The sequence below is a fragment of the Leptospira montravelensis genome, from assembly GCF_004770045.1.
Lineage (GTDB): Bacteria > Spirochaetota > Leptospiria > Leptospirales > Leptospiraceae > Leptospira_A > Leptospira_A montravelensis.
Window position 1 is genome coordinate 631,010 of the sequence record NZ_RQFO01000004.1, and the last position, 230,686, is coordinate 861,695.

A 230,686-nucleotide genomic window follows, 5' to 3' on the forward strand; every position below is an offset into this window, starting at 1 on the left:
AAACAACCATATAGCCTATATTTGGTGGATTTAATGATGCCAGTCCTTGACGGTCGTTCATTTATCCAAGAACAAAAAAAAAGAGAACCAAATGCCGTTTTTGTAGTACAAACTGCCATCGACCAAACGGATGAAATCATAGAAGTTATGAAATTAGGGGTTTATGATTATCTTTTAAAGCCACTCCATGTAGAAATTGTTGCCGATCGTTTAGAAAAAGCATTAGAATACGTCTATTTAAAGAGAATGGAATCTGTTCTGATTGATGAGGAATCAAAAGAATTAAAAAGCCAATTGGAATGGCTTAATTACAAAGAATCGCATCGAAAAACAAATGAAATCAATTCAGAGTTACACTCTATTTTAAACTTAAAAACAACTTTAATGCAAGGATCTGGACTTGGTTCTATGTCGACCATCATTGACTCAATCCAACAAATGAAAGTGGATTCTGGTAATGGTTATCTGGTTAACAAAGAATTTTGGGATTTATTATATGAAAACCATGAACACAATATTAGTATGATGAAAGGATTAGATCATGCAGTGGATGTAATCCAAACGGATACAATTCTCAAAAGCACTAAAAGCGAAAATCTACTGCAAATATTACCGACAATCATTGATAGTTTTAGCAAAGAAATAAACGAAAAAGAGTTAAAAGTAAATTTACCAATAGTAAAACAGTCGGTTTACCTTGATTTGGATATCGAGTCGTTGAAGTTAGCTCTGTATGAAATCATCACAAACGGACTGAAATATTCCAAAAGAAAATCTCATTTTGATATTTTTGTTACTTTCGTTGATGGATATTTTTGTTTATCAGCAAAAAACAACATTATAGAAGATGAATATGCAAAACAACTTACGCAGTTTGAAAAGAAACTCGTGGAACCATTTTACCGCATTCATCCACCTGTTGAAAGTTTTCATTCTAAAGAAAAATTTAGTTTAGGTCTCGGCTTAACGATGGTTGATTTTATATTACATAGACACAATGGAATGTTTTTTATACGTAATGCAATTGATCATACAACAGAAGTAAAAGCAGATTGTATCATAGCAGAAATATTTTTGCCAATCCAAAACAATAAAGGAACAAAACATGAATAGAAAAATTTTGATCATTGATGACTCTGCGGTATTCCGAAAGATTATCTCTGTACATTTAAAGAATGCGAATTTTGATCTCATTGAAGCAGGTGATGGATTAGAAGGCTTAAAACAATTAGAAACTAACGAAGTTGATTTAATTGTTTCGGACATGAATATGCCGAATATGGATGGGATTAGCTTCATTAAAAAGGTGAAAGAAAATCCGAAATACAAATTCACTCCTATCATCATGTTAACAACGGAATCGCAACCGGAAAAAAAACAACAAGGTGTGGATGCTGGCGCAAAGGCATGGCTCACTAAACCATTTTCACCCGAAGAACTGTTGGACACTATTTCCAAACTATTACCGTAATCATGGAACCAGTCCAAAATTTAAAGGAAACTAACTCTGGTATTGAAATTACTTGGAATGGGTATCTCACCGTACCCTTTGTTAAGGAATGGAAAAAACAGTCTGAAATTTGGACTTCCTCTTCTAGGGGAAAAACTATAGAATTAAACTTATACGGAATCGAACGTGTTGATTCAGCAGGAATTCAACTTTTAGTATATTTAAAAAATTTAAGCCAAAAGAACCACTTTTCGATGAAATTGGGAAACCACTCTCTTCCAATTCTAAAGATATTAGATTTACTCGGTCTAGTTAGTTTTTTCGGGGATAGGATCAAAGTGAAAAAAGAGCATTCTAATGAAGTCGAATTTCGCTATGGCACAAGGAAAATTAATTAATGGATTTAACAGAGGTTATAGATGCCTATTTAGTTGAATCTGATGAATTTCTTCGTGATATGGAGGCGATTCTTTTACGTACGGAAAAATCTTCGCCAACTGAGGATGATTTAAATGCTATTTTTCGAGCCGTACATACAATCAAAGGCACTGCTGGGATGTTTGGTTTTGAATCTACTGTTAAGTTTACTCATGTGGTAGAAAACCTTTTAGATAGATTAAGATCTCACGAAATTCCATTTCAACAGGAATTAACAGAAATATTACTCAATGCAAAGGACCATCTTTCTTATTTAGTAAACGAAGAAACCAAAGGTAAAATTCCAGAGACAAAAATACTTATTGGAGATTCTATTTTAGAATCAATGAAACCCTTTCAAATTCCTGATTCAGAAATTTCTTTACAAAAAGAAAACCAAGAAGATATAGAAAAAGAGAGTTTAGTTGCTAATTCCGATTCCACAAATTTATCTAAAAAAAATAGCAAAAACAATACAATTTCTGGATACTTAATTTCTTTTCGTCCGAATCGCAATGTATTTTCTCAAGGCCTCGATCCAATCTCCTTTATTGGGTATCTAAAAAAAATTGGCACCATCCATTCATTAAAAACAATTACAGAAGAAATTCCCCTTTCCAACGAATTTGACGCTGAATCTTGTTACTTAGGTTTCGAAATCAATTTTCATTCAGACTCAGATTTAAATGCTGTAAGAAAAGTATTTAACTTTATTGAAAATGATACCTTTTTACATATTTTACCGCCTGGTTCCCAGTTAGAAGATTTAGTAGATTTATCCATGCAACTTCCAGAAGAGGAAATTCTTCTCGGTAACCTATGGAAGGAAATAGGTATCCTAACAGAAGAAGGCCTATTAGGTTATTTCGAAGAATTAAAATCTCGAAAAACAGGAATCTCAAACAAACAAACTGAAGAAACCTTGCTAATTACAACAAATTCAGATTTATCAATCGATACAAATGAACTTAAAAATAGAGTCTCAGATTCCACAAAGGAACAAAATAAATCAGCAACGATAAAAGTGGACTCTAAACGGATAGATAATCTCATCAATCGAGTTGGTGAACTTGTTGTTTCTTGTGCCAACATGAACCAACTTATCAGCTCTCTTGAAGATTCAATTTTACAAGAGTCATCGATGCACACAATGCGACTTCTCAACGAAGTACGAGAAATTTCACTTAAACTCAGAATGGTTCCAATCGGTGATACATTTCAAAAATATACAAGAACAGTTCGTGATTTAGGTAAAGAGCTCGGTAAAGAAATCAAGTTAGTTACAGAAGGCAATGAAACTGAACTTGATAGAAACATAGTAGATAAATTAGGTGATCCACTCACCCACTTAGTTAGAAATGCATGTGATCATGGGTTAGAAACTTCGGAAGAACGAATCAGAAAAGGTAAACCAAAACAAGGTTTGATCAAACTAAATGCATTCCACGAAGCTGGGAGCGTTCTTATTGAAATTACAGATGATGGAAACGGAATTCAAAAGGAAAAAGTTTGGCAAAAAGGAATTGAAAAGGATCTTGTCTTAGGACCAATGCCAGAATCGGAAGATGAAATATTTAAACTCCTTTTCCATCCAGGACTATCCACCGCATCTAAGGTTACCAATGTTTCTGGCAGAGGTGTAGGCCTAGATGTTGTTTTACAAAACATTGAATCATTACGCGGAACAATCACAGTTAAATCCACCCCAAATCAAGGCAGCCGTTTTACCATACGGTTGCCTCTCACACTAGCAATCATTGACGGTTTTTTAGTGGAAGTTGGTAAAAACCATTTCATTATTCCAATGGATATGGTCCTCGAATGCCTTCATTTTACTGAAGATAATAAATCCGGTGCCAACCAATTCTTTCCACTGAGAGGGAATTTAATTCCATTCCTTCGTCTAGGAGATTATTATCCAACAGAAGCTTCGGAAGATAACACACGTGAAAATATTGTTATCGTAAGAAATGGAGATAAAAAAGCAGGAATCGTAGTAGAACGACTACTAGGTGAATACCAAACAGTAATCAAACCTATGGGATCCGTATTTCGACACGTAAAAGGTGTAAGTGGTTCTAGCATCTTAGGAGATGGAAATGTGGCTCTCATCATAGACATTCCTTCTTTATTCGAAAGAACCATAACTGTAGAAAACGAAAGATTATATAAATGAAGAGGATAATATGAAAAATATTAAGATAAGCACAAAGTTAATAGGTTTTTTCCTTACAGGATTGATATTTGTTATTTGGACCACGGCTTATTCTTGGGGGATACTGAAAGAAGTAAATCAATCGGAAGAAACAACTAAGATTCATTTACAAAAATCAGAATATCTAACATCAATTTGGAATTTAAGCGAGTCAATTCAATCTGAAATCTACACCGTCCTCCAATCACAAGAATTAGATAAAACTGCTATCGCCAAAATTAAAAATGATTTAGAAAAATTAAATTCAGAATGGGAAAAAATTGAGTCCCTACCATCCTCAACAGAAGAATTAAATGTTCAAAAATCTGCCAAAACAAGGAAAGATGAATACATAAATCAAATAAAAAACTATGTAAATGAACCAGAGGATTTAAATAAAAAAGAAAATTTAAAATCGAGTTTCTCTGAGTATTGGAAACCATATTCAAGTTCTATTTCTAAATGGAATTCACAACTCACTATCGATAGTATTTCTAACCTCAAAAAAGACAATACAACACCTAATGAAAAACTAATTCCTGTTTATGTATCTGGATTTATTTTCCTTATAATCACTACAAGCCTTCTTTTTTTACTACTGAAACAAGTAGGAAAACCACTAAAAGATGCAATTCAAATCAAAACGGCATTAGATAGCGTTTCGACTAATGTGATGATTTCTGATTTAAATTTAAACGTCGTTTACATGAACAAAGCCATTCGATCCATGTTTGCAAAATCAGAAACAGATATCAAATCTCAAATCAGAAATTTTTCTCTGAATGATTTAATGGGCAGTAATATTGACAGTTATCACAAAGACCCAAGTCACCAAAGAAAACTTCTCGGCACTTTTACATCGGAGCATAAATCTAGCATAAAAATTGCTAATAGAGAATTTAACTTAATTGCAAACCCTATCATCACCAACACAGGTGAAAGATTGGGAAGTGTTGTTGAGTGGGCAGATGTAACGGAGGCCAATGCAAATACAAAAGCTATCGAAAGGTCACAAGCTACAATTGAATTCAATATGGACGGAAGTATTGTTACAGCTAATGAAAATTTTTTAAACTTATTGAATTACAGTTTAAATGAAATCAAAGGTCAACACCATCGAATTTTTCTAGAAACTCAGGAAGCGAATTCGGAGTCCTATCGTCAGTTTTGGGCTGCCCTTAATCGCGGAGAATACCAAACTGCCGAATACAAACGTATTGGTAAAAACGGTAAAGAAGTTTGGCTCCAAGCTACCTACACACCTATTTTGGATGCAAATGGAAAACCATATAAAGTCATCAAATTTGCAACTGATATCACAGAAAATAAAAAAATCGTCAGAGAATTTATTGGTCAAATTGAGGCGATTAACAAAGCCCAGGCGACAATTGAGTTCAATATGGACGGAACTGTCATCACAGCGAATGATATCTTTTTAAAAACAATGGGATATGGATTACAAGAAATAGTTGGGAAACACCATAGAATTTTTGTCGAACAATCAATGGTCAATTCGGAAGACTACCGTCAATTTTGGGCCACGCTCAATCGAGGGGAATTCCAAACTGCTGAGTACAGACGCATAGGAAAGGATGGAAAAATTGTTTGGTTACAAGCAACTTACAACCCTATTCTTGATTTAAATGGAAAACCATATAAAGTCATCAAATTTGCAACGGATATTACGGAACAAAAGAATTTAGCAATGGAAACTGCTCGTATTGTTGAGGACCTCGTTATAGGTCTTTCTGCCCTAGAAAAAGGAGACCTAACACAACTCATAACAAGCGAATACGATGGTGGGTTTGCAAAACTAAGAGATTCATTCAACAATACTTCAAAAAAACTAATTGAGATTATTAATGATGTAAGAACAAACACTGATGCCCTTGTGAACGCAGCTGACGAAGTGGCTTCCACAGCAAGCACTCTTTCGCAAGGTGCCAGTGAACAAGCTGCCTCCGTTGAAGAAACCTCGGCATCACTAGAAGAGATGGGTGCATCCATTGATCAAAATGCAGAAAATGCAAAACAAACTGATACAATAGCAACTAAATCGGCGAAAGATGCAAAACAAGGTGGAGAGGCAGTGAGAAATACTGTATCCGCAATGAAAGAGATTGCAGATAAAATTTCAATCATAGAAGACATTGCCTACCAAACCAACTTACTTGCATTAAATGCTGCAATCGAAGCCGCAAGAGCAGGTGAACATGGAAAAGGATTTGCAGTAGTTGCTTCAGAAGTGCGAAAACTTGCGGAACGATCACAGAAATCTGCCAACGAAATCGGAAGTTTAGCTGGAAGTTCAGTTCAAATTGCGGAATCTGCAGGAAAACTAATCGAAGAAATTGTACCTGCAATCAATAAAACCGCAGACCTTGTCCAGGAAATCACTGCAGCTAGCCAAGAACAGTCTTCCGGAGTCAATGAAGTGAATAAAGCAATGGGGCAACTAGACCAAGTGTCACAACAATCCGCAAGCGCTTCAGAAGAATTGGCTGCCATTGCAGAAGAATTACAAGCACAGGCAGAAAAACTTCTTTCTTCTATAAGTTTCTTCAAATTGGGAAAACAAGCAGGATTCCAATCTGCAGTAGAATCAAAACATGCAAAGGCGCAACAAGCAAAACCAAGCGGTCGATTACAAACACCGAATGCACGAAAGACCGAACCTACAGATGAAAATTCCAAGTTTCAAAAGTATTAAGTAGGAAACAAAAATGCAGGAACTACAATACTTAACCTTTCTTATTTCCGAAGAACTCTTTGGTTTAGGAATTTTATACATCAAAGAAATCATTGAGTATGAATCGGTGACTCATGTCCCAATGATGCCAGAATATATTCCGGGGGTCATTAATCTCCGAGGAAATGTTGTTCCAGTGATTGATCTTAATATGCGATTCTACAAAAGAAAAACGGAAACCAATCGTAAAACCTGTATCATTATTACAGAAATAAAATTGGAAAATGAAATTGTAGATGTGGGACTTCTTGTAGATGCAGTAAACGAAGTGGTAGATATTCCACCCGAATCCATTGAGGAACCGCCAAGTTTTGGTTCCAAAATCCGATTGGATTTTATCCAAGGACTTGGAAAATTAGAGAATAAATTTGTAATCATTTTAAAAGTGAATCAAATATTAGAACTTTCTGAACTACAAGCAATCCAAGATTCATCAACGAATGTTACCTAAATGGAAGCACCTAAGGAAGTTATAGATCGATTCCTAAACCCTGGAGAAATTTTCTTCGGTGGACCAGAATTTCGAGTTAGAACATTACTTGGTTCATGTGTTTCCATAGTTTTATGGCACCCGAATCGTCATTTAGGAGGAATGTGCCATTATCTACTACCTACCCCTGCAGATATACATTCTGAAAAAACACATAAATATGGGATTGATGCGGTATCCTTTTTTTTATCAGAAATAAAAAAACACAAATCACAACCTAGTGAATTTTATGCAAAAATATTTGGAGGTTCTAATATGTTCCTACATGAAGAAAGGGAAATTTTAAAAGATAAATCAACTTCCCATGTTGGAAACAGAAATGCTGAATTTGCTAAAACGATTTTAGGAGAAAAAGATATCAAAATCATCTCCGAAGATACTGGTGGAACCTTATCAAGAAAAATATATTTTACCGTCTGGGATGGTGAAGTATGGGTAGAAAAGAAGTAATCTTATGAAAAAAATCAAGGTATTTGTAATTGATGATTCAGCAGTCGTAAGGCAAGTGTTAACCGAAATATTCAATTCGGATTCTAATTTTGATTTTTTAGGAAGTGCCTCTGACCCGATTTTTGCCCTAGATAAAATGAATAACAATTGGCCAGATGTGATCGTTTTAGATATCGAAATGCCAAGAATGGATGGTCTGTCTTTTTTAAAAAAGATAATGGCAGAAAGACCAACACCAGTTGTGATTTGTTCTACATTGACTACCGAAGGCTCCGATACTGCAATGATTGCGATGAGCCTTGGTGCTTGTGATATCATTACAAAACCGAAAATAGGATTAAAAGATTTTTTAAATGAATCTACGATTGAACTAACAGATGCAGTGATTGCAGCCGCATCCGTATCTCTAAAGGCACTACCAAATCATTTAGAGAGAAAAGAGTTTTCGATTAAAACGGAAAAAAAACAAGATATTTCCCAATTACAAGCCACAGAAAAAATTGTTGCGATTGGAACTTCTACCGGAGGCACCATCGCGTTAGAACAAGTTCTCACCAAACTTCCCAGAGACAAAACCCCTGGGATTGTGATAGTCCAACATATGCCCGAAAAATTTACCGAGACCTTTGCCAAACGATTAGATTCCATTTGTGATATTAGCGTCAGGGAAGCAAAAGATGGAGACCGTGTTGTGAGAGGACTGGCGCTCATTGCACCAGGGAACCGCCATATGACAATTAGGCGATCCGGAGCCCAGTATTTTGTGGATGTGGCAGATGGACCACTTGTCAATCGTCATAAACCTTCTGTGGATGTATTGTTTCGTTCCGTCGCTAGACAAGTTGGAAAAAATGCCAAAGGAATCATAATGACTGGAATGGGAGACGATGGAGCCTCTGGCATTTTAGAAATGAAAGAAGCTGGGGCTGATACGATAGCCCAAAATGAAGAAACTTCGGTTGTGTTTGGAATGCCAAAAGAGGCAATTAGGAGAGGAGGTGTGAACCACATCCTCCCTCTCACTGAAATTTACAAAACAATTGTGGGTTACGGCTGATTAGCCGAGACCCAGTTCTTTTGTTACTTTTACTTTTCTTGCCCGAATATCTTCTGGAGATTCCTCTTTTAAAATTTCATCAGGTTTGATTTTAAAGATAGGTTGTGCTTTTGTCACAATCTTTCCATCCGAATCCACCATTAAATTTTTCACAATGGTTCCACTCACCGGAGCAAGGATTTTGTTAAACATCTTCATCACTTCAATGATAAAGAGTGGTTGTCCTGCTTGAAAATGGTCTCCTTCATTAATGAGTGGAGGAAGATTGGGTGCTTCTTTTGAGTAGAACATTCCACCCATTGGAGCCACAATTTCGTCCCCAGACATTTTTGGCGGTGGGTTTAGAGTTTTAATAAATGCATCTCTCGTGTCCTTGTTTTTGAATTCATCAGGCACTACCCCATCCAAATCTGCATTTACATCCAAACCAAAGAAGTTTGATTTGATACCGATTTTAGGAAGTAAGAGTAAAGTTTCAAGACCGGCTTGGAACCCATTGTGACTTGCCACTGAAGCATTCCAAAGATCCTGAGAAAGTGAATTCGATGGATTTTTACCTTTAGCGAGTGCATCGGATAATTCTTTCCAAGAACTAAGACCAGTTCTTTTTGAAAGTTCCGTATAAAATTCTTTTGCTTCACTCAGTAACTTAGCATCATGATCCCAAATCTTTTCAGAACTTGCTTTTTCTTCGGTTGTATCTAAGTTCAAATAGTAATACAAAGATTCCAAAAATTGGATTGGGTTTTCACTGAATTCTACATTCGCCCCATTGCGAGTCCAAAGTTTTCCGTCAAAGTATCCGAGGAATCCGCCAAGAAGATGTGGGTTTGCAAGGAGCCGTTCCATCGGACGAATGACAAGAGTCATTTTTTTGTTTAGGATTTTCTTTAGGTCAGCATCGGAAGCTTTTGTTTTTTCTGTCCAAAGGTATTCCAAATCCAAATCATTGATAATGGACTGTAAAGCACCAATGCCAGCTAAATAGGAAATCATAAACGCTGTGGATGGTTTGAACATCGCGTCCTTTCCCAAAATCCATTGGATGAGTCCGTAGTGAACCAGTAAGTTGGTTTCTAGGTTTTGCCCTCTAAGTTCTGTTTTGCGAAGGATATTACCTAAAATTTCCAAGTTCTCTGTTCTTGAATTTCCATAAGAAACAAGAAGTGCCACGTTCGAATCATAAGCACCCGCCAGGTTATAATGTACAAAGGCACCGGTATCAGGGTTACGAGTACAAATTCCTTGGTCATCCCTGATTTCTTCTGGGAGGGCCTTAGACCAGTTTTGAATGATCCCACCAGCATGTGGTTGGAGAGCCCGGTTTGTGGCATTGATTCGAACTTCTGCACCAGAAACATTTCGTAAAATTCTCTCTGGTTTAGGAACTCTAAGTCCGTGGATAGAAAGCACTGCCATCGCTTCTACAAGTGAATCAATATAAAAGAAATCGTTTGGATCATCTGGATTGGTGAACTTCATTTTGTACACCATTTCTGTGACCCTGTGTTCCACTTGGATTCTTGTGTTTACTTCCATAAAAAAGAAACTATTTCCTTCTACGATACATTCAAACGTAGAAACGGAATTCAATCGAATGGCCTTACCAAACACTTCTGCTTGGTGTTCCATATCTTTTAAAGTTTGTACATCTTTATCAAGGATGGCAGCTTTTTTAGCATTCGAAGAACGAACTAGATCTGCTTCTTTTTGTAATAACTCAACTGTTTGGGAAATTTCCAAAAGTTTTTGTTCGTGCATTTGTAAAGAACAATCCCGACCACCCAGTGATAAAGACCATTCCCCATTACCAATGAGCTGGATTTCGTTGTGGCGAGTGTTTTCGATGTTAAGTTCAATGAGGAAGTTTCTGTTCGAACCAACGGCAGTTACTTTTGATTCCGCAAGGATCTCCATAACAGCAGCATCAATTTCTGATTTTTCACTGATGACCCTTTGTCCCTTACCACCACCACCACCGATGTATTTAAATCGAATTCGTTTGCCTGGATATTTCTTCCAAATATCTTCACAAAGAAGTGAAGATTCTTTTTGTAAGTCTGGAATGGATGTGATGTCTATAGTTTTTTCGTAAGAAAGTTGGAGTAAATCTTCCGCATTGTCTTCCAAGGACTTGGAATCGTTGAAAGAAAAGTTTAAATTGTTTTCTTTTGCAACTTTCAAAAGTCCATCTTTTGAATTTCCCGTTTTGCGAAGTAAAGCAAGGGCTGTGATATTATCAACACCAGGAGTTACAGATACATTCAAACTTCTTGCCAATTTTTTTGCTTCGTCTTTGGCACCAGCACCTTTGGCAACATGGGAACTTGGTCCCATAAAGGTAATTCCTGCTTTTTCAATGGCTTCAATGAATTCCGCATCTTCTGCCATAAATCCGTAACCGGCAAAGATATGAGTGTATCCATTGTCTTTGGCGATTCCAATGATTTGGCGAATGCGTTGTTCTTTCTCTTCCTTCCCTGCTCCCATATAATCAGGAACTCGGTGGATGTTTTCAGGGAATCGAAAGTTACGAAGTTCCGGAGCAAGGGCTTTTGGATAAACAATGGAATCTTTTTCAGATAACAAAATCCCATATTCTTTCACACCGATGGCATCAAAAACATCCATAGTTTCTTTACGGACAGGTCCACGACAAACGATGAGACATTTGATCGATTCGACACTAAAGGAGCGAATCCATGCTGATTCGGACTCTTGGAACTGAATGCGTTTTAAATTCTTATCTAACATGGAAATTATTCAAACTCCCTTTGAGGACCGGACATTTCCGCCGGTTTGTATTTGGACATGAGGAAACTCAAGTTTTTGGATAATACATTTCTAGTGTATCCAGGTAAAATGATGGAAGAAACGGAACCAAGGGAAAGTGCTTCCTTAGGATTCATAAGTTCTTTTTCGTATCGTTGTCCGATTTCGAAAAGTTTTGCATCGCGAGTTGCAGCAGCTTCTTTTTCGCTCATACCTTTTTTCACATTGGCCAAAAATTCTTTTTGGATACTTGTGATTTCGTCTTTGTAAACATACTCTTTTCCAGCAGGACCCATAACCGCTATCCTTGCCGTAGGAAGTGCAAACACCATCGATGCTCCCGTAAAATAGGAGTTAAATGTTGCATATGCACCGCCAAATGCGTTACGAATGATAAGAGTGAGTCTTGGAGTTCTTAGATCGATAATGGAATCGAGGAGTTTTCTTCCTTCGAGAACGATACCATTGTGTTCTTGGTCACGCCCTGGTAAAAATCCTGTAGTATCTTCTACAAATACCATAGGAATATTGTATAAGTTACAGAAGCGAACAAAACGAGTTCCTTTGCGAGATGCCCCGATATCAATCTGACCTGAGGAAACAGCAGAGTTATTCGCAAGAAATCCCACCACATGGCCACCAATCCGACCAAAAGCAGTAACGATGTTTCTTGCTCTTTGAGGTTGTAATTCAAAGAACTCACCATGATCACAGATTTGTTGTAAATAAAGTGTGATGTCAAAAGGAGTGTTCATTCCTGTTGGGGAATTGAATGTTTTTCTAAAAAGAATGTCTTCTTCGTAAATAAATCTGTCTACCGGATCCGAAGTTGGATAAAACGGCGCAAAACTATGGTTATTGTCTGGTAAATAAGATAAAAGACGAATCGCAGTCCGAAGCGATCCTAACTCATCACCTGTGACAAGGTCAACCACACCCGACTGGCCATGTACTTTTGGTCCACCCAAGTCTTCTGCAGAAATATCTTCTCCAAGGACAGACTTCACCACACCAGGTCCTGTCAGACCAAAGAAGGTTCCATCACATTGGATCATAAACGATCCTTGGCGTGGAAGGTAAGCTCCCCCACCTGCGTTAAAACCAAACATTAACATGACGGAAGGAACCACACCGCTGATTTTGCGAAGTGCGGTAAAGGCTTCCGAATATCCGTCAAGTCCACCCACTCCCGCAGGAACATAAGCCCCTGCCGAATCATTCATCCCGATAAGAGGGATCCCATGAGTTCCGGCCATTTGGATAAGACGAGCGAGTTTACTTCCGTTCGTTGCATCCATCGAACCAGCACGAAGTGTGAAGTCGTGTCCGTAGACTGCAACATCACGACCTTTGATATTTAAAATTCCTGTAACAATAGAGGCTCCATCTAAATTAGGACCCCAGTTTTGATAAGTGATATTAGGTTCTTCGTCAGTAAGGACTTTGATTCTTTCCCAAACCGTCATACGGTTTTTGGAGTGTTGGACGCGAATTCTATCTTCGCCACCTCCAAGGAAGGGTTTCTCTATGAGTTCCTTTCCTAGTTTGAGAGCATCATCATAAATTCCGGTTTGTGTTTCCGGAGCCTTGGATTCTTTGAACGGGTTGTTTAGGGAATACTGCTTGGTTTCCATAAGTTTTTTCCAATGTTTTGTTTAGGATCACTTAGAAAAGTGATTTTTACTTCAGAGCAGAGCTCAGATCAGGATAAATTGTGAATAGCTGCTGCATTCCAATGATATCGAATACTTTTTCTACCGCTGGTTGTAAACCACAGATAGAAATGCTTATTTTTTGTTCTTGGCAATGACGGAGTGTTGTGACAAGTAATCGAAGTCCGGCAGAAGAGATAAAAGGCACATCACTTAAATTGAAAACAACAGGTTTCCCAGCGGCACTCACTAGGCCAATTAAGTCTTTTTCAATTTTGTGTGTGTTGTGGACATCCAAATTGCCTTGGACATGTACAACCACTTTGTCCCCAACCACTTCCGAATGGATTCCAATTTTATCTTCGTTCATACAATAGTTTTCTCCAAATAGGTTATGTTTTGTTTCCCGTTGAAGTCGTAGGACACCTTGTCCATCAGAGTCTCCATTAGATATACGCCAAATCCACCCTTCCGTTCGCCCTTTAAATTGGCCTCTACAGAAGGTTTAGGAACTTTTTTTCTGTCAAAAGGTTTGCCTTCGTCAATTAATACAACTTTAAGATTGTCGCCAATCAGTTCCAATCTACATTCAAAACTAGGGTGGCTTAGCTCCGTATCCTTATAACTATGCATGACTATATTGGTTGCGGCTTCATCCAAAGATATCAGAATATCGTCGAATGCAAAGGGTTTTGTGATTTTCCCTTCTAAATGTTCAGAAATAAAATCACGTAAGTGGGGAATTTCGTCTGGATGAGCAGAAAACACTTTTGATATCTCAAAACTTGTTACTTCTGCAAATTTTAGGATCATAACCGTAAAATCATCATACTGGTCTTCTGACCGAGAAAACTTACGGATATCATCGTAAACGGCTTCCACGATTTTTTGAGAGGATTCAGACCTTCTCTCAATAATAAAATCAATAAAACGATCTAAACCATATTCTTCTTCATCAGGATTTTTCTCTTCGATGGCACCATCCGTGTAAAAAACCAAAATATCTCCTGGTTCGATTTGGATTTCTCCCCCTTGGTAGTTGGTTTGCGGTACCACACCAAGTGGGGCACCCTTTCCTTTTAGAAGTTCAAAACTTCCATCACTACGAATCCAAATTTGGTCGTTATGGCCTGCCGATGCAAATTTTAAAGTACGAGTTCGCCTTTGGTAATTAACTAGGAATAAGGTGACAAACATCCCTGATTGGGAATCTTCATAAATCAATTGGTTGGCCCGAAACAAAAGTTCCGAAGGGGAAATATCCGTAGTCCTTGACAAGGTCCGAATGATGGAACTTGACATGGCCATAAAAATCGCGGCAGGCAAACTTTTTCCCGACACATCGGCCACGAGAAATGAAAACTGATCTTCTCCAAAAGAATGAAAATCATAAAAATCACCTGATACTTCTTTGGCGGCAACAGACATCACACCCAAATCAAATAAGGGAGATTGTAACAAGGAATTGGGGAGAATGTTATTTTGGATTTTTCTAGTAATTTCGATTTCTTTTTCGATCGACTTTTTTGTGATGATTTCTTGGTTTAAACGGAGGTTTTCATAAGCCTTTGCGAGAGGGGAAGAAAGAGTTTTTAACATCCTAAGGTCTGTTTCGTTAAAAGAATGGGCTTTTTGTTTCCCACTCACATAAAGAGCAGCCCGTAAATTTCCACCGCGAGGGGAAATCGGCAAAATCAAAAAATTTTTCTTTAAAGTATAAAACTCTAGTTCTAAAAAAGATTCCTCTAACTGCGAAGTAACGACTGCCATTCGCGGATGTCCCGATTCCATTAGGCTAAGAAAAAGACGACTTTCTTGCATTGGAAAAAAGGATTCCCTCACGATACCGAGTTGTCTCGCATACACCTGGATTCTGTTTTTGTTTTTTTCCTCGATGATGACCATTCCAGCATCTTCGCATGACAACTCTTTGGTGAGAATACTCAAAGTTTTGGACATTAATCCTAATTCATCATGGGATTCTAGAACTGCCTGACCCAAATCAAAAATTGATTCCAGAGTACTTAGTTTTTGTTTGAGTTCTAAGTTTGTTTCGTTTAAATTTTCGAGTAATCTCGTTTTTTGGATGGCCACAGCACAAGCACTGGAAAAGGACAAAAAGGTATCTATGTCATCTTGGCTAAAATTATTTCGGTCAATAGTATTGATGGCCTCTATGACCCCAATTACCTCATCCCCAACAATGAGTGGACTTGCCAAAATATTTCTCGTTGTAAAATTGGAAGCTTTATCTACATCCCGAAAAACTCGGCTGTCGTTTTGTGCATCATTAATGATCATAGGCTGTTTTGTCACAGCCACAGTTCCTGCAATTCCTTGTCCCACAGGAACCTTGATTTTAGCTACTTCTTCCCGTTTTTCCCCTGTGACAGTATGAAAATTTAGGAACTCTTTTTTTTCATCTAACAAAAGCAAGGAACTAGCTTCGGTACGAAACACAGACTTTGCTGATTCCATTACCATAACAAGTACATGTTCCAATTCTACACTCGTATTGATGAGAACAGCTACCCGAATGATTTCTTCTAAAAAATACTGAAGTCGATTGTTATTATTATGTATATTGGCATTATCAATGAGAAGAAGAATGGAAGTAGTAAGCGAATTAAAAAATTGCGGTTCTGATTCCGAAAGGACAGTGTCTTTAAATAAGGCATTGAGATTGGCACTAAAATAATTAATTAAATCAAGATCTTGTTCGGAAAAATTTTGAAAATGTTTAATACCTTCAAGAACTAAAACACCAAGTGCTAAATCCCCAATTTCATCACCCACATAACAGGCAATATATGATTCGGTGATAGGTCCGGCCGAATCTTTGATATGAGATCCTTTTTTAATTAAAATACTTTTTCTGGTTTTAAAAACATGTTTAGCAATTGCACTTGCACTCGATTTATCACCTACCGTACCCAATCGACTCAAGTTTCCTCTTTCATTACGGAAGTAAAAAGCCGCTGATTTTGCCGAAACTAAACGTTTTGCCTGTCCAAGAATAAAATGGTACAAGTCATCCAATTCGGAAGATGAGGAAAGGTAAAATCCGCCTTCGTTATGTTTTCGAATGATCGGCGGAAGAGAGCTTGGTTTCAATGGTTTAGTCTTTGTTAAATTTGAGTGATTCTTCTCTTAGTTTACGATTAGCATCTTCCAAAGATTTGATTTTGTCGAAGGCCGACATCAGCTCGTCTCGACTAAGATTAGATACCATTGAACTTGCTTGCACAGTTTCCTTTGCTTCCCGTAGTTCCATACGCGAATAATCAATGATCTGTTCGTACATACGAATAATTTCATCGGCATTGGCTAATTCTTGTTCATTGAGTCTAAGAACTTTTTCATAGCCTTTGATAATATCCGATTGGATTTTCAATTTTTTATTTAGTTCCTCTACCGTATCTTGTCCCATAACATCTCTGGTTCCTTAGCCATTTTAGGATTCTGTTGACAAGCAAACGCGATCACTCACCTTGGATTAGCACAAGGGGACGTAGCTCAGTTGGGAGAGCGTTTGAATGGCATTCAAAAGGTCGGGGGTTCGATTCCCCTCGTCTCCAAAATCCCTCCCGGAATTTCACAGTTCAAAGCCTCCCCTGTCAAATTCTTTTTCATTTTGATTGGAGATCACTTGATCAATCAGTGACCTTTTTCAATCTATTCCATATTAGATTATGGCTGTTAGAAAAATCCTCAAGATTGGCAATCCCTTACTCCGTCAAACAAGCGAAGACGTAACTGAAACCGAAATCCAAACCAAGGAATTCAAAAAACTGATTCGCGATATGTTTGAAACCATGCGTCATGCAGATGGCGTTGGTTTAGCAGCACCACAAATAGGTGTTTTAAAAAAACTAGTGGTTGTGGGACAGGACGATGACAACGGAAGATACCCAGGAACTCCAGAAGTTCCGAACCAAATCATTTTAAATCCGGAGATCACCCCACTGAATCCTCCAGGGGAAGGTTTTTGGGAAGGTTGTTTATCGGTTCCTGGAATGCGTGGGTTTGTGGAAAGGCCGGATAAAATTCGAATGAAATGGCGAGATGAGAATTTCGAAGAACATGAAGAAATTATTGAAGGTTACCGAGCAATTGTTTTGCAACATGAGTGCGATCACTTATTCGGAGTTCTTTATGTAGATCGTCTCAAAAGTACAAAGTTATTCGGTTATAACGAAGACATTGATACTGCGGGTAAATTGTTAGACTAATTAGTTTTCTCCACAAGGAGTTTTATGGGCACATCCATCGTTCAGTATTTTCTTTCGAAGAGTTTATTCGTAAATCTTCTTACTTTTCTCATTTTACTTGTTGGTGGATTTACTGCTGCCACGATGAACCGCGAAGCATTTCCCAATATCAACTTTGATATTGTTAGTGTCACAACAGTTTATCCAGGAGCCGCACCCGCCGATGTAGAAAAATTGGTCACAAAACCATTGGAAGATGCGATTAAAGAAGTGGATGGAATCAAAGAATTCCGATCTGCTTCTTTGGAAAACAGATCTGGTATCATCATCACCATTGATCCGAATACGAAAAATACTCAAAAAGTTGTAGATGATTTAAAATCAGCCATTGATCGAATCCAAGATTTACCAGAAGATGTGGATGACCCTATCGTCACAGAAATCACAACCGCAAGACAACCCGTAATTGAAATTCATTTGTCATCTGCTTTGAAAGACGGTAAACCTCTGTTAAATGGAAAAGAACTACGCGACCAAGCAAAAATTTTAGAGGAAAAACTAAAGGACCTGCCGTCCGTTGCAAGGATTACCAAACGAGGTTGGCGAGAACGAGAAATGAAAGTGGACTTAGATCCAGATAAACTAAGAGCCCTCTCGCTCTCGTCCACACAAGTCATCAATGCCCTCCGTTTACGAAACATTAATTTTCCAGGGGGAAATATTAACGAAAGAACAAGGGAAATCATTGTTCGCACTGTGGGTGAATTTGATACCGCAGAAGAAATTGAGAATGTATTTGTTCGTTCCAATGATGCTGGACGTTCTGTCCGAATTCGCGATGTAGCCCGTGTTATGGAAGGATTTGAAGACTCTGAATATTTAGATAAGTCCAATGGCGACATTGCCATTGCACTGACTGTCATTAAAAGAGAAAAAGCAGATGCCATTACTGTGGTAGACGATTCCAAAAAAGTGGTAGAAGAGTTCATTAAATCCACAGGCGGAACTGTCAAACATGCCTTTGTCAATGACCTCTCCAAATACATTCGAAGAAGACTTGGGGTATTAACTTCCAATGCTGTCTCTGGACTCATCCTTGTGACGGCTTCTCTATTTGTCTTTCTTGGATGGAGAATGGCCCTAATGACAGCACTTGGAATTCCTATCTCTATTGCGATGACCTTTGTTGCCATGAACTACATGGGATTAACTTTAAACTTAATCTCTATGATGGGGCTTATCATTGTCGTGGGAATTTTGGTAGATGATGCCATCATCATTTGTGAAAACGTTTACCGCCATTTAGAAATGGGGGAAGAACCATTTGAAGCAGCCATGCGTGGAACAAGTGAAGTGCTTGCTCCTGTTACTGCCACTGTCACGACAACCATTGCTGCTTTTGGACCTATGTTATTTATGACTGGGATTTTTGGAAAGTTCATCCATTCCATTCCTCTTGTTGTAATTTTATCTTTATGTAGTTCCCTTTTCGAAGCTTTTTTTATGTTACCTTCTCACTTATATGATGTGAGTAAAGCCAGTGATATGAAGGGTGAAGTCAAAGAAGAATCTCATTGGTTTGTAAAGTTTAAAGAAAGAACCTATCTACCACTCCTGAGTTTTGCCCTTAAAAACCGTTGGAAGATGGTGGGGCTTCTTATGGGTTTATTTGTGTTCTCACTCGCCATCCAAATCAAGTTTGGAAAATTCAAACTTTTCCCTGGTGCGATCGAAACCTTTCAAGTCCGCGTCACAGCAGAAACTGGACTAAAATTAGAAGAAACGGACAGGTTCATTCGTGTCATTGAAGATGCTGTGGGTAAACTTCCCGAAGGAGAAGTGGAAAACTTTATCTCAAGAGTGGGGATCATCCAAAAGGATCCCAATGATCCTTTTACCAAACGAGGAAAAAATTACGCTCAAGTAATGGTGTATTTAACTCCCGATGATAATAGAGAAAGATCCACAGAAAAAATCATCGAAGTGGTACGGCAAAACACCAAATTCATGTTAAATGAAAAAGCACTCCAACTTTTAGAAGAAAAATTAGCCAAAGAGAATGTTAGCAAAAATGATGAAAACCCCATCCCTAAGTCAGAGGTTCCCAAAGAATTTCTTCCCTTAAAAGGAAAACTCGTAAATTTAGAGTTCGAAAAACTGGCAGGTGGTCCACCCGTGGGAAAACCTGTAGCCATTGAAATCAAAGGAGATGATTTTGCCACCTTACTTAAAATAGGTTCAGAATTCAAAGCAGCCCTTGCGAAAATCAATGGTGTCACCGATATCGGAGATGATTTTAATGAAGGAAAGGATGAAATTAGAGTTTCTGTAGATGAATCTCTTGCCTCTTTTGCAGGAGTAAGTGTCCAATCGGTTTCCCTTGCAATCAATACAGCATTACAAGGCACAGTATCCACAAAAATCAAACGTGCTGATGAAGAAGTAGATGTCCGGGTTCGTTTTCCCGAGGAATACAGGTCCTCTCTTACCCACCTAAACAAAGTGTATGTCAACAACCTAACAGGAAATTTAATTCCTGTTTCCAGACTCACTAGTTATGATAGAAATCCTGGGCGTGCCTCTATCAATCACCTAGACGGCAAACGATTGTTAACGGTAACTTCGAATATCGACGAAACAGTTTCTACCTCAAGGCAAGTCAATATAGAAGCAAAAAAACTAACCGAAGGAATTATCGCCAAATACCCTGGGTATTCGGTCCGGTTTTCTGGAGAAAACAAAGATACAGAAGAATCGATGGCTTCCCTGGGACGGGCATTTCTTGTCGGACTTCTTATCATTTATATGATCCTTGCTTCCCTTTTCCGTTCCCTAGCTCAACCTTTAATTGTAATGAGTGCCATTCCCTTTGCAGTCATTGGAGTGATATTTGCTTTTTTAATCCACGGACAACCATTTTCTTTTCTAGCGTTTCTTGGAATCATAGGACTTGCGGGGGTGGTCGTTAACGACTCCATTGTACTTGTGGATTGTGCCAATCAATTACGAATCGAAGATCCATCAAAATCTACATTTGAGTTGTTAGTAGAAGCAGGCAGTATTCGACTAAGAGCCGTTATGCTCACAACAGTGACAACTGTACTTGGCCTTCTTCCTACAGCTTACGGAATTGGTGGAAAGGATCCTTTCCTTGTTCCTATGGCTTTGGCATTTGGATGGGGACTTGCTTTTGCTACCTTTATCACACTCATTATGGTGCCAGTATTCTACCTTAACCTTTATATGTTTAAGGATTGGGCTATAGCAAAATTCCAATCAAGACAATCCAGAAAAAAAGGATTCGTTTAAGCTAATGGATTCACTGGCTTACGGTAACCAATTTGAACCAGGGCACTGTAAACCAGAAAGTCTAGTCTGAAAAGAATCTATTTTGGAAACGAAAGAATTTAGCGGCTAAATGACTTTTTTAGAAAGATACAAACGTTTGAATTTAAAATTCAATCTTTTTTATCATTCAAAACTTCTGAAAGGGTTACAAACTTATATCCTTTTTCCTTCATTCGCTCAATGAAGGTAGGAAGGATATAAATCAATTTATCAAACTTTCTTGGTCCACCCAAATGCATAAGGATGATAGCACCGTTCATTCCGTTCGCATCTGCCTTTTCCCAGTTGTCCAAAAAAGTTAAGGTTTCCTCTCCTGTTTTATAATGTGGATTCCTCACCACTTCCTTTTTGCCTTTTGAAGTTTTCTTATAAAGGAACTGTTTGCTGATATAATCCGGTAAATCAAGAGAACCTTTTGAGTTATTTGACCACATAATATGATCCGTATAACCAAGACTAGCATGCGCATCTAAAATCAACTGACTGAGTGCTCCATAAGGAAGACGGTAATATTTCTTTAATTCTTGTTTGGTGAGCGAGTGAAAGGTATCTTCCACTCGTTTTAATTCTTCTGCCATCCTGGGAAGGTCCAAAACCGATTTAGAAAGATATTCCAAAACCATTCTTTTTTTGAGTGAAGTTTCAGTGACAGACCTTTGGTAATTGAAATGGGACCAAGTATGGTTTCCAAATTCCACAGAGCCTGTTTTTGCCATTTTTTTAATATAATCTAAATTATTGCGGATAAAAAAAGAACCATTGATATCAGAAGGTCTTTCGTTAGAAAGAAAGAGAGTTACTTTGATTTTATGTTCTTTGATATAATTGTATAAAACAGGAAGTTCCTCTCCAGTTGCTAAATCAAAAGTAAGTGCTATTTCTTTTTGCGATTCATTTCCACGAAGGATGTTTCGACCTTTTGAGTTTTGACTGACTTCTTTTAAAAACTGAATGTTCTCTTCTACTTGTTTGGCAAGTTCTGTATCAGGTTCAGAATCACCAGCCAATGCATATTCTTCACGAAGTTGTTCTTGGTACATTAAAGAAAAAAGAGACTGTTCCAGTTCTCTTAAATTCTTTTCTTTTTCTTTTACTTCAGTTTCGAGTTTGGTAACACTAAGACTTAAATAAAGTAAATACCCACAAAGAACAAGCACCGTGATCCCAACAAAAGAAAGTGCGGAAATAAGTGCAAATTTACGAAGTTTTTTGGCAAACAACCTATCCTTTTCGATGTCCTGGGAAAGTTCATGAACAATATCTTGAATTTCCTTTTCTTCGTTTGTCGGATCGAGGGACATGCGGGTATTTGGTTTTCCTTATTTTCTAATATCGGATTTTGACCTGTCGTTCTAAAACAGGCCTAGATTCCTTACGTCTTTATCTTTAAAAATTTTCCTTTCTTCCCTTGGCGGATGAGGTATTCCTTTCCTGGCTCCAAAGTGAGGCCTTGGTCAGTGATTTTTTCCTCATCCAAATACAGACCACCAGCTTGGATGAGCCTACGCCCTTCTGAAACACTGGGAATGAATTTTAATTGGGAAAGAACATATACTAGAAGAGGAGGTTTTTCAGAAAAATAACTGGAATCTAGAGTTTCTGTCGGAATCTCATCTGGAAGGGCTCTGTTTTTTGTATTATGAATGGCAGTCCACTCTTCCACCGCCTTTCTATTTTCTTCTTCTGGATGGAGTTGGTCCATCACAAGAAGAGCAAGCTCTGTTTTAACTTCTTTTGGATGGAGCGCTTTGGAACGAATTCCTTCCTTTCGTTTTTCCATTTCAGAGATGGGAAGGTCAGTCAATAATTCAAAATAATTCCACATCAGATCATCCGAGATCGACATGATCTTTCCATACATATCGATTGGTTTCTCGGTCACACCAACATAGTTCCCTAGTGACTTGGACATTTTTTTCACACCATCGAGCCCCACGAGTAATGGCAAGGTAATGACAGATTGAGGTTTTTGTCCGTATTCTCTCTGTAAGTCGCGACCAACTAACATATTAAACTTTTGATCGGTTCCTCCAAGTTCTACATCGGCTTTCATCGCAACCGAATCATAACCTTGTACCAGTGGGTATAAAAACTCAATCATAGAAATGGGAGTTCCAGCTTTATGCCGTTTGGTGAAGTCATCCCTTTCTAACATACGAGAGACAGTGTATTTCGATGTTAAAACCAAAACATCCTCGAATTTCATTTCCGAGCACCAATGGGAGTTATATAGGATTTTGGTTTTATTTGGATCTAAAATTTTAAAAACTTGGTTTTGGTAGGTTTTCGAATTTTCCAAAACCTCTTCCTTAGAAAGCCGTTTTCTTGTTTCCGATTTTCCCGTTGGGTCACCAATCATGGCAGTAAAATCACCGAGCATAAAACAAACTTCATGACCCAAGTCTTGAAAGTGTTTGAGTTTCTTTAGTAAAACAAAATGGCCAAAATGTAAATCGGGAGCGGTAGGATCAAAACCCGCTTTTATAGTAAGGGAGGGTTTGGATTTGATTTTTTCTAAAAGTTCCGCCTCGCTAATGATCTCTACAGTTCCTCGGCGAATGATGTCTAATTCTTGGTTTAATTCTCTTTCAGTTTTCATAACAAATGCAAAAATTTTCGATGGTCGAAATGGTGACTTTTGACAATACTAACCGTATAATCTCTATAGGCAACCACCAAAGTACGTAAAAACCCTTATGAATCATTTAGATGAAAGAAAACAAACACTAAAACAATTAGAAACAACGGACTACGATGTCTTAGTTCTTGGCGGTGGAGCCACTGGATCTGGTACCGCACTTGATGCAAGCTTACGCGGCTACAAGGTAGCGCTCCTGGAAAAACAAGATTTTTCAGCAGGAACGAGTTCCCGTTCGACAAAACTCATTCACGGCGGAGTTCGTTACTTGGCCCAGTTCCATTTCAAACTAATTTACGAGGCTCTTTCCGAAAGAAAACGCCTTCTTTTCAACGCACCTCACCTTGTAAAACCACTGCAATTTGTATTACCAACCTATGTTTGGTGGGAAAAACCGTTTTATTCCATTGGACTTACCATGTATGACATTCTTGCAGGAAGATCAGTAGTTCCTGGACATGAAAGAATTTCAAAAGCTACTGCATTGGATTATTTTGCCTCCTTAAAAAAAGACAATCTCAAAGGAGGAATTTCTTACTACGATGCTCAGTTCAATGACTCAAGACTCAACGTCACAACGGTAAGAGCAGCTAAAGAAAATGGAGCGGATGTATTATCGAGAATAGAAGTAACATCCTTTTTAAAAGATGCAAACGGGAAAATCATTGGTGTGACAGCCAAAGACCTAATCACAAAAAAGAAATTGAATATCAAAGCCAAGGTGGTTGCCAATACTACAGGGGTTTGGATTGATTCCCTTCGCAAATTAGATGATCCAAATGCAGGCAATGTCCTAGCACCTAGCCAAGGAATCCATCTCGTTTTTGATAAAACAAAGTTACCATGTCGTACGGCCATGATCATTCCAAAAACCGCAGACGGGCGAGTGGTATTTGTCATCCCTTGGGAAGGAAAAGTTCTTTTGGGAACCACAGACACCCCCATTCAAAAAATTGAGGAAGAACCTCTTCCGCTCCAATCGGAAGTAGAATTTTTATTAAAAACCGGTAATGATTATTTAGATACCAAGTTAACAAAAGATGATATTGAATCTGTATTCTCAGGTCTACGTCCCCTGATTTCTACCGGAGATAAAAAAGATACAAAATCAATTTCTCGTGAAGAGGCCATTCTTGTTTCTGACTCTGGCCTTGTTACGATGTCTGGCGGTAAATGGTCTACCTTTCGAAAGATGGCAGAAGACCTAACAGACAAACTGATTTCTGTCGGTAAACTTCCACCTAAAATGAATTGTGTTACAGCTAGTTTTGCTTTCCCAGGTGCGGAAGGATATTCCAAACACTTAGTCGCAAAAATCCAAACCTTGTATGATCTCTCTTATGAAACAGCAGTTCGTTTGGTGGATGCATACGGCGGCGAAGTATCGTTTATCCTTGGAAAACAACCTAAAGAAATCAAAAAAGGCACGGGTTATTTTGTAGAAGAAATCAAACATTTTGTAAAAAAGGAATTTGCACTCTCTGTTACCGATGTTCTATCCAGAAGATGGCGTCTTGTGTTTTTGGACTTAAAACTTGCAGAATCTCTCGCAGTACCTGTGGCCAATGCCCTCGCAAAAGAACTGGGTTGGAAAGAAACAGAGAAAAAATCTTCTTTAAATGAACTACTTGGTCATATCAAAGATTTAAAGAAAACAATCGCATAACAGAAAAATTGCGAGAAAAATAGATTGGATGGAATAATGCATTCAATCTATTTAGGTTTTGGAAGTTCATAATGATAAAAAGTTCTTCCTGATTCCTTTTCTTTTAAAACAAGAAGGTAATGAGTTTTAGGATTAAACACTTCAGAAAACCGAGTCCCCAATTTGGTTTTAAAATTCTCATAATCTTCATCACCAACTTCGGCGCGTTTGAAAATCCAGGAAATATTTCTTTCAATCCCTCCTCCATCGTAATAACTTAAATTGAGTTCCAATCCTTCTTCGGAAGACTGGAGGATGGTATAAGTTCCCACAATAGAAGGTAAAAATCCCAAGGGATCTCCTTCTCCATACATTTCTGAAAAACTAAAAGTTTGGTCTGCTTTAAAAAAAACCGGAAGGATGGTTCCTTGGTCATAAAATAATATGGTCCCTTTTTCATTAGCCAATACTAGCTGCCGAAAACCTGCATAATGCCTTTCCGCTTTCCCAAATTGTTCAATCGTTCTTTTGATTTTGTCAAAAGAGACCCAAGGATAGGCTACAAAACTATCTTTCTTTATTTCTCCAAATTGTAGTTCTGAAATACAAACGCGTCCGGTAGAACCCAAACCATAGGTTTCTAAAATTTCCACACGAATCACATTTCCCTGAAACGTGGAATCCAAATCCAAAACTTGAAACCCCGATTTTCCAAATTTGGGTTTGTTCAGTTCCAAATCCATTGTTGATTTGATTTTTAGTTTGGACTTTAAATCTTCCGTTTCCATATCGAAAGTTGTGATTCGAAGTTTTCTAACAGCATCATTTGATTTTAAGTCAACCGCAGATCTGTGAAATCCATTGAGTATCTGTAAGGCGGAGAACTGCGAATAAGATTGTAAATAGAGTGTAAACCCAGAATCTACCTCTTTTGCATTCGCACAAAAAGCGGAGGTTGTTTTGGTATCTAATGCGAATTCGGGACTGTATTTCCAAGGTTCTTCCGGACTAACCTGTCCTACACTTTGTGTCCTAAGGTAATCCAATTGTTTTTCTGATCCTTTACATTGGACAAGGAAAACTAAAATTAATATTAATGGAGAAATGATTCTAAAGAAAATTCTTAGGAAAGGAATGTTAGAAAAATAAATGGAGTGGTTCAGACTCATGGACTTTCAAACCATGAATCTGAATGAAACTTCGATCAAGCGAAAAACAATTTCTCTTAATCGATATAGTCCTTGAGTTTTTTGGAACGACTTGGGTGGCGAAGTCTACGAAGTGCTTTTGCTTCGATCTGACGAATCCTCTCCCGAGTGACCTTAAACTGATAACCCACCTCTTCCAGTGTTTGAGCATACCCATCATCCAAACCAAATCGCATCCGAATGACTTTCTGTTCCCGAGCAGGAAGTGTTTGTAAAACCTGACGGATTTGTTCCGACAAGATAGAGGAAGCCGCGGAATTTAAAGGAGAAATGACTTCTTTGTCTTCGATAAAATCTCCGAGTTCCGAATCTTCTTCCGAACCCACTGGGATCTCTAGTGAAATAGGTTCCCGAGCCACGTTTTTCACGGCTTTTACTTTCTGCACTGGCCAGCCAAGTCGTTCGGCAATTTCATCATTGGATGGATCACGACCAAACTCTTGGACAAAAAGACGTGTTTCCCGAATCACTTTGTTTACTTGCTCAATCATATGAACGGGAACACGAATGGTTCTTGCTTGGTCAGAGATGGCACGAGTGATGGCTTGTCTGATCCACCAAGTGGCGTAAGTAGAAAATTTATAACCTTTTTTGTATTCGAACTTATCTACGGCACGAATGAGACCGATGTTCCCTTCTTGGATGAGATCAAAGAAATGCATTCCACGGTTGGCATAACGTTTTGCAATAGAAACCACCAAACGAAGGTTTGCTCGCACAAGTTCTCTTTTGGCTTGTGCAATTTCCCTTTCCCCTTTGATGATTTTTTCACCCCAATCTTTGATTTCTCCAACTGGAGAACCCGCTTCCTGTTCCATACGACGGAGTTTTCTTTCGTTGTTGCGAATGTCTTTGATGACTTCTCTGACTTCATCAATATCACAACCCATCATCTTTTCGATTTCATCTAAGTTTTCATTTTTTTCGATGAAACGGTTGAGGGCTTTGATTTCGCGAACATCATGTCCGTATTTGGCTTTAATTTTAAGGAAATGTTTTTCAATTTCCTTAACACGAAATACCATTGATTTGATCTTTTGAGAGATCTTTTGGATTTCTTTTTGAGAAACTCCAATTTTACGAATGGCTTCATCGATTTTGCCCGTAGACATATCGATTTTTTCTTTAAGTTCTTTGAACTTCTTAGAATTTTCTGAATATTTACGAATGCGGTTTGTGGATTCGTTTAAAACTTTTTCATCCTGTTGGATGAGTTCCATGTTTTCAAAAAATACTTTTTCTAATTTGTCCGCTTGCTCTTGGTTGAGTGCGTACATTTTGTCCACTTTTACTAAGTCATAAACTTTGATTTTTTTGGACTTAATTTTCGGAATGAGTTTTGCAAAGTTTTGACGAAGGATCGAAGAACTAAGAATCGTTTCTTCAATGATTTTTTCACCTTTCTCAATTCGTTTCGCAAGAAACACTTCTGTTTCTCCAGAAATCAGAGAAACTTTACCAATTTCTTTTAAATAAAGGCGAATGGGATCTTCAGAACTGGAAGAAACACTGGACTCTCTTTTTTTACGTGCAGGTTTTTCTTTTGTTTCTTTCGTTGTTTCTTCTTTTGTCGTAGTGAGTGAACTCGATTCTTCTAAGGATTTTTTAGAATACTCTTCTACAATTTCAATCCCCATCTCGTGTAACAAAGTAAAGACATCATCAATCTTTTCGGAATTTAAAATTTTATCCGGAAGTATTTCATTGATTTCATCATAAGATACCTCTCGATTTGCTTTTCCGATCGAGATGATCTTTTGTACTTCTGGTAGGCTTGCTAGATTTTCCATTCTACCTCTATCCTTCTTTATACTTCTAACGTTTGGATCGTTCGGAGATACACGGATCTCTTATTTTTTTCACTTTTTAAAAGTGAAAGTTCTGACAAAAGATTGTTCTTTTCTTCAATCGTTAAGTCAGGTTTGGCCATCTCTTTGACAAGTTCTTCCATCCTTGCGTCATCCAACAAATCCGCATGGTAAAGAAACATCCCTTTAAATAATCCTGGTGACGTCGATTCATCGGCCGTAAAATGTTCGGCGATCATTCCCAGGTATTCCGAAGGAATCTCTTCCCTCGAAAGAATTTCTGCAGCTGTTAGGTTCTCATTCTGCAAATACTTCGTATATAAATAGTCCCAAAGAAAAGCGGATACTTCATCTCGAAACTCTAAACCCAACAAATCATCAGCGAAACTGAACAGTTCCAAATTCTGAATGAGCATTGCGATCATCTTACGTTCACAAACCAAAATAGGTGCTAGTTTTCCCGGTTTAGCTGCAGTCCGTTCTTTTTTAGTATCGACCACGGAGGGGGTCGAAGTTACACCCGGTTTGCCACGAAAATCCTGAAAAAGCGAAGAAAAAGAAAGTCCGAGTTGGCGAGCCCCCTCTTCTAAGTAGACCTGTTTGTCCGTTTCTTTTTCCATTGGTTTTAGGAATTCAAAAAGTTTTTTGACACCTGCCTGTTTTTCTTCCGCCAATGAGGTGGGACCGGCTCCGGCAAGGATCTCTCGGATCATAAATTGGGAGGCTGGTGCTGCCGATTCCAATAATTCACGAATTTCCTGTTTGTTATGATGGAGGGAATAATCAAAAGGATCTTTTCCTTCCGGGATATGACAGACTTTTACGGAAACACCTTCTTTCGAAAGGAGATTCACAGCACGGAAAGCACCTTTGGTTCCTGCTTTATCCGAGTCCATCATTAAGTACACTTTGTCCGCCATGTTTTTTAAAATCCGAACATGGCCTTCTGTAAATCCTGTTCCGAGCGGTGCTACGACAAACTCAATTCCTTTCCGGAAAAGTCCAATGGCGTCAAACACACCTTCCACGATGACTGCTTCTCTTGTTTTTCGAATGCTGTCTTGGCTCAAATTTAAATTATAAAACGTACGACTTTTGTCGTAAATGAGTGAGTTCGGGCTATTGATGTATTTGGCTTCTTCTGATTCACCAAGAATCCTTCCGGAAAAAGCAATGACTCTTCCTCTCGTATCAATCACTGGAAACATGATTCTACTTCGAAAAAAATCATAAGGATCTTTGTTTTGATCCTGTCGTTTGAGAAGACCTAACTGTTCGCCAAGTTTGACTTCGGCTTCAGTTTTAAAAAGTTCAGTCCGTAAATTTCCAAACCCTGGAAGTCCAAATCCAATTTTAAAAACTTTTATATCTTCTGTATACAATCCGCGTGATTCTAAATACTTGAGAGCCACTTCACCTGCACTGGTATTTAAATTTCTTTGAAAGTATTCTAATGCTTTTTGTGAAACCTGATAGAGGGCCTCTTTTTTTCGTTCCGACTCTTCCTCTTCTTTGGTTCTTTCCACAAGAGGAATTCCCGAGTAGTCAGAAAGGATTTCTAAAGATTTGAGAAAGTCCACCTTTTGGTAGTCCATCACAAACCGAAACAAATCTCCAGATGCCTTACAGCCAAAACAATGGTAAAAGCCACCTTCGGCATTTACATTGAAGGATGGTGTTTTTTCATTATGGAAAGGACAAATTCCAACGAGGTTTCTTCCCATACGACGTAAAGGAACAAACCGATTGATATAAGAATCAATGGAGACTTCTCTGCGAACTCTTTCTTTAAAACTTTGGTAAGGATTCACAGTATAACGGTATTAACGGGCGCTAAGTGCTTGTTTAACGAGGGAGGATACCTTGGAGCCGTCTATATTTTGTCCTTTAAATTTTGCCATTACTTTACCCATCACCTTCCCCATATCCTGGGCTCCGCTCACATTCAATTCTACAATGGCTTCGTTGACAGCGATTGAGATTTCTTCTTCGGAGACTTCTTTTGGAATATAACGAGAGATGACTTCTGCTTCCTGAATTTCTTTACTTGATAAATCAGGACGATTGGCTTTGTCATATTCGACAGCCGTGTCCTTTCTACGTTTGAAATTAGATTTAAGAATCTGCATTACCGCAGTATCCGTTAATTCGGAAGCACCAGTTTTGGTTAATTCATATTGAATTTCCGCTTTCAAGAGACGCAAAGTACCTAGGACGGTTTCATCCTTGGCCTTTAACGCCGTCTTTAGATCGGTATTGATCGTCTCTTGCAGGTTCATTGGAAAACCGACTTAAAGATTAAAGTTTATCTTTTTTAGCGAATAGTCTTTTCTTTTTGTCTCGTTTGCGTTTGGCTGCTTCCACAGCTTTCTTTTTCACAACGCTAGGCTTTTCAAAGTATTCTCTACGTTTGATTTCGCTCATAATGCCAGCATTCGCACAATCTCTTTTGAATCTACGAAGCGCCGCTTCAATGGATTCCCCTTCTTTTAAATAAATCCCTACTTGTGGGGTCATAGACAAACAACTGTCCTTTTGTAAAAATGGTCTAGTTTTGACGGTATCGGAAACCGCCCTGATTTGTCAATTCAGCCGAAAAACAAATCAGAAATTTTCGATAAAAATGGCAGAAAATCGGCTTGGATCGGCTAAAATGTCGCGATCAATCGGAAAAATCTTTAGTTTGTAATCCAAAATCAAATGTTTGGAAGGAAAATAAAGAGAACCAAACCTCTGATTGGCCCCATCTAATGTTTCTCCCGGACAAAATAGGAAATAGGATCGTGGGTTCAATTGGAAATTGAATTCGTTATCTTTCGTTTCTTTATGAAGGGTGGCTGTCACTTCTCTCAGGATTTCTTGGCTTTTGACCACACCGAGTGGTTTAAAAAAGGGGGAAAGGTCTTGGAGGTGAAAAAAAGCGATGACACCAGATTGGATTTCCCTCAAAAAAGCTAGTTCCATTTTTTTACGAATGGGTTCTGTGATGGTTTGAAAATCGAGAATGTTCTTTTCTCGCAAAGAAATTCCTGTGGCACAAAACGTAAGGACTTGGTTGGATAAGTCTTCCCAATTGCGTTCGGAAAGTTCTGGTTCGACTTCCTGCACCACCAAAACAAAAACAGGAACCTCTCCCTCAGGAAGGCGCATGATATTGATTTTAAAATCTCGTTCCCTTTCTGAAAACGTTCCGAGAGTTTTGGTATCCATAGGTTCCAAATTCCGAACTAAATCAGGAAATTGGGAGGACACAAGGCCTCTGAGCCAATCCTCTTTTTCGGTTCGCCCAAATTCATAAACAATCTCTGTGGCAAGATACACCCATCCTAAATGGGCACCGACACTGGCAAAACTGATGCCAAGCCTACGGGAATGGTAATCGGTCATCTGCATCGAGGGGGAAGGGCTTACATGTGTTGGATCTATCATCGGAATCTAGGTTTAGTATCGGTGCGGTCAGGACCAATCAAAAGGAGAAAGGATTGCCCCTGGCGTTATGCCCCCAAAATGGAGTAAAAACTACTCGGGGAACCTGTGAACGCAACACCGAAACAAAAAAAACTTATCTCTCTATCGCAATTCATTCTAGAAGAGCAACTCAAAATCCCTCATGCTTCTGGAGAATTTACAGCCCTACTCAGCCACCTCGTATATGCTGCCAAAATTGTAGGTCGCGAGGTCAGAAAAGCCGGACTTTTGGATGATATCCTTGGTGCCACGGACGATACCAATGTCCAAGGCGAAACCCAAATGAAACTGGACCAGTATGCAGACAATGCCTTCAACCAGTCCCTAAAAATTTGTGGCCACCTTTGTGTCCTTGCCAGTGAAGAACACGAACACATCATTCCCATTCCCGGTGGTTACAATATCGGAAAGTACACGATGGCCATCGATCCTCTAGACGGATCATCAAACATAGATACCAATGTATCGATTGGTACCATTTTTTCTATCCACCAAAGACTAGAACCCAATTCCAAAGAACCAGGAACCGAAAAAGATTTATTACAAAAAGGCCATTTACAACGTTGTGCTGGTTATATCATCTATGGATCTTCCACAATGCTTGTGCTTTCTACAGGAACAGGTGTATCGGGATTTACCCTAGACCCGAGTGTGGGTGAATTTTTACTTTCTCATCCCAATATGCAAATGCCTGAGTCAGGGGATATTTATTCCGCCAATGAAGGAAATGCATCCTACTGGTCACCAGAAGTGCAAACTTACCTGCAAAAAATCAAATCGATTGACGGTGGAAAAAAACCAAAAACAGCACGTTATATTGGATCACTGGTGGCCGATTTCCATAGGAACCTTCTCAAAGGAGGAATTTTCCTTTATCCAAACGATACGAAATCTTCTAAATACCCTAACGGAAAACTACGTTTATTGTATGAAGCGGCACCAATGGCCTTTATTGCAGAACAAGCAGGTGGAATAGCAGTTACTGTGAAAGGAGAAAGAATACTTGATCTGAGTCCGAAAGAACTCCATGAAAGAACAACGCTCATTATTGGAAGCAAAAAGGAAGTAGAAGAATTTCTTACATTTGTTCCTAAGTTATAATTTTCGAAACAAATAAAGAAATTTCTTTCAAAGGAAATCTCAATCTATTAGTTTTGGCAGAATTAAAAGATTTTAGGAGAAAACTTTCAATGAATAAAAAACTACTCGTTTTAATTCTTGGTGTGACTATGGCTTCTGGACTTGCTTTCTGCAAAAAAGAAGAGCCAGTGGTTGAAGAAAAAATGGAAACTGTTGAAGATGCAGCAAAAAAAGTAACTACTGAAGTAGAGAAAAAAGTGGATGCAGCAGTAAAAACTGCAGAAGCAGAAGCTAAAAAAGCAGCAACTGGCGCCATCAAAGACGCAACAAAAGACATGAAAAAACCAGCTGGTTTCTAATCCTTTTTTCTGTGAAAAAAACCAACCGAAAATTCGGTTGGTTTTTTTGTTTTTGATCCTTTGTTTCAATCCACTTTTATATTTAAATTTTCCACACACCCAGAAAAACAAACAAAGTTAGAGTCTTACTCTTAACTATCCGTATATTTGATTTTGGCGTGTAGCTCTTCTTCTAAAGCACATTTTGGATAGGTCCCCACATCAAGTGAAGTTCCGATATGTCCAAATGGATCTTGTGGAGAAATGATTCTTAGATCCCAACCATTTACAATCCAAGGGCATTGGTAATTTTTGTCACGGCATAGAATTTGTGCAGCTTTTGGTTTAGGATAAGCCCAAGCAGAAGTCTGGAATTTACATTTGTTTTCGATTTCAGCAATTGTTCGAATGCGTTTGATGGCTTGGTCAAATTCTTTGAACCGACTAGTCATAGGATCGGCCAAGTCTTTTCGGAAAAGTCCCTTCTCTGCATTATAAGTAAACATCACAAGGAGTTTTTCCGAGACATGTTCTTTCTCAGTGGAAACCTTTAAATTCTCCATGATATAACGAGCAATTTTGACAGCATCCAAGGTAACAGCGGCTGTTTCATCAGCATATTCACCTGCTTCTTCCTCATCATCACTCGCATCATCTTCCATCCCGCTCCCAGTCAAAAGATCTTGGTTCAACTGGTGTTTCCGTAAATCTTCTACATTCACTGTTGCAGGAACCACTCCTGGAATTTCAAATCCATTCGAACCATGATTGTTAATCGCACTAATCACTTCCTCTGGTAGGTTGAGTTTTCTGGCAATTTCCAAGGAAAGGTTCAATGCAGAAGTCAAAGAAGGACCAAAAAAACTTTGTTTGTACAATCCTTCTTTGGATACAGAGATATCGGCACAAAGGCCTGCAAGGAAACTGAACCTGTTCACCATTTTAAAACCATATTGTTTTTGGATAACAGAACCTAAACTTAAAAGACCAAAATCGGCAAGATGGTTAAAAAATTCTTTATGACTCAGTAATATACGAAAAAAAGATAAAGCCAAAGATTTAGAATAAAAGGCGTTTTGAATGATTCCTTTGAGACTTGCCATTCGTTCCGCATTTTGTTCGTACAAATGATAAATGAACTCATTGGATCTGTCTTCAATTCGACTGAGGATTGCTTTGGATAGAACCATTCGAAGCATTCGCATCAAATCCTTGGACATGGCAAGTTTAAAGGAAGGAATGTAGTTGCCTTCCATACCTTCTAGTTTCTTTAAAATATTTTCCTTGATGGCAACCTTTTCTTTGATTAGGATACTACCATTTTTATCTACAACAGGTTCGCTGAGAGATACAGAACCTAACAAATCATAATCAACAGCAAAATTTTTAAATTCATTGAATTCTAAGAATTCGATTCCAGCATTCGTAATTTTCATAAAGGTCCTAAGGAAACTGTCTTTTACGATCCTTCTGAGAGCAAGATTTTTGCTTTCCTTCTGCGTCTAAATAGTGTAGTTTTTTAGTCGTTTTGGAGGTTCTCTTTGGTTTTTTCTATCCCAAAAGACTCACAATCAGTGAGCGAGTTGAAAGAGTTCTACAGACAAATGGTACTTATACGAAAGTTTGAGGAAGCTGCAGCCAAGGCCTATAGTGTAGGAAAGATTGGCGGGTTTTTACATTTGTATATCGGTCAAGAGGCAGTGGGTGTTGGTTCCATTGCTGCCCTCACACCGAAAGACTACATAGTTTCCACCTATAGAGACCACGGCCATGCTTTGGCAAGAGGCTTAAATCCAAAGCCACTTATGGCAGAGTTATTTGGCAAAGGCACTGGAATTTCAAAAGGTAACGGCGGTTCGATGCACTTTTTTGACCGTAACGCACACTTTATGGGTGGTCACGGAATTGTAGGAGGTCATATCTCTCTTGCGGCAGGCATTGCTTTTGCATCTAAATATAAAAAAGAAGATTCTGTCACGATTTGTTTTTTTGGAGAAGGTGCTGCCAATATCGGTTCCTTTCATGAGGGTTTAAACCTTGCTGCCATTTGGAAACTTCCAGTAGTATTTATCTGCGAGAACAACCATTATGCGATGGGAACTCCCGAATACCGAGCTCTAGCTGTCAAAGATGTTTCTGTGAGAGCTTATGCTTATGATATGGCTCGTGACCATATCGAAGGAGATGAAGTCAGAAAAGTAAAAGACCATGTTCAAGTAGCGGTAGAACGAGCACGCCGCGGAGAAGGCCCTACTCTCATCGAAGTTTCTACTTACCGGTTTCGTGGCCATTCCATGTCCGATCCTGCCAAGTATAGAACCAAAGAAGAATTAGAAGCTTATAAAAAGAAAGACCCACTCATGCGTGCGAGACATGAACTAGAGTTAGGTGGAATAAAAACAGAGGAATTAGACAAAATGGATTTGGAAATCCAATCCCAAATCGATGAAGCTTATCAATATGCAGAAACCTCACCAGAACCACCACTTTCTCAATTACACAAGTATGTGTATGCGGAGGATAAATAAATGGCCATTCTAACTTACAGAGAAGCATTAAACCGAGCCATGGTGGAAGAAATGGAAAAAGATCTATCCATCTATTTAATGGGAGAAGAAGTGGGACATTACCAAGGTGCTTATAAAGTATCCCAAGGAATGCTTGATAAATTTGGAGAAGAAAGAGTGATCGACACTCCCATTTCTGAAAATGGATTTGCTGGGATTGGAGTGGGTTCTGCGATGGTGGGTCTACGTCCCATCATTGAATTTATGACTTGGAACTTTTCCCTTGTGGCTATTGACCAAATCATCAACTCAGCCGCAAAAATGAATTATATGAGTGGGGGCCAGTTCCCCATGCCGATTGTCTTTCGCGGTGCCGGTGGTGCGGGAGGAAGACTTGGTGCCCAACACTCCCAAGCCTTCGAATCATGGTATGCCCATTGTCCAGGCCTCAAAGTGGTTTGTCCTGCCACACCAAAAGATGCGTATGGCCTACTCAAATCTTCCATTAGAGATAATAATCCAACGATCTTTATCGAATCAGAAGTGTTATACGGATCCAAAGGGGAAGTCCCCGAACAGGAATTCACCATTCCCTTAGGTCTTGGTGAAATCAAAAGAAAAGGCACTGACATTACATTAGTGACTTGGTCAAGGGCCCTTGGGTTTGCCGAAGAAGCCGCAGGCATTCTCGAAAAAGAAGGAATCTCTGTGGAAATTGTGGATCTCCGCAGTTTACGCCCGTTAGATGAAAACCTCATTTACGAATCGGTAAAAAAAACAAACAGGGCTGTGGTTGTGGAAGAAGGATGGCCTGTGGCTGGATTTGGTGCTCAAATTGCTTACCTCATCCAAAAAAATGCCTTCTCTTATTTGGACCATCCGGTGGAACGAGTCACACAAATGGATGTTCCTATGTCTTACGCTGCCAACTTAGAAAGATTGAGTTTGCCAAACGCAACAAGAGTTGCCGATACCATCCGCGAGATGTTACAGTAGGAGAACAACCAATGGCAAAAATTCAAGAAATGACACAACTTTCCCCTACAATGGAAGAAGGAACCATTGTAAAATGGTTAAAAAAGGAAGGGGATTCGGTCTCTCCTGGAGACATCATCGCTGAAGTGGAAACAGACAAAGCAGTGATGGAAATGGAAGCCTTTGAATCGGGAGTACTTTTAAAAATCCTACATACCGAAGGGGCAAAATTAAAAGTAGGACAGGCACTCGCAGTGATTGGTAAACCTGGGGAAGATGTAACTTCTCTGCTAGCGGATCTTCCGAACCCAACACCAAACCAAACAAAGGTGGAAACAACACAAGCAAAAGAAACCCAAACGACCAAACCTTCTGTTGCGGCATCTACTCCTAATGTATCATCTTCCAAAGAAACCGAAACAAAACAAACTTCGATAAACTCGGTTAACACCACGGTTACGCCAGTTGCCGAGTTTACCGAAGCAAACCGAGGAGGATTACGAGTCCTTGCCTCTCCACTGGCCAAATCGATTGCCATTGAACACGGCGTTGATTTGCATACAGTGATGGGAACAGGTCCAGATGGTAGGATCACTAAAAAAGATGTTCTAGATACTTTAAGCCAAGGAAGTGGAAACTCTCGGTCGACTGGTGTAGCGGTTAGTCGTTCGGACGAGGTGGTCACTTTGAATGGAATGCGTAAAACCATTGCCAAACGACTTACCGAATCCAAACAAAATCTCCCCCACTTCTATTTGAATGTGGATGTTAATGCAAAGGCAATGGAATCCTTTCGCACGGAACTTTTGGAATTTCAAAAACATTTAGATCCGGAACTCCAAGTGAAAGTCAGCCTAAACGACATTGTCGTAAAAGCGACAGCAGCTGCTCTTAGATTTCATCCCAAAGTCAATGCCAGTTTCCAAGGGGATTCCATTTTGCAATTTGGACGGGTGGATGTGGGGATTGCTGTTTCTCTCGACGGTGGGCTATTAACGCCTGTTATCCGAAATGCGGATAAAAAATCCATATTAGAAATTTCAAAAGAAGTGAAGGAACTTGCCAAAAGAGCCCGCGAGAGAAAATTAAAACCGGAAGAATTCTCAGGCGGAACCTTTACCATTTCCAATTTAGGAATGTATGGAATCAGCCGGTTCACTGCGATTATCAATGAACCAGAAAGTGGAATCCTGGCAGTTGGTTCTGTGGAAGACAAACCAGTTGTGGAAAACGGAGCCGTGGTAGCTGGCCGGGTTTTATCACTTACCCTTTCCTGCGACCACCGAGTGATCGATGGTGCCGTCGGGGCCGAATTCTTAAGAACCTTAAAGAGTTTACTCGAACAACCAAGCCTTATGGCAGGTGTAGTCTAACTCTAAAGATGATGTGAATGGATTAAGCTGCGAAAAAATCAGCGCTTTGGATGTCGGCGATGGGGATACGAACCACACCAGTTGCTAAGTTCCCGATCACGACATCGTCCATCATTTGGCGATTTTTATCGAGTTCAATGCTTTTGCCGTCTTTGAGGTGAAGAACGATATCAATTCCTCGGTAGTGGATGTATCTTTCGAGTGTGTTTTTAAATTTGTGTGCTTTGTCCATCTGGTTTTCTGTTCCTTATCTTTATAACTTACAAAGGGTATCGTACGATTTTATGAGACCTTTAGAAAATTTTGTCTCATTAGGTAAGTTTTTTTTGACAGTATCATGAAACCGGGAGAATTATGTCACATGAAGCCTGAGAATAGTACATCCGCCACTCCTGGCGTAAGGAAAGCCGCCCTACTCCTTTTATCCCTTGGCAAAGAAAGAGCTGCCGATGTTCTAAAACACCTAGACGACTCCATGCTCGAAGCTGTGATTTTGGAAATGTCCAAAATCCGCTCCATCTCGAAAGAAGAACGAGAAGTCATTTTAAAAGAATTTCATAATACCATTGAAGATTTAAACGAAACCACATCTGGTGGGCTCTCCACAGCCAAGTCCCTTTTGGAACATACAGTAGGCGCAGAAAAAGCCAATGTGATCCTAAAAAAAATCCATAAAGAAGAAACTAAAAACGATTTTGAATTTTTAAACCAAGTCGAACCGGGAGTTTTACAGGGAATGCTTGGAACCGAATCCCCACAAATCATTGCAGTGACCTTATCGCATTTGGATCCCAAAAAGGCTGCTGATGTTTTGAAACTTTTCCCGAAACCAGAACAAGCCAAAATTGCCGTAAGACTCGCCACCACATCCAAAACCCATCCCGATGTGATCCAAAACATTGCTCGCATTCTCAAAAAACGATACGAAGAAAGGGACAAACAGGAATACTCCGAAGCAGGCGGTGCTCACGTCCTTGCGAACATTTTGAACTTTATGGAAAAAGGGGCCGAAGAAACGATTCTTTCGGAACTAGAAGAATCTTCTCCCGATGTAGCCGACCAAGTACGTGAAAAACTCTATACCTTTGAAGATATCCTTTCTTTGGATAACAAAGAAATGCGAATCCTCATCAATCGTTTGGCTGATGACACTTCCATCTCCCTTGCTATCCGTGGTGCGGGGGATGAAATCAGGAAAAAATTCTTAAACAATATGAGTCAAAATAGATCGGAAGATATTTTAGATGCTTTGGATATGAAACCGCGAGTCACCTTACGAGAGATAAACGAAGCTAGAAGTAAAATTGTTCAAGTTGCGCGAGTTTTAGAGGAAGAAAATCAGATTCTATTTAAGAAAGAAAAAGAAGAATATATTGAGTGAAGGGAAAAACTTGGAAAAACCGATGGCGGAGTTGACGGGGCTCGAACCCGCGACATCCTGCGTGACAGGCAGGCACTCTAACCAACTGAGCTACAACTCCATCGGAATAAAAACCAAAGTATAGAATCGACTCCGAGAGTCAACTCAGTTTTCATTTGTTTTCTTGCCTTTCGTTAGAATTTTTAAAATCTGGCATAGGTTCTATGCAAATCGAAGAAAAAAAAGCCAAAGATCTTTTCCAGGATCGTATCTTTACTCTATCCAATTTTTTATCAGTGTTTCGGGTGTTGTTACTCCCCTTTTTTTTCCAAAGTACATATGCATATGCACATGATCCGGCGAACTTACGTGCCTTTTCTGCCTCCATTTTTTATGCCCTTGCTGCCGTTGTGAGCGATTACCTAGATGGACTCTTTGCTCGTCTCCTAAACCAAGAAACCACGCTGGGTAGATACTTAGATCCTGTTTGCGATAAACTTGTTACTCTAGGTGGTCTCTTTGTTGTTACCATCCATTTTGATTTTCCTAGTTGGATTCTAATGACTTATTTTGTCAGAGAGATCCTCGGAGTTTGGCTTGGTGGGTATTTGTATTTAAAAAGAGGATTACAAGGACGACCTAACTGGTGGGGAAAATTTGGTGTGGGGATTGTGGCCGTATCAGTGATTTGGTATATGTCTTTACCTTACTTTTTACAGTTTGGTGCACCTTATGATTTTTTACTCCATCCAGTGATCTCGGCTTATGTTCTACTTTTTGTACTCACTGCTGGTGTAGTCGCTTATGTGGTTCGGTATTGGAATATTGTGTTTCATCCTGAAGCCATTGAATTAGATCCAGAAAACAAAAAACAAGCAAAGAAGTATCAAAAAATCTAATTTGATTTCTACTGATGATTTCATTTGTCAAAACTTTCTAAGTCAAAAACAAAGAACCAAAAGTAGAAATCAAAATTTCAAATACTCTGGACTAAAATTTTATTTCAAAGTTCCTGCTTTCTTATGACGAAGCAGATACCATTCGTATAGGTTTTGTCCCGTTTCTGTCCAAACAAATTCCGCATAATGGTAGTAAGCTCCATCGGCTGCGTTTATTGTTAGTGCTGAATAATTTTTAGGATTTTCATACACACCTTTTGCAATGTCAGCCGGCATTTCCGTGACAGCACCAGTGGCAATGTGTTTGTATTTAGTAAGGATTTTGCCATCCGTTGTTTTGGCTTTGGCATCTGTAATTTCAAGTTTTTTCATTCCTTTGGATTGTAGGTAAGAAAGGAATTCTGGTTTCCCTTGGGATTTTCTAGCTTCTGCCATTTCCCAAATGCTATTTTTGCCAGACTTGTTATATACATTTGGGTTAGCTCCAGCTTCCACCAATACCTTTACTAGCTCAAAATCAGCGTTACGTACCGCATTCCATAAAGCAGTGTCGTAATCTGGGCCAAAAGTATATTCACGATATCCTGCAATGTTTGGATTGGCACCTTTTGCCAAAAGTAATTTTGCAATTTTAGCGTTGGCCACTCTGTCAAGGGCTGTCCTTGCACCCCAACGAAATTTCATACGGAACGGTCCAATTCGGTCGGTATAATCACATTCTTTGGAACGATTATCGACTTTTGCACCTTTATCTAACAAAAGCTTCACGAGACTTTCATCTCCTTCCATTGCTGCTATCGTAAGTGCATGAAAACAATCGGAAGTTTGGTTTACATCTGCACCTTCTTCGATCATTTGTTTGGCTTTGTCGAATTTACGATCTTCGATTGTGTAGGGCAAACTCGCACAAGAGACCGAGGCCCATAAAAGAAATAGAGGAATGAGTTTTTTCATCCTAATACCTTAATGGATTTGATTCGAAAGCAAGCCAAAAACAACGATTAGATGTTACAAAAAGTTACATCGTCAGAATTAAAATCCAAACGAAGGTTTGTATTTCAATTGCCCTTCTTCTTTTGTTTGGATTTTTGTTTTGCTAATTTTTCAAACTCCCTTAGCCTTAATTTTAGAATCTCTAAACTTTCTTTCATAACTGCTTTACCATGATCCACTTCAATTTCTCGAACAAACCTGATGACCATACCTATGGTGTGACTGAAATATAAGGCAAAAGGTCTGACTTCTGATTCTTTTAAGATAGGTAGGCAACGTAAGGTAGTTTTGACTATTAATTCCGCATTTCTATATGTATCACGATTGTCCTCGGATACTAATTCGGGAATGGCCCTAGCACCTGCCCAAAGATTGGCAAGGGCCGGGTCTTTTTGAAATATTGTTATAAATTTTTTGAAAGCAATTTCAGCGGCAACTTCTAATTCAGCAGTGGTCCGCACTGGATCTAAAATTCTTTTTGTTTCATCATACAATAAATCGTAATATTGATTCATGATAGTTAACAATAATACACTTTTTCCAGGGAAGTATTGGTATAAGGAGCCAATTTGAATTCCTGCTGTTTGCGCAATCTCACGCATACTCACAGCATCGATTCCTTTTTCACCAATCAATTCCCTAGCAGTTTTTAAAATGAGTTCGACACGGTCGCGACTTCTCGTTTGGACAGGGATTTTGAACTCAAGACTCATAAGAAAAGGAGAATTTTCATGTCAGAATTTGCACTTCTTTTTTCCCCAAACTACCAAATTTGGTCTTGACTGATTCTAATTTATGATCAATGATCTCAAAAATATGATCATTGATCATATTAACAATGTGAGGGAATATGGATCTCGTAAAAAACAACCAATCTGGTTCTATAGGAATCATCGATAAATCAGATACAATTTGTATCGTGGGTGCAGGACCGGCAGGCCTAACAATGGCGAGGTCCCTACTAGCAAAAGGGATTCCTTTTCAAGTTTTTGAAAAACATAACGATGTAGGAGGAATTTGGGATATCAGTAATCCAGGTTCTCCTATGTATGAAAGCGCCCACTTCATTTCTTCAAAATATTTATCTAGTTATTTTGATTTCCCGATGCCTGAAAATTATCCAGACTATCCATCCAATCGACAAATTTTAAAATACCACAGAGATTTTGCTAAAACATTCAATCTTTACCCATCGATTCAATTTAACACTTCGATAAAAGAAATCAAAGAAAAAGATGGATGTTGGATTATTGAAACAAGTTCCAACGAAAAGTATTTGTTTGGCGGAATTGTTTGTGCCAGCGGAATCACCTGGTCACCGAACCAACCAAAATTGGAAGGTGAAAATAATTTTACGGGAAAAATATTACACAGTGTAAATTATAAATCGCCTACTCTTTTTCATGGAAAACGAGTGCTCATTGTAGGCGCAGGTAACTCAGGTTGTGATATAGCATGTGACGCAGGAGCCAATGCCGACCAAGCATTTATCAGCGTTAGACGGGGATATCATTTTATACCAAAACATATTTTGGGACAACCGGCAGATGTTTTTGGAGATGGTGCTCATTGGATTCCCAATTGGGTCTCACAGTTGGTATTCGGTAAGTTATTAAAATTTCTTGTCGGTGACCTAACAAAACTGGGATTACCAGCACCAGATCATAAAATATTCGAAACACATCCCATCATCAACGACCAGTTAATCCATAATTTAAGACACGGTGATGTCATTGCAAAACCGGATATCGAAAAACTTGAGGGAGATTCAGTTGTTTTTAAAGACGGATCTAAGGAAAAAATAGACCTCATCATTCTCGCAACTGGATATAACTGGTCCATTCCTTATATGGATAAGAGATACTTCGAATGGAAAAATGGAAGACCTGACCTCTATTTAACTTTGTTTAATCGAAATTTCGAAAATTTGTATGCTCTTGGTTATATGGAAACCGATGGCGGAGCTTACAAGATGTTTGATGAAATGGCAAATTTAATTGCATCCTATATTGAAGCAAAAAGGAAGAATCATCCATCGTATCTTCGTTTTGCCAATTTAATCAAAACTGATAGGCCTTTATTAAATGGTAAAATTCAATACTTAAATACGGGACGCCATTCCGTGTATGTGAATCAAGTAGCTTATAAAAACTACAGATCCAAAATACAAAAGAAAATGGGTTGGTTAGAGCTAAAACCTGGACAATTTAACTTTCTAAAATCAGGAATTGTTCCTTCTGCGTCCCACAATCAAACTACATCCACCGGAATTTCCCAATGACAAAAGATACGATAAATCAAAAGAAAAAAATTGCTTTGATTACCGGCGGTGGAGGTGCCATTGCGGAAGCGATAGCCCTTCGACTCGAAAAAGAAGGATACCAATTACTTCTTTCCGACATCAGTTTAGGAAAAATGTCTCAGGTAAAAGAAAAACTAAAGGGGGATCCTCGGTTGTTTGTCTGTGACCAAACAAACCCAGAGGAAATTCAAAATCTAATTCACTCCATTCAGAAGGATTATCCAGAAATCAGTGTTTTAATCAACAATGCTGGATATACCAAAGAAGGTCCTTTTATTAACCAATCCATCAGTGACATTCAAAGACAAATATGGATTAATTTAATCAGTCCCATTCATATTACACATGGAATCCTTCCACTGATGTTAAAACGAAATGAAGGTGCTATCGTATCCATTGTTTCGATTGGAGGAATCATTGCCTTAGCAGATTCTTCACTTTACTCCGCGGGAAAATTTGGACTGCGCGGATTTTTAACCGCACTTTTCGAAGAGCTAAAACATACGAAAATTAAAGTATCTGGGATTTATCCGGCAGCCGTTGATACACCCATGCTTTTACATGAAGCATTAAATGGAGGAACAGCACTCAATTGGGTGAACCCAGTACAATCTCCAGACGCAGTGGCACGTGCGGTTATAAAGGGAATCAAAAAAGGGACATTGGAAATCTATGTTCCTTACTCGGATGGGCTTATCTCTAGGTTGGTCGCTGTTTTTCCTTGGCTTATGGGAAAACTGTCACCTGCCCTCTTATGGATCGGCAAACGGAACCAACAAAAATGGTTAAAAGGAAAAGGAATCACGAATACAAATACAATTCATTAATTGGAATTTGTCTTTATGACATTGGAAACGACTGGGAAAGGGTAGAAATCAGGAACTAAAGAATTTCATTCCTTTTAGAGTGGGATAATAGGTTCAAAGGAAAAGCCCGATCATCTGGGCCAAGATCGAATCTATTATCCCAAAAGGAGTTAACGTCTTTTTTTCTTTCTTGCGACTTTTTTCTTCGCTGCTCTTTTTTTAGCAGTTTTCTTTTTCGCAGGTCTCTTTTTAGCGAGAACTTTCTTAGTTTTTTTCTTTGCCACTTTTTTCTTTTTAGCAGCTTTCTTCTTAGCGGCCTTTTTCTTTTTAGGAGCCGCTTTTTTCTTTGCTGCTTTCTTTTTTGCGGCCTTTTTCTTCTTAGGAGCTGCTTTTTTAACCACAACTACTACTTCCGGAGCAGGTTCTTCTTGAATCTGTGGAATTTCTATTGTTTCGTTTTCTTCCATACATGTAACCTTATGAAGATAATATCAAATCTTCCTTCTGGAAACGATAACAATGTTTGGATTCTTAAAAGTAAATTCATTTTTGTTTTCATAAATAGAAGATAGGAGAATTATTAGAAAATAATCTGATTTTTCATAATATAGAAGATAAATCTTCCCACTATAGGTCTATAGAGGTAAATTTCACCTAACCCATAAGATACGAATTCCAATCTAATTTTCTCCTTAGGAGTCTAGAGAATCATTTTCTAAGCGAAGAATTTCTTCTTCATAATCGCTAGCCCTCTCAGGTCGATTAGACTTTTTATAAAGTCTCACTAGGATTTTGATCACGGGAATTACGTCAGGTTTACGACTATAAATCCTTTCTGCCATATCAATGGCTTCGTCAATCAAACTTGCTTTGGCATATTGGATTGCACCTTCCAATATCATTTGTAAACCCGAAGGGTGATTGTTGGAAAATATCTCTGCCGCTTTGCCCGCTTCTATCGGTTTTTCCAGTTTTCGATATACTCGGTACAACAATTTCCATACAGCAGGGTCGTATGCATAAGAATCTGCATAATTTTTCAACAAATTTAGAGCTTCCGGGAAGTTGTTTCTTTGAATTAGGCGAATTGGCTCTTCCAAACTGGATTCTCTGGTTTTTATATCAATTGTAGTTTGTGGTTGGAAACGAATGCTGAGTAAGGAAAGATCATCCGTCAGTTCACCGATTTTTTGAAGGCGAAGGCCTAGTTTTTCAATATCTCCGTCGCTTTCTTCCACTTGTGTTAAAATAGAAGTGTGATCCATATTAATCACACGATTGGATTTGGAATCAAAACCTATACTTAAATCATCACGCCCATCGGATCCAATGATGATCGTATCTCCAGGACGAATCCAACAAGTTTCGATGAGAGCTTTATCCTTTTGCATTCCCAATTTAAAGTTAGTGGCTTTTTCCGATAAAAAACTTGCCTTTCCTTCACGAAAACGAATGGGAAATGGATGTTCTGCATTAATATAATATAAAAAGCCATTTTCCTCATCTACCAAACCAAGAAGCAATGACATAGACATAGAACCATCAAAACCTTCGAATATATCGTTGAAATCATTGAGTGCCGTATGTAACCAACGTTCTGGGAAGTATCCAGAAAGAATTCCTTCTCTATGAGTTCTTTCAATGAGTGCTCGGAATGCTGTCCCAAAAACAAGCACACCCCCTGCCCCTTGCATGGATTTTCCCATAGCATCTCCGTTTGCAAAAACACAGTAACTACGTCCCCTAAGAACGATTTGGTCAGCGACACAAATATCCCCACCCAATTCGTATTCCCTATTTTTGAATTGGAACGATTTTTTTTGTTTGATGTAAGTTTGGAACAAAACAGATTTCGATCGAATACGAATTCCTGAGAGTGGACGTGTGAGAAGAGAAGTCAGATAATAATCTCCATCTTGTTGGTATTTCAATCGGCTCACTTCACCAATCGCATCTTCATAGGACCTGTTGAGAGTTCTTAACATCAGCCCCAGTAAAAATAAAATAGAAATCCCTGTGATGAGAAAATCTTCACTTCTTGCTTTCTCAGAAGAATAATCATAAAACCATTCAGGATGGATGTTTTGGATGGAATTAACTACGAACAATGCACTGACAAAAAAAACGATGGCGATCCAATCATATTTATTTCCGAGGATGAACATGTTTAATACTAGGATCGGAGCCAGTAACATAACATTCGCACTGACAATACCACCACTGTATTTGATCTGCAAAAAAGCAGTTAAGGAACTGATGATAAAGGTAGGTAAAATCAGGATCTGAAATAAAAGACGGAACCTAGCTAAATAATAAAAGACACATGCAAAACCAAATGCCATCCATAAAGCAATGAGCCCGCCCATCTCAAAACCTTCGCGGAAAAATTCAGAAGAAAGACCCACTCCCATAGCGACAATTCCTGCTAGGAGGGTTCCATTTAAAATTCGATGTCTCATCACAAAACGATCCGTTGGTCCCAAAACAGAGGATACAAACTCGGCCAAAATCTTTTTTAATTTTCCGATGATAGAACGACCATTAGCTCCTAACATAAACCTTCTCCCTTTTCGCAAATGTACCAAACCTCAAGTCCTGCTTCTCAAAAGTAGAAAATAAGATCCCGCACTGGTGTGTTTTTGGCGTAAGGAGTAAATTTACAAAAAACCGACTATTGTCGATTGTTTTTTGGAAAATTCAAATTTCCCTCTTAGATCTTTCTATTGGCGGTAGGGTAAGTATTCGGGGAAATAAGAACGTAGGTAGGCAATGGCCGCCCTGGCTGCTTCGTTTACCATCTCTTCGGTGATTTCACCTTGTTCCCGAAAGGAATACCGAAAGACGGAATCAATCAAAGATACAGCAATCCCCACCTTACGATTTAAATCAGGGAAATCAGGGAGTAAAAAGCGAGCTTCCACTTGGGATAAAGCCAGTTTGGTGATCGTTGAGTCCAAAACTTTTCCCACATGCATCGTTTCTTCATTCCGAACCCCATAAACCACGCGCATCAATGCTTTGTCTTCCCTCACCACTGCGGCCGCTTCTCTGGCAAGAAAATGGACATAGTCCTGCCAAGTATTAAAATCGGAAGTGTCTACCTTTGCCAATCGCAATGAAACCAATTGGGAATGCACCATACGAAGGCCTAGATACAAAGCGCCCATATTGGGAAAAAAATGATAAGCAGAGGCTCTAGGAATTTTAGCTCGGGCACAAACTTCGGCAAAAGTGATAGAAGCAGGTTCTTCCTCTCGTAGTAATTCCCTTAATGATTGTACGAGGAGAAACCTGCGGTTTTGGTCCTCTGTTTTCTCTTTTTCCTGTCTTTCGTTGGATTTTGGCATACGAGTGATCACTAAAAGTCGACGAAAGCCGAGTTTTCAAAAAGTTTCAATCCAAAAAACTAATAATTCATTAAAAATTAGTCGACAGATGCCCACCAGAAACTAAATTAAAATCGACAAATGTCGGGTATTGAGTTACTCCATACAGTTAGAAAGGAAACAGTCGATGATCGAATCAAAAATAAAGTCAGTAAAAAAGTCAATGCTTGCCGCCTGTGTTAAGTTAGCTGATTTAGGATTTTTAGCAGGAGTCGGAGGAAACTTAGCTGTTCGCATTAATTCTGAACTAATGGCAGTGACTCCTTCCGCTACCGATTATTATACAATGAAACCTGATGATCTTTGTATTTTACAAATTAAAGATTTAAAGATGGTTGAAGGAACCAAACAACCAACAACCGAAAGTGGAATTCACGCCTCTTTTTTTAGTTTGAGGCCTGAGATTGAAGTCAGTTTACATACACACCAACCACTTGCCAGTGCTGTATCTTTACTTGGTTTAGATATGGAGATTCAGTCGAGTGAAGGAAAAAAGAATATAGGAAATTTTGTACGTATTGTATCTTATGCTCCTTCAGGAACTTCCTTTCTGGTAAAAGCATTTAGAAAAAGAATTATCAAAGAAACAAACGGTTATCTTTTACGAAATCATGGTCTTGTATGTGGTGCATTTTCGCTCGATGAAGCGATTTCCAATGTTAAGTTATTAGAGAAGGAAGCAGCGCGTTTCCTAAAAACACGAATCGAAAAAAATCCTAATTTATCTCAGATGCCTAGTGAGATGAGGACCCAATTAATCGAAGCTCTCTGATAGAAAAATACAATGATTTAGAAATAAGGAATCAAAATGAAATCGGCCACAATCAAAAAACAAAGTCAAAATTTAGAAACAGAAACGGATAAAGAAGAATTAAATCATTTATGGCAACGTTTAGATTCTAAAGGTTTATTACAAACTTATAAAGCAGATCTTTCTTTTCGTCTTCCAGGCAAAGGGAGTTTCCTTCTGATCCACCGTGGAGAAGGAAAAAAAGCAAAAGTAGAGATCACCGAATTTCCAATAGAAAACCCAACTGCTTTCATCCGTATCCAATCTATTAGTGAAGAAACACTCAACCAAATCCGGTTCCATGCAAGTTTGTATTCTTTAAGACCGGATATTGGGGCCGTCGCTTCGTTTCAACCAGAGTGGAGTTCCTTTCTTAAGACACTAGACCATCCCCTTCCATTAGTATTCGATGAACAGTGCAGACAACTTGGTGCACCTGTGTTTCCCATTCCGAAACGAATTGATGGAACCGTAGAAACCAGCTCCATTGTCCTTGGGGGAGCTAACGCATTTTTGGATGAAGACGCAGTGGTGGTCACTAGTGTCACTCGCGAGAAAGCTATATATAACTGCGAGTTAATCGAAAAATGTGCAAAAGCCTATTTATTGGCTCATTCTACAGGAAGTCCTATTCAAACCATACCTTGGTGGGTTCGGTTCATAGCAAAAAGTAGACTGATTAAAGATGAAAAGAAAGCAAGTGCAGCCTATGCCCGTGGGGAAAGACCAACGGGTTTTAAAGCTTATTGATTCCTTCTTTCTTTTAAATTTTAAAATGGATTCTATTTGATTCCCAGGTAGATATCAAACTGGGAATGATTTGGATCTTTTGCATTGGATCCATAAATTTCTAAGTCGGTTTTGTAAGAACGATTTTTGCAATATGTTTCATCCGACCAAATTTTTTTCCATGTGTTAATTCCAATTTCGGAAATGGGGCCCCACTCCGTCGAAACATGGAGATAATCAGATTCAGAAACACTAATGGTTGTTAAGTGACTTGGCAGAGATTTCACTGAACCAACTTTTGTACCAATTAAGATGGTGTATTCTCCGTTTTCGTCGGTTTCAAATTCTGTATATGCCACAACTATTTCGGAAGGTACCAAAGGATCGGAAATTTGGGAAAGAATTCCCTCTTCCCAAAACCTTTGCCAAAGGGCAGCAATTTTTCCATTTCCGGTCATTTCCTTGGTATTCGAAGTTCGTGCTGTGATCCCGACAAGGTGCATCGAATCTAAATGAATTTTGTTTGATGAAGTTTGTTCCATACATAGATCCTAACGCAAACCGAAATTGGGTTCTTGACAATTTGTGCTTTTTTAACAAAAAGAAAAGGAAACCTAGTTTTTAGAGGAATACAAAAACTAGGATGTTTAAAAGTTATCTACTGAATTGGAATGTATATTTCAGATTCTGGATTTGTATTTGATTGGAAACGATCATCGAATAAATCGAAATCATCGCTAAATTCTCTTTCGTAACTTGTGTTTGGCATCCATGTTCCATAAATATATTTCCAACCATTAAGGATGTCTTCATTCGTATTCCCAGGAACAGTAAAAACCATATACTTTGCAGGCATCATCCGGTGGGAAACAAAACCATCTGGAATTCTCATATCAGAATTCACTTGTGCGCCAATGATCACATCAAAATTTTCAGCATAATCCCAGTTCGTATATATTCCCATTAAGGAATGATTGATTCGGTTAGGTATGGATTCCATAAGACCATTACCCATAAATTCACCCCAAAACTTTGGAATATCTATTTCATTTTGACATTTCTGCATCGTAGTCCGATAAGGTTTTCCAACTAAAATAAATTCATTTTTGGTGATGACTGTAGTTTTAATCCTTGAACCATCAATTCGAACTTTGTTTCTCAAGGGTTCTATGTCTAGTATAGGAAAATTAATATGGTCAGCTGTTTTTCGGTATTCAGATGGATTAATTCCATATTCAGAACGAAAGGCACGAAGAAAAGATTCAGGTGTTGTATAATGATATTTTAATGCAATATCAATAATTTTATCTTTCCCTAAAATCAAATCGTTACCGGCTTCTGTGAGCCGACGTTTTTTTAAATATGTATATACGGAATATCCAGTTACGTAACGAAAAATTCTTTGGAAATGCCATCTCGATTGAAATGCATTTTTCGATACATCTTCCACTCGGATGTTTTCTGTTAGGTTCTTTTCCATAAAACTTATGGCAAGTTCTATTTGATCATAATAGTCCATAGGATTTTACTAAAATAGAATACGATTCAAATTTGTGAATTTTTTTCTATTTCCTCTGGCCATTGATTTTTAATTTCAAGAATCTTTGGTAAGACAGAAATAAATATTTTGACCAATTCCGGATCAAAATGTGTTCCCGATTCTTTCTTTAAAAAATCGATAGCTTCAGAAACATCCCAGGCTTTTTTATATGGCCGAACTGTTGTTAAAGCATCAAATACATCTGCAATCGCTATAATTCTGCCTTCTAGGGGAATTTGATCTCCTTTCAATTGGTATGGATAACCAGATCCATCAAATTTTTCATGATGAGTGATCGCAATAGATCTAGCTAATTTTAATAAACTAGAATGATGATCCCCGATGATTTCTGCCCCGATTTCGGGGTGACGTTTCATAATTTCCCACTCTTCGGGGGTAAGTTTTCCAGGTTTCTGAATGATAAAATCTGGAATTCCAATTTTTCCAACATCATGCATAGGTGCTGCATTAAGAATCTCTTCAGATGCTTCAATAGAATATCCATAGGCCAATGCTAAAGTTTGCGAATAATGACTCATACGAATCACATGCATACCTGTTTCATTATCTTTATATTCAGAAGCCATACCCAATCTTTGTACAATTTGTAACCTAGTGGCTTTTACTTCATTAACATTGACTAAAGACAAATGGTTTTTGATTCTAACTTTTACGATCGGAGGGCTTACTGGTTTGGTTATATAGTCAACGGCTCCCAATTGAAAACCTTTTTCCTCGTCGCCTATATCTGTTAACGCTGTTACAAAAATAACAGGTATATATTTTGTTTTTTCGTTAGATTTTAGTATCTTACAAACTTCATGCCCCGTCATTTTCGGCATCATTACATCAAGTAAAATTAAATCGGGTAACTGTGATATTGCGAGTTCGATTCCCTTCTCTCCATCTTTCGCAAAAAACAAAGTATAATCTTTTTGTAAAATATCGTTCAATATTTGTAAGTTTGTTGGCTCATCATCAACAACCAACACTTTTGGTTTAGTATTTATTTCCATCTAGTTCTCCAAAAATTTGTGTTTCCAAGTTCTTTAATTTTTGAACAGTAGCTTCAAAATCGAACTGACTAATAGACGATTCAATTTCAAACCTAATCGGATCTAATTCTGTATTTTGTAATAACCGAGAGAGAGTTCTCCATTCCTCTTGAAGATAAGATCCCTTGGAAAATGAATCTTTCAATGTTTGAATCAAATTACCTACTTTCCCCAAATTTTCATTCGGAATACTGACTTTATCATTTTCCATATTTATAAATCCACTCTGAAGATGTGAAAATTGTGTTTGGAATTGTAGTTGGGCCTCTGTAAAAACTGATTTAAAACTTTCAAAATCTTCATTGGTAAGTTTAGACCCTTGTAGTTTCTTTTCTAAACGAATACATTCATCGGAAATCGGATAGATGCCAAGATTAGAAGAAACACCTTTCAATCTATGCAAAAATGTCTGTTGGCCTATTGGATCGTGATTGTATTTGTTCCATTCTTTTACATCCTTTTCAAAATCAAAAAAGAATCCATTTAACATTTTTGTGTATTTTTCAATAGAACCAAAAAGTTGAATTCCCCTATCTAAAGAAAAGATTTCATTTTCCTTGGTGGGTTTATTCTTTACGGAAATATCATTTGGCGATGCAAAGTTAGTGATAGTTTTCCTGATTTCAAAAAATAAATCTTGAAGGTCTATTGGTTTGGATACAAATCCATCCATACCAGCTTCTTTTGCCGAAATCCTATCTTCCTCAAAAACACTTGCTGACAAGGCAAGGATTGGAACTCTAAGGTTGTTTACTTTTTCTAAAATTCGAATTTGCCTTGTTGCTTCCAAACCGTCCATTTCAGGCATCTGAATATCCATTAATACTAAATCAAAAGTTTTTGATTTATAAACTTCTAATGCTTCTCTTCCATTATTTGCAATTTCTACTTCATGGCCGTTGGTTGTCATAAGAAGTTGGATTAACTCAACGTTCTGTTTTACATCATCTACAATTAGAACCTTTAACTTAGGTAAATCAAATTGGATGTTTTCATTAATTTCTAAAACTGGATTCCCTATTTCTAAGGGTATAGAAACATAGAAATGGGTACCTACTCCCAACTCACTCTTTACCCAAATCATTCCTCTCATTAGTTCCACTAATTGTTTAGAAATTGTGGTACCAAGCCCTGTTCCACCAAACTTACGACTCATTGACACGTCTGCTTGCGTAAAGGGGTCAAAAATTTTTTCTAATCTGTCGGCTGCTATACCGATACCGCTATCTTCAATATGAAAAAGAACCTCTCCCCCCTTTGCAGAAACATTGAGTTGAATGAAACCTTCTTTGGTAAACTTAATCGCATTTCCTATTAAATTTGTTAAAATTTGCCTAATGCGAAGACTATCACCCTTATAATAATCATTGATACCTTCTGAAATTTTGTATTGAAAACGTAGACCCTTTCGTTTCGCTTCGATACTCATAGCAGAACAAACTTGATCAACAAGTGAAACTAGTGAAAAGTCAAAAACTTCTAGTTCGACAGCACCTTTATCTAATTTAGCTGAGTTTAAAACATCATTCAATAATCGCAATAACGACCTTGCCGAATTTTTTACGGTCTCCAGCTGTTTTTTTTGATTTCCAATCAAATCACCAGCTAGAAGAATTTCAGTGAAACCTAGAATGGCATTCATTGGAGTTCTAATTTCATGACTCATATTGGCTAAAAATGTTGTTTTAGTCATTGCTGCCAACTCAGCTTTTTCTTTCGATTCAATGAGCGCTTCTTCGATCATTCGTCGGTCCGTATTATCTAAGATCACTCCATCTAAAAACTTAACTTTTTGATTCTCATCTAAAACAAGTCCGCCGTATTCTAAGACCCAACGAATATCTCCTGATTTTTGTATGATGCGGTAGTTTAAAACAAATGTATCAGCGGTATCTATGGCATTTTGAATCATATTAGAAACATGGATTCTATCTTCCGGATGGATAATTTCAGTAAAGGTACGTTTACGGTTAGGTTCTAGAAAATCACTAGAAGGATAACCAGATAAATTCAAAATAGAATCGCTGATAAAAACAGAAGTCCAATGTTCATCCACCAAACATCGATATACAACTCCAGGAATGTTTTGTATAAAGGATTTTAATTGTTCCTCATTTTCTTTAAGAGCATTTTCAATCAAAACCCTATCCGAAATATCGCTAATTAAACCAACAAAAACATCATCTTGCGGCAGTTTTGTATGACCAATGGCTAAACGAATCGGAAAGGTTGTTCCATCCTTTCGAATCGCAATGGTTTCGCGTCCACTTCCGATGATTTTGGCTTCTCCAGTTCTTAAATAATTCGAAAGGTATTGATCATGGTCTCTTTGAAAAGGATCTGGCATAAGTATTTTCACATTTTTGCCGATGATTTCCTTCGCTTTCCAACCAAACATTTTCTCTGCGGTAATATTAAATTCCTGAACGATACCTTTGGTATTAATCATAACTATAGCATCAGCTGCAGTTTCAATAATCGCACGTAACCTGGATTCACTTTTTAATAAGTTTTGAAATAGATCTTTATAACTGATAAAAGCAATAGTAACCACTGCTGAACCAATCACAAAAATACTTCCAAAGCTAACAAGTGCCGCTAAAAAAAATTGATCTGAATTTGTTTTATCTAAAACCTGAGTGGGATCGATCACAAAACGAGCGGCGGCCATTCCTGTGTAATGCATCCCAGAAATAGCACTGCCCATTACAATTCCACTAATCAAAGTTAAATACTTTGTTTTAATCTTTAACTTTGTTTCTTTCAATCGAAACTGGATAAAAATAGAAAGGATAGCAAGGGAAATTGCAACAACGAGTGAAATGAAAAACAAATATGGATCATACATTAATTTAGGTCGCATTTCCATTGCAGCCATTCCCATATAATGCATAAAACCAATGCCTGCTCCAACTAAAATACCAACTGAAATTAGTTCTTTGCGGGTGATTTTCTTTTTGTTTAATGTTTGTAAGGCGAAATAAGAAGCAATAAAACTAGGAAGAATGGAAAGAATGGTTATTGATTTATGATAAGTTACCTTAGTACATAAATCAAATGACATCATACCGATAAAGTGCATGGACCAAACTGCCCCACCCATAGATAAACTAGATGTAAAGAGAATGGCTAACCGAGAGTATTGATTCTCAAGGTTAGAAAAACGTTTGAGCATATACAAAGAAATCCAGGATGCAAAAATAGAAATGAAAATGGAAAGAGAAACCAACCAATAATTATAGGAGCCTTCCACAAAGCTCAATTGATCTGCATCTAAGATAAAATAATGTTTTAGAAATTCGATCCCCATTTGTTCGTATCCTATACCAACTAAATCATATCATTCATTTAGTGATTCTTTGGATACTAGGTAAATTAGATAGATTCTAAAATATTATTTTTATTTTCAGTACTAGCACTAAATTAAAAAGGAAAGGAACTAAAACAAAAGCATGGATGTGGTGATTTTTGCTATGCGACAAAACCAAAAGGTTTGCAGATAATCAATAAGGAGTAATAACAAAATATTAGAATATACGGAATCAAACATATATTTAACTTAACGAGCTACATTGTTAGTGAATGGCAAATCTGGATCATTTTCTCCTTGGTGGTTAATTCAATGCCTCATTACAAGTTTTTTTTGGAACACTATCATGGTTGAAAAATTAGGAAGAATTTGGAGACCAATCGGTCCACTATCTTGAAATTCATCTAACAATGATTTATAATTTTATTGCCTATGACAGAAACCTAAATAAATTTTGCAAATGGATTTAATTTTAAAAAACAAAAATGCCATCGTTACTGGTGCCGCCCTGGGAATCGGAAGAGAAACTTCCCTTTTACTTGCAAAAAGAGGTGCTCACGTCATCGTTTCTGATATCAATGTAACAGAAGGGAATCGAGTGGTTCAAGAAATAGAATCCTCAGGAGGAACCGCAGAATTTATTAAATGTGATGTCACTAACGAAGAGGAAATTATAACTCTAATAGACACATTCAAATCTAAAAAGCAAAGATTAGATATTATGGTAAACAATGCGGGAATTGCAAACAAACCCACATTTATGCATAAGGTGACAACGGAAGTTTGGAACCGTTTGATTTTAATGGATCTAACCAGTGTATTTTGGTGCCAAAAATATGCCACAAAACAAATGCTAAGTGATAGAATTGGCGGATCGATCATCAATGTTGCCTCAATTGCAGGACTTGGTGCTTCCCCCTCTCTTGGACCTTATTGTGTAGCAAAAGCGGGTGTGATTGAACTGACCACAACGGGAGCAATGGAAGTGGCAAGGTTTGGTGTTCGGATCAATGCGGTTTGTCCCGGTTGGACAGAAACTGCCATCTTAGATGTAGCAGGTGAACGTGGGAAAGAGGCTATGGAAAAAAATATCCCGATGGCAAGGCTTGGAAAACCGGCGGAAGTCGCAAACCTGATTGGATTTTTAGCATCAGAGGAATCTAGTTTTATTACGGGATCTGTGTACCGCGTGGATGGGGGAACGAGAAGTTAGGGAGAGATCGAGAGTTGTCCCGTGAAAGGGATACGAAGGGCTTGGTCTGACGGATGTCAGACGGGAGCGTTAGCGCACCCCGGAGAAGCCCGCTCCCCGAAACTTTTTCGGGGATTCACCCTAAAAAATCCTATCGCATAATTTCGAATAAACGGCCAAGTAAACTGTCTTGGGTTTGCATGGTTTTGGAATTAGCTTCGTAGGCGCGGTTTACTTCAATCATATCTACCATCTCTGTCACAACCGATACATTCGATGCTTCGAGATAACCTTGTAATACTTGTGGAGCAAGTAGTTCAGGAAAGGCTGTAGGTTCGCCGGATTCAGGGGTGTCGGAATAAAAGGAGTCTCCTTCTTTGTCTAGGTGGCGTGGGTTTTCTACCGTGCGGATTTTTAATTTATCGAGAAGGACTGGGTCTTCGAACCGGTTTTCGCTAAAGTTGGTTCCATCTTTGGGAGCGGTTCCGAGTTTCGCGTTGATATAAATTTCTCCATTTTCTTTCACAAGGAAATTTCCTTGGTTCACTTGAATGGGGCCTTTTTCCCCGAGAAGAGGAAATCCTTGTGGGGTCACCACAAACCCATTTTTATCCAAAACAAAACTACCGCTTCTTGTCAGGCGTTCACCGCGGTTGGTTAGAACGGAAAAGAAGGCAGGTTTTTCCATACCAGGTTGGTCTTGCACCATAAGGTCAAAAATATTATCTGTTTTTTTAACGGCACCTTGTTCAAAGCGAGTGTAAACTTCGTTCACTTCGGCACCAAACCCCAGTTTACCGACTACAGGAGAAGTATCAAAGGAACCCATAGGTGTTTTTCCAATCCCGTCTTCCGAATAACGGTGGAGTAACATTTCAGGAAAGGTTTTGAAGACCGTGGTATCTTTTTTGAATGCAGTTTTATCCACATTGGCCAAATTGTTGGCGACCACGTCCATTCTCACTTGTTGGGAAATCATCCCATTGGCACCAGTATAGAGTCCTCGTAACATAAAGTTCCTACCTATACTTTCTTTCGACCAGATCTGCCAAATCCCCAAGAGAAAATGCGACATAGTTAAAAAAGAGTTGAAGTTTTCTTTAATTTTTAGGAGAAAAGAAGGACATGAAGTTATCCATCGGAAACCTACCCCAGTCTCTCACTGAAGAAGCCTTAGAAAAACTTCTTTCTGCGCATGGAAAAGTGGAACACCTCCAAATCAAACGGGACAAAATCACAAAGGTATCTTTGGGATATGGAACGGCAGATATGGCGGATGCCGATGCTACCAAGGCGATTTCTGCTCTCAACGGAAAAGAAATCGAAGGTAAGGCCATCGTCATTGTAAACCAAGAAGAACTGACTAAATCGCAAAATGAAGCTGCCAAAAAGAAAGGAAGCCCAGCGGTCGCAAAACCTACCTTCGGTAGAAACCAAACTACTGGCGGCGGTAACACGGGTGTACAAAGGAGAGGCGGTTCTCGCGGTTCTTAGATGAGACAACTGACCGGTAGTTACCTCTCCATTGGAGCCGGAGAGAATCAAATCCCTCTCATCCATGCAGCAAAAGCCAGAGGACTCAAAGTCATCTCCGTAGACACAAATCCTGAGGCACCAGGTCTTGTAGATTCAGACATTCGCATATTAGAATCGACTCATGAGTATAGGAAAATTCTGCATGCGATGAGCCGAGTCCCACTTCCTTTCAAACTGATGGGAGTGGGATCCCGTTCTTTTGGAAAGGCAGTGTATACTGTTTCGTATTTAGCCGAAAAATTAAAACTTCGGGGAAATCCAAGGGATACAGTGAATTTGTTTTTGGATAAAGAAAAATTCAAAAACTCTGTTCAAAAGTTTGGAATTCCTCTGCCTCCATCCCTCCATTCTAATTTATCACTTAAATCCAAAGAAAAAAAAATGGATTTAAGTTTTCCCCTCATCGCCAAACCCAAAGAAGGTTCTGGGAAAAAGGGAATTACTGTTCTTGAAAACGAAGCAGATTATAAAAAATTCACAAAATTAAAAACTAGCGAAAGTTACCTTTTAGAACCATACATCCCAGGAGATGAAGTCACTGTCCTTGGTTTCGTTATCACAAAACGATTTTACTTGGTTTCCCTCACAGATAAAATCACAACTGGTAAACCTAACTTTATCGAGGTGGCTCATGTGGCTCCTTCTCGTCATATCGATATGGCGGGGGAAATCAAAATGATCTGCCAAGCCGTTGTGACAGCGACCAAACTAAAAACAGGACCTTTTGTTGCCGAATTCAAAATCACTAAAAATAAAGAATGCCTTCTTATCGAATCAGCCCCAGAAGTGGGAGGAGAATTTTTAGCCGATGTATTAATTCCAGAACACTACGGATACAAATATTTCAATGATTTACTTTCTGTTACCATTGGTGAAAAAACAAGGCCAGTTTTCTTAAAAAAGGCAAAAGACGGGATCACCAAGTCTGCGTTAGTGTTTACACTTCCTCCAGAACGCCAAAAAAAAATGGGAGAACCTGTGACCTTAGAAACAAACACGGGGGAAACTTTATTTTTCCAAAAACAAATTGTTCAAACGGGTGTGGCCTTAGATAAATTAGAAGGTAATCACAAAAGAACCCAAGTTTTTGGAATTGCAACCAAACAATCTATTTCCACCGAAGATTGGTTAGACTCCCTTTTTCAAAGATTGAATTCATGAAAAATGTCTGGGATGAACATTATGAAAGACCAAAATCAAAATTGGCCTTTCCTGACGAAAATTTAGTACGACTTTTGTCACGGATCCAACCAAGGAACCGGAATGCTCTCGACTTCGGATGTGGTTCTGGAAGGCATTCCTACCTTCTCCAAAATGAAGGTTATACAGTCACTGCCTGCGACACTGCAAAAACTACCATTGACCTGTTAAATGAGGAAAGTTCTTCCATTCGTTTTCTACATACTCCAGATATTAATCTTCCCTTTTCAACAAAAGAATTTGGACTCATTGTGAGTTGGGGTGTTTTTCATTATAACCCAAGAGAGGATGCCAAAATTCTTTTATCTTCTTTATATAAATCACTAGACGAAGGTGGTTATCTATTGGGTTCCATTCGTGCAGACGGAGATACTCATTTAGGTCTCACTCAAGGTAAAATGAATTTGGCAGATCTAAGCGGTGGTTATGCGGAAACCTATTCTTTAGAAAATTTGAAAAATTTTTTATCTATTTTTTCAAAAGTATCCATCGGTTATTCGGAAAGAACCCCCCTTGGCAAACTGGAGGAACGAATTTGCCATTGGTTTTTCCTTGCTGAAAAGTAATGAATCAAATTCTTTCTTTATCTGAAGAATGCCCACTGAACCAAACTTGTGATTGGGTACCTCTATATACTACGACTGGAAAATATTCCGGATTGTCCATAGTTGAATGTAAAACTTGCAAACTCCAAGCACTCTTCCCTCGCCCAAACCAAAAGGAACTTTATTCCAAAGATTACTACCAAGGCAAAGCAGATTATACATATATAGATGAAAGGGATCATAAAAAGTATTTTCAATATGTATGGAAAGCAAGGATTCGAAATATAAAAAAGTTTGTAGGTACCGGGAACTTTTTAGATATAGGTTCTTCCTTTGGTGGATTCTTAGAAATTGCTAGAGAAGAAGGCTTTTCCATTCAAGGCGTTGAAATCTCCGCGTATGCTGCCAGTTATGCGAATGACAGTGGAATTCCCACATTTAACGGAACTCTAATGGAGGCAAATTTTCCAGACAATCATTTTAGCGTCATCACACTTGTTGAAGTGATTGAACATATTGAAAATCCCAAACTTTTTTTTAAAGAACTCACAAGAATCCTAAAACCGGGTGGCCTCCTTCTCCTCCAAACCGCCAATTTTGATGGATGGCAGGCAAAATCAGAAGGATCCAATTATCATTATTACATGCCCGGTCATGTTTTTTATTACTCAGACACCATCCTAAAAAATATATTGACGAACTTAGGATTTAGTCGTTTTGTATCGTACTTCGGAGTGGATTTTCCGTTATATGCGAAACTAAAAAAATCAAGAGGATCCTTTCATAATTGGAAAGATTATCTAAATTGGTTTCGTATTTCGTATTACCATTTTAAATCCAAATGGAAACGAAATGGATTCCCAATCACTTCTAGTTACATTTTATACGCCTTCAAAAAACAGGAAACCGCATGAACACTCTAACAAAACAATCATTACTAATCAGAATGACAGCCATTCCAGAAGAGAATGGTTGGAAAAGAAAACTGATTTTAGGGGTTCGGGTTCTCCTTGTATCCATACATCGATTTATGAAAGATGATTGTCTTATCATTGGATCAAGTCTTGCCTACACTACCATCGTTACCCTCATCCCAACTCTAACGGTTGCCCTAGCACTGATTACCGTAGCATCGGGAATCCAAACAAGACAGGGAGAAATGGTAGATGATATCAATGCCTACCTACTTAGAAATAATATCCAATTTGATATCACTCCTTATCTTGATACACTAACAGACATTATATCAACTGCTTCTCAAATTGGAGCCGTAGGTTTTGTTGTTTTTATTTTTTCTGCAACTGCAGTTTTAAGATCTCTAGAAAAAGCCTTCCATATCATTTGGAAAATTGACCTTCACAGAAATGTGATTAATAAATTTGTATTTTACTTTTTCCTAATTTCTTTTGGCCCCCTACTTTTTGTTGTTGGGAAAAATATCACAGATAAAATTTCCGATTCGGTTCGCCCGCCTCATTTAAAGTCTATTGTTTCCACCAAACAAGGGGAACTATGGGTGGCCGGTGAAAAAGGAAATATAGGAACCATCAAAGAACTCAATAAATCCATTTCTTTTATTCCCAATTCAAGTATTGATTTTGAAAACATGCTCTGCGTTGATTTTGATACTGTGGAAACTGGGACCTGTAAAAAACCAGATATCACAAAAGAAAATTTTTTTAGAATTCGAAGTGTTGGAAATGACTTATTTACCATTTCCGAAGACGGAACTTTTTTATATTCCAACGATTTAGGTAAATCTTGGAAACTTCATTCATTAAAAGGAATTACTATTTCAGATTTTGGTGCTATCGATTTTGACACTTTATTCATTCTTACCAAAGACACTCGCACACTTCGTTATGAAATAGGGAAAACTTTAAAAGAAATCAAACGTTTCACAGATCCTAATATCACACCAATTCGTGTTAGATTCTTTACGGAAAAAGATGGGTTTATCTTGGACCGGGAAGGAAGGTTGTGGAAAACAAGCGATGGAGGAACCACTTTTTTCCCACAGGAAATTTCTCCCAAACCATTAAATGATATTGCCTTCCTTTCTAGAAATGTAGGTTTTTTAGTCGGAGATAATGGAGCTATCTTCAAAACTACTGATGGAGGATATACCTGGAGCGATTTAAGTCACAGAAAATATTCTTATGAAAGGGTATGGGTATTCACCTCTCCCAAAAAACAGGATTATGACATCTTCATCTTAACTTCGCTCGGTGACATTTTACTATCCGAAGACGAAGGAGAAAATTGGTCTACCGCTTATAAAGGAAAAGAGGGAATGATTCTCGATATGATTTTACTCTCCAAAAAAGCAAAGGATATGGAATTGCCATTAGACGGATCCAATTTGCCTCTGGAAGATGGAATCGAAATCGAATCACAAAATGAAGCAGAAACTCTCAACGAAGGAATGTTAGGCATTGTTGGTGTAGGTGAATTTAATAAAATCATTCGAGTTGAGGAAGATGAGAAAGGTCAAACCATTTGGAAAAAATACCAAGGTGGAAAAAGGTTTTTCTCTTTGTATTCAATCTTTCAAATCCTCCTTCCTCTCCTTGCCCTTTGGCTTTTCTTTTTATTAATTTTTAATATCATCCCCAATACGAAAGTCCCGATCAAAGCCTCCTCGATTGGAGCTGCGGTTACAGGGATCATTCTTATCATTTTCTTTTGGGGATTTATCAATATCTATCTAACTTCCTTTACCGAAAAAACGATGTTAGTGTATAAAGCTCTGGCAGCAATCCCCATTGCCCTTCTTGCGATTTACTCTATCTCACTCATCATTTTATATGGTGCGGAAGTCACGGCTACTTTACAATTTCCTGATCGTTATATCCTTCCGAAACATCCTTTTGAAGATATAGATAGTAATCGATCGTATGAGTTCTACAAAACCATCCAAGTATTGACAATCACCTACGACCACCAGTTAAAAAATGGGGAACTTATCAAATTATCAAATCTGAGAAAAACACTTTTGATGCCAGAAAAAGAGTTAAATGACATTCTTGAAAAATTAAATGGAGCAAAACTTTTAGAAATCACTGAAGACAAAAGGATAGCGCCCGTAAAACTAAAAGAACAAATCGATTTGGTAGCATTGTATGAAGAAACTTCTAGTTTTAAATTAGGTGCACCGAAAGACCTAATGAAAGTTTCACCCAAACTGAAAGAAAGTTTAAATCAGATAGAGGAAAAATTAAAAGAGGAATTAAAGAAGATCTCTTTTAAAGATTTGGTTTAAGTCGATAAAAATGAAAGGAATTTCTTTTTATTTAGGTTAGTGAACTTTAGCCTATCTGGCGTAAGGTGAAAGGCTAACATTTACAGATAAGGATTTTTTTTCACTGGCGGAAGTGAGGCAGACATTTGTTTGTAAATCTCTTCTGCAAGCCCCATAGATTCATTTTGAGAAATGTTCTTCGCATACTCATCGTATAACATATCTTCAAAAATTTCTTCCGCATAACCACCATCGATCATTTTTTCTTTATGGATGGTGTTTTTCATTTCTTTTAACATCATCTTCACAAAAACCGATTCAAATTCTACTGATGCATCATAAAGTTTTTTTCTATAAGGATCTTCTTTAATTTCTTCACGAATGTTTTGTGGAACTCGGAGAGAAGAGGAACTCACCTTCCCCATAATTTCTTCATGAGTTTCTAGTAGATTTTGAAAATCCGAGATCCCATCTTTTTTCAGTGGTTTTATTTCGTCTGAATATGCTTTCATCCGGTTCAGGATGGATTCGTCCTGGGAACGGCTCAGTCTTCCGGAATAGTCTTGGATTTTGTGAATGTCCATATTATGTCTTCTAAATCTATCGGCAGAATTTCCAATTACTGAATCACAAGTTCTGCTTTTAAAGCTCCTTGTTTTTTCAAAGCCTCTAAAATCGAAATAATGTCCCGCGTGGAAGCTCCGACTTTATTTAAGGCACCCACCACGTCCGAAACTTGGGTAGTTTCCTTTAAAACAAAAACAGATTCACCCTTACCTTCTTCTTGGATGGGGAAAAAATACCGCGCCTTGTCTCTATTCGCAATTTGGATGGTTAATCCTTGTTGGGAAATGGCCACTTCATCAATGGGAATGTTTGCACCCATCACAATGGTTCCCGTCCTTTCGTTGATCACAACCCGTGCGACAGGAGAAGAATTGACTGTTAAATTCTCTAACCGGGAAAGAAAGGCCAAATCTAGTTTGGGTTCCCCCGTTGCCATTTCTCCTGTGGAAGTTTGGCCGGAAGTTTTTAATGGAAGGGGAACAAGGACTTCTGTGGGTGATACTACTTCGGGAGTTACTTGAAGTTCGGCGGTGATGACATCCACAATCGCACCCATCGTTGTATAATCTTTTTCGAGGAGTGTGAGTTTAACCGATTTTGTTACAGGGGCATTGGGAACCGATTTTTCCAAAATGGCTCCCATAGGAACAAGGGCGGTATTGGATCCGGATTTTTTATCAGCACCACCACGTTTTTTCTCTTTTCCACCAAACGCAAGTACGCCGGAAGCAACAGCAATGGTTTCTCCATTCCCCGCCTTTAGTGGAGATTGTAAAAGCACTCCACCCTCAAGAGAACGTGCATCTCCCAGAGACGAAACCAAAACATCAATTTTATCCCCTTCTTTAAGGTTCACAGGAACATTGGCAGTGATAAGAACAGATGCTGTGTTTTTGGCATCTCTTAGATTCTTTTTGGTATTCACACCAAGACCGGCAAGGTAATTTTGTAAGGCCTCTTCCGTGAGTGGATTTTTTGTATCCCCTGTTCCGTTAAGACCTACCACAAGACCAAATCCAGTCAGTTGGTTTTCCCGCACGGCATCAATCCGCACTAAATCTTTTAGTCTAGTTTCTACAGCAAAACTAGGGAGAGTTGCAAAGAGAAAGATGGCAAGTGCCACGAAAGGATTTGCAAAAAAACGGAAAATTTCAATTTTTAACTCTTGGTTCGATGATCGATTTTCTTTCAAAATAGGCATTGTCTCTTACTCACTTTCACCTAAGAGTCGTTTGATATTCTTTAAAATGATTTCTTGTTTTTCTTGTTCCGATAGTTCTGCTTTTTCAGTTACTGTTCCATCGGGATTTGTGATCCGTTTCATTTGGATGTTCGGATTTGTTAATTCCTTAGGATTTAAAGTACCTTGGTATTCCACTCTTAGGTTGGCAATGAGATCACTCGAAATAAAACGGTTTTTATCCAAATCTTCTGGAGAAATGGTACCCGACAAACGAAGGTTAATCCTCTCTTCCGAAAGATTAAACACCTTACTTCCCTCAAGTTCCAAATTTCCGGTTCCTGGATCAATTCCTGTAACAAGGACTGCCATCACTCCTACCACTTTGCCTTGGGATTTGGATTTTCCCACTTTGGAACGCATATAAGTTGAGTTCGAATTATAAGCGGGGAGATCCGGGACTAACTTTTTATCGGGAACGGTTTTGATATCATTGTCAAAAGTAGCTTTGTATTCCGATTCATATTCCACACGAAGTCCGTTTTTCAAAACCACCTTAACTACAGTTCCTGGTTGGATGGTTTTCGGATACGAATATGGATCTTTGTCTTTCCATAAAGAATCCGCAGCGGAAAGAGAAATGCCTGTGAAAGTCAATAAACCAAGAATTGCCAACTCAAAAAAGAAAATCAGAATTTTTCTGGTTACTGATGGTGTCTTCGGGGAACTTAGTTTTGCATCTCTGTTCCTACTTAATTTTGACTTGGGATTTTTCTTTAGATTCATAAAATCTTATATCTCTTCCAGAAGGCAGATCCCTTCGTTTTGGACTTTGGCTTTTAAAATTTTCTGTGATGCCAAATTGAGGACAGGGATTTCATCGCCTCGGTTTCCTGAGGCAAGTGCCCTTGTTTTGATTTTTAATAATAAATTTCCAGCAGTATAAACAAGTTGTACTTCTTGTCCCCTTTCAATGGTGTGTAAAGTCCTTACTTGTTTTTTTTCAATGGTCGTATCACTAGTAAGAGCACCAAGAGCCGTTTTGCCGACAGGACTTTCTTCCACATATTCCCTGTTATGGTCTGCTGTAAAAAATGAGCGTAGTTCTACATCTTCTTCCGTTAGCACTGTCTTTGCAGGAATTTCTCGTGTCGTAAAGTATGCCTTTTTCTTTTCTTCAATTAAAAAAGGAACCGATTCCGAATGGATCATCTTTCCTTCAAAATAATAGTCCAAAGGAAAAAGACGTTTTCCTCCGTGTAGAGTGCGACCCGTATTACGCCAAACGAGTTTGGTTCCGGAGATTGTTTGAATAGATTCTTTTTCTGAACTCAATCGAAACAAATCTCCATCCTCACCAATCGTCTGTTCTACGGATTCCTTTAAGTCCTTCCAGAGAGAACGTTCCAATTCTTTTTTGGAAACAGTAGTCGTTTTGGGGAGTAAAATGCCCGCGTTACCCATTACTTCAAATGAAACAGCTTCTTCCGATTCTTTTGTTTCTGCAATGTAACGAGAATTCAAAATACCCACCAAAGATTCTGGTGTGAGAATTTTCGGTGATTGTAAATTTTGAAAGAGGATTGGGTTCCAATTTCCTTTCCAGTTGGTAAAATCAGAAAGACGAATCTCACCCGCACCCACAATGGTTTTGGGTTTTAAGTAGAGTCGAAAGTCTTTTGCACTTGCCACGATGGGCAAAGAAAAACCAAAACTAAAAAGGACGAGGAACCAAACTTTCATTAACGTTTCAAACCAATGGCCGTAGAAAGCATGTTATCCGAGGTTTGGATGGTTTTGGAATTCGATTCGTAGGCCCTTTGTGCCACAATCATATTCACCATCTCTTCTACGATCTTTACGTTACTCATTTCCAAGAAACCTTGTAAAACACTACCATACCCTTCTTGGGAAGGCATACCTGGAATTTCAGGACCAGATGCCACAGTTTCACGGAACAAGTTTTTCCCTACAGCTTGGAGTCCGGCTGGGTTTACAAATCGGTAGAGTTCCAATTGGCCGATGGTTGTGGGACGAATGTCATTGCCGATTTTAACGGTAACTTCTCCCTCTTCCGAAACCATAAGGGTATTTAGGATTGCGTTTTCTGGTAAAATGATTGGTGGTTCGAGTAAGTAACCGTTAGAGGTCACCACTTGTTGGTTGGAATCAATTTTGTAAGATCCGTCTCTTGAATAAGAGAAAGTTCCGTCTGGCATTTGGATTTTAAAAAAAGCCATTTCACCTGTTAGGGCTAGGTCTAGTTTGTTTCCTGTGGCTTGGAAAGATCCAATCTCGAATAACTTCTGTGTGGCGGCGACTTTTACCCCATGGCCCACATTCACACCAGTAGGAATTTCGGAAACAGAGGTGGCTGGAGTTCCCGCAAGCACTTGGTGTTGGTACACTAAATCTTCGAAGTCCACACGATTCTTTTTGAAACCTGTGGTGTTTACGTTGGCCAAGTTGTTGGCAACCGTATCAATATGGAATTGTTGGGCAATCATCCCGGTAGCACCGGTCCAAAGGGATCGCATCATAAAAAGGCACCTCTACAGCTTCCTATCGGTAGAGTTCAAAAAAAGCTAAGTGTCTTTTTTTCTAATTATGTCTTATTTTCCAGTGCTTCCAAACCCGCCGGTTCCCCTTTCTGTGGCAGAAAGTTCTGTTACCACTTGGATTGGAAGCTGTGCCACTGCTTGGAAGACAATTTGGGCCACCCGAGTTCCGGGCTCCAAAACAAAGTCGGCCCCACTCAAGTTCAGTAGTGGAATGAGAATTTCTCCCCGGTAATCAGAATCGATGGTTCCTGGGGTATTTGGCATCATAATTCGGTTCTTTGTGGAAAATCCACTCCTTGGTCGAATTTGGCCTTCGTATCCTTCCGGGATCGCCATGGCAAGTCCTGTAGGAACAAAGACCACTTCCCCTTTCGGCAGGATGAGGTTTTCAGAAAGGCAAACCGACAAATCCATTCCTGCAGAACCAGAGGTTTTGTATTCAGGGACCACTGCTCCCTCTTTTAAAATCTGAATATGAATTTCAGGTAATTTCATTTTATCCTTTGTAAACTTCATTTTTCGTTGTTTAGGTTCAAATTAAGCAGGTTCCGTGTTTGAACCTATGGTTTTGCATCTTCAAATCCAGCGTCTGGCTTCTGGCATCTTTCCAAAGTTTATCGCCTAACCACCAAACTGCGTAGGAATTTTGGAAAACTGAGATTCTGACATATCACCCACACAAGACAAATGAACTTTTTTTAAATCAAACAATTGTTTTGCGGATTCATTGATTTCCTCTAAGGTCACTGACTTGATGGATTTCATTCGGTCTTCCAAAGAAAAATACTTTCCATAGTAGATTTCTTGGAGACCAATATTATTCATTCGGTTTTCGGGAAGTTCATACCCAATGGCAATCGAACCCATTTGGTTGGACTTTGCATCCGCAAGTTCCGATTTGGAAAATCCATTTTTGGATATACTTTCCAGTTCCTTTAGAATGAGTTCCACACAACGAGCTGCCTTTTCTTTAGATGTCGCAGAAGAAATAGAAAATAATCCTGTGGTTTTGTAATACGAAGGGAAACTATAAATGCTATAACATAGTCCTTCTTTTTCTCTGATGTTTTGGAAAAGCCTAGATGCCATTCCCCCACCAAGAATCGTAGAGATGAGTTGGGAGACAGTCACCGTTCGGTAATCCCTTTTGTTTCCATTCACACCAAGCATGATATGGAACTGTTCGATTTTACGGCGTTCCAAATGTTTCGAATAACTTTTTTTAGGTGCTGGAATGATAAGTTCTGTAGGATTTTTGCCCTTAGGATTTTCAAAAGAAAAATATTTGTTTGTTAGGTCTAAGATTTTTTCCCAAGTGAAATTTCCAGATACGGAAATCACCATATTTTTAGGGAAATAGTGTTTTTCAAAAAAAGTCCGTATGGATTTTTCACTGACCCCAGTGACCGATTTTTTGGTTCCAATGATATCACGGCCGTAAGGTGACTTCCCGAAGATGTTACGAAAATAATAATCATAAACAAAATCATCGGGGGCGTCTTCGTAAGAACGCATCTCTTCCATAATGACACCCTTCTCTGTTTGGATGTCTTCTTTACGAAAGAGAGGACGAAAGAGCATATCAGAAAGAATTTCAAAAGCGAGTTCCGCTTGGTTTTTGATAGCAACTACGTAGTACTGAGTGTATTCACGGCCAGTGGAACCATTTAAAATTCCACCCACTCTTTCGATGGATTCAGCAATTTCTTTACTTGTACGTGTTTTTGTGTCTTTAAAGAGCATATGCTCTAAAAAGTGAAAGTATCCATGTTCTGAATTGGTTTCGGCAAGACTGCCTTGTTTTAAAAAAACACCCACCCCCATAGAGGATGCGTGTTTCATAGGTTGGAAGAGAACCGTTAACCCATTGGGTAAAACGGTTCGTTTACACTCGATGACGGATGCCATTGGTTTTACTCCCCCCAAACTGTTGTTTGGGGACTGTTTAGTTGTCTAAAAGAACATCCTTGCGAGAAAGGTCAATTTTTCCCATTTTATCAACGGAAATAACCTTTACCTGGATTTTGTCCCCTTCGGAAACAATATCACGAACCGATTGCACTCGTTTCACATCCAGTTTAGAGATATGACAGAGACCTTCTTTACCAGGAAGAATTTCCACAAAGGCACCAAAATCAGCAATTCGTTTGATGACACCATCATAGATTTTACCAACTTCGATTTCTTCAAAGATTCCATCGATCATGGCAATGGCTTTCGCCTTTGACTCTTCACTAGGAGAAGCAATAGTAACCTTACCAGTATCATCCACTGAAATTTCAGATCCAGATTGTTCTATGATCGCACGGATCATTTTTCCACCTGGACCGATGAGTTCACCAATTCGATCTTTTGGAATTTGTTTTTGAGTGATGCGTGGTGCATTGAGGCTCAAATTACCTTTCACAGAAGAAATCGCTTTGTTCATTTCACCAAGGATATGGTCACGACCTACTTCTGCTTGTTCGATGGCTTTTTGTAAAACTTCGAGTCCTAGACCATTGACTTTCAGGTCCATTTGGAAAGCTGTGATTCCTTTTTTAGTTCCTGCGAGTTTGAAATCCATATCCCCAAAATGATCTTCGATTCCTGCAATGTCAGAAAGAACGGCAAATCGACCCTTTTCATCACTGAAAAGACCCATAGCAATTCCAGACACAGGGCCAGAAATCGGAACTCCCCCAGCCATAAGGGCTAAGGTTCCCGAACAAACGGAAGCCATTGAGGATGATCCATTCGATTCTAAAATTTCAGAAACAAGACGAATCACATAAGGAAAGTCAGTTTGCGTAGGAAGGACTTTTTTAATGGCACGTTCTGCTAAGTTTCCATGACCGATTTCACGGCGACCAGGACCTGAGTTACGTCGCACTTCTCCCACAGAAAATGCTGGGAAATTATAGTGCAACATAAAGTTCTTCTCTTTCGAACCTTCCAAAGTTTCGTATCTTTGGTTGTCGGAAGTGGTTCCAAGAGTCATGACTCCAAGAGATTGGGTTTGTCCACGAGTGAAAACAGCCGAACCATGAGGTCCAGGTAGCACATCGATCTCACAAGAAATTTGACGAATTTCATTGGTTTTCCGACCGTCAAAACGAATCCCTTCGCCTAGCACAAGTTCGCGGACCACTTCATATTCTAATTCATGTAAATAATGTTTGATATCTTTTGTTTTGTCTTCAGGAGCCAGTAGAGTTTTAAAATGTTCTACTGTTTCTTTGTTGATAGCTTTGATGTCATCGTTACGTTTTGCTTTGTCTGCATTTTTGTTAGCAGCAGTCAAACGATCAAACGCGAACTCACGAATCTTTGTATGGAGGTCTTTATCAGGAGCTTTTAATACAACTTCCTTTTTGACAGTTCCATTTTTCTTAGCCAACTCTTCTTGCATTGCCACAGCCACTTTCAACTGTTCTTGGGCAAAACGAAGGGCAGCCATCATATCTTCTTTGGAGATTTCGTTTGCTTCCCCTTCGATCATAACGATGGCATCTTTAGTTCCCGCAACTACCAAATCCAAATCTGATTTTGTAATTTCTTCGTTCGTTGGGTTTAAGATAAACTCACCACCAATTCGACCGATACGAGCACCAGCGATAGGGCCTGCAAAAGGAATGGAAGAAACAGAAAGTGCCGCCGAAGCTGCGTTAATTGCATGGCCTTGGACAGATACTTGTTTGTCAGCAGATAAAACTTGGACTAGAAGTTGTACTTCAGAGAAGTATCCTTCAGGAAACATAGGGCGAATGGGACGATCTAAAATTCTAGAAAGAAGAACTTCATGTTCTGCCGGTTTTGCTTCCCGTTTGAAGTAACCGCCAGGAAAACGACCTACCGAGTAAGCTTTCTCCGTGTATTCGCAAGTGAGAGGGAAAAAATCTTGTCCTTCTTTTGGTTCGTCAGCTGCACAAACAGTAGCAAGCAGGACCAAATTTCCGGTTTTGTATACAACCGACCCGTGAGCTTGTTTCGCCCACTTGCCGGTCTCAATGGTGATAGAGTCTCTACCCCAAGAACCAGTGAACTCTGTAGCCATAGGAATTACTTCCTAAGGCCGAGTTTTTCAATCAGCTTTTTATAACTTTCAACGTTGGATTTTTTCAAATATTCCAACAAACTCTTTCTCTGGTTCACCATTGCGATAAGACCGCGGCGAGAGTGAAAGTCCTTCTTGTTAGCTTTGAAATGCTCAGTAAGGTCTTTGATTCGAGAGTCGAGAAGAGCGATTTGTACTTCTGCAGAACCTGTGTCGTTTGGTTTGCTACCGAATGTAGCAATGATCTGCTGTTTTTGTTCTTTTGTGATCATACTAGTGTCCAGATTTTAATAAGGTCTCATTTAGAAAACATAATTTTTGCAGAAGGATCAAAAAATACTTTTCGGTATCGGTAAGGTATGTGGTCCGGTTTTCCTTCATAATCACACCAGGCAAGGATTGTTTTTTCGTCTGCGTCTACGATATAAAAACCATTTTCCACTGGTTTCGGAAGTTTGTCCCAGATGTATCCTCCGTGGATCACGGCTTTTTTTTCTGTTTCATCCACAATGCGTGTGGGAAGTGGGAACACTTCTTTCCAATTCTTGAGGTCCTTGTCAGAAATATGGTCGAGAATCTTCACCCCGTTCAAATCGTAATCCCCAATGGATTCCCGGACGAGTTTCCCTAGAGAAAGAGGAATTCCCCATTTTTCAGAAAGGTCTAAGATGATTTTGCGGATATAGGTTCCAGAACTTACATGGATACGGAAAGAAAACCCCTCTTCTGTCCTTTGGATGTCCCTTACGGAATGGATGGTTATGGCCCGTTCCTTTTCTTCTACCACTGTCCCTTCTCGAAAAAGGTCGGACTGACGTTTTCCTCCGACTTTGAGTGCTGAGATTTTCGGGGCTTTTTGTGTCTTTTGAATGGTAAGAGATTGTAGTTCCGCATCCAATCTTTGCATGGGAAATTCAGTAGAAAATTTTTTCTTTGCGGATTCCCTATTGTCTACTTCCACAACCCCATCCGGGTCACCCGAATCAGTACGAAGTCCCACAATCACCTCGGCCAGATATGTTTTATCTTTTCCGAGAAATACTTGGGAAAACGCAGTATAGTCCCCACAAGGTAAAATGAGGAGTCCTTCTGCAAACCGGTCAAGGGTTCCCGTATGGCCAACAGACTTTTGACCTAAGATCCGTTTGGTTTTTAAAACCAAATCGGAACTTGTGATTCCAGGTGGTTTATAAACAAATAAAAATCCAGAATGATAGGGTTTAGACATAAGAATTGTCACCAAATCAAAGTAAGTTGCAAGAGTATAAAAAAGTTAAAAAGAATTCTTTTTGACGATTCTTTCGTTTTACTCTTGGTTAATTCCATCACCGTCAGTTTTTGTTTGGGATGGAGATGAAATATCCGTTTCCGAATCATCTTCTGAATCCGTATTTGATTCGGACTGGTCTGGATGGAGTTCTTCAAAAAGAGTTTTGGGAGCTGATTCATCAATCAGACGATTCACTTCCAAACTTTTGATGTAATTATTATCCCAGACAAAACTAAATTTTGGATTAGTATGTAAGTGTAAATTTTTACCTACAAGAGAAGATAAAAAACCAGCACAGGAGACAAGCCCTTGTGTTAGCTTTTTTCTTTCGTTGTTATTACAAAGTGCTGTAAAGTATACTTTCGCATACTTTAAGTCTTCACTAATTTCGATTCGGTGGAAACTCGGCAAAAAGACCCTAGGGTCTTTTACCTTTCCTTCCAAAATGGCAGTGGAGATAAGGCGAATGATCTCCGATTCGAGTTTTTTCATTCGAATAGGATTCATTTACGCTACCTTACAGTTTACGAGCAATCTCGCGAATCTCGTATGCTTCGATTTCATCACCCACAGAGAAGTCATTGAATCCATCGAGTAAGATACCACACTCAAATCCAGTGAGAACATCAGCCACATCGTCTTTCATACGTTTGAGGTTTTTGATCTTACCTTCCCAAGTGATTTCACCGGTTTCGCTAGAAACAACACGGACATAGGCTTGTTTAGTCACTTTACCAGACTTCACCATACAACCCGCGATGTTCCCCACTTTGGAAATTTTGAATACATCTCTGATCTCAACTTTACCAATGATGTTTTCCACTTTTTCCGGTTCGAGCATTCCTTCCATAGAAGCTTTTACTTCGTTCACTACATCGTAGATGATACTGTAGTATTTGATTTCGACTTTTTCTTTCTCCGCTAGGGAAACCGTTTTTGGATTCGCACGAGTATGGAAACCAATCACGATTGCATTCGATGCCGATGCCAAAATGATATCGGAATCGACAATGGCACCCGTTCCTGCATGGATTACATTGAGGCGAACGTCAACAGTCGAAAGTTTTTCGAGAGCTTCTTTTACCGCTTCTGTAGATCCACGAACGTCTGCTTTGATGATGACTTTGAGTTCTTTGAGAGCACCTTGTTTGATGATCTCACTCATATTGTCTAGTGTCACACGAGTGGCAGCATTTTTCGATTGGCCTAGTCTTTCATAATCTTGACGGCTATGAGAGATGGTTCTTGCTTCTTTGTCATCCACAACCACATCAAAAGGAGCTCCTGCATCTGGTACTCCATCAAGTCCTGTCACAAGAGCAGGAAAAGATGGTCCTGCTTCTTTGATCGAACGTCCAAGGTCGTCATACATAGCCCGCACACGACCGGCATGAACTCCCGCAACAAAGGCATCACCCACACGAAGAGTTCCGTTTTGGATGAGAACCGTAGCCACAGCACCACGACCTGGATCGAGTTTTGCTTCTACAATGGTTCCTTTTGCTTTTCGTTTTGGATTGGCTTTGTGATCCAGTAATTCTGCTTGGATGATTAACATCTCAAGTAGTTTATCAATTCCAATATTACTCTTAGCAGAGATATCACAGAAGATGGTAGTTCCACCCCATTCTTCCGGTTGTAATCCGTAGTTTGAGAGTTCCTGTCTTACCTTTTCGGGATTCGCAGCTGGTAAATCAATTTTGTTGACTGCAACGATGATTGGTACTTCTGCTTCTTTGGCGTGGTTGATCGCTTCAATCGTTTGAGGCATCACCCCATCATCAGCAGCAACTACTAGAACCACAATATCAGTGACAGAGGCACCACGTGCTCTCATCGAAGTGAAGGCTTCGTGACCAGGTGTATCTAGGAAGGCGATTTTTCCGCGTTCTGTTTCTACTTGGTAAGCGCCAATGTGCTGAGTGATCCCGCCAGATTCCCCTTCTGCCACTCGGGAAGACCGAATGGTATCCAAAAGTTTGGTTTTACCATGATCCACGTGACCCATGATGGTAACCACAGGAGGACGAGTGATATAGTCTTCTGGTGCATCCTTTTCTTCTTCGATGACAGTTTCATCGTAAAGGGAAACAATCTTCACCTTACAACCATAATCATCTGCAAGGATGGATGCTGTTTCTGCATCAATCACATTATTGATAGTTACCATCATCCCCATTTTCATGAGTTTACTGATGACTTCACCAGGTTTTAAATTCAGTTTTTTAGCGATCTCTCCCACTTGGATGTTTTCCAAAATGGAGATTTCTTTAGGAACGGCCGCTAAAGCTGCAGCTTGCGCCTTTTGTTTGCGGAAAGATTGTTTGAAAAACTTAGTGTTTTCGTTTTCTTCTCTCCCGCCCTTTTCTTTATCGAATACTTTCTTTTTGGCACCACTGGCACCGCCTGCACCAGGAGGTCCACCGGGTGCACCAAACGGAGCATCGCCAGGAGGTCTTCCTGCGCCACTTCCAGGTCCACCTTGTCCGATGGGTCTAGCTCCACGGTTTCCTTGGTAACCACCAGGGCCGCCTTGTCCAGGTCCACGATTTCCTTGGTAACCACCAGGGCCGCCTTGTCCAGGTCCACGATTTCCTTGGTATCCACCAGGGCCACCTTGTCCAGGTCCACGATTTCCTTGGTAACCACCGCCGCCTTGTCCAGGTCCACGGTTTCCTTGGTATCCACCGCCACCTTGGCCAGGTCCACGGTTTCCTTGGTATCCACCGCCGCCTTGTCCAGGCCCGCGATTCCCTTGGTATCCACCGCTTTGGCCTTCCGGTCTTTGTGGACGCGGAGTCGTAGGACGCGAAACGATAGGGTTACGATCTTCTTTTCTAAAATAACCTTGGTTTCCTCCCCCTTGTTGGCCACCTTGGCCAGGTCCACCGGAACGGTAGTTAGGGGAAGAAGTATCACCGGAGAGGATGGATTCAGGTTTACGATCCATCGGAGGTCTTTCTGGTTGTGGTTCCGGTTTTCTTTCTGGCCGGGACACAATCGGTGATGCTTGGGAAGGAGCTTGCGGACCGGAACCGAGTCCCTGTCTTTTGGCTTCCTCACGAATGAGTTCATTCAAATCCTTCTTTTTGTCCGAAGCAGGTGTAGGCGTAGAAACAGGTTTTGCTGATTCTTGCGCTTGCGTGTTCGCACTGGATTCTTTTTTCTCATCTGCAGGCGCCGCTTTTTTCTTGATGACAAGCTTCTTCTTGGTTTTGTCACCACTGGCTCCCTGCTGGAGGGTTTCTTTAATCGATTTTTGCTCTTCCATATTATGCCTTAAAACTTAACCCTCTTCTACCCATTCGATAGATTCACGAAGCAGTCGTAAAATTTGTTCTGCTGTCGTTTTCCCGATTCCGGAAATTTTCGAAAGTTCCTCTTGGCTGAACTCGAGAAGGGTTTCCACATTTTTGATCCCGCCGGCTTCGAGAAGGCCAACGATCCTTGGGGTAAGACCAGGAACTTCAGAAAGTGGAGTGAACTCAGAGTCCTCATCACCTTCTTCTGAAGCATCTTCATATTGGTCTTCTGATTCTTCCATTGCTTCTTGTTGGGCATTGAAGAGTCGATCTAGTTTTTCACGAGCTTCTGGTGAAGCTAGTTCTTGGTTGTATTGGGATACTGTTTTGATGTCGATTTTGAAACCGGAAAGTTGGGATACCAGTTTTACGTTGGATCCGTTGATTCCGATCGCAAGAGAGAGAGATTCATCGGGAACGATGACAAGAGCATCTCCTCTTTTTCTGTCCACATGCACTTCCACAGGTTTTGCCGGTGAGATCGCATTGGCAATGAATACACTTGGTTCATCCGAATGAAGGACAATATCAATTCTTTCATTTCCAAGTTCCCGAACAATGGCTTGGATACGAACCCCTTTCATTCCTACGCAAGCACCCACTGGGTCTACATCGGACTTACTTGTAGTCACAACCACCTTTGTTCGGTAAGACGGAATACGTGCCACATCTCTGATTTCGACAATCCCATCGTATACTTCTGGAATTTCCATTTCGAAAAGTTTTTTCACAAAGTCACCCGAAGCACGAGAGAGTGTGATCACAGGCATTGGCTCGCGGGGTCTTAGTTCCACACGAGAAATAATGGCTTTCAGACGATCCCCTTGGCGGTATTTTTCCCCAGGGTTTTGGTCTTTTTTTAGCATGATCCCTTCTACCTTTCCTAGGTCGATGGACATGATGTCTTTTTTCCAACGTTGGAAATAACCGTGAGTGAGTTCCCCTTCTTTGGATTTATACTCTTGGTAGAGTAATTCTTTTTCCATATCTCGCAAACGTTGGAATACCATTTGTTTTGCTTGGCTGGAAAGAACCCGAGAAAGGTCTTGTGGTTTTTCAAACACTCTGATTTGGGTTCCCACTTCTGCTTTTGGGTCCAATTTTTGTGCGTCTTCTAAAGAGATCTCTAGAGGGTTTGTTGTTTTATCTTCTACCACATCGCGTAATACGGAGATGATGATTTCGTTTTTGTTGTCGGATCCAAAGTCTACTTGGCAACGGTCATCCGTTTCCGCTTCCAAACCGACTTTTTTGCGATAGGCGGCAAGAAGGGAGTCTCGGATGACACCGAGTACGAGTTCTCTATCAAGAGATTTGTCCTGACAGAATTGTTGGATGGCTTCGAATAGCCCAGTTTCTTTCGTTGCTTGTTTTGTCGCCATAGTCTTAAATTTCTAAATACAAATTTCCCTTTCGTATTTCTGCGATGGGCATCAATACCGATTTTTGGTTCTTTTTGTGTCGAGTTTTACGATCGTAAAGCGTAAGCTCGACAGAATCCCCCGAAACCGGTCCCAAACGATACAATCGTTTGTCCCATTTTCCTGCTTCCAGCGGTACTTCTAGTTTGACTAAAAGTCCTTGGAAACGACTTAAATCCTCCGGCAGGCGCAAAACACGTTCTGCTCCCGCGGAGGAGACTTGGAGAGTGAAATCAAATTCATCTCCCCATAAATCCAGCTCCTCTTTGAGTCTCCTAGACACATTCTCACAGTCTTCCAAACTAGCGGAGCCAGTTTTGTCTGTAAGATGATCAAGTTCTATCTCAATGAGGGCGTGGTTTTTCCGATTCTGTACTTGGAGCGAAAAAAGCGCTAGAGGTGGAGCGAGAACGCGTAAAATAAGTTCTCTGATGTTTTCCTCGGTATATACCAAACCATTTCCAAAAGATTCCCAAAGGAATCTGTATAAGAGACCCAGCTCATGCTAAAATTTAACATGTCTACTGTCAAGCTAGGAAAAGCGAGTTGTCCTGTAAATAAAAAATTAGGGAATGGATGTTGCACCATGCGAACCTTTTATCTCCTTCTTACCCTATTCGTTTCCACTTCCTGCCTAAGATTCCGAGTCGAGAACCTAAAAGAAGAAATCCTCTTTCGTATCCCTCTCGGTGGGACCAATGAGAGTTTTGAAGGTGTGGTGGTAAACCAAGTACTGACCAACGTCCCTTTAACCATCCCTAATTCTTCCAATATTAGCGCTCTTGCTGACAATAAACAAGCGGTAATCAAACTTTTTGACAGAAACGGCAGGCTCGACGCCACACTCGGAAACCCCGATTTTAAATCCATTTCAGGAATTCCTCATTATCCTTTCCGCTTTGGTGGGATTGGCATTGTTGCCATGAATGAAGACGGCGATCTCATTGTGCAAAATCGAATTTCTACCAAAGGTATGGAACTTCCTCAAGGCGGGGAAAATCTATATAAAACCTACAGTGGTGCTTTTTCCACACAAGGAACCACGGTGCTTCCATCCTTTCTTGTACAAATTTCACAAAAAGGTGTCGTGAAATTTATGTTAGGAGCCTCTGGAAAAAATTCAGAGCCATTTCGTTATATTGAGTATATTTTACCGGGTGATGGAGACAAACTTTTTGTTTACCATCGAATTGCTGAAGAAATGCGACTTTCTTATTTTGAAGAAGGAGAACTTAAAGGAAATTTAAAAGAATCTGGGCTTGATGTATTTGCAAGTAATGATGCCAAAGAATTTGATATCACTCTCGATAAACTCCTTCCCCATCCAGAAGGAGAGTATGTTCTCGGATCTTTTAGTTATTATTCCAAAAAAGACAAACGGTTTAAGTTCCGAAGGATTTTTCGGTTTGTTTTTGATTCCAAAAGTTCTGAATTTTTAAAAGAAATCCAAGACCCTTCGGAGATTTTATTTTCCATTCGTAATAATGGAGAGTTTTATATTTGGGAAACAGAAGACGGTGGAAATGCAGCAAGACTCCAAGTCCATGACAAAGAAGGAAACCATATCAATAACAAACGAATTCCTTTTTCTAGCCCACGCGGTCAATGGAGAGAAACCTATACCGATGCCTTCGATAATATTTATTCGGTTCGCATTCGCGCAGGCGCTCTCGAAGTGTATCGCTGGATTTAAATGAAACAGAAACCTTTATTCACCAATAAAGAATCTAAGGCATTAGATTCACTCACAACCAAAGAACTTGGGTTTCCTGAAGAGACCTTAATGGGAATGGCTGCCCTTTCTGTATTTCATGCCAATGAAGATTTATGGAAAACTGCAGAGTCCATTTGGATTCTTTGCGGGACTGGCGGAAACGGCGGGGACGGGTATGCCCTCGCCCACACCCTTTACCAAGAAGGATATAAAGTTCAATGTTTTTCCACGGCACCAAACAAATCTGAGGCGGGAAAGTTCTATGAAACCTTGGTTAAAAAAACACTTGGTGACACTCGTAATTTAGAAGATTTTTATAAAGAATGGGAAGAGGCAGAGGAAGACTCTGTTTTACTAGTGGATGCCCTACTTGGAACAGGATTCCAAGGGGAACTTTCACCGGAACTTTTGGAACTCATTGAAACCATCAATGAATCCGAAGTCTTTTTTTACCGTTTGTCCCTAGATACTCCTAGTGGTTGGAATCCATACATTTTGGGGAAGGAAGAAAAATCCAATGTATTTGTGTATGCGGATTCCATCGAAGAACTTGGAACTAGAAAATGGGAAAACGTAGGTTTTATTTATGAAAAGGATTCCATCATTCCCAGATACTACGAGTCCATTGGATTTCCCATTCGAACCCACTTAAACCAAGAGAACTTTTCCAATCGATTTTATTTGGAACCAGATCCTGAATCGGCGATTTCTATGGTGAAACGAAAAAACAAAGACCATAAATACAGTGCAGGTTCTGCGATTTTTTATGGTGGAGAAAAAGGAATGGAAGGGGCAATACTACTTTCCGAAGAAGCCTTTTCAAGACTCGGTGGTGGGATTAGTAAAATATTCTCCCCTTCTTCTCAAATCAGTTCCTATGTTTTAAAAGAAGATCTTTCTAAAATGTCAAAAACCTCTTCTTTTTTAGAAATCTCAGAAGATCCTTTTTTTACGAAAACAAAAACGATCGTAGCGGGACCAGGCCTTACCCAGTATCCAAAAGATTTAGAAGGATGGATTTTGCCCGAAGGAAAAAAACTAGTTCTAGATGCGGGAGCGATTCCCAGTTTCGGAACCAAACTTCCTAAAGGAAACCAAATCCTTCTCACACCTCATGTCGGAGAACTAAATCGAATGACGGGAAAAACACATAGTTCAATCCAGGCCGCCTATGATACGTTAGCTGAATTCTGTCCACAAAACAATGTGTATGTGTTATTAAAATCCTTTGTGAGTCTTCTTGTTTGTCCCGATGGTTTTTCTTATGTTTGGGAATCTCCGAATCCCAAGTTGGCAACGATGGGAACTGGCGATTTGTTGTCAGGGATTTTGGCAAGATACCTTAGTTTGGATTTGAGTATTCCCGAATCTGTACAATTGGCTTTATCCTTTTTGGATCATTCCAAACAATTGGAAGAACCCTATCCTTCGGCCCACCAAATTCTAAAATCCCTTGTGGAGTTAGTATAAATGGGAAAAGGATACCATTCTCGTTCCCCCGAAGAATTCAGAGACTACCTAAAACAAATTGGGGATAAAAATAGAAAAACAAGATGGAGACAGGTGGTTCTTCTGATAGATTTGGTCCTCGTTGTTTTGATTTTTTATATTGGGTTTCGAGCCTTAAATCCAGGAAGTTTCCAAAACCGCACCCAGTCCGACAAACAGATCGTAGACGGATACCCAACCTATTTAAGTCTTTCCAGAGAAGAAGATGATAAGTTCCAAGGATACTTTCTATTTATAGAAAATAATACAAAAAATCCCGTCCAGGTTCCAAACCCCAAATGGAAATCGGAATTTCGCATCAAAACAAGGTTAGGGATTTTGTGTTTCCAGGAAGAGATCCATTGGGAAAACAGAACCATTCCCGCCAATGCCAACGGCTTTTTATACCATTCAGTTTCCAAAGAAAAATGGAAAGGTTTAGTTTCAGATTGTCGCAAAGAAATTTTTGATGAAGAAGCATCTATCTTTCGTTCCAAATTTCGTTCTCTGGATTTAGGTTTTTATTCGCAGGTTCTCATCCATTCGGAAGACAGGACTTACACTTTCCAAATCAAACAAAAACCGTATCTGTGAATACAAATTTCTCGTCTCAAACGTTATCCTTCCAATGTCACTGCCGGATACTCTTCCCAATAACTTTCCCCATTCACGCCGTAATAAATTACTTTTCGATTCGTAAAATCTACATCATACCCAACAACACCCGCTTCCCAAGCTGCCTTTAAAAATTCTGGAAACGTACTTTTTCCTTCCTGGTCTTCGCGTATTGCTTTGATTACATTTTCGCGGTGAAACTTTGGGATCTCGTGGACTCCTGTGACAAGTGGAGTTCCTTGTTGTACAACGGAGCCTTCTTTCATTTGGTAAATGGCTTGGCAGGATGGCAAAAACCAACGATTCTCGATAACCCCGGCTTCCCGTAGAACCTCTGCTAAAGTAGGAAAACCACCAACTTTTGGTCGGATGGACATGGCTAATTTTTGCGCTTCTGATAGTTTTGTGATTAGGTTTGTCATTGTTTTTTCCTCATTCGATTGGGTTTAAATTAAGTTTATGGGCCGAAGTTAGTTTTATGAGAGTCTTCTTTAGTTCTTCTTTTTCTGATTGAGATAGAAGAGAAAAAAAAGCTGAATCGTTTTCATCGGCAATTTCAGAGAGTTTCGGAACAAGTCGAACACCCTCTTTAGTCAGTTTGATTTCTTGGAAACGCCGGTCTTCACTTGCTTCTTCGCGACTCACAAGTCCTTTGTTTAATAGCCTATCAATCAGTTTGGAGACAGCTCCCCGACTGAGACCGGTGATCTCTGCGACCACACTTGGTGAAGTGTTGGTTTTATAAGAATACATTTCCCTAAGGATCACCCATTCAGCAACGGTCACATCCAAACTTTCTAGTTTTTTGGCAAAGGAATGCGAAACAGCATTGGAAACCACACGTAAATGATATCCCAGGTGGGATTTTAGATGGCTGGGTTCTAAATTTTCCTTTTTCGGCATAGAAGGATTTTAGTTTCCTAGGAAACTATTGTCAAGGAAATTAAATTGGAAGTTTTCGATTAGAATGAAATTTTATAAAAAATGAAGTTTGTCACCGCGAAAGGGATACGACGGGCTTGGTCTGCCGCAGGCAGACGGGAGCGATAGCGGACCCCAAAGTAGCCCGGTCCCGCGAATAAGGAACTAAGATACCGCCAAACGGATGTGATGCTTTTATTTGTTTTAATTAAGGGACTCGCCCAAAGTTTTAAAAACATTGAATTCCTATTACTCGAGTTCCTCTTGTAATCTACCAACTACGGTTTCTAAGACTTTGGTCCTTGCAAAATACTTATCATTGGCGGGAATTAAATACCAAGGAGCTTTGGGTGCGTCGGTTTTTTGGAACATTTGATTGGCTGCTTCTTCATAAAGAGACCATTTTTCCCGGTTTCGCCAATCTTCGTCTGTAAGTTTCCAACGTTTGAGAGGGTCAGTTTTTCTTGTTTCAAAACGTAACAGTTGTTCGGCTGAATCAATATGAAGCCAGAATTTGAGAACGATGGTTCCAAAACTTACCAATTGTTCCTCGAATAATGCGATTTCTTCGTATGCACGCGACCATTCCGATTCAGATGCAAAACCTTCTACTCGTTCGACGAGTACACGACCGTAATAAGAACGATCAAAAATGCCTATATGACCTTTTTTCGGAATACGATTCCAAAATCTCCAAAGATAATGATGTTGAATTTCTTCTGCATTGGGTGCGGAAATATTATGGACTTCAAATAACCTTGGATCTATTTCTTGAGTGAGCCTTCGAATGGCACCACCTTTCCCTGCTGCATCCCATCCTTCGAAAACAAATAAAACAGGTCTTTCTTTTTCTTTGGAAAGAAAGGTAAGGTCTCGGATTTGATTTTTTAAGACTTTCATTTTCAACTGGTATTCTTCAGCTGAAAGTTTTTCTTCCTGATTCAATTGGTTTAAATGTAAAATGCGGCTCATAGATGCATTGGATTTCATGGGATAAGCTCCATACCATGATTGATGGATTTTAGTGCGGTTCGAGAATCATATTGTAAAACTCTTTCTAAACGGTCTAAAATTGATTCGAAAACCAGTAGTTTCGTATCTTCTTTTTTCTCACAGGTGATGATTTGCCAGGGAGAATCAATGGTTCGGGAGGAACTCAAAATAGAATCAAAAATTTCAAAGTAACGATTGTAATGTTTTCCTTGGTCTTTGTCAAAGGCAGAGAGTTCCCATTCCTTTTTCTTTTTTTTAGAATCTTCCAAACGTTTTTTTTGATCTTTTTTAGAAATATGTAAAAAGAATTTATGAACTATTATTTTGTCTTTTGATAAGATTCTTTCTGTATTTAAAATGGAAAGGAGTCTGTGATCATATTCCGATTGGCTGATTTTTTTTTCGGAACGAAGGAAAGCAAGGCGACTATAGTAAGTATTCAGGTAAAACAAAAACTCACCATAACGAGGAACTACTCTCCAGAAATTCCAAAGAAAAGGATAACCTCTGTCCTCAGACAAATGAACATAAGGTGAATATACTTTAAATTTTCTGGGGTCCAAACGAATCGTTAACGACTGTAAAATGGAACCTTTACCAGTAGAGGAAAATCCCTCTAATAAAAAAATATGAGCAATTTTTTGTTTGGAACTTTCGCGTTGTAATAAAAAAAACCTTTCTTGTAAATCAGTTAGGTCACTTGCCGAATACTTGGGAATTTGGTTGGTTGGATGTCTTTCTAAAACCACAAAGAAAAAGAAAAGGTAAGTTTTAAAAAAAACCTACCTTTTTTTCTTAAATTTTTGTTTTACATGGGTTTTGGAAAACCGGGTCCTGTGGCTTTGGCGATATGCTCCAGGCCTTTGTCTTGGTTTTCGTATCTAGGGATTAAATGCACATGTAAATGAGGTACTCTTTCTGCGATGGCAACGATGTACATTTTTTCTGGATTGTATTCTTTCAAAATCTCTGTTGCTTTGTGAAGGGCACGCCCGTAATTTTCAAACTCCGAAAGTGACAACCCAAACCAAGAATCCACGTGGTTACGGTGCTCCATATATAAATACCCTTCTAAGTTTTGGTCTGCTTTTCTCAGTATCCAATTTTCATTTTGGTAGGCAATTTGTGTTTCATTTTTGTGCGCATCACAGATGGGACAGTTTATCATTCTTCCCAATTTGGCCGATAGGTAAAGAGATGAGAATCTATTTTTTGATCCTTCCCTTTCTATTTCTGATTGGCACAGAAAGTACTTTTGCACAAACAAAAGGTGATTCTTCAGACCCACTAACTGAATTCATATATTCCTTATCAGAAACGGTATTTGCAAATCCCTTTCGCAAAGAAGAAACTGAAATCCGAAAACGTATTCATGAATCGAATACGGCCGAAGTCCGTGAACTTCGCATCCATCTAAAAAACAATTTACGCACCCTTGGTTTGACCGAAGCAGATATCAAATCAAAAAACAATCGCCTATCTTTGTTAGAAGAATCATTGGAAACTCTTCCCAGTCTCGGAGGATTTCTTTGGAAAGGAGAATCGGGGGTTCTTTACCAGTGGGGAGATTGGTCGGATTTTTATGAAGATGGGTTTAGTCGGGATAAACTGAGGTTGGAAGGACAAATCCCCTCTTTTCCCATAGATCCAGGAACTATCTATTTTTTTGTGAGAAACCCACCCGGTTCCTTACCTGCTGAGTTTGGTTTTTTAGGTTGGGAATCACATTTTTACGCCTTTGGAGATGAAGGTTCCTTACGTTATACCAATGATTTTCATTTAGATCCATCCGAAAGACTTGGCGATTTTCGTAAGGCATTTGATTCGATCCGAAAAAAATTTCCTGGCTCTCAGATCATTCAAGCTAACGACTTAACCGTATTCATTGTTCCTGGAGAAACAAAACCCATTTATTATATCTTCCTCTTCCTTAGGTTTTTTCTAATAGGTTGGACCATTCTTCTTTCTCTCTACATCATTCGTATCAGCCTCTCTCCTCCAAAAAATCATTTGCCCGAAGACAGGCCCCGTCTATCCTGACATTAGATCCCGTCACCATGCCCTGGTAGTTCAACGGATAGAACATCGGTCTTCGGAACCGACAGTGGGGGTTCGATTCCCTCCTGGGGCACCAATGTAATTAACACAAACGAGTCCATCTAACAGAACAAAGTTGGGGATCGAACAGTTTTGTGAGCCAAATGATTGCGACCCATAGGGAGCAATTATTTGGATTAGCCGACCTGGATGGGAGGCGACGAACAAAACCGTGCCTCGGAGCGCAGGCAACACAGGATGTGTTGGCAGCGGAGAGGGCGATTCCCTCCTGGGGCACCAATGTAATTAACACAAACGAGTCCATCTAACAGAACAAAGTCGGGGATCGAACAGTTTTGTGAGCCAAATGATTGCGACCCATAGGGAGCAATTATTTGGATTAGCCGACCTGGATGGGAGGCGACGAACAAAACCGTGCCTCGGAGCGCAGGCAACACAGGATGTGTTGGCAGCGGAGAGGGCGATTCCCTCCTGGGGCACCAATGTAATTAACACAAACGAGTCCATCTAACAGAACAAAGTCGGGGATCGAACAGTTTTGTGAGCCAAATGATTGCGACCCATAGGGAGCAATTATTTGGATTAGCCGACCTGGATGGGAGGCGACGAACAAAACCGTGCCTCGGAGCGCAGGCAACACAGGATGTGTTGGCAGCGGAGAGGGCGATTCCCTCCTGGGGCACATAATTTTTTTACCAAAAACAAAATCCACATAACACATAAAAACTGGGAATTGAACAGTTTTACGATCAGAAATGAGAACGACCCATAGGGAGTGAACATTTCTGTCCCGTAGCCAGGACGGCGAAGGGAGAGCCAAACCGTGCCTCGAAGCGCAGGCAACACAGGATGTGTTGGCAGCGGAGAGGGCGATTCCCTCCTGGGGCACATAATTTTTTTTCAATCTTTATACACTAGAAAAAACCTGACCAGAAACGGAACCTGTGGTATAAGATTGTTGAGGATTATACCATTACTTTAACTCTATTTGTCTTTTGCTATGCCCCCACACACACTGCCTTTCAGAAATACCCTGCAACCGATAAATCCAAACAAAATAAGAATATTATAATATTTATTTTTTATGTTAATCTTCGAATCATCAAACTGACAAGTTCATTCACCGGATATACAAGGTTCCCCTTGACCTAAATTTTGCTTATCTCCCATACATGCACTTTTAGGATTACAATAAAGCAAATTTGTCGCCATTATATTTTGAGCCGATTCTCCAGTAGTTCTACCACACTGGACACTATATAATGCATCATAACAAAAATGGGCGTCTTTATTTGTGACATGGCTTTTAAATAATCCAAGATCATAAAGCGAAGATTCTGGCAAAAGGAGAAGCAAAGAGAGATTCTCGTCTAATCTTTCCAGATTATTACTTTCACCGATACCACATTGAATTAATTTAAAATTAATTATCTCTCTTTTTTCTTTTAAAAAATCATTTAAATTTTTGACTTTTCCTCCATCGAATGAACAGGAAATCAAAAATATCATAAACAATGAAAATCGAAATTTCATTACCGGCTCTTCCTTCCTTCGGAGTTCTTTTTGAATATTCAAAAAGCTATTTTTGACTCACAAACTAGGGCGAGTCCCGAACATAAAAACCAATTCACAACTTATCTACCGTTTGGCGATCACTATTCTCTTGTTCGTCGGGATCAGGCTACTCTGGGGTCCGCGTGCGCTCCCGTCCTGCGGACCAAGCCCGACGTATCCTTCTCGCTTGAGGAAGGGGGGATAGAAAAAAATCAACATTAGTAGCAATGTTGTTAACTTACCAAAAAATTTTTTACGATTTCTAGTTTTGCAAGGGTATTTCACCTAATGCAAAAATTTCCTTGCATGCCGTTTTGATGACTTGTCATACAGGCTTTCTCTGGAGAACAATGAACAATGTAAGTCGCGCTATATGCGGCAAGAAATTCTGATATGTTTTGCCCACAAGGAACTGCAAGTATTGCTTTGTAACAAAAGTTCGCATCTTTCTTCGTCACATAGATGGGTCCTGCGTAAGACAAAATTTCAGAAGCTTTGCCCGCAGCACCCGATAAAAGTCCTAATAAGTAGCCATCATCGCTTCGAGAACTTTGCGTATCGGGGCTATTCACCGAATATGCACGTCCGCATTCGGACACTTTTATATAGAAAAAGCTTTCGGCTTGATTTTTAAAATTTTCGTAGGGGATCACAGAAGGCCCACCGATACCATTACAATGGAAATAAAAAATGAAAACCGTCAGTAGAAAATTGACTTTACATACATAATATTTTATCATCAATAACCTCACTTAATATTAATAAACTGCCTTACTTTTCTACACAGGCGGCCAGCCAGCCTGTCTTACAAGAATTTACTTTTTTTACCAAATCTGTATCTTTCCTTATTCTTTCATATTTATTGTAATATTTAAATATATCAAATGGATTGTCTTTTATATTTGTTAATAAATTGCCTGCAATATTCGATGCAAAAGTCAATCCTGCTTGATAAATTAGTTCTGATCTTACAAAGCCAATAACAAAATCCTCAGCATCTATTTGGTAATCTTTATCAGTTAGGGGTTGCCGCGTAAGACTTTTTACCAATAGAGTTTCAATTTTTGATTCAATGTAGTCTTTTGCATAATCCTTAAGCCGTTCATTTCTATGACCAATTCCTTTTTCAGCTCCTTCCCTTGCTATATATTTAACATGCCTTCTGATTGATAATCTATCAGAAGCCCACATGGTATTTCTAACTGCAGCTTTATTTATACCCGTGGAAATATTTTTACCTAATTTATTGATTCCTTGTCCGCCAAAATCCTTACCCATCGCATGACCCACAATTCGATTAAACATATGAATATATTTATTGTTTCCACCTGGGTCGACAAACGCTATCGGATTCCCTTCCACATACATCATTCGGTTCATCCCTTGCTCTTTATCGGGAAACACCATACCATCATTACTCACAAACCTAGCAAGGCCCGCATCATAATACCGTGCCTTGTAATAATACAATCCACTTTCCTGGTCTTCTTCTTGTCCCGTATATTTGAATTTAGTAATGTCTGGCCCATAAGAATCTGTCCTGAATATTTCTCCATATGGTTTGTAAGTAATATGACTTTTACCACCTCTCTCGCCACCTGCTAGAACGTTTCCGTTTCCATCCGTAATCATCGTAATACTTCCCAAATGGTCTGGATGGAAAAAATACATTCCTGATACTCTCGCATTTCCTGTGGAAGATCCTCCTCCACTGCCACTTCCACCTTGGCCTGGTTCGTCGGCAACAGATGGTGTATCACTAGGAATGCCATTCCCCAGACCAAGCATCCAAATCGGTGTCCCGGATTCTGCCTCCCCGCTGCCAAGTAACAATGGAAAGCAGCCCGCTGTGGTGGTAAAAGTAAAAAGGACTACAAATAACGCCGTTCCATATCGAGGAATCTGTTTTTGGAATCGATTGGATAAGATAGGTAAAATGGTTATTCCAAATATATCCGAAGTTTTATTCTCTAAGTCAATTCCAGTTTGTTGGTCTCTTGTTTTGTATACCACCCAGAATAGAAATCCAAGTAAAACCAACCAAGGCAGTGCTCGATGGCCTCCTCGGATTTTCCCATCTACATAAACATTCGTATCTTGTAGAAAACTTACGAAGGCAAACCCAACTCGGTTCTTCCAATACGTATCACAATCGATGCTTACATCCTTGCAAAATGGGTTCACTAGCCACTCGTTTGAGGCCATTTGCCCCAAGAGAATGGCATCCCCTCGGCTATACTGGGCCACCTTATCCCCTTCTGCTCCTATCACATATAATGTATGTTTCTCTTGTTGTCCAGGGCTTCGGTGGATTTCATAATAGTTACCAAAACTGTAGGTGGTTGTATTGGAATTCTGTAAAGTTTTTTTAATCCTCATCCCTGAATGGTCATAAGTATATTCGAATTTGTCTCCGCCGATGGTTTCGATACGTTGCAATTTGTTTTGCGCATTATAAACTAACGTATCCCCATTGCGTGTGGTCATATTCCCCATCGCATCGTAGGTATAACCAACGATTCCAGTATTTGGACTATTCACTCTTGTCACAGCATGGATATGGTTTCCATTTTCATAGGAATAAGTAAATGCTCCCTTATTCAAAAGGTTTCCGTTCCTATGATAATTGTAGTTTTCTTCCCCGTATTTTCCAATGGCCTTCGTCACTCGGTTCAAAGGATCATATTCAAAACTTTGGTTTCTAGATTCATTCATTAGATCGGTGATAGCAGCAATGTTTCCGCGTTTATCATAATCATACTTAATACTTTGTTCGACAGAACTGTCTTTTAAGTAAGTCACGAGCGATTGTGGTCGCATTCGAAGTGGGTCGTAACCAATCTTTGTAACAATCCCATTTCCAGTTTTTCGTTCTATGTAATATTTATCGTCAGCGATCTTTGGACCTTCATAGCTCACCACCGTATGGTTCAAACTATTCCCATCATGAGAGTCCATTGTCAAAAAGCCAAGTTGGCCTGTACCCGTGTAATGGTTACGAACGAGTGTTCCTTCCGGGTAAGTGAGAGTTTTCACACGACCAAAGGCATCATAGGTTCTTTGGAATAACACCTGTAAGTCGTCTATGATCCGTTTTTCACCAGTTACATTTCCTTTTCTATCATAAGCCAGTTCCGTGACACCCGAACCATCTGTCACTTTGGTTAATTTTCCAATCACATAAGCACTCGATAACGAGTTTCCTGAATCATATTCATATATGGTGGGTGTTTCATTTCCAGGAATTACCTTGGTAATCCTTCCCATCCCATCCACTTCTTTACGAATCACGATCCCACGCGCATCGGTTTGGGTCAGTAAATCTCCTGCTACGTTGTAGGTGTAATGTATGGTGCCGGAATTGGAATCACTATACCTGGTTTTTCTTCCACCAATATCGTAACTAATTTCTGTAAGCCCATTCCCTGGATCGGAGATTTGAACCATACGATCTGCATTGTCATACTGGTATTGTAATGTTTCCCCTTGGGTTGTTTTGGATACTAGCCTTCCCCAATTGTCTAGGTTTTGTGTTTCTGTGCGAATCACTTCCGATTGGTTTGTGGTTGTCACAGTGTTTGTCCGAAGTTCATACACTATTCGGGAAATTTCTCCCGTAGCAGCAATGGTTTCTTTAGGTCGTTCCTCTGCATCTTCTGCTTGTGTGTAATAATAGGTATAAGACCAGCGTGGGGATTCACCCGTAAAATAGGAATTGGATTTATGAATCTCCCGTCCAAGAGCATCATACTTTGTTTCAACGGTAGAGACAATGCCTTCCACAACAAGAGATTCTTTTTTAACAACCTTTCCTTGTAAATCCGTTGTATCCTTTGTCCACACATCACCCTCAGCAGAGTGAGTGGTCTGTTTCGTAGTAAAATAAGAACCATCAAAAGTATATTCGATGGATTCTTGTTTTTCCCCATTCAATTCACTAGAAGTTTTCCTTCCATATTCATCGTATACAAAGGTGGCTACATTCCCATTGGGATCTTCTATACTTAGCTCCACATCCAGTTTTGGATCGTAAGTTTTTTTACTAGTTTGGCCAAGTGCATTCCTTGTGACAGTGGGTTTACTGCGAGTAATGTCACCATATTCATAAGACAAAGTTCTTCCCAAGGAATCTGTAGAGCTTGTTACATTTCCAATGGCATCATAGGAATAATAAATAGAATACCACTGTCCCGAACTTACCAGTTTACTTTCCGTAGCCATATCCGCACCAGTGTAAGTCCATTTTTTATGTTCCACCAAACTTCCGTTCACTGTCTTTTTGGATTCAATGGGAAGAGAAAGTATCTTCATAGCGGAATTAGTTTGATAGTTTATTTCAGTCCGAGTGATTCTTCCATTATGGTTTTCTTCAGAAACATTTAATGAATAAGCAAAACTAGGATCATATGTCATGGTACTAATCACTTGGTCTTTCAGTTGTCCATTTTCATACCGGATCGATTCGCTTGAGGTTTGTAAAACTAATTTGGTTCCCAGGTGTGGAGTGAATTTTGTATAACCCTTGGACTCTTCCGAAACCAAAACATCATTTCCAGTGAAAACCTGAACGCTCCCTACAAAACCAGGGAAGTTTGGGTTGTGTAAATAATGAGTGACTTCTCTTAATTTCAGAACTCCTTCTACATACGTCCTTTCCGTAACAGATTCAAAACCATAATTTTCGTTCGAATCTATATCCCCCGGCTTAAAACGGGTGTTATAATAGGAGTATGCCTTTTTTTCTTCGGCATATCCCAAACCAGTGGAGTTACGGATATGGGATACCAACATTTGAGAAGATAAGTTCGGAAGCGATGTATTGTAACTACCACCTTTCACGACAGCCCCTGGCATATCTTTTTTCCATATATAGGAAATCTGAGATTCGACGCCGTTGACTTGATTGATTACTTTCGTGATTAGTCCACCTTTAGTTAATGGACTATCGGATAAAATTTGCCTAGTGGTACTATTTTTTCCGTATTGATAAAAGAAGTCAGGAATACCATCCGCATTTCTATCCTCAAATCGACTCCCATTAATCTCAGCAGATTCCACACTAAAATCAAATCGATTATCAAAAGAACCATTCCCATTCCCGTGATATACGTGGTAATTGGCTGAGTTAAACTCTTTTACAATAAAATCTACGATTCCATCTTCATTGAGATCAGTGAATTCAAAACTAGAAACTTTATTGGCATTAGGGTCGTTATCCTCAGCAAACCGGTCTGGCCTAACGACAGTATTAATGTAATTATTGGTATAATGATCAAAATCGAATTTGCCACCAGTGTTGAATGCTACTTTAATTTCGTTATGTAGGGTATATGCATTCTCAACTCCAAAATCATATGGATTAAAATGACTGTTACGATTGGTAAAAGAAACATAATCAAGAAGTCCATCACCATTAATATCGACTAACCAGTTTTTCCCCATATAACCCACAATGTTTCGTGGAATATTTTGAATTGTCTGTGAAAGAGTTTTATTGTTTGTATCAATCTTTGTAACAACCAATTGATACGCCGAGCCATTCAAATCAGCATTTCGAATTCGACTTATTTCAATATCCAATTCATTTGCATGGCGATCTACAATCTCCTTTAGTCGATCTTCAAAAAATTGTCTATCGATCGATTTGGTAATCGTATCTTTTTGAGATGCAGTTGCTGTTCCTGGGTTGTTTACCAAACTCCAATACAACGACCTCTCATCGGAAAAAACTCTCTCAGAAAGAAAATTTTTACGTCCTCCATCTGCCTCAGCACCATCAAATATGGATAAGATTTCATTAGTATAGGATAATCTCTCTGCATCGGCAGCGCCTACTTCTTGGAAATGACGTGCTTTTAGAGCTGCTAATTGGTACTGCTCTGGGGGAGGATTTACATTAACAACGAATAAATGTTCGGGGATACCATCTCCATCAATGTCAGTAAACTGATTCATACGGTGTGCGATAAATGGATTCGAATCCATCGTTTCTTGGAGAGGACTTCTAAAACCATTAAACCAAATCACTTTTTCAGTGGCAAAACCCCTTCCTTGAGACAGATAAATGGACATTCGATCATTCCAGAAATGGACAAAGTCTGCCCTTCCATCCCTATTCATATCAACAAAGTAATCCCTAGGTGCTAAATTAGCTGTGCGGGTATAATTTTGAATATATGGGGTCAAAGTCACATTGGGAAAAGCTGTGGGACTTTCGAGCCCACTGCCATTGGAAAAGGCAACATATAAAACTCCAGATCTCTCATAAGCAAAGTCTGTTCGGCCATCTCCATCTATATCAGCAATATCTATATAAGTATTATATTTAATAGGGAAACTAGGAGAACTAAAATCTCTGCTATTCACATAATCATTGGAGCGAATATAAATTTGGTCTCCATCTGCCTTTCCAAGTAATCTTGAATATTCAGAGATTCCATCTCCATCTATATCAGTAGGTAAAACGGCTCTATTGGCAGATAATACACCATTATTACAAGCATCGGCACCAAAAAAAGCATACTCCCCACATTTCATTCGAACAAAGGGAGGGCAAGCAGGGAAAAGTGTACATATACAAGCAATCGGTCCCCAATTGCAAGCATCTCTATTTCTATTTCCAAGTGGATACCTTCCAACAAATTCCGTTTCTGGATTATAAGTTGGCATCTCAACATTCAATGCATTATAATCAAAACCATTTCCTGTTCCACCACCAGCTCTTGGGATGGATTTGGGCAGGACTTTATTATAAGCTTTCGCAAGTTTTGTTTGAGTTTTCGGAGGCTCCGATGCTTTCATAGAAAGGTATTCGAAGATAGCTCTTTTTAAAAGCTCAAGCATCCTGTCTCCGATATCTTGATCAGAACCATAACCATTAGAAAGCGGATTGGCACCGCTATTTAGTTTTGGTTCCACTCCTGTGTGACTTATCGAATAAACAAATTCCAATGGTAGGTGTGTCGATACCGAAAACAAATTGTCCTTTTCAAAATCGATTTTTGTTAAAAGAGAGTCTTTTGTTTTGGAATCAGCAGAATAAAAAAACTCATATGTATATACGTGGGAATTATCAGAATAAAATTTGATTTTTTTTAGCCGCCAATCACGGACAACTAGTTGTTTTTCGGAGTAATCATTAAAAAAATCTTCTCTTTCTTCATATTCAAAATTTATATACCTAGCTCCTCCGGCATAAATAATTTTGGAAAGGTAAAGCTCGCCCTTTCTAAGTTCCCACTCATATCGAATAGTTTCACCATGAGCATCCCTCAATTCGGAAAGAGCCCATAAAATAACAGCTCCGTTATTAGTTAAAACTTGTGCGTTTTCACCGCCATAGGTGGACTGATTTCCTGATTGATCAAAAGTGATAAACTGAGTAGGCCCAAATCCATAATTACCTTGTGGATAAAATGAAACGAAACTTTCATTTTTGGAATAGAATAACTGCCCAGAACCATCACTATCTACTAATTGTCCATATTCTGAGGAAACATAATGATCTGAATTTGTCAGGTTGATTCCATACACCGAATCTCTTTTTATATATTCTCCACCGCCAAGTGACCAACCTTTACCTAATAATCCACTACCCATACCTGAATTATACGACAGCGAAATCGAAGGAGTTAGTCCGCCTGAACCCTCTGGAATTGACAAAGGAATAGAAAAAGAAGCATTCCCAGACGGATCAATTCCAATTTCAGGCATTTGTTGTGGCAATCTTTGTCCCCCTAAAAACGACAAAAATAAAAACGAAAACAATAATATAAGAACTAATCTAATTACAATTTGCCGCATAACACTAACCCAACTAACAGAAGAATATAATGTTGCCATATAACAAGTATTTTAAAATAATGTCAACGAATACAAGTTAGATTTGATGAAAAGTACCACATTACAAACGTTAACAACATTAATTATATATTTTTTAGGGATCTCATCCATCTCAATCTATCCCGCAGAACTTCGATTTCCTAATGGTGAAGTATTTCATAGTGAATTTGTCTACGAAGACGAACGCCTGCTGGTTGTTCGTTTTAAGGGATCTGAATATAAAGTTCCCAAAAAGGATCTCGAATATTATAATTTAGTTAACAATGGACAAATCAATAATTCCTACAAAATCGCAATTTTATCATTAAAAAATGGTAGTGTTATCAAAGGAACGATCGCTGATAAAAACAAAGATGAGGTAATTATCAAATCTGAACTTGGTTTTTTAACCATAAATAGAAGCGAAATTAAAAACACTGTGTCAGAAGCCGACGAAAGTCCGGAATTTCCAATTGTATATTTAGCAAATGATAAACTAGACAACCAAACAAGAGTTGGTGGAAGCTTTACCTATTTACCACTTTTTCCTCCTTTAGGAAACCAAACGCCTCCGCTTTTCGGTCTTTCCGTCTTTACCGAACCCGCATTTTTAAGATTTAAAAACACATATCAGTTAGGATTCAAATTCGAATATTTACAATCAACCGGACCATTAAAAGAAGTTATTACACAATCTGGCTATGTTTATCTTCACCAATCAAAAGTCTTTCAATCCAATCCTTTATTTGATTTTTATGGAATAGTCGGAATAGGAACTTCATCTGTCACATATCGTTTCGACCAAAATAATGCAAAAACTGGCACAAACCCTTCCGCCTATATCGAACTCGGTTGGCAAGGATTAAAATATGGACCTTCTTTCTATCGAATTGGCTGGAAAAACTTATGCTTTTTTGAAATAGAAAAAACTCACTGTGGTACGGGGTTAGAATTATCAGGTGGAGTCAATTTCTAATGAAATTTAACATAATATCATTCTTTTTATTCTTTTTTACAATATGGAATTGTGCAAATCCGCTCACCGAAGGAGGAAAAGCCAATACCGCAAAAATTGAATGGCAACTCGTAACTAATATATCCACAAACTCAGCTGTCGTTAGTTGGAAGTGCTCAGGAAAAGTTCCAGGATTTTTAGTCACCTCTGGACCAAATTATAATAATGTAGATACTTCATTTCTTGATAGTGAAGTCCACGCTGTTTCCCTATCTAACTTAATTACTGATTCAGATTACAGTTATCTACCATCTTGCGGTACCAAAGAAATAGGATTAGGAATTCCATCTACTTTTAGAACATTATCTGACAATGCGGTTATATTTCGCAGAAGCATTTGGATTGTAGGAGGAATTGGTTCTGACAAAAACGCAGTTAGCGAAATAGATTTTTTCGATCCAGTAGAAAATATTTGGCATCCTGCGGTTACAAATGTTCCCACACCTCGGCTCAATGCCCAAGTAGTATCTTTTAAAAATAAAATCTATGTCATTGGTGGAATTATCAAAAATGGTGCCGTTTATACGATGAGTCGGATTGTAGAAGCCTACGATCCTTTAACGAATACTTGGAACAAGAATCTAGCAGATATGCCCTCTACTCTACAAGGTGGGGTCGCAGGTGCTTTTGATGAAGAAATCGTTATCTTGGGTGGAACAACAACAACGGATATGACTACCGGCACTATATTTAATACTGTTTATAAATTTTACCCAAATATTGGAAACAATGGAACGTGGGTTAGCCTCCTATCAAGTACCAACATCTTTCCACGTATTGATATGGCTGGATGTACTTATATCGGAAGTTTAATTTTTACAGGGGGAAGATTTTATTCTGATGGGCTTGCCTATGCGACAACAGATGCATATGCTCCATCTCTTAATTCAACCTCAGGAAAAATCGAAGCCTCCATTTCGCTTGCAAGACACGGTTCAGGTTATGCCTGTTATAGACCAATTTCAACGGATCCTTTCCCCTCTGACACTCCCGCATTATTCGTTGTTGGCGGTTCGACAGGAACCAATATATCGCAACCTGTTACAGCAGTTACAAATTCAAACCGATTTGAATATTCCTTCCTAGGCAATGCTTCCAATGCCTTTGTTACAGGTTCCAATACTCCTATAGCCTTATACTATCCTGCTATGGAAGTTTCGTATGAAAAAAGAAAACTATATCTATTTGGAGGCGCGTCAGAATTTAATTTACCTATAGACCAGGTCTATTCCTTAGACTTAGCCAATCCAGGTGGGAATCCTTGGGTTCCGGAATCAGACAATATGCCGAGAAGTAGATTCGGACACAAAGCAGTAATTTTAAGTAGATAAATATGAAAAAGATAAGCTTAGTATTTTTAATTCTTTTCAGCTTCATGCTTATGGCCGATTCTGTTTCCGAAGAAGACACATTTCTTTTTCGATACAATTTAAAGGAAAAAAAATTTTCGGAAGCGGAAGATCTACTGAGCAAATTTCAAAATTCTAAAATAGACCAAACAAAGTTGGAACTATTAGAAACTGAGTTATGGATCGCTAAAGGTGAGGACTTATATTCCAGTAAACAATTTAAATCCGCATATCGTTTCTACAGTGATGCCTATGTTAGGTGGCGAACGAACCCACTAATTAAGGAAAGATATACGGAGCTATCGGGAAAAATTCTGCACGACGAGGAAATTTCGACATTTCCAGTAAAACCTACAACCAATAGGCAACCAGAGGAAAAAGAAAAAGAATTTATTTACCTTACATCAAATGCAGATGTTTACTTTCTAATGAATCAATTTCGTATAGAAGAATTAGAAAATAAAACAAAGATCATTTATGGAATTGGCGGTGCCATTTTTTCACTATTATTAATACAAGTGATCATTAATTTAATTCTATTAATTAGAAGATAACAAAGCCATTCACTAGTTAGAATTAATCTAAAATAAACTTTAGATTTAAAATCATGCTATAATGGCGGATTACAAAACTTCAAAACACTTTAAATTTCTTTTCTGATTTACCCAAGTAAAAAAAATGCCATAGATAACCAATGTTTCCAGAAGATTCTTCTAATTATGCACAAATGATCTTGGATAATTCTACTGATGCCATTGTGCTTATGGATACAGATTATACGGTTCTTGCTTTTAACCAAAATTTAAAAGATACTATCCTTGCTTATTCTGGAAAAATATTAAATATTGCCGATGATTACCGTGAATTTGTCACAACAGGTGACAAAGAAGTTTTTTTCGAATTATTTCAAAAGTCACTTTTGGGACAAAGTGTAATCATTGAAAGAATCGCAAATATCAATGATATTTCCATTTGGTTCGAATACAAAATGAATCCTACTTATGATAAAAATAAGAAACTAATGGGTGTGTGCCTTAGAGGAAAAAACATTGATGCCAGAAAAAAAATGGAAATTGCCCTTTCAGAAAGTGAGCAAAAATATAGAAACCTAATCGAATCGGCACCAAATGCAATCCTTATCGTAGACCGTGAAGGAAAAATCATCCACTGTAATTTAGAAACTGAAAACACATTTGGTTTTCCAAGGGAAGAACTCATCAACCAACCAGTAGAACTTTTAGTTCCCATGCACCATAGAAAAGGACATGACCGGTTGCTTGAGGGATACTTCCAAGCACCTAGGCCCATGAGAATTGGAAAAAACCAAGTGACTTCTGCTGTAAAAAAAGATGGAACAGAAATACAAGTAGAAGTCAGCTTAAATAGTTTTATCGTCAACCAAACCAATTATGTTTCAGCAATCATTGTGGACATTACAGAAAAAGTGTTAGCAGATATAAAAATACAAAATCAAATTTATGAACTAAAGGAAATTGCACGAATCCAATCCCATGAAATTCGTAGCCCACTTGCGAATATCTTAGGACTTATCAATCTTTTGGATTCTGAAACCACACCGGAAACCACTGCGGAAATTTATTCCTATTTAAAAAAATCAGCATTGGAATTGGACAATTTGGTGAACAAAATCGTAAAACGAACCTCTGCTAGTTTATCTGTAGTATCAGAAAAACCTTAAACTATTTTTTCCTTTCCTCTTTTCCATTATGACAATCAAGTAACTGTATACGTTTTAATTTCAACACTGTATCGTATATAAATTCGCATTTAATCGATAGAATCTATATATGGATCAAAGTTCATTGATTGTCGATGCATCCCCATATTTAATGAAGGAAGCGAAAAGTGCGGTTGCCTGACCACCCCTATTTCACTTAATGCGAAAGAAACTAATTCCGTTTTTTAAGTTATCGGCTTGTTTTGAAAGTGTTAAACAAAGTTTATCTATTTCACCTACAAACTGGTTTAAGTATTCCGTTCCTTCGGAGATAGTGGCAACACTTTGTGATAATTCAAAGGAAGTGCGTGCTTGTTCCTCAGTGTTCTGTTCAATTTCTAATGCAGAACGTGTTAAGTTAGAAAATCCATTTTTCACAGCTTTCGCTATTAACATCTGTTTTCTGGTCATATCAGAAGAAGTTTGTATTAACTGAACCGTTGCCTCAACGGAATTTCCAATTTGGGAAAATGTTTTTTCCGTATTAGAAACAGCGGCTCTTCCGAGTTTAGAAGCTTCGTATGCTTTATCTACTGCTTCTAAAATTCGTTTGGTATTTTGAAGAGTTTGTTCTCCCAGTTTAGAAATTTCGCTGGCAACAACAGCAAATCCTCTGCCTGCTTCCCCCGCACGTGCAGCTTCAATTGAAGCATTCAAAGATAATAGACCTATTTTATCTGATATATCGCCAATAACTTGAATTACATCCGCGGTATGTTCGACACTGGTTTCAATTTCTTCCATTGCGAGAAGTGTAGATTGTAAAGTAGATTGACCCGAAACAATTTCCTCTTCCATCTTTTTAGTTTCTGATTCTGTTCTTTCCATAGAAGAATGAACTTCAACTAAAACTGATTCCATCTCGACCAAAGATTGAAGAGCGTCTCCAGTAATTTTATTTTGTGTTTTAGCTCCCACAGCCGTCGAACGAACGCTTGCAGACATTTCCTCAATTCCCGCAGACATTTGTTCCGTAGAGGAAGCTTGTTCCATCATTGCTTGTGATAAACCTTGCGTTTGGGTGGAAATAATTTTTGAATCATTACTAACTCGTTCCGATTCCTGAATGACACTTGAAGTAATTCTCCTAATGCTTTCAATAAATGAATTCAGTGATAAAGTTCCTAAACCTAACTCATCAGTAGAAATCATAGGTACAATGTCACTTAAATCACCAGTTGCTAATGCCTCGTAACAAGTAACCATCTTTACCGTATTCATTTTTAAAGCGCGAACAAAAAGCGTAGTTAAAATATAAATGGCAATACAAACAAATAATGTTAGTAATCCAATTGTTAGTTCCGCATTTTGGAGTTGAATGGCTCCTGAAACCTGCGCACCCAAAAGGTAACCAAGTGTTGTCATACTCATACTAAATACTGCAAGCATTGTAAAAAAAACCCTGGGAAAAATTCCGATTTTAGGGATATTTTCCAGATTTAAAGCTATTTCTTTCAATCCAGGCGAAGACAAAACAGAAGCTAAACGTAACTCTGTTAGAAAAAAATGAGAAACACCTAACACAGGATAAATAATAACAGGGAGAACTACATAGGGAATGAGCTCTACAATGGTTGGCGTAAAAAATAAAAAAGTAACAAAAGCTGCAAAAGGAATTCCGAGTGACCATTGCACAAAAAAATAACCAAGGTTTTGTTTCGGAAACTTTAGGAGATTCGTTTTAATTTCCTGTTTCTCCTCCAAGGTTTTTTGGACAAATTTCTCAGGTTTTGTTTCTAAAATTAGTTTTCTTAAACGAAAAAAACGAATTGTTGGAACGATATAGGAAATAGTGAGTGAAATCGTTGCACCAAGAATTACATATATCGCCTTTTCTAAGTTATACTCTCCACCCGATACAATAAACAAAACTGCAATTGGCACCGCAAGTATAGAAGTTAACAGTTCTAATCCTAATGTTAATTTCCAACAAAGCGCAGTTGTTTCCTTTTCATCCATAGTAGTGTAAGTTTCCTTTTCAAATCTTAGTTCTTTTAATTTATATTTATATTTTTAGAATTCTTCTAATTGTTTATTTTGATGTTCTAGTGAAAACACCATCCCAATCCACTGCTGGTGGATTTTTAAACAAAGATTTACATCGTTCGATGAGGAGTTTACTTGCAACATCCGTTTGTCTATAAATTTCTGACACTTTTTCAAAAGATTTGATGGCCCTTTCCCAATCTCGATTCAAATAATACTGAAAACCTTCCTCATACATTCGTTCTGCTTCCAATTGCTCTGGAGTCAGATCAGCAACTAAACAAATTAAACTATATATTTTTACAGGTGCTTCCTTTCCTTTTACACGAATCCAATCTAAAAAACGAAAATGGAATTCTTCCTTACAAATCGATTCTATACTTTCAGAAACAAGGATGGAAGCTCCATAATCTTTTGCTGCTGCTTCTAACCTTGCTGCCAAATTTACTGTATCGCCCATCATTGTATACGAAGCCAAACTATCCGTTCCCATGAAACCGACCTTAGCTGGTCCACAATTCAAACCAATTCGAAAGGCCATATTTCTCGCTGATTCTGTATAATCGTCTTTTTCATTCCAAATAGACCGAAGTATTTCTAATTCAGCTAACATTTCCAAGGCGGTCTTACAAGCAAGTCGCGAATGAGCCTGGTTTTGGATGGGAGCACCAAATATCCCCACAATAGCATCGCCAATGTATTTATCTAAAGTACCAGAATTAAATTTAAGAATTTTCGTCATTGCGGATAAATATTCATTGAGTAATCGTGCAAGGTCACTGGCACTTAGTTCCTCGCTGATAGATGAAAATCCTGCCACATCAGAGAAAAAAGCGGTTATCTCCCACTCTCCTCCTTTTTTTAAGGAATCCATATCTTCTAATGCTTCACTCACAACACCTGGATCGACAAGGTTTCGTAAGATACTATTGTATTTTCTTTTTTCTTTTCCTTCTGTATATGTAAGGTAAGCAAAACCAAGTAAATACGAAATAGGGAAAGCAATCACAAACGAAGAACTAGAGATTACCTTATCCATACGGTATAAAAAATAAAATACACCAACAAACATTGAAACGGCGAAAACCGGGTATACATTTTTTAAAAGATGCCACTGGTTAATAAACAAAACAATGACTCCGATAAAAAGAATAAACAGGGTAAATCCAATTCCATATATTTCGGGAAGTTCCTGTAACATATGTCCTTCGATCATATTGGATGCAAAAACAGCTTGTCCAATCACACCAGGAAAAAGTCCATGCGGTGTAACTACATCGTCATGAGTGGAGGCAGCAGAGGTTCCAATCAAAATAATTTTATTATCAAAAACAGAAGGTGGAACAAGCAGTTTTTCAGGATCATCTACTTCGCTCGTATTCAATTGGTTTAAAGATTCAATAATACCTGCAGCTGAGTAGCGCGGTATGTTTCGTAGTTCTTTTTCTGTATAAAAATAGGCCCGCACTAGACCGTCTTTCCCTAAAGGAATTTCCCGTTTGATCTCTCCTTTTTGTATCCAAAAATATCCATCTTTCCACTCAGTTTGGTAATCTTCACCAGTGACAAACGCTTGTACGGCGACGGTGGGGAAATGTTTATTTTTCCAACGAATAAATGGAGTAAACCTTCTAAGGATACCGTCGCCATCTGGAATGACATTGACAACATGAATCATCGGAGACGTTTCCCCTATTTCCCCAATAGGAAAAGAAACATTTTCATACTCTGGAAATGGTATCTCCAAAGGCAAAGGTACATTGAATTTTTTTCCTAAATCTTCCTCATTTTTCCTTGGTATCACTATTCCACCATCTCTAAAATTAGCGGCATGGGAAATTTCACCCAAATTGATGTTAGCTGCTACAAGAGAATCATCGTAATCAGATCTTTCCGTAAACATAATATCAATGATTGTAATTTTCGGATGAGTAATGAGTTTGGTATACCCGATTAGTGTAGGATAAATCGTACGTTTCCAAGGCCATTGTCCAAGCTCTGGGTGATCTGCATACTTTGCAATACTCTGCTCATCTATATCGATGATGACGATATCCTTGGAAAGGGTATGATGAGAGGGAAGCAAATGAAAAATGGTATCAGATAATTTTCGATTTAATGTTTGAGAAAAACCGAATAATGTAATGATTCCTAAAATAATTCCGGGTACAATCACCATTAAAAAAAATGGGAACAGAAATTTCTGATGTTTCATGGTTTTAATTTGGGTTTGAATTCTTGCCAGCGGTCTTTTATATTTGCGGAACTTTCTACTGAGATGGACGATTCGTAGAACACTAATTTGGCGATACGTACATTAGTTTCGGGATGTGTTTTTTTTAGAGAATCCATCCCTTCTGATTTGGACAATGTATTTAAATAACTTGAAAGACCAACAGGCGAATATCCAACTTGGCTTGTAAGACCAACTGCCGCTTCGTCTGCTTCTAATTCAAATTTCATATCACGTCCAGTTTCAAACAGTTGTTTTTCCATTTCGTCCAAAAGTGAGGAAGTTGCGGCATTCACAACTTCCGTGCCTGGTGGAGCAAGAAGACTAGATATTACATCTATAAATTCATTTGATTGTTCGAATTCTCCATTGTGAAAGAGTACAATGTGTCCCATTTCATGTCCGATAATACCTGCAAGTTCGGCTTCCGAATTAATTTTTTTAAGACTTTCAGTTGTCAAAAAAATATATCCACCAGGGCAAGCAAAGGCATTGATTTCAGTGGATTCTATAATACCTACTCGAAAGTTTAAATCCTTTCGAGAGGAAACCGTTGCTAATCGGGTAGCAACTCCATTTAAATATGATGTAAATTCTGAATCTTTGACTAAACTGTATTTTTTTAATAATCTAGCTGCGAGAGATCTACCCAGTTTTACTTCTGCTTTTGTTTCTTTTAAAACTTCTGGTTCTGAATGACTAAAAAAGAAATTTCGGATATTCGAATCTTCAAACTTAGTATATCCCCCATTTATACTTGTATTTTCTGTGTCAAAAGGAACGGATTCTAACCAACGAAGAGATTCGAAGTCATACAGTTCTCCTTCACCACGAACACGCATTTTTTGTGTCTCGGAAAGACCTCTTGCCGCAGCTGTTTTTGTAAAATCAGAGGCCCTTTGTCTGGCCACCACTGCTTCTGAGGAACTCGATGTCACACCTAATTTGATTTGATTTCCCGGCGGTAATGGCGAAACAAAAAGTTTGGATACCCAACCCATCTTTCCTTCGGCTCTTACCTGGACGAATAGTCCTTGTTCACTGACAGGTGATAAACTCTCTCCCAAAGATAAAGGAAAACCATCAGCATTAAGTTTGGGCTGTGATAGAAGCTTTGCTTTTGTGCTTTGTACGTATACATTGCCTTTGGCCAGTACAGATTGTGCTAAAATAATTAACAAAAAGAATTGAGATAGTGCTCTCATTCAAGAAATTATGTTTTTTCTTGCCTGTTTGGAAACTCTTTTTTTATAGAAAGACTTTAGAATTGACATTTCCTTTCGAATACATGAAATGAATGCGAGATGAATCGTCTATTACTCACTTTCTTTATCATTCTTTTTGCTTTTGTTGGCTGTAATAAAGAAAAAGATAAAAGTAATTCTTTAGAAGCCTTAATCACACGCTTTTTAATCCGAAGTTTGTTAAATTCCAATATCGACTCAGAACTTCCTTCCAATCTTAGTGTTGCGGTTCCGCGTTCCATACGAAAACCTTCTTCTGGACTTGGTGCTTCCCTTAAATCATCAAAATCGGTAAAGTCACTCGTTCATGCAAAAGGTGTTGCGGAAGATACATTCGATGCGGGATTTACAGGCCAGGCCTTTCTAACAGAAGGAACATCCATTGTATCGGAGATCTTAAGAGATTCCAAACGAGATTTGGTCCTTATTAGCGGTGCTTATAAAATGGCAAAATCGAAACCAGGGGTTTGTATTCCCGGCGGAAGTGCAACCGTAAGAATCACTCAATCGATGGAAGATGAATTTTTAGAAGGAATGGAAAGGTTGGGTCTTAGCTCAGACGAAGCTAGGGGTGAACTAATCAGCCTTCAAAATGAAGGTATTTTGCCTTTTATTGGACAAGCTGTACCCACACCAGCAATGGTATTTAGACAACTTTCTAATGAATATGATGTGCAAGTAGATTTTTCATTTGCTGAATCTATTGGAACACCGCAACCTTGTCCTGCTAACAATAAATTTCAAAAAAGTATTAAATTCAAATCGGACAAATCAAAAATTTTTAGTTCTATCACTCGTTCCCTAAAAGTGTTTGGAATTTCTTTGAGTGTGGATGCTTCGATTACTTACATCACACAAGAGGGAAAAAAAGACAAAGCCATCCTCAATATCAAACAAGTCACTTCAGGTTCAGGGAATGTTGATAAATCTACAACTAGGTTTACCTTTGAAGAATGTGAAAATGACACAGAAGCCAATGCTAATAAATGTGTGACTCTCAGTTACAGCAATGTATATGATATGAGTTCTGGAGATAAAATCACAACGACAGTCAAAGGGAAAACCAATGATTACGGCGGATATGTGACAACCGAGTACATTGATAATTACAATGGAGAAGAGTATTACCTAGAAGAAACATATGATGAAAATGGGGATACGGGTTATTTTGCTGTCGATTATTATGACCTAAATGACAATACAAATGATGAATATGAAGAGTTAGGTTACTATGACAGCGATCTTTATGGTCAGTTTTATGAATCCGGTGCCAACGCCTACCAGTTTGAATGGGATGCCTTTGTTGATTTTACAAGTGCCATTCCTGGCGCTACAGGGATTGGGAAGGATAGTGGATTTGTAGAATATGACGCTTTTGTCCTAATGCCTGCCGGTGTGGATCCTAATGTTTACCCAGACGAATACATTGGTTGGGGAGAGTTTTTTAATAACGTGAATAGTGGTGGACCTGTGTATTATATTGATTTCTACGGAACTGCTGATCAAATTCCATCTGCGGTTGTTTGGCGATATTATATCAATGCCAGTGGAAACGAACAATACGTTTCAGTCGCTGCAAGTAATACTGTAATACAAATTTAAAAATTAATTGAAATCAAATATGTTAGAAAAAAACCAAACTAGAGTTTCTACCCTTCTTGTATCCGTTTTCCTTTTTTGCCCAAGTGTTTTATTTGCTTCGGAACCTTTTCATAATATCCAAGGTTTCTATGGGGAAAGGGCAGCAGGTCTTGGTGGCGCCTTTACTGCCATTGCCGATGACCCTTCAGGTGCTTATTATAACCCTGCTGGCCTTGGATTTACGTATAACGATAGAATTTCCATCTCTGCTAGCAACTTCAAAGATGTCAAAAGAAGTTATATCAATATTGATACTCCAGGACAAATTTATAACCAAACCCACCAAGGGTTTGATCCCAATTTTATCGGTTTATTAAAAAACTTTGATCGTTGGAAGTTTGCTTTTTCTATTGTAAATACTTACAATTATACTTATAACCGAGTAGACCAAGTTAATTATCCTTTAATTTCCCCAACAATCAACACCACAAGGAATTATACCAAAGAAAGATACAACCAACTGCTAGTGGGGCCAAGTGCCGCCTATCTACTGTCCGACAAACTCTCACTAGGTGCCACACTTTACTATGTAAATGATAATAAGGAAGTATCTAGGACACAATTCCAACAATTCTCCGACCTAAGTTATGTGATGCGTTCTTATGTGGATAACCGCAGGACATCTGCACTAATGCCTGTGTTTGGAATTCAATACCAACCGATTCAAAAACTGTCTCTCGGAATGAGTTACCGTAGAATCTTTGTGATGGGGGGAAACCGGCTCTACAATGAAGTATACGCAGACTCATCAAGAAGACCGGGAACCTCCGCTATTGATTTTATTGAAGGTACAGGCGATGGTGCTTCTGCGATTGAAGCTGGAGTTTTAACCCAAAGACCAAAACTAACTACATCCATTCCGCAAACCTCTGAGTTACGCTTTGGAGTGGCTTTCTTCCCTACTTCCCGATTTTTAGCTTCTTTTGATATGATACATACGACTGGATATAAATCGAGAAGGAACCAAGATGAAATTAGTTCCGTCGGCAGACGTGTCACATATACCGTTAACGATACAGAAATTCGGGAATTATCAAGGGTATCCACAACCAATTTTGCTGCGGGGATGGAATACTACTTAGCTGACACATTCTCCGTGTTAGGCGGTATTTATACAAACGAACCCAATACAAAACCAATATCTTGGACCGAATCTGCAGTTGATTTGTATTTACAAAATACTTTTGGAAACCAAGTGCAAGCAAATTCTGGTGATTCAACTCTTATATACAAAGTGGCGCGGTCTGGTACAAATCCTAGAAATGAATATTCGAGAAACAAAGGACTCAGTTTGGGTTTTTCTTGGGTAACATCAAAATCATCTATCTCCGTAACCTATATCCGAGAAGTTGGATATGGAAATTCTAGGATAGATCCAAACTCACTAGCACAATCTTTTGAATACAGTGCACATTCCATTTATCTGATGGTCAGCTCCAGAAATTAATTTATATTTTACTTGTCCACTAAAATCCATCTCCTAATTTTACGGAGATGGGGTTAGAACTTACAGACCAAAGACTAATCAATACTATTTTATCACAATCGGTTCATGCCATAGTAATATCCGATTTAGAAGGAAATTTAGAGTATGTTAACCCAGCCTTTCTTTCCCTCTGGGGTTACCATCATGCTGAAGAAATTATAGGTAAAAATTCCCTTAGGTTCACAGATGATATAGACAAAACAAAACTTATTCTAGCAGAAATACTAACTCATTCCCAATGGAAAGGCGAATTACGCGCCAAAAGAAAAGATGGTTCTACCTTTGATATCGCAGTAACCGCTTATAGTTTCCAGGACAAACAAGGAAATACAACTCATCTACTAGCTAGCTTTTCAGACTTAACCAAAACAAAAGAATTAGAACAATATATAAAAGAACGAGAAATTTACTTTTCACAAATTTTAGATTCGATCACCGATTTAGTTTTTTGTAAGGATAAAAATTTTAAAGTCACATATGTCAACAAGGCTTGTGCAGATTTTTACGGAGTAAACAAACAAGAATTAATTGGGATTCAAGATGTTCACTACAACGAAAAAGAATACACAAAGGCATACCATGCCGAAGACCAAAAGGTTTTTGAAACCGGAAACACAAGTTATGTAAGAAGAGAACCAAATATCGGATTTAATGGTGAAACTAGAATATTAGAAACCGTAAAAAACCCAATCCGAGATGCTCTAGGAAACATCCAGGAAATTGTCGGAGTATCAAGGGACATTACAGAAACCCTAACCCTAGAGGATCGTTTACAACTAGTAATAGAATTAACCTCAGACTATATTTATACAGCTAAAATTACCAATGGCGAAGTCATAGCGGAATGGAGTTCTAAAGAACTGACAACAACATCTGGATATTCCATTGAAGAAATTGGAAAGTTAGGTGGTTGGTTTAACATCATCCTTAAAGAAGACTTAACAAATTTAGCAGAACGAATGACTAAAATTTTAAAAGGAGAAACGGGTGTGGTAGAATACCGTATCCGAACCAAGTCAGGAAAAATCAAATGGTTGCGTGACTACACTCGCCCCATCCTAAACGAAGAAGGAAAAATCACATCGATCATCGGTGCTGCAAAAGACATCACTATCGAAAAAGAAACCGAATTAAAATACTTATCCAGTAGCCAACGATACCAAGCAGCAATGAAATCTGCATTAGAGGCTATTTACTTTTTGGCCGCTTCAAAAAATAAAGATGGAGATATCATAGATTTTATTATTTCTGATTTAAACGAAAAAGCAACAGAACAACTTGGAATGAAAAAGGAGGAACTTATCGGAAAAGGAATTTGCCAACTTTTTCCTGTAAACCGCGAAAACGGATTCTTTGAAAAATATAAAAAAGTTGCTGAAACTAAAATTCCATTAGAAGAAGAATTTCAAATTCCAGGAAATTATGTAGCACCTGGCTATTATTATCACCAAGTCATACCAACTAACGATGGCATTGTGATCCAAAACAGAGATATCTCTGATAGAAAACGAATGGAGGAACTACTGCTCCGAACCAACCGTTTGGCAAAAGTAGGAAGTTTTGATTATGATTTAACCAAAAAACAAATCACACTTTCAAAAGTGGCTACAGAAATTTTAGTCCAACAAACAAATCATCTAGATGGAGTGGATTTAAGTTTTTTCGGAACTGAAACATTCAAAACCATCATCAACCAAAAAGAAACTCATTGTATCAAAACAAAAGATAATTTTGATTTAGAGTGTATCATTCGAGCTGGATCAGGAAATGAATTTTGGATACGGATCATTGCCACTCCTAAATTTATAGAAAATACATGTATTGGTTTCTACGGAGCCATTCAAAATATCCAAGACCAAAAACTCATCCAAGAATCGCTTTTTGAAAAAGAAACTTTACTTTTAACTAAAAATAAAGAACTTGAATCCTTGGTTCAAATTACCAAAAAACAAAATGAGAGACTAAAAGAATATACTTATATCACTTCGCATAACTTACGTGCTCCCATTGCCAATTTAATTAGCCTTACATCCATGTTAAAAGAAAGTCCATCCAATACAGAATTATTGGGTCTCATTGAATCTTCATCTTATCAATTGGATCAAATCATTCGCAATCTGAACGAACTTTTAAATATTGAAAAAGATACGCGCGAACTTCCCAAATCAGAAATTTTAATTAAAGAGAGTATCGATACTCAACTTTTACTTTTAAAAAATGGCTCCAATCGCGAAATAGAATTCAAAAGTAATCTACCAGAAGGAATGAAACTTTTAGGGTTCCACGCCTATTTCGATAGCATCGTAAATAACATTTTATCCAATTCGATCAAATATTCAAATCCAAATCAAGTTTGTAAAATTTCCATTTCCTATGAAGAAACAAAAGAAATGATAAAAATTGCAATCACTGATAATGGCCCGGGAATCGATATCCATCGACACGGCCATAAATTATTCAACATGAACTTCCGATTGCGACAAGACATCGAAGGCAAAGGTATGGGATTATTCCTTGCCAAACATCAAATTGAAGCCATGAACGGTTCCATTGAAGTGGAAAGCGAACTTGGGAATGGTTGTACTTTCTTTTTAACTTTTCCCAAAACTTTACTTTGAACTAGGATTCAATTCGAAAAATTCTTTAGCATCTTCATAGCCATGCCTAAGTAGTAGCTCAGCCTGCTCTTTTTTAAAATTAAGAATACTCACTAGTCCTAACATTCGTTTGGGTGCGATCACAGAAATTTTTGCATTTTTAAACTGTGTCCTTAACCCCAATAAAAAGTTTTCAACAGGAGTCAACCCTTTCATAACCGTTTTCCTATATTCTAATCCTTGTTCTACGCTTCTATAAGAACCAAGTAAATAAAGTTCGAACAATCTTTCCAAAGCCTCATCTTTAGTTTCCGGTACATCCATCATTTGCACTCCTCCTACAGGAGAAAGTAGGACAACCACAATTTCCGAAGCTTCATGTGTGAGCGCAGGTAGGATTGGAGTGTTTGCCATAACTCCCCCATCCCAATAAGGCTCTCCATCTATCATCTGCCAAGGAAAAATCATTGGGATGGCAGAGGAAGCTAACATATGTTCAATTCTTAAATTTGGATTTTCGAAAAACTTTAGTTCTGATGTTAAAATATTCACTGCAGATATAATAACTTTAGTTTTAGATTCATTTAACTTAGGAAAATCTAAGTTCTCATGGATGAATTTTTTTAAGGGATAGGTCTCTACTAATGGATAATATCTCCTTCGAAACAAACCTTTTAACATATTCCAAATGGAATAACGCATAATATTTCTTTGGTTGAGTTTAAGCCATAACTCAGACAATTTACCAGAATCCATTCCGGAACCAATGGCACAAGCATTGATGGCACCAACAGAGGTACCGCAAATGATGTCTGGTTTCCAATGGATTTCTTCTAAATACCGCAAAACACCTGCCTGGTAAGCACCTCTTGCACCTCCACCAGACAAAACGAGAGCTCTTTTTTTTCCCATATTATTTTCCCACTGCAAAAACATCTCTGCCTGTCACATACCTTTCTTTCCACCATTTTTCGTTTAAAGATTGTATGACCACTCCCCTACTTGTGGAAGCATGAATAAAGTTACTATTGTCTAAAACCATTCCCACGTGTGTAATTTTACTAGTGTTTGGTGATGCAGAGAAAAATACTAAATTTCCTATCTGTTGATTATCCCTTGAAACAGACTTCCCAATCTGTGATTGGTCTCTGGCAGAACGAGGAATTATTTTTTCGTTCATACCAATTTTTGGATCTGTGAGTATTGATTTTGTCAGTCCAGAACAGTCAACCCCTCTTCTCGAATAACCACCATACAGGTAAGGAGTGCCGATCCACTGACGACCTATAGGATCAACTAACTTACGTTTATCATTATCACTGGCAGTATTTGCTGAAGGACTTGTCATTTGTTCTTCTAAAAAGATAAGATTAGGATCTAATTTGGGACGTTCTTTGGTAACCCATTCCCCTTGTTCATTCCATATAATTTCTGTTCGTCTTTCTGAGGATTGAAAAGATTCCTTCGCTATTGTTTTAGAACTTAATTGAATGGTATCAGATGTAACAATTTCCCACTGTTTTTCCTCAAATGTATTTGGAAATGCCGCATACCAGTCCTTAAGAAACTTTGTTTTTTTTGCATCACTTAAAGTTTCAAATTGTTTGGGAAGGACTGACTCCAAACTTTTGATAGTTGTCATTGAATTTGTTACTTTTTTTTGAGATAAAACAACCAATCGACCAGCCAAAAGAACTGAAGCACCACTCCAATGTTTGGATTTGGCAACTCGTAAAATTTCGAGAATTGAATCTTCTGAAACTTTTGAAAGATTCATTTCCTTAAAGAATTTTCCCAAGTAAGGAATGTCTTTTTTTGTTGGTTTAGCTGTGATAAAATAGGGAATTAATTCTTCTGTATCTTCCCACTGAAACCCATAATCTTTTAAGATGACAAATCGTTCTACATCCTCGGCAAACTCCTCTGGTGGCATCAATTCAAATGCTGCCCAAACTCGAAGAGATTTTACAATTTCTTTGATGGCTGGATCATTTGCACGGTCACCCAAACGTTTACGAATTTCATTACGAACTAGTAATGATTCTTGTTTATTGTAAACTGATTCTACCAACAAATCCAAGTTTTGCGAAAATATTGAAGTTGCCGAACCAAATAATAAAAAACAAAGAAAAACCAAACCTAAGATAGGATTCTGAGCCATATTTGTATGATACCAGATCAAATCTATTGTAAAGTAGGATTTAGAAATTTCTCTTTGTTACTATTGATTTTATTGATAGAAGAAATATATCCGAGTTCAATGAGTCGTTCATAAGATAACCAATCCAATAACCCAAAATTATTAGTAGGAATTTGTAAAAACAATTCAGATATTTTTTCTGTTTGTCTGATCCTATCCCTGCTGGAAGCAAGGATCGACCTAATGATGATGTCGCCAATAGGTGGAAACTTAGGCCTGAGGATTTCATTAAAGTTGATTAGGTTTGTGATTTGTGTGAATGGGTTTGCCATGACTCCCGGATTAGATTTGTCAAAATAAGAAGACAATTCTCTGTCTTGATCAGGATAAATATCACCAAACACATCTACGGAAATAACATTGCCTGCCCCTTGTTCTTTCAGGGCAATTCCTGGCACATTGTCAAGAACCCCTCCATCCACATAAACTACTCCTTCGTCCACAAAGGGCGGCACTACTCCTGGAATGGATGTGCTCGCTCGAATCGCCTTCCATAAATCCCCTTTATCAAATACAGTGATTTCAGAATGTGATAAATTAGTGGCAATGGCATAATAAGGAATCCATAAATCCTCAATTTGGATAGATCCAAAAAATTGCCTGATGGCTTCTGTGTATTTTTTTCCTGTGGTAAGAGATAACACAGGAACCGTATATTCATTTAACAAGTCTTTGGAGATCCAAAATGCTTTGGCTTTCTCTTCACTTCCTTTGCTAGATTCACCCATAGCGAGTAATGCAGCAAAAATGGAACCCGCACTAGTTCCAGAAACCATATCAATGGGAATTTTGTTTTCTTCCAAAGCTCGCAAAACCCCTAAATGGGCAAACCCTTTGGCACCACCACCACCAAGGGCTAGACCTACGGATTTTCCAAGTAATCCTCTTCCCAATCGTTCCCATGTATCCAACCGTTCAAAATGTACATGATAATGGCTTTGAAATTTTCTTTTTTGTAAATGTTTGATAGTACCTGGTACAACATCCACTGGGTTTGGTTGGAGAAGCACTAGTATTTGGTTTCTATCTTTGATTTGTTTTTTATCTAATAAAGATTCTAACTTAATGCAGTTGGGATCTGCGGTTGCTTCTTTAATAAATAAAATGGAATCGGACTGTCTTAGGGCTCTCTCTGCCCAAGTTGAAAATTCTGTTTTGTCCTCTAATAAATAAAAAACAAAATCATATTCTGCTTCCATTTGAGAGAAAAATCGAATGATCCAAGGTTCCCTGTCTTTTTCATCTAATGCCTGTAATTCGCTTGTTCTATCTAAAAATACAGTTTCATCCACTACGCAAAACGATCCATACCGAAGAAACACAAGGCCAAGATTGTGAATGATTTCATCCAAAACATTTTTAGGAAGTGCAGATAAAATTGAATAAGTGCGGGGAAGAGAAACAAAACCTTTACTTTCTTTTTTGGCATTTGCCAATCGGTCTGCGATGATTTTTGTGATTTGCAAAAGACTTTCGGGATATTTAAGTAAAATTGACAAAGCCACATCTCGCGGTACTCGAATGAGTTCCGAATCTCGTATTGCTTTTACTGTGGCCGACCGTTTTTCTCCCGTGAATAAACTAAGTTCTCCAATGATATCAAGCCTTTTGAATTCTCCAACATCACGAATCGAACCATCTGCTCCCCGTTTTTCGAAACGAAGTTTGCCGGCTGCTAAAATATATAAATCGTTTCCTTCCGAATTTTCTTCGAATAATACCTCACCACCTGCTAAAAACTCCCTAACTGTATTGTCCTTCATTTCCCTAAGAACTGTATGAGGTAAATTTTTAAATAGGTCAGCCAAAGTCAGATACTGCGCTAGACTTGGATTTTTTGGTAACCGGATTCGTTTCACTCCATAGGTTTTACAAAAGAAAGATAAAAATTCAACCTCCTTTTCTATTTTAAAACCACTTCGAATGGATTGTCCAAACCAAAAGAGTTGTCGCCAGAGGGATGCTTTCCTAGAATTTGGAAGTGGAACCTATACGATGATTGCAAGTTTACGTGGAAAATTAATTCAATTGGAAATGGACCACCTAGTCCTAGATGTAGCAGGTGTCGGATACGAAATCCATATTCCTTTTCCCTTACACTTAGAATGTAAGGATAAAATGAAAGAAGAGATTTTTTTACATATCTTTCATTCCATCACAGACCGAGGACAACGTTTATTTGGATTTTCCACAAGAAAAGACCGCGAACTTTTCCAACTTATTAAATCTTTGCATGGAATTGGAGAACTTACGGCACTTAAAATTTTATCTTTTTTCCAGGCTGACGATTTGTATAAAATCGCAAAAGAAGATGATAGAAAAACTTTGGAAAAAATTCCCAAAGTCAAAGGCAAAACGTCTGAAAAAATTCTTTTTGAAATCAAACAAAACTTAAAAAAACTAGAAACTTTTTTAAGTGATGAATCGGAAAAACCAGACCAAGAAAATAGAGAAACGGATTTGGCAACTCTTGCCCTCATCCAATTAGGATTTGATGAAAAAACTGCCACAAAACAAGTGTCTGACGCAAAAAAAACAAATCCCGTTGCTACTGCTTCGGAAATTGTCAAACAAGTGATTACAGGAAGTCGCTAAGTCAAAACATTCGGAGGAGATACCAATTTCCTTCCGATTTAATAAAACTGGGATTAATTAAATACCTTTCTAATTTTGGATTTTCCACAAACCTAAATTTTGCTTCTACTTCTTCACTAGAACTTACATACAAATCAACTGATACATGTTTTGCGGATAAAAAAACTTCGCGAACCGTCAAATTCCCAGAACTTCCTTTTTTTTGGTCTAATTTTTGTTGGTCAAAATAATAAACCTGGAAGTACCCATTTGGATCTTTAAGGTCATTTTTTACCTCTTCTATGGTCCAATACCCTTTTGCATCCACATACAAACCTTGGTTTGGATGGATGAGTGAAAGAAGATGGCTAAACTTCTTATCACAAAGATCAGAAAGTAATATTTTTAGTTCTGTAAAAATAAAAGTTTGGTCAAATTTAGAAAGTCCGGTTCCATACACCTTTCCCATTGTGATAGGAATAGAACAGCTTAGTTCTTTTGGTTCAGAATTTATTGAGGAATTAAGGTTTTTAGATTCCGATAACTTCGAAAGTTTGTTATCTTCCTTTGCAGATCCACCCGTTTGGATTTGGCAATGTTGCAAAGATAAGATGATCAATACCAAAAAACAAAGTGTTTTGGAACCTAGTTTCATTACATTGTTTTGTTGAGTAGATCCTCAAACAAATCTCCGCTATACATCTCAAGGGCGCCGTTACTGGCCGCTATGATTTTTTTACCGGCTTCAGTAACATCAAAGTTTCCAATCACATATCCTTTGGTGGCACCTACCTCTTCCATTTGGTTAGTCATTTCTCGTAGGAATACATCGGAGACTTTTGCATCTTTCCATTTACGAACACGAAATAGTGCTCTTTTGTTTACATCTTCTTTGGAAGAAGCAAGTAAATTCACACCATCAGCTTCTGGATTTGAAATTTCTTTTGTGACTCGAAATCCCATACTCATTATCATTCGTGTGGCTTGGTTTTTAAAATTAGTTCCAGGAAGGCTAATGAATTTTTCAAATTTATCCAAACCCAACATATCAAGTTTAGAAGTTAGTTTTTTTCCACTATCGTCTACCATCCCTTTGATATTAAAAGGTTTGGAAGAACGCATTCCACTTAACTCAAAATAACGAGAGTTAGGAAACAAGTTCACGGATAATAAATTAAGTTCACGAGTTAGGTCGTATTCATGAGTTAAGGATTCAACCGTACCTGTCCCGCGCTCCAATCTATATTTTAAATTGGCAAGAGCCACTACATCAGGGTCATCTAACCTTTCTACTTCTGCTTCAATTAAATATTCAGAAGCATCATCAAGCCTGCCCATATAAATGGTAATCATCGCAAAATGGATGCTAGTTTCTATAATTTCACTGGGCCAGGCATTGAGTCTTGCCATTTCCATACAGAGGCGCCCATACTTTAAGGCCTCTGGAAAGTTCTGCATAAGGATTGCTTCTGTCATTAAAAACTGAAAGAGAGTAAACCGAACAAACTCGTCTTCGATCTGTTCGCTGATGGCAACAGCAGTTTTTACAGCATCTTTGTGTTTGTTCTCCCGAGATAATGAAAGTGCATATAAAAATCCAGAAACAGGAGATTTTTCTAGTTTGTACGCCTTTTCAAAATATTCTCTTTCCTTTCCCCCACCCGTCACACCAGAGATCACTCCTCGTGCTATAAAGTATGCGGAAAGGTTTACTTTTTCTTCAGGGATCCTGGAAAAAAAATGTTCAGCAATTTTAAATTCCTTTTGTCCGAGAGCCATAAATCCCAAACGCAGGCAGGCCACAGGATTAGACCTGTCCACATGGATGGTGTCTAAATAATGAAAAAAGGCCTCTTCAAAAAAATCTTTATTATAATATATGTCTGCAATGCGGTTAGAAACCGTTACCGAATCGATTTCTTTTGTATACCGGTTGTTCTTTTTGATGATTTCAAGGTGTTTGGCTTCGTTTAAGGGGTCGTTCTCCATAGCATAAATCTTTGCCATGACGTAGTGACCATAGGGGTTTTGGTGGTCTTCTTCGAGTTTTTCCCGAACAAGAGCTCTAGCATCTAAAAAATTCCCGAGAGTGGCAAGACTCAAGGCCTTGGCATAACTATCTCGTCTCTGACCGACAATGAAGGTCAAGAGAAACCCGAGCATAATCACTGCTGCTCCCACAAAGATAAAAAATGCCAAATTCGCCTACTTCCTATTTTCCTATTTTAGTTGGTAAAAAAGAGTCTTACGTCAATTCTGTCCTGGAAGTGATACAACTCACCTACATTTCATTTGCGCTACGACTTCTCTTCCGGGATCGACTCTACTCGGTGGCCTATGGCCTCGTCGGAGCCCTGGTTTTTACATTCTTTTTACTCGCTATTAGGATCCACTTCCATTTGTATTCTGGGGTGTCCCTTACTAGTATCGTTTCCTTTGACCAATCTCCGCAGATACTTTTTTATTCCACGAGTTTTGCACTGATGACCCTCTTTTTCTTCCATTGCCTTCATGGACTGGGTGATATTGGAGTGATGATGGCCATTGGAGGAAACAGGTTAGGATGTATTTGGCTACACTCTTTGTCCTTATTTTTCCTATTTTTACCAAGTTTCTTACTGGCTATCATGATTAACATTGGATATATGAATTCGCCTACAGACTTTGGGTTCACAAACGAAATCAAATCCATTTTCACTTGTTTGGTTCTTTTTATTGCCCTAGGTTTTTTGGTTTCAGTTCCCACAATTGGAATCAGTTCGTATATCGATCCATACAAATCGATTCGGAGGCAAAAATAATGTTACTCCGTGTCCACAACCTAACCAAACGATTTGGCAAAGACGAAGCCGTAAGTTCGGTCAGTTTCGATGTGAACCAAGGGGACTATGTGGCCATCATTGGACCTTCTGGATCGGGTAAAACCACTTTGTTATCCATGTTAACGGGAATGTTATCTCCCACTGAAGGTGACATTCTTTATGACCAAATCAAACTCTCTCATATTTCCAAACAGGAATTAGCGGAAATTCGAGCCCGTGATCTTGGACTTGTTTTTCAGTTCTCTGAACTTGTAGGAAATCTTACCATCAGAGAAAACATTCTATTACCGGGACTATTCACTCGTAAATTTTCGAATGCAGACTACATTCGAAAATGCGATTATTTGATCGAACATTTAAAGTTAGGTGATATTCAGAATTCCATTCCCCGAACCTTGTCTGGGGGTCAGATCCAAAAAGCAGCTATTGCCCGTTCCCTCATCAACGATCCTGCAATTCTTTTTGCCGATGAACCCTCAGGAGATTTAGATCCTGAAAACAGTTATCTTGTCCAACTCCTCCTTGCAGAATACAACAAAAGAAATCATTCCATCATTCTTGTTACACATGATATGAAGTTAGCATTTGACGCTCAAACGGTTTATGAAATGAAAAATGGAAAGTTTGCGCAGGTGATAAAGGGAGAATGAGTTTGCGAAAGGCCATCGGAGTGGATATCGGTGGAGGTAGCATTCGGGTTAGCCTCTTCGATGAAACAGGAAAGGAACTGAAAACACAGGTTTCCGCTACACCCGTTCATTTAGACAATGACAGTTTTTTAAAAATTTTAAAGGATACGATCCGTCCTCTGGCAAAAGAAGGAATCGGAATTGGTGTGGGCTCTCCCGGTCCCTTAGACAATGAACTAGGAGTTTTGATCGTTAGTGCAAACATGCAAGGTTTAAAAAACCTACCGATCAAAGAATCACTAAAAAAAGAATTCTCCCTTCCCGTATGGTATGAAAACGATGCCAACTGTGCCGCCTTAGGTGAGGCCTATTTTGGATCATATAAAGATACAGAATCGCAACTCATCCTGACCTTAGGAACTGGTGTGGGTGGTGGTTTTGTCAACAAAGGCATTTTGTACTCTGGATACCTTGGTAATGGAATCGAAATTGGTCATACTACCTCCGTCATCGGGGGAGCTCTCTGCGGATGTGGGGTTCAGGGCTGTGTCGAAAGTTATTTTTCTACCAAAGGATTTTTTGGCAGGTATTTAGAAAAATCCGGTAAGTCCCTGGCAAATGCCGAAGAATTTTTTCAATTGGTTAGAAAAGAAGATCCTATCGCAAAAGAAATTTTGCATTTTGGAACTTTGGCTTTAGCCCATGCCGTAAGAAATGCAGTGCATTTACTCAACCCAGAAGCGGTGGTCTTTGTTGGCGGAATTACAAAATCTTACGATCTTTTTGGAAAATTACTAGAATCCGAAATTAGATCCTCCATCTTTCCTGTATTAAATGACAGATTAAAAATTGGTGTCGGGGGGAGTTTGTCTGGTACATTAGGTGCCGCATCTCTTGTGTTTTCAAAGGAGAAAGTGTAATATGGAAAATTGTCTTTTCTGTAAAATTGCCAGTGGGGAAATCCAAACGAAAAAAGAATACGAATCGGAAAACATATTAATATTTCATGATATTACTCCACAAGCTCCGTTTCATGTTTTGATCATTCCCAAAGTCCATATTCCCAGTATGAATCAGATTGGAGAATTGGATCCAAAAATACTCACAGAAATATTTCAAATCATTCCCAAAATTGCAGAACAAAATGGGATTTCGGAAAAAGGATATCGATTGGTAAACAATTGTGGAAATTTTGGTGGCCAAACAGTAAACCATATCCACTTTCACTTGCTAGGTGGTCGTCACCTAAAATGGCCACCAGGTTAAAAGGACAGAATGAGAAAATTAATATTTGGAATCTTAGTTTCAGGCATCGCAATATATTTCCTTTCCAAAAACTTTGACCTAACTGAATTTGAACGTTTGGAAGGAAAAATCAATTGGTGGATTTTTCCATTGCTTTTTCTTTCCAATTTATGGGCTTTTGTTCCCTTCTCCATTCGTTGGTATTATCTATTAGAGAAAAAAATTAGTTTTTCTCAAAGTTTCACCACAGCCATCATCGGAGTCGGACTCAATATGGTGCTTCCTGCTCGCGGGGGAGATCTTGTACGACTCATTATGAACAAACGAGATACAGAACTTCCTCTCACCCACTTATTCAGCCGAATTTTTTTAGAGAAGGTTATGGATTTGGGTTCAGTAGTTGTGATTGGAGCGGCTGCCCTTTTTTATATGGGACTTGGTCAGTCTAAGAATTTAAGCCTTTTACTTATCTCTACATTGGTCATTTTAGGGATGATTGTAGGTCTAATCTTAGTTCGTTATTTTTTAGAGCCATTACGCCAATTAGCAAAAAAAATATTTGGCCTCATCGGTAAACATGGCTTATACGAAGAAAAGTTAGACCATCATTTAGTGGAGTTCTCTTCTTTTTTAAAAGGTGACAAATTATTAAAACCCGTCCTTTATTCCATTCCAACTTGGGTGTTAGGTTATGCCATCTCCTATTTCCTTGCGGGTTTACTCATAGACATGCCACTTAAATTTCCTGAGGCTCTTCTTTTTATGTTCCTTGGGGGAATGGGTGTTGCGATTCCTTCGGCCCCGTCTGGGATTGGTGTTTTCCATGCAGCCATTATCTCTGGATTTATCATCCTCGGGCGTGATCCCGGCGAAGGACTTGTGTATGCAACAGTGGTCCACCTGACCCAGTTTATCATCACAACCAGTTTGGCACTTTTGGCATATTTTTATTGGAAGTGGACAGAAGGAAAAAAATCAAAATCCCAAAGTTTTTAATCCCCTTTTCGGAATCCAACTCTCTCTAATGAGAGATGGAATTCCAAGGTGATTTTATAAAGCGGATGGTACAGGGATCTCTTTCTGTATTTCTCTTTTTTAGTTGCACGAACGTATCTTTCTCCCAAGACAAAAAAAATACTTTGGAGGAGAATCCACTTTATCCTTTCCTAACCATTGGCATCCTCACGTATCTTTCTACTTCCGACTTTGATTCTTATGCAGAAAAAGATATCGATTGGAGCCGGTTTTTAGGTACATGGAAAGAGATCAAACGCATTGATACAAGTTTTCAAAAAGGACTCAAACAAGTGACTGCCGAATACAGCCTTTTGGAAGATGGTTCGATCCGTGTCACAAACCAAGGGACCACAGAAACGGGCGAAACAAATTTACTTGTTGGAAAAGCACTCCTACCTAATCCCAAAGTGGGAAAACTAAAGGTGAGTTTTTTTTATCCATTCTTTTTTGGTGATTATTTGATTTTGAAAATTGACCGCACAGGATACCAAACGGCACTGATCGGAGGACCCGATCCCAATTTCCTTTGGCTTTTTTCTAGGACAGATTCCCTTCCAATAGAAGTGGAAACATCGTACATTCAATATGCAAAATCGATCGGATATTTCACCGATCGATTGTTATCTTTTCGTTAATTAACCTAGAGCTTTAATCACATCATCAGGTGCTTGTACAAGTTCGACAAGAACACCTTCACTACAAAGTGGAAATTCTTCATTTCCTTTGGGATGAATGAAACAAACATTATAACCGGCAGCACCTTTTCGAATTCCACCAGGAGTAAACCTAACACCTTGTTTGGTGAGATATTCTACACATTCTTCCAATTTATCAATCCATAAACCAATATGATTGAGTTTTGGATCATGAACTTTAGGACTTTTGTTTGGATCAATGGGTTGCATTAGGTCAATCTCAACTTTAAATGGACCATTTCCCATTGACAGAATGTCCTCATCCACATTTTCTTTTTCACTTTTATAATCCGAAACTTTGGTAAGTCCCATAACATCTACCCAAAACTTGGATAATTTTTCTTTTGACTCACCACCAATGGCAACTTGTTGAATACCTAATACTTTAAAGGGACGGGACATACTCTACCTCGCTCGTTTTCATTTGCAAAAAATATAATTTCTACTTCACCACAATCTTTCCTAGTCTGTCTTACGAAAATTAATTTTCTCGTATGTTTCCGAAATTTCAGGCCTGTCTTAACCCAATCCAAAATATAATTCGCTCTATCTATTCTTGATTTCATTGCAATTAGGGAAGAGAGTGTGGCCTGATAAACGTCTCCACAGGCACAAAGAAAAACAAAATTTTAAACAACCATGTTTTTATCGTAGAAAAAAACTAATTCGAATTTGGTTTGACGACCACCTACTATAGCGTTATATATTGAACGCAGTAGGTATTAAATGAAAAATCTTATAACTTTAATTTTCGTAAGTATAATGGGCGTAGCAAATTGCTCTAGCCTAACAATCGTTGACCCAAAAAAAGAAATCGCTCCGCAAATTCCCAAAGAAAAAGCAATTTACTTTATCAAAGCAAATTTTAATGCAGGATCAGAAAGGATCTATAACGTAACTTTAGAAAATTTCGACTTGATCAATAGTGAAATCAGCGGCCATTCACTCGATTTAGGAGCAGGAAATAAAGACAATCCAAACATTCTTACGGGTTGTTTTCTTTTTACAGGCGATAAAACAGTATATTCTTTTTATACAGCAAACATTAGAATTGGAGGCGGCAATAAAATCATTGTAAGACTCACTGATAAAAAAAGTTGGACTCTATCCAATGAAGGTTCTGATGTTCCTTTATTTGGAGGTACTCTCAGCTATTTAAATGGGAAATTAGATATTTCTAGTGATGGATTCAAAGAATGTACAACTGAACTTTCAGCCAAATATCCTACTATAGATTTTTCCAAAGCCGAAGAAATTCTCAAGAGAAAACCAAAAGCAGAAGCTAAAAAGAAATAGTATTTCCTATATAAAACTAAAACGAATTTGGATTCAAGAAACAAATGGATCCAAATTCTGACAGTTTGGATTTTACTTTAACAACAAATAACTAATCCATCAATTACAAGAGATTCAATTCTCAAGTTCAGGTCATTTATCTGGGTCCGGATCGTAAGCTAATAAAGTCACAGGCACCTAATATACGTTTATTTGTGCGTCCCAATGGAAGAGTCAATTGGAATCCAAATTTTAAAGGGACCGGGCAACTTTGGGGTCCGCGTTCGCTCCCGTCCTTCGGACCTAAGCCCGCCGTATCCCTCGCAAAAAAAAATTCATTAAAACGAAATCAAATAGAAACGTTTGCAGTTTCGAAGGTTCCTTCTTTTTCCATTTTTTTCATTCCCAAATATCCTTCTCAAACTAAAAGGCAGTATAATATTTGGAATTTATGGACGAAAATCAAAAACTACAATTCATCAAAACCAATTTTTGGAAAAAGGTGAAAGAAACAGGAAAAAAAATTCCCTTTGTAAAAGATGTGATCGCCATGTATTATTGTTTGTTAGATGAAAACACATCACTGACAGCAAAAGCATCCATAGCCTTCGCATTGTTATATTTTATTTCACCAGTGGATGCCATTCCAGATATCATTTTGGCCTTAGGATATACAGACGACGCAGGAGTCATCGCCAGTACACTTTTACTCATCAAATCTCAACTAAAGACCGAACATTATGAGAAGGCAAATCTAGCCCTTTCGGAAGAAAAAGATAAATAAATTCTATTTTACTAGTCCCCTTTTCTTCTAAAAAAAAAGGAACTAGTTCTCGAACCAATTTTATCTTACCAACTAGATTCTAAACTTTTCTGACAAACTTAGCAAATGAAATCTTAGAAAACATATGTTTAAAATCTTCTTTGATTCTGTACAACACCGGAACAAAAATCAAAGTCACACCCGTCGCAAAAAACAATCCCCATCCAAAAGCAAGTGATAACGGTTGGACAAACGGATCCAAAGTCGGAATTCCGTAAGCACTTGGAACAAGACCAATCACTGTACTGATGGTTGTTAAAAAAATGGGACGCAAACGAATGGCACCACCATTAATGATGGCATCTTCAATCGACATTCCTTGTAACCTAAGTTCTTCAATGAATGTAATCAGGATAAGAGTGTTAGCAACAATCGATCCACTGAGTGCCACAATGGCTAATGTACTCATAAAACTAAGTGGCATTCCATGTGTCATAAGAGCAAAAAGAACTCCCACAATTCCAAATGGAATAGAACCAATGATCACTGTCGTTGTTCCTATAGAGTTAAAATACACTATAAAAATCCCAAATATCACAGCAACCGCAAGTAACATGGAAATTCCCAAATCACGAAATGACTTACCTGCATCTTCTTGTTCTCCACCAAAAATCACCGAATAAGATTTCGCTGTATATTTATCAATATTCACAAGGCCCTTTAGTTGGCGGTTTACAAAAAGAGAGGTAGTTTTATCAGTATCAACAGATGCTTCCAAACGAACAACACGCTGTAAATCCTGTCTGTTGATCATCGAATAATCACGATCCTTTTCAAAATAAGCTACTTGACTCAAAGGAATCAATCTTCTGTTTCTATTTTCAACTTTTACCAAATTTAAACTAGCAACAGATTGCCTTTCTTTCTCAGGGAACCTAACTAAAATATTAATTTTATCTTCCCCTTTGCTAATCGTTGAGGCAACTTCACCGTTAAAAGCAGTCCGAACAGAACGTGAGATATCACGAGCACTAACATCCGTTCTACCAGCAATTTCATCTTTCACAAAGAAGCGATATTCTTCCTTCCCAAGTTCCAAATCAATACGAATGTCAGAAACTCCTTCCATTTTTTTAAGTTCTTTGGTATAAAGATCTGCAATTTCCTGGATGACACCAAACTCGGCACCACGAATCTCCAAACTGACAGGTTTGCCCACAGGCGGGCCTTTGATTTTGGCATTCACATCGTAAATCATATCTTTTGGAAAATTTCCAGATACTTTGTTTTCATCTATATAATCACGAATTTTTTTTACAAGGACTCTCGCATCTCCCCACTCTTTTCTATCGGCCGCCGTCACGAGTTTCAATGTTAAGTGAGATCTATGAACCTCTTGTCCAGGTTTCGGATCAGTAATCGGATTTTCATGAATGCCAATCCGACTACGAAGATGTACAAAATCCTTTCCTGCCATTTTTGTAATGACAGGTTCCATTTTTTCGATGGTTTCTAAGTTCTTTTGGAGTGTTGTCCCAATGGGCATCCAAATTTTAACTTCGATATCTTCTTCGCTACCCGACGGAAACATCACAAAAGGTAAAAATCTTCCCGCAAGGAACAAAGTGAAGAAAAATATAAAAGTAAAAATAGCGAGAACAAAAACTCTATGTTTTAAAGCAAATCCCATAGTTCGTTTGTAAGCAGAAATGACATATCCAAATGCCCCTTCTTTTTCTTCTATCGATTCGTTCTTTTTGGTGATTCCTTGAAATGTTTTTGGTAAAAATAGATTTAACCAATTTGGCAAAAACACAAGAGCAAAAAGGAGTGAACTAGCAAGCGTTACAAGGACAACTGCAGGAATTCCTAAAATAAATTTACCAATGACCCCACTCATAAACAAAAGTGGGAAAAATGCCGCTGAAATAACAAGAAAAGATACAAGCAGAGGAACTAAAACATCTTTAAATGTTTGTAAGATGGCATCTCGTCTTTCCATCCCCTCTTGCATTAACCTGTAAGTATTTTCGGCAACAACGATAGAATTATCTACCATCATACCCAATACCATTACCATACCAAAAATCGTGATCGTATTGATTGTAAACCCAAACTGTTTTAAAAAGATAAATGAGATAAGAAAAATAAATATGATCGCAACGCTAATCATTATGCTTAATCTCATTCCTAAAATAAAAATAAGAGATAACAATACGAGAACAAGCCCCGTTTCAAAATTCAAAATTAAGTCGCCCAGTTGGCGTCGGACATCACGACTTTTGTCATCATAAATCTGAATATCAACTTCTGGAAAGTTTCCTTCCATTGTAGTTACTAATGATTTTACAGAATCCGCTGTAGTGATAATATCTGCTTGGTCGGTTTTCCATACCCTAAGAATAATACTATGTTTTCCGTTTAACTTCTCATAGGTTTTTTCTTCCTCAAAACCATCCACAACTTTAGCAATATCTTTTAATACTGTGGCAAACCCAAATTCATTTCCTAACATAGGAACTGAGAGCATATCTTTTGCTTCTTCAAAATCGCCTCTTGTTCGCAATAGATATTCGGTTCCATTGACTTTAAGTCTACCTGAAGGAATATTGATATTTCTTGAACCTAACGCATTAAGAACTGTATTTAAACCAACTTCTTTTGCGTTTAAAACCTTTGGATCGACTTCAACAAGAAACTCACGGTTTCTATATCCAATTTTTTCAATTTCGGCAATTTCTTTTACCTGGAAAAACCTATCTTCAAATGATTTGGCCGTGTCACGTAACACGCGGTAATCGGCAATAGGATCTTTGGAACTTTCTTTTAAAGTAAGGGAAAGACTGATGACTTCCTGCTTTTCTGTGGTGACTTCTCGCACCTTAGGTTTTTGTGCGTTATCAGGAAGTCGCACTGAATCTACAGCGTCCTTCACATCATCCAAAACTTTTTTTGTGTTTTTAGTCCCCTCAACAATGAAGATCATAATCACACTTACATTTTCTAAGTTATAACTTCTGATTTTATCAATCTTAGCGACAGCACGTAATTTCTTTTCGATAGGAATTGCAACTAATCGCTCAATCTCTTCCGGAGTGGCCCCAGGAAGTGGTGCTTCGATTACAATTTTATCTAAGGCCACATTCGGGAATGCCTCCCTATGCATGGAGAGTAAACGAGAAAGTCCGATCAAAACAAGTAAGACTAAAATGAACTGAACGATAAGAGTTTTATCGGTAATGAATTTTGCAATGTTCTGCATTCGCTACTTCCCCAAAATTGAATCTAAAAAATGTTGACTAACTAGTCAATTTTCTAAGAAACATAGGAAAAACAACAGATTTTATGGAAGTAAAAAATATTTTTATCCCAAATGCGGCATAAAAAGCTAAATTTTAAAATTCAGTTACTTCTCCAACCACTTGAGAATTGTCTGTTTTAAATTTTCTTTTTGTACGGGTTTACTAATATAATCATTCATCCCCATTTTCAGGCACTTTTCCCTTTCGCCAGCAATGATCCCGGCCGTAACCGCAATGATCGGTATATTTTTACCTTTGGGAATTTTTCTAATTTCTAGGGTTGCATCATACCCATTCATCACTGGCATTTGGATGTCCATAAGGATGAGGACAGGCGTTTCTTCTAAAAAAACTTGAATTGCTTCTTCGCCGTTTTGCGCTTCTAAAATTTTTACATCCGGGAGAATCCTTTTAATAAAATTTCGCATTAGTCCAAGATTCACTGGATTATCTTCAACCACTAAGATTTTTGAATTTCCCTCTATTTGTGCTAAAACATTACCATCTAACTGTACATCCTTTTTTTGTGATTCTATTGGTTTTAGTTGAGGATCAAATTCCGGAATTCGTAAACATATATCAAAATAGAAATCACTCCCTTGATTCAATTCACTATTTAATTGTAAATCTGATTTCATAAGAGCAAGTAACTGCTTACAAATTGCTAATCCTAGGCCAGTTCCACCAAACCTACGTGTAGTGGAAAAATCTTCCTGAGTAAAGGAATCAAATATTTTTTCTTGGCTATCTTTTGCGATTCCGATTCCTGTATCTTTAATTGATATTCTAATTTTTACGGATTGTGTATCCGAAAAATTCAGCTTAGTAACATTACATTCAACAAATCCTGATTCAGTAAACTTGATAGCGTTTCCAAGTAAATTCAGGAGGATCTGCCTTAATCGGTTTGAATCAAACATGAGAAGCTGAGGAATGTTTTCATCAATATGGAAATGAATATCGAGCCCCTTGATGAGTGCTTGAATATTCATGATTTTGATTGCCTCTAAAACTAATTTTTTCAAATTATAAGGCTCTTCAGCTAATTTTAACTTTCCCGCTTCCGCTTTTGAAAAATCCAAAACATCGTTAACGATATTTAATAAGGCATGCGCTGATTGTTTTACGATTTGTGCATATTCATTATAAGCGGAATCTTCCAATGTCTCTGCAAGTAAATCAGAGTATCCAATAATTCCGTTGAGTGGGGTTCGAATTTCATGGCTCATATTCGCTAAAAATTCTGATTTTGCGTTATATGCTTTTTCTGCAAACTCTTTGGCTGCCTTTAACTCTAGTTTGGTTTCATAGGCTTCCGTGATATCGCGAGTAAACATTAATATCCCTCCAACTCCACCACCAAGTTTAGTCCAAGGACGAATTTCCCATTGAATCACTTGGTCTTTATCCCAACCAGGCGGCCTCCAAACATCTTCATCTCTTTTTAAAACTTCACCATTTAAACCTCTAGAGTGGATCTCTTTCCATTGCTGGCTAATATTTGGAAAAACTTCATAATGGCTTTTTCCAATGATTTCTTCTTTGGAAAGGGGAATTTTATAATCTTCAATCCAACGTTGACTGAGAGCAACGTAACGCATCTCCTGGTCTAACATGGCTACGGCGGCAGGCGCATGTTCCACAAAAGACCACAAAATCGAAGTTTGTGCAGCTAATGTCATCTCCCATTTTTTACGTTCATTGATATCTTGTATGATTCCGTAAATTTTAACGATTTTTCCCGCTTCATACTCGGCACGTCCAATGGTTCGAATCCAAGTTTGATTCCCTTTTGCGGTGACCATATCCAATTCTAAATCGTATTCTTTTCCTTCTGCTAAAAGTAAATTTACAGCATCAGATATCTTTCGTTTACTTTCTTCCGATTGAAAAAACTGAATTCCTCCTCCCACACTCGGAATATAATTTTCATCGACTTCATGAATTTGTTTTGTTACGTTTGTCCAATTTGCTTTGTTAGTTCTTAAATCTAAATCCCAACCACCGATTTTTGCAAGGCCAGCGACTTGATCGAGTAATCTAGAGATATTTTGTAATTCCATCTCTGCTTGTAAGGATTCAGAAATATCTAAAATTTGCGAAAGGTAAAAAACTGGATTTCCTAAATGATCTCGAATGATCGATTTGTTTAGTACGGCCCAGATCAATCGGTTTTCTTTTGTGATGTATCGTTTTTTTATTTGAAAACTTTGAATCAATCCCCGACTTAATTTTTCTAAATAAGAAAGTTCTAAATCTAAATCTTCAGAGTGAGTAAAATCTGAAATCGTCATTCTTTTTAACTCTACGTCTGTGTATCCAAGCCACTGGCAGAAAATTGGATTTACTTCAATCACCTCGCCATGAGGATTTTCAATTTTCATTCCTATACTAGAGTTACGGAATGAAGAGGAAAACAAATCTCTTGAAAACTCAGTTGATTGAATGATATGTGGATCTGGATCGTTCGATCCTTCAATCATTGTATCCAAAACAAGCAGTATATATTTTTTTCCAGATTCAAAAAATTCTTTGGAGTGAAAACGAAATGGAAAACCAGCACTGTTACTAGGGTCGAAGCAGATTCTACCAAGGATCGTATCTTTACTAAAGAAAGTTGTATTTAACAAAAGCCCAGAATGTGTCAGAATGCATTCAGCAGGAAAAGATTGTTCCCTGGAAAGTCCCATTGATTTAGATGCCACAGGACTGGGATACACTAATCCAATTGATGTATCCCATACCAGAAATCCATGTAAACCATATTCCAAAACTAGTTCACATAACTCTTGTTTATCTGCAATTAATGTAATCGGGTTCATTGTTACTTTTATTGATAGTAACTTTACTTGGTAAACTGCACGGAAAAAAGTCCTCTCAAATTTCCTACTTGGTATCCACGGGCAAGATCACCTGGATATTCTTTTCGTAAAACTTCTAAAGTCTCTTTTTTAATGTCTACATTGGGTTCACCATGACATTGTAGACACAAACTAGAAGTGGGAATCGGAACATAAACGGTGACCGTTTCATTAGTGGATACCGTTTTCACAGGATACTCACCAACCTGAGTCGGGTTGGCACTGATCTCTAAAAATATTCTTTTTTCTTCATCCGAAACAAGATTCATTGGGTTCCTTGGTTTGTCAGAAATTCGACGAAGAAGAACCCCTTTTTTCGTTCCGAGGTTATTTGTAAAAGCCATAACATTTTGTTTGCAAAACGGGATGGCCTGTTTGGTGCCTCCCTCAGCAATCGCGTTTGTTAATTTTTGAACCAAATTAGTTTTGGCTTCTTTGGTAATTTCCAGTGCCCTTGCCTCATAATCTATCTTTCGACAACTGAAGTTTGCCAAAAGACAGAAGAAAGATACCAAAGATCCCATTGCCACCATCGAAATTTTGATCATTCCCAACCTCTTATCAGTAGAATCTTAGTCCTTTTTTTCTCTTATGCAACTGGTAAATCCAGTAGAAAATCGATTTCAAAACTTCTCTGAATTACTGGAAGAATTTAAAAAATCAATGTAATTCCAGAACAGAGCCGTTTGACAACACATACCATTCCCAAATTCTTGACCTTGGTTCCCGCTATGAAAAAAACAAAGATTGCGATCATTGGTGCTGGTGGTCTTACCGGTAAAGAACTCACGAAACTACTTGCGCACCACCCCGGTTTCGAGTTAGTGCACGTCACATCCAATCACGTAAATGAGAAACATATTCGTGAGGTTTTCCCTGACCTAAGCCATTTGCCAGATTTAGTATTTCATAAACACGATGACCCAGTTCCTATGGATGTTGGAATTGTCCTTGCCACTCCCAATGAAGTTTCCCTAGAAAAGGCACCAGAGTTTTTAAAAGAAGGAAGAAAGGTAATCGACCTTTCAGGAACCTTCCGACTCCACAACCAAAACAAATTCGAAAAGGCGTATCAGTTTCCTCACACAAAGTTTTCATTGATGGACCAAGTTGTTTTTGGATTACCAGAATTATTCCGTGAAAAACTAAAAAATGCAAATTTTGTTTCGAATCCTGGTTGTTTTGCGACCGCTGCCATTCTGCCAATCGCCCTACTTGGGAATCTCAGAAAAGAAATCCAAGGTCCAGTCATTGTCGATGCAAAATCGGGTGTCAGTGGTGCTGGAGGAAGGACGGAAGAAATTAAATATGCATATACCAATGTTTATGAAAATTTCAGAGCTTATAAAATTTTAACTCACCAACATGAGCCGGAAATGGAAGAATATGGATTTGTAGGAACAGAAGAAAAAGAAATCCATTTTACACCACATTTACTTCCTATCTATAGAGGAATTCTTGCAACCATCTACATTTCTTTTTCGAAAGGAATTAGTATAGAGCAAGTCCAGGAAAAATTCCAAACGGCAGCAGAGAATGAACCTTTTGTTAGGTTGTATCAAACTCCAGAAGAAGTAGAAATCAGAAAGGTTCAAAACACAAACTATTTAGATTTAGGTTTTCGTATGAAAGGAAACACTCTCGTTGTTGTTACAGCACTCGACAATCTTGTCAAAGGGGCCGCAGGCCAAGCCTTACAAAATCTAAATTTAATGTATGGTTACCCTGAAACGGAAGGTCTTGTTACCCTTTAATAAAAACCAAACACTTGTTACAGGGGCATTTAACGGAGAAATTAATCTCCTAAGTGCTTCTGGTAAATTTCCTTATTTAGAAGTAATGGGGATTGGAAATTTAGAAGCCGCAGTCCAACTATCAGATTACCTTTTTAAAAACAGAAATATCAACCATATAGTTTTTTTTGGTTCTTGTGGGGCGTATGAATGGAGCGAAATTCCCATTGGATCTTTTGTTTCCCCTAGTAGAGTCTATACAAAAGAACTTTCCCATGTATTAAAATTAGCGAAACAGATTCCCGAATCTCCAGAGTTTTATGAACTAGTTCCCAATAAATCTTTTCAGACGGCAAAATGTAATGCACCTACCACAATTACATTAACAGAATTAAAACAACCACCAGTAGACACTTGGAAAAATTTTGAAATAGAAAACCTGGAACTTTTTGGAATCGCTAAAGTTGCTTCTAAATTTTCCGTAACCGTCACCGCTTATTTGGCCGTAACCAATCTTGTTGGCCCGAATGGATCCAGCGAATGGGCCAAAAACTGGAAAACTCTATCCGAATCCCTACAAAATAAAATTCTATCCGTTTTCTAGAACCTTACTAACATTTTTCAGGTACTAACACGCATTTGATCTAAAGTTCTACTAAAATCAGTGTTTGGTTTCCTCATATCTTTATTATTGATAACATACAAACTTTAATATGGAAACCAAAGTATTCCTTCTCGTTTTAATTTCTCAATGGCATACCTGTCTGTCATTCCTGCAATGTAATCGCAAATGATACGTGCTCGTCCTTCCTCTTCTTCACGATTTCGATACGATTCGGGAATGGATTCCGGATGAGATTCAAAATGTTTAAAAAGTAAATGAATTGTCTCTTTCCCTCTTTCACTCATGCGCGAAACTTCAGGATGACGGTAAAGTTTTCCAAATAAATACGATTTAAGTTCCAAAAATTCGATTTGAAATTCTTCTGAAAACTGAACCAACTTCCATTGGTTTTGAAATGCCAAAGAAACATCTTCTCTTGAATTTATGGAATATTTTTGTAAATTAGATTCTATACTATCAATTAAATCAGAAACCATCAGGTTTAAAACAACTCTTCCTGCCGAACGAGATATAGAATCTATATCGGAAAAATTTGTTTTAAGAAGGGAATCTTCCATTCGTTTCCAAACTTTTAATTCCTTTACATCGGATAGAGTAAGCAGTCCACTTTCCAATCCATCTTCCAAATCATGTGCACTATAGGTAATTTCATCAGAACTATCGACGACCATAGCTTCTAAAGAAGGCCCAACACCCCGCCTAACATCAAGTAAATCGGACTTTTCATAATCACCACCATGTTTCATGATTCCTAGTAAAGTTTCCCCACAAAGGTTGAGACCAGGAAAATCAGGGTAACGTCGCTCTAATTTCTGGACCACACGGAGCGATTGTTTGTTGTGTTCAAATCCACCTTTGCCTCGCATCAAATCAGAAAGTGCCTCTTGGCCTGCATGACCAAAGGGAGAATGTCCTAAGTCATGGGCAAGTGCAATGGTTTCACTCAAATCTTCGTTGAGTCCAAGAACTTTAGAAATGGTTTTAGAAATCCCAGCAACTTCCAATGTATGAGTGAGTCGGTTACGAAAATGGTCCCCTTCCGAATAAACAAAAACTTGTGTTTTGTATTCCAAACGTTTAAAGGCATGAGAGTGGATGATCCGATCACGATCTCTCTGAAAGGGAAGACGATAGGGATGATCCGGCTCCGCATACTCTCTTTCGCCTGGATTTCGACTACTGACAGCATAAGGGGCAAGTATTTTTTCTTCTTCCTCTAGGAGCCAGTTTCTCCCTTTCTTCATAAATCTCTTTCCTTTTTCAACGAAACCATAAAATCAGTATAAATCCCTCATGGACTTTCTACAAACTCTAGTTTCCATTTTTATGCAATACGGTTATTTTGCCGTTTTTGGAATTCTGATCCTTTGTGGATTCGGTCTTCCGGTTCCTGAAGATATTTCTCTCACTGCAGGAGGTGTCATCTCTGGCCTAGGTTATGCCAATGTCCACATTATGTTTTTTGTGGGAATGGCGGGAGTCTTACTGGGAGATTGTTTTGTATTTTGGTTAGGAAGTTACTACGGCGAAAAAGCCCTCACTCTACCTGTACTCAGAACCGTCCTCCATCCGGAACGATTTGACAAAGTGCGTGAACAATTCAAAAAATATGGTCGTTGGGTGGTCTTTTTCGGACGGTTTATGCCAGGACTTCGAATGCCTATATTTTTTACCGCAGGCACTTCCAAACAAATTACTTTCCTATTATTTTTAATAACCGACGGATTTGCAGCTCTCATCTCTGTCCCCATTTGGGTTTACTTGGGGTATTATTTTGCTCATAATTTTGATGAACTGATGGCTTGGGTTCGTGGTGGTCAAAGTATTATCCTTGGACTCGTGGCCCTTGCTATTTCTATCTTTGCCTTCCTATGGTGGCGGAGGAAACACCGCGAAGAAAGAGGAAAAAAATGAGTTTAGATTCCTATTTTTCTCGTTACATCTTAGTGGTTTTTGTATTTCTTTCGGGAATTAGCTGTACTAACTATTCCACTACCGCTTCTGTCCAGGCCCCTCCCACACTTATATCTATTACTAGTAACGGAAGTTCCAATTTTACCATCAAAGTGAGAGCCCAAAACCCAGAGTTTATCTTCCAAGGATACCGTCTTTACACCGGGATTTCAGAAAAAGAAGTCCAAAACCCCACTGATCTCAATTTAGGAACCGATTGTGTTTTGGCGTCTTCGACGATTGTCCAACCAGTCGAATACACGTTTGAAATTGATCCATCCACCAAAGACAATGCCACAGGCGTCAGTTGTCGGTTTTTTGCAACACTTACACCCGGAACCTATATTGCCATGCGAACTCTGGGCCTAGCTGTCAATCTCCAAAATAGCAGTAGTTCGTTTAAGGTTTCCCCTTCCTCGAACACTCTTATTGTCCCTTAAAATAAAACTTTCTTGCATTTAAGTCAAATGCATGTATTTTTTTCCGAAATCATGGGAATTCTTTGTGCTTTTTTTAGAATTTTTCTAAATTTTTGCCCCAAATTCCAACCATGAGGATACAAATAGAAAGGGATGTTTCCATCCCAAAAATCTTTGGAGGATGATACAAAATGTACCAAACAAAACATTGGTCAAAAATAGCAATAGCAGGTCTTGTACTTTTGTCTGTGGTTGCTTGTGGAAAATCAAGATCGGTAAAAATCTCTGACTCAAATGTAGAAAGAGCAACAACCCCAGCAAAACTTCCAGCGGACCTTGAAAAACTCTGGAAAAACCGTCAAAACGAACAAGACCTAAGACAAGCCCTTGTTGGTTTAGAAAAATTTGCTTTAGAGAACCCACAATACGCAGACGTAAAAGTGTTACTCTGCCGTGGAAACTATCTACTAAGTGACGGACATCTTTGGCTAAAACTTACAGGTGATGCCGATACAGATGAAAAAGTAAAAGAAGAATCCATTCAATATTACGATGCCGCAGTGACTTGGTGTGAAGCCGCTCTTGCGATGAACCCAAAATTTCGTGACAAAGTTGTGAAAGAAAAACTAGAGATCGAAAAGGCTTTGGATGCTCTTGGACCACAAGATATTGATGCTCTTTATTGGAGATATGCATCTCTTGCAAAGTGGTCAAGAATGGTAGGTTTTACAACTCTACTATCCAATCGTTCTAAATTCTCTGCAATGATCAACCGTGCAAAAGAAATCGAAAAAACTATGGGTAAAGAGTATTTTTACTCAGCAACCCTTAGATACGATGCCGCAAGTAACGCTCTTTCTCCAACAGGAGATAAAAAACTAGCGGACAAATTGTTCGAAGAAGCAATTGCAAAACACCCTAACTACTTTGCCGTACGTGTATTGTATGCAGAAAGCCGCCTCAAAGGAAATGAAGACAAATTCAAAAAACAATTAGAATTTGTCATCAAAGGCAAAGCAGCTTCCCTTCCTGAAATCGAAGCAGATCAAATCGTAGAACAACGTAAAGCTAAGAAATTACTCGAAGAACTATAGACATTAACTAGGAGAACTAGATGTTTTTAAAACAATTAAAGTATTTAGTTTGTGTAAGTATAACCCTCACCATCAGTGGGGGATTATTTGCTCAAACAACCGTTAAATTAGCAACCGTGGCACCGGAAGGATCTCCGTGGGCAAACGAACTTGCTAAAATCAAAAAGAAAATTGAAACGGAATCTCAAGGTCAAATTAAGTTTAAAATTTACCCTGGTGGACAAATGGGTGGAGAAAATGAAATCCTCCAACAAGTCATCCGTGGAAAACTGCAAGGTGCTGGCCTCACAGCAGGGGCTCTTGCCAATACAGTCAAAGAACTCAATGTTTTGGAAATTCCTTACCTATTTAGTTCTTATGCACAAGCAGACTGTGTTCTTGATGATCACTTACAAGAAGACTTTCGTAAACTTTTTGAATCCAAAGGACTCATCTTTGTGACTTGGGCAGAAAATGGATACCGTTCCATTGGGACAAAATCCGCTCCTGTCAAAACTCCTGATGACCTAAAAGGAATCAAAATTAGAATCCAAGAGTCTCCGGTTCATATTGCCTATTGGAAACAATTAGGTGTGAGTGGAATTCCGATTGCGATCCCAGAAGTTCTTCCTTCCCTCCAAACAGGTGTGGTAGAAGGATTCGATAACACTCCTCTCTTTACTTTGGCAGCAGAATGGCAAACAGCGATTAAATATTTTACTTTAACTCGCCACATTTACCAACCAGCTGCCATCCTATATTCCAAAAAGTTTTGGGACACTCTGAATGACGAACAAAAGAAAACGCTTATGGGTGAAGGAAATAAACTAGCTCCAGGTGCAAGACAAGCAGTTCGTTCGATCGAAAAGAACATGATTGCTACTCTTAAAAAAGCAGATGTTCAAGTGTACGAACCTTCTAATGCTGATTTAGCTGGATTTAAAGCTGCTGCGAATGCAGTTTCAAGCCAAGTGGTTGGAAAAATCGGTGGTCAGTCTAAAATGATCTACGATAAAATCCAAAAAGCGAAAGCAGCTTGCGGCGGATAAGTTAAGGAAGGATATAGATAAATGAAATTCGTCGAACGAATTCTAAATACTTTGAGTTTCGGCGAGAAATGGGCGGGAGGAATTTGTTTCCTTCTGCTCACTCTTCTCATGATTGCTGACGTTTCCAAAAGGGAAGTCATCGATAAAGTTCTAGGTTGGGTTATGGAAATCTCAGAAGCCTATCCGAACACTAGCGTTGCCGGATTTGTTGGTGATTGGAGTGTTTACATTGCAGAATCCATTCACGGAGGAACCTCCGGATTTTTAGAGTGGTTAGGCCTTGGTGGAATCATTTGGGCACAAAAACTTTCTCTCTATTTTATGTTATGGGGTGGTCTTTTTGGATCTGCACTTGCAAGTGCCAAAGGTTCTCACCTTCGTCCAGAAATTGCAGATAAAGTATTACCAAAAAAACTTTTACCTTATGTTAAGGTAATCGAACAGTGGGTGATCTCTTTTTTCTTTTTATTCCTCGCTTACCTATCTGTCATTTATGTTCTAGAAAGTATCAGTTTAGATGAAGTGAATCCAGTCACAGAAATTCATTTGTGGAAAGTTCAGATGATTTTCCCATATATCTTTCTCTCTATGGGATTTAGACATTTGTGTTATGGAATTTTTCCTGCCCTCATTCCTTCCGACATCAATGAAGCCACAGAAGCTTTGGAACTTGCGGAAAAAGAACTTTCCGAATCTAATTCACGGGGGAATCAATAATGGGTTCTTGGGGAATACTCCTACTCTTACTTGCTTTAATTTTACTCAGACAACCACTCATTGTACTTATGGGTGCCATCACTGTGTATTGTTATTACTTTTTACCAGATCCACCTCTTGAGTCTTTCCATGAACTCAATAGTATCATTGGGGATTTGTTTTTTGCGGGAGATAAAGAAATCCTTCTTGCGATTCCTTTGTTTATCATTGCGGGAAACTTAATGACTCATGGTAGTATTGCAAGACGACTCATTCGAATTGCACAAGCCATGACAGCACCAATCCCTGCAGGACTTGCCATCGCAGGTGTTTTTTCTTGTGGGATCTTTGCTGCTATTTCTGGATCTTCTCCTGTAACACTCATTGCGATCGGTGGACTCATGTATCCTTCTCTTACTAAAGCAGGATACCCTACACAATTCTCAATGGGTCTACTCGCTTCAGGGGGAACTCTTGGGATCATCATTCCTCCAAGTATTCCAATGATTGTGTATGCAATTATGGTGGGAGTTTCTGTTACTGATCTTTTCATTGCAGGGATTGGTCCTGGAATTTTACTCATGTCGCTTCTTATGATCTACTCCGTGTTTCGTGCCGGAAACGTAGGTCGTGGAAAATGGGACTGGCCAGAAATTCGCACTGCATGGAAAGAAGGAGTTCTTGCCCTTCTTATGCCAGTGGTCATTCTTGGGGGAATTTACTCAGGATTCTTCACTGCTACAGAATCAGCAGCCATTGCTGTATTTTATGCCATCCTTGTAGAAGTGTTTATCCACAAAGAACTTAGTTTTCCTAAGATTCCCAAAATCATGGCCGAAAGTGCTGAGATGTTAGGGATTCTTTTCCTCATCCTAATCCTTGCTGTGAGTTTAAACAAGTTCATGATCGAAAACGAAATTCCGCAAAATCTCGTTGCGACCATGTCAGAACTCATTTCAAGTCCTGTAACCTTCCTGATTGGTGTGAACATTTTGTTACTCATCGTGGGAATGTTTATGGATATTATGAGTGCGATTCTTGTATTAGCACCACTTCTTGCTCCAATGGCTGTCAATTATGGAATCAATCCAGTACACTTTGGAATCATTATGATTGTGAACTTGGAGATTGGTTACTTAACACCACCTGTGGGAGTGAATCTATTTGTGGCATCAGGAATCTTCAAACAACCGTTAGGTAAAGTGATCCAATCGGTAGCTCCTATTGTGGGACTATTTCTCATTGGACTTATGCTTATCAGTTGGATTCCAGAAATTTCTTTAGGTCTCCTCGGTGGAGAAGCAGCAGCACCTACACCGTAAGATTAAAAAAAAGATACAAAGGTAATTTGATTTTGTGAAGAAATAAACGATTCGCAAACAAAGAGTCCTTAATTCGAAAACGCCGGAGAGTTTTTCTCTGGCGTTTTTTTTTAACTCCACCAAACACGAAGTCGTTCCAAGGAATCTTTGGCATCACTGGCCCAAAGGCTTGTGGGATGTTTTTTTAAAATCTCTGCGTATACTGATAAAACAGGTTCTAAGTCTTTTCGTAACTGTACAAGTTCTTTGTTTGCGATTTCTGAAAGTTCAATGGGATGCAGGTTTCGTTTTTCATAATAACTTAAAATCGCTTCCGTTTCTTTTTCCTTAGCTAATTTGTATTCATGAAATACTGGATCTTTGGACGGTTTGATATGTGGATTTTTTTTATCCCGAAAGTCAGTATCCTCTCGACCGCTAGGTGTAAAAGACTCCTCTTCTGGGTGGATTAAAAGGAAATCCTTTAAGGATTCATAATGTTTATTCAACTCCAAAAACATTATATCACTTGTAAATTCTCCTGAATCAGGGTGGTATTTTTTGGCGAGTTTATGGTAGGATTCTTTGAGTTCCGATTCTGTGAACCCAGGGCCAAGTCCTAAAAAATGAAGAGAATCATTTAACAGTAATTTTTTGTCCATGAGAGGCCGGAAGACTGAATCAAATGTGATTTTAATCTACGTTTGATACTGAATTCCCAATACTCTTTTTTACTCTCATTCATTTCAAAAACAAGTAATTCTTGAACCTTTTGTTGTAAGTTTCTGGCTTCATCCAATCTTTCAAATACAGTTTCAGAAATCGCAATTTCCTCTTCTGTGTAAACTTCCATTTCCTGCCTTTCCCAAAGTTTACGATCAACTTCTTCTAGATTTTTCACTAGAGTTTCGTTTTTAAACTCCAACTTCACAGCAGAATCAGCATCTCGATAAGAAAGTAATTCCTCTTCCCGTTTGAGATTGGTTATGAGTGATTCCAAAAATTGAATCTTCTTTTGTAAAAGTTGTTTGGTACTTTGTTTCGATGAAATCATAAATTTCTCTAGTCGATTAACCAGTAATGGAAATTCCAGTGGGACGTGCGCCAGAAGTTGTATTTGGATTGGGAGCGTCTTTTTTTTCTAACTCTTCCCAAGACATTTTTAACTCAATCAGGATTTTGATACATTCTTCAATGATCTCTTTATCCTTACGCATATTGGCTTCGAGCAATCTTTTCTTTAAATAAACATATAAGGACAAGAGGTTGTTTGCCACTTCTTTTCCCTCTTCCATATTGAGAGAGAGTAGAAGTTCTGTAATGATATCTTGGGTTTTGATGATATTGTTGTTCACCACATCATATTTTCGGGGAGTCATATTGTCCTTGGCTACACCGAGGAATCGGATGGCACCGTCAAAGAGCATCACAATCAGTTTGATCTGGCTAACGGTAGATATCTCATTGGCTTTGTATTCATTGTAAGCAGAGGCACCGGTTTTTCTCGCAAGCGACATTTTTTTCTCCTGAGTATTCCCATCGACCAAAAAGGATACTTGCTTAATGACCCAAGTGAATATTCTTAGAATATCACATGGGAAAAATAAAACGTGTAGTTTTTTTGGCCTCGGGCAGAGGGTCCAATTTTACAGCTTCCGTCGAGTACATACGAAAAAAAAAGCTAAAGATCGAGCTTATGGCCCTTGTGTCAGACAATCCTGAGGCCAAAGCACTCGGGATCGCTAAATCCTTGGGAATCCCGACAAAGGTCATCCCGTACGCCAACTATTCGGAGAAAGCTAAATACCATAGGGACTTACTATTAGAAGTGGAAAGTTTTTCCCCAGATCTGGTTGTGGCTTGTGGCTACATGAGGATCTTAAAACCTGAATTTGTTAGGATGTTTAAAAACAAAATCATCAATGTACACCCAAGCCTTCTTCCCGCCTTCCCCGGACTCGATTCCCAAAAACAAGCCCTCGATTATGGGGTCAAAGTAGCAGGATGTACGGTTCACTTTGTGGAGGAAGGTGTGGACACAGGTCCCATCATTTTACAAAAAGCGATTGCCATTGCCCCCGAATGGAATGAAAAAGAACTATCCCTTGCAATCCTCGCGGAAGAACATAAAATCCTTCCACTCGCTATACAACTGTTTTGTGAAGATAAACTAAAAATCAAAGAACGAAAGGTAGAAATCCTAAAATGATCGAAATCAAAAGAGCACTCGTATCCGTATCCGATAAAGCCGGAATTACCGAGATCTGTTCCTTCCTCGCCAAAAATGGAGTAGAAATTCTTTCCACTGGCGGAACCTATGATGCCCTTTCCAAAGCAGGAATTCCTGTGAAAAAGGTAGATGAGTTCACAGGTTTTCCAGAAATCCTACATGGACGTGTCAAAACCCTCCACCCAAAAATTCATGGAGGACTCCTTGGTGATACAACGAACCCTGACCATGTGAAACAAATGGACGCTAATGGAATTGTCCCTATCACTCTTGTGATTGTGAATCTTTATCCATTTGTCAAAACGGTGATGAAACCAGATGTAACCCTCGAAGATGCGATCGAAAACATTGATATCGGTGGGCCGTCTATGCTCCGTTCGGCGGCAAAAAATCATAAAAACGTAGTGGTTCTTACTGACCCAAAAGATTACGAGTCTTTCCAATCTGAATTTACGACAAACAAAGGAAAGATATCACGTGAAACTGCTTTTAAATATGCGGCAAAAGTATTTTCTGAAACTGCTTCTTACGACTCAGCCATCTCCACTTTCTTTAATAAAAAGTTAGATATCAAATACCCTGATAAAATCACATTTGCCTTTAATAAAAAACAAAAACTTAGGTATGGCGAAAACCCGCACCAAGATGCGGCTTTTTATGAACCGCTTTTTATCAAATCACAGTTTGAAGCCTTACAAGGAAAAGAACTCTCATTCAATAATATGTTGGATTTTGATGCGGCCTTTCATGTGGCGAGTTTACTTCCTAAAAATGCTGTTTCCATTGTAAAACACTTAAACCCTTGTGGAATTGCATTCGGAGAAAATGTCCTCGAGTCCTTTGAACTTGCTAGAAAAACAGATCCTATTTCTGCTTTTGGTGGGATCATTGGAATTCACGGTCGTGTGGAAAAAGAGGCAGCAGAAGAAATCACAAAAAACTTTGTAGAAGGTGTAATTGCTGAAAGTTTTTCAGAGGAAGCTTTGGAAATTTTCGGAAAAAAACCTAACATTCGTTTAATCCCTATTGCCAAATTTAATGAAGCTTTGGATGAACTTGATTTACGTTCTCTTCACCACGGACTACTCATCCAAAATCGTGACTATGATTTGATTACTAAAGACAAACTTAAAATTGTATCGAAAAAACAACCAACTGCAGATGACTTAGAAGGATTAATGTTTGCTTGGAACTGTGTGAAGTTTATCAAATCTAATGCGATTGTTTATACAGACCAAAATTCAACTCTAGGTATTGGAGCTGGACAAATGTCTCGCGTGGATTCAGTCGAACTTGGAGCCATTAAGGCCCAAAAAGTGGGACTTTCTGTTGTAGGATCTTACGTGGGTAGTGATGCGTTTTTCCCTTTCCGAGATGGAATTGATGCCATTGCCAAAGTGGGTGCTAAAGCCATCATCCAACCAGGCGGATCTATCCGTGATGAAGAAGTCATCCAAGCCGCAGATGAACATGGTCTGATTATGGTGTTCACTGGAATGAGGCATTTCCGTCACTAATGGAATTTTTTCTTTTCCTCCTATTTCTCACCTTCTTTTGTTTGGTGACAGCGGTAATCGTTTATTACGTAAAGATTTTATTCTTTTCTAAAAAAACAAATTACCGCAGAGAAGAACTAACAGAGATTCGTGGGGATGTATTCCGCATTTGTTTGGATGTTTTGGAATCAGGGGGAAATTTAGTCTACGGAAGCGGGGCATTTTTAGGTGGTGCCCTTTTTGTTTGGCTTTGGTCTCTACTTGGATCCGTGCTCGGTGAAAAAGGACCTGGGCCTTTCGAACATATCTTCCATATGCCGATTTTCTTTTTAGCTCTTTTCTTTTCCTTTCCCTTCTTAAAAGATGCTTACCGTGGGGAAAAATACCTAATACTCGCCAAACCTACACTTTCTGGTCTTGCCTTAGGAAATTTGGCTGCTGGGGCTGTCCACTACGGTCTCGACCGTGACCTTTTCTTTTTGTTTTACTTACTCCTTGTTTTAATACAAATCCCAGTGCTTGTTTTCCTTTGGAACAAGGAACCCATCTTAGGAATGAGTTTTGAGGAAGGTAATTCTATTTATACTTTTGAAGAAGAGGAAGATTGGGGGGCACCATCCTCAACAGATCCCACCTCCAATAGTGGCTGGAACGAAGAAGAGGATGGACCCTTTTCCAATGAAGAAGATGATTTTGGTTTGGGGGACGACCCTTTCCGAGACGATTTTAAGTAAGAAACAGGTTCTCTTTTTTCTCACTTTGACCGATAGAAATCATATGAAGAAATATCTGGTTTTCCTTCTTTTCCTAATCCCTGGACTTCTTAGCGCCCAAACAGAAATGCCCAATAGTTTGGATGGATTTGCAGAAGCCTCTTGGGGAATGACCTTTGAATCCATTCGTGAAAAATTTTTGTCAATGGCTACCAATCCAGATTCCAAGGAAAAAATCGAACTCTTAAATGAAAAAAAAGAAGAAAGCCTTCTGATCAAACGAAACGGAATTTTCTATCTTTACCGCTTTTATAAAACACCAGAATTACTTAAAGAAGTTCGCCCGAAAAGAGAAGGTGCGCCTGAATCAGATCCTTCCATCGATGGACAAACTGAATTTCGAGAAAACGGAATCCTCTTTTCCGTTGGAGTAACTTTCAATTTAGTTCCAACAGATAAAATCAAAGAGAAGATGGAAAAGAAATACGGGAAACCCAGAAAAGAATCCATTGGCGATGACAAGGTTTCCGGAGCCGCGATTTGGGAACTTGTAGAAAGACGTGAGAACCCGCCTCGAGGAGGATTTGCCGTGGTATGGAGAGAAGGATATAAAAAAGCTCCTTACACGCGCCGGATTGATTATTTTTCTGCGAACTTAAAAGAGGTAATCGCCAAGGATTATGTCGATTTCTTCAGCGTTCAAGAAACAAAAACCTTGCGGGATTTAATCCCGTAGTTACCTTGTCTCGTGAGGCTTGGTTCGTCCAAGCCATCCATACGAGGCAAAATGAATTTATTTTTAGACACAGCCAACATAGACGAAATCAAAAAAGTCCATGAACTTGGTCTCCTAGACGGAATTACCACAAACCCATCCATCATTGCAAAATCCGGTCGTAAGTTCACGGAAGTCATCAAAGAAATTTGTAGTTTTGTCAAAGGGCCTGTGAGCGCCGAAGTTCTTGCAACCGATGCTCCGACCATGATCAAAGAAGGTTTAGAACTTTCTAAAATTGCAGAAAACGTAGTGGTAAAAGTTCCTCTGATTCCTGAAGGAATCAAAGCGGTGAAGGCGTTCTCAGACCAAGGAATTCGAACTAACGTAACTCTTTGTTTCACAGCCAACCAAGCTCTACTTGCTGCCAAAGCGGGTGCGAGTTTCATCTCTCCATTTGTGGGACGTTTGGATGATATTGGATATGATGGATTAGAACTGATCTCCGAAATCCGAGACATTTATGACAACTACGGAATTGAAACACAAATCCTTGCGGCATCCGTGCGCCACCCCATTCACTTCAAAGAAGTAGCACTTCGTGGGGCAGATTGTGTTACCTTACCTTATTCTGTATTTGAAATGCTTTTCAAACACCCACTCACTGACAGTGGACTTGCAAAGTTTGTTGAAGATTCCAAAAAACTAAACTGGTAAAATTCTAAAACCACACCACCGGATACTTTCGGTGGTGGACAAAATTATTCACTAAGAGTGCATTCACTAGTAAAATCATTACCCCAATAAAAACGGGGAACAAAATAAAATCAACCCCCACTCCCCCCAAAACTCCAATGAGTGCCGTAGCCCCACCTGGCGGGTGTAAGGTGTGAGTTAAATACATAACAAAAATAGATAGTCCTACCGAAAATCCAATGGTGAAAAAATTGGTTCCGAGTGTAGCCACAAGAATCACTGCAATGGTTGCAGAAATCATATGCCCACCAATTAAATTTCTGGGTTGAGAAAGTGGTGCTTCTGGAACAGCAAAGAGAAGTACAGCCGTTGCACCAAAAGAACCAATGAGTAAAGAATGACCGAACCAATTTGTGACGGCTAGTATTGACCAAATGGATACGGTACTACTAATCAAACTCCAAATCGCAAACCGAAAGGAGCGTTTCGGGCGGACTGTCCGCAGTGGTGCTTTAATTTTATAAGGAATTTTCTTTAGTCTATCTTTCAGCGTAATTTACCCAAATTTCTTTCATTTGGTCAATAAAACAAAAAGCAGATTGGTGGGAAGCATCATTAAATAAATCGCAGGTTCCTTCCTTGTTCCAATTTAAAGTATAAGCTCCATAGGATTTTGCCATAATTTCCGTTGGCTCCCACCAAACTTCCTTTATATGAAATTTTTCATAATACTTGTAATAATCACCATAAACCTTTGGCCAAAGTACTAAAGTTTTAATTTGGTTTTTTCGTGTTAGGTCTAAAAAAGCTTCCACATAAGGTCTTTGCGACGAACCCAGTGTATATGAACCCATATACAAACTTCCAATCCGAAGTGTATCTTTTTTGATTTTTTCAATCGGATTGGACTGAACCCCATACATCAAATACTCACCTTTCGTATAATTGATCAGTTGGAACTCTTCATTGTATTTAGATTTGTATTCCTTTAGTTTTCCACGTTTGAGACGAGAACTCAAGAGGGAAAGGTTTAGTTCGACACTCCGAATAGAAAAAACCTTATCTAATAAATAAGCCCACTTCTCTTTCAAGGGAATGTCTTTCCATACAATGTCTAAACATTCATTATCACATCCCATTCGTAAAAATGGGGAAAGAATAAATCCTTTATTATCATCAAAGGCTTCTGGACTGAGTGAAAGAATGACAAACTCTGGTTTGATCCCCATAGCCAAAAGTTTTTTCAATTGAATATAGGAATTCATTGGAATGCCTTGCGGACTACTAAAATTGTAGAGTGTCCAGTTTTTACGGTAAGGTTCAGGAATCCCTAGTTCCGAAAAAGGGTAAGAACGTGAGTCTCCAAAAACAAGTGTTAAGTTTTTTTCACTCGCTTCCTTGTCAGCTAACAGACGCTTGGCAAGTTCCTTTCTTTGGAAATAAAAAACAGAGTTCCCTGCCTGGAGAAATTCATCATGGAAGATGGGCAAAAGGAAAATTTTATCTACAAAAAAGATAAATAAAAAAAGAACGACTGGATATAATAAAAACGGTTTTGATTTCAAAAACACAAATCCCCTAACCTCACCATTTTAAGACTGGATTGGATTCTTCAACCAAATTAAGAAATTGGTTTTCCAAGAACTTGTTCTTCGGTCACAACCTTGTATTTGCCTTCGTCTAGAACAAAGTCTCGTAAATCCAATTTTCCAATCCGAATTCGATAGAGATCAAGCACTACTAAATCCTTTGCCTTACACATTCTACGGATTTGGCGTTTTTTCCCTTCTTTTAAAATAATACTGAGGTAACTCGTGAAACCGGGGTTCGTTTTTTCTGGCATTACATTGGCTGGTTTTACTGCAAGGGCACGGAGAGTATCTCCACCTTCTCTAACACCTAACATAAATTCATCGGCAATGGCTTTCCATGCAACAGGTTGTTTCAAACTGATGATATATTCTTTATCAATTTTATTCCTTGGATGTGTTACTTTTTGGATAAAATCTCCATCGATCGATAAAAGTAAAAGTCCACGAGAATCCAAATCCAAACGACCTGCATAATTGTATTTTTGAAAACCTTCCGGCAGCAGGGAAAAAATGGTGTTCTCATGGAACTTGTCTTCGTGCGAAGTTAGGTAACCTGCTGGTTTATTGAAGGCAATGATTTTGGGTCGTTTCAATGACTCCTCTTCCATTTGAACGGGATTTCCGTCGAAACTCACGGAATCGGTTTCTGATACTTGAAAAGAAAGATCAGTAATGGTGCTTCCGTTAATTTTGATTCTTCCGGAGAGAACCAAATCTTCTACTTTTCTACGGGAACCGAGACCTAATTTAGCTAGAAATGCGTTGATCCTCATGATTTTCCATTTTACAAAGTGGCCTCATTTCAAAAAGTCTAAAGAAGGTATGAATCCGTTAAAAAAGAAACCTCGCTCTAAAAATATCAGTCCCCGGGTGGACCTTCCCGAGTGGATGAAGGTGCGAGTGAGTTTTCCTACGGAAGGAGATGCCCTATCCAAAGTGCGGGAAGAGGTAGAATCCAAAAAACTCCATACCGTTTGTGAATCAGCCAGTTGTCCCAACCTCAACCATTGTTGGAACCGCAAGACCGCCACCTATATGTTGTCTGGAGATATCTGCACAAGAAGATGCCAATACTGCGATGTGGCATTTGGAAAACCAAACGCGCTTGATTCGGAAGAACCCGAAAGAGTCGCAAGGTCTGTGGCAGAACTCGAACTTCGCCATGTGGTTTTAACTGCGGTAAACCGTGACGACCTAAAAGATGGGGGAGCTGGACATTTTGCCGAAACCATTACGAAAATCAAATCGTATCGTCCTACATGTTCCATAGAAGTTCTTATCCCTGATTTTAAGGCCAAAGAAGATTCCTTACAAATTCTTTATGCCGCAAAACCCAATATCATCAATCATAACATCGAAACTGTGGAGAGACTTTTTCCCACGATCACACCCCAGAAGAACTACAAACGATCACTTGAGGTACTTTCCCATATTGCAAAACATGGTTTCCTTACCAAAAGTGGCCTCATTTTAGGTCTTGGGGAAAAAGAAGAGGATGTCAAACAGTGTTTGGTAGAACTGTATCAACACGGGGTTCGGATGTTAACCATTGGCCAATACCTCCAACCAGGCCCCACTCACTACCCAGTCCAAGAATTTGTGAAGCCAGAAACGTTTGAATTTTGGAAGGAATTTGCCTATCGAACTGGATTCAAAACAGTCGCCTCAGGCCCACTCGTTCGTTCTTCCTATCATGCAGAGGAATATTTTTCAGACGAAGCAAACTGATTGGTCCGAAAGATAAACTATGGACCAGGAACAATTGGAGGCATTTAAAGAGGAACTAGCAAAAACCTTCTTTTTTTCTATCCTTTCAGATTTAAGTGAAATCGGAGAAACCCTCTCTGATTTTGAAGTGAAACTACTCATTAAAAAGGCCCTCTCTCACTCTCCTCATTTACAAGTGGAATGGGGTGAAATGGACCGATTTGGAAACAATACCCTACTTGTTAAATATGAATCCAATTTACTCGTGATTGAAGTGAGTCCTCTGATAAGTACCATCCGAATCCTTTGGAACGAATACAAAGCTCGTGAAAAATAAAAAATTCCAGTACATAAAAAAAGCCCGAAGGATACTTCCTCCAGGCTTCTTTTCTACGTAAGGGTTGGTTTATTTAGAATTTGGATTTTTGTTGAAGGTCATAGATGACTTCTTCTACATTATCCATATCAATTCTCTTAACACCATTTTCAGTGTGAACAATCAACTGTCCGTTTTCTTGGTTGATGATCGCTCCAATCACTGTTTTACCGTCTACTAAAACGATTTTTTCAATTCTTTCGTAGTAGTTTACAATGTCTTTTTTAGACTTAAATTCTTTAGGTTGGTTAGCCAAAGACTCTTCGAATTTTTTCTTCTCATCTTCTTGGCGTTTTGCAACTTCAGTTTCAATTGCTTGTCTCTTAGCATCAATTTCTTGTTTTTTCAACTCATCTAACTTTTCAGTTTGAGCAGATTCGCTAAGTTTTGCAATTTCCTCTGCAGTCTTTTTGTCCACTGTAACGATCGTTTTGATTTCTTGTTCTTCGTTTTTAGTCAGTTTTGCAGTTTCAACAACGAGTTTTTCTTTCTCAGCAGTTTTGAATGCTTTGTTCAAATCCAAAGTTTGGATGTCAGCAGACTTTGCAAGGTCAGCAGATTTTGCTGATTGTGTGGATGCTTGGTCTTTCTCTAAGATTACTTCTGCTTTCGCTAAAGACTCTTGGAGTTTTTTCAAATCTGCATTTCCAGAAATTTCTTCTGAAGAAAGTTTTTCTAAAGCAGGAACACGTGGAGCAAATGCAACCGCACCTTCTACTACTTTTACTTTCGCAGGTTTTCCCTCAGCAGCTTCTACGATAAAAGACGTTCCTCGCACACCCGCAATCGCAGTTGGTGTTACGACAGTAAAGTTGTCTTCTTTCTTAGCTTTGTTGACTTTCGCAAATACCTTTCCTGAAACTAGAGCAATTTGAGTGTCTGTAGTTCCTGAACTGTCTTGGGAAAGTTTCGCAAAGTCAATCGCGGACTTAGGAGAGATACGAATGCTCGATCCATCCGCAAATTGGATGTCTACTTTTCCATTGTCGCCTGTGACTACGTTATCCCCGGATTTCAGAAGGGCACCAAGCTGTGCTTTTTCTTCTGTTTGGTCTGCGTGTTGGATTTTAGAATCTCCCACCGCAAATACGACTACCGCAGATAAATCTGCTGGTTTTTTTGGTGCTTCAGACACTTCTGCGTCTGGTTTCTTACAAACTGTAAGACCAGTAAAAAGAAGTACTAGGCCCATTATGGTTAGTTTCGATGCTTTCATATCGTCCTGTCCCTTAGTGAAATTCAACTTTCGTTACTCTAATCAACAAACTGAGGGTTAAGAAATTCCCAGCTTTTTGGTATTTTTTTCTAGAATGAAAAAAAATTCATTAGTTCGGAAAAAAAATAATTTAGTGACTGGATTTGTAAACGAATATTCAGTATTTTTCCCCGAAACTAGGGAATTTGAAGGGAAAAGAAAGGTTTTCCTTTGGAAAATCGCTTTGTCTAAGAGGAAGGAAGAAAAAAACTCCCATTATGGCTGAAACCTCTACACTAAACCAAAGACCCGCCTCCTCCATCAAACTCCTGGAAGAAATGGAAAGGTTGTACAAAGACCTACCGATGGAAGCCATTGTCAAACAAGACATCCTAAGGCAGGGCATTCACTTTTTACCGGAATCATTTTTAGTCAAAGACCCTTATAAATCCAAAGATTATTTTATCTTTTCCTTCGATCATATCCCGCTTGCCGACCTGAAAGACGGGGCAGACACCAAAGCTCCCGAAGAGATTAAAATTTCTGGAGGTCACTTTGGCCTTTTAAAAACAGTGATCTCCACAAGAAACAACCCGAACTCACCTTACAAAATGAAATCGAAAGAAGGAATTCCTACTTTGTTTTTAGAAGAAACAGAGATTGGGAGTGCTGAGTATCCTCCGATCCCATCTTGGTACAAACACAAAACCAAATCGGGAAAGTTACCCGGTGAAGTGGCACCTGTCATTGAATGGGGTTACCTTTTGTACCTCACAGTATTTCGAAACTGCCAATACTTTGGAAAAGACGAAGAATGTGCCTATTGTGATATCAACCACAACTACCGCCAACAAAAAGGAGCAGGTCGACCTTATACAGGTGTGAAAGACGTAGAAGATATTTTAGAAGTTTTATCTTGGGTGGATGCCGAAGACCAAATTGCCAAAGTGTATACCATTACCGGCGGATCAGTCCTTACCAACTTAAAGAAAAAATCCGAGGTAGATTTTTATCTCCAATATCCGGAAGCCATTGAAGCAAGATTTCCCAAACGTTGGATGGGAAAACTGGTAGCCCAAGCCTTTGAAAAGGAAGACTGTCAGAAGTTTAAAGATGCGGGGATCCAAATTTACCACCCCAATTATGAAGTTTGGGACAAGGCGCTTTTTGAAAAGATCTGTCCTGGAAAATCTAGTTGGATTGGTTATGAAAATTGGATCCGTCGAGTAGTGGATTCGGCAGAAGTCTTTGGTCCCGAGAATGTAATTCCTAACTTTGTAGGTGGGGTAGAACTTTCCGAACCTTGGGGATTTAAAACAGTCGCAGAAGCCATCACTTCCACAAAACAAGGTTTAGATTTTTTTATGTCCAAAGGAATTGTTCCAAGATTCACCGCTTGGTGTCCCGAACCATATACCACTCTTGGCCAACAAGCAGGCCCACCACTGGTTTACTTTTGTGAATTGTTACGAGCATGGAAAGAAACCTTTGAACACTATGGTCTCCCTACTCCTCCCGGATACGGGGAACCTGGTCCCGGAAAAGCAGTATTTTCTGTTTCTGCTTTTATGGATGTGATAGGATATTCTGGACGAAATTAGTTCTATCCTGTACAAAGAAAAAACTAAAATCCGTTTATGCGAAAACTAATTCTACTAACGGGAGTTTTTTCTCTCCTGATTTTCCAACTTGCCTGTCAGAACCCTGAACAGGAAGAACCACACAGGTTCCGCCAAGGGGTTCTAGACTTAAAGGAAATTACCTTCAAAGAAGATACCATTGTAGACTTACAAGGGGAATGGGAATTGTATTATGGCGAGTTCCATTACCCACCGTTTCACGGAGAAAAACCGCTGACTGGGTATTTGGCAATTCCCAATTCTTGGCAAGATGAGGAATTTGGTGGGGAAGAACTTCCAAGAACAGGCCACGTCACCTTACGCGCGTTCATCCATATTAGCAAACAAACCGTAGGACAAGAATTAAGAATTTATATCCCTGATGTTGCCACTTCCTATCGATTTTTTGCCAACGGGATTTTGATTGGTGGCCAAGGGAAACCAGGAATCAACCAATTTGACGATACCCCAAGGATTAAATCCAAATACTATACGCTCATTCCTGACAAAGAAGTCATAGAACTTGTGTTTCATATCGCAAACTATGATAACAACTTCGGAGGATTTTGGGCCATTCCAAGCCTTGGAAATAAAAATGCTTTGGACCGGGAGAAGATGCTCGCCAATGCACGGGAACTTTTTTTACTAGGTGCACTTGTTCTTATAGGTCTTTATCATTTTGGATTGTATTTTTACAAAAGAAAAGAATCTTCCATTTTTTATTTTGCCGTCTTTTGTTTTTTACTAGGGATCCGGCTTGCCTTTACTGGCGAAAGGTATGTATTAGAACTCTTTCCTAATTTTCATTGGCCTACTGCGTTTCGGATCGAGTTTGCTTCTTTTTATTTTGCCGTACCAACCTTTTTACTGTTTATCTATTCCCTATTTCCGAAAGAATCCAATCCCAAATATGTACGTTTTGTACTTATCGCAAGCATTGTATTTGCGTTAACATTGTTTTTACCAATATCCATATTTACGATTTTGTTGTATGGATTCCAAGTTTTGGCATTTTTCACTATTGGTTATGTCATTCATATCAACCTAAAAGCAGTATTTAACAAAAGGCCTAATTCCAAATTATTTTTTTTGGGACTTCTTATTTTAGCATTTTCCGTTACCTTTGATATTTTGCGTCACAGTGTGAATAACCGAGGGATCGGACTGACTCCTTATGCCTTACTTTGTTTTATTTTTATCCAATCTCTGATTCTTTCGAGTCGAATTGCCAATGCTTTTATTCGGGCCGAAGAACTAGCGGAAAGTTTAAAAATAAGTAACGAATCTTTACTGGCTGTCACAGAAAATTTGGAACAAATTGTTTCGGAGAGAACTTCACAATTAAACTCTTCCTTAAATCGAATCAAAAAAGACCTCTTACTCGCTAAAAAAATCCAACAAAAGATCCTACCGGAGGATGGAATCAAATTTGAACATTTGAAGATCCATCTTTATTTCCAACCGCAAGGGGAAGTGGGTGGAGATTTTTATGATATCTTTGAATTGGATAATGGTACGGTTCGTTTTTTTGTCGCTGATGCTACTGGGCACGGAATCCAAGCGGCTTTGTACACAATGGCCATCAAATCTGAATACGAAGCCATCAAACGTTTTATCACCAAAACAGATGATTTGATGAACCATCTCAACCAAAAGATTCAAAATAAATTCTCTGGTCTCAAAATTGTATTTTCTGGATTTTTATTAGATATCGATACCAAAACAAAGACCATCTACTATTCGTCAGCGGGTCACCCTAACCAGATTTTTCAATCCACAGGCGAACAAATCATTTTGAATCGAACCGGAAATATCATTGGTCTAAAAAAAGACCAACCTTATACGCAAAAACAATTCCAAATGGCAAAGGGAGATCGAATTTTACTTTTTACCGACGGGATGTTGGAACAAAAAAATGAATCAAGAGAAGAGTTTGGAATGGAACGAATCCAAAAGATTCTTGTGGATTATGCAGAGAAAGAATCGGAACGAGTGCTTGCGGAACTTGTCATCCAACTTTTCCTCTTCCAAGGGAAAGAAGAACAAGAGGATGACCAAACGATGGTTCTTATCGAATGGGAAAAAACTCCGTAGAATTTTCCCCCAAACTTTCTTTATTTTTTTAAGAATAGATTGTCTACGCCGTTTTTTTCAAATTCCGTATCGTATTTTTCTGCTTCTTTGGCGACCTTGTTTTCATAATCTTCCGGGCTCAGCGCTTCCAAATCTTTTGCGGATACTTTTTGTTCCAAATCTCTTTGGGCAAGTTCAGTCGAAAGATCTGTCCAGAATATATCGTCGTTATAAGGTTCAATATAAGACTCAAATACTTCTTGGAAGTATTCTTCTGAAATGGTATAAAGTCCGTTTTCTGAAACGATGGGACTTTCCTTTTCAGCAGAAAGTTTTTTTAATAAGGATTGGATGAACTCGTCCACAGAAGGATCAGTTTCTTCGTGAGGAGAATTACTCACCCATTCGAATACTGCAAGTGCATTCAAAAGGTGTTTTGTTTCTTGGGGATTTAGATCTAAATTCATGATTACCTACTTTGTTTCCATAGAAGCGCGAATCCTTCGTCTAGGCAAATCAAAGAATGACAGTGGACCGGTTTTCCTTATAGTTTTGATAGATCTGGTCAACAAGAAGACGAAAGCTAGGATCCTCTTTCAGGACCTCTAGTTTTTCTTCTAAACTCAAAATGGAAAATTTTGGATACAAAGCTTTTGTGACAGCAGGCTTCATATCTAATAAGTAAACAAACGAATAGTAGTGTCAAGAAAAAATTACTAAACGTATGTCATGTATTTATGTCTCGATAGGCTTTTGTAATTCGTTTCACACCGAGTTCCAATTTTTCATTTTCTAAAAAACTAAAGTTCATTCGAAAAAAAGAAGAAGATCGGCATGTGGGTGAAAATTCGGTTCCAGGAACCATAGCCACTCCACTGGCAAGACAACGTTCCATAAGTTCTTTGGAAGATACTTTGGGATATTCTACCCAAAGAAACATCCCACCTTCTGGAATCGAAAACCGAGCCTCTGGTAAATATTCTTTTAACAAAGAAACCAAGGTTTCCTTTTTTTCTGAATAAAAGTTTTGAATGGAATGAAGGTGACTCTTCCAATCCAGACTATTTAAAAGTTTGGAAACAACCACTTGTGAAAATTGATTGGAATTCAAATCGTTTCCTTGTTTGATTGCGGTAAAAAGAGAACGATAAACCTCTGGCACCACCGTCCAACCCAAACGAAATCCGGGAGATAATATTTTTGAAAAACTTCCAAGAACAAATGTTAGGTCAGTACGTTTTCGAAAAGAACTGACAGAAGGATAAACCATTCCACTAAAATCCAAATACCGATAAGCTTCGTCTTCAAGGAGAATGATTTCATTATCATCTAGAATTTTTGCGATTTGTTTTCTTTTTTCCAATGACCAAGTATAGGTAGAAGGATTCTGGTAGGATGGGTTAATATAAAAAACATGGATTTTGTTTTGAGATATAATTTCTTCCAACAAATACAAATTGGGTCCATCGGGTTCGATGGGAACACTAAAAAAATTAGGATTGTATGGAGAAAATGCCTGCAATGCACCCAAATACACAGGGTCTTCCAACAATACATTGGTATCGGAATCCATAAACATTTTTCCTAAAATATCAAGCCCTTGTTGGGAACCGTGGGTGATGGTAATGGATTCGGGCGATGACCAAGAAACATCAGTTAACCTATCTGAAATTTCTGTTCGTAGTGGGAGGTATCCTGAAGAATCACCATACTGAAAAGCAGTGGCAATATTTTCGTTAACCACAGACTCCATCACTGTATTTAAAACCTCTTTCGGAAGTAAGTTGGGGTTAGGGAGTCCTCCCGCAAAAGATAGAATATCCGAATTTTCAACAGTCAGTTTTAAAATTTCCCGGATGACCGAAGTGCGAACAAAAGAAGTTCGTTTTGCTGAAAAAATACTTGGTTTTTCCGTTTTCATAGTGTTAGAATAGCAAAATCAGAGACAACTGTCCATATACAGTTATCTCAATCTATTCGTATACAGTTTACCCTATGACAAAATACAAACAATTAGCGATAGACCTAAAAACCGAAATTAAGTCTGGATATTATTCTGAAGGTGAAAGAATTCCATCCCTTCGTGAAATCCAAAGTTTAAAATCATGTAGCCTGACTACTGCTAAAGAGGCTTACCGTATTTTGGAAGAAGAAGGTTATATCTTTGTTGTCCCTCAGTCGGGATACTTCGTACATCCCAATATCCGCACAGTCATCTCTGGACCACAGAATGAATTTTATCCAGCTGTGGAAGCGGATGATCGGATCCAACAAATTATGAGTATGGTTATGGACCCAAAACTCATCTCTTTTGGTGCAGCGATTCCTTCTGATATTTATTTGCCACTCGGAGCCCTAACCTCTTCTTTTAAAAAAGCCCTCAGGTATAAAGAAATTTTTTCTTATGGCGACTTACAAGGAAACCTGGGATTACGAGAATGGATTAGCAAACGCACTTCCATCCAAGGATATAGAATAAACAACAACCAAATCCAAATCACAAGTGGATGTACAGAAGCCATTACCTTTTCTTTACTGTGCACAACAGAACCAGGAGATACAGTGATTGTCCCTTCTCCTATTTATGTTGGATTATTTCAAATTTTTGAAACACTGAGGTTAAAAGTGGTAGAAATTCCTTACCGAAAAGAGGAAGGGATCAATAGTGATGAATATGAAAAACTAATCAAACGCCACAAACCAAAAGTATTTTTATTCTCAGCTAACTTTAATAATCCGAATGGAATTCTTTTGAGTGATTTGACCAAACAAAACCTGGCTAAAATTTCTTATCTATATGGAATACATTTGGTAGAGGATGATATTTATGGAGATTTATATTTTTCGGGCACTAGACCGAAGCCTCTAGTGAGTTATTTTCCTTCTGAACCCAAAGGTCCTAAGTCATTTCTTTGTTCTTCGTTTTCTAAAACGATTGCACCGGGACTTCGGATGGGTTGGGTAGCTTCCAAATCAGGAATTCGAGAATTGAGTAAACAAACAAGGGCTTATAAAATTTCAGAAAACAATCCCACCCAAATGGCAGTCCTTCAATTTCTAAAACTACAAACCTACGAAAGACATCTCAAATTTTTACGGGCTGAATACAAAAAATTGACGGACGAGTATACAAAAATTTTAACCTTCCATAGTGCCGAAACTTTAGAGATCCAAAAACCAGATGGAGGATTTGTGTTGTGGATCAAATCACCGTTAGATGGTGATAAACTATTAAACGAATCCAAAAAAATAGGAATGGCTATTGCTCCAGGATCTCTTTTTGGGCTTTCCAAACATTGGGATCATTATTTTCGCCTAAATGTCTCTGTTGGTGTTTCACCAAAAATTCGAGAAAAACTTATTTTATTTTCCAAGTTATTCTTAAAAAAACGAAAACCCTGATTTTAAAGTTTTTGGTTGCAAGAAGAAGAATCGAAAACAAGTTCTATTCTATGTCAGAAAACACACGCAAGTATTTGGAAACTTCTCAAATCATTCCTTCGAAAGGGATGTCTTACACGATGTATGAAATTGAAGGCCAAGATACCATTTTACGAATGCTCACCTTTATCCCGGACAATGACGAGATCCATATTTACCCCAAACCACCTGTAAAAAAACTCTATAAGCCAGAACTATGTAAAAAGGTAGAAGAGAATGAATTTTTGGGTCTTTGGACGATGGGAGAAGAAAGAAAGGTTGGAAATTAGGCAACCGTGGCCCCGGACAGAATCGAACTGCCGACACGAGGATTTTCAGTCCTCTGCTCTACCGACTGAGCTACAGGGCCTTCGGTTACGACCAAAGTATTTTTTCTGATCCCTCTGTCAACGAACCTTTATATTTTTTGTAAGGACACTATGAAAACCCATTGGAAACTATTTACCACCCTAATCCTTTTTTTATTCCTACAAATTCAATGTGCTGCAACCCTCCACAAAACAGGAATTAGTTTAGAGCGCTTCAGGTCCGACCTGGAAACCAAATCCATTTTGGTTGATGGATTAGAATGGAAATATACAGAAAAAAAGGGAAAAACGGAAACGATCCTCGCCATACATGGCTTTGGTGGAGATAAAGACCATTGGACCAGATTTTCTAGACACCTTTCAGAAGATTTCCATGTCATTGCCCCCGACCTTCCCGGTTTTGGAGAATCAGACAAACCAGAAGGACTCCACTACACCCAAGAAGCGCAAGCAGATAGACTTTCTCAATTCACAGAATCTTTAGGGTTAAAAGAATTTCATATCATAGGTAATTCAATGGGTGGAGGGATTGCAGGCATCTTTGCAGCCAAATACCCAAAGAAGGTAAAATCTCTGATCCTCTTTGACAATGCGGGCATCAAAAGTCCAACTCCAAGCGAAATGCAAACCATTGAATTGTCTGGGAAACCAAGCCCCCTTTTAGTCACAAGTCCCGAAGATTTTGATAGGCTTCTTAGTTTTACTTTTGTCAAACCACCTTATCTTCCTGGTTTTTTGAAAACTTACTTTGCAAACAAATCCTTTGCGAACAGAGAATGGAATGCCTCCATCTTAAAACAAATCAGAAAAGAAGGTTATGTTTTAGAGAAAAAATTAACCGAGATCCAAGCACCCACTCTTGCCATCTGGGGAAAAGAAGACAAAGTCATTCATTATACGGTAATGGATGTTTTAAAACAAAAATTAAAACCCCACTTAGAAACTGTTCTTTTAGAAAATATAGGACATGCTCCGATGATTGAAGACCCAAAATTGTCCGCCAAACTCGTACAAGACTGGATTCTGAACTTGGATCGATCTAAAAAATAACTTACCAAATACTTTAGTATTTTTTTTCCAAATTAGGATAAAAAAATACTTGTACTTTCACGGGTTTTTTATGTTATAAACCCGTGACTCCAAAACATAACAACAAAACTCTAATTGGAATTACCGGATCCATTGGTTCTGGAAAATCCACTGTACTTGCTATGTTTGGTGAATTAGGCGCAGAAACCATTAGCTCTGATGCCATCGCACGTACTTTCACAGAACCGAATAGCCCTGTCATTAAGGAACTCGTTCAAATTTTCGGTGACGTTATCTTAGATACAAACGGGGCACCCATTCGCACCAAAATTGCAGAACTTGCCTTCTCCGACAAAACAAAGTTAAATGCATTAAACGAACTCATTCATCCCTTGGTCCGCAAATCCTTTTCAGAATTCCTTAATTCCAGAAAGGATGGAAGTATCATTGCCTGGGAAGTTCCCCTCTTATTCGAAACGGATGCTCATTCCATTTGTGATTTCACGGTGACTGTGGCTGTGAGTCCGGAAGTGGCATGGGAAAGGGTAAAAAGCCGCGGGGGAATGGATTATGAAGATTTCCAAAAAAGAAATCTTTCTCAAATGGATTTAGAGAAAAAAAAGTCTCTCTCTGATTTTGTCGTAACTAACGATAATCAAAGGGAGAAACTAAAAGAACAAATTGTCATCATCGATTCAGAAATCAAAAAAAGGATTAAAAAATGAAAGAAAGAGTATTTTACGTAATTAACCTAGACAAACAAAGAATTGGAGTTTTATCCCTCTTTCTCTTTGCACTTTTCTTTTCTATTTTTTTCCTTGGGGTTTCTGTAGGACGCGGGAAACAAGAAGAGGCACAAACTTTTCAGAAAAAAAGTGAACTGACTCAAACGAACCCAGAGACAACGGAAACCACAATCCCAGCACCAGTAGCAACTAACGGAACAGAGGCAACTGTTGGAACCAATGCGGCCTCTTCTCTTGTCCAAGGAACCAAATCCAAAGAACAGACAATCGCTTCCCAAGAGATTCCAATGGCGGATGTCGGAAACCATCCTTACTTTGTAGAAACTTCTACTGCAAAAGATGAGGAAGAAGAGAAAAAACAACAAATTGTTGATTTGACAAAACGAAAAGAAAAACAAGCGGTTAGTGCAAAACAAGAAGAACGATTTAAAAACTTGGCTCCCACTGCAAAGTCTTCCAAATCACAAAAACTTCCTTCGCAAGTATCCAAGGTTGATAAAACAGATGGAAAACAATTTACCATCCAACTTGCTGCTTTTGCCAGCAGACAATCTGCAGAAACTTTTTTATCACAACTAAAAGCAGATAACAATGGTAAGCTGCCAGCTAAATCTTTTATCGTTGTAAAAAATGGATTCTTTGTGGTGCAAATGGGAAAATCCAAAGACAAAGGATCTCTTTCCAAAGTTCTCTCAAAAACTTCTATGCCAAAAGAAATTAAATCTAAGGCAATGGTTGTCAGTTACCAACCGTTATCATAAAAAGAAAGATCGTCAAAAACCTTGGCCTTCGGCTTTCCTAAAGAACTTAGGAGAGCCTTTTTCTACCCTACCCCAAACTCCAAATGAGAAATGAATTGCAAATTTGTAAGTTTTAGATTGTCTAATCCTTAGAATGGAAACAGAGGAAACTCCCCATCATAGCCTTACCTATGGAACCAGTAGGCTTGCACCAAGTATCAGTCTTGTGGACAGGGCCAAAGAAATTGAATTGGCAGAAGAATCTGTCCAACTTCATTTACATGGAAAACTGGAAGTCATTGCAGGACAAATCCGTCGCCTGAAAGAAGAAGCAGAACTCATTTTAAAACGTGCGGAAAAAGACATTGAACTTCATAAAGCCCGTTGCCAGTTTGAAAAAAAACCAGGCCAAACCATTCATTTATATGAAAAGGAAAATGGTTCTTATTTTTCTCTCCTTTCTCCTAAAGATTGGGGAAACCATCCTCCACATTCCTACAAAGGTTCTTATATCATGAATCCAGATAGAAGTTTCACAGAAGTATTTTTAGATTCCAAAGAATAACACCTAACTTTGATTCCATTTATAAAATTGAAAATCAAAGTGATCCTCAGATGGTTTGGAATTTTTTTACAGGGAGGGCCAATTAATTTTGGATTAAAACCTTACCCCGATGATCATACAACCTGGTCGGAAGAATTAAAACTCACTCTCCCTATACTTTCTTCTCCTTTCAAAGAAGGAAAACTCCATAACCTTCAAGTTGCTATCGATAAGATAAACAACATGGTTTTGTATCCAGGAAAAATCTTTTCTTTTTGGTATGAAATCGGGGAACCCACAATCAAAAAAGGATTCAAAGAAGGGCGTGTGATCCGAAAAGGTCAAGTCAGTTCTGAAATTGCAGGTGGACTTTGCCAATTGTCCGGAATCATTTATTATTTATCCTTAGAGTTAGGATTAGAAATCTTAGAACGATTCCCCCACTCCCGGGATTTATACAATGAAGACACAAGGTTTACTCCACTGGGAACAGATGCATCCATTGTCTTTCCAACAAAAGATTTACGTATCAAAAACACTTTGTCTTTTCCGCTGCATTTTTCTTGGGTCCTTTTGGAATCCGAACTTACATTTCTCATCCAATCGCAATCACCACTCAAACGTAAAAACTTATATTTTAAACAAACAGAAAAAAATGGATATTCGCATGTCCAAGTTTTTGTAGATTCAGAAACTGATGGCAAACCGAAACTTTGTTCTACCGATGCCTATAAATTATAAAAAACTTGGTTTTGTTTTATTTATTTTTCTTTTGATTGTATCTTTACAACTTGCAGTGCAGTTGAGTTCTCCTTTTGCTTACGGGGCCGATGGATATTATTATGCAGCACAAGTCAATTCCTACATAACTAAAGGTAGGTTCTTTAGCCCCGATTCCTCTCCCATTTTGTATGGACTGGTTTTATTTTCCAAACTGGGAACAAACATCGTCATCACAAATAAAGTATTTGTTTCTTTACTGGTAGGATTTTTGTTTTTAGCAGGATACAGATTAGCATTCGCACTCATCCAGAATTTTTTCCAATCAATCCTTTTTGGACTCCTCCTTATTTCCTCTTCCTTTATCCCTCATTTCAGTTTTAATTTTATTAAAAATCTAGGTGGGATTGTTTTTTTTATCTTATTTTTAACTGAACTCTGGATTTTAGAAAACCTAGAAAACAAGAAAAAGCGAATCCATTATTTACGATTGGCACTCTGTTTTGTTTTGGTGTTTCTTAGCCATAAAATCACAGCGGGGCTTTCTTTACTTCTTTTATTGCCTTGGATTTGGAAACAAGTTCCCCTTTCCAAACAATTTCGTATCCTCATCCTTTTCGGATTCCCTCTCAGTTTGGTTGGCCTTAGTCTTTTATTTCCCAATGTTTTACACTGGAAGGATTTAAAAACTGTTTTATGGGAAGATTTAGAATTTCAATTTCTTTCTCCTTTTTATAAGTATTCACAGATTTTTCCCGAATTTCTATGGGAACAAATTCTTTTCTTTTTCTCTCCATTGTTTTATTGGAGCACAAGAGCAAATCTAGATAAAAAATCAAAAACATTCTACGACAAACTTGTTATCTTATTTTTTCTACTTTCACTACCTATCTTCAGTTATAGGGCTTTTAGTTTTCCATTTCGATTGTTTTTATTAATTTTTATTCCAGCAAACCTTCTACTACTCCCTAGTCTTTCAAAAATCAAATCGAAATTAGCAATTGGAACCTTATGTTTGTTTTTGTTTTTCTATCAATGGTTTTCGATGAACCGAGAAAAAGATTTTAACAACCAAGATTATAAATTATATTCGATTTTACTTCCTTTGTTCCAATTTCCTAAAGAATCTCTTATCATCGTTCACCAAGGTTTTGATTATTTTATTTGTTACAATAAGGCGGGCGATGCGTTTCATTTTCTGCCGGAAGAGAAACACAAAGGAAGACCAATTTATAGAATTGTATATGGAGTATCGGCCACTGAGTATAAAAAATACCTTCCCCTCGAAACCAAAATTCAATATTTACCTGGATTTTATTCTGTTCTGGAAGAAACAAATTGGCAGGAGTTTTTAAAACAACTTCCTGCCGAATCTAAAAAAAGAATTTTAAATTGGAAAAACCCACACACACATCGAACGAGTATGATGTTACGGAATGAATCCTTTAAGGAGAAGAATAAGAAGATTTAGTAAATGCATATTCGCTTTTACAAATTTCCTCTTTTTCCTTTTTTTCATGCAGTAACAAAAGATTGTCACCACAAACTGCAAAGTAAATGTCCTCTTTTCCAGCTACTGGATAGGTACTTAACGAAACCAGATATTCGTCAGAATCGGTATATTCAAAATAAGCATTATTGTAGGCAGTTCTTTCTTCTTCCGTTTGCGGAAATTGAATAAATACCGATGGACGAATCAACCTAGATTTTGTATCAAAAACTAAATGGTCAGAATATACATCAAACACACCTTCTAACTTTTCGTTAATACCTGAATACTGATTGAACTTTCGATATATAAAATTTTCCCCATAAAACTCAATGGTATCCGTACATTCCAATCTATCTGGCATTTTACAAAAAACAAAATTTCCCTGAACCGCTGCCATCATAGCATCTCGTGATTCTACTTTAGTATTGGAAAGATATCCACCAAACACCCAACCAGTGATTTCCTTGGATTGAACCTTATACCAGTAAGCAGTCAGTCCATCAATGTCCATATCATTTTCTGATTTTTCTAAAACCTTAACTTCATCACCTAGTTTTAGTTTTCCCACTTTTTCTCCATCGAGCGTCGGAGTTTTTCTGGCATTAAGAACTGTAGCTGATATAAAGGCATTTTTACCCACTTCAATGGTTGGAGACTTTTTACACTGGAATATAAAAAGGAGGGTAATTAAAATTAGAAACAGATTCTTCATGAAAGAAAGATTGGTTTAAGGGAGAAAATTTGGCAAGAAAAAATGTTATCAACTTAAAGAAAGAATTTCACCTAACAAAATTTAGATGAAACTCAGTAAACTTAAATTTTATTTTGTAAACAAAGAAGCCAATGAAGAAAGTTGAGAAGTAATATCGCCACCCGGCTCTTTTCCATCAGGAGAAAGTTTATCAATCACCATTGGCAATAAATTCCCAATGAGACCTGCTGTAGCTTCTGAATCTAAACCTACTTTTTTTGCAAGTTCCTGAACAGAATCGCTCCCTAAAACCTTCAAAACCTCGGCCGCACTTATATTTACATTTTCTCCAGTTCCAACCCAAGAGGAAGCAGCTTCTGCAAATCCTTTGTCTTTGAACTTTTGGACAATTCCTGAAACTCCCCCGTTCTCTTCTATAATCTTCTGGATACCTGATACAACTTGGGGATTGTTTTGCACTAGCTCCACTGCCTGAGCTGCGACGGCTTTCAAACTTTCAAAAAAACTCATTGGCAAACAATGACTTAGAGAATTCCAAAAGAAAAGATATTTTTTAAAAAAAGGCCAATCCTAGGTTTTGACACCTTCTCTCATTTTCTTTTTTTAGAAGACAATAAATTATTGCAATCACATCCGCTACTTACAAACATCAATCCAATGTTAGTTGTATTATACCATGAAATTTAGACCATCCAACCAATTTCTGACCTTACGACTAATGACAATTGGAATTGCTTTATTTTTAAGCAATTGTTGGGCAAATCCCTTCACTCATCCGCCAATTGAATGTTTGATGAAACTTTCTAACTCTCTCTGTCCTGATAAAAATCTTTTAGAAAAATGGTCTCCTTTCCTTTTTTTATCACTACTCCCAGAATCCAGTGTAACGATCTCTAACCTTACAGACCACTCCCTTGTAGAAACAGGTTTTGTTGTGGGAACGGCTCCTACCGGCCATCCCTTCGTCAATGTTTGGACCGATGATATCCTACATACGCAAGTTCCCATCATCGATGGAACCTGGCGTTATCCCTTGCCAGCAAAAGCAGTTACAAACACCTTTTGGACCTATGGAAGTCTCCATACGATCTCGGTACATTTACCATTCGAAAAACCAAAAACCATCCAAGTGCGAATGGGAACTAACCATGATACTAATGGAGATGGGTATCCCGATTTGATTGTGTCGGCAAGTCCGAATTCAACCTCACAAGGGTATGCTTATATTTATAAAACAGATCTATCAACTAAACAATTAGAAACGATTCCAAATACGACACTGACAGATGGAGCGCTGAGTAATACATACTTCGGCTCCAAAATTAGTTCTGGCGACTACAATGGCGATGGATATGCTGATGCAATCATTGGTGCACAAGCGTACGGATTATATCCAGGAAGAGCTTACCTTTTTTTAAGTCGAGGCGAATCAGGAATCTCTTCTCAAAATTTGAATTCTGGAGGGGTGGCCGATACTATTTTCTCTGGAGTAGCAGGTTCAGGAAGACTTGGTAGTTTTATCGTTAGTGGTGATGCTAATCACGATGGGTACGACGATGCCATTTTTACATCACCTTGGAATCTGAGTGCTTATATATTCCATAGCCAAGGTTCAAGTGGGTTTACTTCACAAAATACAACCACTGCGAATTTCTCTTTTATTTCGACTGCAGGAGATAATTTTGGAAGCCATTCGGTTGCAGGAGATGTTAATGGAGATGGTTACCAAGATTTAATTGTTGGGGCACCACTCTATTCCTCTAAAATAGGTCGGATCTACGTATTTGTTTCCAATTTAGGAACCTTGCCAACAAATCCCCAGCAGTATTTAAATCCTCCACTTGGTCCATCCGATTGCCCAGGAGCAAACGGTTGTCAGTTTGGATCTAATTTTGTATTAGATTATTTCAATTCCGACAAATGTATTGATTTAGCTGTTGGGGCCTATGCTTTCAATACCAACCAAGGAATCGTATTTGTATACCATTCCACTTGTGATGCAACAAATCCCTATTCAAATCCACCGGTGGCAACATTCGTAGGCCCTCTCACAACAAGTTGCAATGCCACTAATTGTTCTTTTGGAGGAACTATAGCATCCGGTGACACAAATGGTGATGGATTCCCCGATTTACTGATTGGAGCCACGGGCGCTAGTTCGGGAATCGGTGACGTTTATCTAGTGTTAAATGATCCTATTACTGGATTTCGCAATATGAACCTAAGTGCTGGGGGAGCAGCGGATAGTTTATTTTCAGGTTCGATTGCGAATCGTAACTTTTCTCAGGGACTTCAGTTTCAAGACACCAATGCGGATGGCCTCCAAGATATCGTCATCTCGGAACCACTTACCACCAATCGAGTGTATACTTTTCATAGCATTCGAGGTCGTGTGCCCGCAAGCCAAAACTTAAATGGAACGGGGGTAACAAACCAAACACTTTCCCCACCAGCAGGAACTTCCTTGGGAAATGCGATTGCCGAGTGGAGAAAGAAGGCAGAAGATTATCTTTGGGCATTCGTTGCAAAAACTAAAAAGTATTTTGTATGGATCTAGTTAAAAGTAGATGGAATCGTGTCCACTGGCCGCCTCGCGATCGTTTGGTGGTTTAAAAATCAAACGGTTTATGCGACCGCGCTTTACGCTCCAATCTTTTGCGAGTGCAAAAGGATTTCCGCACGTAGTCATTGTTACTTTCAAATTTATCTCAGAGATTGATCTCTGCATCAAATAACGTTTTGCTCACGTTGGATTCGTAACACTCATCCACCAAGTCAAACCTTCGGTTTGCTTGTATCCTAGCTCCTATGGTCGCTGCGGATTAATCGCTGGCGGGGGCCTCAAACCAAACCATACTTAATTTTTGGAATGGAACCCCATCCGGTTTCCTTCAGAATCAATGATTAAAGCATAGTATCCCATCTCTGGATCAATTAAGGTTTTTGGTAAAAGTATTTTCCCACCATTTTTCTCTACTTGGTCCAAAGCCGGTTGTAAGTCCATACCAAGATTCAAATAAACTAATACACCATTTTTTGCAGGAGTATAATCTTTTCCTTTGACAATTACAACATTGACCGATCCATTTTCTGCTGGTAATACACCCATTTCCGTATCACCCATAGTCATTCTTTCTATAGCAACACTGAGGATAGCTTGATAAAAGGTTATAGCTCTGGATAAATCAGAGGCGGGAATTTCCACAATTGATATTGTATTTTTCATTCTGTTTTCACCAACTTTCTCTGTAACTGCACCAAATTGACTTTCTTCTTTACAAGATGTCAATCCCAATCCCCACAATAAGATTAACGTTGTTATGATGTACTGTTTCATTTACTATTTTTCCTTTTGATGGCATTACGATACAATAGAAAGTAATCTACAAATTGTAAAAAAACGACATTTCAATCGTTTTTGTAAAATAATGAAGAAAGCAACATTCCATCATCGCCAATAAACTGTTTTGGACTTAAACCTGTAAATTCCTTAAAATCTTTAATAAAATGAGCCTGATCAAAATAATTACTTTCATAGGCAATATCAGTTAATTTTCCTGATTGCCTGTGCATCAGAATTTTTAAAGCCGCTTGTATCCGAATAATTTTTGCTAACTTCTTGGGACTGAGTCCAATTTGTTTTTTAAATTTTCTTTCTAGTTGCCTTCTGCTTAAATTTCCTTCACCCAAAATTGTATCTATGGAATCATAACCCTTAGATTCCAAGATAGTATCGATGGTATTTTTTAGGATTCGATCGGAAGTAATTTTCTCTTGGAGTTTTGTTGTAAAAAAATCTTCCATAACTCGAATGCGAGTGGGTGTATCGTAAGTCTTACGAATTTGATTCTCTAGTTCTTTCGCAGAATCGAATCCAAACAATTGATCAAGAGAAATTTCCCGGTTTGCATAATGATCCATAGGTTTATCAAAAAAATTAGCGATGCCATAAGGAAAAAATCTCACAGAAAAAGTGTTCACAGATCCCGTAGGTTTTATATAAAACGGTTCGGTGATTTGGCCTATAAAACAAGCCCACGGTTGAATCACAAATTCATTGTCATTCGAAAATCGCTTTATTGGATCTCCAAAATTAAATGCCAATTCCATACAACCGTCAGGGACAATTCGTTGTTTGGAATAAGGACTCGAATCCACTACAACTAATGTCCAAAAACATTTTATCAAAGAACTCAAATCAGGTGATGGAGAAAATGTTTCGTAAATCAAACAAGTCTCCCTTTGAGGAAAATTTTCATGTTTTAAATGTTACACTTTTCAGTTAAATATTTTTACATCATTTTGCAAGATAAAACGGCACCATCCCACTGAACTTTACAAACGGTCGAGTTATTATCATTCAGGATATTACACACAAAGTATAATTTCATTGCCTCAGCACAAGACCTGGAACCTACTCCTGAATTTTCTGGTGACTTACATCCAGAAAAAACGACAACAAATAGTAGTATCAATTTGAATGTTCGGATTGTTTTAAAGAAGAGTTGTTTTGCGGGCGGAGGGACTTGAACCCCCACGCCTCTCGGCGCCAGAACCTAAATCTGGTGCGTCTGCCAATTTCGCCACGCCCGCATTGTGGTTGTATAAGCAGGTTTTTGTACTAGGGAAATCTGTCTAGTGAGTTTTTATGATTCACTTGCCTTTGTTTTGAATTTTTATTCTCATGTCAGATACCAATAGGACAAATCCCATGAACATTCTGGAATTTATGCAAAATATCTCTACGCAAGTCTATTTGCGGGGCGATGTGATCTTTCGCGAAGGAGATCCTCATGATGGAAGTATGTATTGTGTGATGAGTGGAATGTTTGCTGTCACCAAACGACTGCCAGATGGAAGCCAAGAGATCATCAAAGGACTCGGCCCTGGAGAGTTTTTTGGAGAACTTTCGCTTCTGACAAGAAGGCCGAGGGCTATGACCATTAGTGTGGTATCCACCAATGCTAGGGTTGGAATTTTAAGAGAAGACCAATTCGAAAAACTGGCTCGCATCAACACACATTTTTTATTCCAACTCACAAAAAGTACCGTAGAAAAACTCCATAGGGCTGAAGCAAGGCTTACCGAACTGGACAAACTTTTAGAAGAAATCAAAAAGGAAGAAGAGAAATGAACGTCGAACATTTACGAAAGTACATCACCGAAGTAAGGATAAATCATTTCTCTGAAGGAACAAAAGTATTTTCAGAAGGCGAAGACTGTAACGGAAAAATGTTTTTTGTATTTGCAGGGGAACTTAAAGTTTTCAAACGAAAAGCAAACGGTGAAGACCATTTTGTAAGAAATATCAAACCAGGAGAATTTTTTGGGGAGATGGCGCTGGTTTTTCCTTCTCCAAGAGCCGCCACCGTTGTTGCAACTGCCGAAGACACAAAAGTAGGTATCATTACCAAGGATATTTTTTTTGCAATGGGAAAAGAAAGTCCTGGATTTTTATCTGTCATTTTGCATAGCATCATTGGTCGCCTAACTTCTGTCGAAGATATGATCTCGGAAAGACAACAAGAATTACATACCATCATCAATGGGATGACCGCTCTCCAAGCAGAACCCACTACCACAGAATCTGTCATAACCAATGAGGAGAAAACACAGGATTCGGAGTAAGTAAAAGTCAATGTCTAGGAGGAATCCCCATTCCTTCTTACGTTTCCTTTTAAAAATAAGTTGACTAAATCCCTAAAGTCGAGTTCCATTTGCGGGTGACTTTGCGGTTCTTCAATTATCCCATTCCAGTTCTCCTCGTAACCCTCGGTTTTCTTGCGGTTCCTATTCTGAATGTCTATATTACGGCATCCTTATATGATTTGGATTTAGACCATTTTACAATGATTCTTTCTAGAATCCAACCGTTACAATATGTACTCTCGGGTCTCAGTGCCATCATCGCCTATGGGCTTTTTGCCAAAAGAAAGTTTGGTTATTATCTTTTCCTATGTTTTGCCTTACTCATCCTTACTTACAATGTTTGGATGGTTCTTTCTGTAACACTTGGTAAAAAAATCTTTCTTGCAGGGATTCGCATCCATACTGCCGACATCATCTGGAATATGGTTACCACTACCATTTTGTTAGGGACTGTCTTTTATTTTTTACGTCGAGAAATCGCAGCACCTTATTTAAGTGGAATGCGACGCGGATGGAGAAGCAAATATAGAGAAACACATCCCGTTCCCTTCCATTGGACTAATTCTGACGGGGAACGCGAAGGTGATGGACAAACCATCAATATCTCTCGCAACGGAATCCTAATCCCCATTCCTCCACACCACTTTCTAAATGTAGGAGACCCAATCAATCTCCTCTTAAAGTTAGAAAAAGAAAATAGAGAACCTGTCTCCATCTCCGTACAAGCAAAGATCGTACGCATTGATAAAGAAAGTGACGGATCTGAAATTGCGGGAGTCCAACTTTCCTTTTTAATCAATCAAAAAGAAGAAAAACAAATTTATGAAGCTTTTTTAGTTAGAGTGTTTGCTCCGAGATATCCTGTTTCTAATCCAGTAAACTTCACTGGAAACGATAACAAAGTAAACCAAGGCACTTTACTCAATGTTTCGATGGAAGGATTGTATATTGAAACCAGTTCCGTTTTAGAACAAAATCAAAATTGTAATGTAAAAATCCAAACTAGATCGGGAGAGATTTCTGTATCAGGTGTGGTTCGTTGGTCAAACCCACAAGGGAAATATGGAAAACCCAGTGGATTTGGAATTCAAATTGATACAATCGAAAACAAAAACCTTTTCCGTATTTGGATATGGAAACAACGATTTAAATTATTCCACGGAAGGTAAATCTTCCCAAAACAAAGATTCAGCAAGTTCTGCATCTCCAGGACTTGTGACTTTGATATTATGATAGTCGGTTTCGACTATCCCTACCCTTCGGTTTCCCATCCAAGTGCAAAGGTCAGTAGGATGTTTTTTGAGATCAGAATCCAATCCTTCCGCTAATAATTCCTGGATCATAAAGCCCGCAATGGACTGCGGTGTTTTTACCGAATACACTTCGTCTCTTTTTAATGGTTCTTCTGTGTAGTTTGTATGAATGCGAACACGAACCAAACTCTCTGTTGATTTTGCTACAATACTAGCTCCACCAAAAATTTTTGTTTGTTCCACTAACTGGTAAAGTTCGTTTTGTTTGAAGTTTGGTCTTGCCACGTCATGGATAAAAATAATATCCTTAGTGTCATAAGAAATGGACTGAAGTCCACATAACGTAGACAGATGGCGGCTTTCCCCACCAGGAACAATCCTATCGTTCCCTTCCAGTAGATCATCCAACTCTTTTTCCGTTTCTAAAATCCAATCGGGATGAGAAACTACGGTTATGGATTTGATCAGTCCAAATTTTCGAAACCGTTTGACCGAATGCCTAAGAAGTGACTCACCTTTTACTTTTAAAAACTGTTTGGGAACTTCCGTTCCCATCCGCGTGCCTGTCCCACCTGCCAGTAGGACACCGTACAAATTGTTCATTCGATCATTCTACAACGAGGATTTCATTGCGAAAGATTTCAAGAACTGGTTCTTTTTTTCGAATCAGTTTTGCTTCTCCATTTGTGCGAAGTAAAACCTCTGCCGTTTCTGGAAAACTATTGTAGTTCTTTGTAGACATTCCTGCACAATACGCACCCACAGCTTCCATCACAACGTAGTCACCCACTTCGGCTTCACCCATAAGTCTAGTGATAGGTTCTCCCCCTTCTTTTTGGGTGAACACGTCTCCAGACTCACAACAGTGACCCACTACCACATATTCTTCGTTAGATTTTGGAATGCCACCATCATTTTTTACTGTGACTAGGGGATGTCTTGCACCGTATAACGAAGGTCTGGTGTTGGAATCCATTCCTGCATCGAGTTTCATAAATCGGAACCCTTTAGGGCCGGTATCCACCAAATCGTCGACAGTTGTGAGAAGTGCCCCACATAAAGCGACAAGGTATGTTCCCGGTTCAATTTCTAAAATGAGTTTTCTTCCATGTTTTGTTGCAAATTCTTCAAACTGAGGTTTTACAGGTGCACCAATCTTTTGTAAGTCGGTAGATTTTTCATCTTCCATCCTTCCCACTTTGTATCCACCACCAAGACTCACCACAGTGACACTTGGAAAGGCTTCCGCATATTCTAATGTGTATTTGGCTACGGCCTTCCAAACTTCTGGGTCACTTCCCGAACCAATATGAGTATGAACTTTTTCCACAACGATTTTGTATTTTTCTACGATGGCTTTGACTTCAGGCAGTTTTTCATGCCAAATTCCAAAGGAAGATGTGACTCCCCCTACATCGGTTTTTTTGGTATGTCCCGAACCAAGTCCCGGATTAAAACGAATGGAAACCGATTTTCCAGGAAATGCCTTTCCAAAGGCTTCGAGTTGGCGAAGGGAACAAGCATTGAACTTAACCCCTTTTCCTATCAATTCTTCAAAGGCTTTGGGAAACTCTTGGGAAGTGAGCATGATGGACTCCGGTTTGAATCCAAAGTGGAGGGCACGCACCACTTCATGTTCCGAAGAGGCATCAATGAGGATGCCTTTCTTTTTCATAATCTCAAGGATATTGGAATTGGGATTTGCCTTCATGGCGTAACGGACTTGTAAGCCAAAAGCATTGGGAAATGCCAAAGCCTCGTCACATTTTTGTTCAATTTCTTTCTCGGAATAGACAAAGAGTGGCGTGCCGAATTCTTTTGCTAAAGACCTTACTTGGTCTTCTTTCAAAAACTTTAGTTTTTCGATTGATGTCATAGGATTTAAGATAAACCTTTCAATAGGTTCCATTCCATAAAGTCAAAAAAGTAGAAAATGGCAGGAAAGATTACACATATTGAAGCTCTCTCCCAAGTGAAAAAACATTTGGAACATGGAAACGCGACCCAACGCAAGATGGCCGCTTTACTTTCTCGTCCCGATGTTGCCTCCTATGCCAACCTTGGTGCCGTGGCTCCCGATATTTTTTACTTCTATCATGTATTACAACCCAAACGTACAAAAAAAGCTGCTTACTTTGGTGATCTTGCCCACCACCATAGAGTTGCCGAACTTGTACTTAGTTTTCTTGACCAAGTGTATGATACGGAGATGGGTCTTTATCGTGACCGGTTTCTTGCTTTCACTTTAGGATATATCTGCCACTGCGTTGTGGACATCCAAACCCATCCTTATATCTTTTATATCTCCGGAGATTACTATAACAACGATAAGAAGATTTCTTACCAAGCACAAGTAAACCACATGAAAGTTGAATTTGGACTCGATACTCTTCTTATCAACCATCGTTGGGGAATGAGTGCCAGAGAATACGACTTCCCACAATACATTGATATCCGCCACAGAACTGTAGGAATTAAAAACAAAATGGATCCAGTACTTTGGAATTTTTGGTTACAATCCATCAAAGATACCTTTCCAACAGAGTTTGCGACTTCCTATTTGGGTTCCGAAAAAAAAATCATCCCCGGTGATATCTTAAACGAATCATATTTAGGTTTTTACAGGTTCACCTCCACTTTGGATTCACGGAGTGCCTTGATGCGGGGCCTTGTGAGTGTAGTGGATACACTTACTTTTCATAAATACAATGCCAGTGTGCTGATGCTTCCTGCCATTGAAGCCATCAACCCCAAGATCATGAATGATGAAAAAAGGGAATGGTTTTATCCGGCAGATCCAAAACGTAAGTTCAATGACTCCTTTATCGAACTTTTGAACCAAGCAAGCCAGGCTTGCAAAGAAATTTTAACGAGAGCCTATGAATATAGTTTTTCTCCGGAAAGCAGATCGAAAATTCTGGAATCTCTCGGTGGTTATAATTTGGATACTGGTCTCCGTTACCACGGAATTGACCATATGAAGGAATTTTCTCCACTCGTTTGATGTGGATTTAAAAGTTAAGGGAAATGTATGAAACAAGAACCCGTAGGGCTCTTTGAAAAGTATTTTATCATTTGGTTTCGAACTGTTACAGAAAAGATTTGGACCGGAGACAAAAAATTAAGAAACACGAGCATTGCTATACTTACCTTTGGAGCTTTGAACGTATTTTTACTCACAGGTTCCGTTAAAGATTTTTTTAAATTAAAAGAAGCTTCCGTTTATGACATCCCCTCTACTTTGTATGGAATGAATGACAAAGGGGAATACGAACCCATTGCCGAATTTTATAAATTTTCACGAATTCCTGTTCGCTTAGAACAATTAAAAACAGAAGAAAATCCGCTTTCTCCAGATAACAGGCACAAGGTGATTCAGTGTTTTTTATCCACAGAAGATAACTCGTTTTACTCACACAATGGAATTGATTTAAAAGGAATCGCACGAGCTTTTGTTGTGAACATTATGGCAGGCCGTGTCAAAGAAGGTGCCTCCACCATCACCCAACAAGTAGCACGTCTCAAATTTTTATCCATTGAAAGATCAATCGCAAGAAAAGCTCGCGAGGCTTGGCTTGCGATTTTACTGGAACTTGTATATCCCAAAGATAAAATTTTAGAAGTATATTTAAACGAAATTCCATTGGGGCACGGAACCATTGGAGTTGGGGCAGCTTCGCGGTTCTATTTTCGTAAGGAAGTACAAGATATAACTTGGGGAGAAGCTGCCATTCTTGCCAGCCTTACGACGAGGCCCACTCAATTTAGTCCTATTGTGAATCCTGTTTCCAGTATGAACAAAGTGCGTGTCGTATTTCGTAAGTTAGTTGAAAATGGAAGGATGTCCGTTGCTGATGCGGAAAAAGAATACGCAAATCTACAAGAATATTATACCAATCTAAACCGTTCTCCTAACGATTCCGCTTTTTCTGATAGATTAAACCGTTTCCCTTATGTAACAGAATACATTCGAAAAAACTTAATCCGTTCGATTGGTTCTGGAAGACTTTATAATGGTGGGCTCAAAATTTATTCCACGATTAATATTCGCCACCAAGAGGAAGCAGAAAAAGCCCTCCTTCCAGCCCTGCAAAGACAAACCATAGAATCCAACCAAAGAGCTTTTCGAAACATTGATGCCTTTGACGATTTGTATGGAAGTGGTTATTCTCTCATTGCCGATTTATATGACCTTCCCGATTTTAAATTCCGCATTTCTCGGACAGAACGTACGTTTTCATCAGCCTACCAAGAAGACCTCCGAGATGAATTTTTTGCATTAAACTTGTTAACTGGTGATGATTTTCTAGGAGATTTGATCGACAAAAACTACACTTCTCAAACCACAAAAGACCATCTTCTTCCTGTGGAAGGATCTCTCATTGCCATTCGACCAGATACAGGTTATATAACTGCGTTAGTTGGAGGATCAGGATTTCGTTCGGACAACCAACAAATTCGTCCCTTCCAAGCCTTTCGCCAACCCGGTTCCGCTTTTAAACCAATTCTTTACGCAGCGGCAATGGATTACTCAGGAAAAAACCCGGATCCAGAAAAAAACGTAACCCCTGCGACTCTCTTTGCAGATTCCCCACTTCAATATCTAATGGAAGACGGTGATGAATGGGCTCCCGAAAACTATAGTAGCGAATATTCAGGTTTTATTTTACTAAGAAAAGCATTAGAACAATCCAAAAACTCTGTAGCGGTGCGGGTCTTAGAACAAGTGGGTCTATCTCACCTAATGGAAAGTCTACGAGGTTTATTACAACTAAACGGGAGAGACATTCCTTATAACTTCAGTGTTTCCCTTGGTTCCTTTGAACTTACACCTTATGAACTCACAAGAGCTTATGCAGCCCTTGCTTCCGGTGGCAAAACAGTGAACCCTATTTCTGTTTTATATGTAGAAGATAATGCTGGAAAAGTGATCAAAGACTTTCGTAAAGATTTTGATGACGAGGATCGAAAACAAATCATCTCAAAAGAAGCAGCTTTTCTCATCACTTCTATGATGCGTGACGTTGTCGAAGAAGGAACGGGTCGCGGAGTTTTGTCTTATGGCCTAAATCGAAAGGCTTACGGAAAAACGGGAACTACCAATAACTTTCGTGATGCTTGGTTTGTGGGTTATACCCCAGAACTTGTGACCTCCGTATGGTTTGGCTACGACGGGGGGACTATTTCTCTTGGCCGAGGGATGACCGGGGGTAAACTAGCAGCACCTGTTTGGGGAAGATTTATGGCAAGGGCCCTAGACCGGGAACCTGTGATTGATTTTCCTTGGCTTGCTGATGTCAAAGTCACCAAAAAGACAGTTTGCCGTATGTCAGGAAAACTCCCCGGAAGCCATTGCCACGACCTCTTCGAAGAGTATTTTATCCCGCAAACTGTTCCGAAAGAGGTTTGTAACGATCATGGTTCCTCTTGGAACGTAGTGGAGACCAAACCTTCAGCGTATTCCGCACAATCGGTGCGCACAGAGAAGAAAAAACCCGAAAAAATAGAAAAACAGAGCCCTTCCTCGAAACCGCCAAAACGAAAAAAGTCAGTCTTTAGCGGAGATGAGGAAATCGATTACTAAAAAGGCTTGTCAAGAAGACCGAAAATTTTGATTCTCACAGAAGGGGAAAAGGAGCAGGAATGGCAATAGGTAAGGATTCCATCAATAGCGTTATCGGACCAGGGTCGATATTTGAAGGTAAGTTTTATATCGCAGGTTCACTCAGAATCGATGGAAAATTCGAAGGTGATATCAAAACTGAAGATGCACTTGTTATCGGAGAAACCGGTAAAGTAAAAACTAACATTAGCGCAAAAGAAGTCATTGTATCAGGTACCCTCATCGGAAATATCAAAGCCGAAAACGAAGTAAAACTAGAAGGTACTGGACGTATGTTAGGTGATATCACTGCTCCATACTTAGAACTTCAAAAAGGTGTAGTTGCAAAAGGAAATATCACAATCACAGGCGGTCAGAAAAAAGACGTGCGTAAGATTGTTGAAGAATCCTTCGGCGGTATTAAATCTTTAGATACCAAGGATTAACTAGTCTCCATTAACACATGCTACTTCGGTCTCCTGATAAGTCTACGATCGGCAAGCATGTGTTACGCTGGGGAAACGTAAATGTAATCCAAGTTTCTCCCGGTAAGTATTTTTATAACCTCCAATCACAATCCAGCGTCCTACATGGGACCATTGATCTCAATCGGAAAAGGTATAGAATTCTTCCACTCCTCGCCTCTTCTTTTATCTTAGCTTTCTTTTTATCAGTACTCGTAGACAAACAAACATACGAAGAAAGTTTAATGGAAAAAGAGTTCCTCAGTATGTCCACTGAAGTGGAAGAAAACGACATTAAAGACAAAGAAGCAAAACTTGCCGATGCTAAATACCTGCAAGAAACAGAAGATAAAAAAATGGCCATCCTTCGTTCTGCCGATTTGGATGCTTTAGCAGATAACAAAAATAAAAAACTTAAAGTGACTCAATATAAAGTCAAAAAAAATGAAACTCTTTCTGATATAGCACGACGTTTTAAAGTTTCTGCAGAATCAATCGCAGGCAGTTCTGGAATTAACCCAGAAGTCTCCATTCTTCCTGGACAAATTCTAAATATTCCCAACAAACAAGGTTTAGTTTATAAGTTAAAAAAAGGGGATACCCTTGCAAAAGTCGCTGACTACTATAAAGTAAAGATTGATGATATTTATTCAGAAAACCAACTTGAAGACTATGATTTATTTAAATCGGGACAAAAGGTATTCCTTCCAGGAGCTGTGATTCCAGAAACTGGACCGGTTTGGAGAATCCCTGTTTCTTCAAAGGTGATCACATCCGGTTGGGGAACACGTTCCTATCCACAATACAAATTCCATATGGCACTTGACTTACGAGCCAACTACGAATCTGTATATGCCGCACGAAAAGGAAAAGTCACTTATTCCGGTTGGATGGGCGGTTATGGAAACGCAATTATCCTAACACATGACGATAATTACCAAACTTTATATGCCCACAATTCTAAACTCTACGTGAAAGAAGGTGATTATGTAAGTGCAGGAAAAATCATTTCTCGTTCCGGTTGTACTGGTTATTGTTTTGGTCCCCACCTCCATTTTGAAGTCATCAAAGATGGAAAAAACGTAAATCCTACAAAAATAATGAAAGGTTTTTCTTATAAATGAAAATAACGAATCAGATGAAACTAATATCCCAAAACCAAAAACATTCAATTTTACTAATATTCCTAATCCCAATCTTAAATTTAATAGTATCTTGTACTCCCAAAATTGGAGAACAAATCAACAAACGAATTGTAGATCCCTTTGATGAAACAAAAATCCTTAATGTACATTTTGTAACTACGCGTCGGGAAATGACTGTTAAAGACAATTGTGACAGTGCGAGTTTTGGATTTATCACTGATATCAATCCACATTACGGAATCTGTTTGGTAAACATCCCTTCCAAACACATTATTGGTGATATCTCGTCGGACAATTCCCAAGACAAAAATCAATTTTTCCAATTTAAAGGCCGTATTAATACCGATGACAGAGAATTTTTAACTAAAATCAAATCTTCAGCTTCCGAGGAAGTTTTAGTTTTTGTACATGGCTTCAATGTCAACTTTGATGAAGCAGTACTTCGTGCTGGACAAATTAAATATGATCTCAAGTTTCCAGGAGAAGTGGTTGTTTATTCTTGGCCGGCTGGTGCAGATGCGGGAATCTTATCGCAGGTAATGGTAAAATCGACTTACGATTTAAATTATACAGAAGCAAAAATCAACAGGGAACCTTTTGCAAAGTTTTTAAATGATGTCACTGGACTTGGAAAAAAAATACATTTAGTAGTCCATAGTATGGGCCACCAAGTTGTTTTACCTTCTGTGGCAGCACTTGCCAAACAAGGAAAAAGTAAATTTCTATCGGAACTGATTCTCAATGCTCCTGACTTTGACAAAAATGAATTTGAACTAATATTAAGTGATTTATCAAAATCTTCAGATAGAATCACACTCTATTGTTCTCCTGGTGACAACGCTCTCATTGCTTCACAAAAAGTAAATGGGGCTGCGCGCGCAGGTATGTGTTTTAAATATTCCGGTGTGGATGTAATCAACGTGAACGAAGTGGATGATCCTGTTTTAGGTGTAGGTGGCCTTGGTCATGGATACTATTCTTCAAGACCTATCCTCACGGACATCTATCAAGTGTTACTTGGTGTATCTGTCGAAAGGAGACTTTTTATCCGAAAATCAGGTCCAAAAAATGGAGAGAATTTTGTTCTCAGGAAATAGATTCTTTCTCAGGGTATGAATTTAGAAAGAAAAGGAAGTCTTTTTTACTTTGGAGAACGAATCCTCATAGGAAGCACAGGACTCGTCACAGAGCCGCATTCCCATTATGCAGTTTCCATTTTAGTTTCCCTTGGTGCGCCCTTTCATCTACATACAAAATCTAATGCAGTGATAGAATCCCAAGGTATCATCATTCCACCCAATTATTATCACAAATTAGACGCATCCCAATCGGAAATGGTCATCATTCAATTAGATCCGAAATCGGAAGAATACAAACGAATTGAAATGGATGGTACACCAAAAACTATTGATTTAGAAGTTCGAAATAAAATACAAAAAATCGCCGATCCATTGTTTGGTGAAACTTTAGATTGTTTATCAGCAAGATCTCTTTATAACCAGATTCTCTCGCTACTTGGTTCGGGGAGCGTTTTAAGAAAGTTTGATGAACGTATAGAAATTGCCATTCAAAGAATCAAAGAAAAAATGCCAAACCCGGTTTCATTGGCCGAACTCTCAGAAATTTCAGGAATCTCGACAGACCGGTTTATGCACCTTTTTAAGGACAATATGGGGATCCCTCTCAGACAATATTTATTATGGCAAAGACTCCATATTGCCGCAAAACTATTGCAAGTGGGTGAAAACCTCACAACGGCCTCACATGCAGCCGGATTTAGTGACCAAGCCCATCTTTCTCGAACTTTTAAAAAAATGTTTGGAGTAAAACCTTCCCTTTTTTTAGGAAGCCAGACCTTGCATCAGGTTTGTTTTTGTGAAGATTAGAAATTAAATTGAATTGTTTCGGATTGAATTTTAATCCAAATGAATCTAAAATACTCAATCAAAACTATGAAAATCTAAATTGAGTATTTTAAAAAATTAAAGGATCACAAAAAGCCAAAACTAACTATATTGTAATCCCAATGATTTTTTTATTTAAGCGGGTTTATGTGAAAAATCTTTCCAAACACCACGTTGTTTCAATTCATTCTCCACTGCCGCTTTCAATTCTAATCGAAATCCGAGTTCGAAAAATACATCTGCGACAACAAACAAAGGTGCGGAAACTAAAGCTTGGAACAAATTATCAAATAAAGCTGGCCTACTTTTTTCAAAAATAAAATGTCCATAGAACTGAGCACCCCAACCGATCACTTGCCCTAAACCAAAAATAGTCCAAGCAGTGGATGCAGGTAATTGCATAGTAATCCACTCTGAGGTCAGATAAAGTCCGCCAAATACAAGAGTGGCTACAAATGCAAACAATACATCCAAAGTATAATAATAACCAAGCACAGCTAATGTAAATACGAGAGAGGCCGAAACGTTAAAGCCATTGTATTCAAAAAGGCTAAAACGGCTGAGGACAACAAATAAAGTGAAAGTGATTGTTGGAACCCCTAACACATGGATCAATACATTACGTTTTTCTTGATGGTAGGCGGAATAAAACGCCATTTCTTTTGCAAATCTCAAGGGAGACCTCCGGGTGTAGAGTCCATACTACCAGAGGTTGGGACATTCGACTTGAACGAATCTGTCATGATTCTAAAAAATTATGTATTTCTGTCAGATTCGAGAAGGAGTTTACGGATTGTGAAATTACGCTGAAAATCGGAGGCAAAGTCCTCAATGAGAACGGGAAACCGGTACGTCCAATTGGAATGGTCAGGAGTGCCAGGCACGTTGATGCGGTGATCTTCCGGGTGTTCTAAAACATCTGGTAAACCAAGTGCCAAATCCTGAAACAGTTGAATAGAGAACAAACTACTCGTTTGGAATACAAATTCGAGAAGTCCAAACAAGGTTTCCTCATCCGATTTTGGCCTAGGTTTTCCTAACCTATCAAAGAAAAATTGGAGTTTCGACTCGATATCTCCTTCTTTTTTCCACCATTCCATCGCCAAACATGTGTCATGTGTTGATAAAACGGAAATGGCATTTTCTCTATACAGTTCTTCTGGTATAAATTCTCCAGTGGTAAACGATCTTGTCCAACGAACGACATCAATTCCAATCAACTGACGTTCAAACAAAGAATCTCTGATAAAAGATGGAACAGAACCCAAATCTTCCGCACAAGGAATCATAGAAGAAAAGGAGTCAAAGATTTCTAAAATTTTTTCCCCTGATTCCTTCCAATGTTTTTCTTCTTCCTCAATATGAAGTTCAGATAAGGGAAAAAGTTTTGCTTTTATTTCTTCTTCTAAATTTTGGTAACCATCTTTTTTCCAGAAGTCCCAATAAAAAATATAATGATTTGGAATGAATTCATGAATTAATCCCAAATTTTCAAAATGTTTTGGATCTAAGCCTTCTTTCAGAAATTCTTCTTTTGCAATTCCAAATTGAGGATGAAACCATCCATGTAACGCAGTGGTGTCTTTACTTGGAATGGCCCAAATCCGATACATCCCAATTACATGGTCTATTCGATAAAGATGAAAAAAATGTTCCAAATAAGACAAACGATCCTTCCACCAACAATAGTTTGTTTTTTCCAGTGCCTCCCAATTGAGCACAGGAAAACCCCAAGTTTGTCCAGTATTGGAAAAATCATCAGGTGGGGCACCGGCTTGCAAATTCATAATAAAAAATTCTGGATGTTCCCAAACATCACAAGAATTTCGGGAAGTAAGGATTGGCATATCACCTTTTAGGTAAACACCAACATCTTCAAAATGAATTTTCACTTCGGATAACTGATCGTAGGCGATTTTTTGCAGATAGACCCAAAACAATGCGTCTTCCCTACGTTTGGTAAATATATGTTCTTTTGCATAGTTAGGATCTAAAAATTCTCTAGGCCATTCCCACCAATCCTTACCGTTGAATTCTTCATATAACAAACGAAATGCTGAATAAGAATAACACCAAGGATGTTTTTCTAAAAAGTATGTTGCTTCCAACATTGTTTCTTTTAAATGGCTGGTATAAATAGACCGAATGATTTCTAATTTTCGATTTCGAATACGTATGGGATGATTTTTTAAAAAACGTATCTCACGTTTGCGAGATTTTATATTTAAGCCAAGTTTGTATAAAGAAATATAAAGAGGATCAATGGCAAAAGCAGAAATAGCACTGTAAGGAGAAAAACCGAAACCTGTATCATTTAAAGGTAATAACTGGATGATACTAAAACCCACGTCCTTTGCCCAATCGCAAAGTGGGTATAAACTATAAATGTCTCCACATTCAAAAGAATGTTCAGAAACAATAGAGGGCAGAGATACAAGTACCCCCGCCCTTCTTTTTTTTACGTTTTCAAAAGATTCCAAGTCTTTAAGCGACTGTGATTTCTTTCGATAGATATACGTCTTGGATGGCGTTCAGTAATGCAACCCCTTCCTTCATTGGTTTTTGGAATGCTTTTCTTCCTGAGATCAGTCCCATTCCACCAGCACGTTTGTTGATCACAGCAGTTTTGATTGCATCTTGTAAATCGTTTTCACCAGATGCTCCACCTGAGTTGATGAGTCCCGCTCTTCCCATATAACAATTTGCTACTTGGTAACGAGTGAGGTCAATTGGGTGGTCAGAAGTAAGATCAGTGTAGATACGTTTGTCTGTTTTACCATAAGAAGATTCTTGGTTTAACACATTGTATCCACCATTGTTTTCAGGTAACTTTTGTTTGATGATGTCCGCTTGAATGGTCACACCCAAGTGGTTAGCTTGACCTGTTAAGTCTGCAGAAACATGGTAATCTTTGTCTTTTTTGAAAGCATTGTTTCTTACATAACACCAAAGGATGGTTGCCATTCCTAGTTCGTGAGCCATTTGAAAGATTTTTGAAATTTCAACGATTTCACGACCTGAATCAGCGGAACCAAAATAAATGGTAGCACCGATCGCAACACAACCTTGGTCATAAGCTTGTTTTACTGTTGCAAATAGGATTTGTTCACTTTTGTTCGGGTAAGTCAAAAGTTCATTGTGATTGATTTTCAAAATGAAAGGAATTTTGTGAGCATACTTTCTTGCAACCGATCCAAGAACACCAAGCGTTGTAGCCACACCATTACAACCACCTTCGATAGCCAATTTGATGATGTTTTCGCCATCAAAGTAAATCGGGTTTTTGGCAAAAGAGGCACCGGCAGAGTGTTCAATTCCTTGGTCCACTGGGAGAATGGAAACATAACCAGTTCCACCAAGACGACCACTTCCAAGAAGGGTTTGGATGCTACGAAGAACAGGTACAGACCTGTCTGTGGGAGCAAAAATTCTATCAACCCAGTCAGAGCCAGGTACGTGGATTAATTCTTTAGCGATTTTTGGCGATTTGAATCCAAGTAAGGATTCTGCATCGTTTCCAAGATGTTTCGAGATTTCGTCGAAGTTCAAAGTTGTTCTCCTAAAAAATAAATTCTCGGGTTCATCCAATGTGACAACATCTTTTTTTGCTCGTCGCCCTTCCCCCGGGTCCTAACTTGCATTGTGAGGCAAATTTGAGAGGATCAGCGCAATTTCGAATGTTTTTTTCACTAGCATGGCTTTCCCTCACATTCTCTCTGGGAGTGTGGTGGTGGATTTTGGGATTTCGCCAAGCAAAAACCATCGCTGAAATTTCTATCAGTGCCGCTCGACAGGTGGAACTGGATCGAGTGAATCGCATGTTACAATTGGAAGGATCGTTTTTTCTTTCCATGTTGACCTTGGGTGGAGTGACTCTTGCAGTTCTGTCTTATCGAGATCATAAACGTTCAAAACTTATCTCCGATTTTTTTTCTACAGTCACTCATGAGATGAAAACACCAATTTCCAGCTTACAGTTGCAAGTTGAAGTACTTTTAGAAAATACAAAAGAACCAGAACTCAAAAAAAAATTAGAGAAAATTTGGAAAGAAAATCAAAGAATTGAATCTCAGATGGGAAATGCTTTTTATTTAGCAAGTCTTATGCAAGGAGAATCCTTGTACATGGAGCCACTTACTATTTCCTCCTTATGTGAATCGTATTCCCATCATGAACCAGATCTATCTTGGAATATTTTAATCCCCAATGAAACAAAAGTTTATATAGATAAAAAAGCATTTTTTGCTATGCTAAAAAATCTAAGTGACAATGCCAAACGTCACGGCAAAGCAAAAACAATCAAACTCACGATCACAAAAGAAAAAAAGTATATTTCTTTTCTATTGGAGGATGATGGCAGCGGATTTAGCGGTAATAAAAACAATCTCACCTTACCTTTTTTACGTCATTCTAAAACCAGCGGAAGTGGTATTGGTTTGTATATCGTGAAAAAATTAATCGAAAAAATGAAAGGCTCCCTCGAATTTCCGAACACTTCGTCCGGTTTCCAAGTGAAACTTACTTTAAAAGAGGTAACATGAAACCAAGAATTTTACTTGTGGAAGATGATGAAGGACTCGGGGAAACTTTAAAGGAACGATTGGAACAAGACAGGTACCGAGTCAAGTGGGCAAAAACGGTTTCGGAAGCGGAAGGTTTATTTGCACCCAACCAATTTGATTTGGTGGTTCTTGATTTGCGACTCCCTGATGGAAATGGATTTCAACTGGCGGAAGATTTTTTATCCAAAGAAAAAGACTTACCCTTTCTATTTTTAACCGCACAGGCAGGTGCCCAGGAAAGGCTTCGTGGGTTCGAACTTGGAGCTGCCGAGTTTATCCCAAAACCCTTCCATTTAAAGGAATTCCTCATCCGATTGGAACGAGTGGTGGCCCAAACCCGCCCTCATTTTGGACAAAAATGGAAAATGAACCAAACGGAAATTCACTTGGATTCCTTCCTTGTGAAAAAAGAAGATGGATCATCATTTTTACTTTCAAAACGGGACTGTGCCCTACTTGCCCTCTTACTTTCTGATGTACAAAAGGTGTTTAGTCGTTCTGAAATATTGGATTATCTTGTCGGAGAAGAAAGTTTTCCCACAGAAAGGACCATCGACAATGCCATCGTCAGGCTTAGGGACGCATTGGGCGAAGAATCCATTCGCAATGTGCGAGGTGTAGGTTACCAATGGGTAGCGGAAGTCTTCCCTTTAAAATAAGAATCCCATTAGGGAATTTCTAAATTTTACCGATACTTTTAAAGTGAAACAAGGATTCCCAATTATAATTCTATTCCTTCTATCCTTGTTTTCCTATCCTCTCGGTGCCTGGGAAACCGATATCGATTATAACTACGAATACGAAAAAAATGGTCCTTATACCAAATTTTCCGATTGGGTGCCTTATAAACTCCACAAATGGGAACCCAAGTATTTGGAAGATTTTTATGAGTTGTATAACCTAAAACAACATTATAACGATAACGAAATTAGAAAAAACATCTATTGGTTAAAAATTGCACTTGGAAAACGATTCCGTCATCCTAAACATTCTTTGTGTGAAACTAAATCAGAAAAAGAATATTATAAATATCGAAATTTGATGTTTATGCATATCAATATTCAAATTATGCGGTCTTACATGAGACTTGCATCTAAATTTGACAAACGCCATGTATATTTTTACAATTTAGATTTTGCTCATGAATTGAAAGAAAGTTTTGGAGTGGCAGAAGCATTTTATAAAGAAGCCATTCCTTACTGGGAAAAAGCCAAAGAATATGCAGACAAAGCCAATGAAGTTCCCGTTGATTTAGATTTAGGAACCATTGAAACAGAAAGGTATGAGATTGTAACGGGCAAATTGGATTTTGGACATATCATTGAAAACCATTTGGATCGTCTGGATGGAAAAAAGAAAATTGTATCTGAATATTTGGCTAAGTATCCAGAAGCAGATGCCAAAGCTCTTGATCTCGCTGATAGAGAGAACTAAAACTCGATAAACAACACAGCAATATCGTCATGGATGATTCGGTCCTTTTCAACAAGGCAATTGGCGATCATTTTTTGTATTAAACTGTCTGTGTTTTCCGAAACAGAAATCATTTCTGATAGTTCTTGTAAAAAAACGTCGAGCCCAATGTATCCACCGTCCTCTTCTTCTAATTCGTAAATTCCATCCGAATATAAAAGTAATCGATCCCCAGGTTCAAAGGTTTTGGAAATCGTTTTTCCTTCCCAGAAATCAAGGAGTAAAATAGGATACATTTCATCCTTCACAAGTTTCATCACTCGTTCCTTTTCTTTCCAAAATACAACAGGAGGATGGCCGGCAAAACTAAATTCCACCCTTCTTTCCGCTGGAAACAACCTAAGCACACAGGCCGAAATATGATGTTTAAAAATGATAGTTTTTAAATCCAAATGCATCGCTGAAAGAATCGCGGAAGGTGTTGATTCTAACTTAGAATGTTTTTTAAATGAAACTGCAGCAATTCCGGATACAAGTGCGGAAGAAATTCCATGACCAGAAATATCACCAAAAAAAATATCAATACAATCCTCATTGGGTTTTTCATAAAGGATAAGGTCTCCTCCGATTTCATCATAAGGCAAAAACCTGGATTGGATTTTTACATTTGGAATTTCACCAAAATCTTTTGCAACCCAAGCCTCTTGCGTCAGTTTTGCCAAAGCCAAATCCTCTTTAACATCCGAATAAAATCTTTGTAGTATTTTTTCTTTTTTCATTAGTTTAATTTCGTTTTTAGCACGAACCAAACCTTGTGAGACAAACCCTGCAATCAATCCTAACAACCGCTTAGTTTCCTCTGACCAAAAACCTACCCTATCATAAGTAGTGATTCCTAAAATTCCAATCACACTTCCTTCATCTCGCAAACCAACCACTAAGATAGATCGAATTTCTGCTCTTTTAAAAAGATCCAAATGCCAAGGTTCATCAACCATTTGAGTCGTGTCTGCAATATGAATCACACCGTCACCAGCAAGAATTCCCAAGCGATCTGGATTCATTTTTGCAATAGGGAGTTTCGTACCAACACGGAACAAAGAAGGCATACCCTCTAACACCCATTCGTGGGAGACAGATAAAAATTGTTTATCAGAGGATATTTCGGCAGCAAAGACCCGGTCTGCTCTAGAATACTTTCCAAGTTCCTCCAAAGCAAATTGAATCGCATCAGAGACCAATTCAGCTTTCGTATGAACAAAGGTTTTGGAAACTTCCGTCACAATTTGAGAAAACTGTAATAAACCAGAAAGTTTAAATTCAGATTCCCTGATAGAGGAAATTTCAATTTGTTGTCCCCAAATGCGTAGAAGGAATCCTTCTTCCACTTGCCCGTTGGAATTCATCAGAAAAACACGTTTATGACCGTCAGACAATTCTAGAAAGTATTCGTAATTTTCTAACTGGTAAGAACTTTCAATAAATCGGCGAAGTAAAAATGCACTCTTTAGAGTGACTAGGTCTTTTAAATACTTTCCCAGAATCTCATGGGCCGCCTGGTAACCATAAAACTTCGCCATAGCCAAATTACATTCCCGAATCACGCTATGGTTCCAAATGTATTCCATCTGTTCTTCCTGGGAAAGGGAAATGGGCATGGGAATGTCCAATTCATAACACCAAATGGCGTCTTTAGATAGATGGATGAAGCTCTCTAAATGTTGGTAGCGACCATAATCGGGCTTTCGAGAACTCATCTAGATTCTAAGCTCTACGAATCTATGGTCTCTGCCACAAAAAAAACATAATCCATCCTAATTCCGAAAATTTTACGAAATCTTTTCGAAAATGAATCGATTCCGTTGACCAAAATTCCCCTTTCAGAGAAATTACTTAGAAATGACAGAAGTTTAAATGAAGCAATTTCGCACATCATTTAAGCAATAAGTCTATTTTAGATGCAATTCGCGTAGTTTTGTGGCATGAATTTAAACTCACATTGCTTAGAAACTCCACGAAACCCTTATATTTCGGTCGAAATGCCTTGGTATAAATCTTGCATTTAAAATGGTAACAGATTACAACAATCAGACCGACCTCTGAACGAAGGAGAATCAAATGCAGTTCGCAACCCCAAAATTTACTTCCGGAAAGGAAGTGGTTGAGTATGCCAAAAAAAATGGAGTCCTTTTCTATGACTTCCGATTTACGGATATCAAAGGAATGTGGCACCACGTTTCTTATTATGTGAATTCCGTAGATGAAGAAACTTTCAAAGGAATTCCTTTTGATGGATCTTCGATTGCTCGTTGGCAGCCAATCAATGCTTCCGATATGCAATTACATCCAGAAATTTCAACGGCATTTTTAGATCCGTTCACTGCAGACAAAACACTAGTTATGTTTTGCGATGTGTGGGATATCTATAAAAAACAATACTACGAAAAATGCCCACGTTCCATTGCTAAAAAAGCACTCGAATTCATGAATAAATCAGGAATTGCGGACACTGCTTACTTTGGTCCTGAAAATGAATTTTTTGTTTTTGATAGTTTAAAAGTTCGTGATGAAATCAATTGCCAATACTATGAATTAGATTCTAACGAAGGTATTTGGAACACTCATTCTGAAATCCCTGGTTCCAATAACACAGGTAAAATCAACTTTAACTCTGGTCACCGACCTGGAACAAAAGGTGGATATTTCCCTGTAGCTCCTATTGACTCTCAAGTTGACCTACGTGCCGAATTTGTGAAAACTTTAGAAGCAATCGGAATGGAAACTTTTGTGGTTCACCACGAAGTGGCACAAGCACAAGGGGAAATCGGTGTTAAGTTTGGAACTTTGATTGAAGCTGCTGACAACGTTCAAAAGCTAAAATACATCGTGAAGATGGTGGCTCATAAACACGGAAAAACTGCTACTTTTATGCCAAAACCGCTTTTTGGTGATAACGGTAACGGTATGCACGTTCATATCTCTCTTTGGAAAGGTGGAAAAAACCTTTTTGCTGGAGACAAATACCAAGGTCTTTCTGACTTCGCATTCAACTATGTTGGTGGAGTTTTGAAATACGCAAGAGCTTGTGCTGCCTTCACTAACGCATCCACTAACTCTTACAAACGACTCATTCCTGGATTTGAAGCACCGTCTATCTTAGCATACTCTGCTCAGAACCGTTCTGCATCTTGCCGTATTCCTTTTGTGAGTGGTGAAAAAGCGAAACGTGTGGAATTCCGATTCCCGGATTCAACAGCTAACCCATATTTGGCGTTCGCTTCACTTCTTATGGCTGGTATGGCTGGTGTTGCTGAAAAAATCGACCCAGGTCCTGCTCGTGAAGAAGATCTTTTTGAACTTTCTTTAGATGAAATCCGCGAAAAAGGAATTCGTCAAATGCCTCATACTTTACGTGAAGCAATGGAAGAAATGCTCGCTCAAAGAGAGATTTTCAAACAAGGAGATGTGTTTACAGAAAACTTTTTGCAAACATACCAACACTACAAGTTTGAAACAGAAATTTGGCCGTGGGAAGGTCGCCCTCACCCATACGAATTCCTCACTACTTACTCTTGCTAAGAGAAAAAGCCCCGCTAACCCCGGGGCTTTTTTTTGTTTACCATTCCCTAACCATTCAAAAAATGACAAAAGAACTAAAGATTTAGTTCAACCAAACGATCTAAGGTGATAGGGCGAGGTAGCTCAGATGGTTAGAGCACAGGATTCATAACCCTGAGGTCACGGGTTCGACTCCCGTCTTCGCTACCAAAGATCGAGAGGACAAGGTATGAAAAAAACAAACCGTTTGTTTTCAATTCTGGCTCTGGTGTTATTTACCGGATCCATCCAAGCAGCTGATTTTCCTAAATGTAAAGAGGCTTGCGATAAGTTTTATAGTTGTACAGTGCAAGTGAATCCCAACGCTTCTGAAGAGCAAAAGAACACTCTGAAACGTGGTTGTGAATTCAACTGCAACCGTCCCAAATACTACAATAAAATTGCGGGTTGCCTCACTAGCGGTGATTCCTGCAAAGCTTTCTCAACTTGCATTATGAAAGAAATGCAAGGCAACAAATAATAGCAAACTAACTCTATTTAAAACAGAAACAAAGACGATTACATACAGTATTCGCCTTTGTTTTTTTATGTACTTTTCAAATTTGAAAAGAATGGGAAGACCTGAAACCGACTAATTGTCGGTTCCGGTTTTTTGTGTGATTTGTTTGGAAAGAGATTTAGCTTCATCCAAACGAAGGGAAAGGATTTTGGAAATTCCTGGTTCTTCGTTTGTAACTCCAAAAATAGCATTGGCACGTGAGATGGTAGACTGTGCATGAGAAACCACAATGAATTGTGTTTTATCTTTGAACCGGTCTAAAATTTGACAGAACCTAAGTTTATTTGCCTCATCGAGGGCCGCATCAATCTCATCTAGGAAACAGAACGGACTTGGTTTGACCATGTAGATGGCAAAAAGAAGGGCAATGGCTGTAAGAGACTTCTCTCCCCCAGATAACAATCGTAAGTTTTGAACATGTTTTCCTGGAGGTTCCGCCATAATTTCCACTCCAGAATTCAGAGAGTCCTCTTTTTCTGTAAGTTCTAATGTAGCCCTTCCCCCATTGAAAAGTGTAGAAAAGGTTTCTTGGAAGTTTTGTTTGATTTTTTCAAACGTTTCTTGGAAAAGTTTTTCGGACTCTTCATTGATTCGTTTTAAAACTTCTTCGATGTCTTTTTTTGAACTTTCAATATCAGTCTTTTGTTTAAGGTTGTGTTCGTAGATTTCTTTGATATTTCGATATTCTTCAATCGCCAGTGGATTGATGGATCCAAGGAGTTGGATTTCGGATTTAGCAGACCGTAATTTTCTTTCCTCCGCCTTTTGGTCCAGTTCCATTCCCCCACGTTCTGTTTCTAGTTCAGAATCGGTAAGCGAATAATCATTATACAACTCTTCCACAAGAGAATCAATTTGAACTTTAAGTGCAGAACTCGTTCTTTCTTTTTCAGAAAGTAAGGGGAGAAGATTTTGGAAAACTTCTTGGTTTTTGGTGATATTGGATTTGATTCCAGAAATTTCTTCGACTAGCGTTTGTAAGGTTTCTTTTTCCGATTCCAAAATACGGCTCATGGAAAGAAACTCTTGGTACGATTCTGCAATTTCTTTTTCCAGAACCTCAACTTCCCTTTCCAGACCTTCCTTTTTCTCGCGAATGACGGACTCTTGTTCTTTGGCACCTGAAATTCGTTTTCCGATTTCACCAATCCTTTCATCGAGGACAGCAATTTCCTTTTGTTGGTTCTCCAATCGAGAATTGGATTCCAAAAGTTTTTTCTCAAGTTCCACAATATGAGTTCTTGTTTCTTCCCAATGACTTCTATGCAATATGATATTACTTTGGTTGTCTCGGATTCCGCGTGTTAGGTTTTCGTTTTCTAAAATTAAATCTTCGATTTCTTGGTCTATAGATTCTTTTTTAGATAAAATTCCATCTTTATCAAAGAGTAGATTTCTGAAATCATCCTCTTTTTTCAAAAAACCTGTGAGTTTTTCTTTATAAAGATCTAATTGGATTTCTTTAAGATCAGAAATTCCGCCTGAAACTTCAGAAGACTCTAAATGAGAAAGTGCAGATTTTAGTTTAGTGGTATATAGGTCTAAATCAGAAAGAAGAATAGTTTTGTCGAAATTTCTCTGTTCTTCTCCTTCCTTCGATTCGCGTTTTTTATTTTCTAACTCTTGGATGAGTTCGAGGATTACCGTTTTTTGTTTGTCCCGAAGTGTGATATGGCGTTTTTCATTTTCCTGAATCCTACCTTCTTTTTCTTCGATAGATTTTTCTTCTTCTTTGATGGAAAGTTCTAAGGAAACACGATTTGATTCCAAAGTTTGGATTTCCGCTTGGAGGGTGGATTGAATTTCTCTTTGGCGTTCGTTCTCCAGTTCAATGGCCCGTTTTTCCACTTCCAGTTTGATTGTGGCTTGGTTTTCGGTTTCCAAAGCAGAAAGAATTTCCCCAATCCGAAGTTCATACTCCAAAATAAAGGTTTTGTTCTTTGCTATTTTTTCTTTTTGGATTTGGCTTTTGGATAAATGATCAAATAACTTTTTATCGATCTCTGCTATTTCTTTTTCTTTGATTTCCTTGGTGGTTTCCTTTTCAGAAATCAAATTGGTTTCGTCTTGGATGAGAGAAAGAATTGATTTATTTTTTTCCCGGATCTCTGTCAATTCCTCGTCTGACTTTTTCATTCTGCGTTTGAAATCTCGCAGTTTTAAAAACCTAAGGTTTTTGTCTGACTCATCCAAATCAGATTTGAGTTTGAAATACTGTTCGGCTTTTTCCGATTGTTTTTCTTTGACTTCTAGGTCTTTCACCATAGAGTTCATAATGTCTTGGATACGAAGAAGGTTTTGGTTGGTATCATCCAACTTCTTTGTGGCTTCTTTGCGGTCTAGTTTGAACCGAGATACACCTGCAGCTTCTTCAAAGATGGCCCTTCTTTCTTCTGGTTTGGAATTGAGAATTTGGTCGACCCGACCTTGTTCTAAAATGCTATAACTGGACTTACCAATTCCTGTATCGAGAAGGGTTTTTTCGATATCCTTTCTTGTGGTTCTGATATCGTTGAGATAATATTCGTTTTCTCCATCTGGATACAAACGACGAGTGATTTTTACGGATGGATAATCAATGTTGAAAAAATGGTCATCGTTATCAAAAAGAATGGAAACCTCGGAAAATCCTGCGGCTCGCCTACTCTCTGTTCCGTGGAAGATGACATCGTCCATCTTTTCCCCGCGAAGTCCTTTGGCACTTTTTTCTCCAAAGACCCATTTTACGGAATCGACGATATTTGATTTCCCCGAACCATTCGGCCCGACGACAGCGGTAAACCCAGGATCAAAATTGATCTCTGTTTCATCCGCAAATGTTTTGAATCCAACAATACTTAGGCTCTTTAAATGCATATATGTTTCGCCGTTCGATTTCCCTGTTTCCCGGTTGACACCACTTGGGAGACATAAGAAAAAACCTTAGATAGTATTATGTCCCAAATTATCGATCCCATTTCCAGTGAAATTTTTGAAAGAAAGCCGTACTTACAAAATTATTTCAGAAACTTTCTCTCCGAGAACCTTTGGGAATTGGGATCTGCGAAGAAACCAGGGGAATATTATGTCTCATTAAACGGGGAGCCACTCTCTTCATCCTTCTCTCCCCTAACACAAGCCATTCGGCTACTAGATACTTACTCCTTACGAGCAACCGATATTGTGATTTTGTTTGGACTTGGAAATCCCCACCTCATCCAGAAGATCAGTGAAACTTTGGCACCAGGTCAAATCTTCATTCTCATCGGAGATGATGAAACACTAATTCCCGTTATCTGGGACAAAATTTTAATCCCTGTTTTACAAGTTCCCGGCAGGCATTTGTTTTCGGGAGATGCCTTTTTTCCCTTATTTTTTAACTATTTAGAGTCCTTACCTATTGAACGAGTGAGTGGATTAAAAGTCATTCGTAACCCAACCGACACAAATCGAAACCCGGTCTTTCGTGAATTAGAAGAAAAAACACAAACCGTATTTTCAGCCAAGATGAGTGACCTACTCACTAAGTTTGAATTTGAAAGGTTATGGATTAAAAACTCCATATGGAATTTAGTCCATGTAGGAAAAGAAACACCTGTTCGTTATCCCATCTCTTCTTTAAGGGAAAAATTCAAAGGACTTACCGCCGTACTCGTGTCAGCGGGTCCAAGCCTTAGAAAAAATCTCCCGTGGTTGCAATCAGTAAGAGACAAAGTTTTTGTTTTGTCATGCGATACTTCGCTAAAAGTCCTGATCAAAGCGGGGATTGAAGCGGATGGTGTTGTCACACTGGATGCCCAAACCAATTCCTTTTTTCATTTTATGGGAGAGTCTCTGACTCAGATTCCTCTTTTTGCAGATTTGGTAAGTTCTCCCACACTCCTTAGGGAACCGATGTTTCAATCAGTGGTGCATTCTGTCACAGCAAAATACCAAGTGGATGCGGAAGGTTCACTTGTCAGGGAAGTCACAGCAGGAGGAGAACTCGCCGAACAAGTATTTCGCGAAGTGGGTGATATCCAATCGGGCGGATCAGTGGCAACTACTGCCTTTGATATGTTGCGCTTTATGGGTTTTACCTCAGTGTATTTTCTTGGCCAAGACTTGGCGTATTCTGGTAGGGAAATCCATTCTACAGGAACCCATCACAATGAAAAATGGCTCACCCTGATTAACCGAAAGAATAGTTTAGAACGAATCAACGAAGTCATCATTCGTAAAAGAGAAACTCGTTTTGTTCCCAGGGCTGGCGGAAAAGGATCTGTGCTTACCGATTATGTTTTGGATTTGTATAGACACTGGTTTGAAGAGTCAGCAAGCACTGTCGCAGAGATGAAACTCTTCAATGTAAATGAAGACGGCGCAGAAATTACTGGAATCGAGTCACTCAGTCCAGAAACAGCGAAAGAAAATTTGAATGAGATACCAAACCACAATTACCCTTGGAAAAAACTTCCCATTTGGAAGATAAATTCCAAAAACAAAAATGGATTTGAGAAATCACAAACAAACGATACTTCCCACTCTAAAACAAACCAGGAACAAATAAAGAATTCCAAAGAAATTCCTTCCTATTTAATCCCCCAAGGTGCGAATACCCTATTCCAACATATCCAAAACGATTTAGAGTTTATGGAAGAAGGACTGAAAAAATTTGAGGAGAATCCAGAAGTCCTGTCTTTCCAAGAATCGGATATTTGGATTTGGATGCGGGAACAATCGTATTTACGAAGGATGGTGCGTAAAACGGAGATTTATATTTTACGTCATAAAGACTTGGAACTTTTGCGAAAGAACCAACTGATGATCCAATCCATCAAAAAAGAAATCAGGTATTTAAAACGAAGTCTTTATCCAATGATGGATTCATTTCCTGAAAAAGGATGAAACACAGAATTGTCTTCAAACTCAGGGAAATAATCAAAAAATAATTTCTGAGATACTACTCGGTAAGCGAAAGGATTTTTTTCCGCATAACCATCCGTATATGGCATAGCTGGTAACTGGTGGAAGTTGATCCTTTCTTCAAAGTTTATAAAATCACGACGGCTTAATTCTGGTCTTAACTCTAAAACCGTTTCTTTGAGTAAGTTCCAATCCAATTTAAAACTCATTCTTGCCCCACGAAAGGCCGGTGACCTTTCGAGTAAATTGACAAGACGTTTTACTGGACAATCCATATGGTAGTATTTGGTTACATACACTTTTACAAACCTTGCGGCAAGACCCATCGGTTCCCAAATGAGTTCGGATTCTATATTTTCTGATTCTTCTTTTTTGATTTCACTGAGAACAATATGTAATTCGGGAACTGATTGCCTTCCTGTCATAATCAAAGAAGATTCTTCCATTCCAAATTCCCCATAATACAACCATTTGTAGAAGTCCTGGATTTCTGCTTCCGGATGGTCTTCTACAAATTTCGTAAGAAGAAAAAGTTTTTCTTTATTTGTAAGGATGGATTCGCGTTCAGTTTGCATTTTGTGTTGCTCGAAGTTCTTTACCTAACACCAAACGTTTGATGTTTTCTCTATGTGAATAGGAAATGAGGAAAAAAGTAGCAACTAACACAAAAAATATGACTGGTTGGTATTCGGAATCGGGAATGTATTTTGTGGTTCCAAAATACCAGATGGGCATAGAAAGGGTTGCCAAGATGGACCCAAGGGAAACAAATCCAGAAATTTTATACACTATAAAAAAAATCATAACCGCACAAACGGTAACAATGGGAACTAAAGTCATATACACCCCGAGAGCTGTGGCGACCCCTTTTCCTCCTTTGAAATGAAGGAAAGGTGTAAATGTATGCCCAAGAATGGCAACCGATCCCAGTAGAATTTCTGTTGTGGTTAAGGAATATGGAGATTCAATATAGGAGGCGGCAACGACCGGAATCGCACCTTTCAACGCATCTAAAAAGAGAGCAATGATTCCATACTTCCAACCGATCACACGACCTACATTGGTGGCACCGATGTTTCGACTACCGTGCTCGCGGATGTCAATCCCCCGCACTTGTTTGGCCAGAAGATACCCGACCGGAATGCCACCTAAAAGGTAACTCAATAGGATTGCAGCAAGAATCATTCCTTGCCCTCCTTACCCTCGTTTCTGTTCCGAAGTTCGATCTCAACCGCTAGGCCATCCAATCCGAACTCCGCTACTATACTCTTTCGGTAAAAGCTCAAAATATTTGACGGAAAGAGTTTCGTATCATTGACGAAGAATAATATTTTAAAAGGAATTTGCGAGACCTGAGTGGCGTAATACACCTTCGGAGGTCGATTCGATGCCTTCTGCACCTTATTTTTGCCCCCCCATTTGCTTAACCAGTCATTTAAGGCACGGGTTGTCAGCTTTTTCTGGGACTTTTCATAAAGAGCCACAACAGACTCCAGGAGTTTGTGGGTACGCACCTTCTCTTTGGCGGAGAGGGAAATAAGGGGACGTTCCTTTAAAATGGACAATTTAGCTTCCATCCGATCTTTGTAGTGTTTCCAAGAATTGGATTCTTTTTCTGGAACGAGATCCCATTTGTTCACAGCCACAATCATGGGTTTTCCAAGCTCCTGGATTTCTCCAAAGATCTTTTTATCAAATTCACCGAGACCTTTCATGGCATCCACAAGGAGAACCACCACATCGGCTTCTCCCAAACTATGGAGGGTTCGTTTGTAAGAATAAAATTCTAAACTTTCCCCCGTTTTGGATTTTCTTCGAATCCCAGCCGTATCAATGATTTCCAATTTTTGGTTTTGGAAATAGAACTGATCGGAAACAGAATCTCTTGTGGTTCCAGGCACATCACTTACTACTGCCCGTTTGTATCCAAGAAAGGTATTAAGGAGTGACGACTTACCGGAGTTAGGTTTTCCGATGATAGCAATTTTGCAATACGGATCTTCCGGCATTTTGATTTTATCGGGAAGAAAAAAATTAATCTTTTGGTAGAGGAGATCAAAATTCCTTCGTCCCAGGGCCGAGATGGGTAAAAGTTCGTTTAACCCTAGTTTGTAAAATGGTTCCAAATCATATTCATCTTGTTCGGTATCCACTTTGTTGATAAGAGTTAAAACCATCTTATCTTTTAAGATTTCATCTTTTTTAAATAGTTCGATGAGTCTGTGATCATACTTACGTAAATCTTTATGATCGATCACATGGAGGATCAGATCCGAATTTCGTAAATGTTCAAAGGCAATTTCAATGATTTCTTTCGAAATTTCATCGATGTTTTCAATATCAAGACCAGGAGTGTCTGACAAAGTAAAAGGAATTTTGAATTCCGATCTTTCGACAGTCTTTTGTAACACATCTCTTGTCACACCGGCTGTATTTTCTGTGATGGCACTTTGTGCGCGGAGGATGGCGTTGAATAGTGTGGACTTACCCACATTTTGTCTACCAACAATGGTGACCACTGGAAGTCCTTTCATTTGCGTAGGTGTTCCTTCATGGCTCTTTCCATATCGATTTTGGCTTCCTTTTTTTGAATGTCGTCTCGTTTGTCGTAAAGTTTTTTTGGTTTGGCTAAAGCGACATCTATCTTCACCAAACGGTTGTTTTTAAAGAAACAGCGAGTAGCAACAAGAACCAAACCCTTCTCTTTGATGGAACGATCAATTTTTTCTATTTCTTTTGCTTTTAAGAGGAGTTTGCGAGGCCTGATTTCAGGATGATTCGCATAACCTCCGTTTTTGTAGGGAGGAATTTGAAAGTTTTCTAAAAACACTTCCCCATTCCGAATTTTCGCAAAACAATCAGTAAGGTTTCCCTTTTTTTCACGAAGGGATTTTACCTCAGATCCTGTGAGTACGACACCAGCCTCGAACGAATCTAAGAGTTCGAAATTGAACTTTGCCTTTTTGTTGATTAAAGGATCGGTTCCGCGTGGTTTGTCGTCTTTTTTGGTTTTGCCCATAGTTATTATTGCCTAAGCGAATGGTGAATTTGCACGAGTCTTGCAATTTCAGCCCCGATCAAATTGGGCATGGAATAAAAGTTATCTGCCGTAATTTGGAGGGAGTCTTGGAACACATGTTCCGCAATGTAGCGAGACCCAAGTCCCACCCCTAAAAATACATAATTTTTGTCCTGGTTTTTCAGTACAGCTTCTTTCAACTTTCTGGTGTCAAAAGACGCAAGTTCGTCCTCGATATAAGTCTTTGCCCTTTGGCCCCGGAAGTCAGAAAGGATCACAATGATCTTAGTTTGGGCATCCGGCGAAAAAAAACGCTCCGCATTAGAGAGAACTTGGAATTCGGGAATGCTGTCCCCATGCCAATTTTTACAAAGAGCAGAAAATACCTCTTCTTCCTTTTCCGCAGTGTAATCTTCTTCCGCCGATTTTAAGTTAAAAATATCCACAGTGTCTTTGGAGTTTTTGATATCACAGAAAGTATGGACGCTGGTTTTGATATCATGTTCGTTTAGGATGTGCAAACTCACAAGGAGAGCTGAAAGCATCGCAATCGAATATTCAAAGTTAAAGATCCTACGGCATTTCGAAACAAGGAAGGTGACTTCTACACCTTTTAGTTTTTCATCATTCTTTTCGATGATGGTTTTATCGAAGATTTTGGTATCTCCCCTTCCACTTTTGTACGATATGTATTTCCTTGCATCGACTCTTGAACCTTCGTTTTTATACATCCTATGGATGTCAATTTCTGGATCAAAGAGTTGTTCTAAATTGAGTTCCACCTCTTCCAGTTCTTTACCAAAGACGGACTTAAATTCTTCAAGACCTACCATAATGGAATAGTCCCAAAGGAGGCGGCGTTTTTTTAAGAATTGTTTGTAGAGTTCTTCGGTTCGGTAACCCCAAGCACCACCACCACCTTGTGGTTCTCCTTGGCCTTGGTTCCCTTGGGTGTCTTCACCATACCAGGCGTCTGCACCTTCTTTGATTTTGCCACCAGTTTCGGGGGTATTGATTTCAATCCCCCGTTTGGTTTCTTCCCCAGAGTTTAGTTTTTTTGCAATGCCTGTTAGCGGGTCACGTTGATGTAGTTCCGGATCCCACCAATTTTTTCGATCTAATCCTGATTCAACCGTAAACGTTTTTTTTTTCTCTTCGATTTCCTCGAAGAGTGTTGAGACGACTTCTACTCCAGAAAGATAACCTTCGAGGAGGCGTTCCAGTTCCTTTCTCTCTTTGGGATCAGCAATTTGGTTGGTATAATAAATTTTTCCCCCACGAATGGCGATGTCTTTTACATCCGTTTGGTTGTAACGATAGATATGATTTTTCCATTTTAAAAGATTGGCGATTCCAAATCGGTAGGGCATAAGGTTTGCCGAACCAATGGTACGTTTTTCTGCGAGTTCCTTGGCTTTGAGATGGAAACGTGCCAAGGACCGTGGTAGAACCCCTTCCGGTAAATAGAACTCTAAAATTTCTTCGAGGACCTTTACATCTTCTAGTTCAGGAAAAAGAATCGGTGTGAAACGGTTCCGAAAGGCACGAGAAATGGTGGTAACCGATTTAGAAGCACGAAATGACTTCATTCCAAATACGATGGATTTTTCTGTAAGTTGGATGGGAAGGTATTCCCCAGACTCTGGCGGGAGAGTGAGGGAACGTGCATCATCCGTTAACATATTCATCTTTTCTACCAGTTCGGCACCAGCAGACTCAAGTCCTGAGATAAGAATGATATGGCCTTTTCGAATAGAGCGTGTTAGGGGGCCATCCACCCAGGTCACACTTTCGATATTCCCTTCTTCTGTTGGTTTTAAGGCTCCCACAACATCGGAGGTATGCATCCCTTTGGATAACATAACAGACTCAAGTTCAATTCCTGTGAGTTCCGTAAATAGTGGTAAAAATTCTTGTGGGTCTTGGTCTTCTCTATACTCAATTAAGATATTTTCTTTGGCTTGGATGGCGGTAAAAACTTGGTCGAGAAAATGTAAAACTGGTTCTGGGGTAGGATAAGTAGAAAGAAGAGAGATGGTCTTTTTTTCGTCCCAAGTTTTGATTTCTTTGTCATTCCAGAAAATGGTAGAACCTTGCACATATCCCTTTGTAGGAACAAGTTTCACCGAACCACCAAACTCCGATTCAATGAGCTCTCTTTGTTTGGCCTTGTCTTCTTTTTTACGGAAAGGTTCTTCGAATAAGTAAAGGGCTTCCCTTGCCGCAACGGTTTTGTCCTTAGCGCCAAATAAAACCAAACGGTTACAATATTTTTGTAAGGTTCTTAAGTTAAAATGATACTTTTCTAAATCACCTTTTCCAATTTCCCCGGATTTGATCCGAGCCTCTGATTCCAAACTAATCCGAATGATTTGTTTTAACACATCTTCCCCAAGCATGGGATAAAGTTTCTTTAAGATAAAAAACATTTCATCTGGCGAATACGGATCTACATACACCACTGCAAAATGTTTGGTGATATCAAAAGGAAGGGGTTTTCTTCCTTCAAATCCTTCACTGGGGTTTTGGGTTCCGATAAACCAGAATCCTGTTTTTCCATTTATCCGCTCTCCACTTCCTTCCAAAAGATCTAAGTAGTTGGATTCATAGACAGAAGAAAACCGTTTGATGATGTTTGGTGCACATAGGTTCATCTCATCGGCGACAAAACTAAGTCCTTCCGACAAAGCATTGGTAAGAGGGCCGTTCGACCAAGTGAATCCTTTCCCATCCAGAAGGATGCGGTAAGAACCAATTAAGTCTTCCGGCAGTGTGTCTTCATTGAAACTAAAACGAAGTGTGGGTTGTTTACGAAGAGAGTTAATATAATAAATAAGTGCGTTTTTTCCAACACCAGCATCACCTACGAGAAGGACAGGAATCCCTTCGAGCATGGGGTAAAGAATTTTTTGTAAGGTTTGTTTTACCGAGTCGGTTTCGACAAGGCTAGAAGGGAAAACGGGAAATTTCTCTGAGTGCGGGAGGACCGGCACTTTCACATCAGCGATGGTAACAAATTCCATATCCTTCAGATTTCTATCCATTTCCTAGGTGTAAACCAAATTCTATTGACCCGTACCTCCAAAAAAAACCATGATGATTTCATGGATTTCGCAAATAGAATGTATGGGATTGACTCCTCCCCCATCCGCAAGGCCTTTGAGCTCGCACGGACTATCCAAAACCCGATCAATTTGAGTATCGGGCAACCACATTTCCCTTGCCCACCTAACATCATTGAAGTTTTAACAAAGGCGGCACGTGATGGAAAAACCTCGTATACCTTAACCGGTGGGATTCCAGAATTAAAATCAGCAATGGCTGAAAAATACAGAACTCAAAACAAAATTTCTTACTCCCATGAAGATAGAATCCTTGTTACTTCAGGAATTTCTTCTGCCTTGTTTTTACTCTTCAATGCACTCGTAAACGAAGGTGACGAATGTTTGGTCATATCCCCTTACTTTTTAATGTATCCTGCAATGTTAAAGTTTTACGGTGGAAAAGTAGTTCCACTGGAAGAAAGTTTCAAACCAGAAGATTTAGATTCTTTAAAATCTAGAAAATTTAAACTGATTATTTTTTCAAATCCTTCCAATCCCACAGGCAAAGTTCTATCCAAAGAACAACTTCGCGCGCTGGCAAACTTAGCCGAGGCAACGGGTGCCTATCTGATTAGCGATGAAATTTATGAACTTTTTGATTACGACAATGCGTTTTTTTCCATTGGTTCTGAGTATGAAAAAACCATCACCCTCACTGGTTTTTCTAAAACATACAATATGACAGGCCTTAGGCTTGCGACCATTCTTGCAGAAGACAAAGTGATCAAGGCACTTACCACCTTACAGCAGTATACGGTTGTTTGTGCTCCTTCCATTACCCAATGGGCGGGAATCGAAGCCCTGAAAACTGATATGAGTGCTTATATCCAAGACTATCGTGAAAAACGCGATTTTGTTTATGATTCCTTAAAAGACTACTACCCAATTCAAAAATCAGGTGGTGCATTTTATTCCTTCTTCCAAGTTCCAGTCACAGATGAAGAGTTCATCCAAAGAGCTGTCAAAAAAGACCTCATCCTTGTTCCTGGATTTATCTTTTGCGATAAAAAAGATTATGTGAGACTTTCCTTTGCTACAGAATGGGACACTTTAAAACGAGGGATGAAGGCACTACAGGAACTATCTAAGGAAAGTTAAACTCCTTCCTTAGAGGAATTATAAGGTAAAAATTGGATTTTATGGACGAATCGATTTGGTTATCACTCTGGACCCTCTCGAACTATGCAATCCTATTTTTTTTTGGCGGCGCATTAGCCAGTTTCTATACAACGTTAGCCGAGCGAATCCTGACTTTTTGTTATGGCAAAAAAAGAAAAGAAACAAAAGGTTTTCAACGTTGGAAAACCATTTTTACCAAACCAAGCCACTGTCCGTCTTGCGGGCATTTGGTGAATAAAACCTATCTCACCCCAATCTTTGGTTGGTTTTTGACAAAAGGTAAATGTGACAATTGCAAAACAAGTCTAGCTAAACTTTACCCACTTTCGGAATTATTATTTGGACTCATTGCAATCTTTGTTTACTTTGTTTCGGAAGATATTTTTGGAACCCTCTTCTTACTTTTTTTACTCGGACATCTTCTCATCTCCATGATGACAGATGTGGCAAAGTTCTCTTTGGACTATGAAAACCTTCCCTTTATTATTGGATTCGGTTTCCTTTCCAACTACTTTCTGTTTGGTGAAACTTTAAATTTAGAAACCTTATGGGTGTTTTTGGGGTTTTTAACTTTTTACCTCATCATTTACCTTCTCTTTAGTGGGGGGACTGGGCTCGGTGATGTGCTGTTTTCCCCTATTTTTGCAGCCATTGCAGGCAATCCATTTTGGATTTTATACTTTAACTCCGCATACCTTCTTGCTGTAGGTTTTAGTTTTCTTTTACGAAAAAAAGGAGACTCCTTAAAGGGGAAAAAAATCCCTATGGGACTCTACTTTTCCCTTGGACTATTTTTAACTTATTTTGCAAAACTTCTTGTCCACTACTACAATTGGGAGGGATTTCCAATCTATGGAACCATTGAATGAATTACCACATATGAGAAAACTCTACACTCGCTCAGTTCTTTCAGAAGAAACTGCGGGTTTAGATCCCTTAAAATTATTTAGTCTTTGGTTTTCAGAAGCAAAAGAAGAAGAAGAAGCCGAACCCAATGCCATGAGCCTTGCTACGGTAGACAAAACAGGCCAACCTTCAGTTCGTATTGTTTTACTCAAAGGACTCATCCGTGACGAGTTTCAATTTTTTACTAACTACGATTCCGATAAGGGAAGGGATATAGCAGAGAATCACCTCGTGGCTCTTAATTTCTTTTGGCCGAAACTCGAAAGACAAATCCGCATTGAGGGAAAAGCAAACCGGATTTCAAATGAGGAATCAGAATCTTATTTTGCAGTTAGACCTAGGGAATCCCAAATCGGAGCCCACACATCGAATCAAAGTTCGGTGGTACCTTCAAGAGAATTTTTAGAAGAAAAATTTGCCAAACTTACCAAAGAATGGGAAGGAAAAGAAATTCCAAAACCAAAAAACTGGGGTGGGTATTCGGTATCCCCTACCAAAATCGAATTTTGGCAAGGAAGGGTGGGACGACTACACGACAGGATTTCTTTTGAAAGATTAGAATCTGGTTGGAAACGAAGTCGTTTATCTCCGTAAGGCCTGGATTTAAAAAGTCTTTCTAAATCTCAAATAGCACAGACCCGCTAAAAAGGTTTTCCTTTCTAGCGGACATACGGATCGTTTGATTCGTTAAATCGATGCGATCAACCGTGAAGGTTGAGCAAATGACCTAACTTTGTTTTTTTGGTCTGCAAGTAACGAGTGTTTTCTTCCACAGGATCAATTTCAATTGGTACTCTCTCAGTCACATGGAGATTGTAACCTTCCAGTCCCACAATCTTACGAGGATTGTTGGTGATGAGTCTCATTTGTTTCACCCCGATGTCTCGTAAAATCTGAGCTCCGATTCCGTATTCGCGTAAGTCAGGTGCAAATCCTAATTTTTCATTGGCTTCCACTGTATCGAGACCACCCTCTTGCAACGAATAGGCTTTGAGTTTATTGATGATTCCAATTCCTCGCCCTTCTTGGCGCATGTATAATAGAACTCCAGTTCCTTCTTTTTCAATCATCCGTAGGGCATTATGGAGTTGGGGTCCACAATCACATCGTTGGGAAGAAAAAATATCACCGGTCAAACATTCACTGTGAACTCTCACGAGTACTGGTTTATCAGAATCGATTTCACCCTTCACAAGGGCCATATGGATCTTGTCGTCAATTTGAGTGGAATAGGCTTTGATTTTGAAATCACCAAACTCAGTTGGTAGATTTGCTTCCACTTCTAGGTGAATTAATTTTTCTTTATGCCTTCTGTAACGAATGAGATCTTCGATCGTATAAATATTGAGTCCATGAGTTTTCGCAAATTTTTCTAAATCAGGAATACGTGCCATCGAGCCGTCATCATTCATAATCTCACAAATGACACCACTTGGATATAGACCAGCTAACTTTGCTAAGTCGACAGCAGCTTCCGTATGGCCTGCCCTGCGTAAAACTCCACCAGTCACTGCTTGTAAGGGAAACATATGTCCTGGTCGCATCAAATCTTCCGATTTGGTTTTTGGATCTAAGAGGGCTTCCACCGTTTTGGCTCTGTCAGGTGCTGAAATACCTGTAGTTGTTCCATGTTTGGCATCTACAGAAACCGTAAATGCGGTTCCATGTTTGTCACCGAGCGATAGGTCATCCACCATCTTTCCTAAACCTAAGGCTTGGAGCCTATCCCTTTCCATTGGAACACAAATGAGTCCGCGGCCGTGGGTCGCCATAAAGTTGATTTTGTCTTTATCTGCAAATTGGGAAGCACAGACCAAATCTCCTTCGTTTTCTCTGTCTTCAGAGTCGACGAGAATGATCATTTTGCCTTGGCGGATTTCTTCGATTGCTTCTTCGATCGGACGTATCATTGGGGAAGGCCTCTATATACTAAAACTCTGAAAGCCGTTCCGAATTAAAGAAGATTCCCAAAGAAAGTCATTGATTTTTCCCCTTTCTTTTGTCTAAATATTCCGGATCGGAGGCCTTGTGGAACTGAAACTGAACTCAACAGGAAAGATCAAAACCATAGAAATTGCTGGAAAATTCGATATAGAATCCACTGAGGAATTTGAATCTATCTTTGCAAAAATCATCGAACCAAATCCCAGTATTGTTTCTATCGATATGGGACGTCTCGACTATATTGACTCTTCAGGTATTGGTTCTCTTATCAAAAGTCTCAATTCACTGAAAAACAAAAAAGGCAAACTCATCCTAGTCGGAATGAAACCTATGATTATGAACGTATTCAAATTAGCTAAACTAGATATGTTTTTTGAAATTATGAGTGAACTGGATTTTCGAACCAAATATGTTTCTGATGACGACACTGATTCCGAAATCGATGATTTACTAAAAAGGAACTAAAACTCAAGACCTCTGTTCCAAATAATTTTCAATGTATTTGGCTAGAACATCCACTTCTACATTCAACCATTGGTCCTTTTTCCAGGAATTTGCGTTTGTTTTTTCCATCGTCTCTGGAATCAGGATCAGTTGGATATTTCCGTCTTTCACATCGACAACGGTAAGGCTGATTCCATCTAAAGTCACAGAACCTTTTTTAACAAAATAACGTTGTAGTTCTTTTGGGATCGCCACCCAAAACTCTTCTACTTCTGATTCGATTTGTTTTCTGCTAACCACCTTTGCCATTCCATCCACATGGCCTTGGACCATATGACCACCAAACCTTTGTCCGAGAGCCATTGCTCTTTCTAAATTCACAGGAGATCCTTCTCCTAACCGAGACAAGTTGGTTAATTCTAAAGATTTAAAAGATGCATAAAAATTAAAAACATTCCCTAAATCACTGAACTCAGTGACTGTCATACAAGCACCATTGATGGCAATGGAATCACCTATTTTTAAGTCAGGATTTTCCCATTCTGTTTCGATTGTGAATTGGATTCCCGAATCAATTGGTTTTATAGTGATTACTTTTCCGAGGGTTTCGACAAGACCTGTAAACATTGGGTTAATAACTCCTTTGCAGTTTTCTGATAAAAATACGGTTTGTTCCGACTTTGTATTCGGAAATCAGTGGTTCATTGTGAAAAACAAAAGGAATTCCATCAGGAAACGATTTGTTTTCATTTCGGATTTCCAAAATTCGATCTTCCTCTGAAAGTTCATTTTGTAGGAAGTTTGGGAAAAAACTACCCGCTTCACATAACAAAGTATTGATGCCAAGTTCTCCGAGAATCTTCAAAAACTTATCACCTTCATCGGAATAAATCAAAATTCCTTCATAAGGAGAAAGGATTTGGATTTGTTCCTCTAATTCTTTTGAAATAAGTTTTGAATCGTCATCTGTTAGAATAAAAAAAATACATTTTTTCACTCCAAACTTTTCGGTCAGTTCCCTTTGTTTTGCAAAAAAAGTCTCAGAAGGCAGCCTGTTCTCATCCAAACAAAAGATACGAAATGGTTGGTAAACTTCTTCTTCCAGGCGATGTAATTTCTCAGAATCTTTTGTGTATGATAACAATGAAGAAATGAGTCCAGCACCTGCTTCAAAAAAAGGTTCTAATTCGGTAACTCTTTGACCTGGTTTCTGCGTAAGAACCATCTCATCGGTAATTCGAAAATGAAGGGAGGGAGAATCGGAAACTACAGTTCCTGGACCTACAGCAATCGCATCCATTTTTGCACGGAAAACTTGTAAGTACAAATCCATTTCCTCTGAACTCACACGTTCCTTTTTTTTCTCTTTCGAAGCATAATTACCTTCAATCGATGTAGCTGCTTTGATCCAAACCCAAGGCCTACCTGTTTGGATTCGGTGTAAAAAACCTTGCAAAAAAGGAAGGGAAACCTTCGCTAACATGGGATCTAAAGCGATAGGAATTCCAGAAGCTGAGTATTTTTCCCAATCTCCAGATTTAACTAAAGGATTCGGATCTTTCCAACCGAGTTTGATTTCTTTAGGTTTTCTTTCGATCACCAAATCGCGGCAAGGTGGTGTTTTTCCAAAATGGGTACAGGGTTCTAAACTAACAGAAAGGAATTGGTTTTCACCAGCACTCGGATAACGTGAATAAAGTTCCCTTTCGGCATGGTTCCCACCAAATTTTTGGGTATGTGCACTGGCAAGAATGGAGCCTGTTTCATCAGTTAAAACAGCAGAGACGGGAGGATTGGCTCCGGTTTTTCCCATTGCCAAAAACCCAAGTAGGGAATGCAGAGAATAAGTTTCCTTCCGTTTCTCTGCATCCATAGAATTCTTATTATGCGAATCTTTTCTTCCTGAGTTGGTCGTAAATCTCAGAAATAGGAGCTGCAATATAGATTGAAGAATAAGTTCCGACAATTACCCCAAAAAGTAGAATGAAAGCAAAATCATACAATTCGACTGCCCCACCCACAATGATCGCCACAACAGAAATCATAGTTGTAAAGGAAGTATTGATGGTTCTACCCAAGGTTTGAGTGATCGAAACATTGATGATATTGGAAAGAGCTAAATTGTCTTTTCCATGTGCGTTTTCTCTAATTCGGTCAAATACCACGATTTTATCGTTAATGGAATAACCAAGGAGTGTGAGAAGTGCCGCAATGATAGGGACACTTGGTTTGATTTGTAAAAATCCAATGAGTGCCAAAGTCATAAGGATATCATGAACCAGAGCTATGGAAGAAGCCAAAGCAAACTTAAACTGAGAACGAATACTCAAATACAATAGAATAATGGCAAGTGTTGTAAGAAGGAGTGTGATCCCCACTTCTGTTAACTCACCACCAACCACTGCACCCACTTGGTCTGCAGATAATACTTTTTCTTTAGGAAGTTTGTATTCGTATCTTATCAGTTGTACAAATCGATCTATAGCTGAAGTAGAAGATTCGCGGTTTGCTTCTGGAATATCTTTATACAAAGATTCTATTGTATCAAGAGATCCAAGTCCTATATCTAACTGATATATATTCTTTTCTTTTTCCAAAAGAATCACAACAGCTTCGATGTTTTTTGACTGAAAGTAACCTTCTAAGTCAGAACGAGTTTTGTCAGCAGGAAGTTCCACAACAGTACGAAGCCCACCATTAAAATCTAGTGAATGAGCAAACCCGCCGTATTTACCAAATGTAACTGCAAATCCAATGACAATTGCCAAAAATGAAAAACTAAGAGTAAAGTATTTATACTTTGTAAAATTGATATTACGCATTTTTAGTCTCCTTTTTTCCAAAGAAGAAAGGCCTTAAATTTAAATGGTGCACTCCCATTCGGTTTACAGTTAGTTCCATAAACAATCTTGAGAGGAAAAGAGAAGTAAAAAGAGTAGTGACAATCCCCCAACAAAGAGTGATCGCAAAACCTTTGATAGGTCCATTACCAAGACGAATCATCAAAATCCCCGCAATGAGTGTGGTGACGTTTGCATCCATAATGGTCCAAAAAGCATTTTCAAAACCGCGTGTGACCGCAATGGAAAGTGCCCTCCCCTCTTCAATTTCTTCACGTATCCTTTCATAAATAATTACGTTTGCATCGACTGCCATACCCGCTGTCAAAATGATCCCTGCAATCCCTGGAAGTGTTAATGTAAAATCCATAAGAGTTAAAAGTGCTGCAAGAATGATGAGGTTGATGAGCAGAGAAAGGTCAGCAATAAACCCACCTAACCTGTAATAGAAGATCATATAAATCATGACCAGAAAAAATCCAATCGCAACGGCTTTCACACCTACTTCGATGGATTCAATTCCAAGAGTTGGTCCAATGAAACGCATTTCCAAAACGGAAAGTGGGATAGGAAGTGCACCTTCTGAAATTACGTTCGCCAATCGAATGGCTTCTTGTTCCGAAAAACTTCCTGAAATTTCTGCCCGTCCACCAGCGATTGGGTCATTGATAACAGGATTTGAAATCACCTTATCTCCCCAAACAATTGCTAGGTTACGGCCACGGTTTTGTGAAGTAAGATCAAAAAACTTTTCTGCCCCATTAGGAGTGAGAGTAAAACTTACCATCCATCCATAGGAATTGGAGTTATAAGATGGTTGGGCATTGGTCATATCATTACCAGATAAGGCAATTTTACGTTCCAAAACCACAAAACTACGTGGTAAAAGTGCAGACTTTGCCGCATTTCCACGAGCCCACATCGCATATACTTTGAAGTCTTTTGGTATATTGTATTTCTTTTCCAAACCTTCCAAAAACTCATCTTGAGCTTTTTTGCCAGCTTTGTTTTTTACAAGTTCTTGAAAGAGAAAAATATCAGTGTTTTCTCGTTTTCCTAAGTCCATCATGCGACGTTCGTTGTCCGCAATTTGGGTTTTGAATAGGAAAGGTGTTGGTTCTTCTAATCGATACTCAACCGTTTCTGTATTTTGTAAAATTTCTAATATTGCAGCTGAATTGGAAACACCTGGTAAGGAAACTTCAATCGCATCCTGTTCTTTTTGGATACGAACTTGTGGCTCTGTTAAGTTTTGCGTAGTAAGACGATTGTCGATAATCATCTTTGCTTTTTCTAACTCCACAATTTTACGCATAGGTGAAAGATCAAAACTCGATTCAATTTCTGCTAGTCTTGAATTTGCTTTTTCTTTCTCTTCTGGTTTTGCAGCTTGGTTACTGAGTGTTAAGTTTAGTTCCGTTAACTCTTTTGCATAAAGGTCTTTGAGTTTAGAAGTATAATCTTCAAAGTCACCTTTGAGAACCACTCGCATACCACCTTGTAAATCAAGACCCAATTTAATCGATAATGATTTTCCGCCCCGAATGGTTTCTTCAATCCAAGTAGGTTCCAATTTGTTTTTGGATTCACTTACCAATGATTGGTTTTCTTGGGAGATTTGGTTGATCTTTGCGGATGTGATAAACCTACCTTTTACAGTATAAAAAGGGTTTTCTTTAGGAGGGAGGGTTCCTTGTGGTTCAATGGTCCAACCAGAAGTTTTTCCGTAATCTTTAGCCCAACGTTCAAAAAGAGCAGTTACCAAAACTTTTTGATCAGCTTCTGGCAAAGAATAAACATCTTCTTTCACAACGATCTTTAAAGTGCGATCGGCGAAGTTCGGATACAAAATGGTAAAGGAAACTGCCAGAATCAAAAAAGGAAGAATCAATAGTCGATACGATTGCAAGTTAGTTTGCTCCTAAAATTATTATCTTCTATAAGAACGACTGCTAGATCCCGGGCGCGCAGATCTAAGTCTGTAAAAAGCAAAGAGTATGATAATCCCGAGGATCATCATCGCTTTTTTATATTTAGCAAAAAAATCAGAGAAATTAAATAAGGATTTTCCAGTTTCTTTGTTAGTAGAAAGTGTGGGAACAGATTCGTTGCTTTCCGTTTTTCCCATTTTCAAATCACCAGCAAATCCAGGAAGTCCTGTTGGTTCCACAGAAACTATTGAATCCATCCACAATCCATTACTCACCACTTCCTCTTCTTCCACTACGATAGGTTGTTTTTCTATCGCAGGTATAGATTTTTCTGTAACGGGAACTGCTGTATTGGGATTGGAAACTAAACTTGTGTTTTGCGGAAGTGTTTCCTGTGTCAGTTGGTTTTGTTTAGACTTCTTTTTTGATCTCTTCTTTTTTCCTGTAGTTGTCCCGGTAGCTGTGACAACATTGGTTTGTTTTTTGGTACTGGTTACACTTGTCTCTTCTTTGGGTTTGGTCGTATTCGATTTTGGTTTATCATTTACCTTATCCAAAAAATCCAAACCCTCTTGTGCTAAGAGGGAAACCGAAAAACAGATTGTGAATGAGATAAAAAAGAGTCTTTTCATCTTAGGCTTTCTTCTTCAGAATAGCACTAGTTTCAAAAGTTACGTTTGTGTTCGCAGCAACACTCAGAACAACAGTTTCATTATTGTCTTTGAACTCTACGATCTTTCCATGAAGGCCACTATTTGTAACTACGTTGTCCCCTTTTTGGAGATTACCAATCATTTCTTTACGTTTTTTTTCTTCTTTTTTGTTAGGAAGAATCACAAGAAAATACATAGCAACTAACATGATCGGAATGATAATGAGTGACTGTAGAGACGACTTTGCACCCTCTTCTTGGGCAAGGATTAGGATATCTGTTGTTAAAAAGTTAAAATTGAGCATAGCTATTTATCCAATGTTTATAGGCCTTATCTTAAATTCAATGTTTCATGAACGAATCGGAGAACTTTTTTCTCGAGGATGGCCGCTTTGGCAGTTTCGTATCCTGTTCGTATATCGTTTGTGGCTCCCAGTAAATACATAGCCACCCCAGCATTGAGCGCCACCATCGCTGTCCCGCCGGTAGGTTCCTTAGGATCAAGAACTGCGCGAAATAGGCTTTCTGCCCCTTCTTTGGAAGAGGAAAAAACAGTATTTCTGTCCAATTCCTTAGAATTTAGGCCTAGTTCCTTGGGGTCAAAGGAAAACTCTTTGGTTTCTTTTCCATCAAAATAGGCGTAATCTGTTTCTGCAAAGATTGAAAATTCATCCAATCCATCGCCCGAATGGCATACAATGGCGCGTTTCGAACCAAGCCTTCCCAAAATCTCCGCCATCGGTAAACAGAGAGATTTATCATAAACCCCGACCATTTGGTGCGAAGGTGAAAAAGGATTGGAGAGAGGTCCAATTAAATTGAAAAACGTGCGAAACCCTAGGGACGTCCGAACCGGTCCCGCATATTTCATGGCTGGGTGCCAAGCGGGAGCAAACAAAAAAACAAATCCTGTGCGTAAGAATTCGGATTCCGATTCATTTGTAGTTTGGTCTAGTTTGTAACCTAGTCCTGATAAAATATCTGAACTTCCTGAAAGGGAAGAGACGGATCGATTTCCGTGTTTGGCGACCTTGAATCCAAGACTTGCCAAAGTGAGAGCCGAAAGTGTCGAAACATTCAAAGTCCCCTTTCCATCTCCCCCCGTCCCACATGTATCCAAAAAATCAAAATCAAACTTCTTAGATGGTTTGATCGCGTGACTACGCATGGCACGAACAAATCCGTACAATTCGTCCGTTGTTTCCCCTTTCATTTTCATGGCCGTAAGAAAAGAAGCTAATACCGGTTCAGTTATTTTCCCATCCATCACTTCGCTTAAAAATAGTTCTGCATGAGAATCTACTAGATGGTGGCCAGAAACCACTTGTCCGAGGATTTCCTTAATTGTTGGCGCGGTCATAAAAAATCCTTTTTAAATTTGCGAAAGTTAACAACTGATAATTGGTCACAATATAACGAAGTCCAGAAACAACAGTAATAAAAGTTGTAAATAACATTCCAAAATAAGGAACAAAGGAAGCTATGGAATCAAAGAAGTCAGTAAAACTTAAACTCTCTGTTGTTTTGGCAAAAGTATAAAACTCATTTGCATGTTGTGATGCCACTTCAAAGGTTGAATACCCCGAAAGTTTTCCCATCGCATAAGTTTCATTGATCATTGCCCTTCTTTTGCCTGAGATAAGCATAAACACAACAAGGATCATTAAAATGGCACCCATCTGGAAGGCAGTTTTGACTTTGCCCATCATAGTGGTACGAAGGCTTTTTCCAGAACGAACAGCAATGTAACGTAAAAAAGTAATGAGCATGTCCCGCCCAATGATAAGCACCACCATCCAAACCTCAATGGGTTCGTGAATGAATAAAAAAGTAACAAAACATCCAATGACTAAAAATTTATCAGCCAGTGGATCGAGAAACTTTCCAAACTCTGTTTGTTGGTTCCATTTACGTGCCAAGTATCCGTCCACAAGATCCGTGAGAGAGGCAAGGGCAAAAAGGACAAAGGCAAAAATTTGGTATTCCCATTCCTTTTGGAACAGAGCAAAAATAAAAAAAGGTAGTGCAAGAACCCTAAGAACAGTTAGCAGGTTCGGGATATTGGCAATGGTTTTCCAATCTTCCAATTTATGCCACCCAAGTCCCCGACATATCTAGTTCATAAAAAGAGTCCACTCTCACTTGTCCAAATTGGCCGAGTTTCAAACCCTCTTCTTCCACATACACCACTTCATCAATTTCTGGTGCATCTTGGAAACGGCGAACCATCGCTCCTTTTTCCAGAATCTCATCCACAACAGCGGGATAGAGTTTTCCAATTCGGTTTTGGTGGATGGACTTTAAAGTTCCAAGATAGGCATCTCTCACAAGGTTTACACGGCGAGCAATCTCTTTGTCTTTGAGTTGCCCCTCCATTGTTGCCCCTTTTGTTCCCTCTTGTGGGGAATAAGGAAACAGATTTACTTTTTCTGGTTTTACATCTTCGACAAACCGAATGATCTCTTCCACATCTTCCATGGTTTCTCCAGGGAAACCCAAAATAAAAGAAGTGCGAATTTCCAAATCAGGCCTTAGGTCCCTTGCTTTTTGGAAAAGAGATTTAAAGTAAGAATATTCTCCAGTGCGGTTCATCGATTTTAAAACAGATTTGGAAACATGTTGTAATGGGCTTTCCAAATACGGAGCAATTTTAGGAATTTCTCCATAAAGATCGAGTAACTTTTCTGTTTTTTTATCCGGATAAAGATAAAGAAGCCTAAGAAGTTCCACACCATCTACATCTGCAACAGAACGAACCAAATCCAAAAGTTTTTCTGTGTCTTTTCCATAAAACACAGTATCTTGGGAAACAAGACAGATCTCTTTGGATCCCGCTTTTACTGCTAGTTTGGTTTGTGTTAATACATCCGTAATATCTGTATCACGGTATTTACCACGTAAGTTGGGAATAATACAGAAATTACAACCTCGGTTGCAACCATCAGAAATTTTTACATAAGAATATGGTTTGGAATAGTTTTCAATTCCCTTACTGGTAGTAAGTCTTTCCAGTAAGTCATCGTTGAATTCGGAAAGGTCTTTAAAATCTAGAGGAAAATTCTTCCTTAGGATCTCACCGGCTTTATCATATTTTCCCGTTCCAAAATGTAAATCCACTTCAGGAAGGTCGTCTGAAATTTCTTTTCCAGCACGTTCTGCAAAACATCCTACTACAACTAACTTTTGTTTGTTATTTTTTTTGATGTCAATGGAGTCCAAAATGGTTTGGATGGTTTCCTTTGTTGCATCTTGGATGAAAGTACAAGTATTGACTAAATGGAAGTCACTGGCTTCAGGACCTGCCGCAGGAAGGAGACCTTCCTTTAGTAGCGACTGGTGCATTGCCATAGAATCTACGGTGTTTTTGGGACAACCAAGAGTCGTAATAAAAAACGACTTAGGTGTTTCTTCCGTTTTTTCTTTTAACTTTGGCATTACTCGCCTAACTCTCCAATGATGGACTGAGTGGAATCATAAGGATTTGGTTTACGAATGAAGATTTTTTTGACAAGTTTTCCTGGTTTCCCAAGTACAGAACGCTCTTTACCGTTTTGTACCATTTCCACAGCACCACCATCACCTACTTTGATTTCGAGGCGGTCACGTGCTTCTAAGTGTTTGACTTCCCCAGCAGAAACAAGTCCCCTTTCGCCCATTTGACCATCTAACACAAATTCTACGTAACTAGGTTTAGAGAAAAATAATGTAACTTGGATCGGAACATCGCCCACAGGAGATTTTACAGCCGCACCTTCTCTTTCTTCTTTGAGTGTCACAAGGACTTTCGCAGATTTTTCGGTAACGGCTTGGGTCACCACACGGATGTCCCGACGAAGAGAGGATAATTCTTCAATGCGATAAGAAAGGATAGTTTCCTCTCCTTCTGCAGTTTGGAAAAAATAGACATTTTTTTCAGGAAAGATATTAAACCCAAGGTTTGCTTTTCCATTGGAAACCCCTTTGATAAACATCTTACACTGTTGGTTGTTCACACTAAAACTCACACCACGGTCTTCTGTTAAAATAAAAGGAACACTTGCATTTTCCGGAACACTTTGTGATACAAAGTTGATTCCAGAAGGAATGTCTGAACTAACCACTGTTTCTACAGTCGAACCAACTTCTGCGGTTTCTTCATCCATAGAACCAGAGTTAGAATCTTCAAAACTTATATAGATAATATAAGCCGAGATGACAAAAAGAAATACGGATACAAGGCTAATGATTTTATTTCGATCTAAACTAAAAGCTGTGGTAGTGGGACGAGTTAGTTCTTCTAAAGGTGCTTGTGATTCCTCAATTTGTTCCCCTCGGTAAAGATTGAGAAGCATGGCAGTGTCTAACTTTAAATAACTGGCATAGTTTTTTAAGAAACCAAGTGCGAAAGTCTCTGCAGGAAATTGAGAATAATCTTCTGTTTCTAAAGCAATGATGTACTTTGCTGCGATATTTGTTTCTTTCGCAACATCTTTCACTGAAAGTTTTTTGTCTTCTCTCGCTTCTCGTAATATTTGACCGACTCGTTTTGTGTTCAAAATGATATCCTCTTTAGCTTAGTTCTCGGAGACAAGTGGGTCTTTCACAATCTTCGCGTTTCCGTTCATATGAAAATTGAAAACTCCATCTTGGATTTCTTCAGAAAAATTAATATTGGAAAATGAAATAGTGGTTACTTTCCCACGTCCATCGGTAGCCACTGCTTTTTTGATTAAGTAAGATTCGGAATCTACAAAGAGTTTCATTTTCTCGAACCCACCAATTTTTTCTCTTTGGTCAAGATCTAACACAAAGTATTTGGTAACATCACCCACAGAACGAGGTTGTTCAATGGTATCAAATTTATAATGGTATTTACGAAAGAGGCGGTTGAGGCCATCAGGACTGTTTGTTGTAAAGATAGGTCCAGATGTATTTTTACGATCGAGGGTTAAATCCTGTTTTCCCACAGCACCTAACCTCTTGATAAAGATATAAAGCGTTTTTCCATCAGATACAATTTCGTCCCCTTCCGGTTCGGCAAAGTTGTATCTGATTTTTCCGGGACGTTTGTAGAAACATTTCCCACGCATCTGTTTTTCCTTTTTGTTGTCTTCTGTTTTGATGAGAAAATCAGCCGAATAGGAATTGATATCACTAAAGTTCTTCTTTATCTTTTTCACCACTTCGGAGGGTGAGTGCCAATTGTGAGCCGGACTTGTTTGGGCCCCAAGAGAAACACCCAAGACAAGTAACAAAGATCCGATCCATACTTTCATAGATTCCCAGTTTTTCAGACAAACTTCTCTTGTCGATGATTTACGCTGAACGCAGGATTTCCCGGGGTTTGGCCCCGACTTGAGCCGAAACGTAGCCCCTCATTTCCATAAGTTCCATAAGCCTTGCCGCTTTGTTGTAACCGATTCTCATCCTTCTTTGTAAGTAACTCGCACTTGCCTTTTTTTCGGTCACAACGATATTCCAGGCTTCATCAAAAAGTTCTTCGTCTTCGTCAGAGGCCATTTCGATACTCGTTTCATCGTCCCAATTCATTTCCACATAGGCTGGAGCGCCTTGTTTTTTGGCCTCTTCCACGATGGATTCAATTTCTTTCTCTTCAATAAAAGGAGCTTGGATCCTTTGGAGGTCACTCGATGTGGGAGACCGGTATAAAAAGTCCCCTTTCCCAAGAAGGGTCTCGGCACCACTGGTATCCAGAATGGTTCTAGAATCTGTTTTTTGTGCCACTTGGAAAGCCACCCTTGCCGGGCAGTTCGCTTTGATGACCCCAGTGATCACATCTACTGACGGCCTTTGGGTTGCCATCACAAGATGGATTCCAACAGCCCTAGCTTTTTGAGAAATTCGTTGGATCTGTTCTTCCAAATCCTTTCCCGAAACCATCATAAGGTCAGCTAGCTCATCAATAAAGATCACAATGTACGGTAGTTTTTGAAAGCCTTTGGCGTGGGCATATTCATCTACCTTTTCATTGAAACTTTTGAAATCCCTACTCTTCAACTGAGAGATCATTTGGTAACGACTCTCCATTTCTTGGATGGCCCAGGATAATGCCTTCGTTGCTTTTTTAGGATCAGTAATGACCGGCATCAGTAGATGTGGGATACCTTCATAAAGGGTCATCTCCACCATCTTCGGATCGATCATGATGAATCGCACTTCTTCTGGGGAACGAGTGCAAATAAGACTTGTGATCATGGCATTGATACTCACCGACTTACCAGAACCAGTCGTTCCCGCCACAAGTAAGTGTGGAAGTTTGGCAATATCAATCATCACTAGTTTCCCGGAAATATCTTTCCCGATACAAATAGATAAGTCTTTAGCCTTATGTTGGAGGATGGTATCTTTTAAAATTTCAGATAAAAATACATCTTCACGGATTCGGTTCGGAACCTCAATTCCAATCGACGCCTTACCAGGGATAGGTGCCACAATCCGAATGTTTTTTACTTCCAAATAGGCACGGATTTCATCGGAAAGAGAAACAATCCGGTTTAGTTTGATTCCATTCGGAATGGTGATCTCATAACGAGTGATGATCGGACCACGTTCTTTGGTAATGACCTTGGATTCGATTCCAAAATGCCCTGTGGACTCTTCGATTTTTTTAGCGATGAGGTCGAGTTCCGAATCATTTTTTAAGATATTGGCTACAGGAACTTGGTGAGAAGTTAGAAGCCTTGGAGAAATATAATATTTCCCTTTTTTCAATTTTGGTTTGGGAACCATAGAGCCAAACATCAGTTCCTGTTGTTCTGCTTTGGGTTCTGGTTTTTTCCTACCAAAATTTCCTGCACTGAGATTGGATTTGACGATTGCGGAGTTTGTTTCTACGGCCAAGGTTTCTAGAGTTTCCTCTTCATACACTCCGCCAGCTTCTTCTATTTCCGAAGAATCCTCTTCTTCCTCATCGTTAGTTTCCCAACCTGTTTCTTCTACAAGTGACAAACGAACCGATTCTGGAATCACTACTGCTTCCGATAGATCTTTTCCATCCTCTTTTTTATCACTTAGTGAAGTGGATTTAAATTTCTCCTCTTCTTGTTCTAAGGCAGAAGAATCTAATTCCTCTTCTTCCCAAGAGGAATATTCCTCATCTTCATCATAATCAAAAGAGGTTGAAAGGGAGGAAGGTTTGAAACCTTTGTTTTCAACCGCAAAGGAAGGCAGTATTGGATCCAGTTTCGGTAATTCTAAACTTTCGAGCCCAACTCCCGCTTCCTCTTCCAATTTAGGTTTCCATTTGGCTTCTGGAAATTGGAAAAGAATTTTGGATTCCCTGACACTTTCGATTTCCTCCAATTCCGCTAGTGGTCGCCTAGTATCCGTTAGTTTAAGTTTTGAAATCAAAATTTCATTTTTTTCAAATTCTGCAAGGGAATCTAGTTTGGATTCTTGTTTTTGGAAACGAAATACCTTTCCCGACTCATCAAAAAAACCTTCAAAATGAGAAGTGTTTCTGTAACGAACGGAAGGCGATTTTTTTGAGGAAGGAATATTATGAATCCGATTTTCAGAACCATTGTTACCGATTGGCTTTTTATCCTCTGCCACCACATTCCAAAAATGATGGGCTAAGTCTTCCTTCGATTCCTCTTCTGTTTGGACAGCAAACCATTGTTTGTTTCGCATTTCCTCAAGTGGTGCTCTTCGCGTAGAAACCACCGATTCTAAAAAGGAAGGAAGTTTTAAATGTAGCAGTTCTGTTCGTCCTCCCATCATTTTATAGATTCCATTGGAATATTTGTTTATGGTAGCAAAGGTAAAAGACCAAGCCCCATCTTCAAGCCAAATCACCGCAAAGTATAGGTACAAAAAGAAAACAACAAGGATACGACCTGTCTCACCAAAGAGATATGAAAATACCCAAGAGAAAAATTGGCCAAGGATCCCACCGCTATCTCCCACATGGCCCAGTGGGGTTTCTAAAAGATTCAAACTCACAGTGGTTGCGACAAGAAAAAGTGGAAAAAAAAGAGCTTTGCTGAGCCTATCAAAGTCGGGATTTCGAAGTGACAGAACTCCCAATACTAAAACAAATCCAGCGAGTAAAAAAGAGGACTTTCCTAAAATATAAAGTAATGTAAAAGCAATGTAATGCCCAAGCCTTCCAAACCAATTGAATAACGATCCGTCCTCTCCTTCCTGAAACGAAAAGAGAGAGAGAAGTAAAAACACACCGGAAAATACTAATAGATACGGAAGAAAGTCTTTGCGAGGCAAAGTCCATCCCCATACGGATTTTTTAGGGTCCATACCGGAAATATCGGCCGGTTTTGAGACATAGGGAGAAAAAAAATGGAAGCCGCAAGGCTTTCCTTAAAGCAAAATTCTATCCCTTAAAATTCGTAAAATTGGCGTCAAAGTTGAAATTGGCGTTACGAATGGCCGCCATCACCTCTTGCAAATCGTCCTTTTTTTTGCCCACAACCCGAACCGATTCCCCTTGGATTGTTGCCTGCACCTTTAGTTTTTGGTCTTTGATGAGAGTGGTGATTTGTTTGGTTTGTTCTTTGTCCAAACCATTTTGGATTTTTACTTTTTGGCGGACCGTTTGGCCAGTGGCTGGTTCAATTTTGGAGTCAAAATCAAAGGCCTTGAGACTAATACCTCGTTTGGCCATTTTAGTAGTGAGGACATCGATCACCTGCTTTAGTTTAATTTCGTTTTCGGAAGTTAAAACTAAAGTGTCTTCTGTGAGTTTGATTTCGGAGTTGGATCCTTTAAAATCAAACCTTGTTTGGATCTCTGTCATGGCCTGGGCCACGGCGTTTTGTAATTCCGGTCTTTCGATTTTTGATACAATGTCAAATGATGGGTCTTGTGCCATATGATTCCCTTCCTAGTTTAACTCTTTTTTATCCTAATTTCTTTTTGGAAAGTTCCAAGGCAAATTCCAATGCGTCCCCAAGACTTTCTGGTCTTTTACCTCCACCCTGTGCCATATCGGGCCTTCCCCCACCCTTTCCATCTAACATCACCAAGGTTTCTTTTAAAAGATCCCCACAGTGGATTCCTCTTTCATTCAAAACCTTGTTACACATAAAAACAAGGGTGCTAGTTTCCCCTTCGCTTGTTCCAAACAGACAGAGGATTTCTGGTTCTTTGGCTTTCAAACTATCAGCCAAATCTTTCAGTGATTTAGCATCGACTCCAGAGAACACTTCGGTAACCACTTTTCCTTTCGAAAAGGAATGTGCTTTTTTCAGAAGTCCATCCACAAGTTCCGGATTCATTTGGAAACTCAATTGTTCCTTTTTCTTTTTGGCTTTAAAAAGAGAAGCTGACTTTTCTTCTAGTTCTGTTTCTAAACTTTCGCGAAGTTTTCGCAAACGTTCGACGGCGGCATTCCCTTCATTTGCAAATAAACTTTGTAAATCTTCAGGAGCCGGCACTACAGTTGTGATTCCAAATTCTTTAAGATCACCAAAAGTTTCTTTGGCCGACAAGTTATGTGTTTCAACCTTCGCAGCAAGTGTTTGAAACTCTGTCAAAAAATATTCAATAACCGAATCCCCACAAATGGCTTCTACCCTTCGGTTTCCGGCTCCCGGACTTCCTTCTTTGATGATGGCAAAGTATCCAATTTCTTTTGTGTTGGAAACATGAGTTCCCCCACAAAATTCTTTGGACTTATCCCCCATAGAAATCACACGAACCAAATTTCCATATTTTTCATCAAACATCGACAAGGCGCCTGATTGTTTCGCAGCATTGATATCTAAAACTTCCGTTTTTACTGGAATGTTTGCATTCACTGCTTCATTCACATCTTTTTCGATCGAGATAATTTCTTCCTCACTGAGTGCTTTTGGATGCGAAAAATCAAATCGTAAATAGTCAGAGGATACAACAGAACCTTTTTGTGCCACATGAGTCCCTAAGATACGACGAAGAGCCCCATTTAACAAGTGTGTGCCGGAGTGATGGTTTGCTAAATTTTGACGACGAGTGGTATCAATCTCTGCGTTTATGGTTTCCCCCACAGAGATTTTTCCTTTGAGAATCATTCCCAGATGTAAAAAGGTTTCGTTTTCTTTTTGAGTGTCTTGGACTTGGAATTGGAACCCTTCTTTTTTAAGATATCCCCAGTCTCCTACCTGCCCCCCACCTTCTGCATAAAAAGGTGTTTTGTCGAGAACCACAACGACATCCGTTCCTTGGTTTGCCTCAGTTACCGACTTTCCATCTACAAAAAGATATAAAACCTTTGCCTGAGATTTAGTTTCTGTATAACCTAAAAACTCTGTTTTGAGTTCGGGGCTCGCACTAAGGCCTGTTAAGTATTGGATTTTTTTCCCTTTCCAACTCGCACGAGATAGGTCACGGTCCTTTTCTAGTTCGGCTTCAAATCCTTCGTCGTCAAAACCAAATCCCCGATCTTCCACGAGTTCCTTTGTCATCTCACGAGGAAACCCGTAAGTGGAATACAAACGAAAACCCTCTTTTCCAGTAACAACCGCTTGGTTGTTTTCTTTCAATTGTCCGAGGAGTGATTCCAATTCTTCCAAACCTACTTCCAAGGTATGTAGAAAAAGTTCTTCTTCCTTTTTTAAAATGGATTCGATATCTTTTGCTTTGTCTTTTAGTTCTGGGTAACGAACCGAATATAAATCTCGAAGTGTCCCCACAAGTTTGTATAAAAACGGTTCGTAAATTCCCAGTTTTCTCGCGAATAACGAGGCCCGACGAATGAGCCTACGGATCACATAGCCACGCCCGGTGCGGTCAGGATAAATCCCGTCCCCTAATGAAAAAAATACGGATCGGGAATGGTCTGTGATTACTCTAAAGGATTGTTTCGTAGATTCATCATAAGTAAACCCTGAGAGTGTTTCAATTTTATCAATGATGGATTTTAATTCATCCGTATCATAAACAGAATCCACTTCTTGGAGTAACATAGCCACTCGCTCAAGGCCTGAACCTGTATCAATCCCTGTTTGTTTTAAAGGAAGGAGTTCCCCGGAAACAGTTTGGTTAAATTGGTTAAATACTAAATTCCAATATTCTAAATAACGATCACAGTCACATCCCGGTTTGCAATTGGGGTTGTTACCACAAGTAGGGCCCCCTTTTTCTGGTCCTCTGTCCAAATACAATTCCGAACATGGGCCACAAGCCCCACTATCACCCGCTGGTCCCCAAAAGTTATCTTTTTTTCCAAGCCTTACAATTCGTTCTTCGGGAATTCCAGCTTCCATCCAAATCTTTTTGGCTTCATCATCATCCAAGTAAATGGTGACCCAGATTTTTTCTTTTGGGATATGGAGATGGTTTAAAGAAAAATCTAACGCGTATTCGATGGCTTCTTTTTTAAAATAATCGCCAAAGGAAAAATTCCCGAGCATTTCAAAAAAAGTACAATGCCTTTCCGTCTTCCCAACTACCTCTAAATCGGTAGTGCGGACACATTTTTGAACCGAAGCCGCACGAGTATAAGGTAACTCTACGGCTCCCGTAAACAAAGGTTTAAACTGAACCATCCCAGCGGTTGTGAATAAAAGAGTGGGATCCCCTTTGGGGATAAGGCTTGAGGAAGGCACAATGGTATGGCCTTTTCCTTGGAAGTAACTAGTATACAACTCGGCAATTTCGCGGACAGTTTTCGACATCATACACTTACAGCGAAATCGGGTTTGCCTTCTAGGGCAAGGAAATTAGGGGTTAACTCTGCCGTAATTCTTTGTATTGGAGAAAAGAAACAAAGGCAAAACAGAGAAATAACCCGCCGAGAATTCCGAATGTCAATTGCGAACCAAAACTATCAGCAAGGAAGGCCGAAAGAAAACCAGAAACAGCGGGTGTGAATTGGAAACAAACTGTATAGAGGGAAAGAATTCTTCCCCGAAGTCCGTCCGGTGCGCGTTTCTGCAAAATGGCAGGTAAGAGACTGGAGACCACCCCGCCTGTAAACCCAAAACAAAATAGAAAAAAGGAGGTGGCTTCTGGTTTTCCGAACGGAACAAAACCTAAAAAGAAAATAGAAGAAAGGGTAAAAACAATGAGTAACACGAGCCCCTTTCTTTCTAAATGATGAAAGAGGATGGTAAGAATCCCACCAAGAAACAAACCAGGCCCCAAAAACACAAGAACGGTTCCTCGTGCAAGTTCTCCGAGTCCCAATTCATTTCGCACATATTTTGGAAGGATGACCTGGATGGGTCCGAGTGCTAACATACTTAGGATCGCCATATACATTACTTGCTTAGAAACAGGATCTGTTTTTAGAAAATCGATTACCAGTTTTAAGTTGGCAGAGATTGAAGGAATCTTACCTGGTTTTGACAATTGAGAATTTAGTTCCTGTTTCTGAACCTTGGCCTCATATCGTAACAAGCTAAAGGCGATCATAGATAGAAAATGCAAAGAAGCCAAAAGCAAAAATAAATTTGAGTAATCGTATCCTTCCCGAAACCAACCCACTGCGAGGGGACTCATACCAAAAGCAAAGATCAGTAGTAAGTTTCCAGCGATGGTATGAAAAACGAGCCGATGAGACTCCATCACTTCCCGTAAAATAGCCATTCTTCCCGGAAGTACGGTGGTCATCCCGATTCCATTCGCAAAAGCCAAGGGCAAAAGCAAAAGTGGATGATCCTGAAAAAGGAAGGTATAGGCACCTAAGAAAAACGAAGAGATAAATAAGAAAAATTGAAAACTAACTACCACCCATTTTTTGGAATAATGGTCGAGTAAGTATCCTGTGTATAAAAAGAAAATGGGAAATGGCAAAAAGAGAAAAAAGAAAACAATCCCTGAGAAACCTTTTACTGTATCTAAGGTTTGGCAAAAGATAACAATCGAATATAAAAAACAACTACTGGCAAAGGTACCAATGGCGAAGGCAAAATAAAATATAAGTTGGTTCAATGGGTACCTACCAAAAAAAAAGCCTCCTTGCAAAAGGAGGCTTCTGTATCGAAAAAAAGAGGATTTCCCGATTAACGTTTAGAGAACTGAGTTCCTCGACGAGCTTTGTGTAGACCGTATTTTTTACGTTCTACCATACGGCTATCTCGAGTGAGAAATCCTTCTTTTTTCAAAGTAGGTTTCAATGATTCGTTAAAAGCGACAAGAGCACGAGCCACAGCGTGACGAATGGCTCCTACCTGACCGATCACTCCACCACCAGTAACATTGAGTGCGATATCATACTTATCACGAGCTTCTAAAACAAGAAGAGGCTCAAGTGCACGACGAACTAAATGTTCACCGTTTTTAATGTAGTCTTTCACATCTTTGTGGTTTACTGTGATTTTACCTGTTCCAGATGCGATTTTCGCACGTGCAACGGATGTTTTGCGTCGGCCTACTGCCCAAACTGCTTTTTGCGCCATATTATTTCAACTCCAGTTTTAGGGGCTTTTGAGCTCCCAAGTTGTGGTCATTACCAGCGAAAACGCGGCAATTTCTCAACATTTGATCACCTAACTTAGATTTAGGTAACATTCCTTTGACTGCTTCCATAATCACTCTTTCCGGATTCTCTTGGATGAGTTTGTGGAAAGCGATGGCAGTCATACCACCTGGGTAACGTGAGTGGTGGTAGTAAATTTTTTGTTCTCTTTTGCGACCTGTTACAGTCACTTTAGAAGCATTAACGATAATGATATTATCACCACAGTCCTGGTTAGGAGTGAAGGTAGATTTGTGTTTTCCGCGAAGTCGGGAAGCTACTTGACTTGCCAATCTTCCGAGAGTCTTATCAGTTGCATCCACAACAAACCACTGTTTTTGTACGGCTTCTTTTGCGATAGAAGGGGTCTTGTGGGCTTTAGACAATAGTTCCATAAGTACGAGATTTTCCTCTTTTATGTCAGGATTTTCGGTTTTCACACCGGGTCAAACAAATTTATTGGATCAAAGCTTTGAAAGAATCCGAAATTATACGAACTTTGTTTGGTACCACTCCTCCACCGGAAGATGATTGTTATTTTCTCTTACCAAACCGCCTAGTCACTACCGATTCCCTTTCGGAAGGAACCCATTTCCTACACCACTGGTCTTCCCCACAAATTTTAGCTAAAAAACTAGTAGAAGTCAATGTTTCCGATATCATTGCCTCTGGTGGAAAACCCAAAGAATGTTTTCTAAACCTTGGTCTCTCACCACTCTCAAGAAAAAAAGAATGGATTCGGGAGTTTTCCAAAGAATTACGAAAATCCTTAGACCAATATGGAATGAAACTGGCGGGAGGCGATACTTTTTCCTCGCACACTACCCAATTGACACTGACTGTTGTCGGCACAGTGGACAAACCTTGGTTGCGATCGGGCGGCAAATTCGGGGATTACTTGTATCTCACAGGAAGTATTGGCCTAAGCCAACTGGGATACCAAACTCTCAAAAAAAAATCAAAGGACAGAAATTTTAAAGAAGCAGTGGAGCGCCACCTTTCTCCTAAATCTCGTTATGCGATCCTTAACCATTTAAAACAGTTCAAAATCCACGCTTGTATGGACGTAACGGATGGACTCATCCAAGACGCAGAACGCCTGGCCCTAACTTCCCAAGGAAAATTAAAAATACAAATTGAATCCATCCCCACCCACCCTCTCGCCCTAAAGGAATTAGGACTCGATCTTTGTTTGGGCTCTGGGGAAGAATTAGAACTTTTGTTTTTATCACCGGAAATTTTACCAACAAAACTTGCAGGAATTCCTGTGACAATGATAGGGAAATTAGATAAAGGAAAACCGGGAGTTATGTTTCAAAAAGAAGGAAAATCCTACTTTCCAAAATCACGAGGTTTCTTTCATTTCTCTGAAGAAGAATAAGGAAGGAAAATTTTGAATTCAATTTTTGTTTCGCTTTGGTCGCTGGTATGATCAATTAAATTTAAAGCCGATATAGAACCCCCAAACTTTAGTATAGTTTGCTTAACAAAACTCAACCCAATTCCAAAATCCAAAGAACCATGTTTTTCATATATATTTTTGTTTAACCTAAAAAAAGGTTCAAAAATAAGTTCTAAATATTCATTTGGAATTCCGTTTTTTGCAAACAGCTCCTGTTCATCTGTCAAAGAATTTACAATAGACAGATAAACTCCATTAGAATCCAGAATTAACATAGTATAAATCTTACTCGAGCTTTGCGAAAACCGCATGGCATTTAACAGAAGTTCGTGTAATGATTTACGAAAGAAATTATTGTTAAGTAAGATTTTTTGCGATCCGAAATCTTTGAATTTATATTCTGGAACTAGTAATATTTGGTCTCTCAGTGCCAAAAGTGGGATTATTTCTTCTTTCAGACTCACCATTTCATTAAAAATTGTTAAAGGAGAAACTAGTTGTAATTCGATTCGATCAAATATTACATCTTCAATTTCCATAAATCTATCTAATACTTTTTTTGAATATAATGCATTTTCTTCCAAAATATTTAGAATTTCATCATCTAAAATGATTCCTCCCCCTTCTGCTTTTGGCATTGATTTGATCAGGTCTATCATTTGAGTTAATACTCCAAATCCAGCACCTTGAGCTAAACTTGTACGCAGTCCATAAAATAAGTTTTTATGTAATTCTTGGGAATTTAAATCACCCTTTTTGATCCGACTGTTTTTGTATGCATACCAATCTAAAAGTTTTTCAAGGGAGATTATCTTTTCGCGTTCATATTCAGAGTATTCATAATCTTTTTCTTTGTTTGAAAGTTGGTATTTGATTCGCGATATAAGTTCGTCAGGAACCATCGGTTTAATTATGTAATCCTGTACATGTTCCTTCATTACTTCTATGATAAGTTTTGGATCTTCCGTTGAAGTAATTACAACAATTGGAATGTGTTTATTGATTTTTCGTATTTCTCTAACAAATTCCAACCCATTGCCATCCGGTAATTGAAGGTCGGTTAAAACAATGTTTTCAGTATGAAGATGGTTTTCGGCGCAATAATCTAAGGCTGATTTGATTTTTGCAAAACTTGTAACCTCCATTCCATGTTTTTGCAAGAGTCCACTGTAAAGCAGAGAGATGGTCGGATCGTCTTCAAGTAGTAAAACTTTCGTTATCGTTTTTGGTTTTTCCATCGTTATATGTGACGAAGAATATGAAAATTAGCTAAGGCAAAACCGGAAGTTACCTACCAAAATCACGAGGTTTCTTTCATTTCTCTGAAGAAGAATAAGGAAGTGTGACTTTAAATTCTACCTTTGGCAAAACAACCTCACCTAAATGGTCGTTGATGTTTTTTACCACAACGGTTCCACCAAACTTTTGAATGGTTTCTCGCACCAAAGAAAGTCCAATTCCAAAATCCAAAGATTCGTGTTTTTCATATAAATTCTTCGTAAGTCGAAAAAAAGGTTCAAATACCAAATCTAAATATTCATTAGGGATACCCACTCCCATTTTCAAATCCCCAGCAACGGAATTTACAATAGAAACAGACAAATACTCACTGTCAGACTGAAACATAATAAATATGGCGGAGGATTCAGGTGAGAACTTCATCGCGTTTACTAATAATTCTGAAAAAACTTTGCCAAACAATTCTCGATTCCAATTGAGTTTAGTTTTTTCCGAAAACCTTTCTTCCAGATTGCCTAGTTGAATTCTTTGGTTTTTAATTTTTAATAAAGGATGTAAACTGGTAACAATAATTTGAAATTCTTCTAAAAAACTTTTAGTTCCTATAACTTCCGATGTAACTCTATCAAAAATAATGTTTTCAATTTCTGAAAATGTATCTAATACTTTCTTAGCATAACTTGCGTTTTCTTCCAGGATCGATAGAACTTCTTTTTGAAGAATATAATCGCCAGATTCAGTTTTTGTCATCCCCTTGATGATATCTATGATTTGCACAAGAATTCCAAAACCTGCACCTTGTGACAAACTCGCCCTTAAAATATGAAAGAGGTTTTTATGTAATTCTTGAGTATCAAATTCTCCCATAGCCATTGATCGATTTTTAAAACTATACCAATCCAATAGTTTTTCTAATGAGATAATTTTTTCTTTTTCAAAAATCGTTTTTTGATAATCCATTTCCTGTTTGGAAAGATGGTATTCAATTTTTTTGACTAACTCTTTAGTTGCAATTGGTTTGATACAATAATCTTGGACATTCTCTTTCATTACATCAATGATCGATTGACTATCTTCCGCAGATGATACAACGATTATGGGAATATTTGAACTTGATTTGCGAACTTCTTGTATTAATTCTATTCCGGTTCCATCTGGCAATAGCAAGTCTGTGACTATCAAATCAATAGACTTGTAACCTTCTTCCTTAAAGGTTTCCAAAGCTGGTTTAATTCCGTAAAAAACTACAATTTCATAACCGAATGGTCTTAAAGATCCCGAGTAGAGAAGTGCCGTTGTTGGATCATCTTCAATGATTAGAATTTTTGATTGGTGCTTCATTCCCACGACCCTCGTTTATTTTGACGAGGGTTATGGAATGAATCTAACGAAAAGGAAGAAAGATAAGGTTATTAAACTTCCCTATCTTCATTTTCCATTGAGGATTCGCGAACTTTTCTAGGTTCTTGAGATTCTTTTGGTTCAGAATGATTGGATTGTTGGGATTCCGTTTGGTTCTGATTGGGATTCCCACCGCCCCTTCTGTCCCGGTGTTTTTTTCTGGGAGGACGTTTTTTGTTTGGCTCTTTTTTACGATTCTGTTGTCCGAACTGATGGCTATCAGGTTTCGGTCTTTGTCGTAAAGAAATTTCCCAGAAGAATGCAGTTTGTACTGCTGATTCGTTTCCTTCCGAAATGGCTACAATTTTATAAACCATAAACGCATCATAGAAGTAATCTTTCTTTTTGAAAAAGGAGTTTTGTCTTTCTTTTTCATCGTCGGTTACTTGGAAACGAGGTTGGCTTATAAAAATCTTAACCAGATTGTCTTGTTCTCGTTTGGGAATTCCCATCCGTTCAAAAACAGGTTGCAAACTTTCTTTGATGTTATGCGCTAGGTGACCGCGATCATTTTCATAAAGATCTTTTACGATATCATAAAAAATTAACGAGTAAAAGATAGCTGGAGTCATCTCTTCTCTTGCAGAGAGGAGTTTGTCCGTAACGGCTAGTCTTTTCCCAAGTGGTGTTTCCATAAAATGTTCACGCCATTCTGGGTCTGTTTTTTTTAGTTTATCAGTTGGTTCTTTGAAAAGTACATCGAGCAAATGGTTTTCCGCAAGGCCTTCAAAGATAATCGAAGTTTTCCAAGTGCGAAACATTTTATTGTATTCTTCTAGTAGTCTTGCTGTGGATGATTTTTCGAGTTCCAAACGGTTCTTTTTGATTGCCAGTTTGGTTTTTTTCTCGATATCAAGTCCAAGTAAAACAGAAAACTTCACAGCTCGTAACATACGAACTGGATCTTCTTTGAAGGAAATATCTGGATCACCAATGACCCTAACGATTTTCTTTTGTATGTCTTCAAATCCACCAACGTAATCCAAAATGGAATCGTTTTTAGGATCGTAAAACAAGGAGTTAATGGTAAAGTCGCGTCTTGCCGCGTCTTCCTTTGCTGTACCGAAGGAATTGTCCCGTTTGATGAGATAATCGTTGTCTGCTTTGTGTTTTTCCAAACGATGTTCCGGCAATGATCGGAACGTAGATACTTCAATAATTTTGCCTTTAAAAATGATATGTACAATTTTAAATCGTTTACCGATGATTCGGCAGTTATTGAAGATCCTTTTGATTTGGTTTGGAGTCGCACTTGTGACTATATCAAAGTCTTTTGGACGTTTGCCCATAAGCAGATCTCTGACCCCACCACCGACTAAATAGGCCTTGTAACGAAACTTGTTCAATCGATTGATGATTTTTATAGCATCTTCATCGATATTGGCCCTGCGTATGGAATGGGATTCTCGATAGTATCTCTTTCCCTCGGGGTACATCAAAAAGGAATCGACAGAGTCGGCTTTCTTTCTGAAAAGAGAAGTGAGAAATTTAAACATATTGGATTCATCCACTTTCCCCTGAAAAATGGCATGGGCAAGGAAAAAATTGGCTGAATAACGAACATTGGCAGAAACTTACGTCACAACCGCCTATGAAAGGCTTCAAATTGCAAACTTACGATGGAGAAAACGCCTCCAGAAGTGGATTTCCCGTAGCCGGGAAAAAGTAAGTTTTGTCCTCATCCCCAATGATGAAAAACCGTTGGCGCAGATTGAAATTTCTGTCGGAATGCTCGGATTTTTATTCGGACTTTCCCTATCTCTGGTTCTGCTTTCCTTTGGACTTCTCTTTTATTTTTCCTTTCTCTTTGACCGAGACCTCTCTTTGGAGAAAAAAACAGAGACTCAATTAGTATCTTTTTTGTTTTACGACCTACTTTCTCAGGACTTAAGAGACTCAGTGGAGGAACTTGAGTCCACTACCGAGTCACTCAATTTACTTGCTTGGGAAGAAATCCCAGAAAAAGAGATGATCACTCAAGATTATCTTTTAAAAGAAGAGTTTCGTAAAGATGCGAGTGAACTCGATTCCAATCTTTTATTATTCCAACAAGTTGTTACCACCTACACTCAGTTTGGTGTCAAATTAGGTAATTTAGTTCCCAATTTTCAAAATGCCATCGACTATCTTTCCATGAGAGAAAGTATCTTTTATTCTATGCCTAGGGGCCGACCACTGAGGCCCGGTGTGGGAGTTGTGACTTCTACCTTTGGTTATCGCAGTGATCCTTTTGGAATTTTACCTGTAGGGGAATCCCATTCGGGAATTGACTTTGCGGCTGGCGAAGGAACACCAATTTATGCCACGGGACCTGGAATCATTGCTGTGGATACGGCGGTGGGTGGACTCGGAAAATCGGTTAGAATCAATCATGAAAATGGATTTTTTACGCTTTATGGCCACTGTTCTCTCATTTTAGTGAATCCAGGGGACCGAGTCAAACGGGGAGATAAAATTGCCCTTGTGGGCCAAACAGGTAAAGCAACTGGCGCTCACGTTCACTATGAAGTGCGGATCGGACTTGATGCTCCACTTGATCCGGAAGAATACATTAACTTAGATTAAAGTTTGGTTCGAACCTTTGTTTGATTGTACATCAGAGACAAAGGCCGAACCAGTTCGAATATAAATTCTATGATTTAGAATTTTCCGATTAAATTAAAATCAATCGAATACACACCAGCTCCACCCACAACAAGGGCTATGAGAAGTCCAGTCGCTAAGATATGAAATTCATATCCTTCCCCTTTTTGGTTTCCATTCCAGTTGATAAAAAATCCGTTATGTCTATGCGCAAGTACAGCAGCACCAATCATAATGATAGCAATGGATGCGGCAGCAAACTTAGTGAAGAATCCCACAAGCAGTAAAACAGGTCCAAAGGATTCTCCAAGGATGATAAGAACAGCCAGGATTCCAGGAAACTTCATTTGTCCTGTAAAGAATCCGTAGGTTCCTTTGAAACCGTAACCACCAAACCAACCTAGTAGTTTTTGGGCACCGTGTGGGAAAATCACAACAAAAGCTGTGATGCGTAAGATGAGGGGTATGATGTCCCCGGAAGTAGAAAATAGTGTATCGAACATTTGGTTCTCCTTATATCAATATCAGATAGTTTAATATTGAACTATCTAGGGTCAAGTTAATTTTTTACTAAATTTCCAGGTTTCCTGAGTTCGAAATTCTCCTTTCCCCTTTAAGCCTAAATTTTACCCTTTCCCCTATGTTAGATCGAATTCCGATTCCGAATCCCTTTGGCTGGGAAGGTTTGTCCACTTTCAGCCTCCTTATGATGTTAGCCTTTCTTGTTGGTTCCTACCTTCTGCCAAAGGAGCTAGAACGAAAGAAATTGGATCCGAGCCACTCGGATTGGTTGATTTTTCTTGGGATTTTGGGCACTTTAGTCGGTGCCAAAATTTTCTTTATCTTTGAAATTTGGGATCAGGTGTTTATTGATGTTCCCGGTTATGACGGAAAGTATTCTTACCCGCTCACCCATTGGAACGGATTCCCTGGCCATCCTGGGCTTTGGTCCTCTCTTTTTAGCGGCGGCGGGCTTGTCTTCTTTGGAGGTTTACTGTTTGGTTGGCTTTTTATCACTCTTTACTTCCGCCACCACAAACTAGACGTCGGTGCTTATTATGATGCAGTGATCCCGGCGCTTAGCATGGGTTATGCGATTGGCAGACTCGGTTGTTTTGTCAGTGGAGACGGATGTTACGGTTTTGCCACTGATGTACGAATTCCATTTTTTGTTTTTGATTTCCACGGTGCCCATCCTTCTGGGGTTCCTGTATGGAACACACCTGTGATGGAATCTATCATGGCTTTTGGATATTTTGCTTATTTCCAATTTTGGGCAAGATACCAAAATTTTCGCAAATGGAGTATTGGTGCGCAGTTTCTCATCATCCACGGATTTGCAAGACTCATCATTGAGTTCTTACGTGTGAATAAAGCGGTGATTCCTTTTATAGAACCTCCTACTCTTGTGAACATACCCGATGCAAATGGAAACCCAACTTTCCTCACAGGTTACTATTGGCATGGATTTTCACAGTCCCAATATATCTCCATTGCTCTTATCCTCTTTGGTGTCTATCTTATGATTACCAAAAAACTTTGGTTAAAGGAAGAAACAAAAGTATGAACCCTTCTCCATTCTTTGAAATAGAAAAAAGAAAAAACGTCGCCATCCTTTGGCTCAATCGTCCCGAAAAAAGAAATGCGATGAATTGGCCTTTCTGGCGAGACCTTCCCGATATGGTGGATCAAATCAATGCAGACCCGCAAATTCATTGTTTTGTGATCGCTGCTAAAGGAAAATCTTTCTCCACAGGTCTTGATTTAGAAGAATTTTTCCAAGACTTCAAACCAGTAGTGCAAGGGGAACTTGCGGATGGAAGGGAAAAA

General features: G+C 38.8%; 202 protein-coding genes, 6 tRNA genes and 4 pseudogenes (2 of these 212 cut by a window edge). 101 read left to right on the forward strand and 111 right to left on the reverse strand.

Features of this window, described 5'->3' with window-relative positions:
• From EHQ31_RS03910 to EHQ31_RS03945, 9 genes and pseudogenes are all read left to right on the forward strand, one after another.
• Positions 1–1,113, forward strand: partial view of a response regulator gene (locus EHQ31_RS03910; RefSeq protein ID WP_135569757.1) — the 3' portion only. The gene continues 195 nt to the left of window position 1, outside the view; only the last 1,113 of its 1,308 coding nucleotides appear in the window; its start codon lies beyond the left edge, outside the window; it ends in the stop codon at positions 1,111–1,113.
• On the forward strand, positions 1,106–1,471 hold the full coding sequence (locus EHQ31_RS03915; protein WP_135569759.1) for a response regulator: 366 nt from the start codon (positions 1,106–1,108) through the stop codon (positions 1,469–1,471). Before EHQ31_RS03910 ends, EHQ31_RS03915 begins: the two co-directional genes overlap by 8 nt.
• Positions 1,472–1,473: 2 nt before the next feature.
• Positions 1,474–1,848 carry an STAS domain-containing protein gene (locus EHQ31_RS03920; protein ID WP_135569761.1) on the forward strand — a complete coding sequence of 125 codons (375 nt, stop codon included), beginning with the start codon at positions 1,474–1,476 and terminating at the stop codon, positions 1,846–1,848.
• Complete coding sequence (locus EHQ31_RS03925) at positions 1,848–4,043, forward strand: chemotaxis protein CheA (protein WP_135569763.1); 2,196 nt, start codon at positions 1,848–1,850, stop codon at positions 4,041–4,043. The genes EHQ31_RS03920 and EHQ31_RS03925 overlap by 1 nt, the downstream gene beginning before the upstream one ends.
• Before the next feature lie 10 nt (positions 4,044–4,053).
• A pseudogene (locus EHQ31_RS19040) lies at positions 4,054–4,431 on the forward strand (MCP four helix bundle domain-containing protein); the annotation flags it as partial.
• 270 nt (positions 4,432–4,701) lie between these two features.
• A pseudogene (locus EHQ31_RS03930) lies at positions 4,702–6,624 on the forward strand (methyl-accepting chemotaxis protein); the annotation flags it as partial.
• 160 nt (positions 6,625–6,784) lie between these two features.
• Entirely contained in the window at positions 6,785–7,261 is a 477-nt protein-coding gene (locus tag EHQ31_RS03935; protein ID WP_135569767.1) for a chemotaxis protein CheW, read from the forward strand.
• Positions 7,262–7,750, forward strand: a complete 489-nt coding sequence (locus EHQ31_RS03940) for a chemotaxis protein CheD (protein WP_135569769.1) — start codon at positions 7,262–7,264, stop codon at positions 7,748–7,750. It begins immediately after the preceding gene.
• Between the two features lie 4 nt (positions 7,751–7,754).
• Positions 7,755–8,807 carry a protein-glutamate methylesterase/protein-glutamine glutaminase gene (locus EHQ31_RS03945; RefSeq protein WP_135569771.1) on the forward strand — a complete coding sequence of 351 codons (1,053 nt, stop codon included), beginning with the start codon at positions 7,755–7,757 and terminating at the stop codon, positions 8,805–8,807.
• Here the strand turns inward: EHQ31_RS03945 and EHQ31_RS03950 are convergent, their stop codons facing one another.
• Genes EHQ31_RS03950 through EHQ31_RS03970 form a run of 5 tightly spaced genes read right to left on the reverse strand, consistent with a single transcriptional unit; the run spans position 8,808 to position 16,661 of the window.
• Entirely contained in the window at positions 8,808–11,561 is a 2,754-nt protein-coding gene (locus EHQ31_RS03950; protein ID WP_135569773.1) for an ATP-binding protein, read from the reverse strand. It abuts the gene before it with no gap.
• Positions 11,562–11,566: 5 nt separating this feature from the next.
• Positions 11,567–13,213, reverse strand: coding sequence for an acyl-CoA carboxylase subunit beta (locus EHQ31_RS03955; protein ID WP_135569775.1), 1,647 nt, complete (start codon positions 13,211–13,213; stop codon positions 11,567–11,569).
• 46 nt (positions 13,214–13,259) lie between these two features.
• Positions 13,260–13,601 (reverse strand): STAS domain-containing protein, encoded by a 342-nt coding sequence (locus EHQ31_RS03960; RefSeq protein ID WP_135569777.1) that lies wholly within the window; start codon positions 13,599–13,601, stop codon positions 13,260–13,262.
• Entirely contained in the window at positions 13,598–16,345 is a 2,748-nt protein-coding gene (locus EHQ31_RS03965; protein WP_135569779.1) for a SpoIIE family protein phosphatase, read from the reverse strand. Before EHQ31_RS03965 ends, EHQ31_RS03960 begins: the two co-directional genes overlap by 4 nt.
• Before the next feature lie 4 nt (positions 16,346–16,349).
• Positions 16,350–16,661 (reverse strand): hypothetical protein, encoded by a 312-nt coding sequence (locus EHQ31_RS03970; RefSeq protein ID WP_100742795.1) that lies wholly within the window; start codon positions 16,659–16,661, stop codon positions 16,350–16,352.
• 75 nt (positions 16,662–16,736) lie between these two features.
• On the opposite strand from EHQ31_RS03970, the gene EHQ31_RS03975 reads away from it, so the two are divergent.
• The 3 genes from EHQ31_RS03975 to EHQ31_RS03985 all read left to right on the forward strand — a co-directional run bounded on the left by EHQ31_RS03975 (position 16,737) and on the right by EHQ31_RS03985 (position 20,751).
• A tRNA-Ala gene (locus EHQ31_RS03975) sits at positions 16,737–16,809 on the forward strand.
• A gap of 114 nt (positions 16,810–16,923) precedes the next feature.
• Positions 16,924–17,463 carry a peptide deformylase gene (def, locus tag EHQ31_RS03980; protein ID WP_135569781.1) on the forward strand — a complete coding sequence of 180 codons (540 nt, stop codon included), beginning with the start codon at positions 16,924–16,926 and terminating at the stop codon, positions 17,461–17,463.
• Between the two features lie 24 nt (positions 17,464–17,487).
• A complete protein-coding gene (locus EHQ31_RS03985) occupies positions 17,488–20,751 on the forward strand; it encodes an efflux RND transporter permease subunit (RefSeq protein ID WP_135569783.1) in 3,264 nt (1,087 codons plus the stop codon).
• Between the two features lie 149 nt (positions 20,752–20,900).
• On the opposite strand, the gene EHQ31_RS03990 is transcribed toward EHQ31_RS03985, so the two are convergent.
• Positions 20,901–22,091 carry a polysaccharide deacetylase family protein gene (locus EHQ31_RS03990; protein WP_135569785.1) on the reverse strand — a complete coding sequence of 397 codons (1,191 nt, stop codon included), beginning with the start codon at positions 22,089–22,091 and terminating at the stop codon, positions 20,901–20,903.
• A gap of 71 nt (positions 22,092–22,162) precedes the next feature.
• Complete coding sequence (gene tyrS / locus EHQ31_RS03995) at positions 22,163–23,389, reverse strand: tyrosine--tRNA ligase (protein ID WP_135569787.1); 1,227 nt, start codon at positions 23,387–23,389, stop codon at positions 22,163–22,165.
• Positions 23,390–23,486: 97 nt separating this feature from the next.
• On the opposite strand from tyrS, the gene EHQ31_RS04000 reads away from it, so the two are divergent.
• Positions 23,487–25,094, forward strand: coding sequence for a glycerol-3-phosphate dehydrogenase/oxidase (locus EHQ31_RS04000; protein WP_135569789.1), 1,608 nt, complete (start codon positions 23,487–23,489; stop codon positions 25,092–25,094).
• Positions 25,095–25,141: 47 nt separating this feature from the next.
• On the opposite strand, the gene EHQ31_RS04005 is transcribed toward EHQ31_RS04000, so the two are convergent.
• The 6 genes from EHQ31_RS04005 to EHQ31_RS04030 form a co-directional block, all read right to left on the reverse strand.
• Positions 25,142–26,242 (reverse strand): NADase-type glycan-binding domain-containing protein, encoded by a 1,101-nt coding sequence (locus EHQ31_RS04005; protein ID WP_244247258.1) that lies wholly within the window; start codon positions 26,240–26,242, stop codon positions 25,142–25,144.
• Between the two features lie 56 nt (positions 26,243–26,298).
• A complete protein-coding gene (rpoD, locus tag EHQ31_RS04010) occupies positions 26,299–28,071 on the reverse strand; it encodes an RNA polymerase sigma factor RpoD (protein WP_100718534.1) in 1,773 nt (590 codons plus the stop codon).
• A gap of 17 nt (positions 28,072–28,088) precedes the next feature.
• The gene (dnaG, locus tag EHQ31_RS04015; protein ID WP_135569791.1) at positions 28,089–29,900 is read right to left on the reverse strand and encodes a DNA primase; all 1,812 of its coding nucleotides are present in this window, start codon (positions 29,898–29,900) and stop codon (positions 28,089–28,091) included.
• A gap of 12 nt (positions 29,901–29,912) precedes the next feature.
• Positions 29,913–30,368: a GatB/YqeY domain-containing protein gene (locus EHQ31_RS04020; RefSeq protein WP_135569793.1), complete on the reverse strand. Its 456-nt coding sequence runs from the start codon at positions 30,366–30,368 to the stop codon at positions 29,913–29,915.
• Between the two features lie 19 nt (positions 30,369–30,387).
• The gene (gene rpsU / locus EHQ31_RS04025; protein WP_002973784.1) at positions 30,388–30,606 is read right to left on the reverse strand and encodes a 30S ribosomal protein S21; all 219 of its coding nucleotides are present in this window, start codon (positions 30,604–30,606) and stop codon (positions 30,388–30,390) included.
• A gap of 87 nt (positions 30,607–30,693) precedes the next feature.
• Positions 30,694–31,518, reverse strand: a complete 825-nt coding sequence (locus EHQ31_RS04030) for a hypothetical protein (RefSeq protein WP_167481628.1) — start codon at positions 31,516–31,518, stop codon at positions 30,694–30,696.
• Positions 31,519–31,623: 105 nt separating this feature from the next.
• Between EHQ31_RS04030 and fbp the strand changes: the two genes are divergently transcribed.
• Both fbp and EHQ31_RS04040 read left to right on the forward strand, forming a co-directional pair.
• Positions 31,624–32,658 carry a class 1 fructose-bisphosphatase gene (gene fbp / locus EHQ31_RS04035; protein WP_135569795.1) on the forward strand — a complete coding sequence of 345 codons (1,035 nt, stop codon included), beginning with the start codon at positions 31,624–31,626 and terminating at the stop codon, positions 32,656–32,658.
• An 89-nt stretch (positions 32,659–32,747) separates the two neighbouring features.
• The gene (locus tag EHQ31_RS04040) at positions 32,748–32,996 is read left to right on the forward strand and encodes a hypothetical protein (protein WP_135570957.1); all 249 of its coding nucleotides are present in this window, start codon (positions 32,748–32,750) and stop codon (positions 32,994–32,996) included.
• A 131-nt stretch (positions 32,997–33,127) separates the two neighbouring features.
• On the opposite strand, the gene EHQ31_RS04045 is transcribed toward EHQ31_RS04040, so the two are convergent.
• Positions 33,128–34,411 carry a hypothetical protein gene (locus EHQ31_RS04045; protein ID WP_135569797.1) on the reverse strand — a complete coding sequence of 428 codons (1,284 nt, stop codon included), beginning with the start codon at positions 34,409–34,411 and terminating at the stop codon, positions 33,128–33,130.
• 105 nt (positions 34,412–34,516) lie between these two features.
• Here EHQ31_RS04045 and pdhA point away from each other — a divergent pair, with 105 nt between their 5' ends.
• From pdhA to EHQ31_RS04060, 3 genes are read left to right on the forward strand one after another with little or no spacing between them, the layout of a single operon-like run.
• Positions 34,517–35,503, forward strand: coding sequence for a pyruvate dehydrogenase (acetyl-transferring) E1 component subunit alpha (pdhA, locus tag EHQ31_RS04050; RefSeq protein WP_135569799.1), 987 nt, complete (start codon positions 34,517–34,519; stop codon positions 35,501–35,503).
• Positions 35,504–36,478 carry a pyruvate dehydrogenase complex E1 component subunit beta gene (locus tag EHQ31_RS04055; protein ID WP_135569801.1) on the forward strand — a complete coding sequence of 325 codons (975 nt, stop codon included), beginning with the start codon at positions 35,504–35,506 and terminating at the stop codon, positions 36,476–36,478. It abuts the gene before it with no gap.
• 11 nt (positions 36,479–36,489) lie between these two features.
• Positions 36,490–37,830 carry a pyruvate dehydrogenase complex dihydrolipoamide acetyltransferase gene (locus tag EHQ31_RS04060; protein ID WP_135569803.1) on the forward strand — a complete coding sequence of 447 codons (1,341 nt, stop codon included), beginning with the start codon at positions 36,490–36,492 and terminating at the stop codon, positions 37,828–37,830.
• A gap of 22 nt (positions 37,831–37,852) precedes the next feature.
• Here EHQ31_RS04060 and EHQ31_RS04065 read toward each other — a convergent pair whose 3' ends face one another.
• Entirely contained in the window at positions 37,853–38,062 is a 210-nt protein-coding gene (locus tag EHQ31_RS04065) for a hypothetical protein (RefSeq protein ID WP_015675889.1), read from the reverse strand.
• 129 nt (positions 38,063–38,191) lie between these two features.
• On the opposite strand from EHQ31_RS04065, the gene fliG reads away from it, so the two are divergent.
• Positions 38,192–39,211, forward strand: a complete 1,020-nt coding sequence (gene fliG / locus EHQ31_RS04070; protein ID WP_100742779.1) for a flagellar motor switch protein FliG — start codon at positions 38,192–38,194, stop codon at positions 39,209–39,211.
• Positions 39,212–39,234: 23 nt separating this feature from the next.
• Here fliG and EHQ31_RS04075 read toward each other — a convergent pair.
• Positions 39,235–39,311, reverse strand: a tRNA-Asp gene (locus tag EHQ31_RS04075).
• A 103-nt stretch (positions 39,312–39,414) separates the two neighbouring features.
• Here EHQ31_RS04075 and EHQ31_RS04080 point away from each other — a divergent pair.
• Positions 39,415–40,089, forward strand: coding sequence for a CDP-alcohol phosphatidyltransferase family protein (locus tag EHQ31_RS04080; protein ID WP_135569805.1), 675 nt, complete (start codon positions 39,415–39,417; stop codon positions 40,087–40,089).
• 99 nt (positions 40,090–40,188) lie between these two features.
• Here EHQ31_RS04080 and EHQ31_RS04085 read toward each other — a convergent pair whose 3' ends face one another.
• Together EHQ31_RS04085 and EHQ31_RS04090 are read right to left on the reverse strand one after the other, a co-directional pair.
• Positions 40,189–41,043: an ankyrin repeat domain-containing protein gene (locus EHQ31_RS04085; RefSeq protein ID WP_135569807.1), complete on the reverse strand. Its 855-nt coding sequence runs from the start codon at positions 41,041–41,043 to the stop codon at positions 40,189–40,191.
• A 104-nt stretch (positions 41,044–41,147) separates the two neighbouring features.
• Positions 41,148–41,795: a TetR/AcrR family transcriptional regulator gene (locus EHQ31_RS04090; RefSeq protein ID WP_135569809.1), complete on the reverse strand. Its 648-nt coding sequence runs from the start codon at positions 41,793–41,795 to the stop codon at positions 41,148–41,150.
• A gap of 137 nt (positions 41,796–41,932) precedes the next feature.
• Between EHQ31_RS04090 and EHQ31_RS04095 the strand changes: the two genes are divergently transcribed.
• Positions 41,933–43,363, forward strand: a complete 1,431-nt coding sequence (locus EHQ31_RS04095; protein WP_135569811.1) for a flavin-containing monooxygenase — start codon at positions 41,933–41,935, stop codon at positions 43,361–43,363.
• Positions 43,360–44,211, forward strand: a complete 852-nt coding sequence (locus EHQ31_RS04100; RefSeq protein WP_244247259.1) for an SDR family NAD(P)-dependent oxidoreductase — start codon at positions 43,360–43,362, stop codon at positions 44,209–44,211. The genes EHQ31_RS04095 and EHQ31_RS04100 overlap by 4 nt, the downstream gene beginning before the upstream one ends.
• A gap of 149 nt (positions 44,212–44,360) precedes the next feature.
• Here EHQ31_RS04100 and EHQ31_RS04105 read toward each other — a convergent pair whose 3' ends face one another.
• The 3 genes from EHQ31_RS04105 to EHQ31_RS04115 form a co-directional block, all read right to left on the reverse strand.
• The gene (locus EHQ31_RS04105; protein WP_135569813.1) at positions 44,361–44,657 is read right to left on the reverse strand and encodes a hypothetical protein; all 297 of its coding nucleotides are present in this window, start codon (positions 44,655–44,657) and stop codon (positions 44,361–44,363) included.
• 225 nt (positions 44,658–44,882) lie between these two features.
• Positions 44,883–46,745 carry a PP2C family protein-serine/threonine phosphatase gene (locus tag EHQ31_RS04110; RefSeq protein ID WP_135569815.1) on the reverse strand — a complete coding sequence of 621 codons (1,863 nt, stop codon included), beginning with the start codon at positions 46,743–46,745 and terminating at the stop codon, positions 44,883–44,885.
• Positions 46,746–46,910: 165 nt separating this feature from the next.
• Positions 46,911–47,537 carry a TetR/AcrR family transcriptional regulator gene (locus EHQ31_RS04115; protein ID WP_135569817.1) on the reverse strand — a complete coding sequence of 209 codons (627 nt, stop codon included), beginning with the start codon at positions 47,535–47,537 and terminating at the stop codon, positions 46,911–46,913.
• 166 nt (positions 47,538–47,703) lie between these two features.
• Between EHQ31_RS04115 and EHQ31_RS04120 the strand changes: the two genes are divergently transcribed.
• Positions 47,704–48,348, forward strand: a complete 645-nt coding sequence (locus EHQ31_RS04120) for a class II aldolase/adducin family protein (RefSeq protein WP_135569819.1) — start codon at positions 47,704–47,706, stop codon at positions 48,346–48,348.
• Between the two features lie 36 nt (positions 48,349–48,384).
• A complete protein-coding gene (locus tag EHQ31_RS04125) occupies positions 48,385–49,116 on the forward strand; it encodes a class II aldolase/adducin family protein (RefSeq protein WP_135569821.1) in 732 nt (243 codons plus the stop codon).
• Positions 49,117–49,148: 32 nt separating this feature from the next.
• On the opposite strand, the gene EHQ31_RS04130 is transcribed toward EHQ31_RS04125, so the two are convergent.
• From EHQ31_RS04130 to EHQ31_RS04145, 4 genes are all read right to left on the reverse strand, one after another.
• On the reverse strand, positions 49,149–49,637 hold the full coding sequence (locus tag EHQ31_RS04130) for a GyrI-like domain-containing protein (protein WP_135569823.1): 489 nt from the start codon (positions 49,635–49,637) through the stop codon (positions 49,149–49,151).
• 116 nt (positions 49,638–49,753) lie between these two features.
• Positions 49,754–50,614 carry an AraC family transcriptional regulator gene (locus EHQ31_RS04135; RefSeq protein ID WP_135569825.1) on the reverse strand — a complete coding sequence of 287 codons (861 nt, stop codon included), beginning with the start codon at positions 50,612–50,614 and terminating at the stop codon, positions 49,754–49,756.
• A 26-nt stretch (positions 50,615–50,640) separates the two neighbouring features.
• Positions 50,641–51,651 (reverse strand): HD domain-containing phosphohydrolase, encoded by a 1,011-nt coding sequence (locus EHQ31_RS04140; protein ID WP_135569827.1) that lies wholly within the window; start codon positions 51,649–51,651, stop codon positions 50,641–50,643.
• Positions 51,635–55,000 (reverse strand): MHYT domain-containing protein, encoded by a 3,366-nt coding sequence (locus EHQ31_RS04145; protein WP_135569829.1) that lies wholly within the window; start codon positions 54,998–55,000, stop codon positions 51,635–51,637. The genes EHQ31_RS04140 and EHQ31_RS04145 overlap by 17 nt, the downstream gene beginning before the upstream one ends.
• Before the next feature lie 460 nt (positions 55,001–55,460).
• Here EHQ31_RS04145 and EHQ31_RS04150 point away from each other — a divergent pair, with 460 nt between their 5' ends.
• Positions 55,461–56,213 carry an SDR family NAD(P)-dependent oxidoreductase gene (locus EHQ31_RS04150; RefSeq protein WP_135569831.1) on the forward strand — a complete coding sequence of 251 codons (753 nt, stop codon included), beginning with the start codon at positions 55,461–55,463 and terminating at the stop codon, positions 56,211–56,213.
• 130 nt (positions 56,214–56,343) lie between these two features.
• Here the strand turns inward: EHQ31_RS04150 and EHQ31_RS04155 are convergent, their stop codons facing one another.
• Positions 56,344–57,204: a flagellar hook-basal body protein gene (locus EHQ31_RS04155; RefSeq protein ID WP_135569832.1), complete on the reverse strand. Its 861-nt coding sequence runs from the start codon at positions 57,202–57,204 to the stop codon at positions 56,344–56,346.
• 113 nt (positions 57,205–57,317) lie between these two features.
• Here EHQ31_RS04155 and EHQ31_RS04160 point away from each other — a divergent pair, with 113 nt between their 5' ends.
• From EHQ31_RS04160 to EHQ31_RS04180, 5 genes are read left to right on the forward strand one after another with little or no spacing between them, the layout of a single operon-like run.
• On the forward strand, positions 57,318–57,686 hold the full coding sequence (locus EHQ31_RS04160) for an RNA recognition motif domain-containing protein (RefSeq protein ID WP_135569834.1): 369 nt from the start codon (positions 57,318–57,320) through the stop codon (positions 57,684–57,686).
• Positions 57,687–58,889 (forward strand): ATP-grasp domain-containing protein, encoded by a 1,203-nt coding sequence (locus tag EHQ31_RS04165; protein WP_135569836.1) that lies wholly within the window; start codon positions 57,687–57,689, stop codon positions 58,887–58,889.
• A complete protein-coding gene (locus EHQ31_RS04170; RefSeq protein ID WP_135569838.1) occupies positions 58,886–59,494 on the forward strand; it encodes a class I SAM-dependent methyltransferase in 609 nt (202 codons plus the stop codon). The genes EHQ31_RS04165 and EHQ31_RS04170 overlap by 4 nt, the downstream gene beginning before the upstream one ends.
• Positions 59,494–60,387, forward strand: coding sequence for a class I SAM-dependent methyltransferase (locus tag EHQ31_RS04175; RefSeq protein ID WP_135569840.1), 894 nt, complete (start codon positions 59,494–59,496; stop codon positions 60,385–60,387). Before EHQ31_RS04170 ends, EHQ31_RS04175 begins: the two co-directional genes overlap by 1 nt.
• Positions 60,384–62,735 (forward strand): YhjD/YihY/BrkB family envelope integrity protein, encoded by a 2,352-nt coding sequence (locus EHQ31_RS04180; protein WP_135569842.1) that lies wholly within the window; start codon positions 60,384–60,386, stop codon positions 62,733–62,735. The genes EHQ31_RS04175 and EHQ31_RS04180 overlap by 4 nt, the downstream gene beginning before the upstream one ends.
• An 80-nt stretch (positions 62,736–62,815) precedes the next feature.
• Here EHQ31_RS04180 and EHQ31_RS04185 read toward each other — a convergent pair whose 3' ends face one another.
• The 14 genes from EHQ31_RS04185 to rimP all read right to left on the reverse strand — a co-directional run bounded on the left by EHQ31_RS04185 (position 62,816) and on the right by rimP (position 77,505).
• Positions 62,816–63,298, reverse strand: a complete 483-nt coding sequence (locus tag EHQ31_RS04185) for a rod-binding protein (RefSeq protein WP_135569844.1) — start codon at positions 63,296–63,298, stop codon at positions 62,816–62,818.
• 35 nt (positions 63,299–63,333) lie between these two features.
• Positions 63,334–64,431, reverse strand: a complete 1,098-nt coding sequence (locus EHQ31_RS04190) for a flagellar basal body P-ring protein FlgI (RefSeq protein WP_420844106.1) — start codon at positions 64,429–64,431, stop codon at positions 63,334–63,336.
• Between the two features lie 57 nt (positions 64,432–64,488).
• Entirely contained in the window at positions 64,489–65,247 is a 759-nt protein-coding gene (locus tag EHQ31_RS04195) for a flagellar basal body L-ring protein FlgH (RefSeq protein ID WP_167481629.1), read from the reverse strand.
• A 6-nt stretch (positions 65,248–65,253) separates the two neighbouring features.
• Positions 65,254–66,204 carry a flagellar basal body P-ring formation chaperone FlgA gene (gene flgA / locus EHQ31_RS04200; RefSeq protein WP_135569848.1) on the reverse strand — a complete coding sequence of 317 codons (951 nt, stop codon included), beginning with the start codon at positions 66,202–66,204 and terminating at the stop codon, positions 65,254–65,256.
• Positions 66,204–67,001 (reverse strand): flagellar basal-body rod protein FlgG, encoded by a 798-nt coding sequence (gene flgG / locus EHQ31_RS04205; RefSeq protein ID WP_004788667.1) that lies wholly within the window; start codon positions 66,999–67,001, stop codon positions 66,204–66,206. The genes flgA and flgG overlap by 1 nt, the downstream gene beginning before the upstream one ends.
• Before the next feature lie 72 nt (positions 67,002–67,073).
• Complete coding sequence (dut, locus tag EHQ31_RS04210; protein ID WP_135570963.1) at positions 67,074–67,517, reverse strand: dUTP diphosphatase; 444 nt, start codon at positions 67,515–67,517, stop codon at positions 67,074–67,076.
• A 126-nt stretch (positions 67,518–67,643) separates the two neighbouring features.
• Positions 67,644–68,930 carry a M16 family metallopeptidase gene (locus EHQ31_RS04215; RefSeq protein WP_135569850.1) on the reverse strand — a complete coding sequence of 429 codons (1,287 nt, stop codon included), beginning with the start codon at positions 68,928–68,930 and terminating at the stop codon, positions 67,644–67,646.
• Between the two features lie 37 nt (positions 68,931–68,967).
• A complete protein-coding gene (gene pnp / locus EHQ31_RS04220) occupies positions 68,968–71,058 on the reverse strand; it encodes a polyribonucleotide nucleotidyltransferase (RefSeq protein WP_135569852.1) in 2,091 nt (696 codons plus the stop codon).
• Positions 71,059–71,063: 5 nt separating this feature from the next.
• On the reverse strand, positions 71,064–71,330 hold the full coding sequence (gene rpsO, locus EHQ31_RS04225; protein ID WP_100742754.1) for a 30S ribosomal protein S15: 267 nt from the start codon (positions 71,328–71,330) through the stop codon (positions 71,064–71,066).
• Between the two features lie 26 nt (positions 71,331–71,356).
• Positions 71,357–72,286, reverse strand: coding sequence for a tRNA pseudouridine(55) synthase TruB (gene truB / locus EHQ31_RS04230; RefSeq protein ID WP_135569854.1), 930 nt, complete (start codon positions 72,284–72,286; stop codon positions 71,357–71,359).
• A gap of 78 nt (positions 72,287–72,364) precedes the next feature.
• Entirely contained in the window at positions 72,365–72,835 is a 471-nt protein-coding gene (rbfA, locus tag EHQ31_RS04235; protein WP_135569856.1) for a 30S ribosome-binding factor RbfA, read from the reverse strand.
• Positions 72,836–72,845: 10 nt separating this feature from the next.
• Positions 72,846–75,599, reverse strand: a complete 2,754-nt coding sequence (infB, locus tag EHQ31_RS04240) for a translation initiation factor IF-2 (protein WP_135569858.1) — start codon at positions 75,597–75,599, stop codon at positions 72,846–72,848.
• 15 nt (positions 75,600–75,614) lie between these two features.
• Positions 75,615–77,012 carry a transcription termination factor NusA gene (nusA, locus tag EHQ31_RS04245; RefSeq protein WP_135569860.1) on the reverse strand — a complete coding sequence of 466 codons (1,398 nt, stop codon included), beginning with the start codon at positions 77,010–77,012 and terminating at the stop codon, positions 75,615–75,617.
• A gap of 4 nt (positions 77,013–77,016) precedes the next feature.
• Positions 77,017–77,505: a ribosome maturation factor RimP gene (rimP, locus tag EHQ31_RS04250; RefSeq protein WP_135569862.1), complete on the reverse strand. Its 489-nt coding sequence runs from the start codon at positions 77,503–77,505 to the stop codon at positions 77,017–77,019.
• 132 nt (positions 77,506–77,637) lie between these two features.
• Between rimP and EHQ31_RS04255 the strand changes: the two genes are divergently transcribed.
• Genes EHQ31_RS04255 through EHQ31_RS04265 form a run of 3 tightly spaced genes read left to right on the forward strand, consistent with a single transcriptional unit; the run spans position 77,638 to position 80,847 of the window.
• Positions 77,638–78,744, forward strand: a complete 1,107-nt coding sequence (locus EHQ31_RS04255) for an LIC_12708 family protein (protein WP_135569864.1) — start codon at positions 77,638–77,640, stop codon at positions 78,742–78,744.
• Positions 78,745–80,235: an NAD(P)H-hydrate epimerase gene (locus EHQ31_RS04260; RefSeq protein ID WP_135569866.1), complete on the forward strand. Its 1,491-nt coding sequence runs from the start codon at positions 78,745–78,747 to the stop codon at positions 80,233–80,235.
• The gene (locus EHQ31_RS04265; protein ID WP_135569868.1) at positions 80,236–80,847 is read left to right on the forward strand and encodes a hypothetical protein; all 612 of its coding nucleotides are present in this window, start codon (positions 80,236–80,238) and stop codon (positions 80,845–80,847) included.
• Positions 80,848–80,870: 23 nt separating this feature from the next.
• Here the strand turns inward: EHQ31_RS04265 and EHQ31_RS04270 are convergent, their stop codons facing one another.
• From EHQ31_RS04270 to EHQ31_RS04290, 5 genes are all read right to left on the reverse strand, one after another.
• Entirely contained in the window at positions 80,871–81,290 is a 420-nt protein-coding gene (locus EHQ31_RS04270) for a DUF1398 domain-containing protein (protein WP_135569870.1), read from the reverse strand.
• A 10-nt stretch (positions 81,291–81,300) separates the two neighbouring features.
• Complete coding sequence (locus EHQ31_RS04275; RefSeq protein ID WP_135569873.1) at positions 81,301–81,771, reverse strand: MarR family winged helix-turn-helix transcriptional regulator; 471 nt, start codon at positions 81,769–81,771, stop codon at positions 81,301–81,303.
• 267 nt (positions 81,772–82,038) lie between these two features.
• Positions 82,039–82,779 carry a UDP-galactose-lipid carrier transferase gene (locus tag EHQ31_RS04280; RefSeq protein ID WP_135569875.1) on the reverse strand — a complete coding sequence of 247 codons (741 nt, stop codon included), beginning with the start codon at positions 82,777–82,779 and terminating at the stop codon, positions 82,039–82,041.
• A complete protein-coding gene (locus tag EHQ31_RS04285; protein ID WP_135569876.1) occupies positions 82,776–83,531 on the reverse strand; it encodes a polyphosphate kinase 2 family protein in 756 nt (251 codons plus the stop codon). The genes EHQ31_RS04280 and EHQ31_RS04285 overlap by 4 nt, the downstream gene beginning before the upstream one ends.
• 59 nt (positions 83,532–83,590) lie before the next feature.
• Positions 83,591–83,947, reverse strand: a complete 357-nt coding sequence (locus tag EHQ31_RS04290) for an HIT family protein (protein WP_135570965.1) — start codon at positions 83,945–83,947, stop codon at positions 83,591–83,593.
• Between the two features lie 32 nt (positions 83,948–83,979).
• On the opposite strand from EHQ31_RS04290, the gene EHQ31_RS04295 reads away from it, so the two are divergent.
• Together EHQ31_RS04295 and EHQ31_RS04300 are read left to right on the forward strand one after the other, a co-directional pair.
• Positions 83,980–84,822 carry a hypothetical protein gene (locus tag EHQ31_RS04295; protein WP_135569878.1) on the forward strand — a complete coding sequence of 281 codons (843 nt, stop codon included), beginning with the start codon at positions 83,980–83,982 and terminating at the stop codon, positions 84,820–84,822.
• Between the two features lie 19 nt (positions 84,823–84,841).
• Positions 84,842–84,916, forward strand: a tRNA-Arg gene (locus EHQ31_RS04300).
• 1,040 nt (positions 84,917–85,956) lie between these two features.
• On the opposite strand, the gene EHQ31_RS04305 is transcribed toward EHQ31_RS04300, so the two are convergent.
• From EHQ31_RS04305 to EHQ31_RS04315, 3 genes are all read right to left on the reverse strand, one after another.
• Positions 85,957–86,373, reverse strand: coding sequence for a hypothetical protein (locus EHQ31_RS04305; protein ID WP_135569880.1), 417 nt, complete (start codon positions 86,371–86,373; stop codon positions 85,957–85,959).
• Between the two features lie 302 nt (positions 86,374–86,675).
• Entirely contained in the window at positions 86,676–87,134 is a 459-nt protein-coding gene (locus EHQ31_RS04310; protein ID WP_135569882.1) for a hypothetical protein, read from the reverse strand.
• Between the two features lie 31 nt (positions 87,135–87,165).
• Positions 87,166–94,236 carry an RHS repeat-associated core domain-containing protein gene (locus EHQ31_RS04315; RefSeq protein ID WP_135569884.1) on the reverse strand — a complete coding sequence of 2,357 codons (7,071 nt, stop codon included), beginning with the start codon at positions 94,234–94,236 and terminating at the stop codon, positions 87,166–87,168.
• A 46-nt stretch (positions 94,237–94,282) separates the two neighbouring features.
• On the opposite strand from EHQ31_RS04315, the gene EHQ31_RS04320 reads away from it, so the two are divergent.
• The 4 genes from EHQ31_RS04320 to EHQ31_RS04335 all read left to right on the forward strand — a co-directional run bounded on the left by EHQ31_RS04320 (position 94,283) and on the right by EHQ31_RS04335 (position 98,278).
• Positions 94,283–95,191 carry an LA_3334 family protein gene (locus tag EHQ31_RS04320; protein ID WP_135569886.1) on the forward strand — a complete coding sequence of 303 codons (909 nt, stop codon included), beginning with the start codon at positions 94,283–94,285 and terminating at the stop codon, positions 95,189–95,191.
• Positions 95,191–96,561, forward strand: a complete 1,371-nt coding sequence (locus EHQ31_RS04325) for a kelch repeat domain-containing protein (protein WP_135569888.1) — start codon at positions 95,191–95,193, stop codon at positions 96,559–96,561. Before EHQ31_RS04320 ends, EHQ31_RS04325 begins: the two co-directional genes overlap by 1 nt.
• Positions 96,562–96,563: 2 nt before the next feature.
• Positions 96,564–97,133, forward strand: a complete 570-nt coding sequence (locus tag EHQ31_RS04330) for a hypothetical protein (protein WP_135569890.1) — start codon at positions 96,564–96,566, stop codon at positions 97,131–97,133.
• A gap of 140 nt (positions 97,134–97,273) precedes the next feature.
• Entirely contained in the window at positions 97,274–98,278 is a 1,005-nt protein-coding gene (locus EHQ31_RS04335) for a PAS domain S-box protein (RefSeq protein ID WP_135569892.1), read from the forward strand.
• Positions 98,279–98,470: 192 nt separating this feature from the next.
• On the opposite strand, the gene EHQ31_RS04340 is transcribed toward EHQ31_RS04335, so the two are convergent.
• The 3 genes from EHQ31_RS04340 to EHQ31_RS04350 form a co-directional block, all read right to left on the reverse strand.
• Positions 98,471–100,276, reverse strand: coding sequence for a methyl-accepting chemotaxis protein (locus EHQ31_RS04340; RefSeq protein WP_135569894.1), 1,806 nt, complete (start codon positions 100,274–100,276; stop codon positions 98,471–98,473).
• A 73-nt stretch (positions 100,277–100,349) separates the two neighbouring features.
• The gene (locus tag EHQ31_RS04345) at positions 100,350–102,518 is read right to left on the reverse strand and encodes an adenylate/guanylate cyclase domain-containing protein (protein ID WP_135569896.1); all 2,169 of its coding nucleotides are present in this window, start codon (positions 102,516–102,518) and stop codon (positions 100,350–100,352) included.
• Positions 102,515–103,741, reverse strand: coding sequence for a M48 family metalloprotease (locus EHQ31_RS04350; protein ID WP_135569898.1), 1,227 nt, complete (start codon positions 103,739–103,741; stop codon positions 102,515–102,517). The genes EHQ31_RS04345 and EHQ31_RS04350 overlap by 4 nt, the downstream gene beginning before the upstream one ends.
• 99 nt (positions 103,742–103,840) lie before the next feature.
• Between EHQ31_RS04350 and EHQ31_RS04355 the strand changes: the two genes are divergently transcribed.
• Genes EHQ31_RS04355 through EHQ31_RS04365 form a run of 3 tightly spaced genes read left to right on the forward strand, consistent with a single transcriptional unit; the run spans position 103,841 to position 109,525 of the window.
• Positions 103,841–105,382 (forward strand): hypothetical protein, encoded by a 1,542-nt coding sequence (locus tag EHQ31_RS04355; RefSeq protein WP_135569900.1) that lies wholly within the window; start codon positions 103,841–103,843, stop codon positions 105,380–105,382.
• Between the two features lie 19 nt (positions 105,383–105,401).
• Positions 105,402–106,868 (forward strand): OmpP1/FadL family transporter, encoded by a 1,467-nt coding sequence (locus EHQ31_RS04360; RefSeq protein WP_135569902.1) that lies wholly within the window; start codon positions 105,402–105,404, stop codon positions 106,866–106,868.
• Between the two features lie 47 nt (positions 106,869–106,915).
• Positions 106,916–109,525: a PAS domain-containing sensor histidine kinase gene (locus tag EHQ31_RS04365; RefSeq protein ID WP_135569904.1), complete on the forward strand. Its 2,610-nt coding sequence runs from the start codon at positions 106,916–106,918 to the stop codon at positions 109,523–109,525.
• On the opposite strand, the gene EHQ31_RS04370 is transcribed toward EHQ31_RS04365, so the two are convergent.
• Genes EHQ31_RS04370 through EHQ31_RS04380 form a run of 3 tightly spaced genes read right to left on the reverse strand, consistent with a single transcriptional unit; the run spans position 109,517 to position 113,563 of the window.
• A complete protein-coding gene (locus EHQ31_RS04370) occupies positions 109,517–110,416 on the reverse strand; it encodes a patatin-like phospholipase family protein (RefSeq protein WP_135569906.1) in 900 nt (299 codons plus the stop codon). The genes EHQ31_RS04365 and EHQ31_RS04370 overlap by 9 nt on opposite strands.
• Position 110,417: 1 nt before the next feature.
• Entirely contained in the window at positions 110,418–111,665 is a 1,248-nt protein-coding gene (locus EHQ31_RS04375) for a C40 family peptidase (RefSeq protein ID WP_135569908.1), read from the reverse strand.
• Positions 111,666–111,688: 23 nt separating this feature from the next.
• Positions 111,689–113,563 carry a patatin-like phospholipase family protein gene (locus tag EHQ31_RS04380; RefSeq protein ID WP_244247261.1) on the reverse strand — a complete coding sequence of 625 codons (1,875 nt, stop codon included), beginning with the start codon at positions 113,561–113,563 and terminating at the stop codon, positions 111,689–111,691.
• Positions 113,564–113,699: 136 nt separating this feature from the next.
• Here EHQ31_RS04380 and ruvA point away from each other — a divergent pair, with 136 nt between their 5' ends.
• Positions 113,700–114,299 (forward strand): Holliday junction branch migration protein RuvA, encoded by a 600-nt coding sequence (gene ruvA / locus EHQ31_RS04385; RefSeq protein WP_135569910.1) that lies wholly within the window; start codon positions 113,700–113,702, stop codon positions 114,297–114,299.
• A gap of 1 nt (position 114,300) precedes the next feature.
• Here ruvA and EHQ31_RS04390 read toward each other — a convergent pair whose 3' ends face one another.
• Both EHQ31_RS04390 and EHQ31_RS04395 read right to left on the reverse strand, forming a co-directional pair.
• On the reverse strand, positions 114,301–114,933 hold the full coding sequence (locus tag EHQ31_RS04390) for a hypothetical protein (protein WP_135569912.1): 633 nt from the start codon (positions 114,931–114,933) through the stop codon (positions 114,301–114,303).
• A complete protein-coding gene (locus EHQ31_RS04395; protein WP_135569914.1) occupies positions 114,933–116,477 on the reverse strand; it encodes a restriction endonuclease in 1,545 nt (514 codons plus the stop codon). Before EHQ31_RS04395 ends, EHQ31_RS04390 begins: the two co-directional genes overlap by 1 nt.
• On the opposite strand from EHQ31_RS04395, the gene EHQ31_RS04400 reads away from it, so the two are divergent.
• From EHQ31_RS04400 to EHQ31_RS04425, 6 genes are read left to right on the forward strand one after another with little or no spacing between them, the layout of a single operon-like run.
• On the forward strand, positions 116,471–117,079 hold the full coding sequence (locus EHQ31_RS04400) for an ABC transporter permease (protein ID WP_135569916.1): 609 nt from the start codon (positions 116,471–116,473) through the stop codon (positions 117,077–117,079). The two genes, EHQ31_RS04395 and EHQ31_RS04400, sit on opposite strands and share 7 nt — an antisense overlap.
• The gene (locus EHQ31_RS04405) at positions 117,079–117,750 is read left to right on the forward strand and encodes an ABC transporter ATP-binding protein (protein ID WP_135569918.1); all 672 of its coding nucleotides are present in this window, start codon (positions 117,079–117,081) and stop codon (positions 117,748–117,750) included. Before EHQ31_RS04400 ends, EHQ31_RS04405 begins: the two co-directional genes overlap by 1 nt.
• 2 nt (positions 117,751–117,752) lie before the next feature.
• Positions 117,753–118,649: an ROK family protein gene (locus EHQ31_RS04410; protein ID WP_135570969.1), complete on the forward strand. Its 897-nt coding sequence runs from the start codon at positions 117,753–117,755 to the stop codon at positions 118,647–118,649.
• A 1-nt stretch (position 118,650) separates the two neighbouring features.
• Complete coding sequence (locus tag EHQ31_RS04415) at positions 118,651–118,995, forward strand: histidine triad nucleotide-binding protein (protein ID WP_135569920.1); 345 nt, start codon at positions 118,651–118,653, stop codon at positions 118,993–118,995.
• 9 nt (positions 118,996–119,004) lie between these two features.
• On the forward strand, positions 119,005–119,970 hold the full coding sequence (locus tag EHQ31_RS04420) for a lysylphosphatidylglycerol synthase transmembrane domain-containing protein (RefSeq protein ID WP_135569922.1): 966 nt from the start codon (positions 119,005–119,007) through the stop codon (positions 119,968–119,970).
• A gap of 35 nt (positions 119,971–120,005) precedes the next feature.
• Positions 120,006–120,626 (forward strand): lipocalin family protein, encoded by a 621-nt coding sequence (locus EHQ31_RS04425; protein WP_244247262.1) that lies wholly within the window; start codon positions 120,006–120,008, stop codon positions 120,624–120,626.
• On the opposite strand, the gene EHQ31_RS04430 is transcribed toward EHQ31_RS04425, so the two are convergent.
• Complete coding sequence (locus EHQ31_RS04430) at positions 120,627–121,088, reverse strand: VOC family protein (protein ID WP_135569924.1); 462 nt, start codon at positions 121,086–121,088, stop codon at positions 120,627–120,629.
• A 360-nt stretch (positions 121,089–121,448) separates the two neighbouring features.
• Here EHQ31_RS04430 and EHQ31_RS04435 point away from each other — a divergent pair, with 360 nt between their 5' ends.
• Positions 121,449–121,982, forward strand: a complete 534-nt coding sequence (locus EHQ31_RS04435; protein ID WP_135582922.1) for a hypothetical protein — start codon at positions 121,449–121,451, stop codon at positions 121,980–121,982.
• A gap of 430 nt (positions 121,983–122,412) precedes the next feature.
• Positions 122,413–122,745 carry a YkvA family protein gene (locus EHQ31_RS04440; protein ID WP_135569928.1) on the forward strand — a complete coding sequence of 111 codons (333 nt, stop codon included), beginning with the start codon at positions 122,413–122,415 and terminating at the stop codon, positions 122,743–122,745.
• A gap of 79 nt (positions 122,746–122,824) precedes the next feature.
• On the opposite strand, the gene EHQ31_RS04445 is transcribed toward EHQ31_RS04440, so the two are convergent.
• The 3 genes from EHQ31_RS04445 to EHQ31_RS04455 form a co-directional block, all read right to left on the reverse strand.
• Complete coding sequence (locus EHQ31_RS04445; RefSeq protein WP_135569930.1) at positions 122,825–125,986, reverse strand: efflux RND transporter permease subunit; 3,162 nt, start codon at positions 125,984–125,986, stop codon at positions 122,825–122,827.
• A 144-nt stretch (positions 125,987–126,130) separates the two neighbouring features.
• Complete coding sequence (locus EHQ31_RS04450; protein ID WP_135569931.1) at positions 126,131–128,848, reverse strand: PAS domain S-box protein; 2,718 nt, start codon at positions 128,846–128,848, stop codon at positions 126,131–126,133.
• 23 nt (positions 128,849–128,871) lie between these two features.
• Entirely contained in the window at positions 128,872–129,435 is a 564-nt protein-coding gene (locus EHQ31_RS04455; protein ID WP_135569934.1) for a Tll0287-like domain-containing protein, read from the reverse strand.
• A gap of 183 nt (positions 129,436–129,618) precedes the next feature.
• On the opposite strand from EHQ31_RS04455, the gene argC reads away from it, so the two are divergent.
• On the forward strand, positions 129,619–130,641 hold the full coding sequence (gene argC, locus EHQ31_RS04460) for an N-acetyl-gamma-glutamyl-phosphate reductase (RefSeq protein WP_135569936.1): 1,023 nt from the start codon (positions 129,619–129,621) through the stop codon (positions 130,639–130,641).
• Complete coding sequence (locus EHQ31_RS04465; protein WP_135569938.1) at positions 130,628–131,224, forward strand: nucleoside phosphorylase-I family protein; 597 nt, start codon at positions 130,628–130,630, stop codon at positions 131,222–131,224. Before argC ends, EHQ31_RS04465 begins: the two co-directional genes overlap by 14 nt.
• 104 nt (positions 131,225–131,328) lie before the next feature.
• Here EHQ31_RS04465 and EHQ31_RS04470 read toward each other — a convergent pair whose 3' ends face one another.
• A complete protein-coding gene (locus EHQ31_RS04470; RefSeq protein WP_135569940.1) occupies positions 131,329–132,489 on the reverse strand; it encodes a deoxyguanosinetriphosphate triphosphohydrolase in 1,161 nt (386 codons plus the stop codon).
• A 49-nt stretch (positions 132,490–132,538) separates the two neighbouring features.
• Here EHQ31_RS04470 and EHQ31_RS04475 point away from each other — a divergent pair, with 49 nt between their 5' ends.
• From EHQ31_RS04475 to EHQ31_RS04500, 6 genes are all read left to right on the forward strand, one after another.
• Positions 132,539–133,159, forward strand: a complete 621-nt coding sequence (locus EHQ31_RS04475) for a DedA family protein (protein ID WP_135569942.1) — start codon at positions 132,539–132,541, stop codon at positions 133,157–133,159.
• The gene (locus tag EHQ31_RS04480; RefSeq protein WP_244247263.1) at positions 133,156–133,638 is read left to right on the forward strand and encodes an LIC11661 family lipoprotein; all 483 of its coding nucleotides are present in this window, start codon (positions 133,156–133,158) and stop codon (positions 133,636–133,638) included. Before EHQ31_RS04475 ends, EHQ31_RS04480 begins: the two co-directional genes overlap by 4 nt.
• Before the next feature lie 170 nt (positions 133,639–133,808).
• On the forward strand, positions 133,809–134,711 hold the full coding sequence (locus EHQ31_RS04485) for a TRAP transporter TatT component family protein (protein ID WP_135569944.1): 903 nt from the start codon (positions 133,809–133,811) through the stop codon (positions 134,709–134,711).
• A 20-nt stretch (positions 134,712–134,731) separates the two neighbouring features.
• The gene (dctP, locus tag EHQ31_RS04490; RefSeq protein ID WP_135569946.1) at positions 134,732–135,739 is read left to right on the forward strand and encodes a TRAP transporter substrate-binding protein DctP; all 1,008 of its coding nucleotides are present in this window, start codon (positions 134,732–134,734) and stop codon (positions 135,737–135,739) included.
• A gap of 21 nt (positions 135,740–135,760) precedes the next feature.
• Positions 135,761–136,456 (forward strand): TRAP transporter small permease, encoded by a 696-nt coding sequence (locus EHQ31_RS04495; RefSeq protein WP_135569948.1) that lies wholly within the window; start codon positions 135,761–135,763, stop codon positions 136,454–136,456.
• Positions 136,456–137,757: a TRAP transporter large permease gene (locus tag EHQ31_RS04500; RefSeq protein WP_135569950.1), complete on the forward strand. Its 1,302-nt coding sequence runs from the start codon at positions 136,456–136,458 to the stop codon at positions 137,755–137,757. Before EHQ31_RS04495 ends, EHQ31_RS04500 begins: the two co-directional genes overlap by 1 nt.
• Before the next feature lie 110 nt (positions 137,758–137,867).
• On the opposite strand, the gene EHQ31_RS04505 is transcribed toward EHQ31_RS04500, so the two are convergent.
• From EHQ31_RS04505 to fliS, 3 genes are read right to left on the reverse strand one after another with little or no spacing between them, the layout of a single operon-like run.
• Positions 137,868–138,398: a J domain-containing protein gene (locus EHQ31_RS04505; RefSeq protein ID WP_135569952.1), complete on the reverse strand. Its 531-nt coding sequence runs from the start codon at positions 138,396–138,398 to the stop codon at positions 137,868–137,870.
• The gene (locus EHQ31_RS04510) at positions 138,377–138,790 is read right to left on the reverse strand and encodes a flagellar protein FlgN (RefSeq protein ID WP_135569954.1); all 414 of its coding nucleotides are present in this window, start codon (positions 138,788–138,790) and stop codon (positions 138,377–138,379) included. The genes EHQ31_RS04505 and EHQ31_RS04510 overlap by 22 nt, the downstream gene beginning before the upstream one ends.
• A 16-nt stretch (positions 138,791–138,806) precedes the next feature.
• A complete protein-coding gene (fliS, locus tag EHQ31_RS04515) occupies positions 138,807–139,253 on the reverse strand; it encodes a flagellar export chaperone FliS (RefSeq protein WP_135569956.1) in 447 nt (148 codons plus the stop codon).
• A gap of 77 nt (positions 139,254–139,330) precedes the next feature.
• On the opposite strand from fliS, the gene purN reads away from it, so the two are divergent.
• The 5 genes from purN to fsa are packed head-to-tail and all read left to right on the forward strand — an operon-like array spanning position 139,331 to position 143,607.
• Positions 139,331–139,945, forward strand: coding sequence for a phosphoribosylglycinamide formyltransferase (purN, locus tag EHQ31_RS04520; RefSeq protein WP_135569958.1), 615 nt, complete (start codon positions 139,331–139,333; stop codon positions 139,943–139,945).
• The gene (gene purH / locus EHQ31_RS04525) at positions 139,942–141,483 is read left to right on the forward strand and encodes a bifunctional phosphoribosylaminoimidazolecarboxamide formyltransferase/IMP cyclohydrolase (RefSeq protein ID WP_135569959.1); all 1,542 of its coding nucleotides are present in this window, start codon (positions 139,942–139,944) and stop codon (positions 141,481–141,483) included. The genes purN and purH overlap by 4 nt, the downstream gene beginning before the upstream one ends.
• Positions 141,483–142,196, forward strand: a complete 714-nt coding sequence (locus tag EHQ31_RS04530) for a hypothetical protein (protein WP_135569961.1) — start codon at positions 141,483–141,485, stop codon at positions 142,194–142,196. The genes purH and EHQ31_RS04530 overlap by 1 nt, the downstream gene beginning before the upstream one ends.
• Before the next feature lie 43 nt (positions 142,197–142,239).
• Complete coding sequence (locus tag EHQ31_RS04535; RefSeq protein ID WP_135569963.1) at positions 142,240–142,911, forward strand: hypothetical protein; 672 nt, start codon at positions 142,240–142,242, stop codon at positions 142,909–142,911.
• 51 nt (positions 142,912–142,962) lie between these two features.
• Positions 142,963–143,607 (forward strand): fructose-6-phosphate aldolase, encoded by a 645-nt coding sequence (gene fsa, locus EHQ31_RS04540; protein ID WP_135569965.1) that lies wholly within the window; start codon positions 142,963–142,965, stop codon positions 143,605–143,607.
• A gap of 4 nt (positions 143,608–143,611) precedes the next feature.
• On the opposite strand, the gene EHQ31_RS04545 is transcribed toward fsa, so the two are convergent.
• From EHQ31_RS04545 to EHQ31_RS04555, 3 genes are read right to left on the reverse strand one after another with little or no spacing between them, the layout of a single operon-like run.
• Positions 143,612–144,091: an HPP family protein gene (locus EHQ31_RS04545; RefSeq protein ID WP_420844107.1), complete on the reverse strand. Its 480-nt coding sequence runs from the start codon at positions 144,089–144,091 to the stop codon at positions 143,612–143,614.
• A gap of 34 nt (positions 144,092–144,125) precedes the next feature.
• Complete coding sequence (locus tag EHQ31_RS04550; protein ID WP_135569969.1) at positions 144,126–145,151, reverse strand: DUF1574 domain-containing protein; 1,026 nt, start codon at positions 145,149–145,151, stop codon at positions 144,126–144,128.
• 56 nt (positions 145,152–145,207) lie between these two features.
• The gene (locus EHQ31_RS04555; RefSeq protein ID WP_135569971.1) at positions 145,208–145,951 is read right to left on the reverse strand and encodes a pseudouridine synthase; all 744 of its coding nucleotides are present in this window, start codon (positions 145,949–145,951) and stop codon (positions 145,208–145,210) included.
• A 49-nt stretch (positions 145,952–146,000) separates the two neighbouring features.
• Between EHQ31_RS04555 and lipA the strand changes: the two genes are divergently transcribed.
• The gene (gene lipA / locus EHQ31_RS04560; RefSeq protein WP_208652711.1) at positions 146,001–146,906 is read left to right on the forward strand and encodes a lipoyl synthase; all 906 of its coding nucleotides are present in this window, start codon (positions 146,001–146,003) and stop codon (positions 146,904–146,906) included.
• Positions 146,907–146,925: 19 nt separating this feature from the next.
• Positions 146,926–147,222, forward strand: a complete 297-nt coding sequence (locus EHQ31_RS04565) for a hypothetical protein (protein ID WP_135569974.1) — start codon at positions 146,926–146,928, stop codon at positions 147,220–147,222.
• A gap of 73 nt (positions 147,223–147,295) precedes the next feature.
• Here EHQ31_RS04565 and EHQ31_RS04570 read toward each other — a convergent pair whose 3' ends face one another.
• Positions 147,296–148,477, reverse strand: coding sequence for a lipoprotein LipL45 (locus EHQ31_RS04570; protein ID WP_135569976.1), 1,182 nt, complete (start codon positions 148,475–148,477; stop codon positions 147,296–147,298).
• A 257-nt stretch (positions 148,478–148,734) separates the two neighbouring features.
• On the opposite strand from EHQ31_RS04570, the gene EHQ31_RS04575 reads away from it, so the two are divergent.
• Both EHQ31_RS04575 and EHQ31_RS04580 read left to right on the forward strand, forming a co-directional pair.
• Positions 148,735–150,057: a radical SAM protein gene (locus tag EHQ31_RS04575; protein ID WP_135569978.1), complete on the forward strand. Its 1,323-nt coding sequence runs from the start codon at positions 148,735–148,737 to the stop codon at positions 150,055–150,057.
• A gap of 36 nt (positions 150,058–150,093) precedes the next feature.
• Positions 150,094–152,169, forward strand: a complete 2,076-nt coding sequence (locus tag EHQ31_RS04580; protein WP_135569980.1) for a PP2C family protein-serine/threonine phosphatase — start codon at positions 150,094–150,096, stop codon at positions 152,167–152,169.
• Between the two features lie 20 nt (positions 152,170–152,189).
• Here EHQ31_RS04580 and EHQ31_RS04585 read toward each other — a convergent pair whose 3' ends face one another.
• Positions 152,190–152,615: a hypothetical protein gene (locus tag EHQ31_RS04585; RefSeq protein ID WP_135569982.1), complete on the reverse strand. Its 426-nt coding sequence runs from the start codon at positions 152,613–152,615 to the stop codon at positions 152,190–152,192.
• A 260-nt stretch (positions 152,616–152,875) separates the two neighbouring features.
• Complete coding sequence (locus EHQ31_RS04590) at positions 152,876–154,069, reverse strand: aminotransferase-like domain-containing protein (RefSeq protein ID WP_135569984.1); 1,194 nt, start codon at positions 154,067–154,069, stop codon at positions 152,876–152,878.
• Between the two features lie 74 nt (positions 154,070–154,143).
• Here EHQ31_RS04590 and EHQ31_RS04595 point away from each other — a divergent pair, with 74 nt between their 5' ends.
• Together EHQ31_RS04595 and EHQ31_RS04600 are read left to right on the forward strand one after the other, a co-directional pair.
• The gene (locus EHQ31_RS04595; RefSeq protein ID WP_135569986.1) at positions 154,144–155,550 is read left to right on the forward strand and encodes an aminotransferase-like domain-containing protein; all 1,407 of its coding nucleotides are present in this window, start codon (positions 154,144–154,146) and stop codon (positions 155,548–155,550) included.
• A 50-nt stretch (positions 155,551–155,600) separates the two neighbouring features.
• Positions 155,601–155,858 carry a hypothetical protein gene (locus EHQ31_RS04600; RefSeq protein ID WP_004788896.1) on the forward strand — a complete coding sequence of 86 codons (258 nt, stop codon included), beginning with the start codon at positions 155,601–155,603 and terminating at the stop codon, positions 155,856–155,858.
• A 7-nt stretch (positions 155,859–155,865) separates the two neighbouring features.
• Here EHQ31_RS04600 and EHQ31_RS04605 read toward each other — a convergent pair.
• Positions 155,866–155,938 (reverse strand) — tRNA-Phe (locus tag EHQ31_RS04605).
• 70 nt (positions 155,939–156,008) lie between these two features.
• Between EHQ31_RS04605 and EHQ31_RS04610 the strand changes: the two genes are divergently transcribed.
• From EHQ31_RS04610 to EHQ31_RS04635, 6 genes are all read left to right on the forward strand, one after another.
• On the forward strand, positions 156,009–156,947 hold the full coding sequence (locus EHQ31_RS04610) for an alpha/beta fold hydrolase (RefSeq protein ID WP_135569988.1): 939 nt from the start codon (positions 156,009–156,011) through the stop codon (positions 156,945–156,947).
• 83 nt (positions 156,948–157,030) lie between these two features.
• Positions 157,031–157,651, forward strand: a complete 621-nt coding sequence (gene coaE, locus EHQ31_RS04615) for a dephospho-CoA kinase (RefSeq protein WP_135569990.1) — start codon at positions 157,031–157,033, stop codon at positions 157,649–157,651.
• The gene (locus EHQ31_RS04620) at positions 157,648–158,433 is read left to right on the forward strand and encodes an SPOR domain-containing protein (RefSeq protein ID WP_135569991.1); all 786 of its coding nucleotides are present in this window, start codon (positions 157,648–157,650) and stop codon (positions 158,431–158,433) included. The genes coaE and EHQ31_RS04620 overlap by 4 nt, the downstream gene beginning before the upstream one ends.
• Before the next feature lie 133 nt (positions 158,434–158,566).
• A complete protein-coding gene (locus EHQ31_RS04625; protein ID WP_135569993.1) occupies positions 158,567–158,977 on the forward strand; it encodes a DUF2452 domain-containing protein in 411 nt (136 codons plus the stop codon).
• Between the two features lie 9 nt (positions 158,978–158,986).
• Entirely contained in the window at positions 158,987–159,697 is a 711-nt protein-coding gene (locus tag EHQ31_RS04630) for a VanW family protein (RefSeq protein ID WP_135569995.1), read from the forward strand.
• Positions 159,654–161,147 (forward strand): hypothetical protein, encoded by a 1,494-nt coding sequence (locus EHQ31_RS04635; protein ID WP_135569997.1) that lies wholly within the window; start codon positions 159,654–159,656, stop codon positions 161,145–161,147. The genes EHQ31_RS04630 and EHQ31_RS04635 overlap by 44 nt, the downstream gene beginning before the upstream one ends.
• On the opposite strand, the gene EHQ31_RS04640 is transcribed toward EHQ31_RS04635, so the two are convergent.
• Positions 161,122–161,880 carry an SH3 domain-containing protein gene (locus EHQ31_RS04640; protein ID WP_135569999.1) on the reverse strand — a complete coding sequence of 253 codons (759 nt, stop codon included), beginning with the start codon at positions 161,878–161,880 and terminating at the stop codon, positions 161,122–161,124. The genes EHQ31_RS04635 and EHQ31_RS04640 overlap by 26 nt on opposite strands.
• Before the next feature lie 108 nt (positions 161,881–161,988).
• On the reverse strand, positions 161,989–162,390 hold the full coding sequence (locus EHQ31_RS04645; RefSeq protein ID WP_135570001.1) for a YidB family protein: 402 nt from the start codon (positions 162,388–162,390) through the stop codon (positions 161,989–161,991).
• 166 nt (positions 162,391–162,556) lie between these two features.
• Here EHQ31_RS04645 and EHQ31_RS04650 point away from each other — a divergent pair, with 166 nt between their 5' ends.
• On the forward strand, positions 162,557–164,437 hold the full coding sequence (locus tag EHQ31_RS04650; RefSeq protein ID WP_244247265.1) for an FG-GAP-like repeat-containing protein: 1,881 nt from the start codon (positions 162,557–162,559) through the stop codon (positions 164,435–164,437).
• A 300-nt stretch (positions 164,438–164,737) separates the two neighbouring features.
• On the opposite strand, the gene EHQ31_RS04655 is transcribed toward EHQ31_RS04650, so the two are convergent.
• The 3 genes from EHQ31_RS04655 to EHQ31_RS04665 form a co-directional block, all read right to left on the reverse strand.
• Positions 164,738–165,217, reverse strand: coding sequence for a VOC family protein (locus EHQ31_RS04655; RefSeq protein ID WP_135570003.1), 480 nt, complete (start codon positions 165,215–165,217; stop codon positions 164,738–164,740).
• Between the two features lie 71 nt (positions 165,218–165,288).
• The gene (locus EHQ31_RS04660; protein WP_135570005.1) at positions 165,289–166,110 is read right to left on the reverse strand and encodes an AraC family transcriptional regulator; all 822 of its coding nucleotides are present in this window, start codon (positions 166,108–166,110) and stop codon (positions 165,289–165,291) included.
• Between the two features lie 281 nt (positions 166,111–166,391).
• Positions 166,392–166,473 (reverse strand) — tRNA-Leu (locus EHQ31_RS04665).
• 118 nt (positions 166,474–166,591) lie between these two features.
• Here EHQ31_RS04665 and EHQ31_RS04670 point away from each other — a divergent pair.
• From EHQ31_RS04670 to EHQ31_RS04680, 3 genes are all read left to right on the forward strand, one after another.
• Positions 166,592–167,014, forward strand: coding sequence for a cyclic nucleotide-binding domain-containing protein (locus EHQ31_RS04670; protein ID WP_135570006.1), 423 nt, complete (start codon positions 166,592–166,594; stop codon positions 167,012–167,014).
• On the forward strand, positions 167,011–167,508 hold the full coding sequence (locus tag EHQ31_RS04675) for a Crp/Fnr family transcriptional regulator (RefSeq protein WP_135570008.1): 498 nt from the start codon (positions 167,011–167,013) through the stop codon (positions 167,506–167,508). Before EHQ31_RS04670 ends, EHQ31_RS04675 begins: the two co-directional genes overlap by 4 nt.
• Positions 167,509–167,603: 95 nt before the next feature.
• On the forward strand, positions 167,604–168,698 hold the full coding sequence (locus EHQ31_RS04680) for a PilZ domain-containing protein (RefSeq protein ID WP_135570010.1): 1,095 nt from the start codon (positions 167,604–167,606) through the stop codon (positions 168,696–168,698).
• Here the strand turns inward: EHQ31_RS04680 and EHQ31_RS04685 are convergent.
• A complete protein-coding gene (locus EHQ31_RS04685; RefSeq protein ID WP_135570012.1) occupies positions 168,681–169,385 on the reverse strand; it encodes an IspD/TarI family cytidylyltransferase in 705 nt (234 codons plus the stop codon). The two genes, EHQ31_RS04680 and EHQ31_RS04685, sit on opposite strands and share 18 nt — an antisense overlap.
• Before the next feature lie 4 nt (positions 169,386–169,389).
• Positions 169,390–170,658, reverse strand: a complete 1,269-nt coding sequence (locus tag EHQ31_RS04690; protein ID WP_135570977.1) for a diaminopimelate decarboxylase — start codon at positions 170,656–170,658, stop codon at positions 169,390–169,392.
• A gap of 57 nt (positions 170,659–170,715) precedes the next feature.
• Here EHQ31_RS04690 and EHQ31_RS04695 point away from each other — a divergent pair, with 57 nt between their 5' ends.
• Genes EHQ31_RS04695 through EHQ31_RS04720 form a run of 6 tightly spaced genes read left to right on the forward strand, consistent with a single transcriptional unit; the run spans position 170,716 to position 177,879 of the window.
• Positions 170,716–171,786 carry a zinc dependent phospholipase C family protein gene (locus tag EHQ31_RS04695; RefSeq protein WP_135570014.1) on the forward strand — a complete coding sequence of 357 codons (1,071 nt, stop codon included), beginning with the start codon at positions 170,716–170,718 and terminating at the stop codon, positions 171,784–171,786.
• Between the two features lie 27 nt (positions 171,787–171,813).
• Positions 171,814–174,366: a penicillin-binding protein 1A gene (locus EHQ31_RS04700; protein ID WP_135570016.1), complete on the forward strand. Its 2,553-nt coding sequence runs from the start codon at positions 171,814–171,816 to the stop codon at positions 174,364–174,366.
• Positions 174,367–174,425: 59 nt separating this feature from the next.
• Positions 174,426–174,830, forward strand: a complete 405-nt coding sequence (locus EHQ31_RS04705; protein ID WP_015682465.1) for a bactofilin family protein — start codon at positions 174,426–174,428, stop codon at positions 174,828–174,830.
• 17 nt (positions 174,831–174,847) lie between these two features.
• Entirely contained in the window at positions 174,848–175,972 is a 1,125-nt protein-coding gene (locus tag EHQ31_RS04710) for a M23 family metallopeptidase (protein WP_167481630.1), read from the forward strand.
• A gap of 14 nt (positions 175,973–175,986) precedes the next feature.
• Entirely contained in the window at positions 175,987–177,090 is a 1,104-nt protein-coding gene (locus tag EHQ31_RS04715) for an alpha/beta hydrolase (protein WP_135570018.1), read from the forward strand.
• A gap of 15 nt (positions 177,091–177,105) precedes the next feature.
• The gene (locus EHQ31_RS04720; protein WP_135570020.1) at positions 177,106–177,879 is read left to right on the forward strand and encodes a helix-turn-helix transcriptional regulator; all 774 of its coding nucleotides are present in this window, start codon (positions 177,106–177,108) and stop codon (positions 177,877–177,879) included.
• 153 nt (positions 177,880–178,032) lie between these two features.
• Here EHQ31_RS04720 and EHQ31_RS04725 read toward each other — a convergent pair whose 3' ends face one another.
• The 3 genes from EHQ31_RS04725 to EHQ31_RS04735 all read right to left on the reverse strand — a co-directional run bounded on the left by EHQ31_RS04725 (position 178,033) and on the right by EHQ31_RS04735 (position 181,446).
• The gene (locus tag EHQ31_RS04725) at positions 178,033–178,572 is read right to left on the reverse strand and encodes an Mpo1 family 2-hydroxy fatty acid dioxygenase (protein ID WP_135570021.1); all 540 of its coding nucleotides are present in this window, start codon (positions 178,570–178,572) and stop codon (positions 178,033–178,035) included.
• A gap of 80 nt (positions 178,573–178,652) precedes the next feature.
• Entirely contained in the window at positions 178,653–180,377 is a 1,725-nt protein-coding gene (locus EHQ31_RS04730) for a 4-alpha-glucanotransferase (protein ID WP_135570023.1), read from the reverse strand.
• A 4-nt stretch (positions 180,378–180,381) separates the two neighbouring features.
• Positions 180,382–181,446 (reverse strand): class I fructose-bisphosphate aldolase, encoded by a 1,065-nt coding sequence (locus EHQ31_RS04735; protein ID WP_135570025.1) that lies wholly within the window; start codon positions 181,444–181,446, stop codon positions 180,382–180,384.
• 128 nt (positions 181,447–181,574) lie between these two features.
• Between EHQ31_RS04735 and EHQ31_RS04740 the strand changes: the two genes are divergently transcribed.
• The 3 genes from EHQ31_RS04740 to EHQ31_RS04750 all read left to right on the forward strand — a co-directional run bounded on the left by EHQ31_RS04740 (position 181,575) and on the right by EHQ31_RS04750 (position 183,893).
• Positions 181,575–182,438 carry a sensor histidine kinase gene (locus EHQ31_RS04740; RefSeq protein WP_135570027.1) on the forward strand — a complete coding sequence of 288 codons (864 nt, stop codon included), beginning with the start codon at positions 181,575–181,577 and terminating at the stop codon, positions 182,436–182,438.
• The gene (locus EHQ31_RS04745; protein WP_135570029.1) at positions 182,435–183,118 is read left to right on the forward strand and encodes a response regulator transcription factor; all 684 of its coding nucleotides are present in this window, start codon (positions 182,435–182,437) and stop codon (positions 183,116–183,118) included. Before EHQ31_RS04740 ends, EHQ31_RS04745 begins: the two co-directional genes overlap by 4 nt.
• Positions 183,119–183,179: 61 nt before the next feature.
• Positions 183,180–183,893 (forward strand): hypothetical protein, encoded by a 714-nt coding sequence (locus EHQ31_RS04750; protein WP_244247287.1) that lies wholly within the window; start codon positions 183,180–183,182, stop codon positions 183,891–183,893.
• Here EHQ31_RS04750 and EHQ31_RS04755 read toward each other — a convergent pair.
• Entirely contained in the window at positions 183,890–185,629 is a 1,740-nt protein-coding gene (locus EHQ31_RS04755; RefSeq protein WP_135570033.1) for a GAF domain-containing SpoIIE family protein phosphatase, read from the reverse strand. The genes EHQ31_RS04750 and EHQ31_RS04755 overlap by 4 nt on opposite strands.
• Positions 185,630–185,990: 361 nt before the next feature.
• On the opposite strand from EHQ31_RS04755, the gene glnA reads away from it, so the two are divergent.
• From glnA to EHQ31_RS04770, 3 genes are all read left to right on the forward strand, one after another.
• The gene (gene glnA, locus EHQ31_RS04760; RefSeq protein ID WP_135570035.1) at positions 185,991–187,451 is read left to right on the forward strand and encodes a type I glutamate--ammonia ligase; all 1,461 of its coding nucleotides are present in this window, start codon (positions 185,991–185,993) and stop codon (positions 187,449–187,451) included.
• Positions 187,452–187,563: 112 nt separating this feature from the next.
• Positions 187,564–187,640: transfer RNA gene (locus EHQ31_RS04765), tRNA-Met, on the forward strand.
• Between the two features lie 19 nt (positions 187,641–187,659).
• Positions 187,660–187,950, forward strand: coding sequence for a Cys-rich protein (locus tag EHQ31_RS04770; protein ID WP_135570037.1), 291 nt, complete (start codon positions 187,660–187,662; stop codon positions 187,948–187,950).
• A 111-nt stretch (positions 187,951–188,061) separates the two neighbouring features.
• Here the strand turns inward: EHQ31_RS04770 and EHQ31_RS04775 are convergent, their stop codons facing one another.
• On the reverse strand, positions 188,062–190,845 hold the full coding sequence (locus EHQ31_RS04775) for a chromosome segregation SMC family protein (protein ID WP_135570039.1): 2,784 nt from the start codon (positions 190,843–190,845) through the stop codon (positions 188,062–188,064).
• A gap of 78 nt (positions 190,846–190,923) precedes the next feature.
• Here EHQ31_RS04775 and EHQ31_RS04780 point away from each other — a divergent pair, with 78 nt between their 5' ends.
• A complete protein-coding gene (locus EHQ31_RS04780; RefSeq protein ID WP_135570041.1) occupies positions 190,924–192,855 on the forward strand; it encodes a motility associated factor glycosyltransferase family protein in 1,932 nt (643 codons plus the stop codon).
• Here the strand turns inward: EHQ31_RS04780 and EHQ31_RS04785 are convergent.
• Genes EHQ31_RS04785 through EHQ31_RS04805 form a run of 5 tightly spaced genes read right to left on the reverse strand, consistent with a single transcriptional unit; the run spans position 192,819 to position 198,915 of the window.
• A complete protein-coding gene (locus EHQ31_RS04785) occupies positions 192,819–193,448 on the reverse strand; it encodes a hypothetical protein (RefSeq protein ID WP_135570043.1) in 630 nt (209 codons plus the stop codon). The genes EHQ31_RS04780 and EHQ31_RS04785 overlap by 37 nt on opposite strands.
• Positions 193,438–194,058, reverse strand: a complete 621-nt coding sequence (gene plsY, locus EHQ31_RS04790; RefSeq protein WP_135570045.1) for a glycerol-3-phosphate 1-O-acyltransferase PlsY — start codon at positions 194,056–194,058, stop codon at positions 193,438–193,440. Before plsY ends, EHQ31_RS04785 begins: the two co-directional genes overlap by 11 nt.
• Positions 194,055–195,407, reverse strand: coding sequence for a ribosome biogenesis GTPase Der (gene der, locus EHQ31_RS04795; RefSeq protein WP_100742629.1), 1,353 nt, complete (start codon positions 195,405–195,407; stop codon positions 194,055–194,057). Before der ends, plsY begins: the two co-directional genes overlap by 4 nt.
• On the reverse strand, positions 195,404–195,892 hold the full coding sequence (gene smpB / locus EHQ31_RS04800) for an SsrA-binding protein (RefSeq protein ID WP_135570047.1): 489 nt from the start codon (positions 195,890–195,892) through the stop codon (positions 195,404–195,406). The genes der and smpB overlap by 4 nt, the downstream gene beginning before the upstream one ends.
• A 5-nt stretch (positions 195,893–195,897) precedes the next feature.
• The gene (locus EHQ31_RS04805; RefSeq protein WP_135570981.1) at positions 195,898–198,915 is read right to left on the reverse strand and encodes an AAA family ATPase; all 3,018 of its coding nucleotides are present in this window, start codon (positions 198,913–198,915) and stop codon (positions 195,898–195,900) included.
• A gap of 81 nt (positions 198,916–198,996) precedes the next feature.
• On the opposite strand from EHQ31_RS04805, the gene EHQ31_RS04810 reads away from it, so the two are divergent.
• The 3 genes from EHQ31_RS04810 to pdxH are packed head-to-tail and all read left to right on the forward strand — an operon-like array spanning position 198,997 to position 201,615.
• Positions 198,997–200,094 (forward strand): pyridoxal phosphate-dependent aminotransferase, encoded by a 1,098-nt coding sequence (locus tag EHQ31_RS04810; protein ID WP_208652712.1) that lies wholly within the window; start codon positions 198,997–198,999, stop codon positions 200,092–200,094.
• Between the two features lie 41 nt (positions 200,095–200,135).
• Positions 200,136–200,984 (forward strand): prepilin peptidase, encoded by an 849-nt coding sequence (locus tag EHQ31_RS04815; RefSeq protein WP_135570060.1) that lies wholly within the window; start codon positions 200,136–200,138, stop codon positions 200,982–200,984.
• Positions 200,977–201,615: a pyridoxamine 5'-phosphate oxidase gene (pdxH, locus tag EHQ31_RS04820; RefSeq protein ID WP_208652733.1), complete on the forward strand. Its 639-nt coding sequence runs from the start codon at positions 200,977–200,979 to the stop codon at positions 201,613–201,615. The genes EHQ31_RS04815 and pdxH overlap by 8 nt, the downstream gene beginning before the upstream one ends.
• Before the next feature lie 107 nt (positions 201,616–201,722).
• Here the strand turns inward: pdxH and EHQ31_RS04825 are convergent, their stop codons facing one another.
• A complete protein-coding gene (locus tag EHQ31_RS04825; RefSeq protein ID WP_135570062.1) occupies positions 201,723–202,931 on the reverse strand; it encodes a bifunctional 3,4-dihydroxy-2-butanone-4-phosphate synthase/GTP cyclohydrolase II in 1,209 nt (402 codons plus the stop codon).
• A gap of 118 nt (positions 202,932–203,049) precedes the next feature.
• Between EHQ31_RS04825 and EHQ31_RS04830 the strand changes: the two genes are divergently transcribed.
• Positions 203,050–203,430: an STAS domain-containing protein gene (locus tag EHQ31_RS04830; RefSeq protein WP_135570064.1), complete on the forward strand. Its 381-nt coding sequence runs from the start codon at positions 203,050–203,052 to the stop codon at positions 203,428–203,430.
• Between the two features lie 3 nt (positions 203,431–203,433).
• On the opposite strand, the gene EHQ31_RS04835 is transcribed toward EHQ31_RS04830, so the two are convergent.
• From EHQ31_RS04835 to rplM, 18 genes and pseudogenes are all read right to left on the reverse strand, one after another.
• A complete protein-coding gene (locus tag EHQ31_RS04835; RefSeq protein WP_135570066.1) occupies positions 203,434–204,036 on the reverse strand; it encodes a riboflavin synthase in 603 nt (200 codons plus the stop codon).
• A gap of 4 nt (positions 204,037–204,040) precedes the next feature.
• Positions 204,041–205,282: a dihydrofolate reductase family protein gene (locus tag EHQ31_RS04840; RefSeq protein ID WP_135570068.1), complete on the reverse strand. Its 1,242-nt coding sequence runs from the start codon at positions 205,280–205,282 to the stop codon at positions 204,041–204,043.
• Between the two features lie 10 nt (positions 205,283–205,292).
• Complete coding sequence (gene secF / locus EHQ31_RS04845; RefSeq protein ID WP_135570070.1) at positions 205,293–206,231, reverse strand: protein translocase subunit SecF; 939 nt, start codon at positions 206,229–206,231, stop codon at positions 205,293–205,295.
• The gene (secD, locus tag EHQ31_RS04850; RefSeq protein WP_135570072.1) at positions 206,224–208,158 is read right to left on the reverse strand and encodes a protein translocase subunit SecD; all 1,935 of its coding nucleotides are present in this window, start codon (positions 208,156–208,158) and stop codon (positions 206,224–206,226) included. The genes secF and secD overlap by 8 nt, the downstream gene beginning before the upstream one ends.
• A gap of 21 nt (positions 208,159–208,179) precedes the next feature.
• Positions 208,180–208,812 (reverse strand): SRP-less Sec system protein, encoded by a 633-nt coding sequence (locus tag EHQ31_RS04855; protein ID WP_135570074.1) that lies wholly within the window; start codon positions 208,810–208,812, stop codon positions 208,180–208,182.
• A gap of 1 nt (position 208,813) precedes the next feature.
• The gene (yajC, locus tag EHQ31_RS04860; RefSeq protein WP_135570076.1) at positions 208,814–209,137 is read right to left on the reverse strand and encodes a preprotein translocase subunit YajC; all 324 of its coding nucleotides are present in this window, start codon (positions 209,135–209,137) and stop codon (positions 208,814–208,816) included.
• A gap of 26 nt (positions 209,138–209,163) precedes the next feature.
• A complete protein-coding gene (trpD, locus tag EHQ31_RS04865) occupies positions 209,164–210,192 on the reverse strand; it encodes an anthranilate phosphoribosyltransferase (protein WP_135570078.1) in 1,029 nt (342 codons plus the stop codon).
• Positions 210,173–210,919 carry a CDP-diacylglycerol--glycerol-3-phosphate 3-phosphatidyltransferase gene (gene pgsA, locus EHQ31_RS04870; RefSeq protein WP_135570080.1) on the reverse strand — a complete coding sequence of 249 codons (747 nt, stop codon included), beginning with the start codon at positions 210,917–210,919 and terminating at the stop codon, positions 210,173–210,175. Before pgsA ends, trpD begins: the two co-directional genes overlap by 20 nt.
• Before the next feature lies 1 nt (position 210,920).
• A complete protein-coding gene (locus EHQ31_RS04875; protein ID WP_135570082.1) occupies positions 210,921–212,267 on the reverse strand; it encodes a MiaB/RimO family radical SAM methylthiotransferase in 1,347 nt (448 codons plus the stop codon).
• The gene (locus EHQ31_RS04880; RefSeq protein WP_135570084.1) at positions 212,267–213,367 is read right to left on the reverse strand and encodes a helix-turn-helix domain-containing protein; all 1,101 of its coding nucleotides are present in this window, start codon (positions 213,365–213,367) and stop codon (positions 212,267–212,269) included. Before EHQ31_RS04880 ends, EHQ31_RS04875 begins: the two co-directional genes overlap by 1 nt.
• Positions 213,368–213,385: 18 nt before the next feature.
• Positions 213,386–214,087 (reverse strand): LolA family protein, encoded by a 702-nt coding sequence (locus tag EHQ31_RS04885; protein WP_135570086.1) that lies wholly within the window; start codon positions 214,085–214,087, stop codon positions 213,386–213,388.
• A gap of 40 nt (positions 214,088–214,127) precedes the next feature.
• Positions 214,128–215,996: pseudogene (locus EHQ31_RS19045) on the reverse strand (DNA translocase FtsK); the annotation flags it as partial.
• 696 nt (positions 215,997–216,692) lie between these two features.
• A pseudogene (locus EHQ31_RS19050) lies at positions 216,693–217,088 on the reverse strand (DNA translocase FtsK 4TM domain-containing protein); the annotation flags it as partial.
• 76 nt (positions 217,089–217,164) lie between these two features.
• Positions 217,165–217,662 carry a YajQ family cyclic di-GMP-binding protein gene (locus tag EHQ31_RS04895; RefSeq protein ID WP_135570090.1) on the reverse strand — a complete coding sequence of 166 codons (498 nt, stop codon included), beginning with the start codon at positions 217,660–217,662 and terminating at the stop codon, positions 217,165–217,167.
• 28 nt (positions 217,663–217,690) lie between these two features.
• Positions 217,691–220,450, reverse strand: coding sequence for an alanine--tRNA ligase (alaS, locus tag EHQ31_RS04900; RefSeq protein WP_167481631.1), 2,760 nt, complete (start codon positions 220,448–220,450; stop codon positions 217,691–217,693).
• Between the two features lie 49 nt (positions 220,451–220,499).
• Positions 220,500–221,705, reverse strand: coding sequence for an MFS transporter (locus tag EHQ31_RS04905; protein WP_135570092.1), 1,206 nt, complete (start codon positions 221,703–221,705; stop codon positions 220,500–220,502).
• A 71-nt stretch (positions 221,706–221,776) separates the two neighbouring features.
• Positions 221,777–222,172: a 30S ribosomal protein S9 gene (gene rpsI, locus EHQ31_RS04910; protein WP_015675896.1), complete on the reverse strand. Its 396-nt coding sequence runs from the start codon at positions 222,170–222,172 to the stop codon at positions 221,777–221,779.
• A 1-nt stretch (position 222,173) separates the two neighbouring features.
• Positions 222,174–222,626 carry a 50S ribosomal protein L13 gene (gene rplM / locus EHQ31_RS04915; RefSeq protein ID WP_135570094.1) on the reverse strand — a complete coding sequence of 151 codons (453 nt, stop codon included), beginning with the start codon at positions 222,624–222,626 and terminating at the stop codon, positions 222,174–222,176.
• 77 nt (positions 222,627–222,703) lie between these two features.
• Between rplM and thiL the strand changes: the two genes are divergently transcribed.
• On the forward strand, positions 222,704–223,612 hold the full coding sequence (gene thiL / locus EHQ31_RS04920; protein WP_135570096.1) for a thiamine-phosphate kinase: 909 nt from the start codon (positions 222,704–222,706) through the stop codon (positions 223,610–223,612).
• Here thiL and EHQ31_RS04925 read toward each other — a convergent pair.
• The 3 genes from EHQ31_RS04925 to pcnB all read right to left on the reverse strand — a co-directional run bounded on the left by EHQ31_RS04925 (position 223,591) and on the right by pcnB (position 227,769).
• A complete protein-coding gene (locus EHQ31_RS04925; RefSeq protein ID WP_135570098.1) occupies positions 223,591–224,871 on the reverse strand; it encodes a response regulator in 1,281 nt (426 codons plus the stop codon). The genes thiL and EHQ31_RS04925 overlap by 22 nt on opposite strands.
• Positions 224,872–224,947: 76 nt before the next feature.
• Positions 224,948–226,213 carry a hybrid sensor histidine kinase/response regulator gene (locus tag EHQ31_RS04930; protein ID WP_135570100.1) on the reverse strand — a complete coding sequence of 422 codons (1,266 nt, stop codon included), beginning with the start codon at positions 226,211–226,213 and terminating at the stop codon, positions 224,948–224,950.
• A gap of 71 nt (positions 226,214–226,284) precedes the next feature.
• A complete protein-coding gene (pcnB, locus tag EHQ31_RS04935) occupies positions 226,285–227,769 on the reverse strand; it encodes a polynucleotide adenylyltransferase PcnB (RefSeq protein WP_135570102.1) in 1,485 nt (494 codons plus the stop codon).
• A gap of 67 nt (positions 227,770–227,836) precedes the next feature.
• On the opposite strand from pcnB, the gene EHQ31_RS04940 reads away from it, so the two are divergent.
• Positions 227,837–228,838 (forward strand): M23 family metallopeptidase, encoded by a 1,002-nt coding sequence (locus tag EHQ31_RS04940; RefSeq protein ID WP_135570104.1) that lies wholly within the window; start codon positions 227,837–227,839, stop codon positions 228,836–228,838.
• Positions 228,839–228,912: 74 nt separating this feature from the next.
• On the opposite strand, the gene EHQ31_RS04945 is transcribed toward EHQ31_RS04940, so the two are convergent.
• Entirely contained in the window at positions 228,913–229,359 is a 447-nt protein-coding gene (locus tag EHQ31_RS04945; RefSeq protein WP_135570106.1) for a DoxX family protein, read from the reverse strand.
• Positions 229,360–229,496: 137 nt separating this feature from the next.
• On the opposite strand from EHQ31_RS04945, the gene EHQ31_RS04950 reads away from it, so the two are divergent.
• Together EHQ31_RS04950 and EHQ31_RS04955 are read left to right on the forward strand one after the other, a co-directional pair.
• Entirely contained in the window at positions 229,497–230,423 is a 927-nt protein-coding gene (locus EHQ31_RS04950) for a prolipoprotein diacylglyceryl transferase (protein ID WP_135570108.1), read from the forward strand.
• Positions 230,420–230,686, forward strand: the start of a protein-coding gene (locus EHQ31_RS04955) for a crotonase/enoyl-CoA hydratase family protein (RefSeq protein WP_135570110.1). The gene runs 564 nt beyond the window's last position; the window shows 267 of its 831 coding nt (coding positions 1–267); its start codon is at positions 230,420–230,422; the stop codon falls past the right edge of the window. The genes EHQ31_RS04950 and EHQ31_RS04955 overlap by 4 nt, the downstream gene beginning before the upstream one ends.

Coding starts and splice junctions, on each gene's coding strand:
- EHQ31_RS04335 (WP_135569892.1), top strand. CDS start 97,274: ATGTTTCCAGAAGATTCTTCTAATTATGCACAAATGATCTTGGATAAT.
- EHQ31_RS04295 (WP_135569878.1), top strand. CDS start 83,980: ATGAGAATCTATTTTTTGATCCTTCCCTTTCTATTTCTGATTGGCACA.
- EHQ31_RS04495 (WP_135569948.1), top strand. CDS start 135,761: ATGAAATTCGTCGAACGAATTCTAAATACTTTGAGTTTCGGCGAGAAA.
- EHQ31_RS04315 (WP_135569884.1), bottom strand. CDS start 94,236: ATGGCAACATTATATTCTTCTGTTAGTTGGGTTAGTGTTATGCGGCAA.
- EHQ31_RS04470 (WP_135569940.1), bottom strand. CDS start 132,489: ATGAAGAAAGGGAGAAACTGGCTCCTAGAGGAAGAAGAAAAAATACTT.
- der (WP_100742629.1), bottom strand. CDS start 195,407: ATGAAAGGACTTCCAGTGGTCACCATTGTTGGTAGACAAAATGTGGGT.
- EHQ31_RS04005 (WP_244247258.1), bottom strand. CDS start 26,242: ATGAGTCTGAACCACTCCATTTATTTTTCTAACATTCCTTTCCTAAGA.
- EHQ31_RS04645 (WP_135570001.1), bottom strand. CDS start 162,390: ATGAGTTTTTTTGAAAGTTTGAAAGCCGTCGCAGCTCAGGCAGTGGAG.
- pcnB (WP_135570102.1), bottom strand. CDS start 227,769: ATGTTTAAATTTCTCACTTCTCTTTTCAGAAAGAAAGCCGACTCTGTC.
- EHQ31_RS04160 (WP_135569834.1), top strand. CDS start 57,318: ATGAAGTTATCCATCGGAAACCTACCCCAGTCTCTCACTGAAGAAGCC.
- EHQ31_RS04265 (WP_135569868.1), top strand. CDS start 80,236: ATGGGAAAAGGATACCATTCTCGTTCCCCCGAAGAATTCAGAGACTAC.
- rpoD (WP_100718534.1), bottom strand. CDS start 28,071: ATGGAAAATCTAGCAAGCCTACCAGAAGTACAAAAGATCATCTCGATC.
- EHQ31_RS04180 (WP_135569842.1), top strand. CDS start 60,384: ATGAACACTCTAACAAAACAATCATTACTAATCAGAATGACAGCCATT.
- EHQ31_RS04595 (WP_135569986.1), top strand. CDS start 154,144: ATGACAAAATACAAACAATTAGCGATAGACCTAAAAACCGAAATTAAG.
- EHQ31_RS04115 (WP_135569817.1), bottom strand. CDS start 47,537: ATGCCAAAATCCAACGAAAGACAGGAAAAAGAGAAAACAGAGGACCAA.
- EHQ31_RS04175 (WP_135569840.1), top strand. CDS start 59,494: ATGAATCAAATTCTTTCTTTATCTGAAGAATGCCCACTGAACCAAACT.
- EHQ31_RS04090 (WP_135569809.1), bottom strand. CDS start 41,795: ATGAGTCTTGAGTTCAAAATCCCTGTCCAAACGAGAAGTCGCGACCGT.
- EHQ31_RS04505 (WP_135569952.1), bottom strand. CDS start 138,398: ATGGACAAAAAATTACTGTTAAATGATTCTCTTCATTTTTTAGGACTT.
- fliS (WP_135569956.1), bottom strand. CDS start 139,253: ATGTCGCTTGCGAGAAAAACCGGTGCCTCTGCTTACAATGAATACAAA.
- EHQ31_RS04030 (WP_167481628.1), bottom strand. CDS start 31,518: ATGATAGATCCAACACATGTAAGCCCTTCCCCCTCGATGCAGATGACC.
- EHQ31_RS04440 (WP_135569928.1), top strand. CDS start 122,413: ATGGACGAAAATCAAAAACTACAATTCATCAAAACCAATTTTTGGAAA.
- EHQ31_RS04365 (WP_135569904.1), top strand. CDS start 106,916: ATGGGGTTAGAACTTACAGACCAAAGACTAATCAATACTATTTTATCA.
- EHQ31_RS04405 (WP_135569918.1), top strand. CDS start 117,079: ATGTTACTCCGTGTCCACAACCTAACCAAACGATTTGGCAAAGACGAA.
- flgG (WP_004788667.1), bottom strand. CDS start 67,001: ATGATGCGATCCCTTTGGACCGGTGCTACCGGGATGATTGCCCAACAA.
- EHQ31_RS03920 (WP_135569761.1), top strand. CDS start 1,474: ATGGAACCAGTCCAAAATTTAAAGGAAACTAACTCTGGTATTGAAATT.
- EHQ31_RS04755 (WP_135570033.1), bottom strand. CDS start 185,629: ATGAGTTCTCGAAAGCCCGATTATGGTCGCTACCAACATTTAGAGAGC.
- EHQ31_RS04620 (WP_135569991.1), top strand. CDS start 157,648: ATGAAAGAAAGAGTATTTTACGTAATTAACCTAGACAAACAAAGAATT.
- def (WP_135569781.1), top strand. CDS start 16,924: ATGGCTGTTAGAAAAATCCTCAAGATTGGCAATCCCTTACTCCGTCAA.
- EHQ31_RS04720 (WP_135570020.1), top strand. CDS start 177,106: ATGAATTTAGAAAGAAAAGGAAGTCTTTTTTACTTTGGAGAACGAATC.
- EHQ31_RS04255 (WP_135569864.1), top strand. CDS start 77,638: ATGCGAACCTTTTATCTCCTTCTTACCCTATTCGTTTCCACTTCCTGC.
- EHQ31_RS03990 (WP_135569785.1), bottom strand. CDS start 22,091: ATGTCCCTCGATCCGACAAACGAAGAAAAGGAAATTCAAGATATTGTT.
- EHQ31_RS04875 (WP_135570082.1), bottom strand. CDS start 212,267: ATGCCAAAGTTAAAAGAAAAAACGGAAGAAACACCTAAGTCGTTTTTT.
- nusA (WP_135569860.1), bottom strand. CDS start 77,012: ATGGCGACAAAACAAGCAACGAAAGAAACTGGGCTATTCGAAGCCATC.
- EHQ31_RS04170 (WP_135569838.1), top strand. CDS start 58,886: ATGAAAAATGTCTGGGATGAACATTATGAAAGACCAAAATCAAAATTG.
- purN (WP_135569958.1), top strand. CDS start 139,331: ATGGGAAAAATAAAACGTGTAGTTTTTTTGGCCTCGGGCAGAGGGTCC.
- EHQ31_RS04815 (WP_135570060.1), top strand. CDS start 200,136: ATGGACGAATCGATTTGGTTATCACTCTGGACCCTCTCGAACTATGCA.
- fsa (WP_135569965.1), top strand. CDS start 142,963: ATGAATTTATTTTTAGACACAGCCAACATAGACGAAATCAAAAAAGTC.
- EHQ31_RS04350 (WP_135569898.1), bottom strand. CDS start 103,741: ATGAGAGCACTATCTCAATTCTTTTTGTTAATTATTTTAGCACAATCT.
- EHQ31_RS04425 (WP_244247262.1), top strand. CDS start 120,006: ATGGAATTCCAAGGTGATTTTATAAAGCGGATGGTACAGGGATCTCTT.
- EHQ31_RS04610 (WP_135569988.1), top strand. CDS start 156,009: ATGAAAACCCATTGGAAACTATTTACCACCCTAATCCTTTTTTTATTC.
- EHQ31_RS04060 (WP_135569803.1), top strand. CDS start 36,490: ATGGCAAAAATTCAAGAAATGACACAACTTTCCCCTACAATGGAAGAA.
- EHQ31_RS04110 (WP_135569815.1), bottom strand. CDS start 46,745: ATGTTAGGAGCTAATGGTCGTTCTATCATCGGAAAATTAAAAAAGATT.
- fliG (WP_100742779.1), top strand. CDS start 38,192: ATGAAGCCTGAGAATAGTACATCCGCCACTCCTGGCGTAAGGAAAGCC.
- EHQ31_RS04135 (WP_135569825.1), bottom strand. CDS start 50,614: ATGGACTATTATGATCAAATAGAACTTGCCATAAGTTTTATGGAAAAG.
- EHQ31_RS04700 (WP_135570016.1), top strand. CDS start 171,814: ATGAAACAAGAACCCGTAGGGCTCTTTGAAAAGTATTTTATCATTTGG.
- EHQ31_RS04805 (WP_135570981.1), bottom strand. CDS start 198,915: ATGGAATTTGTTACCATCGCTGATGTGAAAGTGCCGGTCCTCCCGCAC.
- EHQ31_RS04040 (WP_135570957.1), top strand. CDS start 32,748: ATGAATAAAAAACTACTCGTTTTAATTCTTGGTGTGACTATGGCTTCT.
- EHQ31_RS04600 (WP_004788896.1), top strand. CDS start 155,601: ATGTCAGAAAACACACGCAAGTATTTGGAAACTTCTCAAATCATTCCT.
- EHQ31_RS04105 (WP_135569813.1), bottom strand. CDS start 44,657: ATGGAAGAAAACGAAACAATAGAAATTCCACAGATTCAAGAAGAACCT.
- EHQ31_RS04455 (WP_135569934.1), bottom strand. CDS start 129,435: ATGATCAAAATTTCGATGGTGGCAATGGGATCTTTGGTATCTTTCTTC.
- EHQ31_RS04270 (WP_135569870.1), bottom strand. CDS start 81,290: ATGACAAACCTAATCACAAAACTATCAGAAGCGCAAAAATTAGCCATG.
- EHQ31_RS04835 (WP_135570066.1), bottom strand. CDS start 204,036: ATGTTTACAGGTCTTGTCGAAACCCTCGGAAAAGTAATCACTATAAAA.
- EHQ31_RS04145 (WP_135569829.1), bottom strand. CDS start 55,000: ATGGGGATCGAATTTCTAAAACATTATTTTATCTTAGATGCAGATCAA.
- EHQ31_RS04930 (WP_135570100.1), bottom strand. CDS start 226,213: ATGAAGCACCAATCAAAAATTCTAATCATTGAAGATGATCCAACAACG.
- EHQ31_RS04655 (WP_135570003.1), bottom strand. CDS start 165,217: ATGAAACAGTACATCATAACAACGTTAATCTTATTGTGGGGATTGGGA.
- EHQ31_RS04745 (WP_135570029.1), top strand. CDS start 182,435: ATGAAACCAAGAATTTTACTTGTGGAAGATGATGAAGGACTCGGGGAA.
- EHQ31_RS04420 (WP_135569922.1), top strand. CDS start 119,005: ATGAGAAAATTAATATTTGGAATCTTAGTTTCAGGCATCGCAATATAT.
- EHQ31_RS04415 (WP_135569920.1), top strand. CDS start 118,651: ATGGAAAATTGTCTTTTCTGTAAAATTGCCAGTGGGGAAATCCAAACG.
- EHQ31_RS04575 (WP_135569978.1), top strand. CDS start 148,735: ATGGCTGAAACCTCTACACTAAACCAAAGACCCGCCTCCTCCATCAAA.
- EHQ31_RS03935 (WP_135569767.1), top strand. CDS start 6,785: ATGCAGGAACTACAATACTTAACCTTTCTTATTTCCGAAGAACTCTTT.
- trpD (WP_135570078.1), bottom strand. CDS start 210,192: ATGACCGCGCCAACAATTAAGGAAATCCTCGGACAAGTGGTTTCTGGC.
- EHQ31_RS04155 (WP_135569832.1), bottom strand. CDS start 57,204: ATGTTACGAGGACTCTATACTGGTGCCAATGGGATGATTTCCCAACAA.
- EHQ31_RS04780 (WP_135570041.1), top strand. CDS start 190,924: ATGTCCCAAATTATCGATCCCATTTCCAGTGAAATTTTTGAAAGAAAG.
- EHQ31_RS04475 (WP_135569942.1), top strand. CDS start 132,539: ATGGACTTTCTACAAACTCTAGTTTCCATTTTTATGCAATACGGTTAT.
- EHQ31_RS04580 (WP_135569980.1), top strand. CDS start 150,094: ATGCGAAAACTAATTCTACTAACGGGAGTTTTTTCTCTCCTGATTTTC.
- rbfA (WP_135569856.1), bottom strand. CDS start 72,835: ATGAATCCTATTCGAATGAAAAAACTCGAATCGGAGATCATTCGCCTT.
- EHQ31_RS04100 (WP_244247259.1), top strand. CDS start 43,360: ATGACAAAAGATACGATAAATCAAAAGAAAAAAATTGCTTTGATTACC.
- EHQ31_RS04355 (WP_135569900.1), top strand. CDS start 103,841: ATGAATCGTCTATTACTCACTTTCTTTATCATTCTTTTTGCTTTTGTT.
- EHQ31_RS03970 (WP_100742795.1), bottom strand. CDS start 16,661: ATGGGACAAGATACGGTAGAGGAACTAAATAAAAAATTGAAAATCCAA.
- pnp (WP_135569852.1), bottom strand. CDS start 71,058: ATGGCTACAGAGTTCACTGGTTCTTGGGGTAGAGACTCTATCACCATT.
- EHQ31_RS04450 (WP_135569931.1), bottom strand. CDS start 128,848: ATGAACCCGATTACATTAATTGCAGATAAACAAGAGTTATGTGAACTA.
- EHQ31_RS04400 (WP_135569916.1), top strand. CDS start 116,471: ATGCCAAATTCGCCTACTTCCTATTTTCCTATTTTAGTTGGTAAAAAA.
- plsY (WP_135570045.1), bottom strand. CDS start 194,058: ATGATTCTTGCTGCAATCCTATTGAGTTACCTTTTAGGTGGCATTCCG.
- EHQ31_RS03925 (WP_135569763.1), top strand. CDS start 1,848: ATGGATTTAACAGAGGTTATAGATGCCTATTTAGTTGAATCTGATGAA.
- alaS (WP_167481631.1), bottom strand. CDS start 220,450: ATGATGTCGAAAACTGTCCGCGAAATTGCCGAGTTGTATACTAGTTAC.
- truB (WP_135569854.1), bottom strand. CDS start 72,286: ATGTCTAAACCCTATCATTCTGGATTTTTATTTGTTTATAAACCACCT.
- EHQ31_RS04280 (WP_135569875.1), bottom strand. CDS start 82,779: ATGAAATCCAATGCATCTATGAGCCGCATTTTACATTTAAACCAATTG.
- EHQ31_RS04125 (WP_135569821.1), top strand. CDS start 48,385: ATGAAATCGGCCACAATCAAAAAACAAAGTCAAAATTTAGAAACAGAA.
- EHQ31_RS04710 (WP_167481630.1), top strand. CDS start 174,848: ATGCTACTTCGGTCTCCTGATAAGTCTACGATCGGCAAGCATGTGTTA.
- EHQ31_RS04775 (WP_135570039.1), bottom strand. CDS start 190,845: ATGCATTTAAAGAGCCTAAGTATTGTTGGATTCAAAACATTTGCGGAT.
- EHQ31_RS04140 (WP_135569827.1), bottom strand. CDS start 51,651: ATGGAAATAAATACTAAACCAAAAGTGTTGGTTGTTGATGATGAGCCA.
- EHQ31_RS04570 (WP_135569976.1), bottom strand. CDS start 148,477: ATGAAAGCATCGAAACTAACCATAATGGGCCTAGTACTTCTTTTTACT.
- EHQ31_RS04590 (WP_135569984.1), bottom strand. CDS start 154,069: ATGAAAACGGAAAAACCAAGTATTTTTTCAGCAAAACGAACTTCTTTT.
- EHQ31_RS04325 (WP_135569888.1), top strand. CDS start 95,191: ATGAAATTTAACATAATATCATTCTTTTTATTCTTTTTTACAATATGG.
- EHQ31_RS04370 (WP_135569906.1), bottom strand. CDS start 110,416: ATGGGAAAAAAAAGAGCTCTCGTTTTGTCTGGTGGAGGTGCAAGAGGT.
- EHQ31_RS04635 (WP_135569997.1), top strand. CDS start 159,654: ATGGCAAACCGAAACTTTGTTCTACCGATGCCTATAAATTATAAAAAA.
- EHQ31_RS04625 (WP_135569993.1), top strand. CDS start 158,567: ATGGAAACAGAGGAAACTCCCCATCATAGCCTTACCTATGGAACCAGT.
- EHQ31_RS04685 (WP_135570012.1), bottom strand. CDS start 169,385: ATGAACAATTTGTACGGTGTCCTACTGGCAGGTGGGACAGGCACGCGG.
- EHQ31_RS04945 (WP_135570106.1), bottom strand. CDS start 229,359: ATGTTCGATACACTATTTTCTACTTCCGGGGACATCATACCCCTCATC.
- EHQ31_RS04530 (WP_135569961.1), top strand. CDS start 141,483: ATGGAATTTTTTCTTTTCCTCCTATTTCTCACCTTCTTTTGTTTGGTG.
- EHQ31_RS04810 (WP_208652712.1), top strand. CDS start 198,997: ATGGATTTCGCAAATAGAATGTATGGGATTGACTCCTCCCCCATCCGC.
- secF (WP_135570070.1), bottom strand. CDS start 206,231: ATGCGTAATATCAATTTTACAAAGTATAAATACTTTACTCTTAGTTTT.
- EHQ31_RS04500 (WP_135569950.1), top strand. CDS start 136,456: ATGGGTTCTTGGGGAATACTCCTACTCTTACTTGCTTTAATTTTACTC.
- EHQ31_RS04695 (WP_135570014.1), top strand. CDS start 170,716: ATGGCAGGAAAGATTACACATATTGAAGCTCTCTCCCAAGTGAAAAAA.
- EHQ31_RS04535 (WP_135569963.1), top strand. CDS start 142,240: ATGAAGAAATATCTGGTTTTCCTTCTTTTCCTAATCCCTGGACTTCTT.
- EHQ31_RS04320 (WP_135569886.1), top strand. CDS start 94,283: ATGAAAAGTACCACATTACAAACGTTAACAACATTAATTATATATTTT.
- EHQ31_RS03940 (WP_135569769.1), top strand. CDS start 7,262: ATGGAAGCACCTAAGGAAGTTATAGATCGATTCCTAAACCCTGGAGAA.
- EHQ31_RS03915 (WP_135569759.1), top strand. CDS start 1,106: ATGAATAGAAAAATTTTGATCATTGATGACTCTGCGGTATTCCGAAAG.
- EHQ31_RS03985 (WP_135569783.1), top strand. CDS start 17,488: ATGGGCACATCCATCGTTCAGTATTTTCTTTCGAAGAGTTTATTCGTA.
- EHQ31_RS03960 (WP_135569777.1), bottom strand. CDS start 13,601: ATGAACGAAGATAAAATTGGAATCCATTCGGAAGTGGTTGGGGACAAA.
- EHQ31_RS04480 (WP_244247263.1), top strand. CDS start 133,156: ATGAGTTTAGATTCCTATTTTTCTCGTTACATCTTAGTGGTTTTTGTA.
- ruvA (WP_135569910.1), top strand. CDS start 113,700: ATGATTGCAAGTTTACGTGGAAAATTAATTCAATTGGAAATGGACCAC.
- EHQ31_RS04825 (WP_135570062.1), bottom strand. CDS start 202,931: ATGATACGTCCGATCGAAGAAGCAATCGAAGAAATCCGCCAAGGCAAA.
- dctP (WP_135569946.1), top strand. CDS start 134,732: ATGTTTTTAAAACAATTAAAGTATTTAGTTTGTGTAAGTATAACCCTC.
- rpsO (WP_100742754.1), bottom strand. CDS start 71,330: ATGATCACAAAAGAACAAAAACAGCAGATCATTGCTACATTCGGTAGC.
- EHQ31_RS04215 (WP_135569850.1), bottom strand. CDS start 68,930: ATGGCATCCGTCATCGAGTGTAAACGAACCGTTTTACCCAATGGGTTA.
- EHQ31_RS04690 (WP_135570977.1), bottom strand. CDS start 170,658: ATGACATCAATCGAAAAACTAAAGTTTTTGAAAGAAGACCAAGTAAGG.
- EHQ31_RS04095 (WP_135569811.1), top strand. CDS start 41,933: ATGGATCTCGTAAAAAACAACCAATCTGGTTCTATAGGAATCATCGAT.
- argC (WP_135569936.1), top strand. CDS start 129,619: ATGAAAAAAACAAAGATTGCGATCATTGGTGCTGGTGGTCTTACCGGT.
- EHQ31_RS04895 (WP_135570090.1), bottom strand. CDS start 217,662: ATGGCACAAGACCCATCATTTGACATTGTATCAAAAATCGAAAGACCG.
- yajC (WP_135570076.1), bottom strand. CDS start 209,137: ATGCTCAATTTTAACTTTTTAACAACAGATATCCTAATCCTTGCCCAA.
- EHQ31_RS04085 (WP_135569807.1), bottom strand. CDS start 41,043: ATGAAAAAACTCATTCCTCTATTTCTTTTATGGGCCTCGGTCTCTTGT.
- EHQ31_RS04950 (WP_135570108.1), top strand. CDS start 229,497: ATGTTAGATCGAATTCCGATTCCGAATCCCTTTGGCTGGGAAGGTTTG.
- EHQ31_RS04020 (WP_135569793.1), bottom strand. CDS start 30,368: ATGAACCTGCAAGAGACGATCAATACCGATCTAAAGACGGCGTTAAAG.
- EHQ31_RS04855 (WP_135570074.1), bottom strand. CDS start 208,812: ATGAAAAGACTCTTTTTTATCTCATTCACAATCTGTTTTTCGGTTTCC.
- EHQ31_RS04640 (WP_135569999.1), bottom strand. CDS start 161,880: ATGAAGAATCTGTTTCTAATTTTAATTACCCTCCTTTTTATATTCCAG.
- rplM (WP_135570094.1), bottom strand. CDS start 222,626: ATGGAACTATTGTCTAAAGCCCACAAGACCCCTTCTATCGCAAAAGAA.
- EHQ31_RS04080 (WP_135569805.1), top strand. CDS start 39,415: ATGCAAATCGAAGAAAAAAAAGCCAAAGATCTTTTCCAGGATCGTATC.
- EHQ31_RS04390 (WP_135569912.1), bottom strand. CDS start 114,933: ATGAAACTAGGTTCCAAAACACTTTGTTTTTTGGTATTGATCATCTTA.
- EHQ31_RS04445 (WP_135569930.1), bottom strand. CDS start 125,986: ATGCAGAACATTGCAAAATTCATTACCGATAAAACTCTTATCGTTCAG.
- EHQ31_RS04305 (WP_135569880.1), bottom strand. CDS start 86,373: ATGAAATTTCGATTTTCATTGTTTATGATATTTTTGATTTCCTGTTCA.
- EHQ31_RS04065 (WP_015675889.1), bottom strand. CDS start 38,062: ATGGACAAAGCACACAAATTTAAAAACACACTCGAAAGATACATCCAC.
- EHQ31_RS04770 (WP_135570037.1), top strand. CDS start 187,660: ATGAAAAAAACAAACCGTTTGTTTTCAATTCTGGCTCTGGTGTTATTT.
- EHQ31_RS04360 (WP_135569902.1), top strand. CDS start 105,402: ATGTTAGAAAAAAACCAAACTAGAGTTTCTACCCTTCTTGTATCCGTT.
- lipA (WP_208652711.1), top strand. CDS start 146,001: ATGAATCCGTTAAAAAAGAAACCTCGCTCTAAAAATATCAGTCCCCGG.
- EHQ31_RS04165 (WP_135569836.1), top strand. CDS start 57,687: ATGAGACAACTGACCGGTAGTTACCTCTCCATTGGAGCCGGAGAGAAT.
- EHQ31_RS04485 (WP_135569944.1), top strand. CDS start 133,809: ATGTACCAAACAAAACATTGGTCAAAAATAGCAATAGCAGGTCTTGTA.
- smpB (WP_135570047.1), bottom strand. CDS start 195,892: ATGGGCAAAACCAAAAAAGACGACAAACCACGCGGAACCGATCCTTTA.
- EHQ31_RS04715 (WP_135570018.1), top strand. CDS start 175,987: ATGAAACTAATATCCCAAAACCAAAAACATTCAATTTTACTAATATTC.
- EHQ31_RS04055 (WP_135569801.1), top strand. CDS start 35,504: ATGGCCATTCTAACTTACAGAGAAGCATTAAACCGAGCCATGGTGGAA.
- EHQ31_RS04375 (WP_135569908.1), bottom strand. CDS start 111,665: ATGGCTCAGAATCCTATCTTAGGTTTGGTTTTTCTTTGTTTTTTATTA.
- EHQ31_RS04150 (WP_135569831.1), top strand. CDS start 55,461: ATGGATTTAATTTTAAAAAACAAAAATGCCATCGTTACTGGTGCCGCC.
- EHQ31_RS04740 (WP_135570027.1), top strand. CDS start 181,575: ATGTTTTTTTCACTAGCATGGCTTTCCCTCACATTCTCTCTGGGAGTG.
- EHQ31_RS04510 (WP_135569954.1), bottom strand. CDS start 138,790: ATGATTTCATCGAAACAAAGTACCAAACAACTTTTACAAAAGAAGATT.
- EHQ31_RS04000 (WP_135569789.1), top strand. CDS start 23,487: ATGAATCATTTAGATGAAAGAAAACAAACACTAAAACAATTAGAAACA.
- EHQ31_RS04345 (WP_135569896.1), bottom strand. CDS start 102,518: ATGAAACATCAGAAATTTCTGTTCCCATTTTTTTTAATGGTGATTGTA.
- EHQ31_RS04330 (WP_135569890.1), top strand. CDS start 96,564: ATGAAAAAGATAAGCTTAGTATTTTTAATTCTTTTCAGCTTCATGCTT.
- EHQ31_RS04185 (WP_135569844.1), bottom strand. CDS start 63,298: ATGGACATTCACAAAATCCAAGACTATTCCGGAAGACTGAGCCGTTCC.
- rpsU (WP_002973784.1), bottom strand. CDS start 30,606: ATGACCCCACAAGTAGGGATTTATTTAAAAGAAGGGGAATCCATTGAA.
- tyrS (WP_135569787.1), bottom strand. CDS start 23,389: ATGAAAACTGAAAGAGAATTAAACCAAGAATTAGACATCATTCGCCGA.
- dut (WP_135570963.1), bottom strand. CDS start 67,517: ATGAAATTACCTGAAATTCATATTCAGATTTTAAAAGAGGGAGCAGTG.
- EHQ31_RS04260 (WP_135569866.1), top strand. CDS start 78,745: ATGAAACAGAAACCTTTATTCACCAATAAAGAATCTAAGGCATTAGAT.
- glnA (WP_135570035.1), top strand. CDS start 185,991: ATGCAGTTCGCAACCCCAAAATTTACTTCCGGAAAGGAAGTGGTTGAG.
- infB (WP_135569858.1), bottom strand. CDS start 75,599: ATGGAAGAGCAAAAATCGATTAAAGAAACCCTCCAGCAGGGAGCCAGT.
- EHQ31_RS04675 (WP_135570008.1), top strand. CDS start 167,011: ATGAACGTCGAACATTTACGAAAGTACATCACCGAAGTAAGGATAAAT.
- EHQ31_RS04925 (WP_135570098.1), bottom strand. CDS start 224,871: ATGGAAAAACCAAAAACGATAACGAAAGTTTTACTACTTGAAGACGAT.
- purH (WP_135569959.1), top strand. CDS start 139,942: ATGATCGAAATCAAAAGAGCACTCGTATCCGTATCCGATAAAGCCGGA.
- EHQ31_RS04120 (WP_135569819.1), top strand. CDS start 47,704: ATGATCGAATCAAAAATAAAGTCAGTAAAAAAGTCAATGCTTGCCGCC.
- rpsI (WP_015675896.1), bottom strand. CDS start 222,172: ATGGCGCAAAAAGCAGTTTGGGCAGTAGGCCGACGCAAAACATCCGTT.
- EHQ31_RS04840 (WP_135570068.1), bottom strand. CDS start 205,282: ATGGATGCAGAGAAACGGAAGGAAACTTATTCTCTGCATTCCCTACTT.
- EHQ31_RS03955 (WP_135569775.1), bottom strand. CDS start 13,213: ATGGAAACCAAGCAGTATTCCCTAAACAACCCGTTCAAAGAATCCAAG.
- EHQ31_RS04670 (WP_135570006.1), top strand. CDS start 166,592: ATGAACATTCTGGAATTTATGCAAAATATCTCTACGCAAGTCTATTTG.
- EHQ31_RS04435 (WP_135582922.1), top strand. CDS start 121,449: ATGGGCGTAGCAAATTGCTCTAGCCTAACAATCGTTGACCCAAAAAAA.
- EHQ31_RS04585 (WP_135569982.1), bottom strand. CDS start 152,615: ATGAATTTAGATCTAAATCCCCAAGAAACAAAACACCTTTTGAATGCA.
- EHQ31_RS04430 (WP_135569924.1), bottom strand. CDS start 121,088: ATGTCCCGTCCCTTTAAAGTATTAGGTATTCAACAAGTTGCCATTGGT.
- EHQ31_RS04195 (WP_167481629.1), bottom strand. CDS start 65,247: ATGAATCTAAAGAAAAATCCCAAGTCAAAATTAAGTAGGAACAGAGAT.
- EHQ31_RS03945 (WP_135569771.1), top strand. CDS start 7,755: ATGAAAAAAATCAAGGTATTTGTAATTGATGATTCAGCAGTCGTAAGG.
- EHQ31_RS04310 (WP_135569882.1), bottom strand. CDS start 87,134: ATGATAAAATATTATGTATGTAAAGTCAATTTTCTACTGACGGTTTTC.
- EHQ31_RS04340 (WP_135569894.1), bottom strand. CDS start 100,276: ATGGATGAAAAGGAAACAACTGCGCTTTGTTGGAAATTAACATTAGGA.
- EHQ31_RS04705 (WP_015682465.1), top strand. CDS start 174,426: ATGGCAATAGGTAAGGATTCCATCAATAGCGTTATCGGACCAGGGTCG.
- flgA (WP_135569848.1), bottom strand. CDS start 66,204: ATGAAAGTTTGGTTCCTCGTCCTTTTTAGTTTTGGTTTTTCTTTGCCC.
- EHQ31_RS04885 (WP_135570086.1), bottom strand. CDS start 214,087: ATGAAAGTATGGATCGGATCTTTGTTACTTGTCTTGGGTGTTTCTCTT.
- EHQ31_RS04650 (WP_244247265.1), top strand. CDS start 162,557: ATGAAATTTAGACCATCCAACCAATTTCTGACCTTACGACTAATGACA.
- EHQ31_RS04045 (WP_135569797.1), bottom strand. CDS start 34,411: ATGAAAATTACGAATGCTGGAATCGAATTCTTAGAATTCAATGAATTT.
- EHQ31_RS04565 (WP_135569974.1), top strand. CDS start 146,926: ATGGACCAGGAACAATTGGAGGCATTTAAAGAGGAACTAGCAAAAACC.
- EHQ31_RS04275 (WP_135569873.1), bottom strand. CDS start 81,771: ATGCCGAAAAAGGAAAATTTAGAACCCAGCCATCTAAAATCCCACCTG.
- EHQ31_RS04555 (WP_135569971.1), bottom strand. CDS start 145,951: ATGAGGATCAACGCATTTCTAGCTAAATTAGGTCTCGGTTCCCGTAGA.
- EHQ31_RS04785 (WP_135570043.1), bottom strand. CDS start 193,448: ATGCAAACTGAACGCGAATCCATCCTTACAAATAAAGAAAAACTTTTT.
- EHQ31_RS03950 (WP_135569773.1), bottom strand. CDS start 11,561: ATGTTAGATAAGAATTTAAAACGCATTCAGTTCCAAGAGTCCGAATCA.
- EHQ31_RS04130 (WP_135569823.1), bottom strand. CDS start 49,637: ATGGAACAAACTTCATCAAACAAAATTCATTTAGATTCGATGCACCTT.